We start from the raw sequence: 230,686 nt of genomic DNA on the forward strand, positions 1-230,686 counted from the left end.
CGGCCGACCTCTCATGTCGACTGGTCGCAGGGCGGCGTCGAACTGCTCACCGAAACCACCCCCTGGCCGGAGCACGGGCGGCCCCGGCGGGCGGCCGTGTCGTCCTTCGGGATCAGCGGGACCAACGCCCACGTCATCCTGGAGGCGCCGGCGGACGCCCCGGCCTCCCCCGGGACGCCGGCCACCGGCGCCCCCGGCCCGCTCGTCCCGTTGCTGGTCTCCGGGCACACGGCCGGCGCGCTGCGGGCCCGGGCCGCGCAACTGGCCGACGTCCTCGAACGCCGGCCCGGGCTGAGCCCGGCGGATCTCTCGGCGGCCCACGCGGCCGGCCCGGGGCCCTTCGAGCACCGCGCCGCGTTCGTCGCGGCCGACCGGGAGGAGGCGCTGCGCGCGCTGGCCTCGGTCGCATCCGGCGAGAACCGGGGCGTCCTGGCGCCCGAGCGGGTGCGGACCGCTTTCCTCTTCACGGGCCAGGGCAGCCAACGCGCCGGCGCGGGACGGGATCTGTACGCGGCGTACGGCGTGTTCGCCGAGGCGTTCGACGAGGTCTGCGCGGCGCTCGACCCACTCGTCGGCCGCTCACTGCACGAGATCATGTTCGCCGACGAGGGCACCCCCGAGGCGGCCCTGCTGAACGAGACCCGGTACACCCAGCCGGCTCTGTTCGCCCTGGAGACGGCGCTGTTCCGGCTGGTGGAGCACTTCGGCGTGCGCCCCGACGCGTTGCTCGGGCACTCGATCGGATCGGCGGCCGCCGCGCACGCGGCAGGTGTGCTGTCGCTGGGCGACGCGGCGGCTCTGGTGGCGGCGAGGGGGCGGCTGATGCAGGACCTGCCGGCCGGGGGCGCCATGCTGGCCGTGGCGCTCGACGAGGAGTCGGTGACGCGGCTGCTGAGCGGACTCGAGGACCGTGCGGGCATCGCGGCCCTCAACGGGCCCCGCGCCACCGTGGTGTCGGGCGAAGCCGGAGCGGTGGACGAGTTGGCCGCCCGGGTGGCCGGGACGGGCGCGAGGACCCGAAGGCTCACCGTGAGCCACGCGTTTCACTCCCCGCTGATGGAACCCGTCCTCGCGGAGTTCCGCGAGGTGGTGTCCGGGCTGGAGTTCAGGGCGCCGAGCCTCACCGTGATCTCCGACCTCACCGGACGAACCGCCGATCCCGAGGACTTCGCCTCCCCCGACTACTGGGTCCGGCACGTCCGCGAGGCCGTCCGGTTCGCCGACGGCGTCCGCACGCTCGACGAACTGGGCATCGGAACGTTCCTGGAGCTGGGCCCGGACGCGGTGCTCGCGACCATGGCCGCCGACTCGCACCCGGAGGCGGTGCTGCTGCCGCTGCTGCGCCGCGACCGCTCCGGACTTCGCTCCGTTCCGGAAGCGCTCGGCGCACTGCACGCCGCCGGCGTCACCGTCGGCCGGGCTCTGTACGGGTCACCGGACGCCGGGAGGCGGGTCGGGCTCCCCACGTACCCGTTCCAGCGCGAGCGGTACTGGCTGGACCGGCCGGCCACCCCTCCCGGGGATGCCGGGGTCGAACAGGCGGGCCTCGGGGCCACGGACCACCCGCTGCTCGGGGCCGCCGTGGAACTCGCCGGCGGGACCGGCACCGTCCACACCGGTCTCCTCTCCCTGGACAGCCACCCGTGGCTGGCCGACCACGCGGTGCTCGGCACGGTGGTCCTGCCGGGAGCCGCACTGCTCGAACTCGCCCTGTACGCGGGCCGGGAGACCGGTGCCGCCATGGTGGACGAACTCACCCTCAGCGACCCGCTGCTGCTCCCGGAGAAGGGCTCGGTCCAGGTGCAGGTGAGTGTCGGAGCGGCCGGGGCGGACGGCCGCCGGACGGTCACGGTCCATTCCCGGCCGGACGCCGCCGAGCACCGGGGCGAGGCGGCCGGTGCGCCGTGGACCGTGCACGCTTCCGGGGTCCTCGCGCCGGACACGGCCGCACCGCGGGAGCCGGAGACGGGCGCATGGCCGCCGGCCGGGGCGGAGCCCGTCGACGTCGGTGGCGCCTACGCCGAGCTGGCCGCCCAGGGCTACACGTACGGGCCCGCCTTCCAGGGGCTGCGGGCCGCGTGGCGTGACCCGGCCGACGGCACCTGGTTCGCCGAGGTCGGGGCGGCCGAAGCCGACGAAGGCCCTCTCCTGTCCCCGTCGCTCCTCGACTCCGCCCTGCACCCCCTCGCGCTCGCGGGCCCCGGGCCGTCGGGCGGACTGCCGGTCCCGTTCTCCTGGAACGGGGTGCGGGTACACCCGGCGCGTACGGGGACGGCGCGCGTGCGGCTGTCTCCGGCCGGACCCGACACCACCGAACTGCTGCTGACCGACGAGGCCGGAGCTCCGGTGCTCTCCGTGGCGTCATTGGCGGTGCGCGAGGCGGATCCGGCACGGTTCGCGCCGGCCCGCCGGGACGGGGACGGGCTGTACCGGGTGGAGTGGACGACGTCGCCCACGCCCGAGGAGCAGACACCCGTGGTCGGTCTCGCCGAGGCGATCGGAATCGCCGACGCGGAGGGCGCGTTCGTCGGTGATGCCGTACTGGACGGGGCGGAGCCTTCCCTGCCCGGCCTCGCGCGGGCGCTGCGCGAGTGGCTGGCCGACGACCGGTTCGAGCGGGCCCGGCTGGTCGTCATGACGACCGGCGCGATCGCCGTCCGCGACGGGGACCCGGTGCCCGGGCTGGACCGGTCGGCCTGGTGGGGACTGGTGCGTACGGCCCAGACCGAGCATCCAGGGCGGTTCGTCCTGGTGGACACGGACGGCACGGGCCCCTCGGCCCTCGTACGGGACAGGGCGCTCGGGACGGAGGAACCGCAACTCGCCCTCCGGGAGGGCAGAGTGCTCGTACCCGGTCTGGCCGCCGTCCCGGTCGCCGAGGAGGGCGCTACGCCCCTGCCGGGCGCGGGGCGCGGCACGGTGCTGCTCACCGGTGCCACGGGTGCACTCGGCCGTCTGGTCGCCGAACGCCTCATCACCCACCACGGGGTCCGGCGCCTCCATCTGACCGGCCGCCGGGGCCCGGACGCACCCGGTGCCCGCGAACTCGTGGCCCGCCTCACCGGTCTCGGCGCCGACGTCACGCTCACCGCCTGCGACCTCGCCGACCGGGCCGCGCTCGCGGGGCTCCTCGATTCCCTACCGGTCCGGCATCCGCTGACGGCTGTCGTCCACGCGGCGGGGGCCACGGCGGACGCCACGCTTGAGGCGCTCACCGACGAGGCCTTCGCGACGGTTCTCCGGCCGAAGGCGGACGCCGCCCTGCTGCTGCACGAACTGACCCTGGAGCGGGGGATCGAGCTGGACGCCTTCGTCCTGTTCTCCTCGGTCGCCGGGGTCATCGGCAACGCGGGGCAGGCCAACTACGCCGCCGCGAACGCGTACGTGGACGCGCTGGCTCAGCACCGCGCCGCGCTCGGGCTGCCCGCGCTCTCCCTCGCCTGGGGGCTGTGGGAACAGGCCGGCGGCATGGGCGGGGCCCTGAGCGCTGCCGATCTGGCCAGGATCGCGCGTACCGGCATCGCGCCCCTGACCGCTGAGGAAGGGCTCGCCCTGTTCGACGCGGCGCTGACCTCCGGGCTCACCACCGCCGTACCGGCTCGGCTGGACACCGCCGCGTTGCGCCGTCTCGGTGACCCGGAACGCGTACCGCCGCTGCTCCGGTCCCTGGCCGGGCTGCCGGCCCGGCGGCCCGCCGCGGCGGGCGGGGCGGGCGGGGCGGGCGGCGGGCCCGTCGCCGATCTGGAAGGCGACGCCCCGTGGATCCGCAAGCTCGCCGGGGCCGCCGAGGCGGAGCGGCCGCGTCTCGTGCTGGATCTGGTGCGGGCGGCGGTGGCGGAGATCCTGGGACACCCGCCGAACCGGCCGGTTCCCGCCGACCGGGGTCTGCTCGACCTCGGCCTCGACTCGCTGACCGCTGTCGAACTGCGCAACCGCCTCGGTGCCGAGACCGGGCTGAGGCTGCCCGCCACGCTGCTCTTCGACCAGCCCACCGCGACCGCGCTCGCCACCCATCTCCACGGTGAGCTGACCGACCGGCTGCCCGGCGGGGCGGCATCGGCGCTGGCCCGCATCGACGAGCTGGAGACCGCCGTCGGCGGGGCCGCGCTCGGCGCGGAGGCCCGCGAGCGGATCACCGCCCGGCTGGCCGCCCTCCAGGCCAGGCTCGCAACAGCCGGTGACACGCCCTCAGTTGCCCCCGGCACGGACGACACCACCGCCACCCCCCAGCTGGACCAGGCATCCGACGACGAGCTCTTCCAGCTCATCGACGGACAGCTCGGCTCCGAATGATCCGTACGACGAGGAGAGTTGACGTCGCATGACGAACGAGGCCAGGCTCCGCGACTACCTCAAGCGCGTGACCAACGACCTGCTCCAGACCCGGCAGCGACTGACCGAGGTCGAGGCGGAGCGACACGAACCGATCGCCATCGTCGGCATGTCGTGCCGCTACCCGGGCGGGGTGCGCTCCCCCGAGGAACTGTGGGAGATCGTCGCTTCGGGTACCGACGCCATATCCCCGTTCCCGGAGAACCGGGGCTGGGACACGGCGGCGCTCTACGACCCCGACCCCGAGCGGACCGGCCGCAGCTATGCGCGGGAGGGCGGGTTCCTCCACGACGCGGACCGGTTCGACCCGGCGTTCTTCGGGATCAGCCCGCGCGAGGCGACGGCCATCGACCCGCAGCAGAGGCTGCTGCTGGAGAGCGCCTGGGAGGCGTTCGAGCGGGCCGGCATCGATCCGGACACGCTGCGCGGCTCCCGTACCGGGGTGTTCGCCGGAGTGATGTACGGGGACTACGGCGGGCGGATCCGCCGCGCTCCGGACGGCCTGGAGGGGTACATCGGCACCGGCAGCGCCGGGTCGGTGGCGTCCGGCCGCCTCTCGTACACCTTCGGGCTCGAAGGCCCGGCGGTGACCGTGGACACGGCGTGCTCGTCGTCGCTGGTCGCCCTGCATCTGGCCGTGCAGTCGCTGCGGCGGGGCGAGTGCGATCTCGCGCTCGCCGGGGGTGCGACGATCATCGCGACGCCCGGCCTGTTCGTCGAGTTCAGCCGGCAGCGCGGGCTGTCCCCGGACGGGCGGTGCAAGGCGTTCGCGGCGTCGGCGGACGGCACGGGCTGGGGAGAGGGCGTGGGGCTGCTCCTGGTGGAGCGGCTCTCGGACGCCCGCCGCAACGGTCACCGGGTGCTCGCGGTCGTACGCGGCTCCGCCGTCAACCAGGACGGAACAAGCGGGCAACTGTCCGCGCCCAACGGCCCCTCGCAGCAGCGGGTGATCCGCCAGGCCCTCGCCGACGCCGGACTCACCACGGCGGACGTCGACGCCGTCGAGGCGCACGGCACGGGGACGAAGCTGGGCGACCCGATCGAGGCGCAGGCACTGCTCGCCACGTACGGACAGGACCGCTCAGATGAACAGCCTTTGTGGCTGGGGTCGTTGAAGTCGAACATCGGGCACACCCAGGCCGCGGCCGGTGTCGGCGGCATCATCAAGATGGTGCAGGCCATGCGGCACGGGGTGCTGCCGAAGACGCTGCACGTGGACGAGCCGTCCCCGCACGTCGACTGGGACGCCGGAGCCGTACGCCTGCTCACCGAGGACGCGTCGTGGCCCGAGCACGGCAGGCCGCGCCGGGCCGCCGTCTCGTCGTTCGGGATCAGTGGAACGAACGCGCACGTCATTCTGGAGGCGCCCGCGGCCCCGGCCCCCGCCGACGAAGGCGCGGCTCCGGCCGCGCCTTCCGGTGCGGTGCCCTGGCTGCTGTCCGCGCACGACCCCGAGGCCCTCAAGGAGCAGGCCGCGCGGCTGCGTGCGTACGTGGAGGACCGCCCCGCGCTGGACCGGGCGGCGGTCGGCGGAGTGCTGGCCCGGGGCCGCGCCACGCTCGGTCACCGGGCGGTCGTCGTCGCCGGGAGCCACGAGGAGCTCGTGCCGGCGCTCGCATCGCTGGCCGGGGGCGTCCCGTCGGCCGACGTGGTGGAAGGTGTCGCCGCCGATCACGGGAAGACCGTGTTCGTGTTCCCGGGCCAGGGCTCCCAATGGGAAGGCATGGCCCGCGAACTCCTCACCACCTCACCCGTGTTCACCGAACACCTCACCGCCGCCGCCGAAGCACTCCAACCCCACACCGGCTGGAACCTCCTCGACATCCTCCAGAACAAACCCGGCACACCCCCCATCGACCGCGTCGACGTCATCCAACCCGCACTCTTCGCCGTCATGACCTCCCTCGCCAAACTCTGGCAACACCACGGCATCCACCCCGACGCCGTCATCGGACACTCCCAAGGCGAAATCGCCGCCGCCCACATCGCCGGCGCCCTCACCCTCAACGACGCCGCACTCATCACCGCCCTCCGCTCCCGCACCCTCCTCCAACTCGCCGGCACCGGCGCCATGGCCTCCCTCCCCCTCACCCACCAACAAACCACCACCCTCCTCACCCCCCACCCCGACCTCCACATCGCCGCCCACAACGGACCCACCACCACCGTCATCGCAGGCAACCCCCACACCCTCAACACCCTCGTCACCACCCTCAACAACCAAAACATCCGAGCCCGCACCATCCCCGTCGACTACGCCTCCCACACCCCCCACGTCCAACCCCTCCAAAACACCCTCCACACCCTCCTCCACCACATCACCCCCCAACCCACCACCACCGCCTTCTACTCCACACTCACCAACTCCTTCATCGACCCCACGGAACTGAACGGCGACTACTGGTACGAAAACCTCAGCAACCCCGTCCTCTTCGAACCGGCCGTCCGCACACTCCTCGAATCCGGCCACTCCGTCTTCATCGAAATCAGCCCCCACCCCATCCTCACCACCGCACTCCAGGACACCGCCGACACCACCGACACCCACGCCCTCATCACCGGCACCCTCCGCCGCAACGAAGGCACCCTCCACCGCTTCCACCTCTCCCTCGCCCACCTCCACACCCACGGCATCCCCGTCGACTGGACACCGGCCCTGCCCGCCGTGGCGGGTCGCGCCAACGATCTGCCGACCTACCCCTTCCAGCACCGGAGCTACTGGCTGGAGGACGCGGCGAGCGATGGCGATCCGGAGAGCCTCGGGCTGCACACGACCCAGCACCCGCTGCTGACGGCCGCGACGACTCTCGCCCAGGGAGACGCGCTGCTGCTCACGGGCCGGATCTCACTGCGCACCCACCCCTGGCTCGCCGACCACGCCGTCGAGGGAACGGCGGTCCTGCCGGCTGCGGCGGCTGTTGAGCTGGCCCTGGAGGCGGGAAGGCTGCTGGGCGAACTGCCGGTGGCCGAGCTGACGCTCGACATTCCCGTGGTGGTCCCCGCCACCGGCGGCGTGGACGTGCAGGTGACGGCCGGGCCCCCGCGCGGTGACGGCCGCCGCGATCTGACCCTGCACACCCGCGCGTACGACGACGCGGACGACGACGGTGCGCTGCACCGTGCCTGGACCAGCCATGTCACCGGTCTGCTCGGCTCCGCCGAGCCGGCTTCCCAGTCCGTGCCCGCCCCTCTCACCTCCTGGCCCCCCGCCGGGGGGACCGCCGTCGATGTCGCGGAGGTGTACGGGCGGCTGGCCGCGCTGGGCCACGACCTCGGCCCCGCGCTCCAGGGGCTCACGCGGCTGTGGCGGCAGGGCGACGAGCTGTACGCCGAGGTGTCCGCGCCGGAGGGGGTCGCGGGCGACAGCGAACGGTACGGGCTCCATCCGGCCCTCCTCACCGCGGCGCTTCAGTCCCTGCTCTCGGAGGGCGAGGAGCTGCTCGAACCCGTGGCCTGGCACGGCGTGACCCTCCACGCGGTCGGCGCGGGCGGTCTGCGGGTGCGCGTCTCACCGCGCGGGAGGGGCTTCGCCGTCACGCTGGCGGATCCGGCCGGCGCCCCGGTGGCCTCCGTCGACTCGGTCGTCCTGCGGCCGCTGCCCGCCGGGGCCCTGGACCGGGCGGACCGGGCCCGCCACGAGTGGCTGCTCCGCACCGACTGGACGGCGGCGCCCGCACCGGCCGACGGAGGCTCCTCGCCGTACACGAGCTGGACCTCGTCCGCCGAACCCGAGGCCGAGCTGCGGGACGCCTTCGGCGACGCCGTCCACGTCCCGTACGAGCCGGCGCCCTCCGAGGGCACGGCTCCCGGCCTCGTCCTTCTGCACGCGTCGTCCGCGAGCGAACTGCTGCCCGCACTCCAGACCTGGACCGCCGACGCGGCGAACAGCGCCACCCCGCTGGTGGTCCTCACCCATCACGCCGTCACCACCGGACCCGACGATGTGCAGGACCTGGTCCCCTCCCCCGTGTGGGGCCTGGTCCGGGCGGCCCAGGCGGAGAACCCGGGGCGGATCACCCTCGTCGATCTCGACGCCGAACCGTCCTCGCTGGGCGCGCTGCCGACGGCTCTCGCGGCCGGCGAACCGCAATTCGCCCTGCGCAAGGGCGAGGTACGCGTCCCGAGGCTCGTCGCGTCAGTGCCTCAGGACGCCGGTGAGCTTCCCGTCCTGCCCGCGGACTCGACGGTCGTCGTCTCCGGTCGCGGCGACCTCGCCGCAGTCGCGGCCGTCCACGCCGTCGAAGCGCTCGGCGCGCGGCGCCTGCTCCTGCTGTCCCCCGCGGCGGGGCTGGCGGACCGCTTGACCGGTCTGGGCGCGGAGGTCGTCGTGGCGGACGGTGACGTGGCCGACCGCGCATTCCTCGCAGGGGCGCTGGCAGCGCTGCCGCCCGCGCACCCGGTGGGTGCCGTCTTCCACGCACCGTCCGCCCCCGACCGCGCGGTCCTGCTCTCCACCGCACCCGAGGAGTTCGGCGCCGGGCTGCGGGCCGCCGGGGCGGCTGCCTGGAATCTCCACGAGCTGACCCTCGGTCTCGACCTCGGCGCCTTCGTGCTGCTCGCCCCCGACGCGTCGTCGGCCCTCGGCGGCACCGGCCGGGCGGGCGCCGCCGCCGTCGGCACCTACCTCGACGCCCTCGCCCAGCACCGGGGCTCGCTGGGACTGCCGGGCGTCTCCCTCTCCTGGGGCCCCCGGGAGTCCGTGCCGGGCTCCGCCTTCCAGGGGCTCGTCCGCTTCGACGAGAACCAGGTGACCGCCGGTCTGGAGCTGGCGCTGCGCTCGGCGGGCCGGCCCGCCCTGCTCGCCGCCCGCCTGGACCGGGCGGTCCTGGGCGCCCAGGCCGGCAACGGTCTGCTGCCCCCGGTGCTGCGTGCGCTGGTCCGTACGGTCCGTACCGCGGCCGGGGCGGACGCCGCCGCGGCGGGCACGCTCGTCTCAGCCCTGGCTGACCTGTCCGGTCCGGAACAGCTGCTTCTGCTCGGCGAGTTGGTCGGCGAACAGGTGGCAGGCGTGCTGAAGCACTCCGCCGGGGACACCCTCGACGCCTCTCGCGCGTTCAAGGACCTCGGCTTCGACTCGCTGACCGCCGTGGAACTGCGCAACCGGCTCAGCGGGGCGACGGGACTGCGGCTGCCCGCCACGCTCGTCTTCGACCATCCCTCGCCGGCCGCGCTCGCCACCCATCTGCGGGACCGCTTGCTGGGTGGGGCTGCGGACGCCGGCACGCCGGCACCCGCCGGACGCACCCCGGTGCGGGACGGCGAACCCATCGCGATCGTGTCGATGGCCTGCCGCTACCCCGGCGGAGTGCGTACCCCGGAGGACCTGTGGCGGGTGGTGGCGTCGGAGAGCGACGTCATCTCGCCGTTCCCCACCAACAGGGGCTGGGACCTGGACCGGCTGTTCGATCCCGACCCGGCGCACGCGGGGACCTCGTACGCCCGGGAGGGCGGGTTCCTCCACGACGCGGACCAGTTCGACCCGGCGTTCTTCGGGATCAGCCCGCGCGAGGCGACGAGCATGGACCCGCAGCAGCGCCTGCTGCTGGAGAGCGCCTGGGAAGCGTTCGAGCGGGCCGGTATCGACCCGACGTCGTTGCACGGCTCGCGGACCGGGGTGTTCGCGGGGGTCGTGTACACGGACTACGGATCCCGGGTGAAGCTTCCCGCCGATATGGAGGGGTATCTGGGCATCGGCAGCGCGGGCAGTATCGCCTCGGGGCGGATCGCCTACACCCTGGGGCTCGAAGGACCGGCGGTGACCGTGGACACGGCGTGCTCGTCGTCGCTGGTCGCCCTGCATCTGGCCGTGCAGTCGCTGCGGCGGGGCGAGTGCGATCTCGCCCTGGCCGGCGGGGCGACGGTGCTCGCCAACCCCGACATCTTCATCGGTTTCAGCAGGCAGCGCGGACTGGCCCCGGACGGACGCTGCAAGGTCTTCGCGGCCGGTGCGGACGGCACGGCCTTCGGCGAAGGGGTCGGGCTGCTCCTCGTGGAGCGCCTGTCGGACGCCCGCCGCAACGGCCACGACGTACTCGCCGTCGTCCGGGGCACCGCCACCAACCAGGACGGAGCGAGCAACGGTCTCACGGCGCCCAATGGCCCGTCGCAGCAGCGGGTGATCCGCCAGGCCCTCGCCGACGCCGGGCTGACCGCCTCCGATGTGGACGCCATGGAGGCCCACGGCACGGGGACGACACTGGGCGACCCGATCGAGGCGCAGGCGCTGATTGCCACGTACGGACAGGACCGCCCCAGTGAACGCCCCTTGTGGCTGGGGTCGTTGAAGTCGAACATCGGGCACACCCAGGCCGCGGCCGGTGTCGGCGGCATCATCAAGATGGTGCAGGCCATGCGGTACGGGGTGCTGCCGAAGACGCTGCACGTGGACGAGCCGTCCCCGCACGTCGACTGGGACGCCGGAGCCGTACGCCTGCTCACGGAGGCCCGGGAGTGGCTGCCGGACGGGCGTCCGCGCCGTGCCGGTGTCTCCGGATTCGGCATGAGCGGCACCAACGCGCACGTCGTACTGGAGGAGGCTCCGGACGACCTGCCGGTGGCCGAACCGGTGGTGGCAGGTGCGACGCCGCTGCCGTGGCTGTTGTACGGCCAGACCGCCGAGGCGCTCGCCACGCACGCCGGGCAGCTGCGCCGCCACCTCCAGGAGTTCCCCGAGACGGATGCCGCTCCGGCGGTGAAGGCGCTGGCGACGGGCCGGGCCGGGCTCCCCCATCGCGCGGTCGTCGTCGCACAGGACCGGGAACGGCTCCTGGAGACCCTCGCGGACCTGGAGCGGGGGACGGCCGGCGCGGATGCGGTACGCGGGACGGCCGCCGATCACGGGAAGACCGTGTTCGTGTTCCCGGGCCAGGGCTCCCAATGGGAAGGCATGGCCCGCGAACTCCTCACCACCTCACCCGTGTTCACCGAACACCTCACCGCCGCCGCCGAAGCACTCCAACCCCACACCGGCTGGAACCTCCTCGACATCCTCCAGAACAAACCCGGCACACCCCCCATCGACCGCGTCGACGTCATCCAACCCGCACTCTTCGCCGTCATGACCTCCCTCGCCAAACTCTGGCAACACCACGGCATCCACCCCGACGCCGTCATCGGACACTCCCAAGGCGAAATCGCCGCCGCCCACATCGCCGGCGCCCTCACCCTCAACGACGCCGCACTCATCACCGCCCTCCGCTCCCGCACCCTCCTCCAACTCGCCGGCACCGGCGCCATGGCCTCCCTCCCCCTCACCCACCAACAAACCACCACCCTCCTCACCCCCCACCCCGACCTCCACATCGCCGCCCACAACGGACCCACCACCACCGTCATCGCAGGCAACCCCCACACCCTCAACACCCTCGTCACCACCCTCAACAACCAAAACATCCGAGCCCGCACCATCCCCGTCGACTACGCCTCCCACACCCCCCACGTCCAACCCCTCCAAAACACCCTCCACACCCTCCTCCACCACATCACCCCCCAACCCACCACCACCGCCTTCTACTCCACACTCACCAACTCCTTCATCGACCCCACGGAACTGAACGGCGACTACTGGTACGAAAACCTCAGCAACCCCGTCCTCTTCGAACCGGCCGTCCGCACACTCCTCGAATCCGGCCACTCCGTCTTCATCGAAATCAGCCCCCACCCCATCCTCACCACCGCACTCCAGGACACCGCCGACACCACCGACACCCACGCCCTCATCACCGGCACCCTCCGCCGCAACGAAGGCACCCTCCACCGCTTCCACCTCTCCCTCGCCCACCTCCACACCCACGGCATCCCCGTCGACTGGACACCGGCTCTGCCCGCCGTGGCGGGTCGCGCCAACGATCTGCCGACCTACCCCTTCCAGCGGCGCCGCTACTGGCTGGAGGGGCCCGCCGCCCACAGCGACGCGGGACGTCTCGGGGTGGATTCCGCCGACCATCCGTTCCTGGCCGCGTCGACCACGCTCGCCCAGGGCGACGCGCTGCTGCTGACGGGCAGGATCTCGCTCCGCACCCACCCCTGGCTCGCCGACCACGCCGTGAGCGGTACCCCCCTGCTCCCGGCCACAGCTCAGCTGGAGCTCGCACTCCAGGCGGCCAGGCACGTCGGTGCCGGTGCGGTGGAGGAACTGACCCTGGAGGCACCGCTGTTCGTCCCGGAGCGCGGTGCTGTGCGGATCCAGGCGTCGGTGGATGCGCCGGACGCCGAGGGACGGCGGCGGCTGACCGTCCACGCGCGGCCCGATGAGGCGGCGGACGACGTCCTGGGCGAGGAGCCGGCCTGGACCCGGCACGCCACCGGCGTCCTCGCCCCGGCCGACCCCGCTCCCCCCGCAGCCGCGGAGGGCGATGGAGCGGTCTGGCCGCCGGACGGGGCCACCGCGCTCGACACCGACGGGCTGTACGCGGAACTCGCCGCGCTGGGGTACGAGTACGGCCCCGCCTTCCGCAATCTGACCGCCGCCTGGCGGTCGGGCGACACCGTGTACGGCGAGGTCTCGCTCGCGCCCGAACTCCATGCGGAGGCGGCCCGGTTCGTCCTTCACCCGGCGCTCCTGGACTCGGCCCTCCACACGCTGGGGCTGGGCGATTTCCTCGGCGAGGGCATCCGGCTGCCGTTCTCCTGGTCGGGGGCGGCGCTGCGGGCGACGGGAGCCACGGCCCTGCGGGTGACGGTCTCTCCCGGCGAGGCGGGACGGGACACGGTCCGGGTCTCGGTCGCCGACCCCGCGGGCGCGCCCGTGCTGGCCGTGGAGACGCTCACCCTGCGGCCGGTCTCCCCCGGTCAGCTGCCCGCCGCCCCGGGATCGTCCGCCGCCGACTCGCTCTACGCCCTGGAGTGGACGGAACTCGGCGAGCCGGCGCCGTCCGGGCAGACGGCGGACGCGTTCGCCGTGCTCGACGCCACCGCCCCGTTCGAGGGCGCCGCTCCCGTCGCGGCCGGCACGGCCGTGGAGTGGCTGCTCGGCCGTCTGCAGGAGCACCTGGCCGACGGGGAACAGCCGGAGGCCCGCCTCGTCGTGCTCACCCGCCGGGCCGTGGCGGTCCGGGCCGGTGATCCGGTCGATCTGGCGGCCGCCCCGCTGTGGGGGCTCGCGCGGTCGGCCGCCACGGAGAATCCCGGCCGCATCACCCTGGTGGACCTCGACGGCGAAGGGTCCTCCCAGGACGTGCTCGCGGCGGCCGTCGCCACCGAGGAGCCTCAGCTGGCGTTGCGCGACGGCCGGATGCTGGTCCCCAGACTGCGCAGGACGGAAACCGGGGCGGCGAGCGTCGTGCCGCCCGAGGGCGTGGCAGGCTGGCGGCTGGAGACCCCCGGCGGTTCGCCGGACGATCTGCACGCCGCCGTCCATCCGGCAGCGGAGGCGCCGCTGGCCGAGGGCCAGGTACGGATCGAGGTCCGGGCGGCCGGGCTCAACTTCCGCGACGTGCTGACCGCCCTCGGCATGGTGCCGGCCGGTGCTCCGCTCGGGACGGAGGCCGCGGGCACCGTCGTCGAGACGGGTCCCGGGGTCGACGGGTTCGAGGTCGGCGACCGCGTGTTCGGCCTGGTGCCCGGTGCGGTGGGGCCACGGGCCGTCGCCGACCGGCGGCTGATCGCCCGTATGCCGCGCGGCTGGTCGTACGCGGAGGCGGCAGGCGTGCCCGCCGTGTTCACCACGGCCTACTACGGGCTGGTCGAGCTGGCCGGGCTGGGCAGCGGTGAACGGGTGCTGATCCACTCCGGGGCCGGCGGCGTCGGCATGGCGGCGCTCCAGGTGGCCCGCCACCTCGGGGCCGAGGTGTTCGCCACGGCGAGCCCGGCGAAGTGGGGCGCCCTGCGGGCGCTCGGCCTCGACGCGGACCACATCGCCTCCTCGCGGACGACCGGGTTCGAGCAGCAGGTCCTCGACGTGACGGGCCGCGCGGACACCGCACCCGGGGTCGACGTCGTCCTCAACTCCTTGACCGGGGAGTTCATCGACGCCTCCTTGCGCCTGTTGTCCTCCGGCGGACGGTTCATCGAGATGGGTATCGCGGACCTGCGGGACCCGGAGGAGATCGCGGCGGTCCGGCCCGGTGTCGCGTACCGGCCGTTCGAGCTGCTGGACATGGACCCGGACCTGGTCGGGGACGTACTGACGCGGGTCCTCGCCCTGTTCGAGCAGGGTGTGCTGTCGCCGCTCCCGGTCACCACCTGGGATGTGAGCCGGGCGCCCGATGCCTTCCGCCACTTCGGACAGGCCCGTCAGGTCGGCAAGGTGGTGCTGACGCTGCCGCCGCGCACGGCGCCGGAGGGAACGGTCCTGATCACCGGTGGCACCGGCACCCTGGGGTCGGCCCTGGCCCGGCACCTGGTGACCGCGCACGGTGTGCGCCACCTGCTGCTCACGGGCCGGCGCGGTCCCGAGGCCCCTGGCGCGGCGGAACTGCGCGCCGAACTGGAGGGCCTGGGTGCCACGGTGCGGATCGCCGCCTGCGATGCCGCCGACCGGAACGCGCTCGCCGGACTGCTGGCTTCGGTCCCGTCCGGGCGGCCGCTGACGGGCGTGGTGCACGCGGCCGGGGTCCTGGACGACGGGGTGCTCGCCTCGTTGACCCCGGAGAAGGTCCGTGCGGTGCTGCGGCCCAAGGCGGACGCGGCCTGGAATCTGCACAAGCTGACCCGGGATCTGGACCTCTCCCTGTTCGTGCTGTTCTCCTCCGCCTCGGGGCTCCTCGGGGGCGCGGGACAGGGCAACTACGCGGCGGCCAACGTCTTCCTGGACGCGCTGGCCGGGCACCGGCGGGCGCGCGGGCTGCCCGCGGTGTCCCTCGCGTGGGGCATGTGGGAGGCGGCCAGCGGCATGACCGGGCATCTGGCCGGCGCCGACCGCGCCCGCATCACGCGGGGCGGGCTCGTCCCGATGTCGGTGCCCGAGGGCCTGGCGTTGTTCGACGCAGCCCTGGCCGACGGCCGCCCGCTGCTCGTCCCCGCGCCCCTCGACGGCGCCGGACTGCGGGCGCTCTCCGAATCCGGCCCCGGAACCGGTGGGGTGCCCGCCGTGCTGCGGTCACTGGTCAGGGCGCCCGCCGTCCGCCGGGCGGCGAGCGGCGCGCGCGTACCCGCCTCGTCGGCGGCGGAGCGGCTCACGGCGTTGCGCGGTCCCGAGCGCGCTCAGGCGCTCCTCACTCTGGTGCGTGAGCAGGTGGCGGCCGTGCTCGGCCATCTGACGGCGGACGACATCACCGCCGACCGGGCGTTCAAGGAGATCGGGTTCGACTCGCTGACGGCGGTCGAGCTGCGCAACCGGATCTCGGCGGCCACCGGGCTGCGACTGCCCACCACCACGGTGTTCGACTTCCCCACCCCCACGGCGCTCGCCGAGCGGCTGTCCGTGCTCCTGGCCCCGGACGAGCGGACGGACGCCGCCGAACTGGAACGGCTGCTGGAGTCGGTGACGGTGGGCAGCGAGGGGTTCCACGAGCTGAGGGAGCGGCTGCGGGCAGCACTGTGGCGGTGGGACGAACAGGCGGCTGATCCCGCCGGCGGGGCCGGCCGGGCACCGGACGGCGATCTGGACACCGCGACGGACGAGGAACTGTTCCGCGCGCTCGACGAGGAACTGGGGGCGTCGTGACAGGCCATTTCAGCGTACGAGAGGGCGATGGCGATGAGTAACGAGGACAAGCTCCGCGACTACCTGAAACGGACGACGGCCGACCTCAGGCAGGCCCGGCGCAGGATCAGGGAACTGGAGGACAGGGAGCACGAGCCGGTCGCGATCGTGGCGATGGGATGCCGGTTCCCGGGCGGGGCCGACTCCCCCGAGGCACTGTGGCGGCTGGTGGCCGAGGAGACGGACGCGGTGTCCGGCTTCCCCGAGGACCGCGGCTGGGACACGGAGCGGCTCTACGACCCGGATCCGGACCGCGTCGGGAGCACGTACACCCGAGCGGGCGGATTCCTGGAGGGCGCCGCCGAGTTCGACGCGTCCTTCTTCGGCATGGGCCCGAGGGAGGCCGTGGCCACCGACCCCCAGCACCGGCAGCTTCTGGAGGTGGCCTGGGAGACCCTGGAGCGCGCGGGAATCGCCCCCGGTTCCCTTCGCGGAAGCCGTACGGGCGTCTTCGCCGGTGTGGTGTCCCAGGCCTATGTGCCGCCGCCGGACCAGGTGCCCGAGGGATTCGAGGGGCACCTGATGACGGGCAACGCGACGAGTGTCGCCTCCGGCCGGATCGCCTACCACCTCGGTCTGGAGGGCCCGGCCGTCACGCTCGACACGGCGTGCTCCTCCTCGCTCGTTGCCATGCACCTGGCGGCGCAGTCGCTGCGGCGCGGGGAGAGCGACCTCGCGCTGGCGGGCGGCGTCACCGTGATGGCCACCCCGCTGCTCCTGGTCGAGTTCAGCCGGCAGCGCGGGCTGGCCCCCGACGGCCGGTGCAAGGCGTTCGACTCGGCGGCCGATGGCACCGGGTTCTCGGAGGGTGTCGGCCTCGTCCTGCTGGAGCGGCTCTCCGACGCCCGCCGCAACGGCCGGCGCATCCTCGCGGTGCTGCGCGGCTCCGCGGTCAACCAGGACGGTGCGAGCAACGGCCTCACCGCCCCGAACGGCCCGACGCAGGTCCGGGTCATCCAGCAGGCGCTGGCGTCCGCCCGGCTCGCCCCGCAGCAGGTGGACGCGGTGGAGGCGCACGGCACCGGTACCCGGCTGGGCGACCCGATCGAGGCCCAGGCCCTGCTCGCGGCCTACGGCCAGGGGCGCCCGGAGGACGAACCGCTCCTCCTGGGGTCGCTCAAGTCGAACATCGGTCACACCCAGGCGGCGGCCGGGGTGGCCGGGGTGATCAAAATGGTGCAGGCGATGCGCCACGGGGTGCTGCCGCGCACGCTGCACGTGACGGAGCCGACCCCCCACGTCGACTGGGCCTCGGGTTCCGTGCGGCTGCTCACGGAAGCCGTCGAGTGGCCCGACCGGGGCCGGCCGCGCCGGGCCGGGGTCTCGTCCTTCGGCATCAGCGGCACCAACGCGCACGTCATCCTGGAACAGGCCGAAGCCGGGGACGAGGCGCGGGCACCACGGGAAGTGGCCCCGGCCGAGGGGCCCTCGGCCCCCCTCCTGCCGGAGCCCTCGGCTCCCTGGCCGCTGTCGGCACGTACGGAATCGGCGCTGCGGGCCCAGGCCGGCCGGCTGCACGCCCATCTCGTCGCGGCACCGGATCTGCGGGCCCACGAGGTGGGCCGGACGCTGGCCCTGGGGCGTACGGCGTTCCGCCATCGCGCGGTGGTCCTGCCGGGCGACCGTACCGGGCAGCTGGCGGCCCTGGCGGCGCTGGCGTCGGGCGGGAAGCCGGCCCGGGCGGTATACGGCGGTGCGGCCGCACCCCCCTCCACCGCCTACCTCTTCACCGGACAGGGCAGTCAACGCCCCGGAATGGGAGCGGAGTTGTACGAGCTTCGGCCGGCCTTCGCCAAGGCCCTCGACGAGGTGTGCGGGGCCTTCGAGCCGGTTCTGCCACGCCCGCTGAAGGACGTGCTGTTCGCGGCGGAGGGCAGCGAGGAAGCGGCGCTGCTGGAGCGCACGGAGTACGCGCAGCCCGCACTGTTCGCCGTCGAGACCGCGCTGTTCCGCCTCCTTGAGCAGCTGCTTCCCGCTCCGGGCCAGGTCGCCGGGCACTCGATCGGCGGTCTCGCCGCCGTTCACGCGGCGGGGGTGCTGTCGCTGGAGGACGCCTGCACCCTGGTCGCCGCGCGGGGCAGGCTCATGCAGGCCATGCCCCCGGGGGGCGCGATGGTGGCGTGCGAAGCGTCGGAGGAGGAGGTGCGCGAGACCCTCGCCCGGTACGAGGGGAGGGCGGATGTGGCGGCGGTCAACGGCCCGCTGTCGACGGTGGTGTCGGGGGACGCGGACGCGGTGGCGGAGGTCGCCGCCGCGTTCCGGGAGCGGGGCCGCAGAACCCACCGCCTCCGGGTGAGTCACGCCTTCCACTCCCACCACATGGACGGGACGCTGGACGAGCTGCGTGCGGTGGTGGCGCGGCTGCGCTTCCGCGAGCCCGGGATCCCCGTCGTCTCCGATCTGACCGGGCGCCTCACCGGTCTCGACGAGCTGCGCCGGCCGGACTACTGGGCGCGGCACCTGCGTTCACCGGTGCGGTTCGGCGACGCGGTGGCCACGCTGGCCGGTGCGGGGGCGGCCGCCTTCGTGGAGGTGGGACCCGACGCCGTGCTCACTCCGTTGGTGGCGGCCTGCCTGCCCGGGACCGCGCCCCTGGTCGTTCCGGCGCAGGTGCGCGACCGGCCGGGCGAGGAGACGTTCGCGGTGGCGCTCTCCGCCCTCCACGCGGCGGGCGCGGACGTGCGCTGGCAGAGCTGGTACGGGGAGCAGGCTTCTCCCCCGGCCGAGTTGCCGACCTATCCCTTCGAGCGCACCCGTCACTGGTGGCCGGTTCCGGCGAGCGGCGCACCGGAGGCGCGGCGGCCGGTGGAACCGGCGGAGCTCGTGGAGCCGGTGGAGCGCGCGGAGCCGGTGGCGGCGCCTGCGCCGGAGGAGGAAGGCGCGCTGCTGGATCTCGTACGGCTCCACGCGGCGCATGTGCTCGGTCACGAGTCACCGGAGGCGATCGCGGCCGAGGACAACTTCCTGGACATCGGCTTCTCGTCGTTCACCGCGCTGGAGGTCCGCAACCGGCTCTGCGAGGCGACCGGCCTGCTCCTGCCGCCGGTACTGCTCTTCGACCACCCGACACCGTCGGCCGTCGCCGGCTTCATCCGGGGCGAGCTGGCCGCCGCGTAGCCGTGGCGTGACGACGAGAGCCGGGCCCTGCGGACGGGGCCCGGCTCTCGTCGTCGTACGGCGGAGGTCACCAGGTGACCGGCAGCCGGAACACCCCCTGCACGGAGCCGCCCGGCTTGACGCCCAGTGCGTCGAGGGGCTCGGTCAGCCGCAACGTCGGTATGCGGGTGGCGAGTTCGTGGAGGGCGATCTCCAGCTCGGCCCGGGCGAGGTTCTGGCCGATGCACTGGTGGACGCCGTAGCCGAAGGCGAGGTGGTGGCGGGTGCCGCGCCGGACGTCGAGGGTGTCGGGGTCGGTGAAGACGTGCGGTGAGCGGTTGGCCGCCGCGTTCGGCAGGTAGACGCCGTCGCCCTCCTCGACCACGACTCCGCCGATCTCTATGTCGGCGGCCGCGACCCGCTGAAGCTCGTCGGCGACCGAGAGGAAGCGCAGCAGCTCCTCGACCGCTCCGGACGCGACGCCCGGGTCGTTGCGCAACTCGGCTAGCTGGTCGGGGTGTTCGAGCAGGGTGAGCACGCTCAGCCCGATCATGTTCGCGGTCGTCTCGTGCCCCGCCACCAGCAGGAACATCGCGATGGAGGCCAGCTCCAGCCGTCCCAGCTGCCCGGTGGCCAGGCGATCGACGATCAGTTCGTCGAGCAGCCCCTCCCCCGGCTTGACCTCCTTGGCCGCGATGAGTTCGCCGAAGTAGCCGACCAGGGCCGCGCTGGCGTCGGACGCCTCCTGCGCCGTGCTGGTCGCCTGCACCATCCGGCTCGTCTGCTGCTCGAAGAATTCGTGGTCGGCGTACGGAACACCCAGAAGCTCGCAGATGACGGTGGAGGGGACCGGCAGGGCGAATTCGGGCACGAGGTCGGCGGTGGACCTCCCGTCGGCGAGCAGGGCGTCGATCTTCTCCCCGACGATGCGGCGGATGGCGGGCCGCAGGGAGTTGACTCGCTTCACGGTGAAGCTGGGGATCAGCATGCGCCGCTGGACGTCGTGCTCCGGCGGGTCCATGCCCACCAGCGCCGTCAGCTTGGCGGCGGCCATGCGCGGGACGAGCACCGGGAAGTCGGGACGGGTCCGGTCCGACGAGAGCCGGGGATCGACGAGGAGCCGACGGGTCTCCTCGTAGCCGGTGACCACCCAGGCCACGCGGCCGTCGTACAGGCGCACCCGTGCGAGCGGCCCCTTTTCGCGCAGCTCCTCGTAACCGGCCGGCGGGTGGTAGGGGCAGCCGCGTGTCATCGGGAATTCCGGCAGCCCAGTGCTCTCGGTCGTCACGGTGTCGATGGTCATGCGGCCCCCAGGCGCTCGGTTCACAGCCGGGTGTCCGGCGTGAACCGGCATTGTCGGGAGGGCCGGTTAAGGAGTTCTAAAGCCGCGTGCCGGCAGGTGCGGCCCTACGGCTCCCCGGCCGCCTCGGCTCCCTACGGCTCCCCGGCCGCCCAGGGCTCTCGGGCGGCCAGCAGCAGGGCGATGTCGTCGGGGCGGTCCGCGGCCTGCCTGGCGCGGCCGATGACGTGGTCGGCCGTTTCGGCCAGGGCGGCCGGGCCGAACGCGGCGATCGTGGAGCGCAGCCGCTCGACGCCCACGTCGATGTCCGTTCCCGACTCCTCGACCATGCCGTCGGTGTACAGGGCGAGCATCTCCCCCGGGGCGAGGTGGAGTTCGGTGACGGGGTAGGACGCTTCGGCGTCGATGCCGAGCACGATGCCACCCGGCAGGTCCATGACCTCGGCCGTACCGTCCGGGCGGCGAAGCACCGGCTGCGGATGGCCGGCCCGCACGGCCCGCGTGGTGCCGGTGGCCGGGTCGATGACGATGTAGCAGCAGCTGGCGAACTGGCCGGAGTCGAGATCGATGAGCAGCCGGTTGGTGCCGGTCATCACCTCCTGCGGATCGTGTCCGCTGAGCGCGAAGGCCCGCACGGCGCTGCGCAGCTGGCCCATGGTCGCGGCCGCCGCGACGCCGTGGCCCTGTACGTCCCCGATGACCAGCGCCACTTTCCGGCCGGTCTGGATGACGTCGTACCAGTCGCCGCCGACGTCCATGCCCTGGGTGCCGGCAAGATACCGGCCCTCGGTGCCGATTCCCTCGACGACGGGGAGCCTGTGCGGGAGGAGGACGTCCTGAAGCCCACGGGCCAGGGCCGCCTCGGAGTCGTAGCGCTGGGCCCGTTCGAGTGCCTGGGCGATGAGGCCGGCGAGGGCCGTGAGGACGGTGCGCTCCTCCGGGCTGAAGCCCCGCGGCTGGTCGAAGCCGAGGATGCAGGAGCCGACGTGGCGTCCCGAGGCGATCAGGGGCAGGAAGGCACGGGCGCCGGTGTCGGTGTCCATGGGGATGCCGGGGTAGGCGGCGGCCAGTCGCCCCATGGATTCGAAGAAGATGGGGCGCCCGGTGGTCAGGGTGTCGACGCCGGGGATGCGGGCGTCCAGGGCGACGCCGTCGAACCGGTTGAGGAAGCCGTGGGGGAAGCCGGTCTCCCACTCCAGGAAGAGGTGGCCCTCCTTCAGCAGGTAGATCGCGAGCTGTCGGCCTCCGAAGGCGGGGAGCAGTTCCTCGGTGACCACGGCGGAGACCTGCCGGGCGGTGACCGCCTCGGTGAGGGCGATGGCCAGGGCGACCGGGCGGTAGAGCGCGGCTGAGCGGTCGGCCGGGGAGCCGAGCCCCAGGCCGGGCGAGGCGACGGACTCCGGCGCGTACGCCGGCTGTTCGGTGGGGGTGAGCACGACGGTGAGACCGTCGTGACCGGGGTAGAGGGAGAGGGACAGCCAGGGACCGGGGGTGCGCCGGGCGAGGAAGTGGACCGGTGTGTCGGAGAGCATCGCGGCGCGGTAGTGGTCCTCGTAGGCCGGGTTCGCGAACCACGGCAGGGCCTCCCAGAGCACCTGTCCGATCAGCTCCGAGCGGGGGCGGCCGAGGATCTCCTCGGCCAGGCCGTTGAGGTAGGTCATTCGGGCGAAGCGGTCGAGGGAGAAGATGCCGCGCGGCAGCCGGTCGGCAGCCTCGGCGACGACCGGGCCGATGCCGAGGTCCACCAGGAATCCGGTCAGGTGGGTCGGGGAGCCGGGGCCGGCGCCTGATTCCCGGCGTCCCGACACCTCCAGCAGGTGCGAGCGGCCGTCGGGGCCGCGCAGCCGCATCCTGCGGACGACGGGGCCGCCCGAGTCCGCTGCCTGGCGCGCCAGCGCCCAGAGCCCGTAGACGTCCTCGGGTGCCAGCCGCGCCGCGAGCGCGTCGATCGTGCCGGGGAACTCGGCGCGGCCGGTGCCGAGGATGGCGCACAGTTCGTCGTCCGCGCCGACGGCTCCGGTGTCGAGGTCCCAGTCGAACCGGCCGATCCTCACGGGGGGCGAACTGCCCGCCGGGAGCTGGACGGGGAGGGGCTCCTCCTCCCATTGCACCGGTGTCCCCGTGGCCTCCAAGCCGTCCAGCGCGGCGCCGAGCCCTGCGGCGATGCTCTGCAGTCTGCGCCGGTCGGTGGTCCCGACCGGCTTGCCGGGGGTCGCCGCGCGCAGCACGACCAGGACGCCGACCGGCCTGCCGCCGCTGAAGACGGGCACGTACAGGGAGCCGAAGGGGAACGGGAGCCCTGCCATCAGCTGCGGGAAGCGGCGCATCGCCTCCTCCGCGTCGGCGAGATGCACGGCCTGGCCGGACCGGAACGCCTCGGCGACGGGGAACGGCCGGTTCACGTGCATCCGCCACCACGGCCGGAACAGCGGTCCGGGCAGTCCCGCGAGTACCGCGAGCTTCAGGAGGCCCGGAGTGAGGGAGCGCAGGTAGACGCCACCCGCCCGTCCGCCGGCGGCTTCCACCGCGTTCACGACGGACTGGGCGAGCACCAGCGACATCTGGTCCGGCGCCCCGCCGTTCCCGAGTCTCCCGGGCATGCTGCTGCCCTGACTGAGCGGCTTGCGCCGGACCGCGCCGTACCAGGTCACCCCGCCAGCATGCTCCCCCGTCGCCGTGCCCCGCATTTCGAGGCGCAGGGCACAGCCGACCGAAATGCACCCTTCGTCGTTGTATGCAACTCTGAAGACGGCCCATCGTCCGATCCGCACAGGAGGCACGATCATGGGCAAGAAGCAGAGCCGGCAGAACCGCGGCTCCCGGGCCGGAGGCCATGAGCGCTCCGCGGCTGCGGAGATCAAGGAACAGCCGGGCGCGGCGCCCGCACCCGAGTCGGTGAAGGCCATCTCCGAGCAGGTCTCCCACAAGCGCGAACGGAAGTTCGGCCACAACTGACCGCGCGCCGGCGACCGAGCGCCCCGCCCCCCTGCCGCGCGGCAGGCGAGCGACATGCGCCACATCTTTGTGCGGTGGCTCCGCCCGGGCGGAGCCACCGCACAAAGATGTAGGGTCCTACCGCTGATCGGTGGGCGGACGGCGGTCACCGATCTGGTCATTGAGCCTCTGCTGGGCGGAGTCGACCTGGCCGCTGTACTTGCTGCCCGTCTTCTTGTCGACGAAGTCGCCGCCCTTGTCGACTCCCTTGCGGGCCTGGTCGGGATGCCCCTTGATCATGTCCTTGATCTTGTCGAGCATGCTCATGACTTTCCTCCTCATGGAACCGTGACCCTCCCAGCATCCATGCGTTGTCCGAGTGCCGCACCCCGGGCGGGCGACCGCCGGCACCGGCGGGCCGACAGCCGCGTCACGGGGAAATTACCCACAGGTAGGTAGTGACTTCTGACGCACACGCCAGTAGAACTCGTTCCCATTCGAGCGAGAGTGAGGAACATCACATGGCGGATTCGAGCTTACCCCCCAAGGGTTCGAGCGGTGTCTCGCGCCGCGGATTCATGGCAAGAACAGGTTTCATTCTGGGGGCCGCGGCCCTCTCGGGACACGTCACCGCCGCCCAGGCGCGTACCACCACCGCGGCCGCCGTGATCGGCAGTGGGGACCATGTCCCGGCCCTGGTGATCGGCACCGGGTACGGAGGGTCCGTCGCCGCCCTGCGCCTCGCCCGGGCAGGGGTCCACGTCCACCTGGTCGAGATGGGGATGGCCTGGGACACCCCCGGGGCGGACGGCAAGATCTTCGCCAACACGACGAAGCCCGACGGCCGTTCGTACTGGCTCCGCACGAAGAGCAAGCAGCCCCTCAGCAACTTCCTCGGGTTTCCCATCGACAGGGCGATCCCGCGCTACACCGGCATCCTGGACGCCGAGGACTTCAGCGGCATCACCGTCTACCAGGGGCGCGGCGTCGGGGGCGGGTCGCTGGTCAACGGCGGCATGGCGGTGACGCCCCGGCGCGAGAACTTCGGTGCGATCCTGCCGTCCGTTGACGCCGACGAGATGTACGCGACCTACTACCCGCGCGCCAACGCCGGGCTCGGGGTCGGCACCGTCGACCCGGCGTGGTTCGAGACGGCGGACTGCTACCAGTACGCCCGGGTCGGCCGCAAGCACGCGCAGCGCTCAGGCTTCCCGTTCGTCTTCGTGCCCGATGTGTACGACTGGGACTACATGGAGCAGGAGGCGGCGGGCACCGTACCCAAGTCGGCGCTGGACGGGGAGATCCTCTACGGCAACAACTACGGCAAGAAGTCGTTGCAGAAGACCTACCTCGCCCAGGCCGCGGCGACGGGCAACATCACCGTCTCCCCGCTGCACCAGGTGACGTCGGTCGCCCCCGCGGCGGGCGGCGGCTACACAGTCGTCATCGACGAACTGCGCACCGACGGGAGCGTCGCGACGACCAAGACGGTCACCGCGGACAAGGTGTTCTTCGCCGCGGGCAGCGTCGGCACCAGCAAGCTGCTCACCCGGCTGAAGGCCACGGGCGCGCTGTCCGGCCTGAACGACGAGATCGGCAGGGGCTGGGGCGACAACGGCAACGTCATGTGCGGCCGCGCCAACCACGTGTGGGACGCGACCGGCGCGGTCCAGTCGAGCATCCCCTGCGGCGGCATCGACAACTGGGCCGCCGGAGGCGCCTTCGCCGAGGTCGCACCGCTGCCGACCGGGATCGAGACCTTCGCGTCGTTCTACCTGTCGATCACGAAGAACCCGCACCGCGCCCGGTTCTCCTGGAACGCCGCCACGGGCAAGGTCGATCTGGACTGGCAGACCGCCTGGAAGCAGCCCTCCATCGACATGGCGAAAACGATCTTCGACAGGATCAACGCCAAGGAGGGGACGATCTACCGGACCGACCTCTTCGGCGTGTACAAGGTCTGGGGCGACCACCTCACCTACCACCCGCTCGGCGGTGCGGTCCTCGACCGGGCCACCGACAACTACGGCCGGCTGCACGGCTATACGGGCCTGTACGTCATCGACGGCTCGCTGATCCCCGGCAACACCAGCGTCAATCCGTTCGTCACCATCACGGCACTCGCCGAACGGAACATCGAGAAGATCATCGCCACCGACCTGTGACAGCGGATCCGCGGGGGCGGACCTTCCGGTAGGAGGCGACGGGCCGGCCTCCTACTGGACACGGGCGGCGACCGGGTGTCCGGCGGTCCGTTCAGTGCCCCGGCAGTACGCACACGGCGTCGAGGCCCAGCACGTGGTTGAGCCGGCCGAACGCCAGCCAGGAGCCGATGCTCATGCTCAGCTCGACGATCTCGTGCTGGCTGTAGTGCGCCGTCATCCGGGCCCAGAACGATTCGTCCAGACCGTGGTGGTCCAGGGCGTACCGCTCGGCGTACTCGGCCGCCAGCCGGGTCCGGTCGTCGAACGCCTCCGTGGTGCGCCACTCGCTCACCGCACCGGCGAACTCCTCCTCCACCTTGTGGCCGTCGCGTTCGGTGCGCCAGTCCAGGCAGAAGAGGCAGCCGTTGATCTGCGCGATGCGCAGCCGGGCGGCCTCGAACTCGCGGAGCCCGAGCGTCGTGTGCTCGTACACCGACAGGGAGAAGTTCGCGGCGGCCGAACCGATGCCGGGGACCATGTCGCCCCACACGTAGCCGATCGGCTCCTGGCCCTCGGGGATGTCGATGATCACGGCTGCTTCCTTCCGAGTCGGCCGGCTGCGGGGCGCAGGGGCACGTCGAGTGCGTCGTAGAGCCCGGGTTCCGCCTCCACCAGCCAGTCGATGGCGTTCACCAGCCGGCCGACGGCGGTCGCGTTGCCGCCCGCCGAGCGGTTCTCGTCCTCGTCGGTGGCCTCGACGGTGACCTCGATGCGCGGGCGCCCCTCGATGATCACCCGGTGGGCGCCGGCGCCGTCGGGCGGCGACGGCCAGTCCGGGGCGCACGACGGATGGATGCGGGTGATGTGCTCGATGACGATGCGGGGTTCGCCCTCGACGATGCCCTGGACCTCGAAGCGGACCGCGCCCTGGGTGCCGGCCTCGAAGTCGCCCATCGTCCTGGTGGTGACGGTCTCTTCGAGCGGCCGCCGGGCCATGGTCTCGCGGATGCCGTCGAGTTCCACGCCCAGTGCCCGGGCCATCAGCCGTATCTGGCCTCCCCACACCATCGTCGGGACCGAGGCCGCGAGCATGAGGGGCTCGTAGTCCATGGGGTGCCCCATGCCGATGAGATGGCGGACCGAGTCGGGCTGGTCATAGGTGGAGTAGTCGAAGATCTCCTGGCAGCGGACCGCGTCGACCGTGGTGCCCAGTCCGCTGATCAGCAGGGGCAGTACGTCGTTGCCCCAGCCGGGGTCGACGCCGGAGACGAAGAGCGAGCCCCCGCCGCCGGCCACGGCGGCGAGCACTGGTTCGCGGAGTTCGGGCGGGGCGCCCCGCTGGTCGTAGAGCGCGTACAGCGCCGGGGTGACGACGACGGCTCCCCCGGCCACCGCCCGGGTGATGTCGGCCAGCGCCTCGTCGGGGCGGATGTCGCCGGAGGCCGCGTACACGACAGCGCGGGGGGCCGTGGCCAGCACGGCGTCGATGTCGTCGGTCGCCGCGACGCCCAGAACGCGGTCCAGACCGGCCAGAGCACCCGCGTCGCGGCCCGCCTTGGCGGGGTCGTGCACGAGTACGTGCGCGAGTTTCAGGGCCGGATGGGCTTCCACCGCGCGGATGGCCGCGCGGCCGACATTGCCGGTACCCCAGACCACCGTGGGAATCATGCGGCGGAGGGTAGCGCGCGGGAGGAAAGGTTCATAGTGCCATCGCGCACCCGGTTCGGAGCGGACGGGGACAGGCCCCGCGGCCGCCCCGGTCCGCTCCGCCGGCGCCCCTACTCGTCGATCGCCGCTCCGTATCCGGCGCCCGTCCTCGCCCCGCCGAACGGTCCGGCGTCGAACGTCCAGGAGCCCGCGGCCGTCACACCGCCCGATCCGGACGGGAGAACCCAGACGATGCCGTCGCCGGCGTTCTCACCGGGTGCGGCGGCCAGAAGGGCGGCCCGCCCGTCCCCGTCGGGGTCGCTCAGCCGCACCTGGCCGCCCCAGCGGTCGCCCTTCTCGGGGACGCCCGGCACGTGCACCGAGTCCTGGTCCCATGAGGAGGCGCCGGTGGCGGTGAGCCCGCCGGCCGCACCCCGCAGGACCCAGACGGCGCCCGCGTCGGCGACCGTGCCGATGTCCTCGCCGGGGGCGCCGACCGCCACGTCCGCGTACCCGTCGCCATCGGTGTCCGCCACGGAGAGGTCGGCCCCCCAGCCGTCGCCGGCCTCGGAGCCGCCCGGGACCCCGGGGGTGTCCTGCGTCCACCACACGGGCGGGGTGCCGGGGCCCTCGGCGCCGACCGGCCCGTCACCCGCGCTGCCGTAGTACACGCCGACCACGCCGCCGGTCGTCGACTCGCCGCCGCCGTCGGGACTGTGCGGCTCTCCGGTGACGAGGTCGTCGTAGCCGTCGTGGTCGATGTCGCCCGAGGCGACGGCCGGGCCGCCGCGCAGGTCACGGTCGTAGCGGAGGCCCTGGACCTCCCCGAGGAGGAGCGCGGACCAGCCGTGGCCGGGCTCCGCGCCGGCGGTGACGCCGGAGACGACCAGGTCGGCGAGACCGTTGCCGTCGTAGTCGCCGGTCGTCATGGCCCGGGGCGCGATCTCGCGCCCCGGGGTGCCGGGGAGACGGCTGCTGCGCGCGGCGGCGCCGTGCCGGGTCCCGGGGTCGTACTGGTACAGGGTGAGGTCGAGGCCGCCGGTCACGGCCAGCTGGTCGCCGGGGATGTCCGGGCTGAAGTGCGCGGCGGCGAGAGCGCTGCCGAACCTGGTGCCGGCGACGGGCTCCCCGGCCTGAAGCCAGTCGCCGTCCGCGCCGGTCAGCCCCTGGGCGGTGCCCCACAGGACGACGACGGCACCCGCGTCGGTCACCGGTTCGAGGTCCTCGCCCGGGAGGCCCACGACCGCGTCGTCGTACCCGTCCCCGTCCAGGTCCCCGGTGGTCAGGGCGGCGCCGAAGCCGTCCCCGGCCTCGGCTGCGCCCGGCACCTCGGTGGTGTTCTGGCTGAGGACGGCGCCCCGGGTCGTGCTGATGCCGTCCGGCCCGCCGTACTGCACGGTCACGTAGCCCGCGCCCTTCTTGCCGCCGACGGTTCCGCCGGGGGCGCCGATGAGCACGTCCTCGTAGCCGTCGCCGTTGAAATCGGTGGCGCGGTCGTCCGCGCGCGTTCCGGCGTAGGCGGAGGGCGCGGCGACGGCGGCCCCCGCGATCAGGAGTAACGAGGCCGCGGCAACGGCGGCCGGACGGTAGGTGCGCACGAGCGGCTCCTCGGGTCGGGCATGACCGGGCGGGACCGTGGGGACGCCGGGAAGAGCCCGTCACCCTCCTGGCGCCCTGTTGGACAGGCTCGGCGGCGCAAGGGTTGTACGGCATGCGAAAGGGGTGGAAGGGAGCGGTTCAGCTCCCTTCCACCCCTGATCCACGGCCCCGCGCGAGGCGGGGCCGCGGTGGGATCAGTAGGCCCCGAAGACGTTGTCGATCGAGCCGTACGTGGCGGCGGCGTAGTTGCACGCGGCGGTGATGTTGGCGACCGGGTCCAGGATGTCCAGCGAGGTGCCGGGCACGTGGAACGCGTCGAACGTGGGCTGGATGACCTGGAGCAGGCCCTTGGACGGAGTGCCAGCGGCTGCGTTCGAGTCCCAGTTGTTGACGACCTGCGGGTTGCCCGAGGACTCGCGGATGACGTTGCGGTAGATGCCGTCGTAGCTGCCCGGGATGCCGTGCTCGGCCATGACGGCGAGGGACTCCTTGATCCAGCCGTCGAGGTCGTCGGTGTACGCCGTCGCGGTCTGCGCGGGGGCGGTCTCCACGGGGGGCGTCGCGGCGGTCTGCTCGACGACGGGGGCCGTCGTCCGCTCGGAACGGTCGGCGCGGTCGGTGCTCTCGGCGCGGTCGGCCGACGGCTGGGAGGAGCTGCCGGAGGCGGTCTCGGCCTTGAATTCGGTCTTGGTCGCGGCCTTGGGCGCGGCGGCCGTGGACTTGGCGCCAATCGTCAGCTTCAGGCCCGGGTGAATCAGGTCCGGGTTACCGCCGACCGCGCTGCGGTTGTCCTTGTACAGCCGCTCCCAGCCGCCGCTGAGGGAATGCCCGCGGGCGATCTTGGAAAGCGAATCGCCGGAGACCACGGAATAGGTGGTGGACTTCGCCTTCTTCGCGGCAATTTCCTTGCCGGCGACGGAAGTCGGGGCTGCGGCCTTTCCGGCGACGACCGACGTGGCCGGCGCGGCGGAGGCCGATCCGGCGGCGATCAGGGGGAGGGCGAGAACGGCTCCACCAGCACTCACGGCGATGAAACCGCGGGCCAGGGAGGTGGACTTGGAACGACGGTGCTGACCCTTGAAGGGCATGGCGCTTTTCCTCTCCGCCGCCTGCGAGGTGAGCTGTCGGGTTCGGACTGGAGATGTCCGGCCGCGCATGGCGACTTCACCCCTAGCCGCTCCGGATTCCGGATCGGCAGCAAACCTGGGTCCCCCGCTCCTGCCGTACGTGAGTGGTCGGGTTACCGGACGGCGGCAGGATTCGGCGTTCCATCCGGATTGACCGTGACCGTAAGCGAGAAAGGCAGGGCATAACAAGCCCGGAATTACTGATCACAATTGCCGCGCAAGATCAATCAAAGGAAATGTGCGACGCCGGTCACACCGGAGCGGGCCAACTTTCTTGGCGCGACTGGGAACCGGCACCTCCGGTTCCGCGTCCCGGGCGGGAAACGTGACGCTGGCCACTGCGCCCGAAAGGGGCGATTTGCCAGCTATTCCGGGGCTATGACCTGCAGAAAAGCGACCGGGATTGCACATTCCCGGCTTTCCTGCATAAACGGGCAATTAGGACATTAGGGAACCGGTCCCGGCCGCCCTGCCGCGTGGCACCACGACCGGGGAACCGTCGCCCGGGGCCGCGAGCACGTCCGCGTCGATCGCGTACAGCTCCTTCACCAGGGCCTCGTCGACCGTCTCGCGGGGGGCGCCCCGGGCGATGACGCGGCCGCCCTTCATGGCGACGAGCAGGTCGGCGTAGCGGGCCGCGGCGGCGAGGTCGTGCTGGACCATCACGACGGTGCGGCCCGAGGCGGCGACCTCCCGGACGAGCTCAAGGACCTCGACGGCGTGCCCGAGGTCGAGGGCGCTGGTCGGCTCGTCGAGGAGGACGACCGGGGTCTGCTGGGCGAGGACCATCGCGAGCCAGCAGCGCTGGCGCTGGCCGCCGGACAGCCGGTCGACGCGTTCGCCCGCGAGGGCGGTGGTGCCGGTCGCCTCGAGCGCGTCGCGCACCGCCTGCTCGTCCTCGCGCGACCACTGGCGCAGCAGTCCCTGATGCGGGCTGCGGCCGTAGCGCACGAGGCCGGCCACGGTGACCGCCTCGGGGGCGCGCGGCGACTGCGGCAGCAGGGCGACATGGTGGGCGGCGCGGCGCCGGCCGGTCTCCCAGATGTCCGTCCCGCCGATCAGGACCGTGCCGGACTCGGGCCGGTGGAGCCGGGCGACGGTCCGCAGCAGGGTCGACTTCCCGCAGCCGTTGGGGCCGACGACGGCGACGACCTGTCCGGCGGGGACGGAGAGGGAGACGTCCTCGACGACGGGACGGCCGGGGTATCCGGCGTGCAGGCCGCGCACTTCGAGGCGCGCCTTCGTACCGGTCGGGTGCTCGGTCATGTGCGGCTCACGCCTTTCCGGCGGCCGGGTCGGGCCGCATCAGTACCCAGAGGAGGAACGGGCCGCCGAGGACGCTGGTCACGACCCCGACGGGAAGCTCGACCGGAGCGGCGACGCGTCCGATCGCGTCGGCCGCCGCGATCAGCGCGGCTCCGGTCAGCGCCGAGCCGGTGACCGGCACACGGGTGGGGCCGCTCAGCCGCTGGGCGAGGACCGGAGCCGCGAGCGCCACGAAGGCGATGGGGCCGCCGACGCCGACCGCCGTGCCGGCCAGCAGCACGGCGAGGACGAGTGCGAGGGCACGTACCCGCGCCAGGTCGACTCCGAGGGAAGCGGCCACCTCGTCGCCGAAGCGCAGCAGTTGGAGGCGGTGCCCGGCCGCCAGCGAGAGGGGGACGAGGAACAGCAGGGCCACACCCAGGGGCACGCCCGCGTCCCAGTCCCGCCCGTTGAGGCTGCCGACGGCCCAGAGGAAGACGCCGCCCGCCGTGTTGTCGTTCTCGCGCGACATGATCAGGTCGCTCACCGCGCCGACGAAGGTGGAGACGCCGATGCCGGCGACCAGCAGGCGGTAGCCCGCGCTCCCCGCGCCTCCGGCGCACAGGACGACCAGGACCGCCGCGGCCACGGCGCCGACCGGCCCGAGCCACCAGTTGCCGACCATGCCCGTGGCGGACCCCGCGGCGGCCGCGACCACGGCGGCGGTGGCGCCCTCGTTGACCCCGACCAGGTCCGGTGTGGCGAGCCGGTTGCCGGCCAGGGTCTGGGTGAGACAGCCCGCGATACCGAGGGCGGCGCCGACCAGCAGGCCGGTGAAGATGCGGGGCAGCCGGAAGTCGCGCACGATCATGACGGTGCCGGCGTCGCCGGTTCCGAGCAGTCCCGAGAGGGTCTGCGACAGGCTCATCCCGGACGAACTTGCCATCACCGCCAGGGTGATGAGGAGAGCCGTCAGCGGGAGGAGCAGCGCGGCCGCGAGCACGCTGCGCCTCGGCAGGAGCCAGGACAGCGTGCCGGTGCGCAGGACGACGCTGTCGGGCGGGGTCACGTCCGCCATCACCCCGCCGTCGGGCGGGGTCGCATTCCTGTCCGTCAACACGACGTTGTCGGACGGGGTCACGTCCTTGTCCGTCATCACGACGTTGTCAGGCAGGGTCACGTCCGTCATCACGACGCCGTCGGGCGGGGTCGCGTCCGTCCTGCGGGGACCGGAACTCCCGTCGGTGACAGCCGGGATGGGGTCCGTCATGCCGGGACTCCCGCCGTCGACAGCCGGGAGGAGCGGGCGATCCACACGAGCAGGGGGCCGCCGACGAAGGCGAGCAGCACGCTGACCGGGGTCTCCCAGGGCCGGATGACGATCCGCGCGAGGATGTCCGCGAGGATCATGATGTCGGCCGCGATCAGGGCGGACAGGACGAGCCCGGCGGTCATCCGTGCTCCGGCCAGGGCCCGGGCGGCGTAGGGCGCGAAGAGTCCGAGGAAGGCGATGGGCCCGGCCACGGCGACGGCGCAGCCGGCGAGCAGCGAGACGGCCCCCGCGACGACGAGCCGGATGCGGCCGGGGTGGTGGCCGAGCGAGCGTGCGCCGTCGTCCCCGAGTCCGAGCGCCGCCAGCGGGCGGGCGCAGCCGAGTGCGGTGAGCAGCCCCGCCGCGATCAGTGGCACCAGGGGCAGCAGGTCGGAGAGCTCGATGCCCGCGAGCGAGCCGATCGTCCAGTAGCGGTAGGTGTCGAAGGTCGACCGAGTACCCAGCAGGACGTACGAGGTGAGGCCGTGAAAGGTGGCGCCGAGCGCCGATCCCGCCAGGACGAGGCGCAGCGGGGATCCGCCGCCGCGTCCGGACGCGGCGAACAGGAGGACGGCCGCGCTGGCGACCATGCCCCCGGCCAGGGCCCACACCAGCAACGAGGCGGGCGAGTCCGCGCCGAAGAAGGTGAGCCCCAGCACCACGGCGAAGGCGGCTCCGGAGTTGACGCCGAGCAGTCCGGTCTCGGCGAGGGGGTTGCGGGTCGCGGCCTGGAGGAGACACCCGGCCGTTCCCAGGCACGCCCCGACCAGGATCGCGGCGAGCGTCCGCGGCAGCCGTACGTCCACCACGGCCAGGCGCAGTTGCGCGTCCGCGCGAGCGGCCGGGTCCCCGACGAGGTAGTCCCAGGCGCCGCCCGCCGAGCTGGACCCGGTGCCGATGAGCAGGGACAGCACGACGAGGGCCGGCAGCAGGAAGACGAGAGCGGTGGCCGCCCACACGGCCGCGCGCCCTTCGCGTGGCGGGGTTGCGGTGGGGTGGGGCCCGGCTGCGGGCCCTCCCGCTTGCACGATCAACATATGGTTAGCCTAACCTAAGCACACCGGGCAGCCGGCGGAGGGCCACCGGGCTCCCCCATGCCCTGAAACGGCGTCAATCGCCCTGCCCCGGTCCTCTTCGGTACGGCGGCCACCCCGCCCGTACCGCCCTCGTCACTCGAACACAACGGAGACTCCAGGCCATGGCCCCGCTTTCGACCCTCTCTTCCCGCGGCCTCGCCCGCCCCTCGCTCGCGGCCTCGCTGATCGGCGTCTGCGCCCTGGCGCTGACCGCCTGCGGATCCTCCGAGGCGTCGGACGGCTCCGGCGGCACAGCCGCCTCCAAGGCCCCGGAGGCGACCCGGGTGACGGACGCGACCGGCGCGTCGGTGAAGGTCCCCGCGACGCCGCGACGCGTGGTCGTCCTCAGCGAGATGGACCTCGACGCGGCTCTCGCGCTGGGCGTGAAGCCGGTGGGCCTGACCGCGGGCCGCGGCCAGAAGGGCGCCCCCGGCTACCTCGCCGGCCAGGCGAAGGGCATCCCCGTGGTGGGTGCGGTCACCGGCCCCGACATCGAAAAGGTCGTCCAGGCGAAGCCCGACGTGATCCTCGCCGGTCAGCTCGCCGACGAGCAGGTCCTCCAGCAACTGCGCAAGGTCGCGCCCACGGTCGTCACGATCGGTGGCAGCAAGGACTGGAAGAAGGCGCTCTCGCTCACCGGAAAGGCACTCGGCCGCGAGAACAAGGCCGAGGCGTTCCTCGCCGACTACGCCACCCGGGCCGCCGCCCTGAAGAAGGACCTGGGCGCGGAGGCGGGCAAGAGCGTGTCCGTCGCCCGCTACTCGGCCAAGGGTTCGGCCGTCATGCAGCAGGGCGTGTTCATCAGCGACGTCCTGAAGGACCTGGGCTTCACCCGCCCCGGCATCCAGAACGAGAAGGGGGAGGGCCACTCGACGCCGATCAGCGACGAGAACCTCAAGGAGATCGACGGGGACTGGCTCTTCATCGGCACCCTCACCTCCACCGGGTCGGACCAGGCGCTCGTGGGTGAGCTGTCCGAGAAGCCGGCGTACAAGCAGCTCAAGGCGGTGAGCAGCGGTCGGTCGACCGTCATCGACGGGACCAAGTGGACGAGCCTGGGCGGCGCGCAGGCGGCCGTCTCGGTGCTGGACGACATCCGCAAGGCCATGGTCAAGTGAGCCCCGTCCCGGAACTCACCGGCCGGCTCGCCCTCGTGACGGGGGCGGGCCGCGGGATCGGCGAGGCGGTGGTGCACGCACTCGTGGAACGCGGCGCCCGCGTCCTGGCCACCGACGTGGCCCCCGAGGGCGTCACCGCGCTCGCCGGGAAACACCCCGGGCACGTCACCGCCCGCACGCTCGACGTCACCGACGCCGCAGCCGTCGAGGACCTCGTCGCGGAGGCAGAGGATGCGCTCGGCCCCCTGGACATCGCGGTCAACGTCGCCGGAATACTGCGGAGTTCGCCGGTCGCCGAGCTGACGGACGAGGACTGGGCGGCCACCTTCGCCGTCAACACCGACGGGGTTTTCCACGTCTCCCGGGCCGTATCGACCCGGATGGCCGCTCGCGGAACGGGCAGCATCGTCACGGTCGCGTCCAACGCCGCGGGCATCCCCCGCACGAACATGGCGGCGTACGCGGCGTCGAAGGCCGCGGCCGTGATGTTCACCAAGTGCCTCGGCCTCGAACTGGCGCCCCTGGGCATCCGCTGCAACACCGTGTCCCCCGGCTCGACGCTCACCGACATGCAGCGCGGCCTGTGGCCGGCCGGCGACGAAGACGCCGCCGCGCGGCGCGTCATCGAGGGGGACGGGGCGAGCTACCGCACCGGCATCCCGCTCGGCCGCATCGCCGACCCCTCCGACATCGCCGACGCCGTCGCGTTCCTCGTGTCCGACCGCGCCCGCCACATCACCCTGCACGACCTCTACGTCGACGGCGGCGCCACGCTGCGGGCCTAGGGCGTGTTTCAACAGTCCCGCCTGCCCCGGGCGGACGGCGGGACTGTCGTAACACGCCCCAGGGCCTCTCGTCCTGATCGGGCCGGTTCGCGGCCCGGCACCGCACCTCGCGCCCTGATCCAGCCCGATCCGGGCGAAAGACCCCGCCCCCGCCCTCCGACAGCGGATCGCAGCCCTCTCCCCCCTGGAGACAACAAGACATGTCTGCCTCATTGCGCGTGCCCACCGCCCCGCACCGGGCCGCCCCCCACCTCTCCCCTCCCCCTTCGCCCGGCGCCGCCACCGCACTGCTGGATGCCTACCGGCCCGGTACGGACCGCTTCCTCGCCTCATCCCGCCGGACGCTGCTCGCCTCCGGAACCGCCGCGGAAGTCCCGCAGGACGCACGGCCGTTGGCCCTCCGTGTGAACGAGGCGCTCGATGCCCGGCGCAGGGCGGGGGACCCGGCGCCGATGGTCCTGGGCGCGCTGCCCTTCAACCCGGACGCACCGCACTCACTGGCGGTCCCGCAGTCCGTCCGCCGGGCACCGGCTCTGTGCGAGGATCCGCTCATCGCGCTCCCCGGCCCCTCGACGGAACCCGGGACCTGGCAGACCCGGGAGGTCCCCGAGGCCGGCGCCTACAGTGCGGCGGTCGCCGCGGCGGTGCGGCGGATGCGCGCCGGGGAGTTCGACAAGGTCGTCCTCGCCCGCACCCTGGAGCTGACCTCCTCGCACGACCTCGACCTCCCCGCCATGCTGCGCCGGCTCGCGCAGCACGACCCGAAGGGCTACACCTTCGCCGTCCCCAGCGGGCCGGGCCGCACGCTCGTGGGCGCCAGTCCCGAACTCCTGGTCGCCCGTGCCGGGAACGTGCTCACCGCCAATCCGCTGGCGGGCTCCGCACCGCGCAGCCACGACCTGGCGGAGGACGTGCGGCGCGCGGCCGCGCTGCTGGAGTCCCCCAAGGACCTGCACGAACACGCCGTGGTCGTCGCCGCCGTGCGGGAGGCCCTCGCCCCGTTCTGTGTGCGCCTCGACGTCCCCGAGCGTCCCACGCTCGTACGGACCGCGGCCATGTGGCACCTGTCGACGACCGTCACCGGAACGCTCACGGATCCCGGGACCACCTCCCTCGCTCTCGCCTCCGCGCTGCACCCCACGCCCGCGGTGTGCGGCACCCCGACCGAGAAGGCCCGTGCCGTCATCGCGGAGTCGGAACCCTTCGACCGCGGCGCGTACACCGGCATGGTCGGCTGGCAGGACGCCGACGGGGACGGGGAGTGGGTCGTGACGATCCGCTGCGCCGAGGCCGAGGGCCGCTCGCTGCGGCTGTTCGCCGGCGCGGGCGTGGTGGCCGCCTCCTCCCCCGAGGCGGAGACCGCGGAGACCGGTGCCAAGTTCCGCACCTTCCTCGACGCCGTGGGGGCCGCGCTGTGAACGCCGCCCCGCACGACGACGCACCCACCTGGCCCGCCGGTTTCGCCGAGCGCTACCGCGCGGCGGGGCACTGGCGCGGCGAGACGTTCACGGGCGTGCTCCGGGCGCGCGCGGCCGCCCACGGGGACCGCGTGGCGGTCGTCGACCCCGCGGACGGGCGACGCGCCTGGACGTACGGCGAGCTGGACCGGCGCGCGGCCCGCCTGGCGGCGGGGTTCGCGACCCGGGGCATCGCCCGGGGCGACCGGGTCGTCGTCCAGCTGCCCAACGTCGCGGAGTTCATCGAGGTCGTCTTCGCCCTCTTCCGGATCGGGGCGCTGCCCGTCTTCGCGCTGCCCGCCCACCGGGAGACGGAGATCGGCTACTTCTGCTCGTTCACCGAGGCCGTCGCCTATGTGATCCCGGACCGGCACGCCGGCTTCGACCACCGCGAACTGGCGACCGCGGTGAGGGCGCGGACCCCGGGCCTGAAGCACGTCTTCGTCGTCGGCGACCCGGGCGAGCACACCCCGCTGTCCGGCGTACCGTGCGAGGACTCCGTCCCGCTCGCCGGGCCCGAGCCGCACGACCTGGCGTTCCTCCAGCTGTCGGGCGGCACCACCGGAGTCCCCAAACTCATTCCGCGCACGCACGACGACTACATCTACTCGCTGCGCGGCTCCGACGAGATCTGCGGCGTCGACGAGGACACCCGCTTCCTCGTCGTCCTCCCCGCCGCGCACAACTTCCCGATGAGTTCCCCCGGCTGGCTCGGAACGCTGTACGCGGGCGGCACGGTCGTCCTGTGCCCCCGGCCCGATCCGGCGACGGCGTTCGCGCTCGTCGAGCAGGAGCGGGTCACGATGACGGGACTGGTGCCGCCGCTCGCCCTGGTGTGGACCGAGGCCGCCGCGGACACGGGGCACGATCTGTCCAGCCTGGAGCTGGTCCTCGTCGGAGGAGCCAAGTACAGCGAGGCGGCGGCCCGCCGGCTGGAGCCGGCGCTGGGCTGCCGGCTCATGCAGGTCTTCGGCATGGCCGAGGGCCTCGTCAACTACACGCGGCTGGACGACGATCCGGAGACCGTGGTCACCACGCAGGGCCGGCCGATCTCCGAGGACGACGAGATCCGCATCGTGGACGACGCCGGACAGGACGTCGCGGAGGGGGAGTTCGGACATCTGCTGACCCGCGGCCCGTACACGATCCGCGGCTACTGGCGCGCGCCCGGACACAACCGGACCGCCTTCACCGAGGACGGCTTCTACCGCACGGGTGACATCGTGCGCCGCACCTCGAACGGCAGTCTCGTCGTCGAGGGGCGGGCCAAGGACCAGATCAACCGGGGCGGCGAGAAGGTCGCACCCGAGGAGATCGAGAACATCATCCTCGCCCATCCGTCCGTGCACGACGTGTCGGTGGTCGGCGTCGCCGACGCGTTCCTGGGTGAGCGCACGCTTGCGTACGTGATCCTGCGCGACGGCGCCGAACCGCTCACACCGGTCGCGGTGAAGCGGCACGTGCGCGAGCGCGGAGTCGCCGCGTACAAGGTCCCCGACCTCGTCGAGTTCGTCGACGCCTTTCCCCGGACCGGGATCGGCAAGGTCAGCAAGAAGGGCCTGCGCACCGGCCCGAGCGCCGCCGGGCCCGCCGCCACCCCCGCCGACCCGCACCGAGCCCGCACCCCGCGGCACTGAAAGGCCCCTCCCATGGCACTCCCCGCCATCGCCCCCTATCCCCTGCCCCGCGCGGAGGACCTCCCCGAGAACCGGGTCGCGTGGACCGTAGACCGGGCGCGCGCCGTCCTCCTCGTCCACGACCTCCAGAACCACTTCCTCGGCGCGTACCCCGCCGGTGAACAGCCGCTGACCGGCATGCTCGGCAACACGGCCCGCATCATCGAGGAGTGCCGCACGGCCGGCGTGCCGGTGATCTACTCGGCGCAGCGCGGCGGCCAGAGCGCTGAGGAGCGCGGGCTCCAGCTCGACTTCTGGGGCCCGGGCGCGGCGGACGACGCCGAGGCCCTCGCCGTGCCGGAGTCCGTCGCACCGGCTGCCGGGGACACGGTGCTCACCAAGTGGAAGTACAGCGCCTTCGCCCGTACCGGACTGGAGTCCCTGATCAGGGATTCGGGCCGCGACCAGCTCGTGGTCACCGGGGTGTACGCGCACATCGGGGTGCTCATGAGCGCCGCCGACGCGTGGATGCGGGACATCCAGGCGTTCGTGGTGGCCGACGCCGTCGCCGACTTCTCGCGCGAGGACCACGACATGGCGCTGCGCTGGGCTGCGGGCCGCTGCGCGGTCGTGACCACCACCGACGCCCTTCTCAAGGAGATCTGAGCACCGTGTCACTCACCCTGGAACAGATCCGCACCGACGTCGCCGAGTCCCTGGGCGAGGACCCGGCGGACATCCCCCTCGACGAGAACCTCCTCGACTACGGACTCGACTCGGTCCGCATCATGGCGCTGCTCGGAGGGTGGCGCCGCGACCACGGCGTGCGGGCCGACTTCGCCGGTCTCGCCGAACAGCCCTCCGTCGAGGCCTGGGCCACGCTGCTGGGGGTCTCATGACGGTCCTGCTCGCCGGCACCGTCGCCACTCCCCCTGACGGGCCGGACACCGTACTGCCGCTGACGGCCGCCCAGTCGGGCATGTGGTACGCGCAGTCCCTCGACCCGCTCAGTCCGGCACAGAACACCGCGGAGTGCCTGGAGATCGACGGGCCGCTCGACCACGACGTGTTCGCCGCGGCGCTGCGCCGGGTCACCGCCGAGGCGGACGCGCTGCGCGTACGGATCGAGGACGGGCCGCGGGGACCGCGCCAAATAGTCGCGGCCTCTGCCGGACTGCCGCTCACCGTGCACGATCTCCGGGAGGCGCCCGACCCGGACCGGCGGGCGGAGGCGTGGATGCGCGCCGACCTCGGCGAACCCTGCGACCTGAGCGCCGGACCGTTGTTCCGGCACGCGCTCTTCCGTGTCGGGCAGGACCGCTGGCTCTGGTACCAGCGGATCCACCACCTCGTCATGGACGGCTTCGGCTACTCGCTGCTCGTACGGCGGACGGCCGAGGTGTACACGGCGCTCGCCCGGGGCGAGGAGCCCGGGCCCCGTAGCTTCGGAACGCTCTCCGACCTCGTCGCGCAGGACGCCGGCTACCGGTCGTCGGAGGCGTTCGCGGCAGACCGCGCCCACTGGTCGGACGCCTTCGCCGACCGTCCTGAGGCGCCACGCCTCGCGGGCCGCGGAGCGCTGCCCTCGCGTACGTTCCTGCGCCGCACCGCCCACCTCGGTCCGGATGCCACGGAACGGGTCCGGGAACTCGCGACGCGACTGCGCGCGACCTGGCCGGAGGTGCTGATCGCCACGCAGGCCCTCTACACCGCACGGGCCACCGCCCGCTCCGAGGTGGTGCTCGGACTGCCCATGATGGGCCGGGTGGGATCGGTCGCCCTGCGTGTGCCCGGCATGGTGATGAACGTACTGCCGCTGCGGCTGACCGTCTCCCCCGGCGCGAGCTTCGCGGAACTGGTGCGCCAGGTCGTGCGGGGCGTCCGCGCGGTCCGCCGCCACCAGCGCTACCGCTACGAGGACATCCGCCGCGATCTGCGGCTGCTCGGCGAGAACCGCGGCCTGGTGGGTCCCCTCGTCAATGTGATGCCCTTCGACTACGACGTGGACTTCGCGGGCGCGCCGGCCCGGGCCCGCAATCTGTCCGCGGGGCCGGTGGACGATCTGACGGTCAACATCTACGACCGCGCGGACGGCCGCGGGCTCCGCGTCGACCACGACGGCAATCCGGCCCTGTACGACGAGGACGCGCTCGCCGCCCACCAGGAGCGGTTCCTGCACCTCGTGGAACGGCTGACCGCGGCGGACCCGCACGCCCCGCTGTCCGCCCACGGGATCGCGACCCCCGCCGAGCAGGCGCTGACCGTCGAGGAGTTCAACCGGACGGCCCGTGAGCTGCCGCCGACGACGCTCATCGGCCCGATCGAGGCGCGGGCCGCCCGCACCCCGGACGCGACCGCGCTGGTGTACGGGGACGTCTCCCTCACGTACGCGGAACTGAACACCCGCGCCAACCGCCTGGCCCGGCACCTGCGGACGCTCGGCGCCCGGCCGGGCGCCGTGGTGGCGGTGGCGGTTCCGCGCTCCGTGGAGCTGATCGTCTCGCTGCTCGCCGTACTGAAGGCGGGAGCCGCCTATCTGCCGCTCGACCCGGAGTACCCGGCGGAGCGGATCACGTACATGCTGCGGGACGCGGCGCCCGTCTGTGTGGTCACCGACCGTGCCGACCGTCTCGCCGACGACGCGGGGACGGCGCGGGTCGTGCTCGACGGCCTCGACGTCTCCGGGTACCCGTGGTGCGATCCGTCGCGCCCGCTGACGCCCGCCCATCCGGCGTACGTCATCTACACCTCGGGGTCCACCGGCCGCCCCAAGGGCGTCGTCGTGCCGCACGGCGCGATCGACAACCGGCTGCGGTGGATGCAGGACGCCCACGGGCTGACGGCGGACGACCGGGTGCTGCAGAAGACGCCCTCGTCGTTCGACGTGTCCGTCTGGGAGTTCTTCTGGCCGCTGCGCGAGGGCGCGGCGCTGGTCGTCGCGGAACCGGGCGGCCACAAGGACCCCGCCTACCTGGCCCGGCTGATCCGCGAACAGGCCGTCACCACCTGCCACTTCGTGCCCTCAATGCTCCAGGTCTTCCTCACGGAGGCGGACCCCGGAGCGTGCGGCGGACTGCGCCGCGTGTTCTGCAGCGGGGAGGCGCTGCCCCGGGAGACCGCGCACGCCTTCGGCCACGCGCTGCCGCACGCCGAGCTGCACAATCTGTACGGGCCGACGGAAGCGGCCGTGGACGTCAGCTTCCACGCGTGCGCCGCACAGGACGCGGGGCCCGTGCCGATCGGGCGGCCCGTGTGGAACACCGGGCTGTACGTACTCGACGCCGCGCTTCGGCCCTGTCCGCCGGGGGTGCCGGGCGAGCTGTACCTGGCGGGCCGGCAGCTCGCCGACGGCTATCTGAACCGCCCGGACCTGACCGCCGCCCGGTTCCTCGCCGATCCCTTCGGCGCCCCGGGGCGGCGGATGTACCGCACCGGGGACCTGGCGCGCTGGACGGAGCAGGGAGAGGTCGAGTACCTCGGGCGCACGGACCACCAGGTCAAGCTGCGCGGGCAACGCATCGAGCTCGGTGAGATCGAAGCCGCACTGGCCGCCCTGCCGCGGGTGGACGGGGCCTGCGCCCTGGTGCGCGAGGACCGGCCCGGCGAACAGCGTCTCGTCGGGTACGTGACGGGAGCCGCCGAGCCCTCGGCCGTACGGTCCGCACTGGCGCGCGTGCTCCCGGAGCACATGGTGCCGTCGGCGGTGGTCGTGCTCGGCTCCTTCCCGCTGAGCCCCAACGGAAAGCTGGACCGCCGCGAACTGCCCGCCCCCGTCTTCGCCGGCGGCGGTGGCGACCGGCCCATGAGCGACCGCGAGGAGGCGCTCGCGCGGCTGTTCGCGGAGGTGCTCGGGGCTGCCGCGGTGGGGCCCGACGACGCGTTCTTCGACCTCGGCGGGACCTCGCTGCTCGCGGTCCGGCTCGTGGCCCGGGTGCGGGAGGAGTTCGGTGCCGAACTGACGATCGGTTCGCTGTTCGAGGCATCGACCCCGGCGGCGCTCTCCGCCCGGATCGACGGCGCGGCTGCGGGGCCCGCGTCCGGGGACGCCCTGGACGTCGTACTGCGACTGCGCGGGGGGAGCGCGCGGGCCCCGCTGTTCGCCATCCATCCGGCGGGCGGCATCGCCTGGTGCTACGCCGGGCTGGCCGCCCGGCTGGGTCCCGGTCAGCCGGTGTACGGCATCCAGGCCCGCGGCCTGGCCCGTGAGGAACCGCTGCCGGGGACCCTGGAGGAGGAGGCGGCCGACTACGTCCAGCGCATCCGGGAGGTCCAGGGGCGGGGCCCGTACCGTCTGCTGGGCTGGTCGGTGGGCGGGGTGCTCGCGCACACCGTGGCGGTGCTGCTCCAGGAGAGCGGTGAGGAAGTCGAACTCCTGGCCCTGCTGGACGCGTTCCCCGCCGAACAGTGGCGGGAGCGGCCCGCGCCGGAGGAGGGCGACGCCCTCACGGCGGTGCTGCGCATGGCGGGGTTCGAGCGCACCGGTGAACGCACCCGGGAGGACGTGCTGGCCACGTTGCGGCGGGCGGGCAGTCCCCTCGCCGGGCTCGGGGACCGGACCCTGTCGAGGATCGTCGACATCGTGCCCAACCATGCCCGCCTGATGCGTGAGCACGTGCACCGGGGTTACTCGGGCGACCTGCTGTTCTTCACCGCGGCCGCGCCGCGGGCGGAGGACTGGCTCACCCGGGAGGCGTGGCGCGCGCACGTGTCGGGTGCGGTCGTGAACCACGATCTGGACGCCACGCACCCGCAGTTGATGCAGGACCGCTTCCTCGACACCATCGCGGACGTGCTCGCGGACCGGCTGAAGGAACTGGACGGCTGACCGTTCCCCGCTGACCGGCGGCCTTCGCCGGTCAGCTCGCCGGTCAGCGGGTGACGGTGGCGCGGGACAGCAGATCGACCAGGCCGTCCGCCAGCTCCGTACGCCAGCAGAGGTAGTCGTGCCCGCCGTTGAACTCCCGGTAGGAGGCGTCCTCGTAGCCCGAGGACGTGAGTGTGTCGCGCAGCCGGCGCGCGGCCGGCAGCGCCACCCACTCCTGCTCGCCGAAGGAGAGCCAGAAGCGCACCGGCAGGCGTGGGGACTCGGCGATCCGGGCGGTGAGCCATTCGGCGTCCGGGCCGTCCGGCCACCAGAACGAGCCGGACTGCGCCAGGGCGTTGCCGAAGCGGCCGGGGGCGGCGAGGGCGGCGTAGGCGGCGGTGAGCCCGCCCAGGCTCTGGCCCGCGACGACGGTGCGCGCCGGGTCCTCCGTGACGGGGTGGCGTGCTGCCGCCCAGGGCAGCAGTTCGTCCTCGAGGAACGCGACGAAGTCCCGGCTGCAGGCGAGGTCCGACCAGCGTGTGGCCACGTCGACCGAGTCCGGCAGGAGGGCCACCAGCGGGGGGATGCGCCCGTCGGCGATGAGGTTGTCCAGCAGCTGGGCGAGCCCGAGGTGCGGCTGCCAGTGCTCCCCGTCCAGGAGGACGAGCACCGGCAGGTCCGTCGCCCCGCGCGCGCCGGCCGGCCGGTACGTCCACACGCGCCGGCTCCCGCCCAGGCGCTCGGAGGGAACGTCGTGCACGGACACCTCCCCCCGGGCGCCGCCCGGCCGCGGCAGCCAGTCCCGGGCGCTCGGGGCGGCCGGGAGTTCGGCGTAGGAGACCGGGTCGCCACCCCAGCGACGGGGCAGCGCGCGGCGGTTCAGCGGATCGTGACGGCGCCGGGTGCGCAGCCGCCGCCAGTAGTCGGCGCTCTCCGGTCCGGGTCCGTCGCCCTCGTCGACGTAGAAGTCGTACGTGCCCCGCCAGTCCTGCCGCAGTCTCAGCGTCCAGTGCCACACATCGGTGCCCGGGACGTGCTCCATCAGGTTGCCCTCGGGGGCACGGGGGTCGCCGAGCTTGTTGGGCAGCACCTGGACGGCCCGGGTGCCGGGGGCTCCGCGCCAGAGGAACGTCACGGCGGCGTGGTCGTCGCTGCCCAGCGGGTCCGGCCCGACGAGCGGTGTGCCGGATCCGGCGATCCGGGCCCAGAACTCCTCGGCGCCGTCCGGGCCCGGGAGGGCGCAGACGGGTTCGGTGAGGCGGGTCAGCGGATCCGGCCGTGCCGTCCTGGGCGGTCGCTGCGGGGCGTCCTGGGGCGGCACGGACGTGATCATGAGAGGGCTCCGAAGGACGAGACGATCAACTTAGGGTCACCTTACCTTTTCGGGCGCGCGGGCCGGCGGGGCGTAATCCGGATCACACTCCTGAAAGGGCGTTACTTAGGTAAGGCTAAGCTAAGTTCATTCGTACGGATCCCCGTGACATACCTTCAGGGAGTTGACCCCAGCATGACCTCACCCACCCGCAGCCTGCGTCGCACCGGCACCTGTGCGTCCATCGCCGTCGTGCTCGCCGCAGGCGGCACCACCGCGCTGACGGGCACCGCGGCCGCCCACGCCCGGCCGGCCGCCTCGGCCGTGACCGCCGCGCCGGTCGCCAAGGGGCTCTACCAGTCCTCCTACTCGGAGCGGAACCACGTCCTGTGGACCGCCTCCGCGGTGGGCCGGCCGCCGGTGACGACCTCCGCGCTGACGAAGGTGGACCCGCGGACGCTGCAGGTGAAGGCGACCTACGCGCCGCCGGTCACCGACCCGGCGACCGGCGCGGTGGAGGCGGTCTACGGGGTGGCGGTCGACGACGAGCACAACACCGTCTGGACCACCAACACCCGCAACAACTCGGTAGCCGTCTACAGCCAGCGCACGGGCGAGCACCTCGCCACGCTCCCGGACGTGAACCACGCCCGGGAGATCGTCGTCGACGAGCGCCACGACACCGTGTGGGCGAGCGCGTTCGGTGACGGGACGCTCGTGGCCTTCGACAGCCGCACCCTCAAGGAGAAGAAGAGGGTCACGGTCACGGGAGCGGGCCCCACCGGCCTGGCGGTCGACGAGCGCTCCGGGACGGTGTACGCCGCCGACCTCACCCACGACCGGATCATCCAGGTCGCCGCGCGCGCCACGGCCCCGCGCCTCATCCCCGCGGGCGACGGCCCCATCGCGGTCGCCCTGTCCGGGGACGGCCGCACCGCCTACACCGCCAACCAGACCGGCGGAGACATCTCGGTCGTGGACCTCCGCAAGGGCCTCGTCACCAAGTCCGTGGCCACCGGCCGGGGCGCGCTGTCCGTCGCCGCGGACGGCCGCTCGGGCCGCGTGCTCGTCGTCAACCGCACGGACGCCACCGTCTCGGTCGTCGACCCCCGCAAGGGCAGCGTCGTGGAGACCCTGGCCACTGGTGCCAACCCCAACCACATCGAGGTCGCCGGCGGCATCGCGTACGTCGTCGACAAGTCCGGCGCGGGCGCCGACGGCAAGGACCAGCTGCACCGCATCCGCCTCGCACGCTGACCTCCGGGCACCCGTCCGAGGGGGCCGGCCCACCGCGCGAGGCGGCGGGCCGGGCCCCCCGGGCCGGGCGGCGCGAGGGCCACTCCCCCGGCCCGTCACATACCGGCGCTCCAGGGCAGAAGGTCCGGCCGCTTGGCGGTGCGTCCGTCTCCGGACGACCGGCCCCGCAGGCGCCGTCCGAGCCACGGACCGAGGAAGGCGGCCGCCCAGCGCAGTTCGGCGCCGGCGGCCTGGAGGCCGCCGGGGAGCACGTGCGCGGGCAGCGGATGCGTCCAGGTGTTGTCGCTCCGCGGCAGGCCGATGGCCTGCGCGACGGCAGCGGCGATCCGCGCGTGGCCGAGAGAGCTCGCGTGGAGCCGGTCGACGCTCCACAGGCGCGGATCCGTGGCGACGGCGTGCTGGGCGATCTCGGCGACCGCGACGCCGTGGCGGGCGGCCGCGGCCCGGATGAGGGTGTTGAGCTGCGACACCCGGGATCTGAGGGGCCGGGCGAGAGGCGCGATCTTCCCCACGTCGGGAATGGTCAAGGTCGCCACCTGCGCCCCGGCAGCCGTGAGCGCGGCGAACATCTCCTCCAGCTGTCCGGCCACCTCCACGACGTCGACCCGCGGCCGCAGCAGATCGTTGACCCCGGCGACGACGGTGGCCAGATCGGGACGCAGGGCCAGCGCCGGTCCCAGCTGCTCGGCGCGGACCTGTCCGGCGACCCGCCCCCGTACGGCCAGATTGGCGTACTGGAGACCGGGGTTGACGGCGGCGAGGTGCTCGGCGAGCCGGTCGGCCCAGCCCCGCAGACCGATGACGTCGTCCCCGTCACCGACCCCTTCGGTCTGGCTGTCACCCAGGGCGACGTAGCGCAGGTATTCACCGTTCCGCACGAGTCGACTGCCTCTCCCTCAGCACGGCCGCGATCCGCAGGCACCAGTCCCGGTGCTCCTGCTCGAAGGCCACGCCGCGCAGGCCCGTCAGATAGGGCCCGATCCGGTCGCCGTGCCGGAGGAACTCGTCCTCGTCCGCCTCCCCGCGCATCTGCCGCAGCAGGTCGTCGAGGAGTGCGATCTTCGCGTCCGCAGCGGCCACGCGCTCGTCGAGCTGTTCGATGACCTGGGCGGTGCCGATGCGGTCGGCCGACTGGACCTTGACGAGCAGGTCGTCGCGGATGAAGGACGGTTTCGGGGCGGCGGCGGCGAACGCCTCCAGCTCCTCGCGGCCGGCGTCGGTGACCTGGAAGACCCGCTTGTTGGGCCGGGTCTCCTGAATCACCTGCCGGCCCTCGACCAGCCCCTCCTTCTCCAGCTTGGCCAGCTCCGTGTACAGCTGCTGGGGCAGGGCGTGCCAGAAGTTCGCGACGCCGACGTCGAACGCCTTCGCCAGTTGGTATCCGCTGTACTCGCCGTCCAGCAGCGCCGCCAGTACGGCATGTCGCAAGGCCACCGAGGCAGCCCCCTCCCTCATCCCGCCGGGCCCCGCGGCACCGGCCACACGGCTATCGTACTCAAGAATATGACTACTCAACTCTTTGAGTACATGACGGGAGGGCGGGGGCCCCGGCCTACGGCCCCGCGGGCGTCACTCCGCGGACGTCACTGCGTGACTTCCGTACGGGCGCGTGATGATCTCCATGCCGTGGCCCGCGGGGTCCATGAAGTAGAGCCCCCGTCCGCCGTGGTGGTGATTGATCTCGCCCGGCTGCTTGAGGTGCGGATCGGCGTAGTAGGTGATTCCCGCCGCCCTGATGCGCCGCAGCGCCTCATCGAACTCGGCGTCGCCGATGAGGAAGGCATAGTGCTGCGGGGTGATCGATTCGGCGGGGATGGTGGCGAAGTCCAGCGTGACGCCGTTGCTCAGCGAGACCGGAACGAACGGGCCCCACTCCGCGCCTGCTTCGAGATCCAGAAGATGGGCCAGGAACTCGGCGGATTCCCGGTTGGACCGGGCGTGGACGATGGTGTGATTCAGTTCGACAGACAAGTGGAATGCCTCCGAAGGCATCTCCCGGACACCTCCATGCCTCACCCGGCCGGTGACCGGCACGCGATGTCCGCCTGAGATCATAAGAGCGGCACCGGCCGGCTGTCGAGCCGTCCCGGCCCGGGGCCTCACGGCCTCGAGCGCCCCGCCGACTCGGTGGCGAGGTACCGCCCGGGCCCATCGAGGCCTCGCTGACCTCGCGCAGCCGCTCCGGGTCGTCTCCCCCCAGGGCGGATGCCGGTACGTCGTCCGTGCGGGACGCCCGCACCTCGGCAACGCGCTCGGCCGCCTCGGGCGCCCGCCGGATCAACTGCCGCCCGCCGTCAGGGGGCCGGGCGCCCTCACGAGCGAACCCGCGCGCTTCCGGCGGGCCACCGCCCCGGGACCTGACTCTGCGGGGGTCCGGTACGCACCGCGATCGCGCTCACCGAGGTGCCCGGTCGGCGTGGCCGCGCGGGGCAGCACCACGGCGGCGCCGGTCTTCGCCGGGCCGTGCGCACAGGCCGCGCCGACGGGCCGGGAAACCGTGGCGCCGGGGTGGGCCGTGTTGCCGTTGTGCCCGCGGGGAACAGAGCCCCGGGTACGAGAAATCCCCGGTCCGCAATTGCGGACCGGGGATTTTCCCGAGTATATTGAGTGTTTCTGTGCGCCCACAGAAAAGGCCCCTCACCAGGGGCCACTAAGAAACACCATATCCGTCAGGGAGCAATGTTGTCAACTCGGGAAAGCGCCGAATTGCAGATGGAGCAGGAATTCATCGACCGGCTCTACGACCGTGTCGACGCGCTGCGCGGAGTCGCGGCCCAGCGCGTCGAGGAAGCGCTGACGCCGGTGGGGACCGGGCTTCAGGCCCGTCTGGAGCGCGATGTGCTCGTCTCCGAACGCTCCGGGCTGCTGTCCGCTCTGAACGCGGTGGACGGCTCTTTGTGTTTCGGCCGCATCGATCTCTCCGACGGCGCCGCGCACCATATCGGCCGCATCGGAATCCGCGAGGACGACGCCGCGCACACGCCCCTGCTGATCGACTGGCGTGCGCCGGTCGCCCGCCCCTTCTATCTCGCCACCGGACACACGCCCATGGGACTGCGGCGGCGCCGGCACCTCACCACCGAGGGCCGGACCGTCACCGAGCTGCACGACGAGATCCTCGACGTGGGGGACCACCGGCGCACCGGTTTCGAGGACCCGTCCGGTGACACGGTGCTGCTCGCCGCGGTGAACTCCGCCCGCACCGGTCGCATGGGCGACATCGTGCGCACCATCCAGGCGGAGCAGGACCGCATCATCCGTGCCCCGCACCGAGGCGTGCTCGTGGTCGAGGGCGGTCCCGGCACCGGCAAGACGGCGGTGGCGCTGCACCGCGCGGCGTTCCTGCTGTACGAGCACCGCGAGCTGCTCGCCAAGCGCGCCGTCCTGATCGTGGGCCCCAACCCGGCCTTCCTGAGCTACATCGGCGAGGTGCTGCCCGCGCTGGGCGAGACCGGCGTGCTGCTCGCCACCCAGGCCGAGCTGTTCCCCGGGGTCCACGCCGACGGCACGGACACGCCCCGCGCCGCGGCCGTCAAGGGCGGTGAGCCGATGGCGGAGGCGCTCGCCATGGCGGTGCGCGACCGGCAGGTGCTGCCCGAGCCCGGCGCACCTCTGGTCATCGCGCACGACGACGGGGACCTGATCCTCGACTGGGAGATCGCCTACGAGGCACGGCAGGCGGCCCGCGACACCCTGCTGCCCCACAATCTCGCCCGCCCGCACTTCGCGTTCCGCGTCATCGACGCCCTCACCGCGCAGCTCACGGAGCGCATCGGGGCCGACCCGTACGGCGGTCCCAACTTCCTGGGCCCCGACGACATCGCGCAGCTCGGCAAGGCGGTCGCCGTCAGCACGGCGGTGCACAGCGCCATCGACGAGCTGTGGCCGCCGCTCACCCCGCAGGGGTTCCTCGGCGACTACCTCGCCGCCCCCGTGTACCTACCGGCCGAGGACGCCGAGGCGATCCGGCGCGCACCCGGCGACGGCCGGTGGACCTCCGCCGACGTGCCGCTGCTCGACGAGGCGGCGGAGCTGCTCGGGGTCGACGACAGCGCCGAGCGGGCGGCCGCGGAGGCCGAGCGCCAGGAGCGGATCGCGTATGCGCAGGGCGTGCTGGAGCTGTCGAGGGGCTCGGAGTCGTTCGAGTTCGAGGACGAGGAGTCCGAGGTCCTGGCCGCCCACGACATCGTCGACGCGGAGCGGATGGCGGACCGCCAGGAGGAGGCCGATCACCGCAGCGCGGCCGAGCGCGCCGCCGCCGACCGCACCTGGGCGTTCGGGCACATCATCGTCGACGAGGCGCAGGAGCTGTCGCCGATGGCGTGGAGGCTGCTGATGCGCCGCTCGCCGACCCGGTCGATGACCCTGGTCGGCGACCCCGCGCAGACCTCGGAGGAGGCCGGCGTCGGCTCGTGGAAGAAGATCCTGGAACCGTACGTCGGCGACCGCTTCGAGCATGTCGCGCTGAAGGTCAACTACCGTACGCCCGCAGAGATCATGGAGCTGGCCGCCCGGGTGCTGCGCGCCGACGACCCCTCCTTCGAGCCGCCCGCCTCGGTGCGGTCGACGGGTGAGGCGCCGTGGCTCCGGGAGTCCGGCGAGGACCTGGCCGGCGCGGTGGCCCGCGCGGTCCTGGAGCTGACGCCGCAGGAGGGCCGCCTCGCGGTGATCGCGCCGCGGGCGCTCCACGAGGAGATCGCCGCTCCCCTGACCGGAGTCACCGCCGGCGCCGAGCCGGATCTGACCCACCCCGTGGTCCTGCTCGACCCGCGGGAGGCGAAGGGGCTGGAATTCGACCACGTGCTGGTCGTGGAGCCCGCGCGGTTCGGGACCAGTGATCTGTACGTGGCGCTGACCCGGGCCACCCAGCGCCTGGGCGTCATCCACCGGGAGGAGCTGCCCGAGGCGCTGCGCTGATTCCGTCCGCCCGCCGGACGCGCACGGCGCGCTACCCGTGGCTGGGGACCTCGCGCCGGAGCTGCGCCGTGAGGTGGTGCCGCAGACGGTGGCCGACGGCCGCGAGATCGTGGACGAAGTCGAGGGTGTCGTCGTCCGCCAGGGTGTACCGGCGGCGGCTGGCCTCGACGTCCTTGGCCGTGGGCGTGACCGCCACCTGGTGGGTGGTGAGGTCGAGCGCGCCCCCGTCCGCGCGGCCGGTCAGGATCTCCGCGACGCCCGTGGGCTGGGTGATCAGCGCCTCCACCCGGCCGTCGGGCTGCATGCGCCACCAGCCGCTCTCCCGCGCCGCCGGGCGCAGGGGGAGACCGTCCGCGTCCAGCAGCCAGGCACGCGCCTCGTAGTGGAGGAAGGGCCGCCCGTCATGGCTGAAGGTGACCTCCTGCGCGTACGTGAAGTCCTCCGCGAGGGTCGGATACCCGCCGCGGCCGCGACCCGTCCATCTGCCCAGGAACCCGAGCAGCGGTTCCAGCAGCGGATGCGGCGCGGGGGATTCGTCCGGGCCGAAGGCGTCGGGGTACGGGGGTGTCCTTGCGGGGTCGGACATGGGTGCGCTCCTGGATCGGGGCCGGGGGGCTGGCCGGTTGGCAGCCTAAGACCGGGGCGGCGGGGCGCCGCCCCGCGACACAGGTCCGGGCCGGCCCCGTGGAGAGGCCGGCCCGGACGCGGCGTCAGACGAGGTCGAACCGGTCCAGGTTCATGACCTTGTCCCATGCGGCGACGAAGTCCTTCACGAACTTCTCCTTCGCGTCGTCGCTCGCGTAGACCTCCGCGACCGCGCGCAGTTCGGAGTTCGAGCCGAAGACGAGGTCGGCGCGGGTGCCGGTCCAGCGGACCTCGCCCGTGGCGGCGTCGCGGCCCTCGAACGTGCTCGCGTCCTCGGACGTCGCCTTCCACGTCGTGCCCAGGTCGAGCAGGTTGACGAAGAAGTCGTTGGTCAGGGCTCCGGGCGTGTCGGTGAGCACGCCGAGCGACGACTGCTGGTAGTTGGCGCCCAGGACCCGCAGACCGCCGACGAGCACGGTCAGCTCGGGAGCGCTGAGGGTCAGCAGGTTGGCCCTGTCGAGCAGCAGGTACTCGGCGGGCAGCCGGTTGCCCTTGCCGAGGTAGTTGCGGAATCCGTCCGCGGACGGCTCCAGCTCCACGAACGACTCCACGTCGGTCTGCTCCTGCGACGCGTCGACGCGGCCCGGCGTGAACGGGACCTCGATGTCGAAGCCGCCGTCCCCGGCCGCCTTCTCGACGCCTGCGGCGCCGGCGAGGACGATGAGGTCGGCGAGCGAGACCTGCTTCCCGCCCTGCTGGGCGGAGTTGAACGACTCCTGGATCTCCTGGAGCGTGCGCAGCACCTTCGCCAGCTGGTCCGGGTCGTTGACCTCCCAGCCGTTCTGCGGTTCGAGGCGGATGCGTGCGCCGTTGGCGCCGCCGCGCTTGTCGCTGCCGCGGAACGACGAGGCGGACGCCCACGCCGTGGAGACGAGCTCGGACACCGTCAGGTCCGAGGTGAGGATCCGCGCCTTGAGGGTGGCGATGTCTCCCTCGTCGATGAGCTCGTGCGTCCGGGCGGGCAGCGGGTCCTGCCACACCAGGACCTCCGACGGAACCTCCGGACCGAGGTAGCGGACGACGGGGCCCATGTCGCGGTGCGTCAGCTTGAACCACGCGCGGGCGAACGCGTCGGCGAACTGGTCGGGGTTCTGGTGGAAGCGCCGCGAGATCTCCTCGTACGCCGGGTCGAACCGGAGCGAGAGGTCGGTCGTCAGCATCGTCGGCGCGTGGGTCTTCGACGGGTCGTGCGCGTCGGGCACGGTGCCCGCACCGGCGCCGTCCTTCGGCCGCCACTGATGGGCGCCCGCCGGGCTCTTGAACAGCTCCCACTCATAGCCGAACAGGATGTCGAAGAAGCTGTTGTCCCAGGTGGTCGGGGTGTCCGTCCAGATGCCCTCGAGACCGCTGGTGATCGTGTCGGCGCCCTTGCCGGTGCCGTACGTGCTGCGCCAGCCGAGGCCCTGCTGCTCCAGCGGGGCCGCCTCGGGGTCGGGCCCGACGTGGTCCGCCGGGCCGGCTCCGTGGGTCTTGCCGAAGGTGTGGCCGCCGGCGATCAGGGCGACCGTCTCCTCGTCGTTCATCGCCATGCGGCGGAACGTCTCGCGGATGTCGCGGGCCGCGGCGATCGGGTCCGGAGTGCCGTTGGGGCCTTCGGGGTTGACGTAGATGAGGCCCATCTGCACCGCACCGAGGGGGTTCTCGAGCTCACGGTCGCCGGTGTAGCGCTCGTCGCCCAGCCAGGTGGTCTCGGGGCCCCAGTAGACGTCCTCGTCGGGCTCCCACACGTCGGCACGGCCGCCGCCGAAGCCGAAGGTCTCGAGGCCCATCGTCTCCAGGGCGACGTTGCCGGTGAGGACGATGAGGTCCGCCCAGGAGAGGTTCCGGCCGTACTTCTTCTTGACCGGCCACAGCAGCCGGCGGGCCTTGTCGAGGCTCGCGTTGTCCGGCCAGCTGTTGAGCGGCGCGAAGCGCTGCTGCCCGGCCCCGGCGCCCCCGCGGCCGTCGCTGATCCGGTACGTGCCGGCGCTGTGCCAGGCCATCCGGACCATGAACGGACCGTAGTTGCCGAAGTCGGCGGGCCACCAGTCCTGCGACGTCGTCAGCACCTCGGCGATGTCGCGCTTCACCGCCGGGAGATCGAGGCTCTTGAACGCCTCGGCGTAGTCGAACTCCTCACCCAGCGGGTTGGCCACCGCGGGGTTCTTGGCGAGGATCTTCAGGTTGAGCCGCTCCGGCCACCACTGGCGGTTCCCGCCGCCCTGGGTGGGGTGCGGCGCGCGACCGTGCGCGACCGGGCAGCCACCGGCCTCCTCTGCCTTCGGGTCGGTGACGATCGCGTCGTGGTTCTCAGTCATGGAAATCCTTCCGGACGGGGCGGATCACGGTGCTGAGGAACTGCGGACGACGGGAAGGCCGGGGCCGGGTGCCGGGGCGAGCGGCCCCGTCTCCTGAAATCACGGACTTCTCCGCACTGCTGTCCTGTCCCTTGGCTGTCGACCGGAACTGATCCTACGATGGACATAGTCCAAGTCAATACGAACGACAGGCATCTACCGCTCCATTCGTCCGACAACGCACAGTAAGGCTGGTGGGCATGAGTGACCTGCTGCAACGGCTTCGCGCACGTGGCTGGCGGATGACGGCTCAACGCCGGGTGGTCGCCGAGGTACTCGCGGGCGAGCACGTCCACCTCACCGCGGACGAGGTCCTCGCACGCGCCACCTCCCGGCTGCCGGAGATCTCCCGCGCCACCGTCTACAACACCCTCGGTGAACTCGTCTCGCTCGGCGAGGTGATCGAGGTGGCGACCGACGGCCGTGCCAAGCGCTACGACCCGAACGCCCATCACCCCCACCAGCACCTGGTGTGCTCCGGCTGCGGCGCCATCCGGGACGTCCACCCCTCGGGCGACCTTCTCGCGGAGCTGCCGGAGTCCGAGCGGTTCGGTTTCACCGTCTCGGAGGCCGAGGTGACCTACCGGGGCCTGTGCCCGGACTGCGGACCTGTCTGACCGGCGCGTACGGGCGGCCGTCCGGGCGTAGGCTTCGCTCACCATGAACGCGGCGGGGGCGGAGCGCATGACGGGTGAGTCGGCAACGAGGTGGGCGTCCGCCCTCGATTCTGTCGTGGTGTACGCGCAGGGGGCCCTCTGCAGCCGGCTGGCCCGCGGCGGTGTGCCGTCCGACGGCCGGGTACGGGTGACGGGGCTGCCCCGTTCCCTGGACCCGGGTTCGTTGCGGGTCCGGGTCCTGGGCGCCCCGGGGGTGCGTGTCACCGAGGCCCGGGTGGAGGTCGACGCCGCGCTGCCCGGCACGGACACCACGGACACGTTGCGGCGCGAGTACGAGCGGCTGAACGACGCGTACGAGGCGGCGCTGGGGCGCCGGCACCGGCAGTTGCTCGTGATCGAGGAGGTCAGGGCCCTTCACCCGGTCCCGCCGCCCCGCAAGCGTGACGACCCGCACCGCCGCACCCCGGCCGACGCATGGCTGGAGCTCGCCGGCTTCGTCGACGGCCGGCTGGCGGGACTGCACGACCGGCTCGTCGGGCTGGAGGATGCGGTGCGCGACGCCGAGCACGCCCTGGCGGTCGCCGCGGACCGGCTCGAACGCGGCTCCACGGACGCGCCGTCGGCGCACGTGGAGACCACGGTCTGCGCGGCCCTGACCCTCGACGGCGCCGCCGGCGCCGAGGTGGAACTGGAGCTGGAGTACGGGGTGCCGGGCGCCGTCTGGGTGCCCACGTACCGCCTCGGCCACCGCCAGGGAGCCGACAGCGGGCACCTCGTGCTGCGCGCCTCGGTCGCCCAGCGGACCGGCGAGGACTGGACCGGCGTACGCATCGCGCTGGCCACCGCCGATCTCCGGCGCCGCACCGACCTGCCGAGGCTCCGTTCGGTCCGGATCGGCCGCAGCCAGCCCGCCCCCGCCCCGTCCGGCTGGCGTGAACCCCCGGCCGGGCTCGTCGGCCTCTTCTCCGGGTACGACGCGGCAGGCCCCGGCCCGGACCGGACGCCCGGGCCCGTGGCCGTCGGCGGCCCGCCCCCCGGCGCGGCCGCATCCGCGCCCGGACCCGTCCCCATGCCGCCACCGCCGGCACCGCAGGGTTACGGCGGTCCCCCCGCGCCGGGCGGCGCTCCCCCGGAAGCGTTCGGCGGCGCGATGCCCGCGCCCCCCGCACCGGCCGGGGCGCGACCGCGCGGCAGGTCGCGTTCCGGGCCCCCCGCGGCGCCGCCCGCTCCCGGCACGGCCGCCTCGCCGCCCCCTCCGGTCCCGGCGGCAGGTCCGCCGCAGCCGAGCGGCGCGGAGCTCGACTACGCCGGCCTCGCCCTGTGCGGCCCGGACGAGCAGGGCGATCGCAGAGGCCGGCTGTTCCCCGGCTCCCCGTTCGACCCGGTGGCGGCCGAATACCGGCGGCGCGCCGAAACGGTGGCCTCGCTGCCGCTGCCGGGGCACGCCGTGCGTCCCCGCGAGTCGGCCGGTTCCTTCGACCACCGTTTCGATGCCGCGGCACGCGCCGACATCCCGTCGGACGGCGACTGGCACACCGTCACCGTCGGCGAGGTCGCGGTCGGCCTGCGGACCGAGTACCTCTGCGTGCCGTCCGTGGAGCAGACCGTCTACGCCACGCTGGTGCTTTCCAACGCGACCGGCCAGGCGCTGCTCGCCGGACCGGTGGACGTCAGCGTCGACGACGCCTTCCTGCTGACCGCCGCGCTGCCCACGCTGGCGCCCGGCCAGGTCCGCCGGGTGGGGCTGGGACCGGCCGAGGGCATCCGCGTGACACGCCGTACGCACGTGCACGAGTCGACCTCGGGCCTGCGCAACAACACCACCGTGCTCGACCACCGCGTCCACGTGGAGCTCGTCAACCGCCTGCCCGGGCCCGTCACGGTCGAAGTCCGCGAACGGGTACCGGTCACCTCCGAACCGGATGTCAGGATCGAGGAACGGGCCGACTGGACGGCGCCCGACGGGGGCACAGGTCCCGATCGGCACGCCCCGGGCACCCGGATCTGGCGACTGGACCTGCCCGCCGGGGCCACCGCCGCCCTCGACGGCGGCTACGACATACGCATCCCGGCCGGCAAGGCCCTGGCCGGCGGAAACCGCAGGAGCTGACACCCCTCATGTCCACGGCCCCGAAGCCGATCGCCCTCCCCGTCACCGCCGTCACGTGCCTCGAGGATCGCGCCCACGTCGAGCGCACCGCCGTGCTCGACCTGGAGGCCGGGGTCCAGCGGCTGCGGCTGGGACCGGTCAGTGCGCTGGCCGTCGACCGGACGCTCCATGCGGAGCTGACGTCCGAACACCCCGCGACCGTGCTCGACCTGCGGCTCGTCCGCACCTGGACGCCGCGCGAGCCGGCGCCGCCCACGGAGGACGACTCCGTTCTGCGCCACCGCGTCCACGGCCTCGAAGAGGAACAGCGGGCCCTGGGGCAGCGCCGTGACCGGCTGAAGGCCCGCCTCGACCTGCTCGGCCGTCTCGCCACGGACCTGCTGCGGGAGATCGGCGAGGGCGCCGGTTCCGGGGAGACGGAGCTGCCCCGCTGGTCCCGCGAACTGGACCGGGTGGACGCCGAGCGCGATACGCACGCCGAGGAACTGCGCGTCGTGCAGGCCCGGCTGACCGCTGTCGGCGCCGAACTCTCCGACCTGCGGACGGCCCTGTCCCTCGCGGAGGAGGAACCGGCCGAACTGGTCGGCCACATCGAGCTGGCCGTACGGACCTCGGCCGCTGGACCCGTCGGGCTGCGCCTGAGCCACCTCACCCCGTGCGCCCTGTGGCGGCCCGCCTACCGGGCGGTGCTCGACGGCGACGCCGTGACGCTGGAGACCGACGCGATGGTCTGGCAGCGCACCGGCGAGGACTGGTCGCACGTACGGCTGACCCTGTCGACCGCCCGCTCGGCGGCGGCCACCGAGCCGCCACGGCTGGACGAGGACCGGCTGACGCTCAGGGACCGCTCCGCGGAGGAGCGCCGCACGGTCGACGTCGAACTGCGCGAGGAGGAGACCGGGAGCCTCGGACCGGCTCCGGTGCTCGGCCTGCCCGGGGTGGACGACGGGGGCGAGGCGCGGGTCCTGAGTTCGCCCGCACCGGTCTCGGTCCCCGGTGACGGCCGCGCCCACCGGGTGCGGCTCTCCGCCTTCACCACGGCCGCACCGAGCGAGTACGCGTGCGCGCCGGAGCTGTCCCCTCTGGTCACCCACGTCGTGCGGTTCGACAACCGGTCCGGCCACGCCCTGCTCGCCGGTCCCGTGGACCTCGTTCGCGGCAGTGGGTTCAGCGGCCGCGGCACGCTGGACTTCGCTGCACCGGGCTCCCCCGTCGAGCTGGCCTTCGGCAGCCGGGACGACTACCGGGTGGTCCGGTACGCCGAGGAGTCCCGCGACTCCACGGGACTCACCCAGCGGACCGTTCTCACCCGCACGGTCCGGCTGCACCTGTCCCGCTTCTCCGCCCCGGGCGAGCACGGCGACCGCGTGGTGACCCTCCGGGAACGCGTCCCCGTCTCCGAGGTCGCGGCGGTGCACGTACGCCTGCACGAGTACGCCTGCTCCCCGGTGCCGGACGGGGTGGACGCCGAGGGCATCGTCCGCTGGGACCTCACGCTCCCGCCGGGCGGACGCCGCACGGTCACCCTGGTGTACGAGCTGTCGGCGAGCGGCAGAGTCACCGGCATCTGACCCCGGCGCAGCCCGCACGGGCCGCTGCCGGAACGGAGTCGCGCAGGAGCGGCCCGCCGCGCCCGCGCACCGCCCCGCAGCGGCGCCGGCGGGTCAGTAGTACTGAGCCATGCAGAACTCGTGCCCCTCGGGATCGGTCATGACGACGACCACGCCCTCGTCGTATGCGTGGCGTTCGCCGGTGAACCCGCCGCCGAGAGCGATGGCTTGGGCCATGCCCTGCTCGATGTCGTCGACCGCCACGTCGAGGTGGAGGCGCACTTTGCCCTGCTTCGGCTCGGCCACCGGCTGGAAGACGAGGCGGGGCAGCGGGTCGTCGCGGTGGCCGAGGTAGATCCAGCCGGGCTCGGAAGGCCCCTGCGGGCGGTCCAGCAGCACGCTCCAGAAGGCCGCCACCCGTTCCACGTCGACGCAGTCGACCGTCACTCCGGCCCATCGGTTCGTCATGTCGTCAGCACTCCTGTTTCGTGTGTGAGGGGGGGCGAACTCGCGTTTCAACAAGGTCGGTTGTCCCACACGGCCGGTTGGTGCGCCGCCGGGGGGCCGTGCCCGCCGGCTCGGCTGCCGCGGCCCCGCGCCTGAGAGGATCCGTCCATGAGCAGCGACCCGGAAGTGAGCGCTCTGGCGATCAACGTCACGGTCCCGGAGGCGCTCCGTTGGACGGACACCCGACGCGGTGAGGCGTTCACCCTGACCACGATCAACATCCGGCTGCTTCCGGACGGTCGCCTTGCGGCGAAGGCCTACGGGCGGCCGGTCGGCGGCGGTCGGGGCGCCTACGTGTCCTTCCCCCTCCCCGACCGACCGGAGCTGGCCGCCCTGGTCGCCGGGGCCGCCGGCCGCGCCGGCGCGCTGTGGGCAGCGCATCGCGGTCTCGGCTGAGCCCGGCCGGGCCCGAGAAGCCGCGTGGAGCTGCCGGGTCAGCCCGCCTTCGGCGGCCTTTGGGCATCAAAGGCGAAGACGGTGTTCTTGGCGGCGGCCACGATCACCACGCGGCCCGCGACGGTGACGCGCGGGCTCGCGCCCTGCTCGCCCGTCAGGCCGTCGGCCTGCGGATTCGTCGTCCACAGCGGCTTCCCGTCCTTCGGGGCCAGGGCGACCACCCGGCCGGTGGCCGAGCTGAAGTACAGCGCGCCGGCTCCGGCCGCCGGGCCCGACGCACCCTCCACGCCCGTCTGGCGGGCCCACTTCTTCCGGCCGGTCGCGGGGTCGAGCGCCGTGACGAGGCCGGTCTGTCCGCTCAGGTAGAGGGTGCCGTCCGCCATCCCGGGCGTTCCCTCGTACGTCGTGGCCAGTCGGGAGTACGTGACCTTCCGCGTGGACGGGTCGACCCGCGCCACTCCGTCGTAGCCGGCCATGGCCGGCCCCTCCCTGTGCTCCCGCAGGAGTACGAGCCTGCCGTCGGCGACCCCCATCGGCACGGCGGGGCCCTCGAGCGCGAGGGGCCTGCCCAGGGACCCGGAGGCGAGGTCGGTGTCGTACAGGGTGGGGTGACGGACCTCCGAGCCGTTCACTTCCGCGTCCGTCGCGCACATCGCGAAGAGCCGCGGGCCCGCCGGGACGGGGGAACACCGCGTGCCGGCGGGGAACGGAGTGGTCCAGGACACCGCACCGCTGTGCGCGTCCCGGGCCTCGAAGCGGGAGTCGGCGGCGTCCACCGTCACCACGACGGACCCGGCCACGACGGCGTCCTGCGTCCGGCCCGTGACGGCCGTCGACTGGGCGCCGGACGGAACGGACCACAGCTCCCGGCCGTTGTCCGCGTCGACGGCCACCACCTCGCTGGGAGGGGCCTGTGTGTCGCCCTCGGCGGCGAAGCGGTAACCGATCACCGTGTCGCCGGTGGCGCCCACCAGGTGCATGCCCTGGACGGGGATGCCCGGGCTCTTCGCCGTCCACACCCGCGAGCCGTCCGCGGCCCTGATCCGGGCCGCGACCACACCGCCGCCGCCGCAGAACAGCGCGTCGCCGCGTGCGAGACAGCGCAGTTCGTCGGGGATGTCGCCGCGACCGCCCCGCACGGTCCTGCGCCACGGCTCGAAACCGTCCGGGAGTGCGACGCCCGGCGCCTCGAGCCGGGCGTCCCGCTCGCCGTCACCGGCCCCACCGAAGCCGCCGACCTCCAGCGCGGTGACTCCCCCGCCGATGGCCGCCACGGCGACCGCTGCCGCGAGCACGGGCCGCCATCGGCTCCTCAGGCGGCGGCCCGCCGAGGTGCTGGTGCTCCCCGTGCCGGAGGCGGCGGGAGCGGCGTTCGGCGCCGGAGTGGCCCGCGTCGCGAGGTGGTGCTCGGTGACGATGTCGCGGGTGCGGCCCGTGCCCACGCCGCACGCGCCGGCGCCGCCGAGATCGGCCGGCAGGTCCCGCAGCAGCACAAGGAGTTCGTCCGCCGAGGGGCGCCCGTCCGGCTCCTTGCCCAGGCACGACTCGACGACCGCGCGCAACGCGGTCGGGACGGCGTCCAGCGACGGCTCCTCGTGCACCACCTGGTACGCCGTCATGTAAGGGCTGTCCGCGTCGAAGGGCCCGTGGCCCGTAGCCGCGTACACGAGCAGCGTCCCCAGCGAGAAGACATCGGACCGCGGACCTACTCCACGCGGCGCCTGCAACTGCTCCGGGGACATGAAGGGCGGCGTACCGATGACCCGACCGGTCATCGTCAGCGTCTGCTGGTCCGCGGCGCGTGAGATGCCGAAGTCGATGACGCGCGGGCCCTCGGACGAGAGCACGACGTTCGAAGGCTTCAGGTCACGGTGGACGACCCCCACCCGGTGGATGTCGCGCAGTGCCTCCGCCAGGCCGATGGCGAGCCTCCGCAGCTCCGCCCCGTCCAGCGGGCCCTTCTCGGCGATGTGCTGCGCGAGGGTGTGCCCCTCGATGTAGGCCGTCGCCATCCACGGCTGTTCGGCCTCGGGGGCGGCGTCGACCACGGCGGCGGTGAACGCGCCGCTCACCCGCCTCGCCGCCGCCACCTCCTGCCGGAAGCGGATGCGGAACTCCTCGTCCCCCGCGAACTGCTGGTGGATCAGTTTGATGGCGATGGGCCGTCCCGAACTCGTACGGGCCAGAAAGACCGTCCCCATGCCGCCCGAGCCGAGCCGCGCCTCCAGCGGATAGCCGCCGATCTCGGCGGGATCACCTCCGCGCAGCGACACTCTTCCCGACCTCCCGTCCCCGTGCGGCTGTGCCGCCACGGGTCTGCGTACCTGTTCCGCACAAACTATCCGCAGGGCGGTACGGCAGCGCAAAGCGGGTGACGGACCGGGCGCCCGGGACCGCTTCCCCGCCGCACGCGGCCCTGCCGCCCCGGAGTCCGGCTCCGGTCCGCCACCCGGCGTCCGGAGCGCCCCACCGGGGGCGCTCCGGCACAGCCACTTCGTCAGGAGGCGTCCTGCCGCACGGGCTTCACGCGGTCGCCCCCCGGCATCGCGGCCTTCACGAGCTCCGCGGAGCGGATGACGCGGGTGCCCCGCGAGACCCTGAGCCGCACCTGCGCTCCGGTCGCGATGCCCTGCGAGGCCGCGGGCAGCGCCCAGGCGGTGGTCAGGTCCGTGTCCCCCTCGTCGAGGACCAGGAAGCGGGCCGCCCCCTCGCCCTTGCGCGCCTCCATGCGCAGCACCTCACCGGTGATCGTGTCGGGCTCACGCCGCTCCAGGCAGGCGAGCACCAGGAAGAACACCGTCAGGGCGCCGAAGACCGTGATCGCCACGACTTCGACGGGCAGGGGCCCCTCCTGGGCCGCCGCGTCGACGAACCAGCCGTGGCTGCCGCTCACGAAGTTGCCGGGCATCATCGCCAGGAACGCCGCGAGCAGCGTCCAGCGGCTGATCCTGCCCGCCACCACCAGGCCGAGCAGGACGCTGACCACCCAGCCGGCGCTCAGCACCAGTCCCGGCCGGCGCAGCGAGCCGTCGCCGTGCGCGTCGGCCACGACCGACCAGTCGGGCTGCCGCAGCACCGCGAAGGCGCAGAGTGCGGCCGCGACCACACCCGCCCCCGCCGCCAGGTACAGCAGCCGGCTCGTCGAAGCGCCGAACCCGGGACGCAGCCTCGGGTAGCGGATCCGCACCGGCCGCCAGGTCCCTCCGTAGGAGGACCAGACGCGTCGCCGGTCACCGGAGTCGAAGCCGAGGAGCCGGCCGGTCAGGCTGGTGACGCCGAGCGCGGTCCCGTACGCGAGATAGCGGTCCCAGACCGTCACGGCCGCGGGCGGCAGCCGGGCGAAGTCGTCGTGCGCCGTCAGCCAGGCTCGCAGCCCGGCCCAGTGCCCGGCGCGTTCCAGGCCCTGCGGTGTCGCCCGCTCGCCCACCGACTTGGCGAGCAGGAAGATCAGCACGGCGGCGGGCGCCGCGCCGACCGCGAACGCGGCACGCAGGTTGTGACCTCCCATGACGGCGGCCACGGTGAACAGCGCACCGGGCACGAAGGCACTGAACATCAGGGCACTGGCCAGCAGGCGCGGGTACCGGAACCGGGACAGGCCCCGCAGCCGGGCCTCGGCGATGATCTCCTTGCGCAGCTCCGCGTTCCAGGCGGCGGCGCGCTTGTCGTCACGGAAGGCGATCGCCCCGATGGGTGCGGCGCCGTTCGCCGCGCGGGCGGCGACGCGGGCCAGTACCCGCTGCTCGTACGGCATCAGACCCGTCGCCGTCCGGCCGGCCTCGGTGACGTGCACGCTGCTGCGGGCCGGGTCGTCGCCCGGCTGCCGCAGCTCCAGGAACCCGCGGGCCGCGAGGTCCAGCAGGGTGGCCGCCGCGGCGTACCGCACGCCTCGCCAGCCGTTGCCGAGCAGGCTGACCACGGCGGGCGATTCGGGGGCGTCCCCGAACTCCTGGGTCGCGGGCCCCGGCGTGACCACGCCGTTGCGGGTGGCGACCAGCGCGAGCCCGAAGGCGACGAGCCAGAGCACGATCAGCGCGGCGCCGCCCCAGTAGAGCTGTTCGATGTGCGTCACGCGAATCTCACCTGGACCGGGTCCTGCGCCGCGCCGGGGGCCTCGAAGTACTCCCGCCGCCCGTGCGCGCCGCCCAGCCCGGCAACGATGTTGCCGGGGAAGCTCTCCAGGGCGGTGTGGTAACTCTGCACGGCGCTGTTGTAGAACTGCCGCGCGTACGCGATCTTGTCCTCCGCCGTTCTCAGCTCGTCCTGCACCGTGCTGAAGTGCTGATCCGCCTTGAGCTCCGGGTAACTCTCCCCGAGCGCGAACAGCCTCCCCAGCGTCGCGGTGAGCGCGTCCTCGGCGGCCGCCCGCTCCGTGACACCGAGCCCGCCGCTCAGGGCCTCCCCGCGCGCGGCGGTGACCGCTTCGAAGGTGCCGCGCTCGTGAGCGGCGTAACCGCGCGCCCCCTCGACGAGATTCGGTATCAGCTCATGCCGCCGCTTCAACTGCACATCGATCTGCGCCCACGAAGCCTGTGTCTGATTCCGCAGCCGTACGAGCCGGTTGTAGGTCCGGACGACCCACCACCCGCCCCCGACCACGAGTACCGCAACAATCGCACCCACAATGACACCCACGGCGTCGCCCCCAGAGGCCCTCAAAGATCCGACCCCCCTGGCCGATCGACGCGATCTTATGCGGGCTTTAACAGAGCTCGCAGCCGGGGGCTCGCCTCCCCTGGGGTGCCGGCCGCCCACGTCGGCGATCCGGGGCGCCGGACCGCTGACGGGCCGACAGGCTCCGCCCCCGGAGCGCGCCGTGGCCGGCCCCTCCGTGCAGGCCGCCCAGCTCATCGTCCGCTCGCGGAGCAGCAGGTCGCCGAAGGCCGGCCGTCAGCAGCCGGCCTTCGGGCGACCGGCCTTCAGCAGCCGACCGGCGTGGAGCCGACGACCACGTCGTCGAACCACAGGGTGTCGTCCCCGGTCCCGTAACTCTCCCAGCCCAGCCGCAGGGCGGTGGGCCTCGGCGGAGTGGTCCGCGCGAGCCATTGCTGGTCGATGTCCTGCGTGGGCACGCCGTCGGCGTGCAGCCCCGGCACCCGCTCCTCGTTGAGCCAGGTGTCGAGTCCCGGCGCCGAGGTGTCGACGGCGAACCGCAGGCATTGCCAACTGCCCGTCGGCAGCGGCCTGCTCAGGCCCACCCCGACCGGGCTCTGTGCCGGGAGGGTGGCGTCGTCGCTCTCCCGGTTCCACTGCAGGGCGCCGTTCTGTCCGCCGATCCGCAGCGCCCTGCCGCTCTGGGAGCTGTCCGGCATCGATACGAAGGTGACGTGCGCGGCCGGGAGCGCGGTGGTGTGCCGCACCCACATCCGGACGTGCAGCACCGGCCCGACCGACGAGAGGTCCGCGGTGGCGGCCACGAAGGCGTGGTTGCAGTACCCGGCCCGCCCGTCCAGCCGCAGCGACCGCGAGCCGCTGTGCGCGACCGCCGTGTCGACGGTGGCCGTGCCCGTGCCCTGGCAGTCGGGCGCGGTGACCCGCCAGTTCCCGGCGGGCGCCGGGCCGACCTGGTCCTCGAAGTCCTCGCAGACGGCCGCGTCGCCGCACTCCGCGGAGGGCGGCGTGGTGGGGGGTGGTGTCGTCGGCGGGGGCGTCGTGGGGGGCGGTGTGATCGGCGGCGTGGTGCCGTCGCCGCCGCACGGCACGCCGTTGAGGGCGAAGTCGGTGGGCGCCGAGCCGGCCGCCTGCCACGTCCCCTGCAGCCCGAACTCGACGGAACCGCCGTCGGCCAGCGCCCCGTTCCAGGCCGTGTTGACGGCGGTCACGGAATGGCCGGCCTGGGTGACGGAAGCGTTCCAGGCGGAGGTGACGTGACGGTCGCCTTCGTACGTCCACGTCAGCCGCCAGCCACTGAGCGCGGAACCGGTGTGGGTGACGCCCACTTGGGCGGTGAAGCCGCCGGCCCATTCGTTGACGGTGTAGTGGACTCGGCATCCGGACGCCACGGCTGAGCCGCTGGCGGGCGCCACGGCCAAGAGGGACAGGGCCAGCGCGAGAGCGGCCCCGGCCGCTGTCCAGAGCTGTGTGCGCAGTAATCGCGTGCGAAGGATCGGCATGTGCGCCTCCTCGGGTGGGGGGAACCGTAGGACAGTTCAAAAATGGGAGCGCTCCCATTCATCTCAGCGACATGACGGCGTACTGTCAATAGAACGGCCCGAAGAGTGAGCGGCGGGCGCCGGCACGGCCGCGCCGCGGGCCCCGGGGCGCACTCGCCCCTTCGGGGTGCTCACGCCGCTCGCGGACGGCAGCTTGTGGCGCAGTCGCCGGGCGAAGCGGCTTTCACCGATGAGTTCAGCGTTCTCGAACGGTCTGCCCTGGCACGACCCGTTCTCGCAAGGAGTGCCATGTCCACCATCCAGCCGGTGATCGTGACCGCCGACCACGACGTACTGGTCGGCTTCTACACGCAACTGTTCGGCGCCAAGGAGATCTTCCGGGTACCGGCGAAGGGACCGGTCTTCTACCTCGGCCTGCGCATCGGCGACACCGACCTCGGCCTGGTGGCCAAGTCGGACGCGGGGCCGGGGGGGACGCCGCGGATCCTCCTCAGCATCGCCGTCGACGACGTCGACGAGGCACTCGGCCGAGTGGAGGCGCTGGGCGGATCCGTCCGCGGCGGCCCCACGGACATGCCGTGGGGCCAGCGCGTCGCCCATGTCCAGGACCCCGACGGCAACCCGGTGAACCTCACCCAGCCGGTCCCGGCCGGGTGAGGCCCCTGCGGGGATTCGGGCTGATGGGGGCCGTGTGCGGGCTCCGGCGCCCGCACCCTCGACGCCGCTCTTCGCGTGCGCCCGGCTCCGCGCCCCGCCCCCGCGGACAGAAGGGCGGCCGAGGCGGCACACGGCGCGGTTGACCGATCGCATCAACGTGGCCATATCCGCGGTGACCGCCCTGGCCTCCCCCGTACTCGTCGCCGACGCCGCGCACGCCTATGTGAACGGCGGAGATTCAGGAGGGCTCATCGCTTGCGCGGCACTGCTGCAAGCCGCGGCCGTCCGGCAGTTCACGCAGGAGCCCCGCAGGCGCCGCGGAAGGCGGGCCCGGGCGGGCCGACCGGCGCGCCGGCCGGCACGGCTGCCGGTGGTGCGGCGCGGAAGAAGCCCCAGCCGCCCCGCACTACACGGTGCCGCCCGGCGACATCCGCCGGGTGATCCGGTCGAACAGTTCCGTCAGCGGCTCGCCGACCTCCGTGCCGAACTCGGTCAGCCCGTAAGTGACCTGAGGCGGCACCGTCGGCTCGACCTCCCGCCACACCAGGCCGTCCCGGACCAGCCCCCGCAGGGTCTGGGCGAGCATCTTCTCGCTGACGCCCTGGATGCTCTCCCGGAGTTCGAAGAACCGGAGACCGCCGCTTCGCAGGGAGATCAGCACCCAGATGCCCCACCTGCTGGTCACATGGTCGACCACCTCGCGCGCGGGGCACTCGGTGTGAAACACGTCATACCGTCGCCCCGGCCCACCCGCTCCGTGCTGCACGCTCTCCCTCATGCCCTGACCTTACCCAAAGGTATGTCCTTACGAAATGTTAGCCCCTCTCCTAGCGTGCGGAGGACAGGAAACACCCACGAAGGAGCAGATCATGATCGTTGTCACCGGGGCCACGGGAAACATCGGACGGCCGTTGACGCAGGCGTTGGCCGAGGCGGGTCAGGAGGTCACGACGGTGTCGCGGCACGCGGCGGCGGTGCCGGACGGCGTCCGCCACGTGGTGGCCGACCTGGCCGATCCGGCCGGCCTGAAGCCCGCGCTGGCCGGGGCGAAGTCGCTGTTCCTGCTGCTGTCGGGCGATGTGCACGCCCCCGGAGCCCACCCTGCCGACATCATCCGGGAAGCCCACGCCTCGGGGGTCCGCCGGGTCGTCCTGCTCTCCACCCTGGGTGTGGTGACCAGGCCCTCCGGTCAGACACGCATCGCCATGCGCGCGCTGGAGGACACGCTGCGGGAGTCCGGGCTGGCATGGGTCATCCTGCGGCCGGGCGGCTTCGCCTCCAACGCCCTGTGGTGGGCCGAGTCGGTACGTACGCACCGGACCGTGGCCGCCCCCTTCGGCGATGTCGGGGTACCGGTCGTCGACCCGGCGGACATCGCGGCCGTCGCGGCGGCCTGCCTGCTGGACGACCGGCACACCGGCGGCATCTACGAGCTGACCGGTCCAGAGGTGATCACCCCCCGCGGACAGGCGGAAGCCATCGCCGCCGCCCTGGGCTCGCCCGTGAGGTTTCACGAGCTCACCCGCGGCGAGGCCAGGGCCGCCATGGCCCGGAGCATGCCGGCGGAGCTCGCCGACGACACGCTGGACATCATCGGCTCCCCGAACCCGGCCGAACTGCGCGTCAGCCCGGATGTCCGGCAGGTCCTCGGACGCCCCGCGCGCCCCTTCGCCGACTGGGCCGCCCGCAATGTCGCCGCGTTCCGCTGAGGCCGGGCGCCGCCGCTCCCTCCGCTGCCCGTCGGCAGCGCCCGCACCCCATCGCGCGGTCAGGGGGAGCCCGCCGCCGGCGCCTTGCGCGGTGCCGACGTCGCCGGCGGCGAAACGGAACGGCAACCGGACCCGCCGCCCGTAAGAACGGGCCGAGGTCGTTGTGGGTGCGGGGCTCGGCGTTGTGGCCGCCCTGGGCCGCGAAGGCCGCCTCCCGCCCCGGTCGACCAGCCGGGCGGGAGGCGGGGAGGTACGCCGTCGGCGGCTCGGGTCCCGGCGCGGGTGCGGGATCCGGGGCGCCCGGCGCGGGACGGATCACCCGCACACGACCCCACTCATTCGCACTCGGACACCGAGGCCCGGCCCCCTCGCCCCACGCGGGAACCGCCGGGGCCGCCACCCGGCCCACACCGGCTGGCGGCCCCGGCCCCTCGCGTCGATGCTGTTCCCGGCGCCGCTCGCACACCCCGCGCCGAAAGGACAGCTATGCCTGTGAACGATCCCCCCTCGGTGGGAGGCGTGCGTTCCCGTCTGGAACTGCAGGCGATCAAACAGCTGTTGGAGCGGCAGCGGTGCCGGATCAGGACCTATGCCGAGCTCTCCGGGGCCGGCTCCGCCACCCCCGCACGCTCGGCCCCGCCGCCCGCGGCGTCCTCCCTCCCGCCCTCCGGGCAGGAGGTGCTCGACGCGCTCCCGGTGGCGGCCCTGCTGCTGACCCCCGTCTTCGGCGAGGACGGCGCGCTCCAGGACGCCCTCTGCCCGGCGCAGAACGCCATGGCCAGGGCCTACGGCGCCATCCGGTTCACCCCGGGGTCGGTGCCCCCGCGGGGCGATACGTTCTCGCTGTTCGAACGCTTCCCCGACCTTGCCCGAACGGCGATCCCCCGGCTGCTGACCGACGCGTACCGCCAGGGCGCGCGGCAGGGGCCCGAAATGGTGGAGTGGCTCGCGAGCACGCATTCGGGGCCCGTCCGGGTCAACGACGAGGCCCGTGTCGCTCCCTGCGGGGATCACCTCCTGCTCACCTGGGAACGGAGCAACCGGCTCCGTATGGCTGACGCCGCCCAGCGGCTGGTGCGCACGTGCTGGGTGGAGTGGAACCTCGGAGACGACGGCTTCGAGGCCTCCCGCGGATGCCGTCAGGTGCTCGGCCTGGGCGCCGACACCCCGGTGCCCCGCCTGTTCGATCTGGCCACGGCCGCCCTGCCGGAGAGCCTGCCCGCTCTCTACCAGACGCTGTACGACGTCATCCTGCGCAAGCGCACCTCCGAATGCGAGCTGCGCCTGCGCAACACCGGCGAGCGCGTGCTGCGCATGGTCGCCGAGCCCGTGCGCATCGCTCCCGGCAGCCTGGTGTGGGCCGTGCGGGCCGTCCTCACCGACGTCACCACCGACCGGCGGCGGCGCGAGGCGGCACGGCGCGCCGTGCACGAGGCGCACCGCGAGCACGAGCGCGCCGAAGCCGTCGCGGAGATCGCCGGCATCCTGCGCGAGGCGGTGCTGCCCCACTTCCAGGACGAGCTGGCCCCGTACGGCCTCGACGCGGCGGCCGTCTACCGCCCCGACGCCCGCGAGGCCGGAGTCGGCGGGGACTGGTACAAGGCCCGCAAGCTGCCCGACGGCCGCCTCCTGATCGCGCTCGGCGATGCCCGCGGCCACGGCCTGGAAGCGACCACCCTGATGGCCAAGCTGAGGTACGCGCTCGCAGGTCTGGCCTACACCGAGAGGCCCGTCGAGCAGCTGACGCAGTGGCTCAACGAGGTGGCCTGCGCCGATGGCAGCGAGTCCACCGCCACCGCGATCATCGCCCGCTACCACCCCGAGCGCGCGCTGCTCCGCTGGACCTGCGCCGGGCATCCACGCCCCGTCCTGGTACGCGACGGCCGCGCCACCCAGCTGCCCGATCCCCACGACGGTCCCGGGCTCTCGCTGGGCGTCCTGCCCGGCACGGTCTACAGCGCCAGCGTCATGCCGCTGGAGGTCGGCGACCTGGTCCTGATGTTCTCGGACGGCCTGACCGAACGCCGTCCGGCCGACCCGGACGAGGACACACAGCGCTTCCTGAAGGCGGCGGAGCACTGCTTCCGGGAAGCCCGCCCGGGCGCCGGCCACGCCGGGCTCCAGGACTACGTCGAACGGCTCGTGGCCCACCTGGACGGTCCGCACCGCACCGATGACGCGACACTTCTCGGTCTCCGCCGGACCGGCACCTGACGCGGGCCGGCGTACGCGGGGGGACAACCGATGGCCCTGCGACGCGCTCCCGGGGAGCGGATGCGTGCGTACGCCCCCTCCGGGCACAGTGGAAGCATGACGACGACGTTCGCCGCCACCGTTCTCGGCACACCCGACCCGCCCGCCCTGGCCGACTTCTACCGCGCCCTGCTGGGATGGCAGGAGGTCGAGCGGGAGCCCGGCTGGGTCCGGCTGAGGGCTCCCGGACAGGAGCGCCCCGGCCTCAGCTTCCAGAGGGAAACCGACCACACGCCGCCGGTCTGGCCCCCACGCCCGCACACTCAGCAGATGCAGGCGCACCTGGACATCCAGGTCGACGACCTGGAGACGGAGACCGAGCGGGCTCGCGCCCTGGGCGCCACCGTGGAGGAACACCAGCCCCAGGAGCGCGTGCGCGTCATGCGCGACCCGCACGGCCACCTTTTCTGTCTGTTCCTCCCCGGGGCCTGAAAGAGGCGGTCCGCACGCACCTTCTCCACATATCCGGAGACAAAGCGACGGAGTGAACACACGCCCCCGTGAAACACTCCATAAATGCGCCGTCCATGCGCAGATGACGCACAGGAGCGAGCGAGTCCGGCACATTTTCACACCGTCGCCATAGGGAACTCCCGCGCACTCCCCCGGCGGCACACCTCGTGCTGCTTCCCGGAATTGTGCGGGCAGGCGGGTCACGGAATCCTGCACACGGCATACGCACACCGACCACCGTTCCGGCCGCAGGAGACCAGGTCGGAGCGGGCGCAGGGGATGAATGGGACGCCCACGCCCCACGTGAGGCGTGAAGTTGCGAGGGCGCCGAATTCATCCGGTGAAGCTCATGAAGAATCTGCCCCCATGCGATGGACACCTCTGCACGTGATTCGATTTCCGCGCCGCCATAACCACGGATCCACCGCAGTTCGATTGGCTGTGCGAGGCGCGGGCGTGCTTTGATCCTGGCCCATACGGGAACCGCACGACGGGTTCCCGTGGATAGGCAATTTCCATACGAAGGGCGCTCATCATGAACTACACCCCCCAGGTCGAGACCGCCGAGCTCTCCGACAGCGACCTCGACAACGTCTCGGGCGGCCTCGTCGGCGGTCTCGTCGGCAACGTCACGGGCACCGTTGAGGGCATCGTCCCGGTCGCCGGCGTCGTCGGCTCGGTCACCGGTCTCGTCGAGGGCACCACCGGCGTGAACACGGGCGCGGTCACCGGCCTGGCCGCCGGCCTCACCGCCGGTCTCTGAGACACGGCAGTACCCCGCCGAGCCCCGGAACCGCCTGCGGTTCCGGGGCTCGGCGCCGACAGGTGAGGGAAGAGTTCCGTGCAGTTCCGCCAACAGGCCCTTTCCAAACTGCAGTCGCCCGAACAGCTCGATCTCCCGGTGCGCTTCGCCCGCCCGCAGGGCCTGCTCGTCCTCTGCGTCACCGTCGCCGTGATGGCCGCCGCCTGCTTCTGGGCCGTGACGGGCTCCGTCGCCAGTACCCTCGACGCCCCCGGCATCCTCACGCACGCGCGCGGCAGTTACCTCCTGCAGAGCCCGGTCGCCGGCCAGATCACCGAGGTGCTCGCCGAGGAGGGCGAGACGCTGCCCCGGAACCACCCGCTGCTCAAGGTCCGTACGCCGCAGGGTGAACGCGTCGTCCGCACGATCGACGCGGGCCGGCTCACCTCGGTGACGGCCACGGTCGGCGCCGTGGTCGCCACCGGCGCGGACGTGGCGAGCGTCGAGCGGATCGACGGAACCGGCGACCCGCTGGTCGCCCTCCTCTACGTGTCCGGCAGCAGCGCCGCGTCGGTTCCGGTGGGCGCCTCCGTCGACCTCACCGTCCAGTCGGTGCCCGCCCAGCAGTACGGGGTGCTGCGCGGCAGGGTGGCCGCGGTGGGCAGGACGGCGCAGACCGAACAGCAGATCACCCGCTTCCTCGGCGACGCGCAGCTCGGCGAGCAGTTCTCCCGCCACGGCAGGCCGTTGGCCGTCCTGGTGAGGATCGAGCACTCGGCCTCCACGAAGTCCGGCTACCGGTGGTCCTCGGCCGACGGCCCCCCGTACGCGATCGGCTCCATGACCCTGGCCACCGGCTCCGTCCGTCTCGCCGACCAGCGCCCGATCGATTGGCTGCTCCCGTGACCGCACCGCACCCGTCCCCCACCGCCCGGCAACTGCCGCCGCCCGGGCACGGCAGGCACCGCCCGGAGGCGGCCCGGGGCAGGAGACGGCGGTCGCGTCCGGCGCCGAAGCCCGGGCGGACCAGGACCGTGCACACGCCCACCGTGCTCCAGATGGAGGCCCTGGAGTGCGGTGCCGCCTCGCTGGCGATGGTGCTCGGACACTACGGCCGGCATGTGCCGCTGGAGGAGCTGCGGATCGCCTGCGGCGTCTCGCGAGACGGCTCGCGGGCCAGCAACGTGCTCAAGGCCGCCCGGAGTTACGGCCTTCGCGCCAAGGGCATGCAGATGGAGCCCGGGGCCCTCGCGGAGGTCCGGGCGCCCGCGATCCTGTTCTGGGAGTTCAACCACTACGTGGTGTACGAGGGCCCCGCACGCCGGCTGGGCCGCCGGGGCGTGCGGATCAACGACCCGGACAAGGGACGCCGGTTCGTGCCCGCCGAGGATTTCGACACCAGCTTCACCGGGGTCGTCCTCGTCCTCGAACCCGGCGAGGACTTCGAGCGCGGCGGGCGGAAACCCGGTGTGATGGCCGCGCTCCCCGCCCGGCTCCGCGGCACGACGGGCACGATGCTGGTCGCCCTGCTGGCCAGCCTGCTGCTGGTGGCGGCCGGGGCGACGCTCCCGGCCCTGAGCCGTACCTATATCGACTTGTTCATGATGGGCGAGCAGTCCTCGCTGCTGGGCGTGCTGTTCACCGCGATGGGCGGCATGGTCGCCCTCACCGCCGTGCTGACCTGGCTTCAGCAGGCGAACCTGCTGCGTGGGCGCGTGATCGCGTCCACGCTCGGCAGTGCGCGCTTCTTCCGGCATCTGCTCCGGCTGCCCGTCACCTTCTTCTCGCAGCGCAGCCCCGCCGATCTCGTCCAGCGCCTCCAGTCGAACGACGCCGTCGCCGAGACCCTCGCCCGGGATCTCACCGCGGCGGGCGTGGACGGCATCGTCGTCCTCCTCTACGCACTCCTGCTGTGGACCTACGATCCGCAGCTGACCGTGATCGGGGTGGGGATCGCGCTGCTCAACGTGGTCGCGATGCGCATCGTCGTACGGATGCGGGCCGTGGGCACGCAGAAGCTGCGGGCGGACAGCGCCCGGCTCACCAACACCTCGTACACCGGGCTCCAGTTGATCGAGACGATGAAGGCGACGGGAGGCGAGAACGGGTACTTCCGCAGGTGGGCCGGGCAGCACGCGACCACGCTGGAGGAACAGCAGCGCCTCGGGGTGCCGAGCGCCTGGCTGGGCATCGTCGCTCCCGCTCTCGCGACGCTCAACAGCGCGCTCATCCTGTGGATCGGCGGGCTGCGGGCCGTCGAGGGGCATCTCTCGATCGGCCTGCTCGTCGCCTTCCAGGCGCTGGTGACCCGCTTCACCGCGCCGGTCACCCGGCTCAACGGGGTGGCGGGCCGGGTCCAGGACTTCGCGGCCGACGTGGCCCGGCTCAAGGACGTCGAGAACTTCCCGGTCGACCCGCTGTACTCGCGCCGCGAGCCAGCCGCGAGCACCCGCCGCCTCAAGGGCCATGTGACGCTGGAGGACATCACCTTCGGCTACAGCCCGCTCGACAAGCCCCTGCTCACCAGCTTCTCGCTGTCGGTGGGGCCCGGGCAGCAGGTGGCGCTCGTCGGCGGGTCGGGCAGCGGCAAGTCGACGGTATCGCGGCTCATCTCGGGTCTCTACAGCCCGTGGGAGGGGACGATCCGTATCGACGGACAGCGCCTGGAGGACATACCCCGGGGCGCGCTCGCCGCGTCCGTGTCCTTCGTCGACCAGGACGTCTTCCTCTTCGAGGGGACCGTACGGGACAACGTGGCGCTGTGGGACCCCTCGGTCCCGGACGAGGCCGTGACCGAGGCCCTGCGGGACGCGGCGCTGTACGACGTCGTCGCCCGCCGCCCGCGCGGCATCCACAGCCGGGTGGAGCAGGACGGCCGGAACTTCTCCGGCGGACAGCGCCAGCGGCTGGAGATCGCCCGGGCACTCGTGCGCCGCCCCAGCATCCTGGTCCTGGACGAGGTCACCAGTGCGCTGGACGCCGAGACGGAGCGGGTCATCATCGACAACCTGCGGCGGCGCGGCTGTGCCTGTGTCGTGATCGCGCACCGGCTGAGCACCGTGCGCGACAGCGACGAGATCGTGGTCCTGGACCACGGGACCGTCGTGGAGCGCGGCCGGCACGAGAGTCTGGTGGCCGCCGGCGGCCCGTACGCCGATCTGGTCAGGGAGCACTGACGTGGCATTCGCACACCCTCTCGCCGGCACGGAGGCTCCCGGGCACGACCCCGTCATCGCCGCACTGGGAGCGCTCGGCGAGCCGGTCGACTGCGCCGGGCTGCGGAGTCTGCCGCTGGAAGGGCCGCAGGTGCTGTGGCTCGTCGTGGACGGGGCCCTCGACCTGTTCGCCGTGGACGCGGTGGAGCAGGGGCACTGGCACTTCCTGGGCCGGCTCGAACCGGGGACCCTCGTCCTGGGCCCGGTCGACGGCCCGCGGCACACCCTGGTGGGGCGGCCGCTCCAGGAGTGCGTGCTGCGCCGGATCGCGCTGCGTGAGCTGTACCGGCCGCAGGACGGCGGCCAGGGACCGTACGAAGTGCAGTACAGCAGCAGTTACGACACCGGGGACGCCACGCTGAGCCTGCTGGAGCACGCCTTCTCGCTCGGCGTGGGCCGGAGCCAGCGGGTCCTGTTCGAGGCCCCGCTGGACGGACGGACCACCGTCGACGGCGCGGTGGGCGACGACGACGTCCTGTGGCTGCCGGTATCGCCCGGGAGCGTGCAGTACGGTGCCGCCTTCAGCGCCGAGGCGGCGGGCGACCTGCTCGTCGACGCGGCGATGTGGCAGGGGATGGTCAACCAGCAGTACCGCCTGCTGTCGGCTCTGGACCGCTGGATCGAACAGCTCGAGCGCGCCCACGAGGACCGGACCGCCGCGGGCATGAAGGCGGGCGAGGCCGTCCGCAAGGAGGCCGACCAGGCGCTGCTCACCTCGATCGGCCGGCCCCGGAAGGGCCCGACGCCCGCGGCGGGCGCCTCGGACGACGCCGTGTACGCGGCCTGCCTGCTGGTGGCCCGCGACTCCGGGATCGTCCTGGGCGAGCCCCCGGCGGGCGGGGCGGTGAGCGACCGGGCCGACCCCGTGGAGCGGGTCGCGGTCGCCTCGCGCGTCCGCACCCGGACGGTGCGGCTCGACGGACGCTGGTGGCGGGAGGACTACGGACCGCTGGTCGGCCGTCGGGCCGCGTCCGGAGCGCCGGTCGCCCTGCTCCGGCGCCGGGGCCGCTACGAGGCGGTCAACCCGCTCACGGGGCGGCGCAGCCGTGTGGACGGCTCCTCGGCGCAGGGGTTCGACGAGCGCGCCGTGATGTTCTACCGGCCGCTGCCGGAACTGCCGTTGAACAAGCGGCAGCTTCTGCGGTTCGGCCTGTTCGGCACCCGGGGCGACCTGCGGAGGCTGGTCCTGGCGGGGCTGGTGACCGTGGCGCTGGGGGCGCTGGTGCCGGTCGCGACCGGCAGGGTGCTCGGGGTGTACGTGCCCCGCGCCCAGAACGCCCTCATCGTGCAGGTGTCCTTGGCCGTCATCATCTCCGGGGTGGTCTCGGCGGCCTTCATGCTGCTGCAGAACCTCACGATCCTGCGGATGGAGGGCCGGATCGAGAGCACGCTCCAGCCCGCTGTCTGGGACCGGCTCCTGCGGCTGCCGACGAAGTTCTTCATTGAGCGCTCCACGGGAGAACTGGCGAGCGCGGCGATGGGGGTGAGCTCCATCCGCAGGGTGCTGTCGGGCACCGGTCCGGTCGTGGTGCAGGCGGGCACCCTCGGGGCGATGAATCTGGGGTTGCTGCTCTGGTTCAGCGTGCCGCTGGCACTCACCGCCGTCGCGATGCTCGTGGTCATCGCCGGGGTGTTCCTCACGATGGGCCTGTGGGAGCTCCGTTGGCAGCGCCGGCTGGTCGTGCTGGGCAACAAGCTCAACAACCAGGCGTTCCAGACGCTGCGCGGTCTGCCCAAGCTGCGGGTCGCGGCGGCGGAGAGCTTCGCGTACGGGGCGTGGGCGGCGGAGTTCGCCCGCAGCCGCGAGCTGCAGAAGCGGGCGGGCCGGATCAAGAACATGACGACGGTCCTCAACGCGGTCTGTCTGCCGCTGTGTTCGCTGGTGATCTTCGTCCTGCTGGCGGGTCCCGCCCGCGGGTCCCTGACGGCCGCCGAGTTCCTGACCTTCAACACGTCCGTGACGATGCTGCTGACGGCCGTCACCCAGCTCACCGGTGCGTTCGTGTCCGCGGCCGCCGTGCTGCCGATGTTCGAACAGATCAGGCCGGTGCTCGACGAGGCTCCCGAGGTACGCGGCGCCAGCACCCAGCCGGGCGAGCTGTCCGGCGAGATCGAGGCCCGGGGTGTGTCCTTCCGCTACGCCGAGGACGGTCCGCTCGTCCTCGACGACGTGTCGCTGACCGTGCGCCCGGGCGAGTTCGTCGCGGTCGTCGGCCCGAGCGGTTGCGGCAAGTCGACCCTGCTGAGGCTCCTCATCGGCTTCGACAAGCCGGTCGCGGGCAGCGTCCTGTACGACGGCCAGGACCTGACGGCGCTCGACCAGGCGGCCGTGCGCCGTCAGTGCGGGGTCGTCCTGCAGAACGCCCAGCCTCTGTCCGGATCGATCCTGGACTGCATCTGCGGCGCCGAGGTCTTCACCCAGGAGGAGGCGTGGGAGGCCGCCGCGATGGCGGGGCTGGCCGAGGACATCAAGCGTATGCCGATGGGACTGCACACCATGATCTCCGGTGGCGGCACGATCTCCGGCGGGCAGCGTCAGCGGCTGATGATCGCCCAGGCGCTCGTACGGCGTCCCCGCATCCTGTTCTTCGACGAGGCCACCAGCGCGCTCGACAACGAGACCCAGCGCACGGTGATCGAGAGCACCAGGTCCCTGCGCGCCACCCGGCTCGTCATCGCGCACCGGCTGTCCACGGTCATGGACGCCGACCGCGTGATCGTCATGGCGGAGGGCCGGATCGTCCAGCAGGGGCCGCCCGCCGATCTCCTCGCGGACAGGGGCGGGCGGCTCCATGAACTGGTACGACGCCAGATGGGCTGAGCGGCCGGCCGACGGCGTCACCCGCGTCGCGCTCCGGCCGGCGTCGGGTTCTCAGGACGCGGAATCGAGGAACGTCAGTCGCGAGGCGCCCTCCTCGATCAGCGGGGCGAGAGCCGTGTTGAACGGTTCGGCGTACGGCGCCGTGAGGTGGCGCCGGAAGGCCGCCTCGTCCTCGTACGTCTCGAAGATGACGTAGGCACGAGGGCTGGACGCACGGGTGCAGACCTCGAAGGACAGGTTGCCGGCCTCCTCGCGCACCGTTCGGGCGTACTCCCGCAGCAGGCGCGCGACCTCCTCCCGCGCTCCCTCGCGGGCGGTGAACTCGGCGAGCAGGGTCTTCTTCACGTGCGGTCCCTTCCGGTCGGTCGTCACTCGCGTCACCTGCGGGAGGAGCCGAGATGCCAGACGCGGGCCCGGTCCAGCCGCACCGAGCCGTTCTCGGCGAAGACCTCCACTCCCTGGCTGGCGGGATCGGGGAATACCTGGTCGGTGATCACCGCTTCGCCGTCGCCGCCGAAGACCTCGACGGACGACCGGTCGACCAGGATCCGCAGCTTCACCTTGCCCTTCTCGGCCCGCAGCGGCGCCCGCTGGACGCCGGGGAAGGTGTCGCTGAAGTCCACGGCCCCGGATCGGGTCCGGTCCACGTACAACTCCTGTGTCGTGGTGTCGTAGCCGATGACGGTCTCCTCTCCGCCGGCACCGGTGCGCACCTTGATCCCGAACCGGTCCGCGTCCGCGAGGGAGAAGGCCGCCTCTATGTCGAGCGCCCCGCCCTTGGCCGCGCCGTCCCCCAGGGGCTGTGACGTGCTGGTCACCGTGGTGGTGCCGGCCGACGCCGGGCGGCCCTCACGCAGGGAGGTCAGGCCGCTCACCGGCCGGCTGGTCAGCTTGATCCGGCCGTCCACGGTGCGCAGAGCCATCTGGCGCGGGACACTCTGCGCGCCGCGCCAGGGGGACGTGGGGACGGAACCGCTGTACTCCCAGTTGTTCATCCAGCCGATCATGTTCCGCTCGCCGCCCGGCGCGTTCTCCCAGGACACGGCCGCGTAGTAGTCCTTGCCGTAGTCGGCCCAGTCGGCGCGCTGGAGGGCGGACCTGGCGGGCGTCGCGGCCGCGGTGAACCGGTCGGCCATGATCTGGCCCCAGCCGCCGGTGTTCATGTCGACGATCTGGATCCGTGCCTGCTTGCCGGCGTACGGACGCATGTCGATGGAGGCCCAGTCCAGCGTCTCGCTGTCGGAGCCGGTGGCGCTGCCGACGACCTCCCCGTCGACGACCAGGTTGACGGCCGTCTCCCTGGAGACGGGCTGGGCCCGGGTGTCGGAGAGCACGATGTGGTCGACGTTGAGGTGGCCCCAGCCGCCGGTGTTCTGGTCGACGATCTTGATCTGCGCCCTCTTGCCGACGAGTTCGCGGACGTCCCAGGAGTCCCAGTCGAGTGCCTCGCCGTCGTGTCCGGTGGCGCTGCGCACCACCTTGCCGTCGACGAGGAGTTCGACCGCGGTGGGTTCGGCCCGGCTCGCGGGATGGTTGCCGCCGCCGATGAGGAAATCGATGTAGTTCTTGTCGATGGTGAACTCCGGCGAGGCCAGGCTGCCGGTCGTGGAGTCGCCGTTCAGGAACGAGTTGGCCAGTCCGCCGCCGAGGAAGCCGGTGACCTCCTGCTGTCCGGCGTGGCCGCCGGTGGCCGGTGCGGTTCCGAAGGCATCACCCGTGACCGCCCAGCCGCCGTAGGTGCCCCCTTCGAAGTCGGCGAGGACCGTCCCCTCGGGCACGGGCCCCCGTTCCTGCACGGTGCCGGCCCGGTGGGGGTGGCGTCCCCCGGCGATCTTGAAGTTGAGGTAGGGGCTGTCGACGGTGAAGGCCGGGGACGAAAGGGTCCCGGTGCCGCCGTCACCCGCGTAGAAGCTGTTGGCGAGGCCCTTCCCCTCGAATCCGGTGACGGGCCCCTGCCCGGTCAGCGCACCGGCCGCCGGCCCCTGGCCGAAGGCGGTGCCGGTCGTCGTCCAGGCGCCGAAGCCGGAGTCCTCGAAGTCCTGCACGACGGTGCCGGTGGGCGGGGTGTAGGAGCCCTTGTCGTCGGCGGTGAACTTCGTGCCGTCGAAATCACCGACGAAGTACTGGGCGCCGGAGCCGCCGGCGATGCCGCCGGGGTTGATGTTGACGACCAGGACCCACTTGATGTTCTTCTTGTTCCCGTCGACCGCGAGGGGGAAGAGGTCGGGGCACTCCCACACGCCGCCCGTCGCGCCGGCCGGCCCGAACTCGCTGAGCCGGTCCCAGTCCTTGAGATTCTTCGAGGAGTAGAACCGCACCTTGTGCTCGGTGGACAACGACACCGTCATGAGCCAGCTCCCGGTCGGCGCGTACCACTGGACCTTGGGGTCGCGGAACTCCTTGGAGCCGATGTCGATGACGGGGTTGCCGTCGTACTTGGTGAACGTACGGCCGCCGTCGTTGCTGTAGGCGAGCGACTGGGCCTGCGTGCCGCTGCCCTTGTCGTGGCTGGTGTAGATCGCCACCATGGGCGGGTTCTTCTTGGTGCCGAATCCGGTGGTGTTGTTCCAGTCGACGACCGCGCTGCCGGAGAACACCATCTCCTCGTCGTCGTGGGACAGGGCGAGCGGCAGCTCCTTCCAGTGCACCAGGTCGGTACTCACCGCGTGCCCCCAGGACATGTCGCCCCAGGAGCTGCCGTTCGGGTTGTACTGGTAGAAGAGGTGGTACTCGCCCCGGTAGTACACCAGGCCGTTGGGGTCGTTCATCCAGTTCTTCTGCGGCGTGTAGTGGAACAGGGGCCGGTAGGTCTCGCTGTACGTCCCGGTGCCGGAGGCGACGGCCTGGGGGGCCAAGAGCGCGGCGGACAGGGCGCATACGGTCGCCGTCGCGGCGATCATCCGCGTGCGGGCGTGCCGGGATACGGATCTGGAGGTCATGGTGTCTCCTGGGCTGCGGCCGTCTCCGCAGGCGGGTGCGCCCCGGCTGCGTACGGAACGGAAAGGGAGGCCCTGCCGACGCAGGGGCATCGCGTCGGCCGACGAATGTCATCGTTGACTTATGTCAGCGATGACACCGGGTGCAGCCGATGATGGGCGCACTCCGGCCGACGCGTCAACGGCTGGGACGCGTTCTCCCCGGCGCGGCCGGACTGCCCGTCACGTACGGGTCCGCCGCCTCCCACGCGGGCAACTGGCTCCGCCAAGGAGGGTTCGGTCCGACGACCGAGCAGGTCAGGGCCGCGACCTGGGCGGCGAACAGACAGGCTTCCGCCACCTCGTCCAGACGGAGACCGGTCAACCGCCCCCCGAGGAGCCCGCGCGCACCGAGGTGGTGCAGCAGACCCGCGGTGAAGGAGTCACCCGCCCCGACCGTGTCGACGACCCGCGCCGTCACGGCGGGCACGTGCACCCGCTCGCCGTCCAGCGAGACGAGAGCGCCCTCGGCGCCTCGCGTGACCACGATGAGCCGCGCGCCGGCCGCGTGCCAGACGTCGCACGCCCGGTCGAGGGGCGTGTGCGGCAGAAGGAGCCCGAGGTCGTCCTCGCTCAGCCGCAGTATGTCCGCGAGGGCGCACCAGTGCCGCAGCCTCGCGCGGTAGGTCGCGGGATCCACCAGCAGCGGCCGGACGTTGGGATCGATGCTGACGGTGGTCCGGGACGCGGCTCCCGCCAGGAACTCCTCCACCACCGCCGCCCCGGGCTCCTGGACCAGGGCGAGCGACCCCGTGTGCAGGCAAGCGGTGGAGGACAGGTCGACGCCGGCCAGTTCGGCGCTCGACCACTGCCAGTCGGCCGTGCTCTGCGCGTGGAACGCATACGCGGCCTGTCCCCGGGCGTCGAGCTCCGCCACCGCCAGGGTGCTCGGCTCCGACGCCACGACGGCGTCCGACAGGTCCACCCCCGAAGCTTCGAGACGGGCCCGGAACAGCCGGCCGAACACGTCCCCGGACAGCCGCGCGAGGAAGCGGGACGGAGTGCCCAGCCGGGCCAGCGCCACGGCCGTGTTCGCCGGCCCGCCACCGGGCAGTACATGCAGGTCGAGCTCATGCGGAGCGCTTGCGGGCCGGGTGAACGCGTCCGCGACGCATTCGCCCAGCACGGTGATCTGACGCGGAGTCATGGGCTGCTCTTCTCTGACGAACGGACGGGGCGAGCCGAGTACGTCGCGGCGCGGACGTGGCGGCTGCGGAAGAACGATGGCCGAGGACGTTGCCGATTCGTTACAGCGGTAAGGCATTGACGTGCCCGGGAGACGGAGTCCATCATCCTCGGCAAGCAGTGTCAACGATGACATAAGTCAACGATGACACCCCGGGTCGGCATGCTTCGATGCCGGCCGAGCCGCGCGCGATCCCGCAGGAGTCGTTCATGCCTCGCACCATTCGTCTGACCCCCTCCCTGATCAGAGCCGCCGCCTGCACGGGCATCGCGGCTCTCGCCCTGACAGCCTGCGGATCCGGCTCCGGCTCCGATTCGGCGGGCAACGGCTCGGACGGCGTCAAGGTCGGCCTGATCACCAAGACGGACACCAACCCGTTCTTCGTGAAGATGAAGGAGGGCGCGGAGAAGGCCGCCAAGGAGAGCGGCGCACAACTGATCAGCTCCGCAGGAAAGTTCGACGGGGACAACGCCGGTCAGGTCACCGCGATCGAGAACATGATCGCCGTGGGGGTGAAGGGCATCCTGATCACCCCGAGCGACTCCCAGGCGATCGTGCCGGCCCTCGCCAAGGCACGGGCCAAGGGGATTCTGGTCATCGCCCTGGATTCCCCCACCGACCCCGAGAGCGCCGTCGACGCCCTCTTCGCCACCGACAACGTGAGGGCCGGGGAGATGATCGGCTCCTACGCCAAAGCCTCGATGAAGGGCAAGAAGGCCAAGATAGCCACCCTCGACCTGGCGCCGGGCGTCGCCGTCGGCGTCCAGCGCCACAACGGCTTCCTCAAGGGCTTCGGTGTCGGCGAGAAGGACCCGGCGATCGTCTGCTCGCAGGACACCGGAGGCGACCAGGCCAAGGGCCAGACCGCGATGGAGAACTGCCTTCAGAAGGCACCCGGCATCAACGTCGTCTACACCATCAACGAGCCCGCAGCCCTGGGCGCGTACACCGCGCTGAAGGCCAAGGGCCGGGAGAAGGACGTCCTGATCGTCTCCGTCGACGGAGGCTGCACCGGGACGCGGGCGGTCAAGGAGGGCAAGATCGCCGCGACCTCCCAGCAGTATCCGCTGAAGATGGCCGCGGAAGGCGTCGGGGCCGTCGTGAAGTACGCCGGGAACGGCAGGAAGGCGACCGGTTACACCGACACCGGCGTCAGCCTGATCACCGACAAGGCCCAGGCGGGGGTCACGTCGAAGGACACCGCCTACGGCCTGGACAACTGCTGGGGCTGAGCCGACCGCCTCCCGAGCAGCCGCCGTCCGAAACCCGCCGGCGGGGCGGCCGGCCCCGCCCGGTCAGGGACGGCCGCCCCTCCGTCCTCCCCCGAGGACCACCGCTTTTCCGACAAGGACTTCGTATGACAGCCACCACCGCGCCGTACGCCGGACTCAAGACGCCGACCACGGCCCGCAGACTCCTCACCGCGCCCACCACCGGCCCTCTGGCCGCCCTCCTCCTCGCCTGTGCGTTCTTCTCCCTGTCGACGGACCAGTTCCTCACGGGCGGGAACTTCTCGCTGATCGTGCAGCAGGTCATGGTCGTCGGCACCCTGGCCATCGGCCAGACACTGATCATCCTCACGGCCGGCATCGACCTGTCGTGCGGTGCCGTGATGGCGTTCGGCAGCATCGTGATCGCCAGGATGGCGGCCGAGGGCACCCTGCCCCCGCTGCTGGCCGTCACGGCGGGCCTGGTCGTCTGCGGCGGCTTCGGGCTCCTCAACGGGCTTCTGGTGCAGAAGATCCCGCTGCCGCCGTTCATCGTGACGCTCGGCATGCTCAACGTGGCGTTCGCCCTGACACACATCTACTCCGAAGAACAGACCGTCACCGGCCTGCCCGGGCCGCTGACCGCCCTCGGAGAGACCTTTCCGCTCGGCCGCACGGACATCACCTACGGCTCGCTGGTCACCATCGGCCTCTTCCTCCTCCTGGCCTACGCCCTCGGCAACACCGGCTGGGGCCGCCATGTCTACGCCCTGGGCAACAGCCAGGAAGCCGCACGCCTCAACGGCATCCGCACCTCCCGCCTGACCATCGGCATCTACACCGTGGCCGGCGTGCTGTACGGCCTCGCGGCCCTGCTGCTCATCTCCCGTACCGGGGTGGGCGACCCGCAGGCGGGACAGACCGAGAACCTCGACAGCATCACCGCCGTGGTCCTCGGCGGCACCAGCCTCTTCGGCGGACGCGGCTCGGTCCTGGGCACCTTCATCGGTGTCCTCATCGTCGGCGTCTTCCGCAACGGCCTCCAGCTGATGGGCGTGGCCTCCATCTACCAGACCCTGATCACCGGGATCCTCGTGATCCTCGCGGTGACCGTCGACCAGATGTCCCGGAGGAAGGCCCGATGACCGCCACCACTCCCACCCCCGTTCTCCAGGCCCGCGGTCTGGTCAAGCGCTACGGACACGTCACCGCCATCGACGGCGCCGACTTCGACCTGATGCCCGGCGAGGTCCTCGCGGTCATCGGCGACAACGGAGCCGGCAAGACCAGCCTGATCAAGGCGCTCACCGGCGCCGTGACCCCGGACGCGGGCGAGATACGCCTCAACGGTGAACTCATCCGGTTCACCGGGCCGCAGAGCGCACGCGCACACGGCATCGAGACGGTCTACCAGGACCTGGCGGTCGCCGCCTCGATGGACATCGCCTCGAACATGTTCCTGGGACGCGAACTGCGCCGGCCCGGCATCCTCGGCAGCGCCTTCCGCATGCTGGACAAGAAGCGGATGCGTCAGGAGGCCGCGGAGCACATGGCCGACCTCAAGATCGGACTGCGGTCACTCACGCAGGCGGTCGAAACCCTCTCCGGGGGACAGCGGCAGGCCGTGGCCGTCGCACGCTCGGTCGCCTGGGCGCGCAGCGTCGTCGTCATGGACGAACCCACCGCCGCCCTGGGCGTCAAGGAATCCGGGCAGGTCCTCGACCTGATCCGCCGGGTCCGCGACAAGGGCATGCCCGTGGTCCTGATCAGCCACAACATGCCCCACGTCTTCGAGATCGCCGACCGGATCCACGTCCACCGGCTGGGCCGCCGCGCCGCCGTGATCAAACCCTCCGACCACACCATGGCCGAAGTCGTCGCCATCATGACCGGAGCGCTGACCCTCGATGGAGCCGGAGGTACTGTCATAGCGGATTCCGAGGCCGCGGAGGCGGCGGGAGTCCAGGCCACCTGACCCGACGCACCACTCACAGGTTCCGGCCGAGGCCGCGGCCGGAACCGACGAGCACAGGGAGATCCCCGCTCCATGGCAGCGAACCGCCGCCCCACCCTGGCCGACGTCGCCCGAGAAGTAGGCGTCAGCGCCAAGACGGTCTCCCGGGTGCTCAACGAGGACGGACCCGCCTCGGCCCGGACCAGGGAACAGGTGCTCGCCGCCGTGGCCAAGCTCGGCTTCCAGCCGAACCTGATGGCTCGCAACATCCGTGTCGGCGGTCCCGACACGACCATCGGCCTCGTCGTGCCCGACCTCGGCAACCCGTTCTTCGGAGCGGTGGCCGGCGGCATCGAGGACGTCGTGCGGGACCGCGGCCTGACGCTGCTCATGGGGGCCTCCGCGGACGAACCCGCACGCGAACGGGAACTGACCGACACGTTCCTCGCCCGCCGCATCAGCATCCTGATGGTCATCCCGTCCGTCGGCTCCGACCACTCCCACCTGCGGACCCACCGGAGCACGGGGCTGCCCGTCGTCTTCGTCGACCGGCCGGGAGCCGGGCTGGCCACGGACAGCGTCGTCAGTTCCAACCGTGCCGGAGCGCACGAGGGTGTCGCCCACCTGATCGCCCACGGCCACCGCCGCATCGGCTTCGTCGGCGACCTCCCCACCAACCTCTACACCCGCCGTGAACGGCTGGCCGGATACCGCTCGGCCCTGGCAGAAGCCGGCCTCCCCCACGACCGTTCCCTGGTCATCAACGCCCACGACCAGCACGGTGCCGCCCTCTGCACCTCCCGCCTGCTGGAGTCGGCGGATCCCCCCACCGCCCTGTTCGCCGGGAACAACATCGTCGCCCTGGGGATGGTCGCCGAACTGGCCCGCAGCAAGCGCAAGGACGTCGCCGTGGTCGCCTTCGACGACGTACCGCTCGCCGAAGCCCTCGAACCCGCCCTGACCGTCGTGGCCCAGGACCCGGAGGAGATCGGCCGGAAGGCGGCGGAGACCGCCCTGGCACGCCTGGACGGCGACCGCTCCCGCGCCCGCACCCTCACCGTGCCCACCCGGCTGATCATCCGCGGATCGGGAGAACTCACCACGCCGATGGCGCGGGAAGGCTGAGACGGGGCGGACGGAGGGAGCGGGGCGGCCCCGCCGGCGTGGTCATGGCCGGTAGCGTGATCATGTGCCGCATGGAGGGTCCATGTGTCCGGACTGCCCGTGCGGGGGCCCGGTGGCGAGCGAGGGAACCGTGATGAGCGAACCGACGAAGCCGGGAGTCGAGGTTCCCGGGGGTGACGCGCCCACCGAGCTGACAGTCCGGGACCTCGTGATCGGAGACGGACCCGAGGCCCAGCCGGGCAGGGTCGTCCACGTCCACTATGTGGGGGTCACGTTCGCGTCGGGCAGAGAGTTCGACTCCTCCTGGGAGCGGGGCCGCCCGTTCAAGTTCGCCGTGGGCGGTGGCAAGGTCATCAAGGGCTGGGACCGGGGAGTGCGGGGAATGAGGGCCGGTGGCCGACGCGAGATCATCGTTCCCCCGCGTCTTGGATACGGCAGGCAGTCACCCTCTCCGTTGATCCCGGCGGACTCGACGCTGATCTTCGTCGTGGACCTGCTCACCGTCGCGGGTGGGCCGCCCGAGCGACGCCCGGCCTGACCGGCTCGGCCCGCACGTGGAGGGACAGGCCCCACGAAGGGCGCGACGCCGCCACGCCGGGCTGGACGAAGGCCATCGCCACCTTCAGTGGACACTCCCGGTCGTCCCGAGCCTGCCCGGGACGCCCGACGCGGTGGACGCCCCCGGTGTCTGACGAGCCGTGTCGGTCATCCGGTGCTCCGGGCCCCTCAGCTCGCGCTTGAGGATCTTGCCGGTGGCATTCATGGGCAGGACATCGCGGAACTCCACGAGACGGGGGTACTTGTAGCCGGCCATCTCGTCCCTGCACCAGCCGATCAGCTCCTCCTCGGTGAGCGTCGCTCTCGGAGCGCGGACCACGCACGCCTTGACCTCCTCGCCGTGACGGTCGTGCGGGACACCGATGACGGCCGCCATGCGCACGGCGGGGTGGGTGAGCAAAACCTCCTCGATCTCCCGCGGGTACACGTTGAAGCCACCGCGGATGATCATGTCCTTGGCGCGGTCCACGATGTAGAACCATCCGTCGGCGTCGCGGCGGGCCAGGTCTCCGGTGCGGAACCATCCGTTGCGCATCACCTCGGCGGTCGCCTCGGGCTGGTTGTAGTACCCCTTCATGGTGTTGTGGCCACGGATGACGACCTCGCCGATGGCGTCCGCGCCCTGGACCGGTGTCCCGTCCTTGTCGACCAGGTCCACCTCGACGCCCCAGACGGGGCGCCCGATGGAGCCCGGACGCGCCTCCTCGCCGGGCGGCACGAAGGTGGCCACAGGGCTGGTCTCCGAGAGGCCGTAGCCTTCCATGATCGTGACCCCGAACCGTTCACGGAAGCGGCGGTGGATCTCGGCCGGCAGTGCCGACGCTCCCGACCCGGCCATCCGCAGGTTCTTGGCGATCAGTGACAGGTCGACACCGGGCGCCTCCTCTTCGAGCAGCGCCCAGTACATCGTGGGAACGCCCGCGAAGAACGTGACGGCATGACGCTGCATCAGGGCCAGGGCCGAGCGGCCGTCGAAGCGTGGCAGCAGCACGAGCGTCGCCCGGGAGGCGATGCCGGCGTTCATCTGGACGACCTGGCCGAAGGAGTGGAAGAGCGGCAGGGTGATCAGGTGGACGTCATGCTCGACCTCGCCGAACAGCTTGTGACAGGTGAGGACGTTGAGCACCAGATTGGAGTGCGTGAGCTCCGCGCCCTTGGGGCGGCCGGTGGTGCCGGAGGTGTAGAGGATGACCGCGGTGTCGGAGGAGTCGGTGGCCGCCGTCTCGAAGTCTGCACTCTGGTCGGCCAGGGCCGCGGTCAGGGTCTCGGCGCCCTCGATCGGGGAGTGGGCGCTGGTGGCGGTCATCAGGAAGAAGTTGTCGCAGCCGGGGGTCTCACCGAAGCCTGACCACCCCTCCTGCCCCGTCGGGAGGTCCGCAGTGCCCTCGAAGCAGAAGTACGCCTTCGCTTCGGAGTCGGCGAGATGGTAAGCGATCTCCCGGCCCTTGAGCAGCACGTTGAGCGGGACGACCACCGCGCCGGCCTTGAGGATGCCGTAGTAAACGACCGGGAACCAGGGGAGGTTCGGGCAGGACAGTGCGACCTTGTCTCCGGGCTGGATACCGCGCGACCGCAGCAGGCCGGCAACCCGCCGGGCGGTCGCGTCGAGCTCGGCGTAGGTCAGCCGCTGGGTGCCCAGCACGACGGCGGTGCGCTCGGGGACGGTGCGGGCGCTGTTCTCCAGCAGGGTGGCGAGATTGAGCACGAGGTCTCCGTTGGGGAGTCTTCGGCGGGCGCCGAAGGGGTGGCGGATACGGGGCAGGGAGGGCCGCGGGCGACCGAGGGTCAGCCCCGCAGCGCGGAGGCGAAGAGAGCGGGCAGCTTGACGAGGCTCGGCGCGGCCGTGAAGCGGATGAGGCGTTGCACCGTCGTCAGTGCGGTGCGGTTGGTGACGAAGTACGGGGGGCGGGGCGACAGGGAGGGGTCGCCCGTGACCAGCCCGCGCGGAGCGGGCGCGAAGGGTGCGCGCAGCACCGTCTTCTCGACGTCCGCGAGCATGAACGCGTTGTGCACGAAGCCGATGCCGCTGCCGATGTCCTGCCGGGTGTGGCCGGGGAAGGCGCCCCACGGGGTGTAGCCGAGCAGGAACCCCACCCCCGACCAGCAGTTGACGCCCAGGGTGCCGTAACGCAGACCGGCGATGGCGGTGCGCACCGCCTCCACGTGGGCCTTCTCGGTCCTCGGGTGGACGATCAGGGTGGCTCCGAGGGTGCCGGGCAAGGTGTCGTTGGCGAAGTCGACGGCGTGGCGGAGGAACTCGGCCGGGGTCGCGCCGGGCAGGCGTACGACGCCCAGGGCGCTGCCGAAGACCTCGTCGGCGATCAGAACGTCGTCGTGGTGGTCGGTGATGTCGGGGACGAGCAGTCGGCAGTCCTCGCCGTGCGTCTCCGCCTGGGGATGTGCCTCGCGTACCGCGGCGAGACGGCCCGCGGCGCCGGGGTAGTAGTCGGTGCGCGGCGGCAGCTCGCGCAGCACCCGCCGGATCTCGTCGAGCAGCCGCTCGGTGCCGTCCCAGTCGCGCGGCAGGACCAGGATCTGGCTGGCGATGCAGTTATGGCCCGAGTTGTTCATCTTGCTGGTGACGATGTGTTCGGCCTGGAAGCGGAAGTCGGCGTCGCTCCACGGGCCCGGGGCCACGATGCAGGGGCTGACGCCGCCCAGTTCGCTGCTGAACGGCTTGGCGATCAGCGGGAGATCGTCGCGGCGGCGCTGTTCGGCGTCCTCGTCGGTGCCCCAGACGATGGCGTCGTAGGTGCGGTCGCTGCCGGTGACGTGAATGGCGTCGACGCCGTCGTGGCGCGTGAGATACGCGCCCTCGGCCGCGCCGCCGTCGACGAAACGAAGCCAGCCCCGTTCGACGAACTCGGCGAAGACGTACTCGAAGTGGGGGCGCAGATACGCGTTGACCGGGTTCATCTTGGCGATGACCACCTGGCCCTCGGCGTAGAGCTTGTGCAGGATGTCCAGCGCGGTGATCGCGGCGACGTTGCCGGCGCCGAGCACCAGGGCCACGGCCGGCTTCCCCTGCCTGCCGCGGTACTCGCCCGCGGCGCGCGTCCGCGCCTGCTCCGCCGTGATGCCGGGGCGCATCCACACACGCGCTCGGAAGCCGTTGAGCAGCAGGGTGTCCCAGCCGGTGGCGGGGAAGACGTCCACGTGGGTGCGGCCGTTCTCCTCGTGGACTGCCCTGGCGTCCAGCGGATCCCTGCCCGCTGCGATCCGTCGGAGGACGTGCAGAAGCGCCGCGGTGTTCTGGACCAGGGCCCACGGGCCGCCCATCCAGTCTTCCGCCGCCCAGGGGGAGGCTGGTTCGTACCCCTTCGCCCCGGAGCCCGCAGCGGCCATCTCGGCCGCACGCGCGACCACGCGCGGCTGCAACGCCTCCAGGAGAGCGATGCGTTCGGTGAGCGGGAGGGTGGACCAGGACTCGGCGTTGCCGCGTACGTCGGCCACGGTGCGGTCGAGGAAGGAGGTGTCGAGGGCGCTGGTGTTCAACGTCGTCCCTTGCGGAAGGTCGGGCGGGGGAAGAGCGGGGTACGCCCCGTGCGTTGCGCGGGGAGCAGGGCCGTACCTGTCGTCACACATAGAGCAGGCGGGCGTCACGGGCGGGGTTGATCAGCGTGACGGCGGCAGTTCCACCCACAAGAAGCACGGCACCGGTGATCAGGACGGCGTACTGGTAGCCACCCACTCCGTGGGTGTCCACCAGGCTGCCGATCAGCGTCGGGGCGATCAGGCCGGCAGTGGTCACCACAGCGTTCATGATGCCCAGGGCGCCGCCGCGACGATGGGCGGGAGCCAGCTCCATGATGGTGGTGGCGGCGATGCTGCCCATCGCTCCGGACAGGCCGAACGCGCCGGCCAGCAGCACGACGGCCAGGGCACCCGCCGGGACCACGGGCAGGACCAGACAGGAAACGCCGGACACGAGGAGGAGGACGCCGCCGACCCAGCCGCGGGCCCACCGGCTCGCGATTCCGCGGCGCAGCATCCATCCGGTCAAGCCCGCCTGTCCGAGCACCAGGATTCCGCTCAGGCCCCAGAACAGCATCAGCAGCCGTGTGGACGCCGCCGAGGAATAGCCCAGCCCGTCACGGAGGTAGGAAGGGAGCCACACCAGGGCGAAGGCGATCACCCAGTAGGTGCTGAAGTAGCCGATCGTGACACCGATCCAGGTGCGGGTCGCAAGGATCCGCCGGTACGGCATCGTGGCCTGTTCACGGCCCGCGGTCCCGGTTCTCTCACCCGTCCCCCGCACGTCTTCGGAGGCCGCCTCGGCGGGGGGTTCGATGTCCGCCGCGGCCGCGTACGGCCCCTCTCCGCCGAAGGGAATCCACAGCAGCGTCCACACCACGCCGGCCAGCGCCACCGCGGCGACGGCCGAGCGCCAGCCGTGATGGTCGATCAACCACGTCAGCACGGGAGCGGCGACCAGGACCCCCAGCGTGATCCCCAGGACGATCAGCGCCCCGGGCAGGTTACGCCGGTGGTTGGGGAACCAGGACAGGGTCGTCTGCTGGGCGACCGGGTAGGCGGGACCCTCGGCGGCGCCGAGGAGCACACGTGAGGCGATGAGCGCCGCCAGCCCTCCACCGACGGCCAGCGGCGCCTGGGAGACGGACCACAGAACGGCCATGATCAGCAGCAGCCACTTCGGCCGTACGCGGTCGGCCAGCAGCCCGACGGCGGCACCCGAGACCGAGAACAGCAGGAAGAACGCACTGCTGGCCAGTCCGAACGCCGATGCGGACAGGCCGAGGTCCTGCCGGATCTGCTCCGCGGCCAGACCGAGCACGGACTTGTCGGCGAAATTGATCATCATGAAGACGACGAGCAGCACCGTGAGGATCCACGCGCGGCGTCCCGTTCTGCTCGGCGTCCTCGGGGGGCCGACGGGCAGAACGGGTGCGACGTCGGTGTCGGTGTCGGTCACAAGGGCTCCGCGGTGACTGGATGGGGAGGGGAGGAGGGGCCGGAAGCCGGGTCAGGAGAGCGGGACGCCGGCGATGGCTATGCGCTCCATGACACGGCGCTGCGGGAAGTAGTCGCTGATCGCGTAGTGCTGGGTGGCGATGTTGTCCCACACCGCGACCGAGCCCGGCTGCCAGCGAAAGCGGACCTGGTACTCGGGGATGCGGGCCTGGAGGACGAGCTCGTCCAGCAGCTCGCGGCTCTCAGGATCGGAGAGGCCGACGATCCGGGTGGTGAAGGGCTCGTTGACGTAGAGCACCTTGCGGCCGGTGCGCGGGTGGCGGACGACCACCGGGTGCTCGACGGCCGGCAGGTTCTCCCGGTGCGCCGCGCGCTGGCTCTCGTTCATCAGCGCTCCATGACTCACCACCCAGTCGTGCACGGCGGTGAGCCCTTCGATCCGGTCCTTCATGGCGTCGGTGAGGTTGTCGTAGGCGGCCGCCATGTCCGCCCACATGGTGTCGCCGCCGGCGGACGGGACTTCGATGGCGCGCAGCACGGAGCCGAGTGCCGGCGCGGCCATGAACGAGTGGTCGCTGTGCCAGATGTTCTCCGTGCCCATGACCATGGCGTCCTTGGCCAGGCGGGTGACCCCGGCGGTGTCGCCCTTGGGGAAGAAGGGGTTCTCCTCCGGCTCGCCCCACAGACCGGCGAACGCGAGCTGGGACTGCGGGTCGAAGGCGTCCTGGCCACGGAAGAAGAGCACCTTCCACTCCAGCAGGGCCTGCCTGATCTCCTCCGCCAGGTCCTCGCCGATCGGGCGCGAGAGGTCGACGCCGTCGATCTCGGCGCCGATGTGCGGGGTGAGCGGGCGGACGTCCAGGAGCCGGTAGTCGGGCTGGGCCGCACCCGGCGCCATCCGGTCGAGGGTGCGCTTGCCGTAGTGCATCAACGGCTTGTCGAGAGCAGGGGCGGGCGCGGTGACGGCGCTGTCCATGAGGGTCCTCCACAACGAGAGCAGAAATCGTTACGGGGAGTATCGTTATTGAGGTGTGGCGATGCAAGGGATCTGACGGCATGAAATGTGCGGCGGCGCAGAGCCTGCCGGACGCGTCAGGCGGCCGGGGCGACGGCGCGGGCGACGAGATCGACCAGGGCGTCCACGAAACGGGACTCGGGCATCTCCCGCTCACCGATCAGCCGGAAGAGCAGGGGTGCCGCCACCAAGGTGGCTGCGGCTCGGACATCGGTGTCCGGGTCCACGTCGCCGCGGGCGATCCCCCGTTCGAGGATGCGCCTGGTCTCACTCGTGATCCGCTCGGTGTACTCCGCGTACTGACCCCCAGCCGCACCCGCCTCGGCCGCCGCTCCGATCAGGCCCGCGATCAGCCGGCCCGACCCCGGCAGCCGATACGTCTCCAGACGGGCGGAGAGGACGAAGCGGAGCTCGGCGCGGAAGTCGCCCAGATCAGGCACCGACAGGGGGCCCAGACGGCTCTCGGCAGCGGCGATGATCAGATCCTGCTTGGTGGGCCACCGCCGGTACATGGCCGGCTTGCTCACCCCGGCGCGGGACGCGACGGCGTCCATCGTGACCGCCCCGATCCCCTGCTCGGTGACCAGGTCCACGACCGCGGTGAGGACCGCTCCGGTGACCCGCTCCTCGCGCGGGCGCCCCGGCCCTCGCACGGCCCCGTCCGGCTTCATATCCACCATGCCCAGAGCCTACGGTCTCCGCCGGGCCCCCCGGAACGAGGTGCGCTCGCCGACCGGCGCTCTCTGCGGGGGCCGCCGACGCCCTTGTGGTCGACCCGGTGCGCGATCGCACGGCGGGGCTGCCCCGCGTCCCGGCACGTGCCGCGTTCACCCGCACCGCGGCCCTGGTCACGCATGACCCCGGTGAACGGCCGCTGCTCCGGCTCCGCCGCGATCACCACCGTGAACTCCCCACCAGGACGCATCCAGTGATCGGGTCCCCAGGGCTCGCCCCCACGCGGACCATGTTGCTGGTGTCGTCGCTCACGCTCGCCCTGGACACGCTCGCACCCTGATCAGCAGGCGTAGGCGACGGCGCCGGCCGCAGCCTCTCCGTTCTCACTGCCCTGCTCCCTGATCGATCTCCGCAACGGCCTAGGTGCGGGAGCTGTCAGGCAAGAGACTTCTGTGACCGGAGCCCGTGCCGGGCGCACCGCGCAGGGGTGTGAACGGAGGCGCTCACGTGCCCTGGAGGCGTCGAGCCGTTTCCCCGGTGAAGCACCCCGCAAGGAACGCGCGGCTCACGCGCGGGGGACGAGTGTGCCCGTGAGGTGGTCGAGTGCGACGTGGGTGTGGAGGCGCACGCCGGTGGTCAACGTGTCGTCATCGGCGTAGAAGTGGGGGTTGTGGTTGAAGGCCATCCCGCGGCCGCCGGAAGCGGGCCGCAGTTGGCCGTCCGGGGCGAATTCCAGGTCCTGGACGCCGAGGAGGACGTACAGGCCGCCGTGGGTGTTGACGAACTCGGAGACGTCGTCGTATCCCAGGGTGGGTGGTGTCTGGACGACGCGCTCCTTTCCGACGGCGCGGCAGAAGGTGGGCAGCGCGGCGTCGAGCCATTCCTTGCGGTTGTGCACGGCGGGCACGCCCTGCAGGTATTCGGTGGTGGCGGTGCAGCCGTAGGCGGCGGCGCTGTGCCCGGCCAGGGTGGTCAGCCGCTCCTGCAGGTCGTTCATGTCGGCCTCGACGGAGCAGCGGATGGTGCCCCACAGGGTGACGGTCTCGCCGATGATGTTGAAGCGGCCGACGTCCTCGAGGTGGCCGATGGTCACGGTGACCGGGTCGGCTGCGGGGACCTGCCGGTAGAGCTGTCCGATGCCCGTGAGGATCGCACCGGCGACGGGCATCGGGTCGGCGCCCTCCCAGGGGGTGGAGCCGTGGACCTGACGCCCGGTGACGGTGATCCTGACGAGGCTGGAAGCGCCGAACTGGTTGCCCTCCCGGTAGCCGACGTACCCCTTGGGCAGGGGGACCACATGCATGCCGAAGACCATCGTGGGGACCGGTCCGGCGAAGACGCCCTGACGCAGCATCTCCCCGGCTCCGCCCGCCTCATCCACCGGCGGCCCCTCCTCGGCGGGCTGGAACACGAACAGGACGGTGCCCTGTAGATGTTCCCGCACCCCGGCCAGCACGGTCGCGGCGCCGAGCAGCATCGCCGTGTGGGCGTCGTGACCGCAGGCGTGGGAGACCGGGAAGGGACCACCGGGATAGTCCTCGTCGACCGTCTGCGCGGCGAACGGGGCACCGCAGAGATCCTTGACCGGCAGCGCGTCGATGTCGGCACGCAGGGCGACCACGCGGTCGCCGGGCCTGCCACCCCGCAGCACACCCACGACTCCGTGGCCGGCGATACCGGTGCGCACGTCGTCCAGACCGAGGGAACGCAGGTGGTCGGCGATCAGCCGGGCGGTGCGGGCCTCGCGGTTGGGCAGTTCCGGGTTCTGGTGCAGGTGCTGCCGCCAGGCGACCACCTGCTCGGCGACCTGTGCGGCCCGCCGGTCCAGCTCGTCATGGCTGAGCTCGGGCATCGGGCCTCCATGGACATCGACGAGTCCCTTCGACGCTAACCGGTCCCGCGGCCCGTGCGGCGACGGGACTGGGCTGTCCGGGCGACGCCCCGCCCCTCACAGCAGGCATCATCCGCGGCGGCGGGTACGCGTGCCCGGACCCGAGGCCCCGCGCACAGGCGCCGCCTCGCCGGGCGGAGCGGGCGTGTGCCAGGGCGAAGAGGGCGACCACGCCGGAGCAGCGCGCATCCGACCCCGCCACGTCGGGGACGCCCGTGCGGGCTTTTTGCTCATCCGTTCGGCCTCCGTGTACTCGCACTCCCTCACTGTCCCGCATCCCATGGGATCAGTGGGTGCAGGTGAGGAGCGCCGGACGGTGGGTACGCGAAGGGCTGATCGGTAACCGGGCACCGCGTGCCGCACCGGTCAGCGGAAAGAGGCGACAGCGACGATCGGTCGGGAAGCGGCCGAGACAACGACCCCTGCCGGATCAGTGAGCGAAAGGCGCAGCCGTGTACAGCCCCGACGGCCCCGTCGTCGACGCGGAGTCCCCGTGCCCGCTGCTCCGGCTCGGGACATCGGCCGTCCTGACGGCCGCGCGGATCGAGGACGCACGCAGCCACGAGCCCGGCTTCTCGGTCTCTCCGGCACGTTCGGTGACACCGGGCACCTCGTCCGTGCCGGCGCCCCGGGACGAAACGGCGGCGTTCGCGCCGGCCGTGCTCGGCCTGGGCGTACGCGGCGGTGCCGGTGGCCCGGCGGACACCCTCCCTCCGGCCGGCGCCGTCGGCGCGCCCGGAACAGCCGTGCCCGTGCTGGTCGTCCCGACCGGCGGAACCAGGCAGATCACCGAGAAGAACACGCCCCCTTCCAGGGGAGCAGAAAGGAGAGTGACCGCCATGGTCACCGTAACCCTCACGGAGACTCCCAGGGATGACGCCGCCGCGGTCTTCGGCGTCCTCCGGAAGGCGTTCCCCGCGCACGGATCCTCCGGCACGACTCCGCAGGAGGAACTGGGCGACCACCCGGCGGTGTGGACCGCCGAGTTCGAGGCGACCGGCCAGGAGGCCCGGACGGAGGCGGCCGCCTCCTCCTCCTTGAGCGCACCGGTCGCTGCCACGCTGCAGGGCTCTTACGTGGCGGTGGACCGGATCCGCGAGGTCCTGAGCGAGACGTTCGCCGTGGAGGAACTGGGAACGGCCTCGGGAGACCAGGAGAAGGAGGTCGACCTGCGGCTCCGGACCAAGTGACCGAGTGACCGAGGGTCCGGGGCCGCGCCACGCACGCCCTCGCACCCGGCCACCGGCCTCCCCCTTGCACGCCGTACACCCCCAGGGAGAAGAGCGACATGCTGCAAATCGGATACACGATGATGACCGAGCAAGCCGGCCCACGCGATCTCGTCAGCCATGTGGTCGGCGCGGAGCGGGCCGGCTTCGACTTCTCCGTCACCTCGGACCACTACTTCCCCTGGCTGGGCTCCCAGGGCCACGCCCCCTACGCCTGGAGCGTGCTCGGGGCCGCCGCGCAAGCCACCGAACGCATCCCGCTGATGACCTACGTGACCTGCCCGACCAAGCGCTATCACCCGGCCGTGGTCGCGCAGAAGGCGGCCACGATGCAACTGCTCTCCCAGGGCCGCTTCCGGCTGGGACTCGGCTCGGGCGAGAACCTCAACGAACACGTCACGGGCGACGGCTGGCCCTCCGCCCACGTCCGTCTGCAGATGCTGGAAGAGGCCGTGGAGATCATTGGCGCCCTCCTCTCCGGGGAGACGGTCGAGCACCACGGCGCTCACTTCGACGTGTCGAACGCCAAGCTGTGGGACCTTCCCGATTCGCCCCCTCCCCTCGGCATCGCCGTGTCCGGCGAGCGCTCCTGCGACCTCGCCGGCCGCCGGGCCGACCTGCTGATCGCCACCGAACCCAAACAGGAGTTGATCACCGCGTTCGAGCGGCACGGCGGCGGGGGCAAGCCGAAGGTCGGCCAGCTGCCCATCTGCTACGACACCGACCGCGATGCGGCGATCGCCCGCGCCCACGACCAGTTCCGCTGGTTCAGCGGTGGGTGGCCGGTCAACTCGGAACTCCCGAACCCGGCCGGGTTCGCCGGTGCCACGCAGTTCGTCCGGCCCGAGGACGTGGCCCGGTCCATTCCGTGCGGCGAGGACGTCGAAGCGGTCGTCGAGGCGGTACGGCCGTACGCTCAGGCCGGTTTCACCGAGGTCGCCCTCGTACAGATCGGCGGTGCCCACCAGGAGCCGTATCTGAGGTGGGCGGAGGAGAAGCTACTGCCCGCCCTGCGGGAACTGTGACGAGGCGGACAGCAGCCGCCCGGAGGAGGGGCGGGTCAGGGCAGCCCCCGAGCGGTGTGTGGGCTCCACGCCCGGGTGGTACCTGAGAGCGCGGCGCGCTCTCTCCGCGATGCCGGTGGCCCCGGGAGTACCGGGCCACCGGCATCGGGGGCGGCCGAGACGTTCGTGCGGCGCGCACCGGGCAGCCATGCTCCGGATGCGGGTCGCTGCTGCCCTCTGCTCAGCTGACATCCTTGCCATGCCGGGGCTTCGGAGCGCCCGGCGGTACGAAACACGCCGTGACGGTCTTGCCGGACGCCTGCGGATGTGTGGTCCAGTCGTCGGCGAGCGCGTCGACGATGGCCAGTCCGCGGCCCCCGGTCGTCGTGAGGTCTTCGGACTGCTTCTTGGGCGGCAGCGGGTCCGAGTCGTGGACGCTCACGTGCAGGCAGTGGCTGTCCCAGGTCAGCACCAGCTGGGCGTCACTGTGCGCGTGCACGTGCGCGTTGGTGACCAGTTCGGAAACACTGAGCAGTATCGCGTCCACTATTTCGGGGGCGTCCTTGGTCCACCCCAAGGACGCCAGATGCTCGCTCGTCCACTGCCGGCCGGCCCGCACGCCTTGCGACACCGGAAACGACTGAGCCCATCCCATCGCTCGCAGCGACATGTCTTTCGCCATCGCACCTCCCTCGATCGGTCCTCGTCACCCGTCTACCCCCGCCTTCGAGGAGAACCCCCTCTCCTCGGCCCGCCTCCCGGCCGCCTCTCCCGAAGCCGAAACGAAGCCGACCTCACAGCCGAAGACGAAGTCGAAGCGGAATCGGGGTCTGTCCGCGCGATGTCCGGGCACACGCACCTCACCTTCATCGAGAGGAGCACTCCATGCTCGGCATAGCAGCAGCCGTCCTGTTCGTCATCGCTTTCCTGATCAACGCCGCGGACATCACCACCAACGACGTCTTCGCCTCCGTGAACCTCATGCTCCTGGGCCTGGCCCTTCTTGCCCTGCACGTCGCGGGGATCGGAACGGCCCGTCCCTCCCGCAGACGCTGACGCCGACGGTGACCCGGCGCCTCAGCCTCCGGCCCCGACGCGTGCAGGGCCGGGCCACAGCCAGGAGTGATGGCGCTGAGGAGCCGGGCCGTTCGCCCTCCCGGGAGGGGCCAGGGGGCAGGCGCCCACGTCGGCACTCGACCTGGTCTGCGCCGGCATCGTCCGTACCCCGCTCACCCGGCGGGAAGCTCCGGACGCACGCGTCCTCGAGACAATGCAGAAAGTAGGCGAGGGGGAGAAGATGGATATATGGCCTCTTCATCAAACCCTCCGGGAGAGACACCGCCTGCTGAGGGATCGATCAGCGAAGCGCACGAAGAACGCGCGGACGGAGGCATGTGGGAACACCCAGGGGTGTGGGTGAGTCTGATCGTGCTCGGTTCCGTCATCGTCGCCGCGTACTTCGCGGCCCGAATTTTCGGATACGGCTGAACCCGACTGTCGGTACGTCTGAACCAAGCTGTACGTTCCCCGGCGCGCAGGTCGGAGGCGGCGGCTGCCAGGGGTGGGCCCAGGGTGACCGGGTGATGCCCGGGCCAGGGCCCCCGGAAGGGGAGCCCCGTTGTCGCAACGATGCGCCGCCACTCGGACATGGGACGGTCATGCAGACGTTTCTCCCCTATCCCGACTTCATCGCGTCAGCGGCCGTCCTCGACCAACGACGCCTGGGCAAGCAGCGCGTCGAGGCCCTCCAGGTGCAGCGTGGCCTGACGGTCCCCGGCTACGGCTGGCGGCATCACCCCGCCGTGCGCATGTGGACCGGCTACGAAGAGGCGTGGGTGCGCTACGGGCTCGAGATCTGCCGGGTGTGGACGGCAGCCGGGCACGGCGACACGTGCGCCGCCTCCCTGATGACCGGCTTCGCGGCCCATCACGCTCACCCGGAAGTCCGCACGCAGGAGCAGCTCATGGCGGACGGTGAACTGCCGCCCTGGCTGGGAGATCCCGCATTCCACCGCAGTCACCGGTCGGCACTGCGCACCAAGGACCCGGCCGTCTACGGTCCTCTGTTCCCGGACGATCCCGAGGGCCTTCCGTACGTCTGGCCCGCCTCTGACCGGTCGCGTTGAGCAGGGTGCGGTGCCGCTGCGGCGGGCGAAGGTGCGGACCGTTCGAAAGGCCACCGGCCTCCGCGTGGCGCGCGGCCGCCGGGCGCATCTCGCTCCCTCTGCGCGGACGGCGGGTGAAAGCGGTCAGCCGGGACTGCCGCCGGGCTCCGTCCCAGGCGGGAAGGCACCCAGGACTACGCGGTGGGGTCGTGGCCCCAGTTCATGAGCGAGTAACGCCAGCGGGTTTCCGTGATGTCCCCGTCGGGACGCTGAGCGGTGTGCCGTCGCACGTAGGCGCTGACCTTGCGCATGTGCGCGAGGTCGCTCTCGCTGAGGTCCGCCTTCTTCGTGTGCAGCAGCTCCACGATCCGGCGGCCGGAAGCGTGCCCGGTCGACTCGGCGTCGCCGCTCTTCTGACCCGCCTCGCGCGACTCGTCCGTCGCCAGCCACGTGTCCAGCTCACCGGCGGTCATGTTCACCGAGGCGTCGATGACGTCCTGCCTGTCCTCGTCGCCGCGCGGCTCACGAGCCGCCACTCTTCTTGCGCAGTGATTCGGGCTTGTGGACGGCCGTCCTCCTCGTCTTGTCGCTCTTCACCTCGTACTGGGGCTCGTCCTTCGAGGCGTCCACCGTCCGACCGGCGGCCTCGGTACGCCGGTCGATCTTGCGCGTGACGGTCCCCTCGACCTCCTGCCCATGGCTCTTCCACACCACGTCGTCGCCCTTGGAGAGTTTCCTGCCCTTTTTCGTCATGCCCAGGTGCCCTTCTGTCGGTGACCTCAGCCGGCTGGTTTCCGCCGGATACACCACGGATGCGGTGCTGCCAGGATCATGGCTGCGAGGCCCCCGCGCACGCGGGACGACCGCGCCCGGGGTGCGTGCCCGGGGTCCGTGCCCTGCGGCGAGCGGCGCACCGCCCCGGGGACTCACCCCGGGAGGGTGGTCAGTGGGTGCGTGTGCCGGCGGCGGGGTCTTCTCGGCGGTGCGGGGCGTGGTTCTGCGGGAGGCCGCCTTCCCGGGCGGCCTTCCCGGGCGGCCTTCCCGGCGGCAGCGGCGGCTTTGGCCGCATGGTCCTCGGTTCCGGCGTCCGCGGTGGGGTCCGGCCCGCCGGACCGTACGCGCGCACACCCTGCGAAACGCTGCTGCGGGACTGCGCCGGTGAACGCCCCGCCTCACCACGGGCGCTCCGGAGGAGCTTCGCCGGCATCGGTTATCGGCCGTTGCGGCATCGGGGGCCGACGTGCATACGTTGCCGGGGCCCTGGTGAGCGGGTCGGCGGCCGGGCAGGCTAGTTTGCTCGGATGAGCCTCCTTGATGACGTGGCCGAGCGCGACGGCTGGCGATGCTGGGTCTGCGACGAAGCGGTCGACCCCGACAAGTCGGTGAACGACCCGAGGGGACCCAGCGTCGACACTCGGACTGCCGACCGGAAGGCCAAGGTCGCCGAGCGGCTCGCGCACCGCGGATGCAACACGCGCAAGGGCGCGGTCAAGGTGACCATCGCCTGGCCCGACCGCCTCTATGTGGTCGAACCCGCGCCGCTGATCACCGTTGCCGCGAGGCTGGAGCGCAAGGGGGGCCGCGAGATGGTGGGCCGTTGTCCGACGAGGCAGGACGCCCAAGAGGCGGCGGACTGGCTGGTGGACCGTTTCTCTCGACTGGTTCCGGGGCTGCCGGTGACCGCGGACATCGAGCCGGGCGGCGGCCAGTTCCTCGTCATTCTGGCCACCGGCCGCCGCTGACCAGGGATCAGCAACGGCTCCTCGCGTCGCGCTGCACCGTCGGCCGCACCAACCTGTCATGGCAGGAACCGACCCCTAGGGCTCGCCTGTGCCCGGCTACCGGTCGATGCCGCCGATTGGCGCAGCCGTGCCCGAGGCCGAATGCCGCAGGAGCGCTCCACGTGAACGACTGCACCGAAGAGAGATCGGCTCCGGAGTACCGGGGCGAGCAGGGCCGCCCATGGCGACTCCGGCTGCGTAGCCGGTGACCAGCAGCCCGGCCGTCGGCACCGGCACCGAAGGCGCGGTGGCCGGCGTGGGAGCAGGCCGGCCACCGCGCACTCGGTGGTTTCGATGGCGAAGGCAGCCGCCACGAGCGGCTTCCAGAACGGCTGGCGTCAGTCGCTGACGCCGAGCTGGCTCATCAGGGTCTGATTGTCCTCGATGTGCCAGTCCTCGATGATCTTGTCGGTGCCGACGTGCTGGATGTCGAGGGCGTTGAAGTCGACGTTCTGGCCCTTGCCCTGGACGCCGTCGAAGGTGCCGGTGAAGTGGCCGTGGAAGACCATCCGGGCGGTGATCTTGTCGCCAGTGACCAGCACATCGGACAGCTCGCAGGTCAGGTCCGGCACGGCGGTGCGGAAGTTCTTCGAGGCGAGGACCGGGCCTGCGGGGCCCTGGGGGCGGCCGGCGGGCAGCGTGTTGTCCTTGAACTCAGGGCTGATGGCGGCATCCAGGTACTTCTGCTGCCCGGTGTTCCAGAAGGTGTAGAGCTGCTGGGCCAGGTGCACCTCCTGCGCGGCCCGGCGCCGGCCGATCGAGCGGTCGACGGTCAGCGACTCGGGCTGGACCAGGTCGGGCGAGCGGTCGATCAGGCGCTGCGGCCAGGCGTGCGGGGGGCGGATGCCGTCGTGAGCGGAGGCGAGTGCGACGGTGCCGCCGGCCAGGCCGGCGACCGAGGCGGCGACGGCGACAGCGCGGATGAGGTTGCGGGAACGCATGGGACTACTCCTGGGAAGTGAAGGTGAGGGTGGTACGTCAGAGCTGCCGGAGGGCCACGACGGTTGACGGCCCGCTCCGGGCCGGTGACAGGTCCGAGCCCCGCGTCGCTGCTCGTCGGTGACGTCGAGACTTCCGGTCGGGGCCTGGGCTGGGCGGACGGTGCCGACCCGCCGTCGGGCCGCCCGCGCCGGACGGGCGCCTCGGCCGGCACGCGCTCGGCGGCACCGGGAGGTCGGGGCCGGCGGGCAGGCCCGTGAGTGCGGACCCGATCCGGCGATGCCGGCCGGGGTCGCGGGCCCGTGCCGACGGCAGGGGCGCCTCGGCGTCGAGCAGCCGTGCCGGGGCCGTTGCCGGTCCTGCGGAACCGCCGGTGACGAGGGGGTCCTTGCCGTGCAAGGGAGGGGCCCGTCAGCCGGCGTACCGTCAGGCGAGCCGGCCGCCGCCGTCGACGTGCAGCACAGTGCCGGTGACGTAGGGGTTGTCGATGACGTAGAGGACGGCCTTGATCAGGTCGTCCGTGGCTCCCACCCGACGGGCGGGGTTGCGCTCGGCGACGCTGCGCAGGAAGGCGTCCTTGTCGGCGCCGAGTCCGTCCCAGGAGCCGGTGTCCACGATGCCCGGGGAGACGGCGTTGACGCGCACCGGGGCGATCTCCACCGCGAGGGCCTGGACCAGGAAGGCCAGCGCCCCGTTGGTGGTGGCCATCACGGTCCGCGCGGGGGCGGGGCGCCAGGCGGCCACGCCGGAGAAGTAGGTGAACGAGCCGCCCTCGCGCACCTGGCCGGCCAGGTGTTTGGCAAGCAGCATCGGGCCGATCACCTTGGCGGCGAAGGCGCGCTGTATGTCCGCGAGTTCGAGTTCGGCCAGCGGGCCGTTGGCGGGCATCGCGGCGGTCGAGACCAGGTGGTCGAACCGGCCGGCCCGCTTGGCGAGGGCGGCGATCGAGGCCTCCTCGGCCAGGTCGACCGGGACCACCTCGGCCGGCCCTGTCAGCTCGCCGGCGGTCCATTCGAGCTTGCGCGGGTCGGGCCCGGCGAGGACCAGGTCCGCACCGGCCGCCGAGGCGACCCGGGCCAGCAGGCGACCGGTGCCGGAACCGGCGCCGACGACGACCAGGCGCTGTCCGGTGAGATCCGCAGAGGTTGTCATGCCGAACTCCTTGAGGAGAGGTGGTGGGCTTGTTCCGACCCTCTCCCGACCTGGTGCGATAAGTCCAAGGCTTGTTTTTTGTCCCTGCGATAAAATCTCTTCATGGCAACGCTGAGGCAGCTCACCTACTTGGTCACCGTGGTCGACACCGGCTCGTTCACGCAGGCGGCCGAGCTCCTGCACGTCACACAGCCGGCCCTGTCCCATCAGATCCGGGCGCTGGAGAGTTCGCTGGGCGGTTCGCTGCTGGAACGCCTGCCGCGCGCCATCAGACCGACCCCGATGGGCCGGGCGGTGCTGCCGCATGCCCGAGCCGCCCTCGCCGAGAGCGAGCGCCTGCACACCGCGGCGCGGCGCGCGGCCGGCCTCGAGGGAGGCGAACTGGAGGTCGCCACCGTCTACTCGGTCAGCCTGGGCATCCTGCCGCCCGTCCTGCGGGCCTGGCGCCGGCGGCACCCGGGCGTGCGGATCAGGCTGCGCGAATTCGCGCACGCCGACCAGTTGCAGGCCGCGATGGCCGCAGGACAGGCCGATCTCGCCATCGGCCCGACCCCGGCCGGCTGGGAGGGACCGATCCGCGAACTGGGCATCGAGGAGTTCGTCATCGTGCTGCCCAGCGACGACCCGCTCGCGAGCGAACCACCGGGTCCGCTGGCACTGTCCGTGCTGGCCGATCGCGCCTGGGTGCGCTACGCGCCCGGCAACGGCCTTGCCGACCTGCTCGACCAGGCCTGCCGCCAGGCGGGCTTCAACCCCACGACCGCCGTCCACGCCGAGCAGACCTCGACCGCACCGCTGCTGGCCGCCGCCGGACTGGGACCGGCCCTCGTCCCGGCCAACATCGTCCCCCTGGACTTCGACGGCCTGCTGCGCCTGCCGGACCCGCCGGTCCGCCGCCCCCTCACCGCCTACACGCGCACCCGGCCGGACCCGCTGACCACCACGTTCGCGGACCTGCTCGCCCGTCAGGCCTGCGTCGTCCCGGATCACATCCAGGCGCTGGCCACAGCGCAGAGCTCCGCGCCTTAACCTCGGGCGCAGGATTGGGCGACCGAAGCGGTCGCCCTCGGGGGAACCGTCCTGGGGGCGAGTCCGGCCGCGTCCGGGAGCCGACCGTGACTCCCGGAACCGAAGCCGGGTACCGGCGGGCCCGGTGGCACGCTCTCCCGGCCACAGGCGGCCGCTCGCGGTGTCTGCACGGCGCTGCGCGGGGACCTGCGGCCCCGCGGCGCCGACGAGGGCCTCGAGCCGTCCACCGGGTACCGGCCGGACCCCCCGCGAGGATCAGCCTTCCGCCGGAAAGGCGTCCGCACGCACATGCGGCATGGGGGTGCTGTTCACCCGGTAGGGATCACCGGACGGGCGATCGGTGGGACTGACGCGCAGGGTGAGCGGCCCCACCCACTCGTATCCCATGCGCTCGCCGTGCCGTGCCAGGTCGTCGGTCAGCGCCTCTCCCACGTCGCCGCCGGTCTGCCGCACCAACTCCTCGTGCACGCGGGCGTCCAGTTCCACCTCGTAGGCGTTGGGCACGACCACTCTGCTCTCGCTGAACACGACGGCCCGGGAATCGCACTCTCGCCGCAGCGCGTCGAGGAGTTCGACGGGTTCATCGTGGTGGGTCCTGGAGACCAGAGCGCTTTCCCAGCGCTCCAGGGTCCGTTCCCAGCGTGTCAGTCCTCCCTTGGCCATCAGCCTGCCCTCCCGCTCGCCCCCGTCACCGGCGCCCGCGCAACCGACCGATGAGGTCGCGGGCCTGGGCGCGCTTGCGCGGGTCCGCGGCGGCGCGGCGGGCGCTCGCGATCGCTCGGCGTCCCTGCGGGGTGCGGGAGAACTCCTTGATGCGCGTAACCCATCCGGACATGGTGTTCCTCCTTCGACCTGTGGGCCGCCCGCCTGCCGGGGGCCACCACCTGTATGTCGCGCGCCGTCACAACACGGGATCGCCGGCGCCCCCCTTCGTGAAGCCGGGCACCGGCGGCGACACGACGCAGTCCGTCGACGGCTGCCAGCTGTGAACCACCACCCCGCCCTGAACAACGGCTCCGTGATCAGCTGCCGCGGAAGCCGCGACTGCTCGGCGAACCCGGTGTCCGCCACCACGAAGCCGCACCGGGGCGCGGACACCGGCCTCGGGCTCCGGCAACGCCGGGCGGCCGGGATCCAGGGTTCCGATCCCGGACCGGGCCGCACGTCAAGTACCCAAGGGCGGTCGGCTCATGGACGCCTCCGACCGTGACGGCGCCGGATGACCCACCGAGTGCGTCAGCCGACGTAAGAAGCGCCTGCCCGCGTTCGGAGCCCGTACACCCCGCTCGCCCCGATGTGTCGATTCGTTCGGTGCGGGACAATGTTTCCCCGCCTGGACCGTAAACGCGCAATGATCATCCGTCGATGCGCAACAACGCTGCATTACGAGCGCGAACTCCGGGGCTTAGGCTCATGCCTCGTACCAGGAGTGGCGGCGACCGTCTGCTCAGCGGTTCCCCATCCCCCTCGGGCCTCCTTCGTGACGCCCGTGTCACCGCCGCAGGTCCCGTCCACTGACCCGCAGCGATGAAGGAGTCCCCCAGTGCTGGACCAAGGCACAGTCGCGCCCGATACGACGGCCCCCACGCCGAAGTCATCCGTGCTCTCCGCCCTCACCCGGCGCAAGCCGGTGGAACGCCTGGTCGCCGAGGGTGGACAGGGCGAGGGCGGCAGCCTCCGCCGCTCGCTCTCCATGTGGCAGCTGACGATGATCAGCATCGGTGCCACGCTCGGCACCGGCATCTTCGTGGTCCTCGGCGAATCGGTTCCCAAGGCCGGCCCCGCCGTCACGCTCGCCTTCGTGTTCGCCGGACTCACGGCGCTCTTCTCGGCCCTCTCGTACGCCGAACTCGCCGGCACCATCCCGGTGGCCGGCTCCTCCTACTCGTATGCTTACGCAACGATGGGTGAACTCGTCGCATGGGTCTGCGGCTGGTGTCTGCTCCTGGAGTACGGCGTGTCCGTCGCGGCCGTCGCGGTCGGCTGGGGTGACTACCTCAACCAACTGCTCGACGGAACCCTCGGCGTCACCCTTCCCACGGCGCTCAGCGCACCCCCCGGCGACGGCGGCATATTCAATCTCCCCGCTCTGATCGTCGTCGTGCTCGCCATGATGTTCCTGCTGGGCGGGGCCAAGGAGTCCGCTCGCGCCAACACGATCATGGTCCTCGTGAAGATCGCCTCGCTCGTCCTCTTCTGCGCAATCGGCTTCATGGGCTTCAAGTCGGGCAACTACAGCGACTTCATGCCGCTCGGTATCGGAAGCGTGGGCGCCGCGGGCGCCATCCTCTTCTTCTCCTACATCGGATTCGACGCCGCCTCCACCGCCGGCGAGGAGGCCGAGAACCCCAAGCGCGACCTTCCGCGAGCGATCATGCTCTCCCTGGTCATCGTCACCGTGCTGTACGTGCTCGTCGCCGCCGTGGCGGTCGGCGCGTGGGACTGGAGGAAGTTCGCGGGCTCCGAGGCGACCCTGACCGCGATCATGAACGATGTCACCGGGCAGGGCTTCTGGGGCACCCTGCTCGCGGGCGGTGCGGTCATCTCCATCGCGAGCGTGGTCCTGACGGTGCTCTACGGCCAGACCCGCATCCTCTTCGCGATGTCCCGCGACGGCCTCGTACCCAAGGTCTTCGGCAAGGTGCACCCCACGTCCGGAACGCCTCGTGTCAACACGGTGATCGTCTCGCTCTTCTGCGGTGTCCTCGCGGCGGCCGTTCCGCTCGGCAAGCTCGTCAGCGCGACCAGCATCGGTACGCTCTTCGCGTTCGCCCTGGTCAACATCGCCGTGGTCGTCCTGCGCCGCAACCGGCCCGAGATGGACCGCACGTTCAAGGTGCCCTTCGGCCCGCTCTTCCCCGTTCTGGGCTTCGCCTTCTGCGCCTACAGCATGTACACACTCGACGTGGACACCTGGATCGTGTTCGGCGCCTGGATGGCTGTCGGCCTCGTGTTCTACGCCGTGTACGGCATACGTCGTTCCCGTCTGGCCTCCGCGGAGAAGTGATCCGCCCCCAGCACGGCTCACGGCCTCGCGTGGGAGCGCCCGCCCGCCCGGCCGGCGGGCCGCCGATGCCGGCCTTCGCCATCGCCCCTCAGCCCCACTTGACCGGCCGGCCCCCGGCAGGCCGGTTGACGATGTCCGTCAACCGGCCTGCCGGACGGGGCGACGAACGCACCGTCGGTGCCACAGCCCGTCAGCACGGCCGCACACCGCGCGGAGTGCCGAGGCCCCGGCCGGCGCCACGCGCTCCGGGGTGTCCTCGCCCGGCTTTGAGTTCGGTGCCTCCTCGCACACTCCGAACGGAACGAAGCCGCCGCTGCATAGCCGGTCGTTTCGGGGTGAAGTGCTCACCGGATGGACAAGGCGCCGCAAGGATGCGGTCTCGACCGGTCCGGTGGGGGGACGCGGACACCTGATGACGCGGTGGCGGCTCTTACGGAGGAGCGTCCTGGTCGGCGTCACGCGCGAGCGCCCTTGGCGCCGGGCCGGCCGAAGCCATGCCGGCCAGGACCAGGACGTCGGTCTCGCGGTCGGTGAGTCCGCCGGGGGATGCGGGCTGCTCCCGCTTCACCTCCGGCTGGCGGGCGAAGGTCTCGACGAGCCGGCGGGTGACGGCTGGGGCGAAGAGCATCTCCCCTTCGGCGATGAGAGCGAGGACGGCCAGGAGGCGTTCGGGTCGCCACCGGACGTCGAAGCACTGAGCCACCAGCCGGTCACCGATTCTCGGGCTGCGGCTGACGCGGGGCCGTTTCCCCTTCGATCCCTCTGGCGAGCACCATGTCCATCACCGTTCCCGCCACCGCGCTCATCCGGCGGTGGCGGAGATCCAGGACAGGGCTCGGGTTCGAGAGGCCGTGGGACGCCAGGAGGTTCATCAGCGGCCAGATCACGTCAGGGCGTCCCGCCAAGGTGAACTCCCGGCCTTCGGGGGCGACGACCTTGGCCGCGGCGGTACCGGCGAGCAGATTGGTACGGGCCCAGTCGATGACGTACGACCCTCCCTTCGGGTCGGCGTGGAGGACGACCTCACGCGTGCGGTGCAGGACGGCGAGATAGTCCATCGGTACGGTCAGCCGCCGGGCGGCGTCGAACGCGGGCGTGCCGTCCGGCGGCTGGATGCGCAGCACCGTGTCGAGCACCGGGCCGTAGACCTGGAAGGTGTACGTGGATCGCATGTTCAGGAACCGGGCCCGAACCAGGACGCCTCCCCGACGCGACCAGCGTCGGCTGACGGAACCGAAGGCCGCCGCTCCGCCCTCGAGGTCGTCCACGAGCCACCGGGATTCCTCGCCCGGCTCGGTCACCGGTGCCCGCTCCTCGGGGCGGGCGCGGTCCCCTTCAGCCACGGCGGCGTATCGCGCCGCCGTGTGCGCTTCCAGACGCCGGAGGTCGATCGTGTCGCCGGCCAGCTCGATGCCTCCGGCCGCCCGGGAGATCCGCATCTGGCGCAGCAGGCGACCGGGGCGACGGGTCACATCGGCCGTCCGGCCTTCGAGGTCGATCACCCTGCAGGTTCTCGTGCCTGCCAGCAGGACACTGCTCGGCCACAGGGGGGTGACGCGTCGGGGTCCCTGCTGAGCGGCGGGATCGACGAGGACGGCCAGGCGGCCCGCGGTGACCGCCGATAGGCAGACCGAGGGCACCCGCCATTGGCCCGTGACCTCGAACGCGGCGGCCGTGTCGGCCCCTTCACCGCCCTCCGCCTCTTCGTCGGAGTACACCCGCAGCTTCAGCCTGACCAACGGCGTGAACTCCTCGGGGGTGTAGTTCCCCGGATAGCTCGTGAAGGTCCCCTCACGGTCAGGGTCGTACCGCGCGAGTGACGCCTCCAGGACGTCCGCCCGCACCAGCCGTTCGCGGGCGTGGCCCTTCGGGGACCGGGGGGCCCACATCACGAAGGTGTCGTCCTCGTAGGAGAAGCTCTCGTCCTTCGCGCGGTCGCGGCGCGTGATCCGGGGGAATTCACTCCGCGCGAGCTTGAGGGCCATGACGGGGACGAAGGCTGAGCAGACCAGGCCGGCGACGAACGGAATCCACGCCCAGTCCTCCCCCTCACGCCAGAGGGAGAACCCCAACAAGAGTCCCAGCGGGCCCGGAAAGAGGCAGACCGCCGCGAAAATCAGCTTGCCGACCAACACACTGGTGTAGCTACGCATGGCCCCCGCCTCAAGTTCGCCCGTGCCCCCGCCCGGCCGGGCGGCCCGTGACCGCCGCCCCGTATCCCCTGCCCGTCGGCCGCGTCGCACGGATCGTGGCCCCGGACATTCCGCTCGCCTCCCCCATAGTCCCGGGGATCCCGCTCGCTCCCCCATAGTCCCGTCGCCCTCGCCCCGGCACCACCCTTGCGCGCCGGCAAGGAGCCGATCAAGGTCGGCTGCCCCGCAGAGAACCCCGCCCGCACACGCCCACCGCCTCACCCGAATCACCGTCACGTCCACGGCCCCGAGGCACAGCAAGCCGCTCAGCAAGGGAGCGATGGCACCACGCCATGCGGATCGGAGACGACTTCTCACGGATCGTGGCCCCGCCGGTCCTGGCCAGCTGCCTCAATTAAGGCCGGTGCAAACACCCAACGACTGTTCAGTGGCCGCGGATCAGAGCGGCGAGACAGTTCACGGTGGCTACGGAGAATCGGCGGCACGACTCCTACGAGTGACTTCCATCAGCCCAGGAAACTCAACCGCACCTGGCGGTTGGCATGGTCGACGTTCGTGTCCACCAAGCTCCGTTGAGGCAACCCGGGCCATCCGGTCGCAGCGCACACACCGGGCCGGCGACGCTCGGGAAAGCCGGCCATGGCCCTGCACGCCGCACACGCCCGACCGTACGCACTGGTTGTCGCGCACTCACTCCTTCCGGTGGCGGAAGCCTCCTCGTCGTCACGTTTCTCCCCCTGAGCGGTTACCCAGGAGCACTCATTGAGCCAAGTCCTGGATCGAAGGACCGCAGGAGAGAAGTGATGGACATGCGAACCGAGGCCGCCCAGAGGGCCGAGCTGGTCTTTTCCCTCTTCGACGCCAACGGCAACGGGGTCCTCGACTCCGACGACTTCGACCTCATGACGGAACGTGTGCTGGAGGTGGCGGTCGCATCGGACGACGGTGCCAGGGAGGCCATCCGGGCCGCGTTCCGCCGGTACTGGACCACACTGGCCACGGAGCTGGACGTCGACGGCGATGGTGTGATCTCGGTCGACGAGTTCCGTCCGTTCGTGCTCGACCCCGAGCGCTTCGGTCCCACGATCACCGAGTTCGCCGAGGCGCTCGCCGTGCTCGGCGATCCCGACGGCGACGGCCTGATCGAGCGCCCGCTCTTCGCATCGCTGATGCGGGCGATCGGCTTCGCGGAGGCGAACATCCATGCGCTTTTCGACGCCTTCGGCCCGGATGCCGAAGACCGCATCACCGTGACCACGTGGACCAGGGGCATCGAGGACTACTACGCGCCGGACCTGAGTGGGATTCCGGCCGACCAACTGGTGGCTGTCCGGGCCGTCTGACACGGCCCGGACAGCCGCGTTCCGTAGCGGCGCAGGCCGTCCCGGGACGCCGCCGGTCCGGCGCCGGATCGCCCCTGCGCGCGGGCGCCGGCCCCGTGACGTCGAGGCGGTGCCGGCCCCGTGCACACGTCTTCGTAGGTGGAGGTCAGAATCGGGGCTTGTGCGCGAAGACCCACCGGTTTCCCTCCAGCGCGTCGTTCGGCTCCGGGAGTGGACCACGTCCCCTCTGACGGGTGAAGTCGAAGGGCGTGTGCACCGAGGTGGACCAGCCCTTGGCCGCCAGGTCACCCGCGGAGTCGGGGCGCGGCCCCCTGTCGAAGAGGTCGAGCAGATCGATGCCGATCTGCTCTCGCGTCGCCGTGTAGATCGGGCTGTCGCGGTACGCGAGCAGATCCTTCTCCAGCTTGGCCTCGAAGACCAGGGCGCTGCCCCTGGTGGTGAGCCGGTCCACCGTGTCGATGAGGTACGTCTCGGCGGGGCCCGGTAGGTAGAAGAGCAGCCCTTCGGCCAGCCAGACGCTGGGAGCGGCCGGGTCGAAGCCGCCAGAGGTCAGGGCGGTGACCCAGTCGGCGCGCAGGTCGACCGGTACCAGGATCCGCTTTGCCTTCGGGGCGGCCGACAGGTCCGTCAGCACCTGTTCCTTGAAGGCCAGCACGCCCGCCCTGTCGATCTCGAAGACGACGCAATCGGACGGCAGGTCCAGCCGGAAGGCGCGGGTATCCAATCCCGCCCCCAGCAGGACCACTTGGCGGACGCCCGTACCGACCGACTGGTGCAGGAAGTCGTCCAGGACGCTCGTCCGCAGACCGAAGTAGCGGGCGAACCTCCCCCACAGCGGGTTGTCGTCCCCTTCCGGGACCTGTTGGATGCTCACCGGCCAGTCCGCGCAGGCGGGGGCGGCGCGGACGAAGTGCTCCGCGTAGACGTCCCTGGCCAGGCTGTCGTGGCGGTGGGTCTCGATCGCCCGTGCGGCGGCGACCAGGAGGGCGGTCAGTCCCACGCCTGCGTCCACGCCTTCCGCGCCGGTCCGCCGCATCGCCGTGGTGGTCGTGTCCCCTTCGGTGGGAGCGAAGGACACGGAACGGTCGTTGGTGGGATGGCGAGGGTCTCCGGTGGTGGAGGTGTCACTCATCTGTTTCTTCCTTCCGGCAGCAGGACGGGCTTGATCACGCGTCCGGCGTCACAGTCCCGTTCGGCCTCGTTGATGTCGGCCAAGGGATAGGTGCGGATCAGTTGGTCGAAGGGGAAGCGGCCGGCCTGCCACAGACCGATCAGCCGCGGTATCAGTAGTTCGGGTACGGCGTCCCCCTCGCAGATGTGCCGGATGCCGCGGCCCCCGTCGAGCGTGCCCGGTTCGAGCGGCAGCGCGGTGTGGAGGCGTGCCACGAGACCGAGGGTGCCGGTGGGGCGGAGCGCGCGGAGCGCGTCGTTGATCAGCGGGGCGGAGGCCGTGGTGTCCAGGGCGTACTGCGCGCCACCGTCGGTGTGCCGACGGATGCACTCGGCCAGTCCGGCCGTCTCGGCGGGCAGCGGGACCGCGCCGAACCGTTCGGCCAGGTCCAGGCGCCCCGGATGCCGGTCGACGGCCACGGTCCGTACGCCGGCGGCGGTGGCTGCCATGGCCGCGGCCAGGCCCACCGCGCCCGCACCGAGGACGACGAGGGTGTCACCGGGCCCGGCACGGAAGGTGTTCAGTACGGCTCCGGCACCGGTGAGGATGCCGCAGCCGAGTGGACCGAGCAGTTCGAGCGGCAGGGCGGCGTCGACCCTGACGGCGTTGCGCGCCGGAACGAGGGCGTATTCGGCGAAGGAGGACTGGCCGAACCAGCGGGGGGCCAGCGCTCCCCCGGCGGCGTCGGTGAGCCGTGCGGCGCCCTCCTCGCGTCCCCCGAAGAGGTTGAGTGAGGCGAAGGAGTCGCAGTAGGCAGGGGCAGCGCTGCGGCAGTTCCGGCAGTGTCCGCAGGAATCGAAGCTCAGCACGACGTGGTCACCGACGCCGATGGCGCTGTCCGGGCCGTCCCCGGACGCCACCACGACTCCGCTCCCCTCATGGCCGAGGACCGCAGGCAGCGGAGTGCGGCCGGCTGATCGCCGGACCGCGAGATCGGTCCGGCACATGCCGCATCCCGCGATCTCGACGAGGATCTCACCGGCGGCCGGGCCGGTGCTCAGGACGATCTCCTCGACCGCGAACGGGGTCTCGTGAGAGCGCAGCACGGCGGCTCGAAACCTCATCCTTCTTCCTCCCGCGGCCGGTGCACGACGAACGGACGGAGGTTGCCGTAGAAGCCCCACGGCCCGCCCGCGACACCGAGCCCGCTGTCCTTGACGCCTGCGAAGGGCTGGGCAAGGGAGAGTTCGGCGTGGTGGTTGATCCAGGCAGTGCCGCATTCGAGCCGCTCGGCTGTCGCCGCCGCCCGGTCGAGGTCGGTGCCCCACACCGAACCGCCCAGCCCGAAGCCGGTGCCGTTCGCCGCTTCGACGGCTTCGTCGAGGTTTCGGTACGGCAGCACCGGCAGGACCGGCCCGAACTGTTCCCCCGTCACCACCGGGTCGTCGGGAGGGACGTCCGTGAGGATCGTGGGAGCGAAGAAGTAGCCCGGACCGTCGAGCCGGAGACCGCCGGCGGCTGCCCGGGCACCGGCCGCCAGGGCCCGTTGTGTGACCTGCTCGACGCGGGCCAGCTGAGGGGCGTTGTTGACCGGCCCGAGCCGGGTCTCCGGGTCCAGGCCGGATCCGACGACGACGGTCTTCGCGCGGTGGGCAAGGGCCTCGACTACCTGGGCGTGGAGCCGGGCCGGTGCGTAGACGCGTTTGACTGCCATACAGACCTGCCCGCAGTTGCGGAAGGCGGCCCAGAACAGCCGGTCCGCGATCCGGTCCACGTCGACGTCGTCCAGGAGGACGGCCGCGTCGTTGCCGCCCAGTTCCAGGGTGACGCGGGCGAGGGAGGCCGCCGCAGCTGCGGCGACGGCCCGCCCGGTCGGCGCCGAGCCGGTGAAGGTGACGTGGCGGATACCCGGATGGGCGGCGAGGTGAGCACCGAGGGGTTCCCGGCCGGTGATGACGGTCAGGACGTCTTCGGGCAGGACTGTGGCGAGGACGGCACCGAGCAGTCTGGTGGAAAGGGGGGTGTACGGGGACGGTTTGAGGACCACGGTGTTGCCGGCGGCCAGTGCGGGTGCGAACTTCGCCGAAGCGAGCTGGAGGGGGAAGTTCCACGGCACGATCGCGGCGACGGGCCCGAGAGACTGCCAGCGGATCTCGCTGTGTACGGGTCGGCCGTCGTCGATCCGGCGGCTGCGGGGAGCCAGAGCGGCGAAGTACCGCAGCCGGGCCGCCGTACGGGCGACCTCGGCGTACGACTCGGCCAGGGGCTTGCCCTGTTCGCGGGTGAGCAACGGAGCGAGGTCGTCCCGGGCAGCTTCCACGGCGTCGGCGGCGGCGTTCAGCCCGGTGGTGCGCGCGGCCGGGTCGGCGCGCCATCCGGGCCACGCGCGCCGGGCCCGGTCGATCGCGCCGTCCAGCTCGTCCGGCTGCTGGTCGGGGGCCTCGTCAAAGGTCTCCCCGGACGCCGGGTCGATGACCGCGAGGCACGGGGCACGGTGTCCGGGGACGCGGCCGGCTGCCGGCGTCGGCATCCCGGTGATCAGTTCAGGGCCGGGACGTCGGCGGTGGAGAACTCCCGGGCCTGCCGGTCCATCTCCGCCCGGAAGGCGGTGACCAGGTGCGGCTGGATCCTTCCGGCATTGCGGTCACCGCCCGAGCAGACCGCTCCCCGCACGCCCACGATGTCCGTACCGATGCGGGTCAGCGAACCGAGGTCGGCCTGCTTGACGCTGCCCGCGAGGGCGGCGAGCAGACCGGCCGCGTGGGCACGGCGGACGAACTCGCCGCAGACGTCCGGCGGAACGTGGTCGAACAGCCGCGTGCCGTCCTTGATCGCGGTGTCCAGCATCGCCGCGTCGGCGCCGGCGCGGGCCGCGATGTCGGGCAGGGCGAGCGGATTGACGCAGCCGACGCGATGGGCGTCGGCGTAGCCCGAGGCGACGACCAGCGCGTCCGAGCGATGGTCCTTCACGGCTCGGACAACCGCCCGCATGACCTCGACGCCCTGCTCGGGAGTCGTGCATCCGTACAGGCCCACCTTGATGTACGTGGCGCCGGAGACGGCCGCCCCGAGCGCAGCCTGCGCCACGGTGCCGGGCTTGTACGGCACGTCGCCCACGGTGGCGGACACCGGTTTGTCCGCCGGTACCGCGTCGCGGATCTCCCTGATGACCCAGGGGAAGTTGGCGCCGAGAGAGCCTTCATCGGGCTTCTTGACGTCGACGATGTCGAGGTGCTCCGCCGCCTTCGCGCAGGCGAGCGCTTCCTCGACGCCGTCAGGGGAGATGAGAAGCAACACCGTGAACTCCTTCCGCCGCGAGTCCACCCCGGCCGGGGGACGGGGGACTGCGGATCATGTGGTTCATGTGCGGTGTGCTCATCCTTTCCATTGCCCGCGCGCACCGGTAGGGCGTGCGGGGTTCCCCGGGCGGCGCGTATACGCACACCTACGAACCCGTGTGCACCGGCGCGAACCAGTGCCTGTTGAACCGCGCCGAAACCGGACGCACTGATGGGCGCGCCCCTGCGCGCTTACGTGCTTACGTGCTTGGCCGCGCTAGGTGCGTCGTCGTTGCGGAGCGGCCGTGCGGTGGGCGCTCGCCGCCCGCCCGCGACCGCGAGGCAGCGGACGCCTTCGTCCGTACCCCCGCAGGACACGTTCCTGCGTGCCCTGCTCACACGGCACCGCTTCGATGGCCGCTCCTCGGCCCGCACCTGGCCGTTCACCATCGCCCGTCGCGCCGTCGTCGGCGACTTCCGCAGGGCCGTCGAACGCGCCCGGCCGACGCGGCTGTCCGGCTTCGGAGAAGGCGTGGCGCTCCAGGAACGCACGTTCCTCGGCCGTGCCAGACCCGGCGGCGGTGAGCACGTTCTCGCGCTGACGCTCAGGGGACGACGTGGCCGCCTTGACTCGCGACAACCGCCGCCCTCCGAGCAGGCATTTGCCGCATCCGTCGTAGGGACGTTCGATGCATTGATGGCCGTACCGTGCAAGATTCTCTCCGTTCGCGCACGCATGGCACGGGAATCGGCGGCACGACCCGGAGAGTGACGGGGATCAGCCCAGGAAACTCAGCCGAACCTGCCGGTTGGCATTGTCGACGTTCGTGTCCACCAGGCACACCGACTGCCACGTCCCCAGTTCAAGCCGCCCCGCGATCACCGGCAGCGTCGCGTGGGGCGGGACGAGGGCCGGGAGGACGTGGTCGCGGCCGTGGCCCGGGCTGCCGTGGCGGTGTTGCCAGCGGTCGTCCGCGGGGAGCAGGGAGTGCAGGGCGGAGAGCAGGTCGTCGTCGCTGCCCGCGCCCGTCTCCAGGATGGCGATACCGGCGGTCGCGTGCGGGACGAAGATGTTGAGCAGGCCGTCGCGGCCCGGGGCCGACCGGGTGAGGAACTGTTCGCAGTCGGACGTCAGGTCGGTGACGGTCTCCGTCGTACCCGTGGTGATGTTCAGGACGCTGGTGCTGAAGGCAGAGGACATGGGCCCATTGTCCTGCCCGTACCGCGGGATCGCGCGTCCGTGTCCCGAGACAGCAGAAGGGTCGCGTCGCCCGGAGCCGCGCAGGCACGCACGCACGGTGCGCACGCACCCACGTCGGGCAATGTCGTGGTGGGCCCCACGGGAAGATCCTTGCCACCGACGCCGTTAGTACAAGCGTGAACAATGTAGGGGTGTGCTCGGTGGATGTCGTGGTGATCGGTGCCGGACAGGCAGGGTTGTCGGGCGCCTACCATCTGCGTCGCAGCGGTCTGGAGCCGGACCGCGATTTCGTGGTCCTCGACCACGCCCCGCACCCGGGCGGCGCCTGGCAGTTCCGCTGGCCCTCGTTGACGTACGGCAAGGTGCACGGCATGCACGCCCTGCCCGGCATGGAGCTGACGGGCGCCGACGAAAGCCGGCCCTCGTCCGAGGTGATCGGGGCGTACTTCGACGCGTACGAGCAACGCTTCGACCTGCGGGTTCACCGGCCGGTCGAGGTGAGCGCGGTGCGCGAGGGCGCGGGCGGGCGGCTGCTCGTCGAGACGTCCGAGGGTACGTACGCGACGCGTGCCCTGATCAATGCCACGGGCACCTGGGACCGGCCGTTCTGGCCGCGCTACCCGGGCCAGGAAACCTTCCACGGGCGGCAGCTGCACACGGCGAACTACCCGGGGCCCGCCGAGTTCGCCGGACAGCGGGTGGTCGTCGTCGGCGGTGGGGCTTCCGGGACCCAGCATCTGATGGAGCTCGCCGAGGTGGCGAAGGCGACCTACTGGGTGACGCGCCGCCCGCCCGTGTTCCGCGAGGGACCGTTCGGAGCCGAGCAGGGCCGGGCGGCCGTGGCCATGGTGGAGGACCGGGTGCGGCGCGGGCTGCCGCCGCAGAGTGTCGTGAGCGTCACCGGGCTGCCGGTCACCGACGCGGTCCGGCGCGCCCGCGAGTCCGGAGTGCTCGACCGGCTGCCGATGTTCGACCGGATCACACCGGCCGGCGTCGCCTGGGACGACGGTCGCACCGTCGAGGCGGACGTCATTCTCTGGGCGACCGGCTTCCGGGCCGCCGTCGATCACCTCGCCCCGCTGCGGCTCCGTGAGCCCGGGGGCGGGATCAGGGTCGAGGGAACGCAGGCCGTGCGCGACGAACGCGTCCATCTCGTCGGATACGGTCCCTCCGCCAGCACCATCGGCGCCAACCGGGCCGGGCGCGCCGCCGTGCGCGCCATCGGCCGGCTGCTGGAGGCGGCGCCGGTGCCCGCGTGAGCGACCTCGGCCGGGTCCGGCCTATGGCTCAGCCGTGGCCGGCCCCTCTGCGGTTGTTGTTGAACTCCGCCACGTTGCGCCGCTGTTCCGCGTAGTCGTCGGTGAAGCGGGTGTCGCCGGGTGCGACCGTGACGAAGTACAGCCATGGGCCGGGAGTGGGACCGATGGCCGCTGCCATCGCCTGCTCTCCGGGATTGCCGATGGGAGTGGGCGGAAGCCCTTTGTGTACATAGCTGTTGTACGGACTGTCCATCTTCGTATCGCCCGTGGTGGTGTCCAGCGTGCTGCGGTTCAACGCGTAGTTGAGCGTCGAGTCCATCTGGAGGGGCATGCCCCGGTCGAGCCGGTTGTGGATGACTCTGGCCACCTTGCCCATGTCGGACGCGCTGTCCGCCTCGGCCTGGACGATGGCGGCGATGGTCACCGTCTGGTATACGGTGACGTTGTTGCGCTGTGCTCCAGCGGTGATGTGGTCGGCGCCGAACCGGCTCACCGCCGTGTCGACCATGTAGCGCAGCAGGCTTTCCGGAGTCGTACCCGACGTGACCGGGTACGTCGCCGGGAAGAGGTAGCCCTCGGGGTTGCCCTTCGCCTCGGCCGGAAGCGGCAGGTCCGCCGTGGCGACCGCCTTCTGCGTGGTTCCGGCGGGCTCGCCGAGGGCCTTGTCCGCGGCCGCATACACCTGCGAGGCCCGCCATCCCTCCGGGATGACGAGGGTGCGTGGCTGCTCCGTCTTCGGCTCCGTGGTCAGCAGGGGTACGAGTACGGCGGCCCCCGCGGCGAGGACGAGGACGGCACCGATGATCAGCACCAGACGGCCGCGGCGGGTGGGGCGGACCCGGCGACCGGGCCGGCGGCGGGGAGGTACGTCCGGGGACTCGTTCACCATGCCGGCACGCTACCCCCGCGCCGATCACGCCGCCGGTACCCCGCTCCCGGCGACACGCGGCGCACACCCCGCGAGACGAACACGGGCCCCCTGCTCCACCCGGCGGCGTCGCTCCCCGTCCCATCGGGGCGGCGCCGTCGCGTGCGCGGTGCCCGGTCAGCCGCCGACCGGTCAGCCGCCGACCGGTCAGCCGGCCACCGGGGCGAGCCGGGTGTCGTCCCTGCGGACCAGGGCCGCGTACCGGCCGTCCTGTCGCAGCAGTTCCTCGTGGGTGCCGCGCTCCGCGGTGCGGCCACCGTCGAGGACGACGATCTGATCGGCGTCGCGCACGGTGGACAGCCGGTGGGCGATGGTGATCGTCGTACGTCCCGCGGAGAGCGCGTCGATCGCCTCCTGTACCGCGAATTCCGTACGGGTGTCGAGGGCGCTCGTCGCCTCGTCGAGGATCAGCACCGGCGGGTCGCGCAAGATCGTGCGGGCAAGGGCCAGGCGCTGTTTCTCGCCTCCCGAGAACCGATAGCCCCGTTCACCGACGAGGGTGTCGTAGCCATCGGGCAGCGAGGCGATGTGGTCGTGGATCTGGGCCGCGCGGGCCGCCGCCTCGATCTCCTCGTCGGTCGCCTCCGGTTTGGCGAAGCGCAGGTTCTCGGCGACCGAGGCGTGGAAGAGGTACGTCTCCTGGGAGACCACGCCCACGGCCCGTGCGAGGGTGTCGAAGTCCAGGTCGCGCACATCGACCCCGTCGATCGTGACCCGTCCGCCGGTGACGTCGTAGAGCCTCGGCACCAGATAGCTGAGCGTGGACTTGCCGGAGCCGGTGGGACCGACGACGGCCAGGCTCGCGCCGGCGGGCACGGTGACGTCGACGCCGCTGAGGGTCGGGCCGCTCTTCTCGTCGTAGCTGAAGTCGACGTTCTCGAAGCGGATCTCCCCACGGATCTCCTCCAGCCGGACCGGCTTCTCCGGCTCGGTGATATCCACCGTGAGGTCGAGGTATTCGAAGATCCGCTGGAAGAGGGCGAGGGAGGTCTGCATCTGCACCCCTGTGGAGAGCAGGCTCACGGCGGGCCGGAAGAGGCCCTGCTGGAGCGAGACGAAGGCGACGAGGGTACCGATCGAGACGCCCGGACCGCCGGACTGCAGGGCGATGCCCGCGGCCCAGTAGATGACGGCGGGCATGGCGGCCATCACGATGCCGATCGTCGACATCCGCCACCGTCCGGCCATGCTGGAGCGCACCTCGAGGTCGACCAGACGCTCGGACTCCTCGGCGAAGCCCTTGGTGAGCGAGTCCGAGCGGCCCATGGTGCGGCCGAGCAGGATGCCGCTGACGGAGAGCGATTCAGTGACGGTGGCTGCCATGGCGGCCATCTGCTTCTGCCGCTGAGTGGTGATCTTCTTCCGCTCGCGGCCGACCCGGCGGCTGATCCAGACGAAGACCGGCAGCAGGAGCAGCGAGACGAGGGTGAGCCGCCAGTCGAGCGCGAGCATCGCGACGACCGTGGCGATGACCGCGGTGAGGTTGGAGACCAGCGAGGTCGCCGTGGAGGTGACCGTGGCCTGCATACCGCCGATGTCGTTGGCGATCCGCGACTGGACCTCGCCCGTGCGGGTCCGGGTGAAGAACGCGAGCGGCATCCGCTGGAGCTGCGAGTAGACGGCGGTGCGCAGGTCGTGCATGACCCGCTGGCCGACCGTGGTCGAGATGAGCGTCTGGAGCACGCCGAAGACGCTGTTCATCACCGCGGTGAGGATCATGCCGAGGGCGAGCAGCGAGAGCAGCCCGGTCCGCCCCTGCGGGATGGCGGTGTCCAGGATCTCGCGCAGCAGGAACGGGGAGGCGACCGACACCAGCGACGAGGCGCCGACGAGCAGTCCGACCACCGCGAGGCGGCCGCGGTACGGGTGGAAGAGGCGGAGGATGCGGCGCAGCTCGGCAGGCGGCTGGGCGGCGTCCCGGGGCGGGGGTGTCCACGTGGGTCCGTCGGGTTTCATGGGCTCCTTCGTCAGGCGTGCGACAACGGCAGGGGGCGCGGGCGCCTGCGAAGCGTGCGCGTCCGGTCTGGAGGCAGGGCGGCCGCCGAGGGCCGTGCTGCTTGCTGTGGGTACGTGCTGGTGTGTACGTATCGGGCAAGAATCAGAGCCTAGCTCATTGTTACCTGTACTCACAATGAACAAGGTCCTGATATTGTTCCCGGTATGGACTCCCCCGACCCGGACGGCGTGCTCGCCGAACAGCTGCTGCGGCTGACCCGCAGGCTTCAGCGCATCCAAGGCCGTCAGCTGGAGCCGATCGGCATCACCCCCGCGCAGTTCCGGCTGCTGCGCACCGTCGCGCACTACGACGGTCCTCCCCGGATGGCGGATCTCGCCCAGCGTCTCGACGTCGTCCCCCGCGCCGTGACCACGCTGGTCGACGGGCTGGAGGCGAGCGGCCGGGTGCGCCGGACCCCCGATCCGGACAGTCGTCGGGTGGTCCGCATCCAGATCACGGACGAGGGCATCGCCACGCTCCGGTCCCTGCGCAACGCGCGCCGGGCGGCCGCGGAGGAGATCCTGGCCCCGCTGACCGCCGATCAGCGGGAGGTGCTCGGCGGCCTGTTGACGGCCCTGGTCAACGGGATGCCCGAGCGCACCTGCTGACCGCCCCGGCCAACAGGGCCCCCGAGCGCACCTGCCGACCACCTTGGCCGGATGGGACGCCCGAGCGCACCTGCCGACCGCCCCGGCCAACGGGGCCCCCGAGCGCACCTGCCGACCACCTTGGCCACCGGGACGCCGCGGCACCCGAGCGCCACTGCCGAGCGGGGGCACTCGGCGTTGGCGGGAACGGGCGTCCCGCCCCGGTGCCGGGCGGGTCGCTCAGCTCTTGAGGGCCGCGCGGTCCCCCATGACCACGACCGGGTTCTGCTTCGGGTCCAGAGTGCGCAGCAGCTTCACCATGGCCGCCTTCGGCAGGCTCACACAGGCGGATGTGCCACTGCCGTGGTCCATGTGGAGCCAGATGCTGCCGCCCTTGGACTGGCCCTCCGGGCGTGTCGGGTCGTTGGGGGCGGTGCCCTTGACGCGGTTGTAGTCGATGGCGATGACGTAGTCGAAGTCGTGCCAGTAGGGCTTGGCCCAGTAGCGCGGGGCGCGGATGGCGGCCGATTCGCTGTACGGGAGCAGCGCGCCCGGGTCGGGCAGTGCGCCGCCGGCGTCGGTGAGGGTGAAGACGCCGACCGGGGAGCGCTTGTCGTCCTCGTGATGGTCGGCGGTCCAGCCCTTGCGGCCGTTGTGGGCCTTCCAGCCGGCGGCCTTGTCCCAGGTGGAGCCGGTCCGGGTGTACAGCACGACCGTGGAGTCCGCGGAGTTCCTGCCCGCACCGTAAACGGCGACGACCTGACGGGAGTTGTGCGGGATCTTCGACCGCAGCCGGTCGCCGACGTCCGGGATCCGCTTCAGGCCGGCGGTCCCTGCCCCGTCCTTCCGGGCACCGGCCGACCGCGCGTCGCCCTTCTCCGTCTCCTGTCCGTCGCCGCACGACGTGAGCGTCGTGAGCAGGACACCGCAGGCGGCCGCCGAGGCCACCACTCGTACCGCACCGGCTATACGCATCCGTCCATGGTCGCACCACCCGGCGTCCGCAGCCGTTCCCTCCCCGGGTCCGGCGGCATGCGTGGCCGGTCCCCTACTCCGCGCGCCGTGGCCCGGCACCGCCCTGAGACGCACGGTGAAGGCCGCCCGGGGCGTCCCGGGCCACGCCTGAAGCCGGCCCGGCACGGCCCCGCACCGCGCGTAAAAGGGTTTGCCTCGGCCCCTGCGGACAGCGAGGCTTGAACGGTTTGGTTCTCCCCCACGCGCTTGCCGAACGTGTCTCTGGGGACCCCTTCGCGGGTCCCGGCTCCTTACGATCTTTTGGGACGTCATGCACATTCGCGATCTTCCGTACTCGGATCCCGGCGATCCCGATGTCCGGTCCGGCCCTCGCTTCCTGCTCTGGCTCGGCCGCAACCAGATACGCGGACAGCTCACCTCCATGTCCTGGGGCCTGTTGCACCAGTGCTCCATCGCGGGGCTGCCGCTCGCCGTGGGGTTCGCCGTCCAGTCGGTCGTCGAACGGTCCGGCGGACGGCTGGCTCTGGCCGGCGGCATGATCGCGGTGCTGGGCGTACTGATCGCGGTGGGCGACACCATGCTCCACCGGACCGCCGTCACCAACTGGATCACCGCCGCCGCGCGGGTCCAGCAGCTGCTCGCCCGCAAGACCGCGGAGCTCGGTTCGGCACTGACCCGACGGGTCGCCGCGGGCGAGGTCGTCGCGGTGTCCACCGGCGACGTGGAGAAGATCGGCTGGTTCGTCGAGGCGCTCTCCCGCTTCGTCGCGGCCGCCGCGGCCCTCGTGATCATCTGCGTCGGGCTCGTCCTGTACCTGCCCTCGCTCGGCGTGCTCGTGGCGCTCGCCATGCCGCTGCTCGCCCTCGGTGTCCTGCCGCTCCTCCCCCGGGCCACCCGCCGCGCGGACATCCAGCGCGAGAAGGCGGGCAAGGCCACCGAGCTTGCCTCCGACACGGTGGCCGGGCTGCGCGTGCTGCGCGGCATCGGCGGCGAGGAACTGTTCCTCGGCCGCTACCGGCGCGCCTCGCAGGAGGTCCGCGAGGCGGCGGTGCGCAGTGCGCGCATGTGGTCGCTGATCTCGGCGATCCAGGTGTTCCTGCCCGGTCTGCTGCTGATCTCGCTGGTCACGTACGGGGCCGCGCTCGCCCGGGACGGGAGGATCGAGGTCGGTCAGCTCGTGACGGTGTACAGCGCGGCGACGCTGATGCTGTTCCCGCTGCGGCACTTCGAGGAGATCGCCATGGCGTACTCCTTCTCCCGGCCGTCCGCTCAGCGCGCGGTACGGGTGCTCTCGCTGAGCCGGGTGGCCCGGCCGTCCACGGTGGACGCCGCTCCGGCCGGTGACCTGTACGACCCGGTCACCGGCCTGATGGCTCCGGAGGGCCTGTTCACCGCGGTGGTCTGCGGCGATCCGGACGAGGCGGGCCGCCTCGCGGACCGGCTCGGCGGCCATGCCCAGCCGGCCGTGGCCCAGGAGGGCGAGGCGGAGGACGCCGAGGCTCCCGCGCTGCCGTCGGTCCTGCTCGGGGGCGTACCGCTGGACGAGCTGGAGCTGGACGCCGCCCGGACCGCCGTGCTGGTCCAGGACAAGGATCCGGTGCTGCTCTCCGGCACGCTGCGCGAGCTGCTGGACGTGCCGTCGTCCGGGCGGATCGCCGCCGCGGACGCGCTGGCGGCCGCGCAGTGCGGCGATGTCCTGGACGCGCTCGCCCAGGCGTCGGTCGACGCGGACGGCGACCCCATGAACACCCGGATCACCGAACGCGGCCGGTCCCTGTCCGGCGGTCAGCGTCAGCGGCTCGCCCTGGCGCGTTCGCTGGTGACCGACCCGGGGGCCCTGGTGCTCGACGAGCCGACGTCCGCCGTCGACTCGCACACCGAGGCGCGGGTGGCCGAGGGCATCAAGGCCTTGCGCAAGGACCGTACGACGGTGGCGTTCGCCTCGTCACCGCTGCTGCTCGACCTGGCGGACCGGGTGGCGCTGGTCCACGGCGGCACCGTGGTGGCGGTGGGCACCCACCGGGAACTGCTGCGCGCCGAACCGCTGTACCGCGCGGTCGTCACCCGTGAGACCGACGAGGAGATCGCCGCGTCGGGACCCGACACCGGCGAAGAGACCGCCGCTGCCGGACCGGACGCGGCCGAAGACATCGACACGATCGAGACGATCGAGGAAATCGAGGAGAGGGCATGATCGGCGTCGCACCACCGGCGTACGACCCGGCCGCCCCGGAGTCGGCGACGACCCTGCCGGTCGGAACCCCCACGACCGTACGCACCTATGTCCGGGAGCTGATGCGGCGCCACCGGCGGCCGTTTGCCGTGGTCACGGCGCTCAACTGCGTCGCGGTGATCTCGTCGATCGTGGGTCCGTACCTGCTGGGCGGCCTGGTCGAGGACCTGGCCGGCGGGGTCACCGACCTTCATCTGGAGCGCACCGCCGCGGTGTTCGCCCTGGCGCTGGTCATCCAGACCGTGGTGACCAGGATGATGCGCCTGCGCAGCGCGATGCTCGGCGAGGAGATGCTGGCCGACCTGCGCGAGGACTTCCTCGTGCGCTCGGTCCGGCTGCCCCCGGGTGTGCTGGAGCGGGCGGGGACGGGTGACCTGCTGTCCCGCATCACCACGGACATCGACCGGCTCGCCAACGCCATGCGCGAGGCGGTCCCTCAACTGGCCATCGGCGTGGTGTGGGCGGGGCTGCTGCTCGCCGCGCTCGCCGTCACCGCTCCCCCGCTGGCGCTCTCGGTGCTCATCGCCCTGCCGGTGCTGATCATCGGCTGCCGGTGGTACTTCCGCCGGGCGCCGTCGGCGTACCGCTCGGAGGCGGCCGGCTACGCGTCGGTCGCCGCGATGCTCGCGGAGACGGTCGACGCCGGAAGAACCGTGGAGGCGCACCGGCTCGGTGCGCGACGGGTGGCCCTGTCGGACCGTCGGATCAAGGAGTGGACGGCCTGGGAGCGGTACACGCTGTTCCTGCGCTCCGTGCTGTTCCCCGTCATCAACGTCACGTACGTGACGATTCTCGGCGCGGTCCTGATGCTCGGCGGCTGGTTCGTCATCGAGGGCTGGCTCACCGTCGGTCAGCTGACCACGGGCGCGCTGCTCGCCCAGATGATGGTCGACCCGATCGGTCTGATCCTGCGCTGGTACGACGAGTTGCAGGTCGCCCAGGTGTCGCTGGCCCGCCTCGTGGGGGTCCGCGAGATCGAGCCGGACGCGGGTGACGACGCTGTCGCGCCGGAGGGCCGTGAGGTGCGGGCGGACGAGGTGCGCTTCGGCTACCGCGCCGGTCTCGACGTGCTGCACCGGGTGTCGCTGGACGTGGCTCCCGGTACGCGGATGGCGCTGGTCGGACCGTCCGGTGCGGGCAAGTCCACCCTGGGCCGGCTGCTGGCCGGTATCTACGCCCCGCGCACCGGTGACGTCACCCTGGGCGGCGCGCAGTTGTCCCGGATGCCGGCGGAACGGGTCCGCACGCATGTGGCACTGGTCAACCAGGAGCACCATGTGTTCGTCGGCTCGCTGCGGGACAACCTGCTGCTGGCCCGTACCGGTGCGGGGGACGAGGAGCTGTGGGCCTCGCTGGCCGCGGTCGACGCGGCCGGCTGGGCGAGGGCGCTCGACGAGGGGCTGGACTCCGAGGTCGGCTCGGGCGGTCTGGTGCTCACTCCGGCGCAGGCGCAGCAGATCGCGCTGGCCCGGCTGGTACTGGCCGATCCGCACACGCTGGTGCTGGACGAGGCGACGTCGCTGCTCGACCCGCGCGCGGCCCGTCATCTGGAACGGTCGCTGGCCCGGGTGCTCGACGGCCGTACGGTCGTGGCGATCGCCCACCGGCTGCACACGGCGCACGACGCGGACGTGATCGCCGTCGTCGAGCAGGGCCGGATCAGCGAGCTGGGCAGCCATGACGAGCTGGTGGCCGCGGACGGTGCGTACGCGGCGCTGTGGCGGTCCTGGCACGGCTGACGGCGACCGGCACGTCGCGTTTCTCGGGTGGCGCCCTCCGGCCGGAGGGCGCCACCGCCGACGTACGGGCACGGTCCGGGGCCGGACCGGGGCGGGCCTCAGATGAAGTTCAGGGCGGAGGCCGCGCCCACTCCCCCGAGCACCATGAACGCCGGCATCAGCAGTTTCAGCTCCACCCAGCTGCCGGCCCGGAAACGCATGAACTTCGGCGGACCTATCGGGTACCACCGCTTGCGGCCGACCGGGATCGGCCACAGGATCGGGCAGCCGGACACGGTCAGCGCGTCGCCGATGTCATGGACGAGGGCGCCGAGCACGATCGGCAGGCCGAGCCAGAGGTACTCCTGGCCGGGGGCGTCGAAGAGCCAGTCCGAGCCGTTGCCCGGCTTGTCCAGGACGCCGGCGAGGATCCACGCGCTGGTCGCCCCGAGCAGCCACACCAGGACGTCGCTGGACACCCGGGCGGCCCGCCAGAGCAGCCCTTCGACGGCGAGCACCAGGTGGACGAAGAGAATCGCCAGCACCGCCCACCGGCCGCCGGTGATCGCCGCGGCGGAGGCGCCCGCACCGATCAGGACCGCCCACAGCCAGGTGTGGGTCAGCGTCCGGTGGCCGCCGTTGCGGTTCGCGTCGCCCCGCAGCTTCGTGGCCTTGTAGACGGCGTGCGAGAGCTTGTCGACGATCTCGCACAGTCCGCGGGAGACCGGACCGAAGGCGCGCGAGATGGTCGCCGACTTGTGGTCGAGGTCCGGTGCGAGCGCCGCGCCCGCGGTGATCAGCGCGCCGACGACCAGGACGGGCCACGGCATGGTGTGACCCTCGGCGGCCGCGGCCGCGCCCACCCCCAGCCAGGCAGCCGCCCCTGACAGAGAGTGTGCCGGTCCCATCATGGCTGTATCCGCCCCCGTAGCTGTCGTGAGGTGCGCCAGGCAGGGCCTGGGCGCGAGTTCCGGCCACCGTCGGTACGGTGCGGCCGAGTTGAGTGGGCAGCGTATCGTCCGTGATCTTCGTACCGTCGTCCGGTTCCCTCATCGGGGTGGAAGACAGGCAAGATGGGGGCGTGACCCTTATCGATCAGCTGCCCCCGACCGACGACCCCGACGCCCTCTTCGAGGCATTCTCGTCATGGACCGAGACGCAGGGGATCACCCTCTACCCCGCTCAGGAGGAGGCGCTGATCGAGGTGGTCTCCGGGGCCAACGTGATCCTCTCCACCCCCACCGGCTCCGGAAAGAGCCTGGTCGCGGCCGGTGCGCACTTCACCGCTCTCGCCCAGGACAAGGTCACCTTCTACACCGCTCCGATCAAGGCCCTGGTCTCGGAGAAGTTCTTCGACCTGTGCAAGCTGTTCGGTACGGAGAACGTCGGCATGCTCACCGGCGACGCCTCGGTCAACGCCGACGCCCCGGTGATCTGCTGTACCGCCGAAGTGCTCGCGTCCATCGCGCTGCGTGACGGGAAGTACGCGGACATCGGCCAGGTCGTCATGGACGAGTTCCACTTCTACGCGGAGCAGGATCGCGGCTGGGCGTGGCAGATCCCGATCCTGGAGCTGCCGCAGGCCCAGTTCATCCTGATGTCGGCCACGCTCGGTGACGTCCGGATGTTCGAGGAGGACCTGACCCGCCGCACGGGCCGGCCCACGTCCGTCGTGCGCTCGGCGACCCGTCCGGTCCCGCTCAGTTACGAGTACCGGCTGACGCCGATCACCGAGACGATCACCGAGCTCCTGGACACCCGGCAGTCGCCGGTCTACATCGTGCACTTCACGCAGGCGGCGGCCGTCGAGCGGGCGCAGTCGCTGATGAGCATCAACATGTGCACCAAGGAGGAGAAGGAGAAGATCGCCGATCTCATCGGCAACTTCCGCTTCACCACCAAGTTCGGCCAGAACCTCTCGCGCTATGTGCGCCACGGCATCGGGGTGCACCACGCGGGCATGCTCCCGAAGTACCGCCGCCTGGTCGAGAAGCTCGCGCAGGCGGGCCTCCTGAAGGTGATCTGCGGTACGGACACGCTCGGCGTCGGCGTCAACGTCCCCATCCGCACGGTGCTGTTCACCGCCCTCACCAAGTACGACGGCACCCGGGTGCGGACCCTGCGGGCGCGTGAGTTCCACCAGATCGCGGGCCGGGCCGGCCGGGCGGGCTTCGACACGGCGGGCTTTGTCGTCGCGCAGGCGCCCGAGCACGTCGTGGAGAACGAGAAGGCGGTCAAGAAGGCCGGTGACGACCCCAAGAAGAAGCGCAAGGTCGTCCGCAAGAAGGCACCCGAGGGCTTCGTCGCCTGGTCGGAGACCACGTTCGACAAACTCATCCAATCCGATCCCGAGCCGCTGACGTCCCGTTTCCGGGTCACGCACACCATGCTGCTGTCCGTGATCGCACGTCCCGGCAACGCCTTCGAGGCGATGCGGCATCTGCTGGAGGACAACCACGAGCCGCGCAAGGCGCAGCTGCGTCACATCCGCCGGGCCATCGCGATCTACCGTTCGCTGCTCGACGGCGGCGTGGTGGAGCAGCTGGACAAGCCCGACGCGGAGGGCCGCATCGTGCGGCTCACCGTCGATCTTCAGCAGGACTTCGCGCTGAACCAGCCGCTGTCCACGTTCGCGCTCGCCGCGTTCGAGCTGCTGGACGCCGACTCGCCGTCGTACGCCCTGGACATGGTCTCGGTGGTGGAGTCGACGCTCGACGACCCGCGCCAGATCCTCGCCGCGCAGCAGAACAAGGCGCGCGGTGAGGCGGTCGGGCAGATGAAGGCCGACGGCATCGAGTACGAGGAGCGGATGGAGCTCCTCCAGGAGGTCACGTACCCGAAGCCGCTGAGCGAGCTGCTGTGGCACGCGTACGAGGTCTACCGCCAGAGTCACCCGTGGGTGAGCGACCACCCGGTGTCGCCGAAGTCGGTGATCCGGGACATGTACGAACGCGCGATGACGTTCACCGAGTTCACGTCGAACTACGAACTGGCGCGTACCGAGGGCATCGTGCTGCGTTATCTCGCGAGCGCGTACAAGGCGCTGGAGCACACCATCCCGGACGACATCAAGTCCGAGGACCTGGAGGACCTGATCGCCTGGCTCGGCGAGATGGTCCGCCAGGTCGACTCCAGTCTGCTCGACGAGTGGGAGCAGCTCGCCAATCCCGAGGTGGAGACGGCGGAGCAGGCGCAGGAGCGTGCCGACGAGGTCAAGCCGGTCACGGCCAACGCCCGCGCCTTCCGGGTGCTGGTGCGCAACGCGATGTTCCGCCGGGTCGAGCTGGCCGCGCTGGACCGGGTCCGCGATCTCGGGGAGCTGGACGGCGACGCGGGCTGGGACGAGGACGCGTGGGGCGAGGCGATGGACGCGTACTGGGACGAGTACGAGGAGCTGGGCACCGGTCCGGACGCCCGGGGACCGAAGCTGCTGAAGATCGACGAGGACGCCGAACACGGCCTGTGGCGCGTCCGGCAGACGTTCGCGGACCCGAACGGCGACCATGACTGGGGCATCAGTGCCGAGGTCGACCTGGCCGCGTCCGACGAGGAGGGCCGGGCGGTCGTCCGGGTCACCTCCGTGGGCCAGTTGTGAGCGCCTCCGTACCGGTGGCGCCGCTGCGAGAGTGGAGAAGAAGCGCATGACGAACCCCGCCGAGCGTCTGGTCGACCTGCTCGACCTGGAGCGGATCGAGGTCAACATCTTCCGCGGCCGCAGCCCCGATGAGTCCCTTCAGCGGGTCTTCGGCGGGCAGGTGGCGGGACAGGCTCTGGTGGCGGCGGGCCGCACCACGGACGGGGACCGTCCGGTGCACTCGCTGCACGCCTACTTCCTGCGGCCGGGCCGTCCCGGGGTGCCGATCGTCTACGACGTCGAGCGGGTCAGGGACGGCCGGTCGTTCACCACGCGCCGGGTGACGGCCGTGCAGCAGGGCAGGACGATCTTCAACCTGACGGCGTCCTTCCACCGCCCGGAGGAGGCGGGCTTCGAGCACCAGCTGCCGCCGGCCCGTGTGGTGCCCGATCCCGAGGAGCTGCCGACGGTCGCCGAAGAGGTGAGCGAGCATCTGGGCGGTCTGCCGGAGGCGCTCGAACGGATGGCGCGGCGCCAGCCGTTCGACATCCGCTACGTCGACCGGCTGCGCTGGACGCGGGAGGAGATCAAGGACGCGGATCCCCGCAGCGCGGTCTGGATGCGCGCGGTCGGCCCGCTGGGTGACGACCCGCTGGTGCACACCTGTGCGCTGACGTACGCGAGCGACATGACGCTGCTGGACGCGGTGCGCATCCCGGTGGAGCCGCTGTGGGGACCGCGCGGCTTCGACATGGCGTCGCTGGACCACGCGATGTGGTTCCACCGCCCGTTCCGGGCCGACGAGTGGTTCCTGTACGACCAGGAGTCCCCGGTGGCCACCGGCGGACGGGGTCTGGCGCGCGGCCGGATCTACGACCGCGAGGGCAATCTGCTGGTCTCGGTGGTGCAGGAGGGGCTGTTCCGGCGGCTGGGCGAGAAGCCGGCCTGAGCGCGGCTGGGCGGGAAGCCGGCCCGACGCCGCGGGCGGGAAGCCGGCCCGACGCCGCTCCGCGAGCTGTCGTTCCGGCCCCGCCGGGTGAGCCGCGGGTCCAGGAGGGTCAGGTGCCCGGCAGGGTGTCCTGCTCGACCTCGTGCCGGCGGGTCCGGATGTCGGGCGGGGCCGGGTGCAGTCTGGCGTCGCAGGTGGGGCCGAGGCCGGTGCGGCGCGAGGACGTGCCGGTGAGCGGGCGTCCGCACATGCGGCAGCGCACCGGGCGGCGCTCGGCGGCCGCGGTGGTGCCCGGCAGCGGCTCGGCGTCGGGGGCGGGTCGCGGTGGTTCCACGCGCCGATCTTCGCAGGTATCCGGTCTACGCTTCCACTTCCGACCACGCCCGACGGAGGAGCACGTACGTGACCAGCGCGCTGAAAGTGATGGCCCTTCCCAAGCCCGGGAAAGCCCGGCCGGAGGTGCGGCCCGGCGTGGCCGAAGGCTTCGACCACGTCGTCGTCGACGAGTCGCAGGGCCCCTTCCACGTGGTGGCGTATCTGGAACGCGAGCTGCCGGCGGGCGGCATACCCGCCTACCTCGCGGCCCGCAAGGACGGCGCCCGCTCCTTCGTGCTGTGGGCCGAACCCGAGCGCCGCTCCCGGGTGGCCACGCTCGTCACCGCCTCGGCGGGCGGCGGTGTGGCCGAGTACCAGGTGTGGGGCGGTCAGGGCGAGCTCATAGGCACCGTCGTCCGGGAGAAGGCCTTGTCCGGCAAGGGCCTCCGCACACGCTGGACCGTGAGCCAGAGCGGGTGCCCCGTGGCGGTCGGGTTCAAGGGCCGGATCTTCTGGTGGTACGTGTGGTGGCTGCTGTTCCCCCTGTGGGCGGCCATCGGCGTGGGCAGCCTCTTCAACGGCAGCGGGGACGTGCCGCGCGGGCCGCGGCGCATCGTCTGGCGGGCGGACGGCCAGACCCCGCTGGAATACCGGTCCGAGGACCACGTGCTGGTGCACGCCCCGTGGGCCGACTGGCGGCTGGCGGCCGCGCTCACGGCCGTGGTCCGCTCCTTCGACAGCTGGCTCGGCACCCCCTGGGACGAGAAGAAGAAGTGATCCCGGCCGGCCCGCGCCCCTCGCACGCCTAAGGGCTGTCCCGATCATGCCGGGCCCGCGGGGTCCGTGCGCGCGTCTGCCGCCTTGTCGTCGGTCGCCATGACTCCCTCCTCCGCCTAGCAGCCGCGCGCACCGGGCCGGGCTCCCAGATCCGGCCTGACCCGAACGAAAGGCTCTAGCCCATTGGAGGGATAGCCCCGCCTCGTACCGGTCCTCGGCGCGCGCCTGACCGGCCTGCCGGGCGGCTTCCCCGGAAGGTGGTCGCGCGCGGTGTTCCGCGGGCCGCGACCGCCGCCCCGGCACCGCGGGACGTCGTCCGAGGAGGCACGGTCATGACGACCGATCAGGCGCTGGCGGGTCTGGGGCTGATCGTGGTGCTCGCGGTCGCCTCGCAGCTGCTGGCGAGCCGGCTGCGGATCCCGGCGCTGCTCGTGCTGCTGCCCGTGGGCTTCGCCGCCGGGGCGCTCACCGACACGGTCGACCCCCCACGGCTGCTGGGCGCCGCCTTCTCTCCGCTGGTCTCCCTGGCGGTGGCGGTGATCCTGTACGACGCCGGGCTGGGCCTGGACCTCAAGCGGCTCACGGGACACACGCGGCGCGTCGTGGTCCGGCTGCTCTGGCTCGGCACGCTGTTCACCCTGGTGTCCGCCGCGCTGTTCGCCGTGCCGGTCCTGGACATGTCGATGCCGGCGGCGGTGATGCTCGCCGCGATCCTGGTCGTCTCCGGTCCGACCGTCGTCGGGCCGCTGCTCAACTTCGTCCGGCCGGCCGAGCGGCTGCAACGCGTCCTGATCTGGGAGGGTTCCCTGATCGATCCGGTGGGCGGCATCCTCGGGGCCCTCGTCTTCCACGGCGTGCTGACCGGCGGCCGGCACGGTTTCGGCACCCGGATCGGGGAGTTCCTGGTCAGTGCGGCCGTGGGGGTGGCCGGTGGCGCGGTCGGGGCGGCGGTGCTGTGGCTGGTGCTCAGCCGGATGCGGCTGAGCGAGGAGCTGGCCACGTCCGTGCAGATCGCCGCCGTCATCGGTGTGGCCGCGGCCTGCGACGCGCTGCGTGACGACACGGGGCTGATCTCGGCGGTCCTCATGGGAATGGTCATGGCCAATCTGCCCGGCCTGGACATTCCGGCCAGACGGCCGTTCTTCGACACGCTGGTCTCTCTGACGATCGGCCTGCTGTTCATCTCCATCTCGGCCACGGTCACCCCGGCGTCGCTGCGGCACGTGGTGCTGCCGTCGCTGGCGCTGGTCGCGCTGCTCGTCCTGGTGACCCGTCCCCTGGTGGCCCACCTGGCGACGCTGCGTACGGATGTGCCGCCCGGGGAAAGGTGGTTCATCGGCTGGATGGCACCGCGCGGCATCGTGGCGGCGGCCACGGCGTCCACGTTCTCGGCCGAGCTGGTCGAGAAGGGCATCGCGGGCGCGGAGCGCATCCTGCCCGCCACCTTCGTCGTCATCGTCGCCACGGTCACGCTGTACGGCCTGACGGCGTTCCCGGTCGCCCGGCGGCTCGGCGTACTGCGTCCGGCACGCTCCAGGCCCTTGCTCGTCGGTGGTGCGCCGTGGGCGGTCGACGTGGCGTGCGCCCTGAGTTCGGCGGGGCTGGACGTCCTGATGTGGGCCGGGGCCGAGCGTGAGCGGGCACGGATCGCGGCGGCCGGGCTGAAGCTGGCGCCCGGGGAACTGCTCGCCTCGGCCACGGGCGCGGGGGCGGAACTCGAAGGAATCACCGGGGTGCTGCTCCTCACGGACGAGGACGACTTCAACGCCCTCGCCTCGACGACGCTCCGCGAGAGCGTCGAGGGCCCGGTGCACCGTCTCGCGGCGCCGTCCGCGAACCATGGGGTGGTGGCCCCGTACACGGGTGGGGAGTCGCTGTTCGGCGGCGGGCTCACCGGCCCCGAGCTGTCCCGCCGGTACGAGGCGGGTGCCCGTGCGGTGGCGCGGCCGGCCGGCGACGCTCTCCCGGCCGGTCACCAGCTGCTGTTCGTGGTGGGGCCGGAGGGACGGCTCGCGCCGGTCACGGACGCGGAGACGCCTGCCGCGGAGCCGGGCGGCACCGTCATTCTGCTGGGCCCGCCCACCGGCTGATCCCGGGCCGCGGGGAGGGCCGCAGGACCGGCATCCACAAGGAATCCCGAGCGAGGAGAGAACGACCATGTCCGCCGAGTCCGCCGGAGCGCCCGCCGCCCCGCCACCCGATCCCGTCGCCCTGATCCGTACCCGCGGCTACGCGGTCCTCCTGGTGATCGTGGCGGTCCTGGGCGTCCCGATCTCTGCGGGGGCCTTCGGCTACCTCGCTCTCGTCTCCGAGCTCCAGTCGCTGACGTACGACGATCTGCCCGAGGCCCTGGGCTTCGCCGGGACACCCTCGTGGTGGCCGGTGCCGCTGCTCGGCGTGGCGGGGCTGCTGACCGGACTCGCGATCCGGTATCTCCCCGGGGACGGCGGGCACAAGCCGGCCGAGGGGCTGGTCACCACCGGTCCCCCCGCGGCCGCGCACCTGCCCGGCATCGCACTCGCGGCCCTCGCCTCCCTCGGCCTCGGTGCGGTGCTCGGCCCCGAGGCGCCGCTCATCGCACTGGGCGGGGGCGTGGCCGTGTACGCGGTGCGGCTGATCAAGCCGGACATCGATCCGGGGGCGAGCGCCGTGGTGGGAGCCGCGGGCAGCTTCGCCGCCGTGAGCGCGCTGCTGGGGTCGCCGCTGCTGGGCGCGTTCCTGCTGATGGAGGCCTCCGGCCTGGCCGGGCTGATGCTCGGGGTGGCTCTGGTGCCCGGGCTGCTGGCGGCCGGGGTCGGAGCGCTGATCTTCACGGGGCTGGGTTCGTGGACCGGTCTGGGCACATACTCGCTGGCACTGCACGAGGTGCCGCCGGCCACCGGGCCCACCGTCGCCGAATTCGGCTGGGCCGTCGCTCTCGGTCTGGGCGCCGCGTGCGCGGGGGCGGCGATTCAACGACTGGCGCTGTTCCTCCAGCCGCGGGTCGAGCGGCGGAGAGTGCCGGCCACCGTCCTGATGGGCCTCGCCGTCGGTGCGCTCGCGTACGCGTACGCCGGGATCACCGGGCACTCCGCCTCGCAGGTGCTGTACTCGGGCGAGCACGCCCTGGATCCCCTGCTGGCCGACGGCGCGCGGTACTCGGCGGCCGCCCTGGTGGTGCTCGTCGTCTGCAAGTCGCTGGCCTACTGCGCGTCCCTGAGCGCCTTCCGGGGCGGCCCCGTCTTTCCGGCCATGTTCGCCGGTGCGGCGGGCGGCCTCGCCCTGGCGCATCTGCCCGGGCTGAACCCGACGTCGGGATTCGCCATGGGGATCGGGGCGATGTGCGTGTCCATGCTGAAGCTTCCGATGACCTCGGTGCTGCTGGCCACGCTGCTGCTGGGGAGCGAGGGGCTCACCGTCATGCCGCTCGTGATCGTCTCGGTGGTGGTCTCCTACGTCGTGACGCTCAGGATCACGCCCCCGCCGGCCGCGTTCGCTACGCAGCCGCCGGGGGCGTGAGCGTTCCGCACGGCCCTGCGGTCAGACCTCTTGCCTGCTGCGGGGTCCGGCGCACAGTGCCCAGATGATGAAGATGTCGATGGCGATGAGCACGATGGACCACAGCGGATAGTGCGGCAGCCACAGGAAGTTGGCGAGCGCGCCGAGTCCCGCGAGCACGACGCCTACCGCGCGCGCCCAGAAGGCCCCGGTGAACAGGGCGCAGCCGGCGAGCACGATGACGATGCCGAGAATGAGGTGGATCCAGCCCCAGCCGGTCAGGTTGAACTGGAAGACGTAGTTGCGGGTGGCGACGAAGACGTCGTCCTTCGCGATGGCGGAGATCCCCTGGAGGATCGCCATGGCCCCGCCGAAGATCATCAGCACGGCGGCCAAGGCCGTCCAGCCCGTCTGGAACGGGTGGCTCTTCGAGCCTGTGGTGCGCGCCGCTCTGGGTTCGTTGCTCGTTCCGGCCATGCCGGCCTCCTCGGTAGCGGAGTTGCCCAGCGAGACCGGAGCGCCCGGCCGGGCATTCCCCCGTTCAAGCGTTGCATGACGGCCCACGACTGGCAGCCCGGGAGAGGTTCGGCCTGATCAGGCACCCACCTTTCTCCGAGGAGAGATATAATCCCTGATGTGAGAAACGCTGACAGGGGCGAGGGGACCATCGACGCCGGGCTCGCGGCGCGGCTCGGTGAGCTGCGCGTCGAACGCGGTTGGTCGCTGGACGAGCTGGCCCGGCGCAGCGGGCTGAGCCGCTCGACGCTCTCCCGGCTCGAACGCAGTGAGCTGAGCCCGACCGCCGCCCAGCTCGGCCGGCTGTGCACCGTTTACGAGCGCACCATGTCCCGCTTGCTGCTGGAGGTGGAGGCCCAGCCGCCTCAGCTGGTGCCCGCCGGGCGTCAGACGGTCTGGCGGGACGAGACGTCGGGCTTCGTCCGCAGATCCGTCTCGCCGCCGCACGCGGGTCTGCGCGCGGAGATCGTCGAGGGCGTCCTCGACGCGGGCGCCGTGATCGCGTACGAGAATCCGCCCGTTTCCGGTCTGGAGCAGCACATCTGGGTCCTGGAGGGGACGGTGGAGATCACCGTCGACGCCACCGTGCACACGGTCGGCCCGGGCGACTGCCTGCGGTTCCGGCTGCGCGGCCCCTCGCGCTTCCACTGTCCGGGCCCGGAGCGGGTCCGTTACGCACTGATGATCGTCGCACCGTGAAAGGGCCTGTGCCATGACCGAGATCGTCCCGGTGTCCGGACCCGAACTGGTCACGTACGCCGATGAGCTGGCCGCCCTCCTGGTGGAGACGGTCGAGGGCGGCGCCTCCGTCGGGTTCCTGGCGCCGCTGCGCCGGGAGGCCGCCGCCCGCTGGTGGCGGGAGCGCGCCGCTTCCGTGGACGCGGGGCACCACCAGGTGTGGATCGCCCGGGACGGTGAGCGGATCGCGGGCACCATCGGCCTGTCGCGCGCGCCGCTCCCCAATGCCCGCCATCGCGCGGAGGTCGGCAAGCTGATGGTCCGTCCGTCGGTACGCGGCCGGGGGCTCGGGAGGCGTTTGCTCGAGGCGGTCGAGCGCTCGGCGGCCGCGGACGGCGTCACGCTGCTGATCCTGGACACCGAGAGCGGCAGCCCCGCCGAGCGGCTGTACCGCGCGTCCGGCTGGACGGAGTCGGGATCCATTCCGGACTACGCCGCCGACCCGGCCGGGGTGCTCAAGCCGACCACCTTCTACTTCAAGACGGTCGGCGGGCTGCCGGGCGGAGCGGCTTCGGACCGGTGAACCGCCGGGAGCGACAATGGCCGTGGAAGACACCGACGAGGAGACACCCATGACGCTGCACGACATCCCGCTCCACACCCTCACGGGCGAGCCGACCACGCTGGGCGCCTACCGCGGCCAGGCGGTCCTGCTGGTGAACGTCGCCTCCCAGTGCGGACTGACCCCGCAGTACGCCGGTCTCGAACGGCTCCAGAAGGAGTACGGCGACCGCGGCTTCACGGTGCTCGGCGTGCCGTGCAACCAGTTCGGCGGCCAGGAGCCCGGGAGCTCGGAGGAGATTCAGACGTTCTGCTCGACGACGTACGGGGTGAGCTTCCCGCTGCTGGCGAAGACCGACGTCAACGGCGCGGGCCGGCATCCGCTCTACGCCGAGCTGACGCGGCTCGAGGACGCGGACGGGGAGGCCGGGGACATCCAGTGGAACTTCGAGAAGTTCCTCATCTCCCCCGCGGGCGAGCCCGTCGCCCGGATCCGCCCCCGCACCGAGCCGGAGGCCCCGGAGGTCGTCGCCGCCATCGAGGCGCAGCTCCCCGCCTGAGCACCGGATCGCCCCGTTCCCGTCCACTCGGACGGGCACGGGGCGACCGGCGTGGCGTCAGCGGATGGGCATGCCGGACAGCGTGCGGGCGATCACCAGGCGCTGGATCTCGCTCGTCCCCTCGAAGATCGTGTAGATCGCGGCGTCCCGGTGCATCCGCTCCACCGGGTACTCACGGGTGAAGCCGTTGCCGCCGAGGATCTGGATCGCCTGAGCGGTGACCTTCTTGGCGGTCTCGCTCGCGTACAGCTTGGACATCGAGCCCTCGGCCGAATCGAAGGGCTTGCCGGCGGTCGCCATCCACGAGGCGCGCCAGACCAGCAGGCGTGCCGCGTCGATCTGCGTGCGCATGTCGGCGAGCTGGAAGGCGATTCCCTGGTTGTCGATGATCGGGCGGCCGAACTGGGTCCGCGTCTTCGCGTAGTCCAGCGCGACCTCGTACGCGGCACGCGCGGTGCCCACCGCCATCGCGCCGACGGCCGGGCGGGACGCCTCGAAGGTGGCCATCGCGGCGTTCTTCACGCGCTCGCCGCCCCCCGAGGCGGCACGCTCACGGGCCCGGGCGAGTCGCTGGTCCAGCTTCTCCTTGCCGCCGAGCAGGCAGTGGCCCGGGACGCGCACGTCCTCCAGGACGACCTCGGCGGTGTGCGAGGCGCGAATCCCGTGCTTCTTGAACTTCTGGCCCTGCGAGAGGCCCGCGGTGTCCGGCGGCACGATGAAGGAGGCGTGCCCCTTGGAGCCGAGTTCGGCGTCGACCACGGCGACCACGACGTGGACGTTGGCGATGCCGCCGTTGGTCGCCCAGGTCTTGGTGCCGTTGAGCACCCACTCGTCCTTGGCCTGGTCGTACACGGCGCGGGTGCGCATCGAGCCGACGTCGGATCCGGCGTCGGGCTCGGAGGAGCAGAAGGCGGCGACCTTCACATCGTTCGCGTCGCCGTACATCTGCGGGATCCAGGTGCCGATCTGCTCCTCGGTGCCGTTGGCGAGGACGCCCACGGCCGCCAGGCCGGTCCCCACGATCGACAGGGCGATGCCCGCGTCGCCCCAGAACAGTTCCTCCATCGCCATGGGGATGCCGAGGCCCGTCGGGTCGAAGAACTGCTGCGCGTAGAAGTCGAGGGAGTAGATTCCGACCTTGGCGGCCTCCTGGATGACGGGCCAGGGCGTCTCCTCACGCTCGTCCCACTCCGAAGCGGCCGGACGGATCACGTCTGCGGCGAAGCCGTGAAGCCAGTCACGGACCTGCTTCTGGTCGTCGTTGAGCTCGAGCGTGAACTCGGCCATGTTCGCCTCCACGTACTGCCGTCAGAACTGATCGTTACTTGCGGTAACAACAGTCTGTTACCGGCAAGTAGCCTGTGTCAACCGCACGGACGGCGATCCTCGCACCGCTGGGCAGGGTGTTACGTTGCGCAGGCAGGACGGACACGCAGGGGTCAGGGGTGGGAGAAACGACATGGAGACCACACGACAGGCCGAGCGACAGCGCACCGCGGCCGAACGCCGCCGCCGCGAGCTGCTCGAGGCCGCCGACCGCGTGGTGCTCAGGGACGGCCCCGGAGCCTCGATGAACGCCATCGCCGCGGAGGCGGGCATCACCAAGCCCATCCTCTACCGGCACTTCGGCGACAAGGGCGGTCTGTACCGCGCCCTCGCCAAGCGGCACACCGACGCCCTGCTGAGCGCCCTGCGGGCCGCCCTGGACGCCCCCGCCGACCGCCGCGCCCGGGTCGAGGCGACGCTCGACACCTATCTCGCGGCGATCGAGGCGCGTCCGCAGGTCTACCGCTTCCTGATGCACCCCTCCGACGACGCGGCGGCCTCGTCCGAACAGGGCTTCGACGTCGGGCGGCACTCGGCCCCGCTGCTGCGCCGCCTCGGCGAGGAGCTCGCCACGGTCATCGCGGAGCGGGTGGACCTCGGCCCGGACAGCCAGGGGACGGCCCGGATCTGGGGCCACGGCATCGTCGGCATGATGCACGCCGCGGGCGACTGGTGGCTGGGTGAACGCCCCTGCTCACGCGAGCAGTTGGTACGGAGTCTGGCCGATCTGCTCTGGGGCAGGCTGGCCGCGGCGGGCGACCGCCCCGGCGGTCCCGGCTTCTGACGGCCGCCAGTCAGCCGGCGCGCCCCCAGGGCGCCCGGCGGGCCGCACGCAGCGCACGCGCCTTGCGCAGCCCGGTCAGCCGGTCCGTGTAGACGGCGCCGTCGAGATGGTCGCACTCGTGCTGGAGGCACCGGGCGAAGAAGCCCGTCCCGCTGATCCGCACCGGCTCTCCCCCGAGCGTCAGGCCCTCGACCACGGCATGGTCGAACCGCGGAGTGCCGGCCTCGATCCCCGGCAGCGACAGACAGCCCTCGGGGCCGCGCACGGTGACGCCGTCCGCCGCCACGAGCCTGGGGTTGACCACATGTCCCAGATGACGGACGTCCTCGTCGTCGGGGCAGTCGTAGACGAACACGCGCAGCGGGACGCCCACCTGGTTGGCGGCGAGCCCGACGCCCTCTGCCTCGTACATCGTGGCGAACATGTCCTCGACCAGCCGGGCGAGCGACGGCCCGAAATCCGTGACCGGCTCGCAGGCGGCGTGGAGCACCGGGTCGCCGAGCAGGCTCATGGTCCGGACGAGGCCGGAGCTGCCGGGGATGGGGCGGTTTCGCATGACGGACATCGTACGTTCCACCACGACGCCCGTCACAGGGTGCGACCGACCACCCCGCCGACTCCCCCGGTCCGGGCGCGGAAACGGCCGTGAGCAGGCGCTGAGCGCGAGAAGCGGGCGTCACGCTCCGTCAGGATTCCCGGCGACATTCGGCCCGGCAGAAATCCGGGACCGCACCTGGAGCCGCCGAACCGCCTCTGACCTGTATGTTTGCCAGATCAGTGCGACAGTGTTATTTGCCCGTCGCGCGTTCCACGGCAACTCCACGGCCCCGGCGGTGCCGCCGTGCCTCCGCCGCGCCGGACATCGATAGGCTGGGCGCGGACCGATGCAAGGAGGATCTAGGACGATGGCAGGCAACACGGAGCCGTTGTCGCCGCGGGCCAAGCTGGCCGTGACGGCGGGCAAGGCCGCTGCGGCGGTGTCGCGAGCGGCCGGGCGGGGCAGCGGATCGGTGATCGGCGGCCGGGTGGCGCTCAAGCTCGACCCCGACCTGCTCGGGCGGCTGGCGCAGCACCTGGACGTGATCCTCGTGTCGGCGACGAACGGCAAGACGACCACGACACGGCTGATCGCCGAGGCGCTGCGCGCCGCGGGCCCGGTCGTGTCGAACGCGCTCGGCGCCAACATGCCCGCGGGCATCACCTCTGCCCTGGCCGGCGGCTCGGACGCGCAGTACGGCGTGATCGAGGTCGACGAGAAGTACCTCGCCGGCGTCGCGCGCGACACGACGCCGAAGGTGATCGCGCTGCTCAACCTCTCGCGCGACCAGCTGGACCGGGCGGCCGAGACCCGGATGCTGGCCGAGAAGTGGCGGGAGGGGCTGTCCGGCTCGAAGGCCGTGATCGTCGCCAACGCCGACGACCCGCTGATCGTGTGGGCGGCCTCCTCCTCCCCCAACGTGGTCTGGGTCGCGGCCGGACAGGCGTGGAAGGACGACGCCTGGTCCTGCCCGTCCTGCGGCGGCGTGATGCAGCGCCCGGGCGACGACTGGTTCTGCGGCGAGTGCGGCTTCCGCCGTCCGCCGCCCAGCTGGGTCCTCAACGGCGACTACGTGCTCGACCCGCACGGATCGGCGTGGCCGATCCACCTCCAGCTGCCCGGCCGCGCCAACAAGGCCAACGCCACCAGCTCGGCCGCCGTGGCCGCCGTCTTCGGGGTGCCGCCGCAGGTCGCCCTGGAGCGCATGTACCAGGTGCAGGCCGTGGCGGGCCGCTACGACGTGGTCACCTTCCTCGGCCGCGAGCTCCGGCTGCTGCTGGCGAAGAACCCGGCGGGCTGGCTGGAGACGTTCTCCCTGATCGATCCGCCGCCCACCCCGGTGATCCTCTCCGTGAACGCCCGCGGCGCGGACGGCACGGACACGTCGTGGCTGTGGGACGTGGACTACACCCAGCTCATGGGCCACCCGATCTTCGTGCTCGGCGACCGGAAGCTGGACCTCGCGGTCCGCCTCGAAGTGGCCGGTCTCGACTTCCGGGTCTGCGAGAACCTCGACGAGGCCGTCCAGCAGGCACCGCCCGGACGCATCGAGGTCATCGCCAACTACACCGCCTTCCAGGATCTGCGCCGTCGTGTCGGCAACTGACCCCGGCCCCGGGCCCCTCAGGAGAGGACGAAGCATGAGCAACAACAGCCTGCGGCTGGTGTGGGTCTACCCGGACCTGCTGAGCACCTACGGCGACCAGGGCAACGCCCTCGTGGTGGAGCGCCGCGCCCGTCAGCGCGGTCTCGACGTGTCGCGCGTCGACGTGCGCAGCGACCAGCCGGTCCCCACGTCCGGCGACATCTATCTGATCGGCGGCGGTGAGGACCGGCCGCAGCGGCTCGCGGCGGAACGGCTGCGCCGTGACGGCGGCCTCAGCCGGGCCGCGTCGAACGGCGCGATCATCTTCTCGGTCTGCGCCGGGTACCAGATCCTCGGCCACGAGTTCATCAACGACCTCGGTGAGCGCGAGCAGGGTCTCGGCCTGCTCGACGTGATCTCCACCCGCGGTGAGGGCGCCCGGTGCGTCGGCGACGTACTCGGGGACATCGACCCAAGGCTCGGACTGCCGCCGCTGACCGGTTTCGAGAACCACCAGGGCATCACCCATCTCGGGCCCACGGCACGCCCGTTCGCCCAGGTGCGGTTCGGCCGGGGCAACGGCACGGGCGACGGCACCGAAGGCGCGTACAACGACACCGTCTTCGGTACGTACATGCACGGCCCCGTGATGGCGCGCAACCCGTTCATCGCGGATCTGCTGCTGAAGCTGGCCCTCGATGTGAACGCCCTGCCGCCCACCGACGACCGCTGGTACGAGGCGCTCCGCGCCGAGCGGATCGCCGCGGCGACACAGCCCGCCTGATGAGGCGTAATTCGCTCAGCTGAGCGGAGTCCAGCAGGCGGACGCCCGGTTCGGTCCCGCCACCCTGCGCCGGTAGGGTGGCGGGGATCCAACCGGACGACGTGGTCCGGTCGTCGGCCCACGTTGCAAAGGTTTCCCGGGCAATGCGAATTGGTGTGCTCACCTCAGGCGGCGACTGCCCCGGCCTCAATGCCGTCATCCGTTCCGTCGTCCACCGCGCCGTCGTCGACCACGGCGACGAGGTCATCGGCTTCCACGACGGGTGGCGGGGCCTCCTCGAGTGCGACTACCGCAAGCTCGACCTCGACGCGGTCGGCGGCATCCTCGCCCGCGGCGGCACGATCCTCGGCTCCTCCCGGGTCCAGCCCGCCCACCTGCGCGGCGGCGTGGAGACGGCCAGGGGCCATGTCGCGGACCTCGGTCTCGACGCGATCATCCCGATCGGCGGCGAGGGGACGCTGAAGGCGGCCAACCTGCTGTCCGAGGCGGGGCTGCCGATCGTCGGCGTACCGAAGACGATCGACAACGACATCGCGTCCACGGACGTGACCTTCGGGTTCGACACCGCGGTGGGCGTGGCCACCGAAGCGCTCGACCGGCTGAAGACCACCGCCGAGTCGCACCAGCGCGTCATGATCGTCGAGGTCATGGGCCGCCACACCGGCTGGATCGCCCTGCACTCCGGCATGGCGGCCGGCGCACACGCCATCGTCGTCCCCGAGCGCCCCTTCGACATCGACGAGCTGACCGAGCTGGTCGGCCGGCGCTTCTCGGCCGGCAAGAAGTTCGCGATCGTCGTGGTCGCCGAGGGCGCCAAGCCGCGTGAGGGCTCCATGGAGTTCGACACCGGCGTCAAGGACATCTACGGCCACGAGCGCTTCGCCGGCGTCGCGACCCAGCTCTCCATCGAGCTGGAGCAGCGCCTGGGCAAGGAGGCGCGCCCGGTGATCCTCGGCCACGTCCAGCGCGGCGGAACGCCGACCGCGTACGACCGCGTCCTCGCGACCCGCTTCGGCTGGCACGCGGTGGAGGCGGCGCACCGCGGCGAGTTCGGCATGATGACGGCCCTGCGCGGCACGGACATCACGATGGTGCCCCTCGCCGACGCCGTGGAGACCCTGAAGACGGTCCCGGCCGAGCGGTACGCCGAGGCCGAGTGCGTGCTCTGAGACACCCGACGACCTGATACCGCCCCCGGCCGCAGCTGCGGCCGGGGGCGGTTCTACTCTGGTCGGGACAACCGGCACGAAACGGGAACGTCCCCGGCGTTCCCATCGGGAGTGAACAGATGGATCACAGCGGGCACGGCATGAACATGGATCTCCCGCCGTTCACGCTGGGACGCGGGCTCCAGTTCTCCGCGGACCCGTTCTTCCTGATCGGCTGCGTCCTCGCAGTGGTCCTGTACGGGTACGCGGTGCTGCGCCTGCGCAGGCGCGGGGACGGCTGGCCGGTCAGCCGGGTCGCCTTCTTCGTCGTCGGGGTGCTGACCATCGCGCTGGTGATGTGCACCCGGCTGAACGACTACGGCATGGTCATGTTCAGCGTGCACATGGTGCAGCACATGGTGATCAGCATGCTGTCGCCGATCCTGCTGCTGCTCGGCGCTCCCGTGACGCTCGCCCTGCGTGCTCTGCCGGTCGCGGCGCGGGGCGCCAAGGGGCCGCGTGAGCTGCTCCTGATGCTGCTGCACAGCCGCTACATGAAGATCGTCACGCATCCCGCGTTCACCATCCCGCTCTTCATCGCCAGCCTCTACGCCCTCTACTTCACCCCTCTCTTCGACTTCCTGATGGGTTCGACGGCCGGGCATCTGGCGATGATGGTGCACTTCCTGGCGGTCGGCCTGTTCTTCTTCTGGCCGATCATGGGCATCGATCCCGGCCCGCACCGCCCGGGTTACGTCATGCGGATGCTGGAGCTGTTCGCCGGGATGCCGTTCCACGCCTTCTTCGGCATCGCGCTGATGATGGCGAGCGAGCCGATGGTGAAGGTCTACGAGAACCCCCCGGCCTCGCTCGGCATCGACGCCCTGTCCGACCAGAACGCCGCGGGCGGCATCGCGTGGGCGTTCAGCGAGATCCCCTCGGTGCTGGTCCTGGTGGCCCTGGTGTTCCAGTGGTACCGCTCGGAACAGCGGACGGCGAAGCGCTCGGACCGGGCCGCGGACCGGGACGGCGACCAGGAGCTCCAGGCGTACAACGCCTATCTCGCCTCATTGCAGGCACGCGGACAGTAGCGGTGGAGGGGCCTTCGGGGGGACGATGGCCTCCACGGCCGCGCGGCCGATGAGGGAGGTTCGCGCATGTCCGCTACGAAGACCATGGGCGTGCTCACCGTAGGCGCCCTGGTGACCGTCACCGCGTACACGGTGGCGCTGGGGAGCAACGGCTGGCTCTGGTTCGGCTGGGTGGTGCTGGGGCTGATCACGGTGGGAATGGTCGCCACCCGCGAAACCTGAGCCGCCGGGCGGCGGGGCCCGGCCCCTTGCCGTACACCCGGACGGTGCCTCTCGACGGCCCGCCCCGGGTGCCTGCGGGGTGGTCGGCCGCCGTGCCTCTACTGTTCGGGCCACGGTGCCGCCGATCCGGTGGCCGGGCCCGAGGAGTTCGTGATGGGGAACCGCGCAGGAGCGGCCGCGGTGGCGACGGTGGGGCTGCTGGCCGCCGTGCTCGGCGGGTGTTCGGACGACGGCGGGGACAGCGGGGCGGCTTCGCCCACGCCGTCCGCGACCGGTACGCGGGCCGCCGGGACCGTGGCGGCGGCGTCGGGCCCGCTGGGCACCATCCTGGTCGACGGCCAGGGGCGGACGCTGTATCTCTGGGAGGCGGACACCGGCTCCCGGTCCACGTGCGACGGCGACTGCGCGACGGCCTGGCCGCCCGTGACGGTCACCGGGAAGCCAGTGGCCGGCAAGGGCGTGCAGGCCTCCCTCCTCGGCACCACGAAGCGTGCCGACGGCCGCACGGAGATCACCTACAACGGCCACCCGCTGTACCGCTACGCGGGCGATACGCGCGCGGGCGACACCAACGGGCAGGGATCGAACGGCTTCGGCGCCGCCTGGTACGTGCTCGACACCGCCGGGAACAAGGTCACCAAGAGCCCGCCCCCGCCGTCCCCCACTTCCTCCTCCCCCGGCGACGGGGGGTACTGAGCCGTGCGCGCACCGCTCCTGCTTCCCGCCCGCGCTCGCATCGCCGTGGTGGTCTCGGTGGCGTGTGCCGCCGCCCTGGCCGGGTGCTCCGGCGGCGGGGGCGGCTCCGCGCCCTCGGCCACCCGGTCGACGGCCTCGCCGTCGGCGGCCGGCGCCCTGATCACGATCAAGGACTTCGCGTTCCACCCGGCGACGCTGACCGTCGCCCCGGGTACGAAGGTCACCGTCATCAACAAGGACGGGACAACCCACACAGTGACGGCCACCGGCACCAAGGCCTTCGACACCGGCGAGGTGAAGTCGGGGCAAACGGTCACCTTCCGCGCTCCGGCCCGGCCGGGATCGTATCCGTACATCTGCACCATCCACCCGACGATGCACGGCTCGCTCACGGTGCGCTGAGACGGGGTTCCGCGTCGTCCCGCACGTCCGGCAACCCGGCCGGGAGGCCGGCCCCGTACACCATCGCGTACGCCGGAAACGGCATCGGCGGATCCGTCCCTCGCCCCCGGCGCGTGCCCGTTCGATCACTCTCCGTCGAAGTCGGTCACGCGCCGGTACCGCCCGCACGAGCCCCGCGCCGAGGCTGCCGCGGCCACCACCCCGCGCTCGCGTGTCCAGGGGGTTCACCCCGGACACGCACCGGCCGCCCACCCCCGGCAGCGGCCCTCCGATCGCCGTGGTACGGGGGCGCGGGCCTCGCCGTCCGTCACGCAACGTGCGTCCCCACGGCGGCGCACACACCTCCCTCCGCAGCAGTGCGCACGCAATCGCGAACGCGCCCCGCCCGCCCCGTCAGCACCTTCACCCCCACGACGCACGGAACGTTCAGACACCGGCGGGAGCGCTCCCGCCCGACGGTCACCGCCGGCACCTCACGGGACGCCCGCCCCACCGCTCCCGCCGTCCGTTCGACGTGTGGCCGAGTTAACGCGCTCGTAAGGCAGTTGTGATTTAAGTCTTGACAGGTGCCCATCACCACGCCACCTTGGGAGCGCTCCCACAATCAAGACTTGCACACTCCACTCCCCTCCCTTCTCCCCCAACACCGGGCGGCGAAAAGGGTGTTGAGGGGCGCAGCCGCGCTCCCCCCGACACCCGCCGCCAGGCCGAGGAAGGCGTTAGTCATGGCTTTGGTGAAGCGCTGTAGACCCACCCGTGCGGGAGGGCTCCCGGCCCTCCTGGTCGGCGCCCTGGCCGTCGCGACCACCTTGACGGGCGGACCGGCCCACGCCGCCGGGCAAGGCACCCTGCACGAACTGGCCGCCGCCCAGGGCCGGTACTTCGGCTCCGCCACCGACAACCCGGAGCTGCCGGACGCCGCTTACGCGGCCACCCTGGGCTCCGAGTTCGGGCAGATCACTCCCGGCAACTCCATGAAGTGGGACACCACCGAGCCGGTACGGGGACAGTTCGACTTCACCAAGGGCGATGTGGTCACCGACTTCGCCCGGCAGCACGGCCAGACGGTGCGCGGCCACACCCTGGTCTGGCACAACCAACTGCCCGGCTGGGTCGGCGCGCTGCCGTCGGCGCAGGTGGAGGCCGCCATGACGCACCACATCACCGAGGAGGCGACGCACTACCGGGGCGTGGTCTCCGCCTGGGACGTGGTGAACGAGCCGTTCAACGAGGACGGGACCTTCCGCACGAGTCCCTTCTACACCGCCATGGGCAGCGACTACATCGCCACCGCCCTGCGTGCCGCCCACGCCGCGGACCCGGACGCCAAGCTGTACATCAACGACTACAACGTCGAAGGGCGCGGAGCGAAGAGCGACGCCCTGTACGCCCTGGTGAGCGACCTGATCGACAAGGGCGTGCCGCTCGACGGCGTCGGCATGCAGGCGCACCTGGCCGTCCAGTACGGCTTCCCGTACCAGATGCAGGCGAACATGCAGCGCTTCGCCGACCTCGGGCTCGATGTGGCCGTTACCGAACTCGACGTGCGGATGCCGCTGCCCGCCGACGCCGCCAAGACGGCCACCCAGACCGCGTACTACCGGCAGGTGACCGAAGCCTGCCTGGCGGTCGCCCGCTGCGTCGGCATCACCGTCTGGGACTACACGGACACGTACTCCTGGGTCCCGGGCACGTTCCCGGGCGAGGGTGCGGCCAACCTGTACGACGAGAACCTGCGGCCGAAGGCCGCGTACTCCGCCGTGCGCACCGCGCTGGGCGGCGACGACGGGAGCGGTGAGGGCGGAGACCCCGGGGCGCTCAAGGCGCAGTACCGCAGCAGCGACGCCTCGGTGGGCGACAACCAGATCAAGCCCGGTCTCCAACTCGTGAACACCGGCGGGACCGCGGTCAGCCTCTCGGACGTGACGGTGCGTTACTGGTTCAGTTCCGAGAACGGGGCGTCCACGTACAGCACTTGGTGCGACTGGACTCCGATCGGCTGTTCGAACGTGACCCACCGTGTCGCCGCCGCGAGCACCCCGAAGGCCGGTGCGGACCACTACCTCGAAGTGGGCTTCGCCGGCGGGACGCTGGCGCCGGGCGCCACCACCGGGGAGATCCAGCTGCGTCTCAACAAGACGGACTGGTCGAACTTCAACGAGTCGGACGACTACAGCCACGGGGCCGGCACCTCGTACGCGGACGCTTCCAGGATCGCCGTCTACGCCGGCGGCGAGCTGGTCTGGGGCATCGAGCCCTGACCGCCGGCCACCCCGGCCCGCACCGCTCCTCCGCTCCCCCGCCCCACCCCAGCCCCGCTTCCTTCCCCGCCGCATGTCCCCGCTCCACCCCCGTCCCCCTCTTTTCGTCCCCTCCTTCCCCACTGACACCCGCCAATGGAGGATTTGTGTCGATATCACGTAGAACATTCAGCAGCGCCCTGGGCGGCAGCCTGCTGGCCATGGGCCTGACGCAGGGCACCGCCGTCGCCGCGCCCGCGTCGGCGGCGGCCGGCACCGGCGCCCGTGCGGCCGCGGCCGACGACCCGTACACCCAGGCGTTCCTCACCCAGTACGGAAAGATCAAGGCGTCCGCCAACGGCTACTTCAGCCCGGAGGGACTGCCGTACCACTCGGTCGAGACCCTGATGGTCGAAGCCCCCGACCACGGCCACCAGACCACGTCGGAGGCCGTCAGCTTCTGGATGTGGCTGGAGGCGGCGTACGGACGGGTGACCGGTGACTGGGCGCCCTTCAACGCGGCCTGGGCGGTCGCCGAGAAGACGATCATCCCGCAGCACGCCGACCAGCCGACCGCGGGCTCCTACAACCCGTCGTCCCCCGCGACCTACGCCCCGGAACACCCGCTGCCCAGCGGGTACCCCTCCGCACTGGACACCTCGGTCAAGGTCGGCACGGACCCGCTCGCCACCGAACTCGCCTCGTCCTACGGGACGATGGACGTCTACGGCATGCACTGGCTGATGGACCTGGACAACGTCTACGGCTACGGCAACAAGCCGGGCACCGGCGGCGAGTCCGGTCCGGGCGCCGGGGCCTCCTTCATCAACACCTACCAGCGCGGCGCGCAGGAGTCGGTGTGGGAGACAGTCCCCCAGCCCACCACCGACCTCTTCAAGTACGGCGGCCCCAACGGGTATCTGGACCTGTTCGTCGGCGACGCGAGCTACGCCAAGCAGTGGAAGTACACCAACGCCCCGGACGCCGACGCCCGCGCGGTGCAGGCCGCCTACTGGGCCTACCGCTGGGCCTCCGCACAGGGCAAGGCGAGCGACGTGTCGGCCTCGGTCGCGAAGGCCGCCAAGATGGGCGACTACCTCCGCTACGCCATGTTCGACAAGTACTTCAAGCGGGTCGGCGACTGCACGGATCCCGCCTCCTGCCCGGCCGCCACGGGCCGCGACTCCCAGCACTACCTGCTGTCCTGGTACTACGCCTGGGGCGGCGCGGCCGCCGGCAGCGGCGGGGGCTGGGCCTGGCGCATCGGTGACGGCGCCTCCCACCAGGGCTATCAGAACCCGCTGGCGGCCTGGGCCCTTTCCAACGTGCCGTCACTGACCCCCAAGTCGGCGACGGCCAGGTCCGACTGGTCCAAGAGCCTGACCCGGCAGCTGGAGTTCCTGACCTGGCTGCAGTCGAGCGAGGGCGCTTTCGCGGGTGGCTGCACCAACAGCTGGGAGGGCAGCTACAGCAAGCCGCCCGCCGGCACGCCCACCTTCTACGGCATGGCCTACGACTGGCAGCCGGTCTACCACGACCCGCCGAGCAACAACTGGTTCGGTTTCCAGGCCTGGGGCATGGAACGCCTGGCCGCGTACTACCACGAGACGGGCAACGCGACCGCGAAGAGGATCCTGTCCAAGTGGGTGGCCTGGGCCTCGTCCGAGACGACGGTGGGCGCCGACGGCAGCTTCCGCTTCCCGTCCACGCTCAACTGGACGGGACAGCCCGACACCTGGAACGCGGCCTCCCCCGGGGCCAACGCGGGTCTGCACGTCAAGGTCGTGGACTACGCCAACGACGTCGGCGTGGGCGCCGCCTACGTCAAGACGCTCACGTACTACGCCGCCAAGTCGGGGGACGCGGACGCCGCGGCACTGGCCAAGGCGCTGCTGGACGCGATGGCGCTGAACGCCACGGCCAAGGGCATCTCGGTGCCGGAGACCAGGAAGGACTACAACCGCTTCAACGACGAGGTGTACATCCCGGCCGGGTGGTCGGGCACGATGCCGAACGGCGACACCATCGAGCCGGGTTCGACGTTCCTCGACATCCGCAGCTGGTACAAGGACGACCCCGACTGGCCGAAGGTGCAGGCCTACCTGGACGGCGGCGCGGCGCCCACCTTCACGTACCACCGCTTCTGGGCGCAGGCCGCGCTCGCCCTGGCCTTCGCTATCTACGCGGAGCTGCTGGTGGAGGGCGGCGGCACCGGTGGCGACACCGAGGCGCCGACGGTTCCGGCCGGCCTCACCGTGACCGCTACGACAAGCAGCAGCGTCTCGCTCTCCTGGTCGGCCTCCACCGACAACGTCGCCGTGACCGGCTACGACGTCTACCGCAACGGGGTGCTGGCGGGGAACGCCACCACGCGGACGTTCACCGACCCGGGCCTGGCCGCGGCGACCGCGTACAGCTACGCGGTGGCGGCACGGGACGCGGGCGGCAACACCTCGGCGCTGTCGGCCGCGGTCACCGCCACCACCAAGACGGGCGGCTCCACCGGCACCGGCGCGGTGAAGGTCCAGTACAAGAACAACGACTCGTCCACCAGCGACAACCAGATCAGGCTGGGGCTGCAGGTGGTGAACACGGGCAGCGCCCCGATCGACCTGTCGACGGTGAAGCTGCGGTACTGGTTCACCGCCGACGGCGGCCCGAACACCTTCGGCACGTACTGCGACTACGCCGCGCTCGGCTCGTCCAACATCACCCACTCGGTGGTCGCCGTCTCCAGCCCGAAGACGGGCGCCGACCGCTACCTGGAGGTCGGCTTCACCGGTGGTGCGGGCACCCTGGCGGCGGGCGCGTCGACGGGTGAGCTCCAGCTGCGGCTCAACAAGAGCGACTGGTCCAACTTCAACGAGACCAACGACTACAGCCGCGCCGCCAACACCTCGTACGCCGAGTCCTCCAAGGTCGGGGCGTATGTCGCCGGGGCCCTCGCCTGGGGGGTCGAGCCGTGACAGGCCCGAGACTCCCGGCCCTGGCCGGCGCCGCGGCGGCGCTCGTGCTGGCCGCTGCCTCGATGCTCACCGGCGCGCCTGCCGCGTCTGCCGCGCCGGTCACCGACTGCACCCAGTGGGGGACCACCGAACTGCGGGGCGGGGAGTACCTCTACCAGCAGAACGAGTGGAACTCCGAGACCGAGCAGTGCGTCAGCGTCGACCCCGACACGGGCGCGTGGAGCGTCACCAAGTCCTCCTTCAACCTGCCGACGAACGGCGCCCCGGCGACGTACCCCTCCAGTTACAAGGGCTGTCACTGGGGGGCGTGCACGACGGACAGCGGGCTGCCGCTGCGCGTCGACCAACTGGGCAGTGTACGGACGGACTGGTCGACCACCCAGGTCGGATCCGGCGCGTACAACGTCTCGATGGACATCTGGTTCAACTCGGCGCCGGTCACCGACGACCAGCCGGACGGCACCGAGGTGATGGTCTGGATGAACCACCGCGGCGGAGTCCAGCCGATCGGGTCCCGCACGGCGACGGTCCAGCTCGACGGCCGTAACTGGGACGTCTGGACGGGTCCCGGCGCCTCGGGCTGGAAGGTGATCTCGTACGTGCTCCAGGGCGGGGCCACCGAGCTCGCCGACTTCGATGTGAAGGACCTGATCGACGACGGCGTGGGCCGGGGGTCGATCAACCCGGCGCACTACCTCATCGACGCCGAGGCCGGGTTCGAGATCTGGCAGGGCGGTCAGGGACTCGGGATGAACCGGTTCTCCTTCGAGGCGAGCGCGGAGTCCGGCGGCGGGGAGGACACCCAGGCGCCGACGGCGCCGGCCGGCCTGGCCGTGACCGGCACGACCAGCGGCTCGGTCTCCCTGGCGTGGACCCCGGCGACGGACGACACCGGCGTCGCCGGGTACGACGTCTACCGCGACGGGGCGAAGGCGGGCTCCACCACCTCCGCCTCGTTCACCGACACCGGTCTCGCCGCGTCGACCTCGCACAGCTACACCGTGCGCGCCAGGGACGCGGCCGGGAACACCTCCGCTCCCTCCGCGGCGGTCAGCGCGACCACCGCGGCAGGAGGGGGCGGGAGTAGCGGCTTGCTCAAGGCGCAGTACAAGAACAACGACTCCTCGCCCGGCGACAACCAGATCAGGCCCGGCCTCCAGCTGGTCAACACCGGCACCACGGCGGTGGATCTGAGCAAGGTGACCCTGCGCTACTGGTTCAGCGGTGAGTCCGGCTCCGCCTCGTACGGCACCTCGTGCGACTACGCGGTGATCGGCTGCGGCGCGGTCACCCACCGCGTGGCGACGGCCGGATCCGCGAAGCCGGGCGCGGACCACTACCTGGAGGTCGGCTTCACCGGCGGCAGCCTGGCCCCCGGCGCCTCCACCGGGGAGATGCAGCTCCGGTTCAACAAGGCCGACTGGTCCTCCTTCAACGAGACCGACGACTACAGCAGGGCGGCCAACACCGCCTTCGCCGACGCCTCGAAGGTCGGGGTGTACGTCAACGGCGCCCTGTCCGCCGGGACCGCACCGTGACCGGCCCCTGACCGGCCGGCCACCCACCCACTCCCGATGGCGGGCTCTCCATCCACCCCGCTCTGCCCGCCATCGGGGAACCACCCACCCCCGTCCCCACCCACGCACCACGGCGTCACCGTCCCCGCTGACGGCGCCCCGAGGGGCCCCGGCCCCACGCAACACCCCCACGACCCGTCTGCGGGGAGCTTCCGCAGGCGTATGAGAGGAGCACGGAGCCGCAATGAGTACCAGAGGCACGATCACGCACGGGCTGCGCCGGAGGCTGGCCGCAGCCTCCGCCCTGGCCATGGGTGCCGCCCTGATGGTGGCGATCCCCGCCACCCCCGCGGCAGCAGCCGCACGGGTCGACAACCCCTATGTGGGCGCCAAGGCATACGTGAACCCGGACTGGTCCGCCAAGGCGGCGGCCGAACCGGGTGGCGCCGCCATCGCCGACACGCCCGCCTTCGTCTGGATGGACCGCATCGCGGCCATCAGCGGCTCGGCCTCCGCGATGAGCCTTCGGGAGCACCTCGACACCGCTCTCGACCAGGGCGCGAACCTGTTCCAGGTCGTCATCTACGACCTGCCGGGTCGCGACTGTGCCGCGCTGGCTTCCAACGGCGAACTCGGCCCCACCGAGCTCGACCGGTACAAGAACGAGTACATCGACCCGATCTCCGACATCCTCGCCGACCCGGCGTACGCGAGCCTGCGGATCGTCACCATCATCGAGCCGGACTCGCTGCCCAACATCGTCACCAACGCGGGCGGCACCGCCGGTTCCACGGACGCCTGCGCGACGATGAAGGCGAACGGCAACTACGAGAAGGGCGTCGGCTACGCCCTGCACACCCTCGGCGCCATTCCCAACGTCTACAACTACATCGACGCCGCCCACCACGGCTGGCTAGGCTGGGACAGCAACATGGGCCCGGCAGCCACGGAGTTCAAGAAGGCCGCCACGTCCGAGGGCGCCACGGTCAACGACGTGTCCGGCTTCATCGTGAACACGGCCAACTACTCGGCCCTCAAGGAGCCGAACTTCAAGATCACCGACTCGGTGAACGGCACTACCGTGCGCCAGTCCAAGTGGATCGACTGGAACTACTACACCGATGAGCTGTCGTTCGCCCAGGCGCTGCGCACCCTGCTGGTGAGCCAGGGCTTCAACTCCAACATCGGCATGCTGATCGACACCGCCCGCAACGGCTGGGGCGGCACCGCGCGGCCGACCTCCGCCGGTCCGCTGACGAGCGTCGACGCCTACGTCAACGGCGGCCGGGTCGACCGGCGCATCCACGCCGGCAACTGGTGCAACCAGAGCGGCGCCGGCATCGGCGAGCGTCCCACCGCGGCCCCTGAGGCCGGCATCGACGCGTACGTCTGGGCCAAGCCCCCGGGCGAGTCGGACGGCAACAGCGCCCCCGTCGAGAACGACGAGGGCAAGGGCTTCGACCGGATGTGCGACCCCACGTACACCGGTAACGGCCGCAACGGCAACAGCATGACGGGCGCGCTGCCGAACTCCCCGCTCGCGGGTCACTGGTTCTCCGCGCAGTTCCAGGAGCTCGTGCGCAACGCCTACCCGCCGATCGACGGCGGTGGCAACCCCGGGGGCGACACCCAGGCGCCGACCGCGCCGACCGGTGTGACCGCGACGGCGAAGACCAGCAGCAGCGTGTCGTTGTCCTGGACCGCGTCGACCGACAACACCGGCGTGACCGGCTACAACGTGTTCCGTAACGGCGTGCAGGTGGGAACCTCCACCACGACCTCGTACACCGACTCGGGTCTCACGGCCTCGACCGCCTACAGCTACACGGTCAAGGCGAAGGACGCGGCCGGCAACGTCTCGGCGGCCTCCACCGCGCTGTCCGTCACCACCTCCGCGGGCGGCGGCACCGGTGACACCCAGGCGCCGACCGCGCCGACCGGTGTGACCGCGACGGCGAAGACCAGCAGCAGCGTGTCGTTGTCCTGGACCGCATCGACCGACAACACCGGCGTGACCGGCTACAACGTGTTCCGTAACGGCGTGCAGGTGGGAACCTCCACCACGACCTCGTACACCGACTCGGGTCTCGCGGCCTCGACCGCCTACAGCTACACGGTCAAGGCGAAGGACGCGGCCGGCAACGTCTCGGCGGCCTCCACCGCGCTGTCCGTCACCACCTCCGCGGGCGGCGGCACCGGAACGGGCGCGCTCAAGGCCCAGTACAAGAACACGGACTCGTCCGCGACCGACAACCAGATCCGCATGGGCCTGCAGCTGGTCAACACCGGCACCACCGCGGTGGACCTGTCCACGGTGAAGCTGCGCTACTGGTTCACCCCGGAGGCCGGGTCCTCCACCTTCGGCACCTCGTGCGACTGGGCGGTCATCGGCTGCGGCACCCTGACGCACAGCGTGAAGACCGCCGGTTCGGCGGCCGGCGCCAGCCACTACCTGGAGGTCTCCTTCGGCAGCGGCACCCTGGCGGCGGGCGCGTCGACGGGTGAGATCCAGATGCGGCTGAACAAGAGCGACTGGTCCAACTTCAACGAGGCGGACGACTACAGCCGTTCGACCTCGACGAGCTACGCCGACGCGCCGAAGGTCGGCGTGTACGTGGCCGGCACGCTCGCCTGGGGCACCGCGCCCTGACCCCGCCGTCCGGCCCCGTCCCCGTACTGACACGGTGACGGGGCCCGGACCCCGGGTTCCCCTACGGACCTGCCCCCTGCCGGAAAGCCGGCAGGGGGCGGTGTCATGTCACCGTCTCGTACAACCTCGCGCCCGCCCCCGTCGCGCACGCTTACAAGAGGCGCCGGACGGCTCTAGGCTGTCTTCATCGAGACATCCACTGACCTGGGAGAACGCAGTCCCGGAGCCGATCCGGCAGAGCTTGGAGCCGCCCGTGTTCTATTACGTGCTCAAGTACGTCGTCCTGGGGCCGCTGCTGCGGCTGTTCTTCCGTCCCGTCATCAACGGCATGGAGCACATCCCGGCGGACGGCGCGGCGATCATCGCCGGCAACCACCTGTCCTTCTCCGACCACTTCCTGATGCCCGCGATCATCAAGCGGCGGATCACCTTCCTCGCGAAGGCCGAGTACTTCACCGGCCCCGGCGTGAAAGGCCGTCTGACCGCGGCGTTCTTCCGCAGCGCCGGCCAGATCCCGGTGGACCGCTCGGGCAAGGAGGCGGGACAGGCGGCGATCCGCGAGGGGCTCGGGGTGCTGAGCAAGGGCGAACTGCTGGGCATCTACCCCGAGGGCACCCGTTCGCACGACGGCCGGCTCTACAAGGGCAAGGTCGGGGTGGCGGTGATGGCCATCCGGGCGCGGGTGCCGGTGGTGCCGTGCGCGATGGTCGGCACGTTCGAGATCCAGCCGCCCGGCAAGGTCGTCCCCCGCATCAAGCAGGTCACCATCCGCTTCGGCGAGCCGCTGGACTTCTCCCGCTATGCCGGCCTGGAGAACGAGAAGGCGGCGATCCGGGCGGTCACCGACGAGATCATGTACGCGATCCTCGGTCTTTCCGGTCAGGAGTACGTCGACGAGTACGCGGCCAAGGTGAAGGCGGCCGAACAGGCGGAGAGCACGGGGAAGTTCCCGAAACGGCGACGCTGACGGCGGATCCGCGCTCGGCGGAAACCGCTGGTCCGGGCACTGCCCAGCCCCTAGCGTGCGATGCATGAGCAAGGGACACGCATGGGTGCTGGGAGCGACGGGCCAGATCGGGCGGGCTGCGGTGCGCTCGCTCGTCGAGGACGGCTGGGAGGTCACCGCCGCCTCGCGCGGCGGCGACCGTGACAAGAGCTGGGACGGGGGTGTGCGGACGGCCGCGCTGGACCGCGACGAGGACGGTGCGCTCGCGGCGGCGCTCGGTGACGGCTGTGACGTGCTGGTGGACATGGTGGCCTACGGGGAGGGACATGCCCGGCAGCTGACGGCGCTCGCGGACCGGATCGGCTCCGCGGTGGTCGTCTCCAGCGGGGCGGTGTACGAGGACGACCGTGGCCGCAGTTTCGATACGCACGACGACCCGGACGGAGCGCCCCGCTACCCGGTGCCGCTGCCGGAGACGCAGGCCACGGTCGCACCGGGCGGGGCCACGTACGCGACGCGGAAGATCCGGCTGGAGCGCGACCTGCTGGCAGCGGGTGACGCCCTGCCGGTCACGCTGCTGCGGGCCGGCGCGGTCCACGGTCCGCACTGCCGCTCACCGCGCGAGCTCTACTTCGTGAAGCGGGCCCTGGACGGCCGGGCGCGGCGGGTGCTGGCGTACGGGGGGACGTCTCGCTTCCATCCGGTCCACGCGGCCAACGTCGCGGAGCTGATCCGGCTCGCGGCTCGGAAGCCGGGCTCGCGGGTGCTCAACGCCGCCGATCCGCAGGCGCCGACGGTCGCGGAGATCGGCGAGGCGGTGGACGCCGTACTGGGCCGGAGCACGCGGACCGTACTGATGCCGGGGCCCGCCACGCCGGAGGGGGTGGGAGAGACGCCCTGGACGAGCCCGCATCCCATCGTCTACGACATGTCGGCCGCGGAGCGGGAGCTCGGGTACCGGGCGGTGACGGGGTACGCGGAGTCGCTGCCGGAGACGGTCGCGTGGATCGTCGGGCGGCTCGCGGACCGGGACTGGGCGGACGCCTATCCGGCGATGCTGCGGGCCTACGGCGCCCGGCTCTTCGACTACGCGGCGGAGGACGCCTGGCTGGAGCGGTACGACCGGGAAGCGTGAGCCGGCCGTGGCAAAGGGAACGGGAACGGGCCGCCGGTGACGTACCGGCGGCCCGTCCCGTCACTCGCCTGCTACGGCTTCGGCGTGGCGTGCGGGGTGCACGTCACGTCGTGCCGGTCGGTCTTCCCGGTGAGCAGGTAGTTGTCCACCCGCTCGTTGATGCAGGGGTTGACCAGTCCGGTGACGCCGTGCGAGCCGGCGCCCTCCTCGGTGATGAGGCGTGAGCCGCTGAAGCGCTTGTGCAGTTCGACGGCGCCCTCGTACGGAGTGGCGGCGTCACGTGTGGACTGCACGATCAGCACCGGGGGCAGGCCCTTGCCGGTGCGGACGTTCAGCGGGGTCTGCTGCTTGGCCCCCCAGGTCGCGCAAGGCAGGTTCATCCAGGCGTTGGCCCAGGTCATGAACGGGTAGTCCTTGTGCAGCCGGGTGTTGTCCCGGTCCCACGTGCGCCAGTTGGTGGGCCACTTGGCGTCCGCGCACTCGACCGCGGTGTACACGGCGTTGCTGTTCTCGGACCGGATGTTGCCCGCCGTGTCCGACAGGTCGGGCGCGGCGGCGTCGATCAGCGCCTGGGTGTCACCGGCCCGGTAGGCGCTCCAGGTCCGGGCGGTGGGCGCCCAGGCGGAGTCGTAGTACGGGGCGCTCTGGAAGAAGCCGATGAGCTCGGCGGGGCCGACGACGCCACCGATCGGGCTCTTCTTCGCGGCCGCGCGCAGCTTCAGCCACTCCTCCTCGACCTTCTGCGGCGTGTCGCCGATGTGGAAGACGCTGTCGTTGGCGGCGACCCAGGCCTTCCAGTCGTTCCAGCGCATCTGGAAGGCCACGTCCTGGTTGAGGTTGGCCTGGTACCAGATGTTGTCCTTGGCCGGGTTGACGACGCTGTCGACGACCATGCGGCGGACATGGGACGGGAAGAGGGTGCCGTAGACCGCGCCCAGGTAGGTGCCGTAGGAGACGCCCAGGTAGTTGAGCTTCTCCTCACCGAGCGCGGCGCGGATGACGTCCAGGTCGCGTGCGGTGTTGGGGGTGGTCATGTGCGGCAGCATCTCGCCGCTGCGTTCGGCGCAGCCGTCCGCGTACTCGGCCGCGAGCTTGCGCTGGGCGCGCTTGTCGGCCTCGGAGTCGGGCACCGGATCGGCCTTGGGCGCCTTGACGAACTCCTGCGGGTCGATGCAGGAGATCGGCGCCGAGTGGCCGACGCCGCGGGGGTCGAAGCCGACGAAGTCGTAGGCCTTCGCCGCGTTGGCCCAGAGCGGGTTCTTGGTGAGGATGCGCTTGGGGAACGCCATGCCCGAGCCGCCGGGACCGCCGGGGTTGTAGATCAGGGCGCCCTGGCGCTCGCTGCTGGTACCGGTGCTGACGTGCCGGTCGACGGCTATCTTGATCTGCTTGCCGTCGGGCCGCGCGTAGTCGAGCGGGACGGTGACCCATCCGCACTGGATCGGCGCGGAAATGGCCCAGTCGGCCGGACAGTCCGCCCAGTCGATACCGGACCTGGCCGCGCGTGCGGCGGCCAGCTGGACGCCGCGTGCCTCGGAGCCGTTGTGGTGGCGGCCGTCGGCGGTGGCAGCCGGTGCGGCTATCGCGCCCGCTATGAGCGTGCCCGCGATCAGAGCGCCGGCCGAGCCGAGCGCTGCTGTGCGTCTCAAGTGGAACCTCCCCCATGGTGAAGCGCCTTCGGATGCGGCGCTGTTCAGTAGGAACCTCCCGCGGATCCTGTCGTCTGTGGGCCTCCCGGCAACAGAGCGCCCACCCACTTCTTTACCGAATCGATAACCGGACACCGGAGTCCTGCCAGCGGTGTTCAGCCGCTCGCGCGGTCCGCCAGTTCGTCCGCCGCCCGGTCCAGCACGGTGCGCAGCTCCCTCGCGTCGGCGGCCAGGGCGGTCACCAGGACGGCGGGGCCCGCGAGCCGGGTGAGTACGGCTGTGGGCCCCAGCAGCCGGGTGTCCGGCCCCTTGTCGTCGAAGGCCGGGTCGACGAGCAGCAGTTGGCCGACGGCCCGGTGACCGCCGAGCACGGCCGGGCCGTCCCAGCCGCCTGGCGCGCCCGGCCCGTACGCCGTCTGCTGATCGAGGAGCGGGCGTCCGCAGCGGCGGACGGTGAGCCGGCTCAGGAGCGTGCCGGTGGTCTCGCCGTGCCGGCCGAGGACCTGCTCCTCGCGCAGCATCAGCCGGGCTGTGGGGGCGAGTTCGGCGACGGTGGTCATGTGCAGTTCGCTGCCGTGCGCCGAGACGAGCTGCTCGGGAAGCCAGTCGAGCCCGGCCCCGTCCTCCACCTTCAGCGTGATGTCGTAGCGGGCCGGCTCCGCCCGGGGACCGGTCCCGGGCAGGGCGATGGTGGCCGCCGCCGAGCCGACGCCGAGCCGGGCGCCCTGCCCGATCCGCACCTCGATGGCGAGCCGGTCGCCGCCGAGCGGGGCGCTCATCGCGCCCACGACGGTGACGCGCGCGGCTCCCGGAAGGGCGGCCCTCGTGCGGCGCAGGGCGAGCGGTCCGTCGCTCTCCAGGACGGGGAGCGTGGTGGCGCCGCGCCCGTCGCGTACGGCGCTGATGCGGGCGGTGGCGCGGACGCTCACGCGGTCCAGGAGGCGAGTCGCCCCCGCACCCAGTCGGCGATCGGGCCGACGCCTTCGCCGGAGGTGAGCGAGGTGAAGGCGACGGGCCGTTCGCCGCGCTGCTGAGCGGCGTCGCGGGCCATCCGCCCGAGGTCGGAGCCGACGTACGGCGCCAGGTCGGTCTTGTTGATCACCAATAGGTCCGACGTGGTGACGCCGGGGCCTCCCTTACGGGGGATGTCGTCGCCGCCCGCGACGTCGATGATGAAGATCTGGGCGTCCACGAGACCCTTGGAGAAGGTGGCTGTGAGGTTGTCGCCGCCGGATTCCACGAGGATGAGGTCGAGCGGTCCGACACTGTCCTCCAGGTCCTCGACGGCTTCGAGGTTGGCGGAGATGTCGTCACGGATGGCGGTGTGCGGGCAGGCGCCCGTCTCGACGGCCTGGATCCGCTCCGGGGGCAGGACCGCGTTGCGCAGCAGGAACTCCGCGTCCTCGCGGGTGTAGATGTCATTGGTGACGACGGCGAGGGACAGCTGGTCGCGCAGGGCCCGGCAGAGCGCGGCCACGGTGGCGGTCTTCCCGGACCCGACCGGTCCGCCGAGGCCGATGCGCAGGGCGCGCCGGGTGCCGTCGGGGCGTGCGGCGTCGGCGCCGACGGCTGCCGGGCCGTCGTGGACGTGGTCGAGGTGCATGGTGCGGCTCCTGTGCTGTTCGGGCGGGGCGGGCGCGGTTCGGCGGATTGAGCCGTCCGCACCCGAGGGTCATGGGGTGCGCCGGGTCATGAGGCGAAGAGCCGGACCGGTCGTCCGGCGTGGGCCTCCGCGGCGATGTCGAGCAACGGGGACGACGCGGCGGGCAGTTCGTCGATCGGACCGCGACCGGCGGCGGCGGCCCGTTCGGCGACGAGGTCGAGTTCGGGGGCGAGGCGGGCGAGTACGGCGGTGGCTTCGAAGGGGTTGAGGGAGAGCAGCCGGACGACGGCGGTGGCCGGTCCGCCGACCGTCTCGTACGCGGCGCAGTGTGCGGCGTCCTCGGGTCCGAGCCCCGCCGCGCGCGCGGTCAGGCCGAGGACGACCGGCTGGTGGGCGCCGCGCGGCCGGGCCAGGGCGAGTGCGTCGAGCTCCTCGTCCGGCCAGGTCGCGCGGGCCGCTCTCATCAGCTGCCGGCCCAGCTTGTGGGCGGCCGCCCGCAGGGCGGGTGAGGGCGTACGGGCGTCCGCGGCCTCGTCCAGGGCCAGCGGGTCGTGCCCGTGGGCGGCCGCCGCGGCGAGCGCCGCGGCGGTGAGTCCGGCCGTGTGGAGGCGGCCCCTGCAGAACGCGGCGAGGTCCTCGGCGGTGCGGATGCGCCCCGCCACGACAGCCGCCTCGGCTCCGCCGGAGTGGGCGTGGCCTCCGGCGGGAAAGCGGCCGTCGGCCAGGACCAGCAGGGCGGCGCGGCTCATCGGCATCCGTTCTCAGAAGAGGAAATAGCGCTGGGCCATGGGCAGTTCGGTGGCGGGTGCCGGTTCCACCGGGTCACCGTCGATCGTCACGGCGAAGCTGTCGGGGTCGACGTCGACCCGGGGCAGCGCGTCGTTCTCCCGCATGTCGGCCTTGGTCACGCCCCGGGTGCTGGTGATCGGTACGAATCGCTTCCCCAGTCCGAGCCGCTCGGGCAGCCCGTCCTCGATCGCCGCGGCCGACACGAAGTTGAACGAGTTGGCGGCCGGGGCCCTGCCGATCGCCCCGAACATCGGTCGTGGCAGGACTGGCTGAGGGGTGGGGATGGAGGCGTTGGCGTCGCCCATCTGCGCGTACGCGATCTGGCCGCCCTTGATGACCAGCTGCGGCTTGACCCCGAAGAAGGCGGGATCCCACAGGACCAGGTCGGCGAGTTTGCCGGTCTCCACGGAACCGATCTCCCGGTCGAGCCCTTGGGCCACCGCCGGGTTGATGGTGTATTTGGCGACATAGCGACGGACTCGACGGTTGTCGGCCCGTCCGTCGCCGGGCAGTGCTCCGCGCCGCTGCTTCATCACATGGGCGGTCTGCCAGGTGCGCAGGACGACCTCGCCGATGCGGCCCATGGCCTGCGAGTCCGAGGAGATGATCGAGATGGCGCCGAGGTCGTGCAGGATGTCCTCGGCCGCGATGGTCGAGGGCCGGATCCGTGACTCGGCGAAGGCCAGGTCCTCCGGCACGGCGGGGTTCAGGTGGTGGCACACCATCAGCATGTCGAGGTGTTCCTCGATGGTGTTGACGGTGTGCGGCCGGGTCGGATTGGTCGAGCTGGGCAGGACGTACGGCTCCGAGACGACGCTGATGATGTCGGGAGCGTGCCCGCCGCCGGCGCCCTCGGTGTGGTACGCGTGGATGGTCCGCCCGGCGATGGCGGCCAGGGTGTCGGCGACGAACCCCGCCTCGTTGAGCGTGTCGGTGTGGATGGCTAGCTGGGCCCCGGTCTCCTCGCAGACGCTCAGGCAGGCGTCGATGACAGCGGGTGTCGCGCCCCAGTCCTCGTGGATCTTGAACCCCAGTGCTCCGCCGCGCAGTTGGGAGTGCATGGCGTCGCGGGACATCGTGTTGCCCTTGCCGAGCAGGCCGATGTTGACGGGGTACGCCTCCAGCGCCTCGAACATCCGGGCCAGATGCCAGGGCCCGGGGGTGATGGTGGTCGCCTTGGTGCCCTCGGCGGGACCGGTGCCGCCGCCGACCAGGGTGGTGATGCCACTGGAGAGCGCCTGGTCGACCAGGGTCGGCGAGATGAAGTGGACATGGGCGTCGATGGCGCCCGCGGTGAGGAACTTGCCGTTGCCCGCGATGATCTCGGTCTCGGGGCCGATCACCAGGTCCGGATGGACGCCGTCCATCGTGTCCGGGTTGCCGGCCTTGCCGATCCCGGTGATCCGGCCGTCGCGGATGCCGATGTCCGCCTTGACGACGCCCCAGTGGTCGATGACGACGGCGCCGGTGATCACGGTGTCCGGCGCGCCTTCGGCGCGGGTGGTGCGCGCCTGCCCCATGGACTCACGGATCACCTTGCCGCCGCCGAACACCGCCTCGTCGCCCGCGCGTCCGGGCCCGCCGCAGCGGTCCTCCTCGATCTCGACGAGCAGAGCGGTGTCGGCGAGACGGATCCGGTCGCCGGTGGTGGGGCCGAACAGGTCGGCGTACACGGCGCGGGACAGTTCAGCCATCGAGGGGCCCTCCGGTCTCTCCGCGCAGGCCGGGGACGATGCGCCTCCCGGCCAGCGGGACGAGTTCGACGTCGACGGGGATGCCGGGCTCGAACCGGACGGCGGTCCCTGCGGCGATGTTCAGCCGCAGTCCGCGGGCGGCTCCGCGGTCGAACGCGAGGCCGGGGTTGGCCTCGGCGAAGTGGTAGTGCGACCCGACCTGGACCGGCCGGTCGGCCGCGTTGAGCACGGTCAGGCCGGTGACGGGCCGGCCCGCGTTGAGCGGCACGGGCCCGTCCGCGTACAGGATCTCTCCCGGAATCATCAGCGCCCCCGTCAGACGATCGGTTCGTGGACGGTGACGAGCTTGGTGCCGTCGGGGAAGGTCGCCTCGACCTGCACGTCGTGGATCATCTCGGCGATGCCGTCCATGACGTCGTCGCGGGTGAGCACCTTGCGGCCGGAGGCCATGAGCTCGGCGACGGTACGCCCGTCGCGCGCACCCTCCAGGAGGTGGGAGGTGATGAGGGCGACGGCCTCGGGGTGGTTGAGCCGCAGCCCGCGCGCGCGGCGCTTCTCGGCCACGTCCGCGGCCACATGGATGAGCAGGCGTTCCTGCTCGTGCGGGGTCAGTTGCACGTGTCCACCTCATCGTCGTCCGCCCGGTACCGGCCCCGGGTGCAGCGAGACACTAGCCGCCTTCAACAGGTTGTTGAAGGCTGGACCGGTGCCGCACGGCGAGGTATTGCACGTTAGAGCCGAAGTTTTTCCGGCGCGTTAACTGACCTTTTGCAGATCCATGGACATCAGCCCGCGCAGGCCGTTCTCCAGGACCTCCGGTCCCGCGTCGCCGAACAGGGCGAGTTGGGTGATGAAGCCCTGGGCGACGGCGATCAGCGTGCGGGCCACGTGCTCGTCCGGCACACCGGCCGCGAGCACCCCGCTCGCCCGGTACTCCCCGACCAGTTCGGCCCAGGAGGCCCGAAGACCCGCGTACGCCTCACCGAGCGTGGCCGCCAGGCGCTCACTGCGCAGCGCCTCCGACCACACCTGGAGGATCAGCCCGGCGTACGCCTGCCGGTCCAGTCCGCCCCGCCCGCTCGCGTCGTCGCCGAACAGGGTGCGCACCACACGGCCGATCAGCACATCGGGGGCGGGAGGAGGGGCTACCCGTGCGGCGCGCTCGAACGCCTGGCGGACCCCGCCGACCGCCTCTCCCGCGATGGCGGCGATCAGGTCCTCCTTGCCGGTGAAGTAGCGGTAGACGGCACCGGCCGAAAGTCCCACCTCCTTCAACACGTCCTGCATGGAGGTGGCGTGGAAACCGTCGCGGGCGAAACAGCGGGCCGCTCCGTGGAGGATCTGCCGCCGGCGGGCGTCGAGGTGTTCCTGGGATACACGGGCCATAGGAACAATCTAAAACGAACGTTCCTTCTTGACAAGCGCTCCCCGCGGACGGGACAGTGGCGCCGCACGTAAAACGAACGATCCTTCTCTTTGAATCGAGGCCCCCGTCATGTCCGCTGCCCCGAACCGCCGTTTGGTGGCGGTCGTCCTGCTGGTCCCCGTCCTGGTGGCGCTCGCCCTCTGGGCCTTCGCCTGGCCCGCCGCCCGCATGGCTCCGCGCGACCTCCCCGTGGGAGTCGCCGGCTCCGCACCTGCGGCCGACCGGCTCCAACAGCGGCTCGAACAGCACGAGGGCGCCTTCGAGATCCACCGCTACGCGTCCGAGGCCGCAGCCCGCACCGCGATCGAGGACCGGTCCGTATACGGTGCGGTCGTCGTCAGCCCGAAGGGCCCCGCACTGCTGACCGCGTCCGCCGCCGGCCCCGTGGTCGCCCAGTTGCTGCGCGACGCGGTGACCGCGTCGGCCCCCGCGGGCACCGTGGCGCCCGTCACGGACGTGGTGGCGGCACCGGCAGCCGACCCCCGCGGCAGCGTGCTCGGCGCGAGCATCCTGCCGCTGGCGATCGCGGGGGTGGCCACCGGTTCGGCCGTGACGCTGCTGCGGCTGCGCGGCGGGCACGCGGTCGCGGCACTGCTGGGCGTGGCCGCCCTGGTGGGTGTCATCGCCGCCGCGCTCACCGACAGCTGGCTCGGGGTCATCACCGGCGACTGGTGGCCCGAGGCGGGGACGCTCGGCCTCACCGTGCTCGCCATCGGCGCGACGGTGGCGGGGCTCGCCGCACTGATCGGACCGGCGGGCATCGGCCTGGGGGCGCTGGTCATGGTCCTCGTGGGCAATCCGTTCTCGGGCGTCACCAGCGCGCCGGAACTCCTCCCCCGGCCGGTCGGGGTGATCGGCCAGTGGCTGCCGCCGGGCGCGGGCGGTTCGCTGCTGCGCTCCGTCGCGTTCTTCGACGGGCGTGCGGCAGGCGGCGCGGCCCTGACCCTCGGCCTGTGGGCCGCACTGGGCCTGACCGCGGCGATCGTCGGCGGCCGGCGCCGGCCCGGCACCCCGGACGCGCCCGAGCCCGCGCCCGCGCGAGAGCGCGCCCTGGCGGGCTGACCGCCGAACGCACCGGGGCCGTGCACCTCCCTCGAGGGGAGGTGCACGGCCCCTGCGCGTTCGGTCAGTCGACCGGGCCCTGCCCACCTTGGTACTCGGCGGCGATCCCGAAGCGATGCCGTTCGCCGGGAGCGGACGCCGAGGAGCCGATCGAGGAGACCGAGCGGATCACCTGTTCCCGCTCGGCCGCCTCCTCGCTCTCAAGTCGCTCCAGGTCAGCGGCCGATACGAGCGCCACGAGCGGCTTGCCGTGCCGCGTCACGACCACGCGCTCGCCGCCGTAGACGACCCGGTTGATCAGTTCTGCGAGCTCGGCCCGGGCTTGCGTCACCGGAATCTCATACGCCATGCTCCCATCATAACCTTCTGTACGTCCTGTACATTTTTTACAGACGTGCTGCGGCGTCTTCGCGGCCCCGCGCACCTCGGAGGAGAGGCCCGCCATGTACCGCCCCGCCGCCCGCCACGTACTGCCCGAGTTCACCGAGCGCACCTCTCAGGGGAACCGCACGCTCGACCCGTACTCCAAGCTGCTCGCCGAACGCGTCGTGTTCCTCGGCACGCCCGTGGACGACACGGCGGCCACCGACCTGGTAGCCCAGTTCATGTACCTGGAACACGACGCGCCCGACCGGCCGATCCAGCTCTACATCAACTCCCCGGGTGGGTCGTTCGGAGCCATGACGGCCATCTACGACACGATGGCGTTCCTCGCCTGCGAGGTGGAGACCTTCTGCCTCGGCCAGGCGGGGGCCGGCGCGGCCGTGCTCCTGGCGGCGGGCGCCCCCGGCCGGCGGCACGCCCTGCCGGGCGCGCGCGTCGTGGTGCAGCAGCCCGAACTCGCCGAGCCCGTACAGGGGCAGCCGTCCGACCTGGAGATCGAGGCGCGGGAGCTGGCCCGGATGCGCGAGACGCTGACCGGCATGCTGGTCCGTCACACCGGCCGCTCCGCCGCGCAGATCACCGCCGACACCGAGCGCGATCTCATCCTCGACGCCGAGGGCGCCAAGGACTACGGGCTGATCGACCACATCGTCCAGAACCGCGGACTGCCCCACCTTCCGCGCCCGGCACGGTGATGTGGCCGTGGAGTCGCCGGAGTTCGCGCCCCTGCCCGCCCTGACCCGCGCGGAGGGCGAGTTCATCGACCGCTACCTGCAAGTCCTCGATCAGGTGGGCCGGATCAATCCGGTGCACGGCGCCGACACCTACGGCGCCCTGCGGGCCGCCCAGGCGCTGGTCTCGTACTCGGTCGCGCTGCGGGAGGCGCTCGCGTTGATGCACGAGCGGGGCGAATCACGGATCCACGCGGCCACGTTGACCCGGGCGTTGCGCGTTCTGGACGGCGAGCGGCGCTCCGGCCGGGTCACCGTGCCGCCCGCCCCTCCGAGTTGAGCGCCCCGGACCGACACGCCCGGCACATGGACCGAATTTTCTCGCTCGTTCGGCGTAGACGTTCCCTCGCGCGAGGGACAACTCGATTTGCGCTTTCGAAGGGGACGAGGGGCGGAATCTCCCGTTCCGTCGCTGGTACGGCACCGGCCGGCGAGCCCCGGCCGTTCCACGAAAGTCACCCGCCCACCCGAACGGGCCATCCGTGATGAGCCTCACATATAGCTGTTTCACCTCGGAAATCCGGCACGCGGTGAGTCAAGATCCCTGGGACGACAAGCCCCCGCCACCGCGGCGGGGCGGTCCGGGCGGACGCCGAGTCCTGCCGCCGTCCGGATGCCTGGTCGACAGGAGTGGATCGGCAGGAGTGGAGGACCCAGCACAACGGGCCGACCGGATTTCCGGTCGACCCTCGGGGTGAAGCCGCATACGCGGCCGGGCGACTTCGCCGGCCCGAACCCGACAGGTCATCCTTCACAGGCGGCTGACGAAGGGTTGCGCATGACTGCGCAGGTTCATGTCCCGTCTCTGCTCGCCCGGGCCACCACGGCCTCGGTGATGACTCTCGCCGCCGTCGGCGGCACGTTGTTCGTTCCCGGCGCCGTGACCGACGCCCAGGCCGCGACGCATGCGATGAAGGCGCTCAACATCGCCGCGTCGAAGAAGGGGGCGCCCTACCGGTGGGGCGCCACCGGGCCCAGCCGCTTCGACTGTTCCGGGCTGACGCTGTACTCGTTCAAGAAGGCGGGCAAGAAGCTCCCGCGCACGGCACAGCAGCAGTACAACAAGACCCGCCACATCTCGTCCTCCCAGCGACAGCGCGGCGATCTGGTCTTCTTCCGTTCCGGCCGCAGCATCTACCACGTGGGCATCTACGCGGGCGGCGGCAAGATCTGGCACTCGCCCAAGACCGGGGCCGTGGTCCGTCTGGAGAAGATCTGGACGAGAAGCGTCTCCTACGGCAGGGTCCGTTGATGCCGCTCCCCCGTACCGGACCGTACGCCCGCCTCAGGGCAGCAGCGGGCCGTCACCAGGACGAGCCCCAGTGCGGTGAGTGCCGCTCCGCTGCCGCCCTCGATCGCCCGGGCGGTACGCGGCCGGCGCAGCCACCGGCCCAGGCGGTCCACCAGGAGTGCCACGGCCGGGAACCAGATCAGCGCCATCAGCACGACGATCGCGGCGAGCAGCAGCGTCCTGGGCAGGGGCGCGGCCCCGGCCGGCACGAACTGCGGCAGAAGGCTGAGGAAGAGCACGGGCGCCTTGGGGTTCAGCGCGTTGGTCAGGAATCCCTGGCGCAGCGCCCGCCCGGTCCCCCTCGCGGCCCGCTCGCTCTTCCCGTCCTCCTGCCCGGGCTCCGCCATCCGCGCGCGGCGCCGCCGGGCCGCGTACAGGGCGCTGATGCCCAGGTAGAGCACGTACGCGCCGCCCAGGATCTGGACCGTGCGGAACAGGGCGGGCACCGCCACGAGCACCGCGGCGAGGCCGGCCACAGCGAGGGCGGTGTGCACGAGAAGGCCCCCGGCGACCCCGAGAGCGGTCGCCACGCCTTCCGTGCGCGAGACGAGGGCGTTGCGTACGACGACGGTGAAGTCCGCGCCCGGCAGGGCGACCATGGCGGCGGCGACCCCGACGAAGGCGGTCAGTTGGGTGTCCATGGCTCCACCCTGGACCCGGAGAGCCTTTAGCATGTACTTGCAATCTCTGGGGCCTGCCAAAAGGAACGCTTAATGTACGACCCCACACGGCTCGCGGCGCTGGTGGCGGTCGCCGAGGCCGGTTCGATCACCAGGGCCGCCGCCCGCCTGGGCTACACCGCCCCGGCGCTCTCCCAGCAGCTCGCCAAGCTGGAGCGGGAGGCGGGGGCGCCCCTGCTGGTGCGCCATCACCGGGGTGCCCGGCTGACGGCGGCGGGCGAGCTTCTCGCGGGGCGCGCACGGCGGGTCCTCGACGAGATGGAGCAGGCGCGCCACGAACTGGCGGGCCTGGCCGGACTCTCCGGCGGACGCCTGCGGGTCGGCACCTTCACCACCGCCGGCATCCATCTGCTGCCCCCGGTCCTGAGCGCGTTCCGGCGGGCGCACCCGGACGTCGAGCTGGCGGTCACCGACTACGAGCCGCCGGACGGGGTGGCCGCGGTGGCGGCCGGCGAAGTGGATCTGGCCCTGAGTCACGCCTATGAGCCCGCCGCCGCCGCGACGACGCCGCCCCCGGGCGTCGTCTCCGAACCGCTCCTGGTGGAGGAACTGGTGTTGATCACGGCCGTCGGGCAGGTCCTGGCCGACGGCAGCGGCCGGCTCCCGGTGACGGAGCTCGCGGGCCGGCCCCTGATCAGCAGCGCCCCCACGCATCCGCCACGCCGCGGAGTGGAGAGCGCGCTCGCCGAGGCGGGGGCGCTCCCCGCCGTGGTCTGTGAGTCTCCCGGCTATGCGCTGGTATGCGCCCTGGTGAGCGCGGGCATCGGAATGGCGGTGGTGCCCGAGATGGTGGCCGCGATGTCGCCGACGCCGCTGTCCGTCCGCCGGCTGGAGCCGGCCGCGTTCCGCCGGACGATCTCGGTGGTGCACCGCGGAGACCGTACGAGCGCCGCGGCGGCGACCCTGCGGGCTCTGCTGCGCAGCGGATTCGGACGGGCCGCGGCCTCCCCGTGACGGCCTGCGGTGCGCATCCGGCGGGGACGAGGGCCCGTCAGTGCTCGACGGGGACGGCCACGGGGACGTGCCAGGGCAGGGCGATCCAGACGGTCTTTCCGCCGTCCGGGGTGGGGGTGACGGTCAGCCGGCCTCCGTACTCCTTGGCCAGCGAGCGGATGATCACCATGCCGCGGCCGTTGTCCTGCTGCACGGCCGCCGGGAGCCGCTGGGGCCGGCGGGGGTGGCTGTCCGTCACGCCGAGGCGCAGTTGCTCCTCGCGCTCCAGCCGGAGATCCACGGTGAAGGTGGGCGAGAGTCCGAAGGTGTGCTGGACCGCGTTGGTCGCGAGTTCCGAGACGATGAGCCGGACGGTTTCGCCCGTGTCCGTGCCCTCGGGCAGTCCCCATTCGGCCAGTACCCGGGCCACGTATCTCCGGGCCGTGGAGACCGAGACCGGCTCGCTCGGCAGAGTGACGCTTGCTTCTTGATGGTCTGCCATGGCGAGCCGTCCCTTTCCCACCCGGAAGCGACCCCGCGATCGATGGTCCGGGTTGTGCTTCGCGCCAGATTGCCACTGATGCTGCCTTCTGTAACGGCGATCCACCAAGATATGCATATATCTGTCGCTCGAAGCGGTGAACTCTGCCCCGGATGCCCCGTCAGGGCGGCACACTGTCCGCTCGGCAGGAGGGAGGCGCCCATGCGGCACGGCCCCGCGGTACGACGCCGCAAACTCGGGGAGGAGCTGCGGAGTCTGCGTCACGCGTCGGGACTCACGAGCCGGGACGCGGCTCGTCTGCTCGGCTGGCACCAGTCGAAGGTCAGCCGGATCGAGACCGGCGTGAGCGGGGTGCAGCCCCGTGACGTGACCCGGCTGCTCGACGCGTACGGCACGGAGGACCCGAAGCTGCGCGAGGTTCTGGAGGCCCTCGCGGGTTCCGCGGGCGGCGGGGGCGCGGGGTGGTGGCACGCGTACCGCGGTCTCATCCCGCCGCAGTACCGCGACTTCATCAGCCTCGAGTCACAGGCGCGCACCGCCCGCACGCTGGAGACGTCGGTGGTGCCGGGCCTGCTGCAGACCGCCGACTACGCCCGCGCGGTGACCCGGGCCACCCTCGACGGACTGCCCGTCGGACAGTTGGACTCCCTGGTGGAAGTGCGCCTGGCGCGGCAGGGTGTCCTTCGGAGCGATCCTCCGCTGAGGCTGAGCGTGGTCGTGGACGAGGCGGTGCTGCGACGCGAGGTCGGCGGCCGGCGGGTGATGCGGGAGCAGTTGCGCCACCTCGCCCGAGGGGCTCAACTTCCGCACGTGTGCTTCCAGTTGCTGCCCTTCTCGGTCGGCGGCTATGTCGGCCTCACCGGACCTTTCGTTATCTTCTCTTTTCCGAACACTTCTGATCTGGATGTGGTCGTTCTCGACCATTTGACGAGTAGCCTCTACCTGGAGCGGAAAGAAGACCTCGAGGCGTACAGCTCGGCCTTCCGCACCTTGCAGGCACACGCGCTGTCGCCGGAGCACTCGTTGGACCTGATCGCCGCAATCGGCCGCGACGATCGGTGACCCGGACTGCCCGAGGGGGGCTTCATGCCGGATGACCTCGCACAGCACGCGTTACGCTGGCGGCGCAGCAGCCGCAGCACGGGAATGAACAACTGCGTGGAGACCGCGCCCTTCGGCCGGCGGAGACTGGCCGTGCGCGACTCCAAGGACGTGTCCAGGCCGCCCCTGCGGTTCTCCGCGGCGGCTTGGACGTCCTTCGTCACCGCCCTGAACGGCGGTTCGGTCCGCTGAGCCGACGGCCCGGGCGTTCCGCATGACGGCTTCCCCGGCCGGTCAGCCGGCCGGGGCGTACCTCCGTATGACGCCCACCGCGTACGCGATCTGCTCGTCCGTCAGGTCGGCGCGCGCGGTCAGCCGCAGCCGGGAGATGCCGTCCGGTACGGACGGTGGCCGGAAACATCCGACCGCCATGCCTGCCGCACGGCAGTCGGCCGCCCAGCGGACGGCGGCCTCGGCCGAGGGCGCGCGTACCGAGACCACGGCCGCGTCGGGGCGGACCGTCGCCAGACCGGCCGCGGTCAGCTGCCCGTACAGCGCGGTGGCGACCGCACCGGCCCTGGCCGCCCGTGCCGGTTCGCGGCGCAGCAGCCGCAGGCTGCCCAGGGCGGCGCCCACGGCGGCCGGGGCGAGTCCGGTGTCGAAGATGAACGTACGGGCCGTGTTGACCAGGTGGTCGATGACCCGGGCCGGGCCGAGGACCGCCCCGCCCTGGCTGCCCAGGGACTTGGAGAGGGTGAGCGTGGCGACGACGCCGTCGGCGCCCGCAAGGCCGGCCGCGGCGAGCGCTCCCCGGCCGCCGTCCCCGAGCACTCCCAGGCCGTGCGCGTCGTCGACGAGCAGCGCGGCGTCCTCCGCGCGGCAGGCGTCGGCCAGCTCGGCCAGGGGCGCGGCGTCGCCGTCGACCGAGAAGACCGAGTCCGTGACCGCCAGCGACCGGCCCCGGTGCGCGTGCAGGGTCTTGCGGACCGCCTCCGGATCGGCGTGCGGCACGACCGCGGTCTCGGCCCGTGACAGCCGGCAGCCGTCGACGATCGAGGCGTGATTACCCGCGTCGGACACGATCAGCGAGCCCCTGCCGGTCAGGGCCGTGAGCGCCGCGAGGTTCGCGGCGTAGCCCGAGGACAGCACCAGGGCCGCCTCGAAACCGCAGAAATCGGCCAGTTCGCGTTCAAGCTCGGCGTGGAGCGCGGTGGAGCCCGTGACCAGCCGGGAGCCGGTGGCGCCGCCGCCCCAGCGGCGCGCCGCCTCGGCGGCCGCGGCGGTCACCTCAGGATGCCGGGTGAGGCCGAGGTAGTCGTTGCTCGCGAGGTCCAGCAGTTCCGGTACGGCGGGCCGGGGCCGGAGCGTCCGGACGAGTCCGGCGTCCGCGCGGCGGCGCGCCTCCTCATCGATCCAGTCGAACGGGGCGAAGGACATGGGCGGGTCCCTTTTGTAGGCAGCTCACAGACCCTAACCGGGGGTGCGGCCGGGCAGGGTGTGGCCATGCACACACCCTCTGCGGGCTCTGTTGTCCGGTTCCTCCTTGGCTCGGAGCGGTGCCGTGCGTCAGGATCATCGCCATGGACCTCCTGAACACGCTGGTGGACAAGGGGCTGCGGCGCGAGCTGCCGACCCGTGAAGAAGCGCTCGCCGTACTGGCGACCCCGGACGACGAACTGCTCGACGTGGTGGCCGCGGCCGGAAAGGTGCGCCGTCAGTGGTTCGGACGGCGGGTGAAACTGAACTATCTGGTCAACCTGAAGTCCGGGCTCTGCCCCGAGGACTGCTCGTACTGCTCCCAGCGGCTGGGATCCAAGGCCGAGATCCTGAAGTACACCTGGCTGAAGCCCGACGAGGCCTCGAAGGCGGCCGCCGCCGGAGTGGCCGGGGGCGCCAAGCGCGTCTGCCTGGTCGCCAGTGGGCGGGGCCCGACCGACCGGGACGTCGACCGGGTGTCGCAGACCATCGAGGCGATCAAGGAACAGAACGAAGGCGTCGAGGTGTGCGCCTGCCTCGGCCTGCTCTCGGACGGCCAGGCCGACCGGCTGCGGTCGGCGGGCGCCGACGCGTACAACCACAACCTCAACACGTCCGAGGGGACGTACGGGGACATCACGACCACCCACACCTACGCCGACCGGGTGGAGACGGTGCACCAGGCGCAGGCCGCGGGGCTCTCCGCCTGTTCAGGCCTGATCGCGGGGATGGGCGAGAGCGACACCGACCTGGTGGACGTGGTCTTCGCCCTGCGGGAGCTCGACCCGGACTCGGTGCCCGTCAACTTCCTGATCCCCTTCGAGGGCACGCCGCTGGCCAAGGAGTGGAATCTGACGCCGCAGCGCTGTCTACGCATTCTGGCGATGGTCCGGTTCGTCTGCCCGGATGTGGAGGTACGACTGGCGGGCGGGCGCGAGGTGCATCTGCGTTCGATGCAGCCGTTGGCACTGCACCTCGTCAACTCGATCTTCCTGGGCGACTATCTGACCAGCGAGGGCCAGGCGGGACAGGCCGACCTCGACATGATCGCGGACGCCGGCTTCGAGGTGGAGGGCGCGGGCACGACGACGCTGCCCCGCCACCGGGTGGACGCCGGCGGCGGCTGCGGCTCGCACGCGGGCGGCTGCGCACCCTGCGGCGACGGCCCGGAGGCGGAGGCCGCCCCCGCGGAGACCGCTTGCTCGGAATCGGCGCGCTCGGGCTCGGCTTCCCCGGAGGCCGCTGAAGCCCAGGGGCCGCGTACAAACCTGGTGACGGTCCGCCGTCGGGGCGCGGGGACGGATCTCGCACCCAATGCCTGAGCCGCTCTCCCCTGCCGGGCTGCGGGCCCTGGACCGGGCCCACGTCTGGCATCCGTACGGGCCCATGCCGGGCCGGCAGGAACCGCTGGTCGTGGAGTCCGCGTCCGGCGTCCGGCTCCGGCTCGCCGAACCCGCCCACGGACAGCACGAGTTGATCGACGGCATGTCGTCCTGGTGGTCGGCCGTGCACGGCTACAACCACCCGGTGCTGAACGAGGCGGCACGCGACCAGCTGGGCCGGATGAGCCATGTGATGTTCGGCGGGCTCACGCACGAGCCCGCCGTGCGGCTGGCCGCCAGGCTGGTCGAGATCACCCCGGAGCCTTTGCAGCACGTCTTCCTCGCCGACTCGGGCTCCGTGTCGGTCGAGGTCGCCGTGAAGATGTGTCTCCAGTACTGGCGCTCGGCCGGGCGGCCCGCCAAACAGCGGCTGCTGACCTGGCGCGGCGGATACCACGGGGACACCTGGCAGCCGATGTCGGTGTGCGACCCCGAGGGCGGCATGCATGAGCTGTGGTCGGGGGCGCTGCCCCGCCAGGTCTTCGCGGACGAGCCGCCGTCCGGCTTCGACGCGGAGCCGGACGACGCGTACGCGACGCATCTGCGTGAGCTCATCGCCCACCACGCCGACGAGCTGGCAGCGGTGATCGTGGAGCCCGTGGTGCAGGGGGCGGGCGGCATGCGCTTCCACTCCCCCGCGTACCTGCGCGTGCTCCGGGAGGCCTGCGACGCGCACGGCGTGCTGCTGGTGTTCGACGAGATCGCCACCGGTTTCGGCCGCACGGGCAAGCTGTTCGCAGCCGAGCACGCCGGGGTCTCCCCCGACGTGATGTGCGTGGGCAAGGCACTGACCGGCGGCTATCTGACGATGGCGGCGACCCTGTGCACGACCGCGGTGGCCGACGGCATCTCGCGCGGCGAGGTGCCGGTGCTGGCCCACGGGCCCACGTTCATGGGCAATCCGCTGGCGTCCGCGGTGGCGTGCGCCTCGATCGATCTGCTGCTCGGCCAGGACTGGGCACAGGAGATCAAGCGGATCGAGGCCGGTCTGCGGGACGGCCTCGCCCCTGCCGCGGAGCTGCCCGGGGTCCGTGACGTGCGGGTTCTCGGCGCGATCGGCGTCGTCCAGCTCGATCACGAGGTGGACATGGAGTCCGCGACCCGGGCGACGGTGCGCGAGGGGGTGTGGCTCAGGCCGTTCCGCGACCTCGTCTACACCATGCCGCCGTACGTCACCGGTGACGAGGACGTGGCGCGGATCTGCCGTGCCGTGTGCGCTGCGGCGCGGGAGGGCTGAGATGAGCATTCTGGTCGTGACCGGAACGGGCACCGAGATCGGCAAGACGATCGTGACCGCGGCCGTCGCGGCGGCCGCGGCGGGTCGTCGGGTGGCGGTGCTCAAACCGGCCCAGACGGGCCTGGAGCCGGGTGAGCCGGGTGACGCCGCCGAGGTGGCGCGGCTGGCGGGCCGCCATGTGACGGCGGTGGAACTGGCCAGGTTCCCCGAACCGTTGGCGCCCGCGACAGCCGCCCGGCGGGCCGGAATGACACCGGTCCGCCCCCACGAGATCGCCGAGGCCGCCGAGAAACTGGCGACCGAGCACGATCTGGTGCTCGTCGAGGGTGCGGGCGGCCTGCTCGTACGGTTCGACGATGACGGCGCGACCCTGGCGGACGCGGCCCGGCTGCTGACCGCACCGGTCCTGGTGGTGGCGCCCGCGGGGCTCGGCACGCTCAACTCCACGACGCTGACCTCGGAGGCGCTCCGCGCCCGCGGGCTCGACTGCCTCGGGGTGGTGATCGGCAGCATGCCCGCCGAGCCGGACCTCGCGGAGCGCTGCAACGTGGCGGACCTTCCGGTGGCGGCGGGCGCCCCGCTGCTGGGCGTGGTCCCGGCGGGCGCGGGAGCTCTCGACCCTGCGGACTTCCGCGCCCGGGCCGGGAGTTGGCTGGACGAGCGGCTGGGCGGGAGCCGGCCCACGGGCTGAACGGTGCGGGGCACAGGACGGGGTGCGGCGGAGGGGGCAGAATCGAGGTAGCCGAACCTTTCAGCCGTTCCGGCCGAGCGGGCTCGCGGGGCGCACGCCCTCGTCCCGGCCCGGGCGGACGGCATCCGTCGAGGAGGCCCGCCATGCGGTTGCGGAGCGCGAAGGTCCAGCAGGACGCGGTGCACCACCCCGTCTTCGCCCGTTTCTACGCCCGCATGAGCGTGGCCGCGGAGTCTGCGGCGGGTATGGCCGGGGTGCGGGCCGAGCTGTTGTCCGGCCTGTCGGGGCGGGTCATCGACATCGGGGCGGGCAACGGGCTGAACTTCGCCCACTACCCGCCTGCGGTGTCCGAGGTCGTGGCGATCGAACCCGAGCGCACACTCCGGCAGTTGGCGGTGCGGGCCGGGCTGCGCGCCGGAATCCCGGTGGACGTCGTGCCGGGCACGGCGGAGGCGCTCCCGGTGAAGAGCGAGGCGTTCGACGGAGCCGTGGCCTCGCTCGTGCTGTGCACCGTGCGCGATGTCCAGCAGTCACTCGCCGAGATCCGGCGCGTCCTGCGGCCGGGTGGCGAACTGCGCTTCTTCGAGCATGTGCGGGCCGACGGCCGGGCCATGGCAGCCGCCCAGCGCACCCTGGACCGGACCTTCTGGCCGCTGGTGGCCGGCGGCTGTCACACCTCGCGCGACGCGCTCGCCGCGATCGAGGCGGCCGGGTTCGAGGTGGAGACGTACCGGAAGGTGAGGATGCCTCCGGGCGGCATCGCCCTTCCCACGTCCGCGTGCGTGCTGGGTGCGGCTCGACGGACCGCGGTGGTGGACCGGGGGCCGAGCGGCCTGCGCTGACCACGTACCGCCGCCCGTGCGCGTGCCGGTGCCGCAGGCAGCTCGACGGACGACGGTTGGTGCGCCAGGGGCCGGGCAGCCTGCGCCGACCACCTGCCCACCTCCGTGTGCGTCCGGTGTCGGAGGCGCGGCTCGACGGACGACGGTTGGTGCTCCCGGAGCCCGGCCGCGAGGTCTGCGCCGACCGGCGCACGAGCTTCAGGAGGCGGACCGCTGATGGCGGGCACACCGCCCCGTCATCGCAGCGGCCCGGCCCCGGTCCGCGTCACAGGCTCCACTGGCGCAGTTCGTCGGCGATCGCGCGCACGTCCGCCTTGCCCTCCTTGACCAGCAGGGCCAGGTCGCGGACCTGTTCGGGCGAGGTGATCACCTTCAGCCCCGAGGCGACGAGATAGCCGTAGGCGACGGCAGAGGCGAACATCGCGTTGGAGCGCTCCAGCGCCGGCACATGCAGCAGCAGTTGAAGCAGCGCCGCCGCTCTGGCATGCGGGTCGCTGTAGACCGGGCTGCCGAAGATCTCCGCCTCGTGCCGGGCGACCGCGGCCACCAGCGCGCCCCAGTCGGTGACCTGGGGGTCGCCGGGTGTCTTGTGCTCGGCGACCATGAGCAGCCAGGAAAGCTGGATCCGAAGGTTCAACGGGTGCCTTCGCGCTCCGGGCCGAACTCCTCGGCGAACACCGTCTCGTACTGCTTCATGAAATCGGCGGCGGCCTCGACGAAGGTGTGGCCGACCTCCCCCGTGTCCTGTTTGACGAGTTCTTCTATGTAGCGGTTCACGCTCATCCCCCTCTGGAGCGCGCGCTGCCGCGCGGCCTCGGCGGTGGCCTCGTCCACTCGAACGTTCAGCTGCGTCTTGGGCACTCCCCCACGCTAGCGCCAGACCGCTAGCACCGGCAAGGGGAACGGGACCCGGCCGCACCCGGGACAGCCCGCCGGGCCCTGGTGCGCCGGCCCACCTCCAGCCCCGGCACACCCCCGCCACCTGGCATATCACCGCCGCCTGCCGGCCCGCGCACGCCACCGCCGGCCCCCGTAGCGTCGAAGGATGAGGGACGGATACCGCACCCGGCCGCCCCCTTCTCCGAACAAGTGGTCATAATTCCTGGTCAGGCAGCCGAAGTCGGCGCAGTCGGCCATGTCCTGGCGGCAATGCCTGCCAACCGACCAGATCTCGCGACGACTCATGGAGTGCACATTGAGTACGACGTTCCGTTCCCGTATCACCGCCCGGCTCGGGCGCACCTACCTGGCCAGGATCCAACGGCACGGAATCGGCTCCTCCACGATCAAACTGCTGCCGGAGGAACTGCTCATGCTCCTGCGCCGCGACGGTCTCGATCCCGTGAGCCGAGTGGCCGCGACCCGGGCGAGCGCCCCGGTCTCCAGGGTGGCGCTGCCGTTCGGCATGGATGCCTGGGTCGTCACCGGCTACGAGGAGTCGAAGGCCGTGCTCGGCTCCGCCGAAGGGTTCAGTACGGATTTCGCCCACCTCGCCGGCAACGCGGGGATCGCCGCCGAGCAGAGCCCCGGCGGGCTGGGATTCAGCGATCCGCCGGTACACACGCGGCTGCGGCGCATCCTGACGCCGGAATTCACCATGCGCCGCCTGCGGCGACTGGCTCCCCGCATCGAATCCATCGTCGAGGAACGGCTGGACGCGATGGAGGCCGCCCGCGGGCCGGTCGACCTGGTGCACGAGTTCGCGCTGCCCGTCCCCTCACTCACCATCTGCGAACTGCTGGGGGTGCCGTACGAGGACCGGAACGACTTCCAGCAACTGGCCATGGACCGCTTCGACCTCTTCGGAGGGACGACCGCGCCCTTCGGCGCCATGTCCGCGTCGCTGGACTACTTCAGGGGAGTGGTCAGGGCGCAGCGTCGGAAGCCCGGGGACGGGCTGCTCGGCATGATCGTGAGGGAGCACGGGGACAGCGTCGACGACGAGGAGCTGGCGGGTCTCGCCGACGGAGTGCTCACCGGCGGCTTCGAGACGACGGCCAGCACGATCGCCCTCGGCTCGCTGGTCCTGCTGGAGAACGAGGACGTCCTCGCCCGGCTGCGTAACGACGACACGATGACCGCGCCGTTCGTCGAGGAGGTCCTGAGGTACCTCTCGGCCGTCCAGATGGCATTCCCCAGGTTCGCCCGTGAGGACATCGAGATAGCCGGGGTGCTCATTCCGCGCGGTGACATGGTTCTCTGCTCCCTGAGCGGCGCCAACCGCGATCCGTCGTACGTCATCGACGACGGGGGCTTCGACCCGCACCGCGCGACACCGTCGGGCCACCTGGCCTTCGGCCACGGCATCCACCGCTGCATCGGCGCCGAGCTGGCCCGCATGGAACTGCGCGTGGCCTACCCGGCGCTGGCCAGGAGGTTTCCCGGCATGCGGCTCGCCGTCCCGCGGCAGGATCTCAGCTTCCGGAAGCTGTCGATCGTCTACGGCATCGACTCACTCCCGGTGCACCTGCGCTGAGCGAGGCGCGGCCGAGGGGGCGGGCGCGTCAGCAGGCCCCCGGCTGAGCAGGCACGTCAGGGGGCAGGCGCGTCAGGGGGCGCGGCTGAGCAGGCACGTCAGGGGGCAGGTGCGTCAGGGACCAGGCGCGTCAGGGGGCGCGGCTGAGGGGGCGGGACTGGGCGGGCGCGGTCGGGGATACGCGATTGAGGGGGCGGAGCTGGGGTGCACGCGCGGTTGAGGGGCCGCTGGGAGTGCGCCCGGGCGTCTCCATACGGATCCGGAATCTGTTCGCCCACCGGATTGACGTTCTGCTTGGGTTGACCCATGAGTGACCTTCACATTCGCTGCGCCGACCTCGACGACATCGACGACATCCTGCGGTTCTGGCGCCGGGCCGCAGAGGGCACGAGCATCAGCGACGACCGCGACGGGGTGTCCAGGCTCATCGTCCGGGATCCGGAAGCCCTGCTCCTCGCGGAGCGGGACGGCCTGCTCGTGGGCACCGTCATCGCCGGGTTCGACGGATGGCGATGCCATGCCTACCGGCTGGCCGTGGATCCCGGATTCCGCCGGCAAGGCATCGCCACGGCGTTGCTGGAATCGGTGGATGCCCGCTTCACCGCGCTCGGAGGCCGCCGGGCCGACGCGATGGTCCTGGAGGCCAACGCACGCGCGCAGCAGGCCTGGGCCGCGGTCGGCTACCACCGGGAGGACCACTGGCGGCGCTGGGTGAAGCCGCTCTGAGCGCCGGGCGGGTCGGGGAGCGGCCGGCTCCGGGAACGCCGCCCGGGATCCCCGCACCACTTCCCCACCACGCCACTTTGCCGATCCTTTACCATGAGTACCCCTCTGTCGATCCCTTTGAAAGGTGTGAGCGTCCGCCCATGGGCGAGCCTCCCAGTAGCCGATATCGCCGAGATCGCGCGATCCTCCCGCCCCTGCCCGATCATGAGACGGAGGTGAACCGATGACCGAAGTGCTTCTGCTGCTCGTGGCCGTACTGCTCTCCCTCGCCTGCGGCGCCTTCGTCGCGGCCGAGTTCTCTCTGACCACGGTCGAACGCGGCCAGCTCGAACGGGCTGTGGAACGGGAGGAGCGCGGTGCGGCGAGCGCCATGAAGGCGGTACGCAGCCTCACCTTCCAGCTCTCCGGCGCCCAGCTGGGCATCACCGTCACCAACCTGGTCGTCGGCATGCTCTCCGAACCGTCCATCGCCAAACTGATCCGCGGCCCGGTCGAGGCCATCGGTCTGTCGCCCGGCGTGTCCTCGTCCGTGGCCCTCGTGATCGGCACCGCCCTGTCCACCGTCTTCCTCATGGTCGTCGGTGAACTCGTCCCGAAGAACTGGGCCATCTCCTCGCCGCTCGCCATGGCGAAGGCGGTGGCCACCCCGCAGCGGGCCTTCACCGCTGTCTTCCGGCCTTTCATCAGCCATCTCAACAACACGGCCAACCACATCGTGCGCCGCTTCGGGCTCGAGCCGGCCGAAGAGCTGGCGTCCGCCCGCAGCCCGCAGGAGCTGGTGGCGCTCGCCCGGCACTCCGCCAAGGCGGGCGCCCTGGAAGCCGACACGGCCGAGCTGTTCGTGCGCACCCTCAACCTGGCGGAACTGACCGCGGAGAACGTGATGACCCCGCGGGTGCAGGTCACCGCGCTGGAGCTCCAGGCGACAGCGGAGGACGTCGCCAACGCCACGCGGGCCACCGGACTGTCCCGTTTCCCCGTGTACCGGAGCAGCCTCGACACCGTCGTCGGCGTCGTCCACATCAAGGACGTGCTGGCCATCCCGGCCGAGCAGAGGCCCCGTAAGCGGGTCTCGGACATGCTCCGCGAGCCGCTGCTCGTACCGGAGACGCTGACCGTGGACCGGCTGCTGGACCGCCTCTCCGGCAAGCTCGCCATGGCGGTCGTCATCGACGAGTACGGCGGCACGGCGGGTGTCGTGACGCTGGAGGACATCGTCGAGGAGGTCGTCGGCGAGGTACGGGACGAGCACGACCCCCACGAGACGCCTGATCTCGCTCCGGCCGGTGAGGACGCGGACGGGCGCAGGCTGTGGTCGGCCGACGGCGCTGCCCGCACCGACCAGCTGGAGAGGATCGGACTGAGAGTGCCGGACGGACCGTACGAGACCCTGGCCGGGCTGATCGCCACGGAGGTGGGCCGGATCCCCGCCGTGGGCGACTCCATCGAGCTGGCCGGCTGGCGCCTCGACGTGGTGGACGCCGCCGGGCGGCGCGCCGCACGGGCTCTGCTGCACGCGCCGCTGCCCGGTTCCGACGAGCCGTCGGAGGACGAGCGATGACCGCCGTACAGCTCTTCATCGGTCTGCTGACCCTGATCGCGAACGCCTTCTTCGTCGGCGCGGAGTTCGCTCTCATCTCCGTCCGGCGCAGCCAGATCGAACCGCTGGCCGAGGACGGGAACCGGCGGGCGCGCAGCGTCATCTGGGGCCTCGAACACGTCTCGGCGCTGCTTGCCGCCGCGCAGCTGGGCATCACCCTGTGCACGCTGGTCCTGGGCATCGTCGCCGAGCCCGCCATCGCGCACCTGCTGGAGCCCGTCTTCGACGCCGTCGGGGTGCCGCACGGGCTGGTCCATCCGATCTCGTTCGTGATCGCACTGTCCGTGGCGACCTACCTCCACATGCTGCTCGGCGAGATGGTGCCGAAGAACATCGCGCTGGCCGAGCCCGTGAAGACCGCGCTGCTGCTCGGCCCGCCGCTGGTGACCCTGGCCCGGGCCCTGCGTCCGGTGATCTTCGCGATCAACGCCTTCGCCAACGGGCTGCTGAAACTGCTGAGGGTCGAGACGAAGGACGAGGTGTCGGCCACCTTCTCGGACGACGAGCTGGCCCGGCTCGTCAAGGACGCGGGCGACGCGGGGCTGGTCGACGACCGCGCTGCCGAGCGGCTGCACCATGCCCTGGAGCTGGGGCGCAGGCCGGTCCGCGATGTGGTGCTGCCGGTGGACCGGGTGACATACGCGAGGGTCGGGACGACGCCTGAGGAACTGGAGCGGCTCTCGTCCGAGACGGGATTCTCGCGGTTCCCCGTCATGGACAGCGAGCAGCGCATCCTGGGCTACCTCCATGTGAAGGACGCCCTGGACGTGGCACCCCGCGACATGCCGTTCCCGGTCACCGCGATGCGCCCGATCGCCCGCGTACGGGCGGCGACGCCGCTCGACGACGTGCTGACCGCTCTCCGGCGCAGCCGTACGCATCTGGCCGCCGTTCTGGACGAGGACAACCGGCTGGCAGGCATGGTGACGATGGAGGACGTGCTCCGCGAGCTGGTGGGCCGGCCCCAGCCGCGCTGAGTCCGCCCCACGGTTCCGCACCTCTCCCCGGGGTGCGGAACCGTCCCCGGTCGGGGCCGTCCGGCACCTGCCGCCGCATCCGGGAAGGCGCCGCCCGGGCCGCGATACGATCGCAGGGCCATGGAGATAAATGCCGAATACACCAGTCTCGTCGCGGTAGGCGATTCGTTCACCGAGGGCATGTCGGACCTGCTGCCCGACGGTTCCTACCGAGGCTGGGCCGACGTCCTCGCCACCCGGCTGGCCACCCGTACACCCGGATTCCGGTACGCCAACCTCGCTGTACGCGGCAAGCTCATCGGCCAGATCGTGGACGAGCAGGTGGACGTGGCTGCCGCCATGCAGGCAGACGTGGTGACGCTGGTGGGCGGCCTCAACGACACCCTGCGGCCCAAGTGCGACATGGGTATGGTCCGCGGCCGGCTGGAGGAGGCCGTCGAGCGTCTCGCCCCCTCGTGCAAGAAGCTGGTCCTGATGCGCAGTCCCGGTCGCAACGGACCGGTGATGGAGCGCTTCCGGCCCCGCATGGAGGAGCTCTTCTCCCTGGTCGACGACCTTGCCGCCCGGCACGGTGCGGAGGTCGTCGACCTCTACGGAGCTCCGGTGCTCGGCGATCCCAGGATGTGGGACGTCGACCGGCTGCATCTGACCGCCGAGGGGCATCGCAGGGTGGCGGAGGCCGTCTGGCAGACGCTGGGTCTGCCGCCGGAGACCGACTGGCAGACGTCGCTGCCCCTCGACACCCCGGCGCGCTGGGCCTCCCGGCGCGTGGACGACGTGCTCTTTGCCCGCCGCCACCTTCTCCCCTGGATAGGACGGCGTCTGACCGGGCGCTCCTCGGGTGACGGCCGTTTCGGAGCGCACTTCAGCTCCGAGCTGGGACGGGCGTTCTGGGTCACCCCTGCGGACGCCGAATCCCCGGGCCCCGTCGCCACCTGGAAACGGATCGACGTAAGCGAGTAGCCGGCCGCGGTCGCTCGTGCCCGAACCTGCGCGCCCGCCCGTACCCGAACCTGAGCGCCCGCCCGGGCTCGTACCTGCGCGCCCGCCCGTGCCCGAGCCTGCACGCCCGCCCGGGCTCGTAGCAACGCACAAACCGGGGGCGGCGTCGACCTGCATAAACCGCCAGTAGAATCTGCACACGTGACTGCTGTGTCTGCGAAGCCTCGCATCCCCAATGTCCTGGCCGGCCGCTACGCCTCTACGGAGCTGGCTGTCCTCTGGTCCCCCGAGCAGAAGGTGAAGCTGGAACGTCAGCTGTGGCTGGCGGTGCTGCGCGCCCAGAAGGACCTCGGGATCGAGGTACCCGACGCGGCCCTCGCCGATTACGAGCGTGTCCTCGACCAGGTCGACCTGGCCTCGATCGCCGAGCGCGAGAAGGTGACCCGGCACGACGTCAAGGCCCGCATCGAGGAGTTCAACGCCCTCGCCGGCCATGAGCAGGTCCACAAGGGGATGACGTCCCGCGACCTGACGGAGAATGTCGAGCAGCTCCAGATCCGGCTGTCGCTGGAGCTGATGCGCGACCGCACGGTGGCGGTCCTGGCCCGGCTCGGCAAGCTCGCCGGCGAGTACCGGGAACTGGTCATCGCCGGCCGTTCCCACAATGTCGCCGCGCAGGCCACGACGCTCGGCAAGCGCTTCGCCACGGCGGCGGACGAGCTGCTGGTGGCCTACGGACGGCTGGAGGACCTGCTGGGCCGCTACCCGCTCCGCGGGATCAAGGGCCCCGTCGGCACAGCCCAGGACATGCTGGACCTTCTGGGCGGAGACGCCGCGAAGCTCGCCGAACTGGAACAGCGCATCGCCGGTCATCTCGGCTTCGCACAGGCCTTCACTTCTGTCGGCCAGGTGTACCCGCGCTCGCTCGACTACGACGTGGTGACCGCGCTCGTGCAGCTTGCCGCGGCGCCTTCCTCGGTTGCCAAGACCATCCGGCTGATGGCCGGCCACGAGCTGGTGACCGAGGGCTTCAAGCCGGGCCAGGTCGGCTCGTCGGCCATGCCGCACAAGATGAACACCCGCTCCTGCGAGCGCGTCAACGGCCTGATGGTCATCCTCCGGGGTTACGCGTCCATGACCGGCGAGCTGGCGGGCGACCAGTGGAACGAGGGCGATGTGTCCTGCTCCGTGGTCCGCCGGGTGGCGCTGCCGGACGCGTTCTTCGCGTTCGACGGTCTGGTGGAGACCTTCCTGACGGTGCTCGACGAATTCGGAGCGTTCCCTGCGGTCGTCGCCCGCGAGCTCGACCGCTACCTGCCCTTCCTCGCCACGACCAAGGTGTTGATGGGCGCGGTCCGTGCCGGTGTCGGCCGTGAGGTGGCCCACGAGGCCATCAAGGAGAACGCGGTGGCGTCCGCTCTCGCCATGCGGGAGCAGGGTACGGAGCGCAACGAGCTGCTGGACAAGCTTGCGGCGGACGAGCGCATCCCGCTCGACCGTGGGCAGCTGGACGAGCTCATGGCCGACAAGCTCTCTTTCACGGGGGCGGCGGGTGACCAGGTCACCGCTCTCGTCACCCGGATCGAGGAGATCACCAAGCAGCACCCGGAGGCTGCCGGCTACACACCGGGCTCGATCCTCTGACACGCCGGGCCACCTGCCGATGACACCCGAAGAGCTTCTGGCCGCCCGTGACCGCATTGTTCCCGATGTGGTCGCGGGCGGCTTGCGCGTGCTGTTCTGCGGAATCAACCCGAGCTTGATGACGGGTGCCACGGGCCATCACTTCGCCTTTCCCGGTAATCGTTTCTGGCCGGTGCTCCACCGGTCGGGGTTCACTCCGCGCCTGCTCAAGCCGAGCGAGCAGTCCGAGCTGCTCCGCTACGGACTGGGCATCACCAATGTGGTCGCCAGAGCCACGGCCCGCGCCGACGAACTGTCCGCCGAGGAATTCCGCGCGGGCGGCCGGCTCCTCATTTCGAAGGTCGAGGAGTTGCGGCCGCGGTGGCTGGCCGTCGTCGGGATCACGGCCTATCGGACGGCATTCGGCGAGCGGCAGGCCCGCATCGGGCCGCAGGACCGGCGGATCGGCGGGGCCCGCGTCTGGGCGCTGCCCAACCCCAGTGGCTTGAACGCTCACTGGACCTTGAGTTCCATGGCCGACGAATACGCGCGCCTCCGGTCAGCCGTCGACGTGGACGCCGCGAACCCCTGACACCGCCCCGCGCACCCGGCTGCTCATTCCAGAGGTCACGGAGGATCGATCTCGGTCACCACCACGCTGAGCTCGCACCCGGGACCCCCCTCCTCCAGGTACAGCGCCAGGGCGATCCACCGGGTCCCTATGTGCCAGAGCTGGAGATACTCGCACCCTGCAACGGTCTCCGCCCACGGGTCGGGTATCTCCTCCCCGGACATCATGCGCTCCTGAGCGCTCCACATGCTGATCAGCTGCGGATCACCCCAGCGTGCGCCCAGCACGGTGACCAGCGCCTCGTGCTCCGCGAGACACTGCGCACGGTGCTCCAGCCGCGCCGCCTCGTCGTCGTCCCAGCGATCGTCGTCGGCGTGCAAGGACGCCGTGTGGTAGCCGGGCCCGCTGACTCCCGAACCCGATCGGATGCGATCCACGGGAAACTCTCGGGTGCGCATCCCGTCGATGAGGCGGAGGTGATGTGCGGTGGTCATGCCGTCAGTAAACCGTCCGGGACTGACAACGGGAGGGGACGACTGCGTTTTGAGACGCTTTCAGCCACCTTCGGTCACCGCCTTCCTCAGCAGGTCACCGAACTCGCCCGAGCTGCCCGCCAGAAGAAGCACACCGTCAGCATCTTCACCCACACCAACATCGCAACCACCTCCCTGTCCGACGCCCTGAACGCGGCCGGCCTGGTCCACGAGCAGGTTGGTTTCACCGAGGCCCACGCGGAAGCACTCTCCGCCCAACTCGCCCTCGTCCAGTTCGCACTCGGGCAGAAGGGCGTCCAGGTCCGGCGGGCGCTGGCCGTGTTCGTCACCGCTTGCCTGCGCAGCCGAGGGCTTTCCCCTCTCGCACGGCAGATGCTGGACCAGTCCAACCCCGTGTTGCAGCGTGCCTTGCGGGCCCTCGCAGAGGATCTACGCTCGGCGGGATGCGGCCCCAACGCCGACACCGACCGCTTGGCCGAGATCGTCACGGGCGCCTACGCGCGCATCGGCACCTTCCGTGGCCAGGAGGCCTGGCTGCAGGCCGCCCCCATCGCCCGCCGCGCACTGCGCCTGCTCAAGCAGGACCAGAGCCTTACGGCGATGGCCGAGGAACTTCAACGTGCCCGCGACGAGACTCTAGTGGGCGACACGCGGCCGCGCCCGCGCCCGGTGCAGGTGATGAACCTCCACCAGACCAAGGGACGCGAAGCCGACACCACCATCCTGCTGCTGGCCGACGACGAGTACTACGGCCCGGAAGGCGAACCCTTCCCCAGCGGCTCACGACTGCTCTACGTCGTCATGACCCGCGCCCGCCACCAGGCGCACCTGGTCGTCCCGGCCAACTCCCACCCTCTGTGGGCCCCCCTCGTCACCGCTCTGGAGTGACCCGCTCGCCCGTTGGTCCCCGCCGCATACCTTTCCCGACGTCGCAAGGACTGCCCGCAGTTGGCTCGGTGTCTCAGCTGGTGTGGGTATGGGGGCGAGGTCGGCCGCACGGCTTCTGCGGCATCGGTCAGGGCAGGGTGCAGTCGAGGGTGAACACTGCGACTGGAACCCCTTTGAGGTCTCGTTGCCTCTGGGCCTGTTGTTGCTGATGCCGGTCAACCGACTCGAGTGTGTGATGGGTGGCGGGGCACGATCGTCGCTTGGCTTCTGCCCAGCGGTCGCAGTCGAAGTAGCCGGTCAGCAGGATGCCCGCGGTTCGGGGGGTGTGGAGGTATCGGTCGACGAGCTGGTGTTCCAAGGCCGTGGGCAGGCTGCTGTTCCAGCAGCCTTTGCACTCGATCACTACCTTGACGGGATCGTGTCCGCTGTCCGGCGGGGCGGGGACCTCAATCTGAATGTCGGTGCGTCGGCCAGCGAGGCCCGGACGGTCGAGCTGGACTTCTCGGTTGACGACCACGCGGTGACCACCGATGTCCTGCATGAGGAACACAGCGAGGATGTCGCTCAGATCCTCCTCCCAGCAGGGCCACCACTCAGCCTGGGCCGCGGAGGCGTCCGATCGGTTCCACAGGGCGATGCTCAAGCCGTTGGGTCGGCGCAGGGTGTCCTGGAAACGGTCGAGGGCCTCCAGCACGAGCGCTAGGAGGTGCCCTTCGTCCGTGACCCAGCGGCGCTGGTGGGACTGTTGCGCGAGTGCCCTCATCTGAGACGGCGATACCGGCGCATGTTGGGCTTGCGCGGCTGCCAGGGCGGTCCGCCGGGCCAGGCGGCGCAGGCGCCACAGCCCTGTCTGGGTGGCCAGACGGTGCAGCTGGTGGGCTGCCTGGGGTGTGTTCTTGGCTTCTAGCAGAGAGGGTATGGACCGGATCAGCTCGCCGAAGCCGTCGTCACCGCTCCAGCCGGAGCGCAGGGGCGGGTCCAATGTCTCTGCTGTGACATGGCGGGCGAGCGAGAGATACAGCTCGGCGAGAGCTTCCTCGTTCAGGTTGGCCAGTTGGTGCGGCTGACTGCAGTGGGGCACGAGGGGCTGGCCGAGCCGGCCGATGTATGCCTGGGCGAGCCCATCGTCGGTGAGACGCTGGTGTACAAGAGGCCACAGGCTTGGCAGGGCTGGGCAGTACAGCAGAATCTGTGCCGCCATGAGCCATCGGTTCAGGGTGTCGGGTGTCGCTGTCGGTCCCGACGGGTCGCTCTCGAGGGCCGATTGCAGGCGCACGAGGGCGCAGGGGTTCCCGTTGGAGGCGAGGGCGCTGGTGACGCTCTGCCAGTGTTCAGGGTTGCGATCGGCTTGGTCGGTCCAGGCGTTGAGAGCGTCGAGGACGTCTGGCTGTGTATGGGCGCCGAGCGAGCGGGCCAGGTCATGTGTGGTGGTGGGATCGGTGTGGGGGTCGCGAAGAACGTCGTCGAGCAGCGCAAGCAGTGCCGGGCCTGCGTGCTCGGCGCAGACGGGCAAGAAGGCGTCCTTGATGGTTTGGGCTGCAGCGTTGTAAGCGTGTGTGGTGGCCAGTGCAAGACTCCAGCCGGCCCAGCAAGCAGGAGAGGTCTGAGGGAGCTCGTCCGGGGTGCCCAGAACAGCGAGGGCGCTGAGCTCCAGCGTCAGCGCCGGATTGAGGTTTCGGCCGTAGGCCAGCAGTTCAGGGGGCAGGAGCGGCGCGGTCGCCAGGACGTGCCGGGCGGCGGCCATCAACTCAGCGCCGAGGTGGCTGTCTCGGGCCGGGCGGGAGGGGGCGTGATGTGCCCACAGCAGCAACGGCTCCAGCCACAGGTGAGGGAGGTCAGCTCCGTCACGAGTGCATCGCATCTCGTTGATAACGGCGGCCCAGGCGCGGCGGATGGTCTCAGGTCCGGCGGTGTGGACGGCGCCGAGGGCTTCGCGCAGCCGTGCCTCACTGTAGGTGGGGCTCTGGTCGCAAGGGGTGTCGACTTGTCGCTGGGGTTGCGGGTCGGGGTCTTGGTCCCACCTCGAGGTGAGGTGTCGGAGGGTGGGGTGGGCGCTGCGAGCTGCTTCGGCCCGGGCTTGCAGCTCGGGGTTGGCGGGCGGGGCGATGGAGACGAGCAGCCGGGCGAGTGGGGCTGGCACTTCGGCGAGTTCGTCCCAGTGCTCCATCCAGTAGAACGCGTCGTCGTATGTGGTCAGGCAGCCGTGAGGGACGGCACCCAAGATATTGAAGAACTGATTCTCGTCCGTGTGGTTGAGCAGGTGAAGTGTCACGGCGCGGCGCAGGCTGTGCTGCGCGCGCAGGGCCTCGCCCAGAACCTGTTGCTCGGTGTGGCCTTCGAGGCTGTGCAGGATGGCGCTGTGGCTGGCCAGGCCGGTGAGAGCCTCGCCGATGAGGACCTCGGGCTGGGGCACTCCGGTGAAACCGTGGGTGCCGGCGAGTGTGACCGCGCGGCCGATCAAGTTGGTGGCTAGGACGATGCTGCGCCCGGGCAGAGGCTGTTGCAGCGTGTCGCGGGCCCACAGCAGTGCCTGAGCCGTCTGGGCAACGGTCAGCTGATCGGATATCTGTGAGCGCAGCATCCACGCGTGGCCGTAGAAGTCAGGGTCTGGATCACGCACGAAGTCGAGCAGTTCACGCAATTGCAGGTGGGCGGGCCACAGTCGGTCGAGGGCGGCAGCAACGACTTCCGGCGAGGAGTCGTGGGCGGCCAGTTGTCTGATCCGGTCCACTGTGTGGCTGTCTGCGGGGCGGAGATCGGCGACGGCCTGGAGGGCGAGGGCGCGTCGTTCCTCGGACAGGCTGGTTCTCTCGGCGGCCAGCAGGAGGACGTCGGTCAGCTCCGGGCGGGGACAGCGTCGGGCTATGTGCAGTGCGATGGTCGTTGCGAGTCTGTCCGCGTCTGGTTGCAGGCGGGGCATGAGTTGCTGGGGCAGTTGGGGGTGGTCGAGTCGGTGCAGGGTGTTGTCGTCGAAGTCGAGGGTGTCGTCTTGTTGCGCCAGGCTGAAGAGGGCCTCCACGACCCGGGCCCGGTCGGCGGCCGTTCGTGCGGGCAGATCGGCCAGTAGCAGCACCAGCGGATCGTCACGCAGCAAGTCCTCGAAGAGGGTGTTGTCGCTGTTGCTGCGCCAGGCGGCAACTTCGCGGTGGGCGGGGTAGATGTGCCGGGCCGCGCCGTCTCCGACCCATAGCAGGCCGGCCTGAGCGCGTGGGTCGACTTGGTGGGCATGCAGGTAGTGGGCGGCGAGGTATTCCTGGTAGCTGCGGTGTGTGAAGGTCCACCGCAACATGCCTACTGGTTCGAACAGATGGGACTCGGTCAGTCGGCGCAGTTCGTCGGTTGTGCATGAGACCTGGCTGCCTTGCAGGCCGGGCTCCTGCCCGCCTTCCAGCTCGGCCAGGGTGATCTCTCCACTGCTAGGGATGTGATGGGGTTCATCGCTCAGCACGTTGTGGGCGCCGAACTGCATCGCAGCCGCCACACGGGCGGCAACCGGCAGCAGACGCTGGCCCGTTGGCTGGGATCGCAGTTCACGAGTGTCGGCCGGACGCCTGCTCTCGGAACACAGTTGCAGGCAGGCCTGCTCGTAGGCGTCGGCCGCAGTAGCAGGCAACGTCCCATGAACACGGTGGTACTCAAGTAGCTGCAGCAACGTGACCGGAGCCATGGCCAAGTGCGTCAGACCGCGTTCGCGCAGCACCGTGGTGAAGAGTTCGGCATCCAGACCGTAGTGCTCAGCGGCAACGGCAATGTCGCTGACGCTGAGAGGGGTCAGGATCATGTGCTGCACCTGGAGTGACTGCGGCCAGTACCGATTGAGCGTGTCCTGCAGAGTGTCGGGCCAGCGCCCCGTACGGCAGCTGAACCGCAACCGGACGCGGCCTCGTTGGTCAGCGGAAAGCGAGTCGATCCAGTCGGCGATCAACCCGCCCAGGGCAGGCAGCGCATTCAGGCCCTCATCGACACTGTCCAGGAAGACCCACCACTCCCCCGCGCCCTGGGCCTCGGCGGCATCAGCCAGCGCCGACCTGACCTGGAGCTCGGTCTGGCACCGCCCCAAATTGACCCATCGCGTTGCAGCCTGGCCCGCCTCCAGTGCCTGGCATTCCTGCATGAGTGCCAGTGACTTGCCGGCACCCCGCTCCCCGAACAACGCCAGCACCGGTACATCCCGCAACTCCTCCAGCCGCCGGCCATGGCCGCTCTCCGTCGCAGCGGGCAAGCTGGTCCTGTTCCCTCGGAGTGCGGAATCCGCTAGCGGCGCTGTCTTCCTCGCCCAGGGATAGACCACGCCCGGCAATGGTGCTGTCGTCACAGCCACCAAGCGTAGAGGGCAGCACTGACAACACCTCGCTCCTGTGGCCTCTGCGGAACCGCTCCTCCTAGCACCCGGTGGATCGAGCTCTTTGCCGCTTCGGCTGCAAATCGTGGTCGGTCTGTATGTCAGGGGCCGGCAGTCGATCACTTTGACGCGAACCTCGGACGCCCGCTGGGCGGCGGGGTATCTGTTCTCGCTCGATCTGTGCCGGTTGTGGCGGGGCGAGCAGCGTGACCGTTCTTCGGAGTGTCACTGGTCGCAGTCAAAGAAGCCGACAAGGGGGATGCCCGCGGTGGAGGCGACGAGCTGCTCGGCGAGGGCGGCGGTGAGCAGGCTGCGGTTCCAGCAGCTTTGGCCTCGATGACCACAGGGAACGGTTCCGTAGCTGGGAGGACATAGGAGTTCTCACACCATCCGCGGCAGTCTCAGCCCACTTGCAGGAATGCAGTTCAGGCGAGCCTTTATACCGGAAACTAGCCTTTTGACCGTCTCATCTCACCCGCAGGACAGCAGGTAAGAGCTGCGCGGCTACCGCAACACTGGTGAGACCTCACACTCATGGTTGACACGGTAGCCGTCCCCAGGGCGTGGGCCCGCGTCAATTCCGGATCGCCGCGGCCCGGGTCGAAGGTGCGCCGCACTGGTGCAGCGGATCTTCCATGGCCCGTTCACGCTGGCTCGCCGTGCGCAGTCCGCACGTCGCAGGGGCGGGGATGGCCGGAGATCCCATGCGGCTGGTGTTCAGGCTCCGTAACTGGCTCCTGGAGGCGGTGGTAATGGGCAGGACAGCATAGCTGCGGGTGGGGGATCCTGGAGCCTATGACATGGGCACCAGGCAGTCGGGCGGTCCGGGATCGGGACTATGTGGCGCGGGTTCGCAGGCACCGGCCCAGTGCCCTGCTGCCGCTGATCGCGGAAGCGTCGGCTACCTACGCGTTGGAGTCCTCGTGGCTGGAGAGCCCGGGCCGTAAGTACATGCCGTGGGCGCTGGCTGACGCTGCCCGGGTTTCGCTGGTATGCGGGAACGAGTACCGCAAGGACGCGAGCGAGGCGGACCTGCTGCAAATCCTGGACATGCACTCGCAGTTGGAGGAGCCCTACCTCTACGACCACGACAACGACGGGGATGCTCTGGCTCGGTTCATGCTGCGCGCCGCCGGGGAGCAGATGATCTACCAGGAGCCGGTGGGAAGGGAGCTGGGGCGTGCCGCGGCGATGCTCACGCAGACGACGGGAACGCGGGAGGCGCGGTGCCTGCGTCCGGGCTGGGAAGAGGAGTTGCTGGGCACGAGCCTGTCGAACTATGTCGGCATCGCCCAGCTGTTGTGGGCGTCGGCGATCAACTACGCGGGCCGGTTCGATCCGGCGTCCTTGGAGGCGCCCGGTGCCGAGCGGATCTGCGCGGAGATCCCTGCCTCGACCATCCTGTCGGTGGCCGGGAAGCACTTCGTGACCGATACGGCCGCCTTCCGGCAGGCCAGCGAGCGGGCGCAGCTGACCACCGATCCGCTCCTGCGCCGCTACGAGTACAACCCGCTGCGTACTACGCCCCTGGTTGAGGGCTACGGCCCGGGCTTGCTTGCTCCGGTCAGCCAGCTGGTTCCGGCCAAGGCCAGCCCGCTGGGCATCTACTACACCGGCGTCGCCCGGTTCGGTAATGCCTTCGCGCAGGACCTGGGCGACCTGTTCGAGGCCTACGTCGGCCGCCAGCTCGGGCTGCTGCCAGAAGCGACGGTCCTCCCGGAGATCACCTACGGCCAGAACCGGTCGCTCAGCGTCGACTGGATCGTCGTCACCGAGGAACTGGTGCTGCTGGTGGAGGTGAAGTCCGTACGGCCCACCGCCCACCTGCGGCTGGCCACCGAGCGCCGGGTCGAGGAGCTGCAGCGCATGCTCGGCCGCGCCTATGAGCAGATCGACAACACCGCCGCTCTGATCGCGAGCAGACGCAAGGAGTTCGCTGGGGTGCCCACCGACCGGCCCGTGCAGGGGCTGATCGTGACGATGGAGCCGTTCCACATCGTCAACGCCCCCATGCAGCGGCCATTCCTGCCGGCCACCACGGTTCCCGTGACGGTGTGCAGCATCGGTGAGCTGGAGGACATGGTCACCATCACCGACGCCCCCGTCGGCCGGCTCCTGCTGGAGCGGGATGCCGACGCTCGGCGCTCCACCTACGCCCTGCGCGAGGCGTTGTCGGGGCACGACCACGCCCGTAACCCTGTCCTGGACGGCGGGTGGAGCAGCTACCCCTGGAGCCGTGGCGCAGCCGGACACGAGCCGTCCGAGTCCGCTGGTGCGGCGCTGTAAAGGGGAGGGTGGGATGGGGGCGAACACTTCCAGGGAGCACCACCTGGTGCCGAAGTACTGGCTGCGGGCGTTTGCCGAGGACGGACACGTACTGGGGCGGTGGCGCAGCGGCGCGGAGTATCGCACTCCCGTGCGGCGCGCGGCGGTGGCTCGGGACTTCAACACCGACCCCCTCACGGACGGCGAACGGCGCGTGGCGTTGGAGACCTATCTGGATCACCATGTCGACGGTCCGTGCGCGCCGGTTCTGCGCGCCGTGCGTGAGGGACGGTGGCCGCTGGGCGGGGCGCGGCATGCTCTCGTGCTGGACGCGCTGGCCTGGCAGGTGGTGCGCACGCAGGCGTTCAGGTCCTTCGACGAGCAGGTCGGCCGGCAGCTCTTTCCGGCTTTGTGGGCTTCGGAGGCAGTGGGTTTCTGCGAGGAACGGCTGGGGCGGCCGCTGTCGGACGCGGAGCGGATGGAAGTGTTCTGGTCGGCCGTACGGACGGCTCCTGGCCCTTCGGTGGTTGCTGACCCGCGTTCGGCGCTGCGCGCCATGATCCGAGCTTTCGAGCGCACCCGCGACATTCTCACCGTCCCGGGCCGTCGACTGGTTGTGCTGCGTTCGGCGGAGCCGTTGCTGGTCCTGGGCGACAGCGGTGTGGCCTTGCGTCGCAAGGACGGCACCTTCTGTCTCACTCCCCCGCTGCTGCCCGAGACGGTCGAGGTCTTCGCTCCGCTGTCACCGACGTGTCTGCTCATCTCCACACCCCGCGGGCACTACCGGCCGCATCAGGGGCTCACGCGCAGGATTGCTGCCAAGGCCAACGCCGGGGCAGCAGCATGGTGCCAGGATGCCGTCTACCGGCTCCCGTCCATGCCCTGGCCCGCCCGGCTGCGACTGGCCGGCGCACCGCTGGAGGTCCGGGCGCCGCGGCTGACCGCTGTACCCACCCAGCAGCAGCCCGGCCCCGCACCGGCGCATCCCGAGATCCGCCGCAGCGAGCTGCGCGCCCTCCTGGACCAGTTCACCTTCACGCCTGCTGATCAGCCATCGGTCCCTGGGGCATCAGGGCGCGCGTAAGCGGTGGCCGGAAGCGGTCGGCTCACGCCGGGGCGCGCTCTGTCCCAACCGGCAGACTCAACTCGTACGGCGCAGGTGGCGGGGCGGGTCAGCCGCGAGGTGTGTACCAGGGCACCAGGCGCAGCAGGAGGTCGAGGGTGTGGCGGGCTGCTGTGCGGGTGGCGGTGGTGGGGGCGAAGGCTGAAGCGAGGGCGAGGGTGGCGGTGATCGCGCCGAGCGCCGCGGCTAGGACGAGCAGGAGCCACCTGAGGTGGCCGGCGTGGTGGAGGCTGCCTGCGCCGAGCAGGGTGAGGAACGCGGTGGTGAGTGCGGTGGCTGTTCTGATTCGGGCGCGGTTTCGGGGGACGCGGGTCATGGTCGGGCTTCTCCTCGTTGGTGCGGGCACCGGGTGGTGCTGAAGCCCAGTGAGCCAGATGTGGAATTCCACGGGAAATGGCACTTCTCGGGGTTGTAATGGTGGGCATGGCACGAGGAGCTCCGGGTCCGGCTGATCAGCAGGTGGTTCGTGAACTGGCCACGCGCGGGATGCTGGTGACGGCCTCCCAGTTGGAGAGCTGGCGGCGGGCTGGGCTGTTGCCACGTCATCGGCGGCGGGGTCTGGGGCGGGGCCGGGGATCGGTGGTGGACGCCGTCGATCCGGTGGTCATCGAGAGCGCGGCGGCGCTGGCCCGGCATCTCCGCCAGGGACGTAATCGGCTGCTGGCCATGCTGGACTGGTTCGCCGAGGCCGGCATGCCCCAGCAGCCCGGGGCGGTGCAGGTTCCGGAGCCGCCGGTGGACGCCGTGCGTGAGGCTCTGGTGTGGGTGCTGCGCGGAACGGTGTCGCACCAGCTGATAGAGGTCGCGCGGAGCGCGGCCACGGCGGGTGACGAGGCGCAGGACGCGTTGTATGCGCTTGCCAGGCGGATGATCGGATCCCGGGGACACCGCGGAGTGGCGCATCCTGCGTTGGTGCGCGCGGCACTTCTCGCCGATGAGGACGTGCCCGAGGGGCCTGAGTTCCAGGGGATGGTGCATCTGGTCGCGGCGATCGGTCTGGGAGCGCAGGAGGTGGGGGCGGACGCCTTGGCCGAGGCGTTCGGCGCCTACGGAATGTTCGGGCTGACCGTCGAGGACTGGGCTCGGATGCTGGGCGCGGCCGAGCGGGGCGAGGGGCCGCCGGTGGACTGGGGGCTGCTCCAGCAGCACGCGGACATCCTGGGGCCGGTTCGGCGGGCCAGCGGCGAGGAACTGATGCGGGCGCGGACCGTCCTGGTCGGGCTGCGGGGGTTCTACGCGATGTACATGATGCACGCGCTGTTCATGCCGGACACACCCGGACTTGCCGCGCTACGGGACCTGATCGACTCATGGTGCATGGGCCCCTTACTGGCCCACATGATCTCCCTGAACCCCTCCCCCAGACAGTTCGCCGAAAGCCTGACAGCCTGCATCGACCCGCTCTTCGACCAGCTGTACGAGGCGCTCACGACCCAGCTCGCACAAGATCCGTACATCTTCCGTATCCCAGGTGACGAGACAGGGGCGGCCGGCTTCATGGAGACGTGGATGAGCACGCTTCGCGAGCAGGCTGCTGCGGCTGGGAAGGAACCGGACGGCAGTGAGGGGTGAGGACAAACCTCGTGTGTTCGGGCAGCGCTGAGCAGTGCTTCGCGCAACCGCAGGACGGGGGCTCTGTGCGGGTGGTCGGTCATGGTTCCTGCAGCCCGGGCGAGGCGCAGGAGGCCAAGGGTTCTCCATCTGGGGCCGGGTTGGGGAGGCGGCGGGCGGTCGCTAGGAGGGGCACGGTGACTGGTTGCACCCCTGGGAGCAACACATCACCCACTGGCTCTGTCCGGCACCAGCCTCAGTCGTTGCTGCCGGGCGTGGACAATGGCGCTGTGCCACTGACCGGAGAGAAGTACACGCGGCTCACGCAGCAGCAGCCCAGTGCGGATGACGAGAGTCATGGACGGTGGGTCGCCTGCGACGAGTCGGGGTGGGACGGCGAGCAGCTCGTCGGCAGGCAACGCCGGTTCCTGGTCTTCGCTTCGGTCGCCGTCGATGACGTGGAGGCCGCAGTGTTGGTGCAGGCCCTGCGAGAGCGGGGCGGCATCCGCCAGGCGGGGGAGCTCAAGTTCCGCCTTTTCAAGGACCATGCGCAGAGGCTGTCCTTGTTGCAGGAGTTGTGGGGGCCGGGCGGTGCGCTCCACGACAGGTGCTCGGTGTACGTCGTGGAGAAGGAGTACGCGGCCTCGGCCAAGGTGATCGACCTGCTGCTGGAGGAGAAGGAGTACGCCGAGGGAGGCAACCTGTATGCCGATGACCAGGCCCGTGCTCTGGCACGCACCTTGGCCCTTGAGGGGCCGCGGGCCCTACGGGGTCCTTTGTTCGGGGATCTGATGTCTGCGTTCGTGGCACTGGCTTCCCAGCGGGGAGCAGCCCGCCATGAGGAGGCGTCGGAGGCGTTCTTCACGGTGATCGAACGGGCTTGGGCGGCCTCGACGCGCAAGCAGGTCACCGAGTTGCTGGCACGGCTGCGTTCCACTCGGGCCTACGCTGCGGCCCTGCACAACGAGGGCGCGGATTTCCCTCTGCTGGAGATGCTCATACCCGCAGCAGCCCAGACAGCTCGTCGCTGGGGTCACCGCCTCGGTCGTGTCAGCCTGCTCACCGACGAGCAGCGCATGCTCACCGACAACGCCCTGAGCACGGTGAAGCTCTACGCCCGGAGCCCGGTCGGGATGACCCTGTTCACGCGGGAGCGCGGCGCTGATGTCGCGGGCGTCGTCCGCGGCTCCAGCTCCGACCACCCCTCTGTCCAGCTCGCCGACCTGCTGGCCGGGGCGGCCGCGGCCGTCACCGAGCGCCACGCCGGCAACGACTCCTCCGCCGCGTCGGCACTCTGGCCCGCCGTTGTCTCCTTCGTCGACACCTCTTCCCTGTTGCCCTACAACGATCCGGCTGCCCAGTTGCGCACGGTGGACGAGCGGCTACCACGCCGCTGACCTTCTGCCGGCGGAGGCAGTACGGGTGCCGATGCGCGAGAGGTGGCCGCGTGTCGCCGGACAAGGCGACCGGCTGCGGACCACCGGGGATGAGCACCACGACGACTCCGCCCGCTCGACGTCACGTTCCTGCTGCACGCAGCCGAACTGCTCGACGGTGCTACGTAGGTCGACGACCTCGGACCGCTGGACGACGCTGGCGCCTGGGGGGCCGGCGGCGGGCGTGTACTGCCGCAGCTTGAACTGGCGTCGGCTGTCGAGCGTTGCTAGTGCGGGACCTACTGGCCGGACCTGGGTCTAACGGTCCTGACCGGCCGCCGCCTGGTCTTCTCCGTCCAACTTCTCAGCCGGGCGGACAGGCCCGAAACGGGCCTCGGCCTCCTCGAGGAGTCGACCGGCCGGGGTGAGATCGCCCAGCTCGACCGCAAGCACGGCGCGCACGAACGTGGCAAGCGGGATGCTGCCGGTGCGCACCTCGAAGCAGCGCATCACCCCGTCCGAGAACGCCGGCCGGTGGCGGCATCCCGCATGGACGCAGTAGCCCGCGGTGGCTAGGGCGAGCCGCCGGAAGGCTGCGTCCTTGTCCGGGGTGCACTGAGCTGGGCAGCCAAGGTGGTCCAGTGTGATCCGCAGATGCGCAGAGTTCCTCTCGCTCTTGCGGATGGTCAGGCGTCCGCCTCCGGGCGTGATGTAGCGCCCGGCTTCCACCGGGGCGTACGGATGGATCAGCGGCAGCTTCACCTCCGATCCGTGCAGGACGGGCAGCCCGTCGTACTCGATGTACGGGCCTGCGGCGCCGCGGTCCTCGGTCATACCGGTTCTCCTCTCCCCCGCCTCGTCGGCGGGCTCGTGGTCGGGGCCGCTCCAGGACCAGCGGCTGGAGCCGTTGCGGTCGGCTCAGCAGGTCTGCGATGCCGGCACACGAGTGGAGGCGGCGGGTTCTCTGGGATCCGGGAGGGTGACGGCTCGCTGGAGTGCCTGGCGCAGGTGCCACAGCGTCACGGCCGGCAGAAGTCCGCCGAGGCGGTCAGCGGCTCTCAGGTGACCCACCGCAACCGCCAGTTCGGCCCTGGCGCCGGAGCGGGTGGTGTCGTGAAAGGGCGCTGCGGCGCCGTCCAAAAGGTCGGCCAGCTCGACCACCCCGGGGTCCTCCGGCACCTGAGCGCCACAGCGGGTCAGGGCGTAGCTGAGCTCGATGATGAGGCGGCCGCGTGCGCCGGCCAGCCGTGCTGAGAGATCCCCGTTGATCACAGGTGCATCCTCTCGCATATCCGGGACGTGGAGGGAGCGTTCGGCAAAGGCACTCCTGAGCAGGGCTCGGCCCACGACATCCGCACACCACACATCGCCCGGTGGTGAGCTGTCGGCTCGCTGCCATGGCCGCGGCCGCAGACGATGCGCGTCCCTCCAGGAGGCGTAGGCGCGTGCGTAAGCGGGCGCGGGCGGACAGCATGGCCTTTGGGGGTGAGCGCTGCGGCGAGGGGCCGACGCGCTGCCGGGCGACGGCGAGTGGGCAGTGATCGAGTCTGTCAACTCCCCTACCTTGAAGCAGAGTTCGAGCTCTACGCTCACGAAGTGACGTACATGAGCTGGTCGGACCTGCTGCGGCAGGGGACGGCGGACCCCACCTTGACCTTCGCCCGCGAGAAGTGGGCCCAGCCGGGAAAATTCGTGTGGGTGGCCCCCCGGGAGACGGTCACGGCCCCCACTGGGAAGGCATACCCGCTCTGCGCCACGGTGTACTTCAAGGACGCCGACGACGTCGTTAAGCCCTACCAGCCGAGCATGGACGGGATGACGGAGGCCGCCGACTGGTACGTGGGCGTCTCCGGCCAGCCGCCTGAGTAACGCGGCAGTCGCCCTCGCCTCCGGTCGCAGGACCAGGGCACCCCGGGCGACCGTGACGTCGGGTCGGTCGGCCAGTGCAGGCACGAGGAGTGGTGGGTTCATCCGGGCCGGTCTGGTCCCGCGACCGGATCCAAAGCTGGGTGGATGCGTTCGAACATGCTGCGTCCGGTGCGGGGGTCCAGCACGGCGACCCGCAGCGGCACCCGGGCGGCGGCCTGGAGGCGGGCGAACCAGGTGTGGTCAGGGACCAGGATGGTGAGCTTCTCCGGCCACCGGGTAAGTGCTGCGGGGTCAGGGCAGACCACAGCGGCCAGGGCGTATCCGGCGTCCGTCCCCCGTGGCCGGGCGTGGACCAGGAGGCCGTTGCCGTAGCGGCGGCTCTCTTCCCCGTACACGATTGCCTTGCCGGAAGCGGAGCGGACCAACCGCGTGAAGGTGTCCCAGGCCGTGGGGTCGAAGCCTGTGCGCAGGAAGAACCCTGTCAGCCGTTGTATCTCGGCCTGCCGCTCCTGCAGATCTGCCTGCCGGTCCAGGGCCCGCTGCTCGGCGGCCAGGCGGCGCCGATCTGCGGCCGCGGTCTCTGCACGGCGGCGCTTCGCGGCGGCCTCCTGGTCGGCGGCGTCGGCCTCCATCCGGGCACGGGCCAGCGCCCGTTCCTCGTAGGCGGGCGCCGTCCACCAGACCGTGCCGTTCACTGCCGTGTGGACGCGCACCCGCCCTTGGAGGATCCACGCGAGGGCGTCGCCGAGCGGGCAGGTGATGTGCTCCCACTTCGCTTTCCCTTTCGCCGTGCGGGGCGACCAGGTGTAGCGGGCCAGCCCGTGCCGCACCGTCCAGGATTCACCTCTCCCGGCTGCGGCGCGGACTCTGAGCGTGGGCACAGCGCGCGCCCAGGGTCGGTCCTGCAGGCCGACCCAGCACACCGCCACCCCGTCGCGCGCGTAGCGGGCGGTGCGCATCCGCGCCTCGTCCGGCGTCATCGGCGACAGCTGGGCCTCCAGCGCCATGAAAGGCCGGCCCTGTTCGTCGAAGACCAGCACGTCGGCCCGCCAGTCCCGCAGCTCACTGCTCACCTCCAGCTCCGCCCGCCACCCGGCGGCGCGGGCGGCCATGGCCAGCTCCAGCTTCAAGAAGTGATGCTCCTGCGACTCGTTCGCCAGCTCGCAGTCCAACGGCCGCACCTGGTGGTAGAAGTGGCGCAGGCCGTGCTGGGAGGCCCGGGCGAAGACACTCCCGCCGCACTCCGGGCATGCCAGCCCCAGCCCCTTGACCCGGTGGACCTCCGCCCAGGTGCGGCCGCACCCCAGGTCGTTCAGTGACGCGTCCAGCCGGCCCCAAACCGGATGCACAGCGGTGTAACCCATCAGTCCCCCTCTGACGCCCATCGGCGTCCCCAGTGTCCCCACGCCGGACCGGCCCCGGGCCCGAATTCCGGAGATCGGGCCGAACCCGGTGCAGTAGCGGACAGCTGCGGAGCCGGGGGCCTGGGCGGGCCAGTCTGGCGCCGCTCCGCCCCGGTCCGAGCTCGGTTACAGGTCTAATTCGATGTGTTCGAGGTCGGTGAACTCCACGAGGAGTCCGCCTGCCCGGCGGCCGCCGACGCGGAAGTACGTCTCCTGGAGGGCTTCGGCGGCGATGTTCTGGAGTTGCTGGTCGGTGGCGCCTTGGTCGCGGGCCTCGAAGAGGCGGGCGGCGTAGGTGGGTGGGAGGGCGACGGTGAGGTGGCGCAGGCGGGCGTCGTCCGTACTGCCGGGGGCGGCGGTGTAGCCGAAGCGGGCACGGGTGTCGATGATGATGCCGTGGGCGGTGGCGGCCTTCTGTTTGGCCTGGGCTCGGATCCGGGGCTGCCAGCGCTTGTTGACCTCGCCTTCCAGGCGGGTGGCGAGGTCCTTGCGGGGCGTCTTGATCTGATTCTTGACGTAGCGTTCGACGGTTCGCTGGCTGATGCCGAGCTGCTGGGCTGCGGCTCTCGTGGATTTCAGCTGTCGGACGAGGTAGCGCATGCGGACGCCAGCTGACTTCGGGGCCGGGCGCGTGAACGTCTTCTGGACGGCTTTGTCGAGCCCGTCGGCGAGCTGTCCCATCGGTTCTCCCTACTCCCCGTTGTCGGTGCGGGTGACGTGGCCGTCCTTGATGCACCGGGCGAGGTTCTCGTCCCGGCCGTACTGCTCGTGGATGCTTTCGGCCCCCAGGGTGCTCTAGGGCGTTTCCTTCGGATCATCTGATCGTTGGTTGATGTGTGTCGTTGACTGACGCCCAGTGGGCGAGGATCGAGCCGCTGCTGCCGGACCGGACTCCGAAGCGGGGCGGGCGGTGGCGGGATCACCGGCAGGTGATCGACGCGATCGCGTTCAAGTACCGCACCGGGACACCGTGGATGGACCTGCCCGAGCACTTCGGATCGTGGAAGGGCGCTCATAACCGGCTGCGGAAGTGGGCCACCGACGGCACCTCGGAGAAGGTCTTCACCGCGCTGCTTGCCCAGGACGACGCCGAAGGCGACCTTGACTGGGTCGTCGCGGTCGACTCCACCGTCGTTCGCGCTCATCAGCACGCTGCCGGGGCCCGTCAAAAGGGGCCCGGCCGGCAATCGTGCTGGTTCGCATGCGCCACGACCCGCGCACCCGCGACTACGTAGCACGACGCACCCAAGAAGGACTCAAGACGAAGGACATCTTCAGATGTCTCAAGCGTTTCGTCGCGCGCGAGGTCTACCACTACCTCACCAGCGCATTCAGCGGAGCACCCCGACTGTCTTCCACAGCTTGACGATCTATAGAAGCTTCAGAGTCAAGTAAGCCCTAACGAGGTGAGCGCGACGGAAGGGGGCTTTGGAGCCGGCACCGGATTTAGCCGCCCCGGCAGCCCCCGGCCTGACCATCTGACCTGCCTGTCCAGCAGCACGACATCCCGAGTTCAACCTCGATACTGCCACCTTCACGAGAAGTGGCCAAGCGATCAATAGGAGGGAGTAAGCAAGCCAGACAAAGGCGAATGCGGCGGCTTCAAGAGAAGAGATCTCCTGAAGCCGCCGCGCCATTGCTAGTCGGACTGGGTGATGGGGTCAGCAGTCAGAATCGCGTCGCGTGTCGTTTCGAAGACGGCCTCTGCCTCGGGATCGCGTTCCATCATGCGCTCCCAGAAATCTCCTTCGATCCATCCCTTCGGTCCCATACTCAGGCCGCCTTGCGGATAGATCTCCACGCTCCACTGCGGAGGAATAACGTCTGACACCTGCTCGAAATACCTGCCGCTATACAAACCGGCGAGGTCGCCAGGCGAGTGTTCGATCCTCAGGGAAGAAGTGCCGTCACTCCGTACATGCAATTCGAGTACGGCGCACTCCTGACCTGGAGAGAAGTGAAATCTGCCATCAATGGGATTGGCGGGCGCGTCCGCGGCACCCAGATATCGAACTCTCATTCCTTTACACCTCCACCCATTTTGGCTTTGTAGTCGTAGTAGTAAATTTCTTCAGTCACTTCATTTCGGTAGAAATGAATATCGATAGTCCCAGGGCGGCCAGGAGTATTGACTCTCGGAGTGGCATACTTGCCCCACTGTGAGGCGCCGCCGTGCGCCTCGAAGTATTCCTTTAGGTGAGCGTTACCCATCTTGGATCCTTCCATGATTTTCGTGGAACGCGCAATAGTATCCGCAGAGAGGTTCCCCTCCTTGGTGAACATGCTGGCTGCTGTTGCAGCATCGGCCTCGTACGCTAGCTGTTCCGCGAGCCGGACCCCTTTAGCGGCGTTCGCCGCGCCGTCTGGCCTAAAGGCAGCGGCGGCTCCACTGCTAGCTACGCCAGCCCCCACTACCGCACTTCCGCCAGAAGCGCCACCGGTCGCCATTTCTGCGATCTCTGCGGCACATATGGGAGCCGCAATAAGGCAGCCCTCTCCCACGGCGACGGCCACTGGGGCGAGAACCACAGCTGTGGCCACGACGGTGATGACGCCTAGCACGGCTTTCTGCCATGTTGCGAGCTTGCCTGTGTCTGGCAGGTCGTTGGCGGTGGGGTCGTAGTGGGGATTGGTTCCCATGGCCCAGCAGGCGTTGCAGTAGCCGTCGTCCCGTTTGGGCTTCGGATCAGGTCCCTTCTTGAACACGATCTTCGTTGTGGTTCTACCAGCGGTCTGGTGAACCGTCGTGGTCATGGACCCGCTTCCGGCAGAGCCGTCTTGCTTGGCGTACTGGAAGGTTTTAGTAGTGGTCTTCGTGTAAGACCAGTCCCAGCCGCCCTTGTCGTTGAGCTTCCAAGTTTCGGTCCCGCCGTTGCAGGAGCTCGATGCGCCGCCACATGCTCCATCGGGGCGGAGTCCGGTGGGGTCAGACATGGTGACGGGGGTGTTGTTGGCGTATGCGTAGCCGTTAAGGGACTCATGGTCGCCGGGTGCGAGGACGGGGTCGACGGAGAGGAAGCGTCCGATGACCGGGTCGTATTCGCGGGCACCGATGTGGGTGAGTCCGGTGTCGGTGTCGGAGGGTTTACCGAGGAAGCCCTTGTCGTCAGGCCAGGCCGTCGGTGTAGTTCCGCGGCTCTCGCCGAAGGGCTTCATGTATCGGCGGGTGATGGCCTGGCTGGTGGCATCTACCGTCATCGAGGCGGTGCCGTGGTGGTCGTCGACCATCCAGGACAGGCCGGTCTCGGTGCGGACGGCGGTGGCATCGCCGGCCGGGTAGTAGCGCTGGGCCGTGAACTTCTTGGCGGTTGTGTCGTAGTGAAGTTCCTGGCCGCCCAGGTAGAGGACGGTCTTGACGGGGCCGCGGCGGACGAGGAGCTCGCCGTTGGCGTCGTAGAGGTAATCGGTGGTTTTGGTGCCCTCGGTGAGGCGGGTGAGTTCTCCTTCGATGTCCCAGGTAAGGCTCTGCGCGGTGCCGGTGGGGCTGTAGCGCTTTGTGGTGTTGCCCTGCTCGTCGTAGGCGTAGGTCTTGGCAGTGCCGCTGTTGACGGTGACGGAGGTCAGGGTGTGGGGTTGCCCGGTGCCGTTGGTGTTGACGGCGGGGTAGCCGTAACCAGTCTTGGTGTCGCCGGTGGTTTTGTGGTCAATCTGGGTGTCGCGCAGGCCGCCGGGCTTGTAGGTCCAGCTGGTCCAGTAGGGAGCCGGTCCGCCAAGGGCGGAAACCGATCGGGTAGCGGCGCAGTCGTTGGAGGACGGGGTCCAGGCTTCGGTCAGGCGGCGGTAGCCGTCATAGGCGAAGCACTGACTGTCTTTGCCGTTGGCGTTGTCGGTGATGGACTTGATGTTGCCGGAGGCGTCGTAGACGTAGTCGGCGTCGCTGGTGTAGCCGGTGTTGGTCTGGTCGACGGTATGGGTGTTTTCCAGGCGGCGGGTGCCGTCTTCATAGCGGTTGAGGATCTGGAGCTGCTTGGCGCCGGTGGAGGTGCCCAGGCGGGTCTCTTCGATCTCACCGTATGGGGAGTAGCCGATGTTCTGGACGTAGTCGGTCATGCCGTCGGTGCCGGTGAGCATGCCGAGGGCGTTGTAGGTGTTGACCACGGTCTCAGCCGGCAGGCCAGCCACCGCAGGCAGCGAGGTTGACTGAAGGGTGCCGTCGATGTTGTAGGCCGTGGAGGTCGTGAACGTCTGGGGCGCACCCGCGACGACCAGGTCGTCGCTGGCGGCGATGACGGTCTTGGTGCCCTTGGGGCGGCCGAGTACGTCATAGCCGGTGGCGACCTGGGAGTAGATCTTGCCGGTGGTTCCGCCGACGTAGCGGATCGCGGCGGTCGGTTGTCCCTTGGCCAGGGAGTCGTAGGTGAACTTCGTCAGCTGGTGTGCGTTGTCCTGCGTCCCGTCCCAGGTGCCGGTCTTGCGGCCGAGCTCGTCGTAGTCGGTGATCAGGGTGCGGGAGACGCCGTTGCGGGTGGTGGTGACCGTCAGCGGCTGGTCGCCGTCGTTGTACGTGGTATCGATTTTCCCCTGATCGGGGTCGGTGGATGTGATCTTGCGACCGCGCAAGTCGTAGCCGTACGTCCAGACCGCGCCGTCCGGGCCGGTCATCTTCTTGAGCTGACCGCCCGGCGTGTACTCGTACAGGGTCCGGGTGTAGTCGCTGCCGGTCGGGGCGGGCCCGCTGTATTCACGGCGCTCAGTGAGTCGCCCTCGGGCGTCGGTGATGCTCAGGGTGCCTGTGCCGCCTGCGGCGGCTGTGGTGGTGGTGCGGTCGCTCTGCTGGTCGGTCTTGGTGCGCCACTTCTCCTGGTCATAGACCCGGAAGATCGAGTCGGTGGCGCGTCCGGCGGCGTCAAAGATCGTCTCGGTGGAGGCGGGGGTGGAGCCGGGGTAGGTGTTGGCCAGTGTGCCCGAGGGTGCATTGTTGTCGTGGATCTGGCTGTTGGAGATGTATGCCAGGCCGCGGTCGTCGTAGAGGGTCTCGGAGATCACCCGGCCGCCGTTGGGTGCGGGGAGCTGTTTCTGGCGGGAGCGCAGCAGGCTGTCAAGGATTTCGTAGGAGCTGTTGTAGGTCTTCCCGTCGGCCTTGAGCGCGTCCGTGCGGACCCAGGTCTCCTTGTTGTTGTTGACGCTGTAGGCGTAAGCGACGGTGGCGGCGTCGCCGAGCGCGCGGGAGCGATCCGGCTTCCAAACCGATACCAGGCGGCCCAACGCGTCAAGGGCCCATTCGGTGATGTTGCCATTGGCGTCGGTGGTTTTGGTGGCAGTTCCCCAGGCGGGATCGACGACGGTGGTGGAGGTGAAGAGTTTGGGGTCGGTGGTGGTCTTCGACGTCAGCGGGCCGTATCCGGTGTCGTCGGGCACGTAGGTGGTGCTGATGGTTCGGTTGAGAGCATTGGTTGCTGTGGACGGGCGGCCCAGCTTGTCGTAGGTGGCGCTCGAGACCTGCTGGTATGCGGGCTTCTTGTCGAGTTCGCCGTAGCTCGCGACTCGGTAGGAGGCGGTGATGTCCCCCGTGGTGGGTGCCGCGCCGACCGCCTGGCCGTCGTAGGCCATGGTGATGTCAGAAATCACGTCGTCGGGAATAGCCGGGGTAACCGTGCAGGAAACTGAGAATGTCTCTGTGCGCGAGACCTTGTTCACGAGCCAGGCGGAGGTGTTGCGGGCGTAGGTGGTCCGCACGCACGACTCGTCGCCGGTGGTGGCGATGTCGCCGCTGTCTTCCACGGTGATCGGCATGCCGTACGTGGTGTCGTACGTGGTCTTCTGCTTGACCGTGCGGGTGCCGGTCGAGGTCTTGGTCCGGGTGACCGCCTCGTCGGCCTGGACCATCCAGGATTCCGTGGTGCCCCAGCTGTAGGTGTGGCTTCCGGTCTTGTGGGACCAGGGGGTGTTGATGGTTCGGCTGATCTCCTCAGTGCCGTTGTAGGCGAGGGTCTCACGGACGAAGCCGGTGTACTGGCGGGCGTCGTCGATTGCCGTGCCGGTGGAATCCGTAACCTTTTCCACGCGTGCGGTGCCGTCGAGTTCCTTCTCTCCGTTCAGGCCGCGCATGTAGAGCGTGGACTTCTTGGAGCGGGGGCCCTCGGAGTCCCCGGAGGTCTCCACGACCTTGCCGTAGCCGCGCCACTGCGACCATGTGCGGTTGGAGGCCTTGGTCAGGCCCTCGTCGTCGGAGTAGCCCCAGCCGGCGTCGCCCTGGTAGTCGTAGTACTTCTCGGTGGTGTCGCCGTGGCCGTAGGGGTCGTCCTGGAAGACTGAGGTGACCACGAATTTGTGGAACCAGTCGGTGACCGGGGTCGCTCCGGACTGGGACCACTTGACTGGGAAGCAGCGGCGGGTGTTCTTGTCGACGCTGCCGGGCATGCTGGTGCCCCAGATGCAGTCGTAGTCCGAGTAGTTGGCCGTGAGAGTCGATCCGGTTTCAGACTTGATGGTGCGCACGCGCCACTTGATGTATTTCAGGGTGTCCGGGCCGCTGCCTTCGACGTGGTTGGACAGCTGAAAGCCGCCGAAGTAGACGGCGGGCATGGCCGCTGTGGTGGTGTTGGCCTTGCCGGTGTTCTTGATGGACTTCAGCCACAGGCTTGCCGAGGAGGCGTCGCCCGTATTGGGGAAGTCATGTTCCAGATGCCAGGTGTCTACGTCGCGGCGAGTGGTGCCGGTACCGGTCCACACCGAGGTGGTGATGTCGGTAAGGCGCATGCGGGTGAAGAAGGAGGGGCCGATCTGGGTGCTGCACTTGGTGCTGGCGGCACAGATCATGTCGAAGGGCACGTCGGGCCAGTTGGCCTTGGTGGTCGCCGTCAGGCTGGTGCAGCCGCCTGTGGTGACGCAGCGCTCGGCGTAAGCGAAGCTGACCTGCTGGGAGGCGGGCTTGGTGTAGATGAGGTCGCTGCGCTGGCCGTAGTCGATGCGGTCGAGGTGGCCGCCTCGAGTGTAGGCGGTGCCGTTGACGGTGGTGTCGGCGTTCTGGGAGTAGTAGTTCGTCTCCTTGCCGTACCAGTAGGTGGAGGCGTTGTTGTGGGTGTCCACGACGTAGTCGAGGTTCCAGCGCCATGCCTGCAGGCAGGAGGAGTTCGCGAAGCCGGTGGACTTGTAGCAGGGCTCTCCGGCGTCGTCACCGAAGACCGGCACGGTCCAGACAGAGTTGGTGACGGCGTCGTCGTCAGCAGTATCGGTGGTGCCCTTGTTGCTCCAGCCGGGCATCTGGTGCTTGCCGAAGAAGTACTGGATGCCTGAGGCGTCGGTGACCTTCCAGTACTCGGTGTTGTCGTCACCGTTGCCGGTTGCGCCCGTCAGGTGCTCGACTCGGGAGCCGTCCTCGTTCTTGACCTTCCACGAGCCGCCGGACGCCTGCGACAGAGCGGCGGTGTCGCAGGCCGTCTTGTCCGCACACGGGTTGACGAGTTCGACGGCCTTGCCGTTGAGGACGAGTGTCGCGTTGGCGTACTTCCAGCACAGGTCGCCCTTGCCGGACTGGCCGTCGTCCTTGCAGGAGGCGTACTTGCGCTCGATGTAGGACTCGGTGATCGAGAAGCCTTCACCGATCACCGAGGTCTGGTTGTTCTCCCCGGCCGTGCGGCCATCCACGGATGCGGAGTTGTAGGAGATGGACAGGTTCGGGGAAGGGCCAGCCGTCGCGGGGGGAACCCGCAGCGGGTAGTTCCAGGTGAAGTCACCCGTGCTGCCGCCGGCCTCCCAGGTCGCGGTCGGGGACAGCGGGGTGGAGGAGTAGTCACCGCCGCCACCGGAGCTGTCGGCAGTTGCGGCCAGCAGCATCGGTGTACCGGCAGCGAGTGCGCTGGCGGAGACAGCACCTGTCAGGGTCTGGGACTCGGTGTTGTTGTCCGCGCCCGCCAATGGGGTCTGGGTGCGGCAGGACTGCTTCTCCGGGGTGCTCAGCGCACATGCCGGAAGGGTCACCAGGCGCAGGCGGGGGCCGAAGTTGCCGCCATAGACGTCGTTGAACGAGGAGTAGTCCAGGGACAGCCGGAGCTTGTCGCGGTCACCGGCAGGGTCCTTGGATGCTGCTCCGGCCGGGTCGACGGTGAGCAGGACGCCGTTGACGCCTGCCTTCTTCGCCTCCGTTTGAGGGTGGACGCTGAGCGCCACTTCCTCGGCAGGGCCGGTGGCCTTGGTGGCCTGTGTCTTACTCTTCGCGTGCTTGGATGCCGGGGCGGCGGGCTCCTGCGCCAGTTCGATGGCGAGTCCGCCAACGGTGACAGCGGACCCGACGGTCGAGGCGACCGCGGTTGTGGCCTTCCCCGGCTTCGGCCAGGAGGCCTTCTTCAGCCGCTCACGGGTCTCTCGGAAGGCGGCAGCAGCCTTGTCTTTCGGGGCTTTGGACGTGCCGGGCTTGAGCACACCCACCTTGTCGATCTTCGCGGTGGGCCGGTCCTCCAGGCGCTTGTGGGATGACGAAGACTCGGCCCGAGCGGCGAAGTCGTAGCCCGAGGGAACAACGACTTGCGGCAGGAGCGACAGGGAAGCGGCGAGCGCGCCACGGGTGAGCCAGCGGCGTATGGCCGTCCCTGGCAACCGTGTGCGGAATGCTGATGAAGACACGTGAGGTCCCGGTTCTCGGAATGGGGTAGGAGGTACTCGCGCGGCGTCTGCGCCAAAGCACCAGATCTCGACGGCACGCCGGGGTAGACGCGCAGGGTGTTTCGAGCAGAACGGGGCAGGACGGGCAAGAACGCCCGTCCTGCCCCGTTCTCCTTCTACTGCTGTTCGGTGTTGCGCCGGTTGGCGATCATGTCGGTGGAGGTGGCTCCGGCCCAGACACGGACGCTGTCAATCCTTCCGGGGAAGTAGCGCGCGGCGGCGCCGTTGATCTTTGCCCGGCCGATCTCGAACGCTCCGCTGCCTTGCCAGGGTGCCAAGTACGGCGTCCCCTCCACATCACCCACTGGAGCGTTGTCGACGTAGAGCTTGAGCCGACCGAGTTGAGACGTGTCGCCGGGGTCAGCTTCCGCCTGTGCGTCGTAGACGACGCTCAGCATGACCGGCGCATCCAGCGTGGCGGTGGTGAGAGCGTTGGACTCACTCTTGGTCCATACCGCGCCGGTGCCGTCCTTGTCGGGTCGGCCGAACGTCCACCGTCCCTGGGTGCTGCCGGCCGGCTGTTCGTACCAGACTCCCCAGGAGGACTGGCTCGTTCCCGACTGGCCGAACACCTGCACCGCGTACGACTTGGTGGTGTCGGCGAGCTTGGCCGGGTCCAGCGTCACCCAGGCGGTCGCAGTGAACGAACCGGATTCGTCGACGACGGGCCCGGTGGCAGTGGCATACGCGCTGGTGCCGTTCAGGGTCATGGTCTGCTTCGTCGTGACCTCTTCACCGATCGTCGCGTCGCCTGTGGTGACCTCCGTGAGGGCAGCACCGTTGAGCGTCAGGTTCCGCCCGTAGCCGCTGGTGTCCTTGACCAGCGAACCGATCGCGTTGGTTGTGTCCGTGGCATCCCATTTGGCGACGAGGGCCGGAACGGGGTCGCCTGCGGTGCCGTCGCTGATGTCCTCGTCCTCCAGCCAGGCGTCGTGGGTGACCTCGGTGTCCGCGAGCGCGCGGGACCAGACCTTGACCTCGTCGATGGTTCCGGCGAAGTTCTCCGCTCCAGCTGTCTTGTACCAGAGCCGCCCGACCTGCAGGCCGCCGGATGCCTTCCACGGAGTGGTGGTGAACGGCACCGGATCACCCTGGGGAACGCCGTTGACGAAGAGCTGGAGGGTCCGCGCTGCCGCGTTGTAGACGCCTGCCAGGTGGGTCCAGGCGTTCAGGACCGGCGGTTTGGTTCCGAACGAACGGGTGATCACGGGATCGACGACATCCGTCTGGTGCCGGTTGAAAATCCACGCATCGGAGTAGCTGGAGTAGTACAGCTGGAAGCCGGAGGCATTCGTTCCCGCCTGGGACAGGACGGTGTAGTTGGCGCCCTTCTTCTCCAGCCGCGCCCAGGCCGAGACGGTGAAGGACTTGGTGGTGTCCAGTACTGCTGCGGAGGTGGAGAGGTAGGCGCTCGTGCCATTGAACTTCGCCGCGCCGGCGCCACTGCGGCCCCGGGCATCCCAGGCTCCTGCGGAGGATGTGAGCGGGTGCTGGGTGGCGGCAGTGGAGTCGGTGAGGGTGTTGTCCAGGTGCCAGATTCCTGAGGGCTTCTCAGCGCCCTTCACCAGGAAGCTGTAGTAGCCGGTGAGCGAACTGTGCGCGGCCGCGTCATAACCCCAGACCTGGATGGTGTTCTCACCGGCCTGATTCGGCGTGATCGTCAGGGTGGTGGCCGCGCCCTTGGCCACACTGATCGGGGCGGAGACCGCGCCGCTGTTCAGCTTCCACTTGTAGCTGACGACGTCCGACTGAATGCCGGCCGTGGTGGAGTTGGTGTCTGCCGGGGTGAAGGTGAACTTACCCGACGTTCCCACCCCGCCCGCGGCGGGACTGCTCTCGGCCGGCTGGTAGACGCCGTCGGCGCTGGTCACCGCCGGAGGTGGCGGCGAATCGGTGTCGACCCGGAAGTAGCACCAGGACGACCAGTCCGAGTTCAGAATGCCGGTGGCTCCCCGGTCCGTCTTGTAGTACGCCTGCGTCATCACACGCATCCGGTAATCCGTCTGCGCCGGCAGCGCACTGGAAGTGGCGTCGCGGATGGCGTTGTCAGCCACCCAGGCACCGTCCGGAGAGGCCACCGACCACTTGCGACTGGAGCCATTGGCCGTCCACACCTCGAACATGGCCCGCAACTGGGCATTGGCACCATCGGCCGACTGCACCATCGCCAGCATCTTCGGCGTCGTGTCACTGGTGGTGAAGGGCGCCGTGGAGGCATTGCACGCCCGGCCGGTGGTGCCCTGCTGGACGCCATAGGAGGTCGGCTTGGCCGGGTAGGAGATGTAGGTCACCGACAACTTCGCGTCATTGCGGAACCGCGCCCAGGCGCCTGCGTCGCCCTCGTCGTGGGCGCTCAGCGCGAAGGTGATCTGCGGTTCCTTGTTCTTGGCATACGACGCCAGGGTCGTCGTCAGGTTTTCATTCGTCTCCTCGGCCGCATTATCGCTGAATCGCACCCAGTCCGCCGGCTGCGACGGACTGCACAACGTGCCCCGCCCATACGCCACCATCCGATCGCCCATCAGGTCCACCGCAGTGGGGTGGGACGACCAGGTTGTGCTGGAGGAGATGCCCTTGTCGACACGGTTCAGGTCGTACCAGTGCGGATCGCAAGTGAACGTCCACGTCTGGTACACCTCCATCGTCGCGTCCAGAACCTGCTTGCCGTGGATCGACGAGAGCGGGTACTCGAAGTACATACGCTGGGTGTACGGGCTATTGGAACAGAGGTAGCCGGCGTAATTCGAGCAGCGCCCCACGCCTTTGTCCCCGCTGAACTCCCAGAACTTGTCGCCGTCCGAGGACAACGCTGTCCAGTCGCCCAGGGCAATGCCCTGGGTAGGCGGGTCGATGTAGAGCGGGAACACCGTGTCCTCGTTGAGGAGGAGCGAGGGATCGGGAGTGATCTCCAGGGTGGTCCCGGTGAGCTTGAGCGGGAGATCGGCCACCGCGTCACCAGTTCCGGGGCCTTCCGAGGGCGCTGGCTCGCCCCCCGCATCAAGCAGCGGGTCTGATCCCGCCCCATCCGGCGCGCCGCCCGCCGATACGTCAGCCGTGTAGGCAGTCCGGTCGAACTGCGCAGTGGTGGTAGTAGCTGCGGAGGGAGCGGCGGTGTCGCCGGCCGAGTCCCACATCCGTCCCGCCGGACTTTCGAAGACGGGGGAGCCGTCTGCGTCGCGGGCAACGAAGCCGCCGTCAGCCGTCGGGTTGAGGTCCAAGCCAGCAGCGGAGACCCTCATCCTGATCGTTGAGAGCGCCGGGTTCTTGGCAGCCTCGGGCGTCTTGACGACGAAGACCGAGGTGTAGCCGGAGCTCAATGAGGTCAACTGCAGATCGACATCGGGAAGGACTCCTGCGTAGGTAGCAGTGTTCCCCTTGAGCTGTGGCTCGGGGAGCTCGGTGGGCCAGCCGAACTCCAGCGTGTGTCCCGTCTCCTCCAGTCTGACGAGCCCGTCCCCGCTGCCGCCGCCAGAGAAGGTGAGCCGGGCCGTTGTGTTCTTCGCCCGGACAGAGCCGTCGGCTTCCCGTACGAGCGTGGTGTCGATGGGCGCCCACGTGCCGTCATCCGTGCGGGCACGGACCGGAGCCGCGTTCATCTCCTGAGTGAACGTACCGTCTGGGTTGGCGAAAACCTGAGATGAATCTGTCGTCGCCGCATCCACGGCCACCCGCTCACCGGTCTGCGCCGCGAGAGTACTCGCCTTCGACTCCGGAGTTCCGTCAACAGTTGCCGGGCGGGCCCCGCCGTCGGCGAGTGCAGGGGCCGCGCCGGCACCGATCACCGGAACAGCCCCTCCGACCAGCATGACGGCTATCGCCCAGCCCCGCGCCGTCTGACGCCAGCCATGCCGCCGTCTTTGTGTACCCACGCCCCACCCGCCACCTTTAGATGCTCATTACAAAAAGCTGTGAGGATCATGTGCTGATCACGTGCACAGGTCAACAGTGGCGTACATCACATTGACTTCTCCGTCCCAGGTCAGAGGGGTTCCGACCACAGGAGTGCGCCCGCGAGCAAGTGCTCAGGGAGGCCGAGTTCCCCCAGCAGCGCGGCGAACAGTTCTTCTTCGAACGCCTCCTGTGCGCGCAGCAGTTCCTCGATCCGGGGCTGCTGCGCCGCGGCTTGGACACCAACTGCTGCAGCCCACACCTGAGCGCTTTTGGCTGGGTTGGCACCTTTGCATCGAGCCCTGCGCGCTTGTGTCCGATGGCTTCTTCGAACTCGGAGGTGGCTATCCATACGCTCACGTCGTCCACATCCGCGGGATCCTCAACGAGGAGGGCAGCGGCGTTGTCCGGGTTGAGCCATGCCTGCCAGCGGTTCCCGTTGGTGTCCAGGCCGGTCGCGAGGGCGATGCTCCTCTCGGAGACGTCGGCGACTCAGGCCGGAGTACCGGACCCCGCCCTCCCGGGGCCACCGACCGCTCGAAGAACGACTTCGCGAACGCCTCGTGCCGTTGATCAATGATCACGTCAGCGAACCCGTTCCTCCACTCCCCCACCGGAGGCCCCTCAAGAGCCTCGCGGGCCTTCGCCCGCAGCCTCTCCCCGCGTCACGTACCGACAACCGGGGACACCGGGCGCTGCGCCACGTCGGAGAAGTCATCCAGCCGTACCGGCGGCCCACGTTCAGAAACCGATGCAGATGACCAGCCAGCAAGCAACGACGACCCCGTGGCTGCCCCACCGGCCCAAGGAGCTGGATCTGGTTCGGGAGCTGAACTGGCGTGCCATCGAGGTCGGCCGCCGACCGCTGTTGGTCTATGACGAACTGACCGGCACCCGCCCCTTCACCACCCACCGCACGACGGAGGAATCGTCTTGAGCGAGCTGACCGGCAACCGCATCCGCACCACGGCCGCCAAGCTCGGCCTGCCCCACCTGGCCGAAGCCGTCAACGAGTACTCCCGGCGGGCGGATGAGGCCAAGATGGGCTACCTCGACTTCCTCGACCTGGTCCTGTCCGAAGAACTCGCCGTCCGCGACGACCGCCGCTTCCGCCAGGGCCTGCGGCTCTCCCATCTGCCGCACCACAAGACGATCGATGAGTACGACTTCTCATTCCAGCCCGAACTCGACCCCCGCAAGATCAAGGACCTCGCGACGCTGTCGTTCGTGGAGGCCAAGGCAAACGCGGCTCTGCTCGGGCCGCCGGGAGTCGGCAAGACGCACATCGCCGTCGCCCTGGCGGTCGCGGCCTGCCGGGCCGGATACTCGATCTACTTCACCAGCCTCGACGACATGGTCCGCAACCTCAAGTCCGCAGACGCCGCCGGCCGGTTGACCAGCAAACTCGGCGCCTATCTGCGGCCGAGCGTCCTGGTGGTGGACGAGGTCGGCTATCAGCCTCTCGAACGCGCCGAGGCGAACCTGGTCTTCCAGGTGATCTCCAAGCGCTACGAAAGGGCTCGATCATCCTCACCTCGAACAAGACCTTCAGCGAGTGGGGCCAAGTCTTCGGCGACGAAGTCCTCGCCACCGCGATCCTCGACCGCCTTTTGCACCACTGCGAAGTCGTCGCCATCAACGGCCCCAGCTACCGGCTGAAGAACCGCCTCAAGGCCATCGAGCGCGAGACGGAAGTCGCCTGACCCGGAGTCTCAGGCCTGCCCCAGCTCCTCGCCCGGCGGGATGAAAGCGTCGGCGCTGTCGGCATCGTCAACGTGCCCGTGAGTATCCATCGTGATGGCTGTCGCCCGGCCCTGCGAGGTGATCAGCCACGCGAGCACCTGTTCCGTCAGCGGGGTATTTCCGGGGCCCTCGTCTTTCCAGTGCGCCCGCCACCCGCCTCCTGGCACTGCGGCTACGACCTGATCTGCCTTCTCCAGGTGGGAGAAGTCCTCGTAGTCCGTGACGGGGCGCATCGCGCCTCGCTTGGGGTCAACGACGAGGGCCGTTCCGGTCGCCGGGTCCCACGCCTCCACTCTCACCATGCGGCCGACCTCGGTCTCGGTGCCGTTGAAGATGGCGGTCCAGCCGGTCTGATTGAAGTAGCGAAGATCCACCGCCCCATTATCCCGCAGGGCACGACCGCGAATCGATGGCTACTTGCTCTGCACGTTCACCCGTACCTACCTCTGCACAAAAGTGAGTACGCCGACACCCACGGAGTCACCTACTTCCACGGCTGCTACTCGGTCGGCGACGACACCCTCTGGGGTGTCAACCGCCGCCACAAAGGAACTGCCCCGTCCCTGGCCGCGCTGCAATCGATCCGGGCCGCCCGACCGGACGGCGCCCCGATCTACGTGATCCTGGACAACCTGTCCGCCCACAAGGGCAGCAAGATCCGCCAGTGGGCCCGGAGGAACAAGGTCGAGCTGTGCTTCACGCCGACCAACGCCTCCTGGGCGAACCCGATCGAGGCGCACTTCGGGCCGCTGAGGCAGTTCACCCTGGCCAACTCGAGTCACCCCAACCACACCGTGCAGACACGCGAGTTGCAGCGGTATCTGCGCTGGCGCAACCAGAACGCTCGCCACCCCTCCGTCCTGGCCGCTCAACGGCGCGAACGCGCCCGTGTCCGCAGTGAGAGGGGCATTCGGTGGGGCGGTCGACCACTGGCGGCAGCGGCCTGAGGATCGCCGCTGCGGTCTACTCGGCCATCTCCTCGGGAGAACGACGGGTGATCTTCTTACCCTCTTCGGTCTCCACCAGGGTCACTGCACCGATCCAGTCGCCGTCCGGGTACTCCCAGTTGGCCGCATCTTCGAGGACCGCCAGAAGCTGATCACGAGGCACCGGCTCCCCGGGCTGGAAGCCCTGTTCCCCAGACGGCGACGTCCACGGCGCGACTCGACGAACCTCGATCCATCCACGATCGATGAGATTGAGCAAGATCCCTGCCAGCTCCGCCACGGGCCGGGACTGATCGGCATCATCGAGATCTCCCCAGACACCAGCCAGAATGTCGATCTCATACGAATTGACCATGAACGCTTCCTCGGACTTGGTCAACGCCTGCCACTCACGCTCGCTCATTCACCGATCATCGCAGGACACCCCGGCGATCGTTTCCGGTCACAGCACTAGCGTGCTCAAGGGCCACCTATCGCGCTCAGTCTCACCCGGTTGTGACTGAGCACGGTAGATGGCCCAGGTGGACAACTTGATGCTCAGCATCAGGCGGAGAACGCTATGGGTACGGGATGCGGTGGCGGGCGGCGTCATAGCAACGCGGCGATGCCGTCTCGGTTCTCCGGCAGCCCGGCCGCGCGGAACCACAACCAATTGCTGCCGATGCTGCCCGTCGCCTCGTCGGTGTCCACGAACGCCCGCAGCAGCGTGCGTTGCGCTGAGGTGAGCGAGTGGGCCGCGTCGTAGCCACCGGGGAAGGCCCTGAACAGGATCGGCCCGCTTTCGTAGTCGACGATGGATCTGTGGCCGGCGGCCACCATGGCGATGGCCACCGGTGCCACCTCCTCGAACGACGCGGCCAGATCCAGCGCGGAACGCAGCACGGTGAACCGGAACCACCCGTCGACCCCACGCAGCGGCTCGGGAAACCATCCGTCTGTGGTGCGGGGCTCCCGCAGCGCGTCGAGGAGCACGGCGAGAGCGCGAGGCCGTTCGACTCGGACGGGACCGAGCGCGGCGCAGACCCGTACGGCTGGGTCGGAGTCGGCGAGCAGGTCGGAGGTGTCCATCCCCCAAAGACTCAGCGCCCGCGCTACGGCGGATCGCTCCCGCCGACCCGTCATGATGCCCAGCCGGGCCCGCAGCAGCGAGGCGGCGCGCGGTACCCGGTCGGCGAGGGTAGGGGCCGAAAGGAGCGGCGTTGCGACGCCGAGCGCGGACTCACAGATCTGCGGGTCGGAGGAGGAGAGGAACGGCTCGACGGCGTCGTACAGGGCAGGACGGATGTCCCGGCACGCTTGCAGTGCGGCGAGCTCGTCGGGGTCGCGCTCGCCTCGCGTGTCCTCGTGCCAGGGCTGCCACTCCCAGTTGGCTCGGTCCCGCGCCGGGTCCTCCCCATAGGCAGCCGACTCGGCCACCCGGCCCAGCCAGTCGAGCAGGTCGGTCCGCAAGCTGCGCGGCGGCCCGTCGTCCCGCGGGAAGAGTCCCTCATGCTCGGCGAGGCACAGAGGATGGTCGAGGATCGCGGCGACAAACAGCGCCGCGGGCGCGGTGACCGTGTACAGAGAGCCCTGATGCAGCACGCCCATATCCAACGCGGCCAACGCCCCGGACCGCACCTCGGCATCCTCGTCCACGAGGGAGCACAAGGAGACGGGTATGTCCTCGCCGGAGCCGTAGGCGTGCCGGTGAGAAGCCCAGTCCGTCTCCAACAGCAGTTCTTGAGCCACTGCTGGCAACCCGCCCAGGATCCGCGTCATGCGGGCACTCTCGCTGTCCGTCATACACGCACCCTGCCAGCACCCACCGACAACGCCCCCTCTCGGAAGCGCAGCGAGGCCATCCACCGCCCACAGGGGCCAACTGGCGCGCTCAAAGGCCACCTATCGCGCTCAGTCACACGAGCCCACCAGTGTGACCGAGCACCGTAGTTGGCCCCACTGGACAACTTCGATGCACACCACAGACCGGTTGCTCAGAACAAGGAGTCCCAGAAGACCTCTTCCGGGTCAGGTTCTTCTGGGTGGAGCATGCAGCGTCTGCAGCGCAGGAGTCCTGGTTCATTGGTGCCCGAGGCGGCGCTCATCCACGGCAGGACCTCCATGGCGTGTGCGCGCTCGTTGTCGGCGAGGGTGTCGACGATCCGGCGGAGCTCCTCCGGTGCGGATTGGTCGGTGAGGCAGAGCCAGCCGACCGCCGCCGACAGACGGGCTTCGGGGGCCTCCGCCCGGTCGTGCCACCGTTCGCGCAGCCACGTGACAGTCGGCGGGTGCGGGTGGGCCCGCGTGATCTCGGCGGTGGCCAGGAGCAGGGCGGCGCGGACCATGGCGTTGCCTTCGGTGGCGAATCCGTTGGCCAAGGCAGTCCGGATGGTGTGGGCGGGGTCGGCGGCGGTCGCCAGGACGTAGGCGGCGTCGACGCGGACGGTCGGGTCGGAGTCTCCAAGAAGGGGCAGGAATGCGGTGGTGGCGGTGGTGATCGTGGCTCGGGCGGCGGCCACCGACCAGCCGGCCGGGTAGCCGGTCATCTCGTAGCCGTAGTCGTCGTGGGTATCGGGGGCGTGGCGCCGGGGCTCGTTGCGGTGGAGGAGGAATTCCTCGCGAGAGGCGACGCCGTGGTGCCTGGCACGGGCGGGGCCGGACAAGACGGCGAGGGCGGCGGTGCGGTGTGGGTGGTGGGCGTTGATGGCGAGGGGAATGAGGAACGGCACGGCGAGGGCGGCGGCGGCCCGGCTGTCGTCGGCACACAGACCCCACAGCACACCCGTCGCGTCCACGACCGGTTCGCCGCCAGCGCACAGGAGGGAAAGCGCCTCCTGGACGTCGCGCCCTTGGGGGAAGTTGCCCCACGGGACGGCCTCGAGGTCCAAGCCCTGTCGGGGATCGGACAGGATGCCGGCCACCACCGTCCGCACGTCGAACGGATCCCCCGAAAACGAGGCCAGGTCCGCCCCGTCCGTCACTTTCCGGCACATCGCGAACGTCGGATCGGTCCGCCAGTCCTTCACGTCACACCCCAACCATCGAATCCCCGGAACTTGATCATGGCTGGCCCGGCGCCCCACCGGAAGCCTCTCGGCGGGAATCCAGCGGCTCGTACGGGCCACCCATCATGCGCAAGGGCCAACCGGAATGCTCAAGGGCCACCTACCGAGCTCAGTAACAGCCCTTGTGACTGAGCGCCGTAGGTGGCCCCACCGGCCAGGTGCGCGCTCGGCGACCGCCGGACAGGCGCAGCTCTTGGCGTACCGGGGTCTTCAAGCTCGATGGTCGGCTGCTTGGGCCGGGCTCCGCTGCGGGTCCTCGCATGGCCGGCCGACTCCCCCACGGCTCCCGGTGGGTTCTCCGGTAGCGTCCGATCCATGATCGCCCTCGATGCGCTTGTCCGTCTCTGCCAGCCGCCGGTCGATCCGCCCCCCGCAGTGGACTGGGCGCATGCCGAGTCGGCCCTCGGTACGGCGCTGCCCGCCGACTACAAACAGCTCGTCGAGACGTACGGCGACGGCATCTTCGACGAGACGATCTGGCTGCTTGTACCGGACTCCGCCTACGACGACTGCGACCTACACGCGCAGACGGCGGAACGGGACGAGATCCTGACCGAATTGTGGGAGTTCGAGGACAAGCCAGCTGGCCTACAGGAGGCGGGAGCGAAGGTCCTGCCGTGGGCATTCGAGGAGGGCACAGGGGCGTTCCTGTACTGGCTCGCGCGGCCTGGTCAGCACCCCGACGAGTGGACGGTGCTCTACAACGAGGGGCGCGGCCCCCTGTGGGAGCATCACGACATGGGGTGCCTGGCCTTCCTGCTGGCGGTGCTCACCGGAACGGCGAAAACGGAGTACTTCGGCCACCTCTACGAAGTGCTGAAGCCGACGGAGCACCGCTTCGCGACGGCCGACCAGACCCTTGGGGCGACCGGGCAATGACGCCGCCCACCGCTCTCGATCACCTGTCTCGCCACTGACACACCAAAATGAGCGCCGTACTTGGCCAGACCGGCCAGGTACGGCGCTCAGTCACAACCAGTCCCAAGGCCGGTGGTGATCGCATCACGAGTCGCGTGTTCGATTTAAGTTCGACTACTGTGGAGATCCAGGCGACGGGTTTAGGATGATTTGGGATTGTATGGTCGGAGGGTGTGATGAGTGGTGGAGTACATCTGCAACTGGAGCGCCGACGGGTTCGTTCCGCTGCCCCGTACGGGAGTTGCGGCTGTTCATGCAGGTCGGAGGCGCGGGCAGAGCCTTCACTCGATCGTGTGGGGATCTGACGATTACTCGTAGATTCCAGGAGTTCTCTCCGTATTTTGCTTCCTTGTGATGGATTCCGGGACTCGCCGCTTCTCCCTCATCACGGGCGGCGACGTAGCTGTGAAGGACCGGCCTGAGCAAGTGCAGCCGGAGCCGGGGTTGGCTGACGTCCTGACGCTCCAGCGACAGGCCGCGGCGTCCGCGTCCGTGGAAGCCGAGCGGGCGCTCTTCCAGGACTCCCTCGCCGAGTACGTATGGGCCCGGGACGTCGCGGGCCTGTCACCGTGCACGCTGGAGTCGTTGGTCCAGCCGGTGCTGGAGATCTGCTCGTACTACGACGTCATGCCGTGGCACCTGACCTCGCGGCAACTGGACAGATACTTCGCGGGCCCGGGCAAGCGGCCGCGGCACACGACGGTCAGGTCGAAGATCAACCGGATCGACCTCTACTACGCCTTCCTGGAACAGCGCTACGGCGGCGAAATCCACCGCCGGTTCGGTGCGGTAGTCGAGTCACCCGTCGACGCGTTTAACCGGCCGGTCCACCGGGGGGACTTCGGGCTCCGGATCCCACCGTCGGCCCGGGCGACGAAGGAGTTCTTCGCTGCGTGGCGGGAGGCGCTGCCGCGGGCGCGGAAGTACCCGGTGTCGGTCCGCAACTACGTGATGTCGAAGCTGACGTACATCTCCGGGGTTCGGGCGGCGGAGCTCTGCCAGGTGCAGCTCGGAGACGTGCACTGGGAGAACGGACAGTGGGGACGGTTCCTGGTACATGGCAAGGGCGCCGGTGGCTCCGGCCCCCGTGACCGCGAAGCCTTTCTCTTCGAAGAGGGCCGCGCGCTCCTGTGGTGGTACATCGAGGAGGTGCGGGGCGACTTTCCCGATGACCCCACCGACCCACGGGCGCCGCTGTTCCCCTCCGAACGGCTGCCGAAGTCGCTGGCCGGCATGGACGGGCTGCTCGCACCGCCGGTGGTGCCCGACACGTTCCGGCGCGCGCTGAAGATGGCGTCGCACGAGTATCTGAGGGGCCCGGTCAGCGAGCTCTTTCCGCATCTCCTGCGGCACGCCTGCGCGACCCACAACTATGAGGCGGGGATGCCGTTGTGGGACGTGCAGGTCTTGCTCGGCCATGTTTGGGCATCCACCACGGTCGGCTATCTCGCGACGGCGAAGGGCGACCCGGAGCGGGCGAGCCTGGAGTCTTCCCGGCGAGCGGTTCGCCGGCTAAGCACGGAGGCGTGATCCTTTGAAGTGGAACCTGCGCTGGGCCGCGGCCAAGCGCGACATCTGGCGCCCGACCCAGCTGCAGGCAGCCTTCCGGGATGTGGGGTTCACCCCGTCCCTGAGCAAGGTGGCCGCGCTGTGGTCGGGCACGCCGGTCACGGTCCGCCTGGAGGACCTGGACAAGATCTGCGCCGCCCTCCAGTGCACGGTGGCGGACCTGATGGAAGCCGAGCCGGTGGCGGCAGCTGAGGGACGCCCGGAATCCGAGCGGCGTGCCGTTGGCGAGAGCGGACCCGCGCGCCCGATTCCCAGGCCGGGCAGCGGCGGAGCCCGGCGCTCGCTGCCGCCGAACTGACCCGGGCATCCAGTGACCAGGGGGTTTGGGCTGCTCGGCTCGTGCGAGAAGTGTGCGAGCTGGGGAGGAGTGAACGGGAAGGCCATGTGCCCGCGGTGCGCGTGGGCGTGGACCCGCGTGTCCTCGGGCAGGGACGGCTGGAGCGAGACTCCGTGCCGGCGCTGCGCGCGGACCGTGCCGGTGCCGCGGGCCGGGGTGTGCGCGCCCTGCCTGCTGGCCGTCCGCCTCGGGGAAGACGACGACTGGGCCTGGGGCGAGCTCCACGACGAAGCCCTCGCGCCAGGCCGGCCGCGTCAGCTCGTCCTGGACATCAAGGGGATCGCCCTGCCCGAGACCAGGCCCGTGCGGATGCCCCAGGCCAAGTCCGGGCGGCGAGCGACCATCCCCCCGTGGCTACGGTCCAGGATTCCCGACCCGGTGCGGGACGATCCCCGGATCTGCCCTGTCCAGGTTCCCGGGCAGTTGGGGCTCTTCCCGACTCCGGCCCGCCAGTTCGCCCGCACCCACGCGGCCCGCATCGCAGACCGGAGCATCCCCGGTTTCGAGGCCGTCGCCGAGCAACTGCAGCAGCTGGCGGACGAGCGCCGGGTACGCGCCCGGACCATGTGGATCTGGCGGCTCGAAGGCTTCGCCCGCCTGGCACTGGCCGCCCGCGACCCCGACCAGCACCAAGTCGCCACCGAAGCCCTGAAAGACCTCCTCTACAACGGCCCGATTCTCGGACAGGCCCTGGACCGTGCCGGTTTCCTCGCACCGCCCCCACCACGCCGGGTGATCCCGCCGCGCGGAACCGGGCCCACCCGCCAGGGCGGGCAGCGAGACCCTGAACTGCGAGGACAGTGCACGCACTGCCTGGCCTGGGCGAACGACCGCCGGGTCATGTGCGCGGCGTGCACCAGCTGGTGCCATGAGATCCGCAAACGCGGCGGCACCGACGCCGAGTGCGACCGCTGCCACCGCACCCTGATGCTCAGCGACGGGATGTGCCGCATGTGCCGGATCGTCATCGCCGAAACAGAAGTAGACACCGCCCAGATCGCGATGAAGAACGGCGACCAGCTGTGGTTCGCCCGCCCCCACGCCGCCGGACTGGCCGTCGGACGCCTGCTGCCCGGCACCGCGGCGCTCCAAGGCCGCTTCGCCCTCAAACGCCGGCGCGCCCGGGCCCGGGCCGCGTCCGCATCGCGACCGTCCGAGCATCTCCTTGACCCTGCTCAGCTGGAACTCTTTCCGGCTCCACCACGGGACTGGTCCCGTCTGGACACCACCAGGCCGCCCGCCCCCACCTCAGCGGCAGCCGCCCTCGTCGCGGACTTCACCTCGTACATGCGCGGCCGCGGATGGAGCACCCACTCCTTCAACGGCAGCACCCGAACACTGCGCATCGTGACCGGCCACCTCGGCGCCGAGGTTCCCATCCAAGAGAGCGATATCCGAGCCCTGGCCTCCACATACCCGAACCTCCACGGCGCCCGAGTCATCAACTATCTCCGCCTGCGCGGCCTGCTCGACGCCCGCCCGCCCAGCGATCCGTGCACCGCGCGCGCCCGGCACCACGCTACCGCCGTCACACACCCGGCCTTCTCCACCGTGGCTTTGTCCACGAGTACGGACAGCGAATGTTCACCACTTCGGGAGGCACCCGGGATTCGAACAGCCTGTGACCTGCGACCGGTCAATGCGAACCGTTCAGTCCCACCAGTCATCGCCGGTGTGCCAGCGCTGCACCCACTCCTTGAAGCCCCATGCCGGTTCGCCGGGCACCGGGATGGCGCCGACGTCGGCGATCATCCATACCTCGCCGCGGCGGGGGCCTGTGGTCAGCAGGAGCCAGAACGATGGTCCGTCCTCCGCCCCGAGAACGATGGACCCCTCGGTGAATGCGGCGTTGATCCGCGGGTCCTCGGGGTCGGGGACCGCTCGGTCCACAACGGCGGACCCGTCGAAGCCTGGTGCTGCGAGTCACACTCGGTCACAGACGCACATGAGACCGCCGAACGCGTCGTGGCCTGCCTCCTGGAGTGGCGTGACTGGCTGGAGGACATGGCCGAGCGGTTCGAGCAGCTTGCACCGCATCCCGACGCGGACGCCGAGGACCGAAGCTGGCATCTGGAACGCGCGGTGACCCGCCTGGTCACCGCGGTCGTCAACAGCACCCACGCCGAATCGTCCTGGTACGGGCTCTGCGAGACGACGCTGACCTGGTTCCTCACCTCCACCGGCCTTCGCTCCGAAGAGGCGCAGAAGGCGGTGGAAGCCGCTATCGGCGGCCGGTTCAAGAGCCACGTTGCACCTGCCCCGACCCTGGTCGACACGGTTGGAGAGGACCTGGCGATTCGCCTGACCGGTCGCGGGTTCTATCGTGAGCGATGACGCGCTGGCAGCGTGGTGCAAGGTCAGGGAGCAGGTCGACTGGTCCTCGGCCGCGAGCGTAGGCCCGGCACCGGCGCGCCCGGCCGTCGACGGACTCGCTGCCTGGTTCGACGGTCCGGTCCGCCTTCGCGACCCGGATCGCGCCGACCGGCTGCTCGCTGCGATGGCCCTGTCCCGCGTCGCAACCTCACAGGGAGAGCCGCTCACCCCGACCCTTCTCACCGACTGGCAGAGGCTGGTTCTCGGTGTGAACGAGGTGGGTCTGCGTAAGAGCGACGCCTTCGCCAAGGGCGGCCGGGAACGATACGGCCTCACGCCCCACACATGGCAGAACTTCGCCACCTGCCTGCACCAGAGCGCCGACGCGTCAGTTCCCCTAACAGCCCGCGCAGCCAGGGCATACCTCGACATCGCCTTCTTCCACCCCTACCCAGACGGTAACGCCCGCCTGGCACTGCTGGTCCTCGCCCACGTCCTGGAGAGGGAAGGAGTACGCCTGGACGAAGTGGGGCCGCTGCAAACCACCCGCTACGCGGACGACCCTGACGGCGCTCTCGACTTGGCGGCTCTGGTCACCGCGCTGATCCGCGCCACTCACCGTCGGGCAACCGCACGGTGAGTGAAGGCTCCCGTCGAAGCTGACAGGTGAGCATGTTCAGCGGCTCTGTCGCTGATCCTGTGACGTCAGCCATCGAAGCGGGTCCAGTCGACGGGGAAGTCCGCCAGCGGTTCCAGGGCGCTTCGGTGGGTGGCGCCGGCCCAGACATCGAAATCTTTGCCGCCCTCGCTGCTGACGCGTACGACTAGAGCGTGTCTCCTTGATCGGTTAGTCAGTTGATCGGGTGTGTCCGTCCGATTAGTAATCACTGATGCGATGTGGGACCGGATCGAGCCGCTGATGCCGGCCGATCCGGTCCGCGGTCGGCGGTGGGCCGATCACCGCCGAACCGTGGAGGCCATCGCGTGGAAGTACCGCACTTGCTCGCCCTGGAGGGACCTGCCCGACGAGCTCGGCTCGTTCCAGACCGCCCACAAGCGGTTGATCAGGTGGGCCGTGGACGGCACCTGGGAACGCATCCTTGCCGCGCTCCGGGCAGCGGCCGAGGCCGCTGACGACATCGGCTGGACCGTGTCGGTGGACTCCACCGTCTGCCGGGCCCACCAGCACGCCGCCGGAGCCAGGAAAAAGGGGCTCCAGGCCGGACCGAACCCGACGACCACGCGCTCGGACGCTCCCGCGGCGGCCTGAGCACGAAGATTCATCTCGCCAGCGACGGCCTTGCACGGCCCCTGGCCCTCCGCGTCACCGCAGGCCAGGCGGGCGACGCTCCGGCCTTCGAATCCGTCATGGCCGGCATCCGCGTTCTGCGGAACGGACCCGGAAGACCGAGGACCCGCCCGGACGTCGTCCTGGCGGACCGTGCGTACTCATCCCGCGCGATCCGGAGTCACCTCCGACGACGCGGTATCCGTGCTGTCATTCCCCAGCCGTCCGACCAGGTCGGCCACCGGCTGCGGCGAGGCAGTGCCGGCGGCCGACCACCGGCCTTCGATGCCGAGACATACAAGGAGCGCAACGCGGTCGAGCGATGCATCAACCGGCTCAAGCAGTGGCGCGGCCTGGCCATGCGAACGGACAAGCTCGCGATGGCCTACCAGGCCGCACTCCACCTCGCTGCCATCCTGATTTGGGCCCGGTGACAGCCCGCTCAGCGATCGACCATCCAACGCGCGTCCGCAGGCCAAGAGCCGGTGTCAACGATGTGCTCCACGAACCGGAACGCCTTGTGGATGGGGATGGTGTCCTCGTCCGGATACTCGTCGTCCTGCCCGTTGGAGAGAACGAACCCGCCGCTCCACCCCTCAGCTCCGGGGTCCACGGCATGCTCGCCGGGATCGCCCTCTTCTTCGAGCAGCATCACCATGGCGCGCTCGGTATTCGTCACGAAAGCCAGCATCCGTCCGGACGAACTGGCCAGCCACGTCTCAAGCTGCCCACTGTCGATCCTCGTCTGAAGAGCCTCCAGCACCGTCTCGGAGTACACAGGCCCAGAGCTGTCGTCGCTGATCACCCAGGACTCGATCACGAGCACGACGATCTCACGGACAGTTCAAAGAGACAGTCCCTAGTCGTATGGGAGAGCAACCGCCTGGCCTTCGAACGGCTCCAAGGCCGGCTGAACCGCACCGCTTCTGCCGCTACCCGGCTGGCGGCGCAGTGGCCGGTCCATTTCGTGGCCTTCGACCTGCTCCACCACGGGGTTGACGGAGATCTGACCGGCCGCCCGTACTCGCGGCGCCGCGCCGCGCTGGAGTCGCTGTTCGCCGAGTACGAGCTCGCCGCACCATGGGCGCTGTGCCCGTCCACCACTGACCCGGCCCTCGCGGAAGACTGGCTGTCGTGGTCTGCGGTGGGGATGGAGGGCCTGGTCTTCAAACGCCTGGACCAGAAGGACACACCAGGCCGCGGCTGGAGAAAGTACAGGCTGCGGGCATCGACGGAGGCCGTCATCGGAGCCGTCAGCGGTTCCCTGGCCGCACCCGCGACCGTTCTTCTGGGCCGCTTGGACACGGCCGGAGCCCTGCAGTACACCGGCCGCACCTCCGCCCTTACCTATCAGGCAAGGCGGACGCTCGCTGCCCTACTGGCACCGCCCTCGGGTGGACACCCCTGGGAAGGATGGACCTTTTCGGCCGCCTGGGGCACCAAGGACACCCTGCCCGTCGAGCTGGTCGAACCGGTGTTGGTAGCGGAAGTAGCTGCAGACGTATCGCTCGATTCAAGGGGCCGGTGGCGGCATCCCGTGCGATGGCTTCGGTTGCGTCCCGAAATGGTGCCGGATGACGTGCCCCTGTTCGGCTCGGGCAACGAGCCCGCTGCAGGCTGACGTACCGGCGGGGTGGCTCTCTCCCGCGATCGAACCACCTCTGCACTGAGAACGACTACGCCCCCGTTCGCTTGTGACCGAGCGGCTGTGTCTCGTCGCCGCCACCACCCAGCGCGGCAGTCCCGTGGGACCGCTCGCCGACACGGTCGATGGACCCCGAATCAGGTTGTCCGACGAAGCTGACGGCGGGCGAGCGCTGAAGGCCACCCGCGCCCGCCCCGCCTGGAGAGGGAAGTGACCGGGGGAGGCGGTCGGCGAACCCGCGGCCCTGGCGTTTGCTTGGTCAGCTTCCTGCCCGAGGCCCCGGCACTCTCGGCAGGAGCTCCCACAACGGCCGGCTTCCGGCCGCCCAGGCAGCGAGTACGCGCCGGTCGGCCAGGTGCATGTGCAGCTGCTCGGCGAGCGGCGCGCAGCGGGAGGAGAAACGCCCGTTGGTGACAACCAGGACGATGTCTGCGCCGTGGATCTGGCGGGCGGTGCCGTTGACGCGCTGGAGGTCTGGGGTGCCGACGGCTGAGCCGCGGTCGCCGGCCTTGCGGTGCTTGCACTGAATGACCCAGGTGCGGCCGTGGGGGTCGGTGGCAAGGACGTCGGCGCCGTTGTCGCCGGATCCTCCGACCTGGCGGGCGTCGGTGCATCCGTCGCGGCGCATCAGGTCGCGCACCGCGTACTCGAATTCACGGTGGCCCAGGGCGTCGAGGTGCGGCAGTTCGTAGCGCAGCGCCTGCTGCTGTACCCGGTTCCATGCTCGCCGCTGCCGGTTCTGGTTGACGAACCAGGTCGCGGCCACGACCGCGACGGCTCCGAGCATGACCACCGCCCAGAGGTGGGCCACGAGCCAGGCGACGAGGAACCACACCGCTGCGATGCCCAGGACGCCGGCACCGAGGGCGAGAACCTGGCGGTCATGCTGCCGCTGCCGGCGGTAGCGCACGTAACGGCGGCGCTGACTCGGGCGAGGCGCAGGCCGCCTTGCTCCGGGATGGTGGCGGCGCCGCGGGGGGCGGATGGGCATCGACTGGTCTCCGCGGTGTCAGTGGCTGGACTTGGTGATGCCGGAGGCGAGCTGACCCAGGAAGTCGAGGATGCCCTCGCCCGCCGGGGTCGGAGCAATCACCACACCCAGAGCGAGCACGATGATGACGGTCAGTTTCTCGTCGGCGCGACTGCGGGCCTCGGTACGCCGCCGCAGCCGGAGAAGGACGATGACGGCGAGCAGCATTCCCACGTTGATCGTCAGCATTCCGCCTGCGGCCCCCAGATCGCTCCACCCGACCCCTCGGTGCCTTGTCTACCGATTCACGAGCCTGCATGGCGCTCGGTTACGCTCTTTTGACGCAATGTGATCGGTTGGCTTGATCACAGGGCAGGTTGCTGAGCCGCTCCTCTGTCTGTCACCTGCTGTGCCATTGAGCTCAGCGGCGTGTACCTCGGCGGCTGAGCCAGCCAGGCAGCCGGCGACGGCGCGGCGCCGCGGCCGGGGGCGGCTGCCGGGGCGGCTGCGTCGGCATCGGTGGCACCGCGGGACGGGGAGGCTCGTGGCTATGCAGGCCCTCGGTACTCTCCTCGGCTGCCGTGCGAGATTCCCTCGTGACCGGCGGGTGCGTCGGCGAGCTCGCGTCAGGGCCGCCGGGGGTACTTGGAGACTTCTCCAAGGCCACACGGCACGCCTCCGTCGCAGGCCTCCGCTCACCCGCCGCGGTCTTTGGCTCGGCTCCCGTCGGAGCCTTCGCGGTGACGGGTTCCGGGGGGCCCTATGGGTTTCGTCAAGGGAATCGGGCTGCGTTTCGGCGCGTGGCAAGGCAGCATGGCGTGATGCCTGACCTGCTGTGGGATGACGTCAAGAGCTTCTTTGCTCCCGATCTGATGGGATCGCTGCCGGACGTCCGTGTCCCGGATACCTCGGTGGAGGACTGGCAGGCGGTGCTTGACCTCATTCGGTCACAGGGGTGGTCGTGTGAGTACTCCGAGGACGGTGTTGTGGTTCGGCTGCCGAGAGCTGCGGAGATGCTGGTCCGCGGTGAGGGTGCCGACGTGTTGCTGAGGGTCTGGCCGGTCTCTGGGTTCCTCGTGATCTTTCGGGCGTATGAGGCTGGCTCGATCGATTTCGACGTTGATCTGCGGGAGTTGCAGGGTCAGGACGGCGTGGATGTGCTGTGCCGCCTGCTGCGGGCAATCGGGCGTCAGCTCGGCAAGCCGGTATTGCTGAGCCCGGAGTCTGATCCGCTCCACCCGGTTCTCGGCTTTGACGTCGAGGCCGACCGTGTGATGCTGCTGGTGCGCCCGCAGGTCACGTGACCGCCACTGGCTGCGGCTCGTAGAAGGTGCCGTCGCGGAGCATCGCGAAGAGGACGTCGGCCCGCCGTCGGGCGAGGCAAAGCAGAGCCTGGGTGTGGTGCTTGCCCTAAGCGGCGGTCCCGAGGAGTGCCCGGGGCCGCCGCCATCATGCGTGGGCGAGGTGTTCAGTCGCCTCCATCTGGGCCAGGTTGGGCCCCCAGGTGGGACGGCAACGGCTACGCGGTTGCCTGCCGGGGAATCGGCCCCGCCCCCATCCCCTTGTCCGGGCAGTTTGGCGGGCATCGTCGCGCTGACGACGAGCGTGTTCATGGGGGGTGAGGCGTCGTCGCCGGGGTCGTGCAGGGTCTCGGCCTGACAGGTCTCGAACCCGGCCTCTCCGAGGAGCTTTTCCCATACGGGCACGTCCAGGACCCACCGCTGCATGGAGCCGGTGCGGGTGGGGATGTCCGCCGGGCGGCAGTCGGTCTCCGGAGGTGCCCCGTTGCGGTAGTGGGCCAGGGTGGAGAACACGAGCAGACCGCCGGGCCGCAGCGCCGAGGCGGCGGCGGGGAGCGTCGTGCGGGGGTCGGTGAAGTCGACGGCCCCGAACACTGAGTAGAGGACGTGTGCGCTGCGGGGGTGGCGGTGCAGGTAGGTTGCCGCGTCGGCCTCGATGAACTCGACTCCCGGAACGTGTCCGTACAAGGCGCGAGCCTTGGTGTGCTGGGCAGGTGAGCTGTCGATGGCCAGTACCCGGGCAGCGGCCGTACGCCCGGCGACGTGGGCGGCCTGGCGGCCTGCGCCTGCCCCCAGCTCGGTGACGGTGAGTCCGGCGACGTCGCCGAGGATCTCGGCGCTGGGTCCGGTGCGCTGGTACCAGTCCCAGTGCATCCGGGCATCGACGCTGCGGGGGGTGCCCGCGGGCGTGGGGGCGCCGTAGTGCTGCCAGAGGTCTGTCGGGGCTGCCGGGGTGGCTGAGGACGGATTCACCGGCCCATCCTGGCCCGCGGGGCATGATCAGCGTCGGGTCTCTTTCCGATTCACCCCAACGGGTCGGCCCCGCCCGGGTGTGGCAGTGGCCCCCACCGGGCGGGCGGGGGCCACTGCTTACGTGTCCGTCAGTGCCCGTCCTCACCGGGGCGGCACGGGGTGCACGTCGAGGAGACGGCGGCCCACAGGGGACGGTCGACGGGGAAGCCGGCGCGGGCGATGAGGTCGGCGGTCCGCGACACGGACCCGTCGCCCTTCATCTCGACCAGCGGCACGTGATGCAGGTAGGCGCCGCCGTTGTAGCGCTCGCAGAACTCCATGTATGCCACGGTGTCCAGGATCATCGTGTGTACGCCGATGTCGACGATGCGGCCGGGCCCGAGGCCGAGGCCCTGGCCACGGTGCTCGATGGCGGTGATCAGATAGGCGATGGCCTGGCCGAGCACCCGCTCTGCCATGACGGAGTCGAACGGGTAGTCGCGCATCAGCAACCCGGTCAGCTTGGACCACTGCTCGACCGGGACGAAGCTGCGCGGATCCCTGGGCGCCGCGTCGGGGTCTTCGGTACGGGCGGGGCGTTCCAGAACGATGGTCATCGTGCTCCCCTTTCGGCTGGCCCCCTGGGGCGGGGGCTCCGTTGACAGGACAGCACCGGGAACAGTCCGGACATCTCCAACTCCC

185 protein-coding genes, 7 pseudogenes and 2 riboswitches (1 of these 194 cut by a window edge) are annotated in these 230,686 nt (G+C 71.1%); of the genes and pseudogenes, 105 read left to right on the forward strand and 87 right to left on the reverse strand.

Annotation, left to right across the window (positions count from 1 at the left end; genetic code table 11):
• The 3 genes in view from E6R60_RS10005 to E6R60_RS10015 are tightly spaced (at most 33 nt apart) and all read left to right on the forward strand, a layout consistent with a single transcriptional unit that may run on beyond the window.
• Positions 1 to 4,293: the final stretch of a type I polyketide synthase gene (locus tag E6R60_RS10005; protein WP_136326121.1), read on the forward strand. Its footprint begins 14,502 nt before the window's first position; the window shows 4,293 of its 18,795 coding nt (coding positions 14,503-18,795); the start codon falls outside the window, past its left edge; it ends in the stop codon at positions 4,291 to 4,293.
• Positions 4,294 to 4,321: 28 nt separating this feature from the next.
• Positions 4,322 to 15,937: a type I polyketide synthase gene (locus E6R60_RS10010; protein WP_136326122.1), complete on the forward strand. Its 11,616-nt coding sequence runs from the start codon at positions 4,322 to 4,324 to the stop codon at positions 15,935 to 15,937.
• Positions 15,938 to 15,970: 33 nt separating this feature from the next.
• Positions 15,971 to 19,093, forward strand: coding sequence for a type I polyketide synthase (locus E6R60_RS10015; RefSeq protein WP_136326387.1), 3,123 nt, complete (start codon positions 15,971 to 15,973; stop codon positions 19,091 to 19,093).
• 67 nt (positions 19,094 to 19,160) lie between these two features.
• On the opposite strand, the gene E6R60_RS10020 is transcribed toward E6R60_RS10015, so the two are convergent.
• Complete coding sequence (locus tag E6R60_RS10020) at positions 19,161 to 20,375, reverse strand: cytochrome P450 (protein WP_136326123.1); 1,215 nt, start codon at positions 20,373 to 20,375, stop codon at positions 19,161 to 19,163.
• 131 nt (positions 20,376 to 20,506) lie between these two features.
• Positions 20,507 to 22,933, reverse strand: coding sequence for a SpoIIE family protein phosphatase (locus tag E6R60_RS10025; RefSeq protein ID WP_240802505.1), 2,427 nt, complete (start codon positions 22,931 to 22,933; stop codon positions 20,507 to 20,509).
• 223 nt (positions 22,934 to 23,156) lie between these two features.
• On the opposite strand from E6R60_RS10025, the gene E6R60_RS36635 reads away from it, so the two are divergent.
• The gene (locus tag E6R60_RS36635) at positions 23,157 to 23,327 is read left to right on the forward strand and encodes a hypothetical protein (RefSeq protein WP_168713575.1); all 171 of its coding nucleotides are present in this window, start codon (positions 23,157 to 23,159) and stop codon (positions 23,325 to 23,327) included.
• A gap of 117 nt (positions 23,328 to 23,444) precedes the next feature.
• On the opposite strand, the gene E6R60_RS10030 is transcribed toward E6R60_RS36635, so the two are convergent.
• Complete coding sequence (locus E6R60_RS10030; protein ID WP_136326124.1) at positions 23,445 to 23,633, reverse strand: antitoxin; 189 nt, start codon at positions 23,631 to 23,633, stop codon at positions 23,445 to 23,447.
• A gap of 194 nt (positions 23,634 to 23,827) precedes the next feature.
• Here E6R60_RS10030 and E6R60_RS10035 point away from each other — a divergent pair, with 194 nt between their 5' ends.
• Positions 23,828 to 25,471: a GMC oxidoreductase gene (locus E6R60_RS10035; RefSeq protein ID WP_136326125.1), complete on the forward strand. Its 1,644-nt coding sequence runs from the start codon at positions 23,828 to 23,830 to the stop codon at positions 25,469 to 25,471.
• Positions 25,472 to 25,562: 91 nt separating this feature from the next.
• Here E6R60_RS10035 and E6R60_RS10040 read toward each other — a convergent pair whose 3' ends face one another.
• From E6R60_RS10040 to E6R60_RS10070, 7 genes are all read right to left on the reverse strand, one after another.
• Entirely contained in the window at positions 25,563 to 26,042 is a 480-nt protein-coding gene (locus E6R60_RS10040; RefSeq protein ID WP_136326126.1) for a carboxymuconolactone decarboxylase family protein, read from the reverse strand.
• A complete protein-coding gene (locus E6R60_RS10045) occupies positions 26,039 to 27,118 on the reverse strand; it encodes a dihydrodipicolinate reductase (protein WP_136326127.1) in 1,080 nt (359 codons plus the stop codon). The genes E6R60_RS10040 and E6R60_RS10045 overlap by 4 nt, the downstream gene beginning before the upstream one ends.
• A gap of 110 nt (positions 27,119 to 27,228) precedes the next feature.
• Entirely contained in the window at positions 27,229 to 28,695 is a 1,467-nt protein-coding gene (locus E6R60_RS37795; protein ID WP_136326128.1) for an integrin alpha, read from the reverse strand.
• Between the two features lie 195 nt (positions 28,696 to 28,890).
• Positions 28,891 to 29,784 carry a LysM peptidoglycan-binding domain-containing protein gene (locus E6R60_RS10055; protein ID WP_136326129.1) on the reverse strand — a complete coding sequence of 298 codons (894 nt, stop codon included), beginning with the start codon at positions 29,782 to 29,784 and terminating at the stop codon, positions 28,891 to 28,893.
• 5 nt (positions 29,785 to 29,789) lie between these two features.
• A riboswitch (cyclic di-AMP (ydaO/yuaA leader) is annotated at positions 29,790 to 29,972 on the reverse strand.
• A gap of 289 nt (positions 29,973 to 30,261) precedes the next feature.
• Positions 30,262 to 31,089 (reverse strand): ABC transporter ATP-binding protein, encoded by an 828-nt coding sequence (locus E6R60_RS10060; RefSeq protein ID WP_136326130.1) that lies wholly within the window; start codon positions 31,087 to 31,089, stop codon positions 30,262 to 30,264.
• Positions 31,090 to 31,096: 7 nt separating this feature from the next.
• Positions 31,097 to 32,146 carry an iron ABC transporter permease gene (locus tag E6R60_RS10065; protein ID WP_136326389.1) on the reverse strand — a complete coding sequence of 350 codons (1,050 nt, stop codon included), beginning with the start codon at positions 32,144 to 32,146 and terminating at the stop codon, positions 31,097 to 31,099.
• 188 nt (positions 32,147 to 32,334) lie between these two features.
• Positions 32,335 to 33,417: an iron ABC transporter permease gene (locus E6R60_RS10070; protein ID WP_136326131.1), complete on the reverse strand. Its 1,083-nt coding sequence runs from the start codon at positions 33,415 to 33,417 to the stop codon at positions 32,335 to 32,337.
• 161 nt (positions 33,418 to 33,578) lie between these two features.
• Between E6R60_RS10070 and E6R60_RS10075 the strand changes: the two genes are divergently transcribed.
• The 7 genes from E6R60_RS10075 (at position 33,579) to E6R60_RS10105 (ending at position 43,257) form a co-directional block, all read left to right on the forward strand.
• Positions 33,579 to 34,574, forward strand: a complete 996-nt coding sequence (locus tag E6R60_RS10075; RefSeq protein ID WP_136326132.1) for an iron-siderophore ABC transporter substrate-binding protein — start codon at positions 33,579 to 33,581, stop codon at positions 34,572 to 34,574.
• Positions 34,571 to 35,359, forward strand: coding sequence for a 2,3-dihydro-2,3-dihydroxybenzoate dehydrogenase (locus E6R60_RS10080; RefSeq protein ID WP_136326133.1), 789 nt, complete (start codon positions 34,571 to 34,573; stop codon positions 35,357 to 35,359). Before E6R60_RS10075 ends, E6R60_RS10080 begins: the two co-directional genes overlap by 4 nt.
• 200 nt (positions 35,360 to 35,559) lie before the next feature.
• Positions 35,560 to 36,777 carry an isochorismate synthase gene (locus E6R60_RS10085; protein ID WP_136326134.1) on the forward strand — a complete coding sequence of 406 codons (1,218 nt, stop codon included), beginning with the start codon at positions 35,560 to 35,562 and terminating at the stop codon, positions 36,775 to 36,777.
• Positions 36,774 to 38,453: a (2,3-dihydroxybenzoyl)adenylate synthase gene (locus E6R60_RS10090; protein WP_136326135.1), complete on the forward strand. Its 1,680-nt coding sequence runs from the start codon at positions 36,774 to 36,776 to the stop codon at positions 38,451 to 38,453. The genes E6R60_RS10085 and E6R60_RS10090 overlap by 4 nt, the downstream gene beginning before the upstream one ends.
• 12 nt (positions 38,454 to 38,465) lie before the next feature.
• Entirely contained in the window at positions 38,466 to 39,098 is a 633-nt protein-coding gene (locus E6R60_RS10095; RefSeq protein WP_136326136.1) for an isochorismatase family protein, read from the forward strand.
• A 5-nt stretch (positions 39,099 to 39,103) separates the two neighbouring features.
• A complete protein-coding gene (locus E6R60_RS10100) occupies positions 39,104 to 39,331 on the forward strand; it encodes a phosphopantetheine-binding protein (RefSeq protein ID WP_136326137.1) in 228 nt (75 codons plus the stop codon).
• Complete coding sequence (locus E6R60_RS10105) at positions 39,328 to 43,257, forward strand: non-ribosomal peptide synthetase (protein WP_136326138.1); 3,930 nt, start codon at positions 39,328 to 39,330, stop codon at positions 43,255 to 43,257. The genes E6R60_RS10100 and E6R60_RS10105 overlap by 4 nt, the downstream gene beginning before the upstream one ends.
• Before the next feature lie 43 nt (positions 43,258 to 43,300).
• On the opposite strand, the gene fes is transcribed toward E6R60_RS10105, so the two are convergent.
• Complete coding sequence (fes, locus tag E6R60_RS10110; RefSeq protein ID WP_136326139.1) at positions 43,301 to 44,569, reverse strand: enterochelin esterase; 1,269 nt, start codon at positions 44,567 to 44,569, stop codon at positions 43,301 to 43,303.
• Between the two features lie 174 nt (positions 44,570 to 44,743).
• Here fes and E6R60_RS10115 point away from each other — a divergent pair, with 174 nt between their 5' ends.
• Entirely contained in the window at positions 44,744 to 45,805 is a 1,062-nt protein-coding gene (locus tag E6R60_RS10115; protein ID WP_136326140.1) for a YncE family protein, read from the forward strand.
• Positions 45,806 to 45,900: 95 nt separating this feature from the next.
• On the opposite strand, the gene E6R60_RS10120 is transcribed toward E6R60_RS10115, so the two are convergent.
• The 3 genes from E6R60_RS10120 to E6R60_RS10130 all read right to left on the reverse strand — a co-directional run bounded on the left by E6R60_RS10120 (position 45,901) and on the right by E6R60_RS10130 (position 47,776).
• Positions 45,901 to 46,683, reverse strand: coding sequence for an SGNH/GDSL hydrolase family protein (locus E6R60_RS10120; protein ID WP_136326141.1), 783 nt, complete (start codon positions 46,681 to 46,683; stop codon positions 45,901 to 45,903).
• Positions 46,670 to 47,239, reverse strand: coding sequence for a PadR family transcriptional regulator (locus E6R60_RS10125; RefSeq protein ID WP_136326142.1), 570 nt, complete (start codon positions 47,237 to 47,239; stop codon positions 46,670 to 46,672). Before E6R60_RS10125 ends, E6R60_RS10120 begins: the two co-directional genes overlap by 14 nt.
• A gap of 135 nt (positions 47,240 to 47,374) precedes the next feature.
• The gene (locus E6R60_RS10130; protein ID WP_136326143.1) at positions 47,375 to 47,776 is read right to left on the reverse strand and encodes a VOC family protein; all 402 of its coding nucleotides are present in this window, start codon (positions 47,774 to 47,776) and stop codon (positions 47,375 to 47,377) included.
• Positions 47,777 to 48,511: 735 nt separating this feature from the next.
• Between E6R60_RS10130 and E6R60_RS10135 the strand changes: the two genes are divergently transcribed.
• Complete coding sequence (locus E6R60_RS10135; protein WP_136326390.1) at positions 48,512 to 50,722, forward strand: AAA family ATPase; 2,211 nt, start codon at positions 48,512 to 48,514, stop codon at positions 50,720 to 50,722.
• Positions 50,723 to 50,753: 31 nt separating this feature from the next.
• Here E6R60_RS10135 and E6R60_RS10140 read toward each other — a convergent pair whose 3' ends face one another.
• Positions 50,754 to 51,308: an FABP family protein gene (locus tag E6R60_RS10140; RefSeq protein ID WP_136326144.1), complete on the reverse strand. Its 555-nt coding sequence runs from the start codon at positions 51,306 to 51,308 to the stop codon at positions 50,754 to 50,756.
• A gap of 124 nt (positions 51,309 to 51,432) precedes the next feature.
• Entirely contained in the window at positions 51,433 to 53,664 is a 2,232-nt protein-coding gene (katG, locus tag E6R60_RS10145; RefSeq protein WP_136326145.1) for a catalase/peroxidase HPI, read from the reverse strand.
• A 239-nt stretch (positions 53,665 to 53,903) separates the two neighbouring features.
• Here katG and E6R60_RS10150 point away from each other — a divergent pair, with 239 nt between their 5' ends.
• The 3 genes from E6R60_RS10150 (at position 53,904) to E6R60_RS10160 (ending at position 58,001) form a co-directional block, all read left to right on the forward strand.
• Positions 53,904 to 54,320: a Fur family transcriptional regulator gene (locus E6R60_RS10150; RefSeq protein WP_136326146.1), complete on the forward strand. Its 417-nt coding sequence runs from the start codon at positions 53,904 to 53,906 to the stop codon at positions 54,318 to 54,320.
• 67 nt (positions 54,321 to 54,387) lie between these two features.
• A complete protein-coding gene (locus E6R60_RS10155; protein WP_136326391.1) occupies positions 54,388 to 56,430 on the forward strand; it encodes a DUF4139 domain-containing protein in 2,043 nt (680 codons plus the stop codon).
• A gap of 8 nt (positions 56,431 to 56,438) precedes the next feature.
• The gene (locus tag E6R60_RS10160; protein WP_136326147.1) at positions 56,439 to 58,001 is read left to right on the forward strand and encodes a DUF4139 domain-containing protein; all 1,563 of its coding nucleotides are present in this window, start codon (positions 56,439 to 56,441) and stop codon (positions 57,999 to 58,001) included.
• Between the two features lie 93 nt (positions 58,002 to 58,094).
• On the opposite strand, the gene E6R60_RS10165 is transcribed toward E6R60_RS10160, so the two are convergent.
• A complete protein-coding gene (locus E6R60_RS10165; RefSeq protein WP_136326148.1) occupies positions 58,095 to 58,448 on the reverse strand; it encodes a VOC family protein in 354 nt (117 codons plus the stop codon).
• Positions 58,449 to 58,595: 147 nt separating this feature from the next.
• Between E6R60_RS10165 and E6R60_RS10170 the strand changes: the two genes are divergently transcribed.
• Positions 58,596 to 58,883: a hypothetical protein gene (locus E6R60_RS10170; protein ID WP_136326149.1), complete on the forward strand. Its 288-nt coding sequence runs from the start codon at positions 58,596 to 58,598 to the stop codon at positions 58,881 to 58,883.
• Between the two features lie 38 nt (positions 58,884 to 58,921).
• On the opposite strand, the gene E6R60_RS10175 is transcribed toward E6R60_RS10170, so the two are convergent.
• The 4 genes from E6R60_RS10175 to E6R60_RS10190 form a co-directional block, all read right to left on the reverse strand.
• Positions 58,922 to 61,156, reverse strand: a complete 2,235-nt coding sequence (locus tag E6R60_RS10175) for a serine/threonine-protein kinase (RefSeq protein ID WP_136326150.1) — start codon at positions 61,154 to 61,156, stop codon at positions 58,922 to 58,924.
• Positions 61,157 to 61,380: 224 nt separating this feature from the next.
• The gene (locus tag E6R60_RS10180) at positions 61,381 to 62,955 is read right to left on the reverse strand and encodes a DUF2207 domain-containing protein (protein ID WP_136326151.1); all 1,575 of its coding nucleotides are present in this window, start codon (positions 62,953 to 62,955) and stop codon (positions 61,381 to 61,383) included.
• The gene (locus E6R60_RS10185) at positions 62,952 to 63,506 is read right to left on the reverse strand and encodes a LemA family protein (protein WP_206309365.1); all 555 of its coding nucleotides are present in this window, start codon (positions 63,504 to 63,506) and stop codon (positions 62,952 to 62,954) included. The genes E6R60_RS10180 and E6R60_RS10185 overlap by 4 nt, the downstream gene beginning before the upstream one ends.
• A gap of 296 nt (positions 63,507 to 63,802) precedes the next feature.
• On the reverse strand, positions 63,803 to 64,996 hold the full coding sequence (locus tag E6R60_RS10190) for a cellulose-binding domain-containing protein (RefSeq protein ID WP_136326153.1): 1,194 nt from the start codon (positions 64,994 to 64,996) through the stop codon (positions 63,803 to 63,805).
• A gap of 288 nt (positions 64,997 to 65,284) precedes the next feature.
• Here E6R60_RS10190 and E6R60_RS10195 point away from each other — a divergent pair, with 288 nt between their 5' ends.
• Complete coding sequence (locus E6R60_RS10195; RefSeq protein ID WP_136326154.1) at positions 65,285 to 65,653, forward strand: VOC family protein; 369 nt, start codon at positions 65,285 to 65,287, stop codon at positions 65,651 to 65,653.
• Positions 65,654 to 66,059: 406 nt separating this feature from the next.
• Here the strand turns inward: E6R60_RS10195 and E6R60_RS10200 are convergent, their stop codons facing one another.
• Positions 66,060 to 66,431, reverse strand: a complete 372-nt coding sequence (locus tag E6R60_RS10200; protein WP_136326155.1) for a helix-turn-helix domain-containing protein — start codon at positions 66,429 to 66,431, stop codon at positions 66,060 to 66,062.
• 91 nt (positions 66,432 to 66,522) lie between these two features.
• Here E6R60_RS10200 and E6R60_RS10205 point away from each other — a divergent pair, with 91 nt between their 5' ends.
• The 7 genes from E6R60_RS10205 to E6R60_RS10235 all read left to right on the forward strand — a co-directional run bounded on the left by E6R60_RS10205 (position 66,523) and on the right by E6R60_RS10235 (position 76,846).
• Entirely contained in the window at positions 66,523 to 67,362 is an 840-nt protein-coding gene (locus E6R60_RS10205) for an NAD(P)H-binding protein (protein ID WP_136326156.1), read from the forward strand.
• A 486-nt stretch (positions 67,363 to 67,848) separates the two neighbouring features.
• Positions 67,849 to 69,576 carry a PP2C family protein-serine/threonine phosphatase gene (locus tag E6R60_RS10210; RefSeq protein WP_136326157.1) on the forward strand — a complete coding sequence of 576 codons (1,728 nt, stop codon included), beginning with the start codon at positions 67,849 to 67,851 and terminating at the stop codon, positions 69,574 to 69,576.
• Between the two features lie 96 nt (positions 69,577 to 69,672).
• Positions 69,673 to 70,047, forward strand: a complete 375-nt coding sequence (locus E6R60_RS10215; RefSeq protein WP_136326158.1) for a VOC family protein — start codon at positions 69,673 to 69,675, stop codon at positions 70,045 to 70,047.
• 556 nt (positions 70,048 to 70,603) lie between these two features.
• The gene (locus E6R60_RS10220) at positions 70,604 to 70,831 is read left to right on the forward strand and encodes a type A2 lantipeptide (protein WP_136326159.1); all 228 of its coding nucleotides are present in this window, start codon (positions 70,604 to 70,606) and stop codon (positions 70,829 to 70,831) included.
• 78 nt (positions 70,832 to 70,909) lie between these two features.
• Positions 70,910 to 71,716 carry an HlyD family efflux transporter periplasmic adaptor subunit gene (locus tag E6R60_RS10225; protein ID WP_136326160.1) on the forward strand — a complete coding sequence of 269 codons (807 nt, stop codon included), beginning with the start codon at positions 70,910 to 70,912 and terminating at the stop codon, positions 71,714 to 71,716.
• A complete protein-coding gene (locus E6R60_RS10230; protein ID WP_136326161.1) occupies positions 71,713 to 73,986 on the forward strand; it encodes an NHLP family bacteriocin export ABC transporter peptidase/permease/ATPase subunit in 2,274 nt (757 codons plus the stop codon). The genes E6R60_RS10225 and E6R60_RS10230 overlap by 4 nt, the downstream gene beginning before the upstream one ends.
• Before the next feature lies 1 nt (position 73,987).
• Entirely contained in the window at positions 73,988 to 76,846 is a 2,859-nt protein-coding gene (locus E6R60_RS10235) for an NHLP bacteriocin export ABC transporter permease/ATPase subunit (protein WP_136326162.1), read from the forward strand.
• A gap of 51 nt (positions 76,847 to 76,897) precedes the next feature.
• Here the strand turns inward: E6R60_RS10235 and E6R60_RS10240 are convergent, their stop codons facing one another.
• The 3 genes from E6R60_RS10240 to E6R60_RS10250 all read right to left on the reverse strand — a co-directional run bounded on the left by E6R60_RS10240 (position 76,898) and on the right by E6R60_RS10250 (position 80,968).
• Positions 76,898 to 77,191, reverse strand: coding sequence for a putative quinol monooxygenase (locus E6R60_RS10240; RefSeq protein ID WP_136326392.1), 294 nt, complete (start codon positions 77,189 to 77,191; stop codon positions 76,898 to 76,900).
• 32 nt (positions 77,192 to 77,223) lie between these two features.
• The gene (locus tag E6R60_RS10245; protein ID WP_136326163.1) at positions 77,224 to 79,785 is read right to left on the reverse strand and encodes a glycoside hydrolase family 32 protein; all 2,562 of its coding nucleotides are present in this window, start codon (positions 79,783 to 79,785) and stop codon (positions 77,224 to 77,226) included.
• 175 nt (positions 79,786 to 79,960) lie between these two features.
• The gene (locus E6R60_RS10250) at positions 79,961 to 80,968 is read right to left on the reverse strand and encodes a carbohydrate kinase (RefSeq protein ID WP_136326164.1); all 1,008 of its coding nucleotides are present in this window, start codon (positions 80,966 to 80,968) and stop codon (positions 79,961 to 79,963) included.
• 248 nt (positions 80,969 to 81,216) lie between these two features.
• Between E6R60_RS10250 and E6R60_RS10255 the strand changes: the two genes are divergently transcribed.
• From E6R60_RS10255 to E6R60_RS10275, 5 genes are all read left to right on the forward strand, one after another.
• Positions 81,217 to 82,239, forward strand: a complete 1,023-nt coding sequence (locus tag E6R60_RS10255) for a sugar ABC transporter substrate-binding protein (RefSeq protein ID WP_136326165.1) — start codon at positions 81,217 to 81,219, stop codon at positions 82,237 to 82,239.
• A 125-nt stretch (positions 82,240 to 82,364) separates the two neighbouring features.
• Complete coding sequence (locus tag E6R60_RS10260; protein WP_136326166.1) at positions 82,365 to 83,360, forward strand: ABC transporter permease; 996 nt, start codon at positions 82,365 to 82,367, stop codon at positions 83,358 to 83,360.
• Positions 83,357 to 84,190: an ATP-binding cassette domain-containing protein gene (locus E6R60_RS10265; protein ID WP_136326167.1), complete on the forward strand. Its 834-nt coding sequence runs from the start codon at positions 83,357 to 83,359 to the stop codon at positions 84,188 to 84,190. The genes E6R60_RS10260 and E6R60_RS10265 overlap by 4 nt, the downstream gene beginning before the upstream one ends.
• A gap of 72 nt (positions 84,191 to 84,262) precedes the next feature.
• Positions 84,263 to 85,294 (forward strand): LacI family DNA-binding transcriptional regulator, encoded by a 1,032-nt coding sequence (locus E6R60_RS10270; RefSeq protein WP_136326168.1) that lies wholly within the window; start codon positions 84,263 to 84,265, stop codon positions 85,292 to 85,294.
• A gap of 133 nt (positions 85,295 to 85,427) precedes the next feature.
• Complete coding sequence (locus tag E6R60_RS10275; protein WP_136326169.1) at positions 85,428 to 85,832, forward strand: FKBP-type peptidyl-prolyl cis-trans isomerase; 405 nt, start codon at positions 85,428 to 85,430, stop codon at positions 85,830 to 85,832.
• 84 nt (positions 85,833 to 85,916) lie between these two features.
• On the opposite strand, the gene E6R60_RS10280 is transcribed toward E6R60_RS10275, so the two are convergent.
• The 5 genes from E6R60_RS10280 to E6R60_RS10300 form a co-directional block, all read right to left on the reverse strand.
• Positions 85,917 to 87,557 carry a long-chain fatty acid--CoA ligase gene (locus E6R60_RS10280; RefSeq protein ID WP_136326170.1) on the reverse strand — a complete coding sequence of 547 codons (1,641 nt, stop codon included), beginning with the start codon at positions 87,555 to 87,557 and terminating at the stop codon, positions 85,917 to 85,919.
• Between the two features lie 80 nt (positions 87,558 to 87,637).
• The gene (locus E6R60_RS10285; RefSeq protein ID WP_136326171.1) at positions 87,638 to 89,347 is read right to left on the reverse strand and encodes an aldehyde dehydrogenase family protein; all 1,710 of its coding nucleotides are present in this window, start codon (positions 89,345 to 89,347) and stop codon (positions 87,638 to 87,640) included.
• Positions 89,348 to 89,429: 82 nt separating this feature from the next.
• Entirely contained in the window at positions 89,430 to 90,785 is a 1,356-nt protein-coding gene (locus E6R60_RS10290; RefSeq protein WP_136326172.1) for an MFS transporter, read from the reverse strand.
• Positions 90,786 to 90,836: 51 nt separating this feature from the next.
• Positions 90,837 to 91,760: a TauD/TfdA family dioxygenase gene (locus E6R60_RS10295; RefSeq protein WP_136326173.1), complete on the reverse strand. Its 924-nt coding sequence runs from the start codon at positions 91,758 to 91,760 to the stop codon at positions 90,837 to 90,839.
• Between the two features lie 116 nt (positions 91,761 to 91,876).
• On the reverse strand, positions 91,877 to 92,479 hold the full coding sequence (locus E6R60_RS10300; protein ID WP_136326174.1) for a TetR/AcrR family transcriptional regulator: 603 nt from the start codon (positions 92,477 to 92,479) through the stop codon (positions 91,877 to 91,879).
• 98 nt (positions 92,480 to 92,577) lie between these two features.
• On the opposite strand from E6R60_RS10300, the gene E6R60_RS10305 reads away from it, so the two are divergent.
• Positions 92,578 to 92,814, forward strand: coding sequence for a hypothetical protein (locus E6R60_RS10305; protein WP_136326175.1), 237 nt, complete (start codon positions 92,578 to 92,580; stop codon positions 92,812 to 92,814).
• A 225-nt stretch (positions 92,815 to 93,039) separates the two neighbouring features.
• On the opposite strand, the gene E6R60_RS10310 is transcribed toward E6R60_RS10305, so the two are convergent.
• On the reverse strand, positions 93,040 to 94,326 hold the full coding sequence (locus tag E6R60_RS10310; protein ID WP_136326176.1) for an amidohydrolase: 1,287 nt from the start codon (positions 94,324 to 94,326) through the stop codon (positions 93,040 to 93,042).
• Between the two features lie 491 nt (positions 94,327 to 94,817).
• Here E6R60_RS10310 and E6R60_RS37320 point away from each other — a divergent pair, with 491 nt between their 5' ends.
• Together E6R60_RS37320 and E6R60_RS10325 are read left to right on the forward strand one after the other, a co-directional pair.
• Positions 94,818 to 95,555, forward strand: a complete 738-nt coding sequence (locus tag E6R60_RS37320) for a hypothetical protein (protein ID WP_240802486.1) — start codon at positions 94,818 to 94,820, stop codon at positions 95,553 to 95,555.
• A gap of 98 nt (positions 95,556 to 95,653) precedes the next feature.
• Positions 95,654 to 96,619: an LLM class F420-dependent oxidoreductase gene (locus E6R60_RS10325; RefSeq protein WP_136326177.1), complete on the forward strand. Its 966-nt coding sequence runs from the start codon at positions 95,654 to 95,656 to the stop codon at positions 96,617 to 96,619.
• 220 nt (positions 96,620 to 96,839) lie between these two features.
• On the opposite strand, the gene E6R60_RS10330 is transcribed toward E6R60_RS10325, so the two are convergent.
• On the reverse strand, positions 96,840 to 97,280 hold the full coding sequence (locus E6R60_RS10330; protein WP_206309366.1) for an ATP-binding protein: 441 nt from the start codon (positions 97,278 to 97,280) through the stop codon (positions 96,840 to 96,842).
• 203 nt (positions 97,281 to 97,483) lie between these two features.
• On the opposite strand from E6R60_RS10330, the gene E6R60_RS36640 reads away from it, so the two are divergent.
• From E6R60_RS36640 to E6R60_RS10340, 3 genes are all read left to right on the forward strand, one after another.
• Complete coding sequence (locus E6R60_RS36640; RefSeq protein ID WP_168713576.1) at positions 97,484 to 97,654, forward strand: hypothetical protein; 171 nt, start codon at positions 97,484 to 97,486, stop codon at positions 97,652 to 97,654.
• Positions 97,655 to 97,903: 249 nt separating this feature from the next.
• The gene (locus E6R60_RS10335) at positions 97,904 to 98,086 is read left to right on the forward strand and encodes a DUF6480 family protein (protein WP_136326178.1); all 183 of its coding nucleotides are present in this window, start codon (positions 97,904 to 97,906) and stop codon (positions 98,084 to 98,086) included.
• A 170-nt stretch (positions 98,087 to 98,256) separates the two neighbouring features.
• Positions 98,257 to 98,724: an MSMEG_6728 family protein gene (locus tag E6R60_RS10340; protein ID WP_136326179.1), complete on the forward strand. Its 468-nt coding sequence runs from the start codon at positions 98,257 to 98,259 to the stop codon at positions 98,722 to 98,724.
• Between the two features lie 173 nt (positions 98,725 to 98,897).
• Here the strand turns inward: E6R60_RS10340 and E6R60_RS10345 are convergent, their stop codons facing one another.
• Positions 98,898 to 99,176, reverse strand: coding sequence for a DUF3140 domain-containing protein (locus tag E6R60_RS10345; protein WP_136326395.1), 279 nt, complete (start codon positions 99,174 to 99,176; stop codon positions 98,898 to 98,900).
• 49 nt (positions 99,177 to 99,225) lie between these two features.
• Positions 99,226 to 99,456, reverse strand: coding sequence for a DUF2945 domain-containing protein (locus tag E6R60_RS10350; protein WP_136326180.1), 231 nt, complete (start codon positions 99,454 to 99,456; stop codon positions 99,226 to 99,228).
• A gap of 548 nt (positions 99,457 to 100,004) precedes the next feature.
• Between E6R60_RS10350 and E6R60_RS10355 the strand changes: the two genes are divergently transcribed.
• Positions 100,005 to 100,445 (forward strand): hypothetical protein, encoded by a 441-nt coding sequence (locus E6R60_RS10355; protein WP_136326181.1) that lies wholly within the window; start codon positions 100,005 to 100,007, stop codon positions 100,443 to 100,445.
• 377 nt (positions 100,446 to 100,822) lie between these two features.
• Here the strand turns inward: E6R60_RS10355 and E6R60_RS10360 are convergent, their stop codons facing one another.
• Both E6R60_RS10360 and E6R60_RS10365 read right to left on the reverse strand, forming a co-directional pair.
• Positions 100,823 to 101,425: an ester cyclase gene (locus tag E6R60_RS10360; protein ID WP_136326182.1), complete on the reverse strand. Its 603-nt coding sequence runs from the start codon at positions 101,423 to 101,425 to the stop codon at positions 100,823 to 100,825.
• Positions 101,426 to 101,849: 424 nt separating this feature from the next.
• Positions 101,850 to 102,575, reverse strand: coding sequence for an SDR family oxidoreductase (locus E6R60_RS10365; protein ID WP_136326183.1), 726 nt, complete (start codon positions 102,573 to 102,575; stop codon positions 101,850 to 101,852).
• Between the two features lie 102 nt (positions 102,576 to 102,677).
• Between E6R60_RS10365 and E6R60_RS10370 the strand changes: the two genes are divergently transcribed.
• The gene (locus E6R60_RS10370) at positions 102,678 to 103,604 is read left to right on the forward strand and encodes a LysR family transcriptional regulator (RefSeq protein ID WP_136326184.1); all 927 of its coding nucleotides are present in this window, start codon (positions 102,678 to 102,680) and stop codon (positions 103,602 to 103,604) included.
• Positions 103,605 to 103,859: 255 nt separating this feature from the next.
• On the opposite strand, the gene E6R60_RS10375 is transcribed toward E6R60_RS10370, so the two are convergent.
• Entirely contained in the window at positions 103,860 to 104,267 is a 408-nt protein-coding gene (locus E6R60_RS10375; RefSeq protein WP_136326185.1) for an FhaA domain-containing protein, read from the reverse strand.
• Positions 104,268 to 104,292: 25 nt separating this feature from the next.
• Positions 104,293 to 104,439 (reverse strand): hypothetical protein, encoded by a 147-nt coding sequence (locus E6R60_RS36645; protein WP_168713577.1) that lies wholly within the window; start codon positions 104,437 to 104,439, stop codon positions 104,293 to 104,295.
• A 708-nt stretch (positions 104,440 to 105,147) separates the two neighbouring features.
• Here E6R60_RS36645 and E6R60_RS10380 point away from each other — a divergent pair.
• Positions 105,148 to 106,611 (forward strand): amino acid permease, encoded by a 1,464-nt coding sequence (locus E6R60_RS10380; protein WP_136326186.1) that lies wholly within the window; start codon positions 105,148 to 105,150, stop codon positions 106,609 to 106,611.
• 430 nt (positions 106,612 to 107,041) lie between these two features.
• On the opposite strand, the gene E6R60_RS10385 is transcribed toward E6R60_RS10380, so the two are convergent.
• Entirely contained in the window at positions 107,042 to 107,314 is a 273-nt protein-coding gene (locus E6R60_RS10385; RefSeq protein WP_136326187.1) for a response regulator transcription factor, read from the reverse strand.
• A 7-nt stretch (positions 107,315 to 107,321) separates the two neighbouring features.
• Positions 107,322 to 108,764, reverse strand: a complete 1,443-nt coding sequence (locus E6R60_RS10390) for a hypothetical protein (RefSeq protein WP_206309367.1) — start codon at positions 108,762 to 108,764, stop codon at positions 107,322 to 107,324.
• An 809-nt stretch (positions 108,765 to 109,573) separates the two neighbouring features.
• On the opposite strand from E6R60_RS10390, the gene E6R60_RS10395 reads away from it, so the two are divergent.
• Positions 109,574 to 110,107, forward strand: a complete 534-nt coding sequence (locus E6R60_RS10395) for an EF-hand domain-containing protein (RefSeq protein ID WP_136326396.1) — start codon at positions 109,574 to 109,576, stop codon at positions 110,105 to 110,107.
• Between the two features lie 145 nt (positions 110,108 to 110,252).
• Here the strand turns inward: E6R60_RS10395 and E6R60_RS10400 are convergent, their stop codons facing one another.
• The 4 genes from E6R60_RS10400 to E6R60_RS10415 form a co-directional block, all read right to left on the reverse strand.
• Complete coding sequence (locus E6R60_RS10400; protein ID WP_136326397.1) at positions 110,253 to 111,143, reverse strand: class I SAM-dependent methyltransferase; 891 nt, start codon at positions 111,141 to 111,143, stop codon at positions 110,253 to 110,255.
• A gap of 92 nt (positions 111,144 to 111,235) precedes the next feature.
• Positions 111,236 to 112,342: an alcohol dehydrogenase catalytic domain-containing protein gene (locus E6R60_RS10405; protein WP_136326188.1), complete on the reverse strand. Its 1,107-nt coding sequence runs from the start codon at positions 112,340 to 112,342 to the stop codon at positions 111,236 to 111,238.
• Positions 112,339 to 113,748, reverse strand: coding sequence for an aldehyde dehydrogenase family protein (locus E6R60_RS10410; RefSeq protein ID WP_136326189.1), 1,410 nt, complete (start codon positions 113,746 to 113,748; stop codon positions 112,339 to 112,341). Before E6R60_RS10410 ends, E6R60_RS10405 begins: the two co-directional genes overlap by 4 nt.
• Positions 113,749 to 113,756: 8 nt before the next feature.
• Positions 113,757 to 114,515, reverse strand: coding sequence for a (5-formylfuran-3-yl)methyl phosphate synthase (locus E6R60_RS10415; RefSeq protein ID WP_136326190.1), 759 nt, complete (start codon positions 114,513 to 114,515; stop codon positions 113,757 to 113,759).
• 351 nt (positions 114,516 to 114,866) lie between these two features.
• Between E6R60_RS10415 and E6R60_RS37325 the strand changes: the two are divergent.
• A pseudogene (locus tag E6R60_RS37325) lies at positions 114,867 to 115,043 on the forward strand (sigma factor); the annotation flags it as partial.
• A 231-nt stretch (positions 115,044 to 115,274) separates the two neighbouring features.
• Here the strand turns inward: E6R60_RS37325 and E6R60_RS10430 are convergent.
• Complete coding sequence (locus E6R60_RS10430; RefSeq protein WP_136326191.1) at positions 115,275 to 115,697, reverse strand: secondary thiamine-phosphate synthase enzyme YjbQ; 423 nt, start codon at positions 115,695 to 115,697, stop codon at positions 115,275 to 115,277.
• A 191-nt stretch (positions 115,698 to 115,888) separates the two neighbouring features.
• On the opposite strand from E6R60_RS10430, the gene E6R60_RS10435 reads away from it, so the two are divergent.
• Positions 115,889 to 116,956, forward strand: a complete 1,068-nt coding sequence (locus tag E6R60_RS10435) for an NAD(P)-binding domain-containing protein (RefSeq protein WP_136326398.1) — start codon at positions 115,889 to 115,891, stop codon at positions 116,954 to 116,956.
• A 28-nt stretch (positions 116,957 to 116,984) separates the two neighbouring features.
• Here E6R60_RS10435 and mltG read toward each other — a convergent pair whose 3' ends face one another.
• Both mltG and E6R60_RS10445 read right to left on the reverse strand, forming a co-directional pair.
• Positions 116,985 to 117,845 (reverse strand): endolytic transglycosylase MltG, encoded by an 861-nt coding sequence (mltG, locus tag E6R60_RS10440; protein WP_136326192.1) that lies wholly within the window; start codon positions 117,843 to 117,845, stop codon positions 116,985 to 116,987.
• Positions 117,846 to 118,031: 186 nt separating this feature from the next.
• Positions 118,032 to 119,840 carry an ABC transporter ATP-binding protein gene (locus tag E6R60_RS10445; RefSeq protein ID WP_136326193.1) on the reverse strand — a complete coding sequence of 603 codons (1,809 nt, stop codon included), beginning with the start codon at positions 119,838 to 119,840 and terminating at the stop codon, positions 118,032 to 118,034.
• 204 nt (positions 119,841 to 120,044) lie between these two features.
• On the opposite strand from E6R60_RS10445, the gene E6R60_RS10450 reads away from it, so the two are divergent.
• Entirely contained in the window at positions 120,045 to 120,488 is a 444-nt protein-coding gene (locus E6R60_RS10450; protein WP_136326194.1) for a MarR family transcriptional regulator, read from the forward strand.
• Between the two features lie 219 nt (positions 120,489 to 120,707).
• Here the strand turns inward: E6R60_RS10450 and E6R60_RS10455 are convergent, their stop codons facing one another.
• Positions 120,708 to 121,442 carry a L,D-transpeptidase family protein gene (locus E6R60_RS10455; protein ID WP_206309369.1) on the reverse strand — a complete coding sequence of 245 codons (735 nt, stop codon included), beginning with the start codon at positions 121,440 to 121,442 and terminating at the stop codon, positions 120,708 to 120,710.
• 310 nt (positions 121,443 to 121,752) lie between these two features.
• Between E6R60_RS10455 and E6R60_RS10460 the strand changes: the two genes are divergently transcribed.
• Both E6R60_RS10460 and E6R60_RS10465 read left to right on the forward strand, forming a co-directional pair.
• On the forward strand, positions 121,753 to 123,636 hold the full coding sequence (locus E6R60_RS10460; RefSeq protein WP_136326195.1) for an ABC transporter ATP-binding protein: 1,884 nt from the start codon (positions 121,753 to 121,755) through the stop codon (positions 123,634 to 123,636).
• Positions 123,633 to 125,414: an ABC transporter ATP-binding protein gene (locus E6R60_RS10465; RefSeq protein WP_136326196.1), complete on the forward strand. Its 1,782-nt coding sequence runs from the start codon at positions 123,633 to 123,635 to the stop codon at positions 125,412 to 125,414. The genes E6R60_RS10460 and E6R60_RS10465 overlap by 4 nt, the downstream gene beginning before the upstream one ends.
• Positions 125,415 to 125,512: 98 nt before the next feature.
• Here E6R60_RS10465 and E6R60_RS10470 read toward each other — a convergent pair whose 3' ends face one another.
• Positions 125,513 to 126,304, reverse strand: coding sequence for a metal-dependent hydrolase (locus E6R60_RS10470; protein ID WP_136326197.1), 792 nt, complete (start codon positions 126,302 to 126,304; stop codon positions 125,513 to 125,515).
• Between the two features lie 170 nt (positions 126,305 to 126,474).
• On the opposite strand from E6R60_RS10470, the gene E6R60_RS10475 reads away from it, so the two are divergent.
• Entirely contained in the window at positions 126,475 to 128,988 is a 2,514-nt protein-coding gene (locus E6R60_RS10475; protein WP_136326198.1) for a DEAD/DEAH box helicase, read from the forward strand.
• 46 nt (positions 128,989 to 129,034) lie between these two features.
• A complete protein-coding gene (locus E6R60_RS10480) occupies positions 129,035 to 129,916 on the forward strand; it encodes an acyl-CoA thioesterase II (protein ID WP_136326199.1) in 882 nt (293 codons plus the stop codon).
• 109 nt (positions 129,917 to 130,025) lie between these two features.
• Here the strand turns inward: E6R60_RS10480 and E6R60_RS10485 are convergent, their stop codons facing one another.
• Positions 130,026 to 130,214 carry a DUF6011 domain-containing protein gene (locus E6R60_RS10485; protein ID WP_240802507.1) on the reverse strand — a complete coding sequence of 63 codons (189 nt, stop codon included), beginning with the start codon at positions 130,212 to 130,214 and terminating at the stop codon, positions 130,026 to 130,028.
• Between the two features lie 104 nt (positions 130,215 to 130,318).
• Here E6R60_RS10485 and E6R60_RS10490 point away from each other — a divergent pair, with 104 nt between their 5' ends.
• The 3 genes from E6R60_RS10490 to E6R60_RS10500 all read left to right on the forward strand — a co-directional run bounded on the left by E6R60_RS10490 (position 130,319) and on the right by E6R60_RS10500 (position 134,506).
• Positions 130,319 to 131,008 (forward strand): hypothetical protein, encoded by a 690-nt coding sequence (locus E6R60_RS10490; RefSeq protein WP_240802487.1) that lies wholly within the window; start codon positions 130,319 to 130,321, stop codon positions 131,006 to 131,008.
• A 332-nt stretch (positions 131,009 to 131,340) separates the two neighbouring features.
• Positions 131,341 to 133,098 carry a cation:proton antiporter gene (locus E6R60_RS10495; protein WP_136326201.1) on the forward strand — a complete coding sequence of 586 codons (1,758 nt, stop codon included), beginning with the start codon at positions 131,341 to 131,343 and terminating at the stop codon, positions 133,096 to 133,098.
• 67 nt (positions 133,099 to 133,165) lie between these two features.
• A complete protein-coding gene (locus tag E6R60_RS10500) occupies positions 133,166 to 134,506 on the forward strand; it encodes a chloride channel protein (protein ID WP_136326202.1) in 1,341 nt (446 codons plus the stop codon).
• Between the two features lie 21 nt (positions 134,507 to 134,527).
• Here E6R60_RS10500 and E6R60_RS10505 read toward each other — a convergent pair whose 3' ends face one another.
• Positions 134,528 to 134,866: a hypothetical protein gene (locus E6R60_RS10505; RefSeq protein ID WP_240802508.1), complete on the reverse strand. Its 339-nt coding sequence runs from the start codon at positions 134,864 to 134,866 to the stop codon at positions 134,528 to 134,530.
• A 255-nt stretch (positions 134,867 to 135,121) separates the two neighbouring features.
• Here E6R60_RS10505 and E6R60_RS10510 point away from each other — a divergent pair, with 255 nt between their 5' ends.
• Genes E6R60_RS10510 through E6R60_RS10520 form a run of 3 tightly spaced genes read left to right on the forward strand, consistent with a single transcriptional unit; the run spans position 135,122 to position 136,800 of the window.
• Entirely contained in the window at positions 135,122 to 135,700 is a 579-nt protein-coding gene (locus tag E6R60_RS10510; RefSeq protein ID WP_240802488.1) for an XRE family transcriptional regulator, read from the forward strand.
• Positions 135,701 to 135,713: 13 nt separating this feature from the next.
• Complete coding sequence (locus tag E6R60_RS10515) at positions 135,714 to 136,262, forward strand: GNAT family N-acetyltransferase (RefSeq protein ID WP_136326204.1); 549 nt, start codon at positions 135,714 to 135,716, stop codon at positions 136,260 to 136,262.
• A gap of 49 nt (positions 136,263 to 136,311) precedes the next feature.
• Positions 136,312 to 136,800, forward strand: a complete 489-nt coding sequence (locus tag E6R60_RS10520) for a glutathione peroxidase (RefSeq protein ID WP_136326402.1) — start codon at positions 136,312 to 136,314, stop codon at positions 136,798 to 136,800.
• Between the two features lie 57 nt (positions 136,801 to 136,857).
• Here E6R60_RS10520 and E6R60_RS10525 read toward each other — a convergent pair whose 3' ends face one another.
• Positions 136,858 to 138,087, reverse strand: a complete 1,230-nt coding sequence (locus tag E6R60_RS10525; protein WP_136326205.1) for an acyl-CoA dehydrogenase family protein — start codon at positions 138,085 to 138,087, stop codon at positions 136,858 to 136,860.
• A 172-nt stretch (positions 138,088 to 138,259) separates the two neighbouring features.
• Here E6R60_RS10525 and E6R60_RS10530 point away from each other — a divergent pair, with 172 nt between their 5' ends.
• Positions 138,260 to 138,910, forward strand: coding sequence for a TetR family transcriptional regulator (locus E6R60_RS10530; RefSeq protein WP_136326206.1), 651 nt, complete (start codon positions 138,260 to 138,262; stop codon positions 138,908 to 138,910).
• A gap of 10 nt (positions 138,911 to 138,920) precedes the next feature.
• On the opposite strand, the gene def is transcribed toward E6R60_RS10530, so the two are convergent.
• Complete coding sequence (def, locus tag E6R60_RS10535) at positions 138,921 to 139,466, reverse strand: peptide deformylase (RefSeq protein ID WP_136326207.1); 546 nt, start codon at positions 139,464 to 139,466, stop codon at positions 138,921 to 138,923.
• A 349-nt stretch (positions 139,467 to 139,815) separates the two neighbouring features.
• Between def and E6R60_RS10540 the strand changes: the two genes are divergently transcribed.
• The 14 genes and pseudogenes from E6R60_RS10540 to E6R60_RS10600 all read left to right on the forward strand — a co-directional run bounded on the left by E6R60_RS10540 (position 139,816) and on the right by E6R60_RS10600 (position 156,830).
• Positions 139,816 to 141,054 carry a MurT ligase domain-containing protein gene (locus tag E6R60_RS10540; RefSeq protein ID WP_136326208.1) on the forward strand — a complete coding sequence of 413 codons (1,239 nt, stop codon included), beginning with the start codon at positions 139,816 to 139,818 and terminating at the stop codon, positions 141,052 to 141,054.
• 34 nt (positions 141,055 to 141,088) lie between these two features.
• The gene (locus E6R60_RS10545) at positions 141,089 to 141,817 is read left to right on the forward strand and encodes a glutamine amidotransferase (protein WP_136326209.1); all 729 of its coding nucleotides are present in this window, start codon (positions 141,089 to 141,091) and stop codon (positions 141,815 to 141,817) included.
• Positions 141,818 to 141,960: 143 nt separating this feature from the next.
• Positions 141,961 to 142,986 carry a 6-phosphofructokinase gene (locus E6R60_RS10550; RefSeq protein ID WP_136326210.1) on the forward strand — a complete coding sequence of 342 codons (1,026 nt, stop codon included), beginning with the start codon at positions 141,961 to 141,963 and terminating at the stop codon, positions 142,984 to 142,986.
• Between the two features lie 119 nt (positions 142,987 to 143,105).
• Positions 143,106 to 144,056, forward strand: coding sequence for a cytochrome c oxidase assembly protein (locus E6R60_RS10555; protein ID WP_136326211.1), 951 nt, complete (start codon positions 143,106 to 143,108; stop codon positions 144,054 to 144,056).
• A 66-nt stretch (positions 144,057 to 144,122) separates the two neighbouring features.
• Positions 144,123 to 144,278 carry a hypothetical protein gene (locus E6R60_RS10560; RefSeq protein ID WP_136326212.1) on the forward strand — a complete coding sequence of 52 codons (156 nt, stop codon included), beginning with the start codon at positions 144,123 to 144,125 and terminating at the stop codon, positions 144,276 to 144,278.
• A 153-nt stretch (positions 144,279 to 144,431) separates the two neighbouring features.
• On the forward strand, positions 144,432 to 144,974 hold the full coding sequence (locus tag E6R60_RS10565; protein WP_136326213.1) for a hypothetical protein: 543 nt from the start codon (positions 144,432 to 144,434) through the stop codon (positions 144,972 to 144,974).
• A gap of 3 nt (positions 144,975 to 144,977) precedes the next feature.
• Positions 144,978 to 145,376, forward strand: a complete 399-nt coding sequence (locus E6R60_RS10570) for a cupredoxin domain-containing protein (protein ID WP_240802489.1) — start codon at positions 144,978 to 144,980, stop codon at positions 145,374 to 145,376.
• A gap of 725 nt (positions 145,377 to 146,101) precedes the next feature.
• Positions 146,102 to 147,637 (forward strand): endo-1,4-beta-xylanase, encoded by a 1,536-nt coding sequence (locus tag E6R60_RS10575; RefSeq protein WP_240802490.1) that lies wholly within the window; start codon positions 146,102 to 146,104, stop codon positions 147,635 to 147,637.
• Between the two features lie 191 nt (positions 147,638 to 147,828).
• Positions 147,829 to 150,582, forward strand: coding sequence for a glycoside hydrolase family 48 protein (locus tag E6R60_RS10580; protein WP_136326404.1), 2,754 nt, complete (start codon positions 147,829 to 147,831; stop codon positions 150,580 to 150,582).
• Between the two features lie 62 nt (positions 150,583 to 150,644).
• A pseudogene (locus E6R60_RS36980) lies at positions 150,645 to 151,337 on the forward strand (hypothetical protein); the annotation flags it as partial.
• Between the two features lie 27 nt (positions 151,338 to 151,364).
• Positions 151,365 to 152,120: pseudogene (locus E6R60_RS37330) on the forward strand (cellulose binding domain-containing protein); the annotation flags it as partial.
• Positions 152,121 to 152,343: 223 nt separating this feature from the next.
• Positions 152,344 to 154,749, forward strand: a complete 2,406-nt coding sequence (locus E6R60_RS10590) for a glycoside hydrolase family 6 protein (protein ID WP_276613953.1) — start codon at positions 152,344 to 152,346, stop codon at positions 154,747 to 154,749.
• Between the two features lie 253 nt (positions 154,750 to 155,002).
• A complete protein-coding gene (locus tag E6R60_RS10595; protein WP_136326215.1) occupies positions 155,003 to 155,716 on the forward strand; it encodes a lysophospholipid acyltransferase family protein in 714 nt (237 codons plus the stop codon).
• 64 nt (positions 155,717 to 155,780) lie between these two features.
• Positions 155,781 to 156,830 carry an NAD-dependent epimerase/dehydratase family protein gene (locus E6R60_RS10600; RefSeq protein WP_136326216.1) on the forward strand — a complete coding sequence of 350 codons (1,050 nt, stop codon included), beginning with the start codon at positions 155,781 to 155,783 and terminating at the stop codon, positions 156,828 to 156,830.
• A 71-nt stretch (positions 156,831 to 156,901) separates the two neighbouring features.
• On the opposite strand, the gene E6R60_RS10605 is transcribed toward E6R60_RS10600, so the two are convergent.
• The 8 genes from E6R60_RS10605 to E6R60_RS10640 all read right to left on the reverse strand — a co-directional run bounded on the left by E6R60_RS10605 (position 156,902) and on the right by E6R60_RS10640 (position 163,951).
• Positions 156,902 to 158,479 carry an alpha/beta hydrolase gene (locus E6R60_RS10605; RefSeq protein WP_136326217.1) on the reverse strand — a complete coding sequence of 526 codons (1,578 nt, stop codon included), beginning with the start codon at positions 158,477 to 158,479 and terminating at the stop codon, positions 156,902 to 156,904.
• Between the two features lie 155 nt (positions 158,480 to 158,634).
• Entirely contained in the window at positions 158,635 to 159,408 is a 774-nt protein-coding gene (locus tag E6R60_RS10610; RefSeq protein ID WP_136326218.1) for an urease accessory protein UreD, read from the reverse strand.
• Positions 159,405 to 160,082: an urease accessory protein UreG gene (gene ureG, locus E6R60_RS10615; RefSeq protein ID WP_136326219.1), complete on the reverse strand. Its 678-nt coding sequence runs from the start codon at positions 160,080 to 160,082 to the stop codon at positions 159,405 to 159,407. Before ureG ends, E6R60_RS10610 begins: the two co-directional genes overlap by 4 nt.
• An 86-nt stretch (positions 160,083 to 160,168) precedes the next feature.
• Positions 160,169 to 160,831 carry an urease accessory UreF family protein gene (locus tag E6R60_RS10620; protein ID WP_136326220.1) on the reverse strand — a complete coding sequence of 221 codons (663 nt, stop codon included), beginning with the start codon at positions 160,829 to 160,831 and terminating at the stop codon, positions 160,169 to 160,171.
• A 12-nt stretch (positions 160,832 to 160,843) separates the two neighbouring features.
• Positions 160,844 to 162,565, reverse strand: a complete 1,722-nt coding sequence (locus E6R60_RS10625) for an urease subunit alpha (protein WP_136326221.1) — start codon at positions 162,563 to 162,565, stop codon at positions 160,844 to 160,846.
• A complete protein-coding gene (locus E6R60_RS10630) occupies positions 162,558 to 162,869 on the reverse strand; it encodes an urease subunit beta (protein WP_136326222.1) in 312 nt (103 codons plus the stop codon). The genes E6R60_RS10625 and E6R60_RS10630 overlap by 8 nt, the downstream gene beginning before the upstream one ends.
• An 11-nt stretch (positions 162,870 to 162,880) precedes the next feature.
• Entirely contained in the window at positions 162,881 to 163,183 is a 303-nt protein-coding gene (locus E6R60_RS10635) for an urease subunit gamma (RefSeq protein WP_136326223.1), read from the reverse strand.
• A gap of 138 nt (positions 163,184 to 163,321) precedes the next feature.
• The gene (locus E6R60_RS10640) at positions 163,322 to 163,951 is read right to left on the reverse strand and encodes a TetR/AcrR family transcriptional regulator (RefSeq protein WP_136326224.1); all 630 of its coding nucleotides are present in this window, start codon (positions 163,949 to 163,951) and stop codon (positions 163,322 to 163,324) included.
• A 109-nt stretch (positions 163,952 to 164,060) separates the two neighbouring features.
• Here E6R60_RS10640 and E6R60_RS10645 point away from each other — a divergent pair, with 109 nt between their 5' ends.
• Positions 164,061 to 165,053: an ABC transporter permease gene (locus E6R60_RS10645; RefSeq protein WP_136326225.1), complete on the forward strand. Its 993-nt coding sequence runs from the start codon at positions 164,061 to 164,063 to the stop codon at positions 165,051 to 165,053.
• 64 nt (positions 165,054 to 165,117) lie between these two features.
• Here E6R60_RS10645 and E6R60_RS10650 read toward each other — a convergent pair whose 3' ends face one another.
• Complete coding sequence (locus tag E6R60_RS10650; RefSeq protein ID WP_136326226.1) at positions 165,118 to 165,402, reverse strand: type II toxin-antitoxin system Phd/YefM family antitoxin; 285 nt, start codon at positions 165,400 to 165,402, stop codon at positions 165,118 to 165,120.
• Positions 165,403 to 165,496: 94 nt separating this feature from the next.
• Here E6R60_RS10650 and E6R60_RS10655 point away from each other — a divergent pair, with 94 nt between their 5' ends.
• The 3 genes from E6R60_RS10655 (at position 165,497) to E6R60_RS10665 (ending at position 167,420) form a co-directional block, all read left to right on the forward strand.
• Positions 165,497 to 166,132: an ATP-dependent Clp protease proteolytic subunit gene (locus E6R60_RS10655; RefSeq protein WP_136326227.1), complete on the forward strand. Its 636-nt coding sequence runs from the start codon at positions 165,497 to 165,499 to the stop codon at positions 166,130 to 166,132.
• Between the two features lie 7 nt (positions 166,133 to 166,139).
• Complete coding sequence (locus E6R60_RS10660; protein WP_136326228.1) at positions 166,140 to 166,448, forward strand: hypothetical protein; 309 nt, start codon at positions 166,140 to 166,142, stop codon at positions 166,446 to 166,448.
• A gap of 300 nt (positions 166,449 to 166,748) precedes the next feature.
• A riboswitch (cyclic di-AMP (ydaO/yuaA leader) is annotated at positions 166,749 to 166,943 on the forward strand.
• Positions 166,944 to 166,946: 3 nt separating this feature from the next.
• Positions 166,947 to 167,420, forward strand: a complete 474-nt coding sequence (locus tag E6R60_RS10665) for a C40 family peptidase (protein WP_136326229.1) — start codon at positions 166,947 to 166,949, stop codon at positions 167,418 to 167,420.
• Here E6R60_RS10665 and E6R60_RS10670 read toward each other — a convergent pair.
• On the reverse strand, positions 167,402 to 168,100 hold the full coding sequence (locus E6R60_RS10670; protein ID WP_136326230.1) for a LysE family translocator: 699 nt from the start codon (positions 168,098 to 168,100) through the stop codon (positions 167,402 to 167,404). The two genes, E6R60_RS10665 and E6R60_RS10670, sit on opposite strands and share 19 nt — an antisense overlap.
• Before the next feature lie 72 nt (positions 168,101 to 168,172).
• Between E6R60_RS10670 and E6R60_RS10675 the strand changes: the two genes are divergently transcribed.
• Positions 168,173 to 169,093 carry a LysR family transcriptional regulator gene (locus E6R60_RS10675; RefSeq protein ID WP_136326231.1) on the forward strand — a complete coding sequence of 307 codons (921 nt, stop codon included), beginning with the start codon at positions 168,173 to 168,175 and terminating at the stop codon, positions 169,091 to 169,093.
• Positions 169,094 to 169,130: 37 nt separating this feature from the next.
• Here E6R60_RS10675 and E6R60_RS10680 read toward each other — a convergent pair whose 3' ends face one another.
• Complete coding sequence (locus tag E6R60_RS10680; protein ID WP_136326232.1) at positions 169,131 to 169,574, reverse strand: ATP-binding protein; 444 nt, start codon at positions 169,572 to 169,574, stop codon at positions 169,131 to 169,133.
• A 201-nt stretch (positions 169,575 to 169,775) separates the two neighbouring features.
• Here E6R60_RS10680 and E6R60_RS10685 point away from each other — a divergent pair, with 201 nt between their 5' ends.
• Positions 169,776 to 170,636 carry a helix-turn-helix transcriptional regulator gene (locus E6R60_RS10685; RefSeq protein ID WP_136326233.1) on the forward strand — a complete coding sequence of 287 codons (861 nt, stop codon included), beginning with the start codon at positions 169,776 to 169,778 and terminating at the stop codon, positions 170,634 to 170,636.
• A 24-nt stretch (positions 170,637 to 170,660) separates the two neighbouring features.
• Positions 170,661 to 170,867 carry a DUF397 domain-containing protein gene (locus E6R60_RS10690; RefSeq protein ID WP_136326234.1) on the forward strand — a complete coding sequence of 69 codons (207 nt, stop codon included), beginning with the start codon at positions 170,661 to 170,663 and terminating at the stop codon, positions 170,865 to 170,867.
• A 42-nt stretch (positions 170,868 to 170,909) separates the two neighbouring features.
• Here E6R60_RS10690 and E6R60_RS10695 read toward each other — a convergent pair whose 3' ends face one another.
• The gene (locus E6R60_RS10695; protein WP_136326235.1) at positions 170,910 to 172,052 is read right to left on the reverse strand and encodes an 8-amino-7-oxononanoate synthase; all 1,143 of its coding nucleotides are present in this window, start codon (positions 172,050 to 172,052) and stop codon (positions 170,910 to 170,912) included.
• Between the two features lie 143 nt (positions 172,053 to 172,195).
• Here E6R60_RS10695 and bioB point away from each other — a divergent pair, with 143 nt between their 5' ends.
• From bioB to E6R60_RS10715, 4 genes are all read left to right on the forward strand, one after another.
• Positions 172,196 to 173,413, forward strand: a complete 1,218-nt coding sequence (gene bioB / locus E6R60_RS10700) for a biotin synthase BioB (protein ID WP_136326236.1) — start codon at positions 172,196 to 172,198, stop codon at positions 173,411 to 173,413.
• Complete coding sequence (locus tag E6R60_RS10705; protein ID WP_136326237.1) at positions 173,406 to 174,710, forward strand: adenosylmethionine--8-amino-7-oxononanoate transaminase; 1,305 nt, start codon at positions 173,406 to 173,408, stop codon at positions 174,708 to 174,710. The genes bioB and E6R60_RS10705 overlap by 8 nt, the downstream gene beginning before the upstream one ends.
• A gap of 1 nt (position 174,711) precedes the next feature.
• Positions 174,712 to 175,401, forward strand: coding sequence for a dethiobiotin synthase (gene bioD, locus E6R60_RS10710; RefSeq protein ID WP_136326238.1), 690 nt, complete (start codon positions 174,712 to 174,714; stop codon positions 175,399 to 175,401).
• Positions 175,402 to 175,544: 143 nt separating this feature from the next.
• The gene (locus E6R60_RS10715) at positions 175,545 to 176,243 is read left to right on the forward strand and encodes a class I SAM-dependent methyltransferase (RefSeq protein WP_136326239.1); all 699 of its coding nucleotides are present in this window, start codon (positions 175,545 to 175,547) and stop codon (positions 176,241 to 176,243) included.
• A gap of 265 nt (positions 176,244 to 176,508) precedes the next feature.
• On the opposite strand, the gene E6R60_RS10720 is transcribed toward E6R60_RS10715, so the two are convergent.
• Together E6R60_RS10720 and E6R60_RS10725 are read right to left on the reverse strand one after the other, a co-directional pair.
• Entirely contained in the window at positions 176,509 to 176,880 is a 372-nt protein-coding gene (locus E6R60_RS10720; protein ID WP_136326240.1) for a fic family toxin-antitoxin system, toxin component, read from the reverse strand.
• Positions 176,877 to 177,104, reverse strand: coding sequence for an antitoxin (locus E6R60_RS10725; protein ID WP_136326241.1), 228 nt, complete (start codon positions 177,102 to 177,104; stop codon positions 176,877 to 176,879). The genes E6R60_RS10720 and E6R60_RS10725 overlap by 4 nt, the downstream gene beginning before the upstream one ends.
• A gap of 334 nt (positions 177,105 to 177,438) precedes the next feature.
• Here E6R60_RS10725 and E6R60_RS10730 point away from each other — a divergent pair, with 334 nt between their 5' ends.
• The 7 genes from E6R60_RS10730 to mug all read left to right on the forward strand — a co-directional run bounded on the left by E6R60_RS10730 (position 177,439) and on the right by mug (position 185,179).
• Positions 177,439 to 178,719, forward strand: a complete 1,281-nt coding sequence (locus E6R60_RS10730; protein WP_240802491.1) for a cytochrome P450 — start codon at positions 177,439 to 177,441, stop codon at positions 178,717 to 178,719.
• Positions 178,720 to 179,025: 306 nt separating this feature from the next.
• Positions 179,026 to 179,445 (forward strand): GNAT family N-acetyltransferase, encoded by a 420-nt coding sequence (locus tag E6R60_RS10735; protein ID WP_136326243.1) that lies wholly within the window; start codon positions 179,026 to 179,028, stop codon positions 179,443 to 179,445.
• Between the two features lie 223 nt (positions 179,446 to 179,668).
• Positions 179,669 to 181,006: a hemolysin family protein gene (locus E6R60_RS10740; protein WP_136326244.1), complete on the forward strand. Its 1,338-nt coding sequence runs from the start codon at positions 179,669 to 179,671 to the stop codon at positions 181,004 to 181,006.
• On the forward strand, positions 181,003 to 182,022 hold the full coding sequence (locus E6R60_RS10745; RefSeq protein ID WP_136326245.1) for a hemolysin family protein: 1,020 nt from the start codon (positions 181,003 to 181,005) through the stop codon (positions 182,020 to 182,022). Before E6R60_RS10740 ends, E6R60_RS10745 begins: the two co-directional genes overlap by 4 nt.
• A 120-nt stretch (positions 182,023 to 182,142) precedes the next feature.
• The gene (locus tag E6R60_RS10750; RefSeq protein ID WP_136326246.1) at positions 182,143 to 182,985 is read left to right on the forward strand and encodes an SGNH/GDSL hydrolase family protein; all 843 of its coding nucleotides are present in this window, start codon (positions 182,143 to 182,145) and stop codon (positions 182,983 to 182,985) included.
• Between the two features lie 180 nt (positions 182,986 to 183,165).
• Positions 183,166 to 184,608: an adenylosuccinate lyase gene (gene purB, locus E6R60_RS10755; protein ID WP_206309370.1), complete on the forward strand. Its 1,443-nt coding sequence runs from the start codon at positions 183,166 to 183,168 to the stop codon at positions 184,606 to 184,608.
• Positions 184,609 to 184,627: 19 nt separating this feature from the next.
• Positions 184,628 to 185,179 (forward strand): G/U mismatch-specific DNA glycosylase, encoded by a 552-nt coding sequence (gene mug, locus E6R60_RS10760; protein WP_136326247.1) that lies wholly within the window; start codon positions 184,628 to 184,630, stop codon positions 185,177 to 185,179.
• Between the two features lie 35 nt (positions 185,180 to 185,214).
• Here mug and E6R60_RS10765 read toward each other — a convergent pair whose 3' ends face one another.
• Positions 185,215 to 185,652 carry a hypothetical protein gene (locus E6R60_RS10765; RefSeq protein WP_136326248.1) on the reverse strand — a complete coding sequence of 146 codons (438 nt, stop codon included), beginning with the start codon at positions 185,650 to 185,652 and terminating at the stop codon, positions 185,215 to 185,217.
• On the opposite strand from E6R60_RS10765, the gene E6R60_RS10770 reads away from it, so the two are divergent.
• Positions 185,638 to 186,540, forward strand: coding sequence for an ATP-binding domain-containing protein (locus E6R60_RS10770; protein ID WP_136326249.1), 903 nt, complete (start codon positions 185,638 to 185,640; stop codon positions 186,538 to 186,540). The two genes, E6R60_RS10765 and E6R60_RS10770, sit on opposite strands and share 15 nt — an antisense overlap.
• 127 nt (positions 186,541 to 186,667) lie before the next feature.
• On the opposite strand, the gene E6R60_RS10775 is transcribed toward E6R60_RS10770, so the two are convergent.
• Positions 186,668 to 190,762: a hypothetical protein gene (locus E6R60_RS10775; RefSeq protein ID WP_136326250.1), complete on the reverse strand. Its 4,095-nt coding sequence runs from the start codon at positions 190,760 to 190,762 to the stop codon at positions 186,668 to 186,670.
• Between the two features lie 915 nt (positions 190,763 to 191,677).
• On the opposite strand from E6R60_RS10775, the gene E6R60_RS36650 reads away from it, so the two are divergent.
• Entirely contained in the window at positions 191,678 to 193,168 is a 1,491-nt protein-coding gene (locus tag E6R60_RS36650) for a hypothetical protein (RefSeq protein WP_168713578.1), read from the forward strand.
• 13 nt (positions 193,169 to 193,181) lie between these two features.
• Positions 193,182 to 194,231 carry a DUF4238 domain-containing protein gene (locus tag E6R60_RS10785; protein WP_168713579.1) on the forward strand — a complete coding sequence of 350 codons (1,050 nt, stop codon included), beginning with the start codon at positions 193,182 to 193,184 and terminating at the stop codon, positions 194,229 to 194,231.
• Positions 194,232 to 194,319: 88 nt separating this feature from the next.
• Here E6R60_RS10785 and E6R60_RS10790 read toward each other — a convergent pair whose 3' ends face one another.
• Complete coding sequence (locus E6R60_RS10790; RefSeq protein ID WP_136326252.1) at positions 194,320 to 194,586, reverse strand: hypothetical protein; 267 nt, start codon at positions 194,584 to 194,586, stop codon at positions 194,320 to 194,322.
• A 107-nt stretch (positions 194,587 to 194,693) separates the two neighbouring features.
• Here E6R60_RS10790 and E6R60_RS10795 point away from each other — a divergent pair, with 107 nt between their 5' ends.
• Together E6R60_RS10795 and E6R60_RS10800 are read left to right on the forward strand one after the other, a co-directional pair.
• Positions 194,694 to 195,842, forward strand: coding sequence for a hypothetical protein (locus E6R60_RS10795; protein ID WP_136326253.1), 1,149 nt, complete (start codon positions 194,694 to 194,696; stop codon positions 195,840 to 195,842).
• 269 nt (positions 195,843 to 196,111) lie between these two features.
• Entirely contained in the window at positions 196,112 to 197,218 is a 1,107-nt protein-coding gene (locus tag E6R60_RS10800) for a hypothetical protein (protein WP_136326254.1), read from the forward strand.
• A gap of 297 nt (positions 197,219 to 197,515) precedes the next feature.
• On the opposite strand, the gene E6R60_RS10805 is transcribed toward E6R60_RS10800, so the two are convergent.
• Positions 197,516 to 198,031 (reverse strand): DUF6420 family protein, encoded by a 516-nt coding sequence (locus tag E6R60_RS10805; protein ID WP_136326255.1) that lies wholly within the window; start codon positions 198,029 to 198,031, stop codon positions 197,516 to 197,518.
• 84 nt (positions 198,032 to 198,115) lie between these two features.
• Positions 198,116 to 198,469 (reverse strand): hypothetical protein, encoded by a 354-nt coding sequence (locus tag E6R60_RS10810; RefSeq protein ID WP_206309371.1) that lies wholly within the window; start codon positions 198,467 to 198,469, stop codon positions 198,116 to 198,118.
• 333 nt (positions 198,470 to 198,802) lie between these two features.
• Here E6R60_RS10810 and E6R60_RS10815 point away from each other — a divergent pair, with 333 nt between their 5' ends.
• Complete coding sequence (locus tag E6R60_RS10815; protein ID WP_136326408.1) at positions 198,803 to 199,066, forward strand: hypothetical protein; 264 nt, start codon at positions 198,803 to 198,805, stop codon at positions 199,064 to 199,066.
• Positions 199,067 to 199,164: 98 nt separating this feature from the next.
• Here the strand turns inward: E6R60_RS10815 and E6R60_RS10820 are convergent, their stop codons facing one another.
• Both E6R60_RS10820 and E6R60_RS10825 read right to left on the reverse strand, forming a co-directional pair.
• Positions 199,165 to 200,430 (reverse strand): competence protein CoiA family protein, encoded by a 1,266-nt coding sequence (locus E6R60_RS10820; protein WP_136326256.1) that lies wholly within the window; start codon positions 200,428 to 200,430, stop codon positions 199,165 to 199,167.
• 165 nt (positions 200,431 to 200,595) lie between these two features.
• Positions 200,596 to 201,150 (reverse strand): helix-turn-helix domain-containing protein, encoded by a 555-nt coding sequence (locus E6R60_RS10825; protein WP_136326257.1) that lies wholly within the window; start codon positions 201,148 to 201,150, stop codon positions 200,596 to 200,598.
• Between the two features lie 161 nt (positions 201,151 to 201,311).
• Between E6R60_RS10825 and E6R60_RS10830 the strand changes: the two genes are divergently transcribed.
• Entirely contained in the window at positions 201,312 to 201,704 is a 393-nt protein-coding gene (locus E6R60_RS10830; protein ID WP_168713580.1) for an IS5 family transposase, read from the forward strand.
• A 404-nt stretch (positions 201,705 to 202,108) separates the two neighbouring features.
• Here E6R60_RS10830 and E6R60_RS10840 read toward each other — a convergent pair whose 3' ends face one another.
• The 4 genes from E6R60_RS10840 to E6R60_RS36990 form a co-directional block, all read right to left on the reverse strand.
• Complete coding sequence (locus E6R60_RS10840) at positions 202,109 to 202,489, reverse strand: hypothetical protein (protein WP_136326259.1); 381 nt, start codon at positions 202,487 to 202,489, stop codon at positions 202,109 to 202,111.
• Complete coding sequence (locus tag E6R60_RS10845) at positions 202,486 to 209,031, reverse strand: RHS repeat-associated core domain-containing protein (RefSeq protein WP_240802492.1); 6,546 nt, start codon at positions 209,029 to 209,031, stop codon at positions 202,486 to 202,488. The genes E6R60_RS10840 and E6R60_RS10845 overlap by 4 nt, the downstream gene beginning before the upstream one ends.
• Before the next feature lie 155 nt (positions 209,032 to 209,186).
• Positions 209,187 to 212,876 carry a LamG domain-containing protein gene (locus tag E6R60_RS10850; RefSeq protein ID WP_136326260.1) on the reverse strand — a complete coding sequence of 1,230 codons (3,690 nt, stop codon included), beginning with the start codon at positions 212,874 to 212,876 and terminating at the stop codon, positions 209,187 to 209,189.
• A 173-nt stretch (positions 212,877 to 213,049) separates the two neighbouring features.
• Entirely contained in the window at positions 213,050 to 213,220 is a 171-nt protein-coding gene (locus E6R60_RS36990; RefSeq protein WP_206309372.1) for a hypothetical protein, read from the reverse strand.
• Between the two features lie 582 nt (positions 213,221 to 213,802).
• Between E6R60_RS36990 and E6R60_RS36995 the strand changes: the two are divergent.
• Positions 213,803 to 213,895, forward strand: a pseudogene (locus E6R60_RS36995) (integrase core domain protein); the annotation flags it as partial.
• Positions 213,892 to 214,661 (forward strand): annotated as a pseudogene (gene istB, locus E6R60_RS10865) (IS21-like element helper ATPase IstB). The pseudogenes E6R60_RS36995 and istB, both read left to right, overlap by 4 nt.
• Positions 214,662 to 214,670: 9 nt before the next feature.
• Here the strand turns inward: istB and E6R60_RS10870 are convergent.
• Positions 214,671 to 215,075 (reverse strand): hypothetical protein, encoded by a 405-nt coding sequence (locus tag E6R60_RS10870; RefSeq protein ID WP_240802493.1) that lies wholly within the window; start codon positions 215,073 to 215,075, stop codon positions 214,671 to 214,673.
• A 96-nt stretch (positions 215,076 to 215,171) separates the two neighbouring features.
• On the opposite strand from E6R60_RS10870, the pseudogene E6R60_RS10875 reads away from it, so the two are divergent.
• Positions 215,172 to 215,648 (forward strand): annotated as a pseudogene (locus E6R60_RS10875) (transposase); the annotation flags it as partial.
• A gap of 16 nt (positions 215,649 to 215,664) precedes the next feature.
• Here the strand turns inward: E6R60_RS10875 and E6R60_RS10880 are convergent.
• The 3 genes from E6R60_RS10880 to E6R60_RS10890 form a co-directional block, all read right to left on the reverse strand.
• Complete coding sequence (locus E6R60_RS10880; protein WP_136326262.1) at positions 215,665 to 216,051, reverse strand: hypothetical protein; 387 nt, start codon at positions 216,049 to 216,051, stop codon at positions 215,665 to 215,667.
• 185 nt (positions 216,052 to 216,236) lie between these two features.
• The gene (locus E6R60_RS10885; protein ID WP_240802494.1) at positions 216,237 to 217,430 is read right to left on the reverse strand and encodes a hypothetical protein; all 1,194 of its coding nucleotides are present in this window, start codon (positions 217,428 to 217,430) and stop codon (positions 216,237 to 216,239) included.
• Positions 217,431 to 217,621: 191 nt separating this feature from the next.
• Positions 217,622 to 218,653, reverse strand: coding sequence for a hypothetical protein (locus E6R60_RS10890; RefSeq protein WP_240802495.1), 1,032 nt, complete (start codon positions 218,651 to 218,653; stop codon positions 217,622 to 217,624).
• A gap of 354 nt (positions 218,654 to 219,007) precedes the next feature.
• Between E6R60_RS10890 and E6R60_RS10895 the strand changes: the two genes are divergently transcribed.
• The 6 genes from E6R60_RS10895 (at position 219,008) to E6R60_RS10920 (ending at position 225,551) form a co-directional block, all read left to right on the forward strand.
• Positions 219,008 to 219,571 carry an SMI1/KNR4 family protein gene (locus tag E6R60_RS10895; RefSeq protein WP_240802496.1) on the forward strand — a complete coding sequence of 188 codons (564 nt, stop codon included), beginning with the start codon at positions 219,008 to 219,010 and terminating at the stop codon, positions 219,569 to 219,571.
• A gap of 483 nt (positions 219,572 to 220,054) precedes the next feature.
• Positions 220,055 to 221,140 (forward strand): site-specific integrase, encoded by a 1,086-nt coding sequence (locus tag E6R60_RS10900; protein WP_346766066.1) that lies wholly within the window; start codon positions 220,055 to 220,057, stop codon positions 221,138 to 221,140.
• Positions 221,141 to 221,144: 4 nt separating this feature from the next.
• A complete protein-coding gene (locus E6R60_RS10905; protein ID WP_136326264.1) occupies positions 221,145 to 221,477 on the forward strand; it encodes a helix-turn-helix transcriptional regulator in 333 nt (110 codons plus the stop codon).
• Positions 221,478 to 221,594: 117 nt separating this feature from the next.
• The gene (locus E6R60_RS10910) at positions 221,595 to 223,850 is read left to right on the forward strand and encodes a hypothetical protein (RefSeq protein ID WP_136326265.1); all 2,256 of its coding nucleotides are present in this window, start codon (positions 221,595 to 221,597) and stop codon (positions 223,848 to 223,850) included.
• Complete coding sequence (locus tag E6R60_RS10915; RefSeq protein WP_136326266.1) at positions 223,840 to 224,469, forward strand: Fic family protein; 630 nt, start codon at positions 223,840 to 223,842, stop codon at positions 224,467 to 224,469. The genes E6R60_RS10910 and E6R60_RS10915 overlap by 11 nt, the downstream gene beginning before the upstream one ends.
• A gap of 255 nt (positions 224,470 to 224,724) precedes the next feature.
• Positions 224,725 to 225,551 (forward strand): IS5 family transposase gene (locus tag E6R60_RS10920; RefSeq protein WP_276613955.1). Its coding sequence is split into 2 segments (ribosomal slippage): positions 224,725 to 225,037 and positions 225,037 to 225,551, totalling 828 coding nucleotides; the frame shifts between segments, so codons are not numbered across the junction.
• 8 nt (positions 225,552 to 225,559) lie between these two features.
• Here the strand turns inward: E6R60_RS10920 and E6R60_RS10925 are convergent.
• Positions 225,560 to 225,937, reverse strand: a complete 378-nt coding sequence (locus E6R60_RS10925) for a hypothetical protein (RefSeq protein WP_136326267.1) — start codon at positions 225,935 to 225,937, stop codon at positions 225,560 to 225,562.
• A 63-nt stretch (positions 225,938 to 226,000) separates the two neighbouring features.
• Here E6R60_RS10925 and E6R60_RS10930 point away from each other — a divergent pair, with 63 nt between their 5' ends.
• Positions 226,001 to 226,738 carry an ATP-dependent DNA ligase gene (locus E6R60_RS10930; RefSeq protein ID WP_276613956.1) on the forward strand — a complete coding sequence of 246 codons (738 nt, stop codon included), beginning with the start codon at positions 226,001 to 226,003 and terminating at the stop codon, positions 226,736 to 226,738.
• 283 nt (positions 226,739 to 227,021) lie between these two features.
• Here the strand turns inward: E6R60_RS10930 and E6R60_RS10935 are convergent, their stop codons facing one another.
• Together E6R60_RS10935 and E6R60_RS10940 are read right to left on the reverse strand one after the other, a co-directional pair.
• Positions 227,022 to 227,597: a restriction endonuclease gene (locus E6R60_RS10935; RefSeq protein WP_136326414.1), complete on the reverse strand. Its 576-nt coding sequence runs from the start codon at positions 227,595 to 227,597 to the stop codon at positions 227,022 to 227,024.
• 174 nt (positions 227,598 to 227,771) lie between these two features.
• A complete protein-coding gene (locus E6R60_RS10940) occupies positions 227,772 to 227,981 on the reverse strand; it encodes a hypothetical protein (protein WP_136326268.1) in 210 nt (69 codons plus the stop codon).
• A gap of 572 nt (positions 227,982 to 228,553) precedes the next feature.
• Here E6R60_RS10940 and E6R60_RS10945 point away from each other — a divergent pair.
• A complete protein-coding gene (locus tag E6R60_RS10945; RefSeq protein WP_136326269.1) occupies positions 228,554 to 229,036 on the forward strand; it encodes a hypothetical protein in 483 nt (160 codons plus the stop codon).
• 516 nt (positions 229,037 to 229,552) lie between these two features.
• Here E6R60_RS10945 and E6R60_RS37335 read toward each other — a convergent pair.
• Positions 229,553 to 229,906, reverse strand: a pseudogene (locus E6R60_RS37335) (class I SAM-dependent methyltransferase); the annotation flags it as partial.
• Positions 229,907 to 230,133: 227 nt separating this feature from the next.
• The gene (locus E6R60_RS10955) at positions 230,134 to 230,601 is read right to left on the reverse strand and encodes a hypothetical protein (RefSeq protein ID WP_136326270.1); all 468 of its coding nucleotides are present in this window, start codon (positions 230,599 to 230,601) and stop codon (positions 230,134 to 230,136) included.
• Positions 230,602 to 230,686 lie beyond the last annotated feature (85 nt).

The organism is Streptomyces sp. A0642 (assembly GCF_004795105.1).
GTDB lineage: Bacteria > Actinomycetota > Actinomycetes > Streptomycetales > Streptomycetaceae > Streptomyces.

Excerpts from the sequence above, each read along its gene's own strand:
- E6R60_RS10010 (WP_136326122.1), top strand. The coding sequence starts at position 4,322 with ATGACGAACGAGGCCAGGCTCCGCGACTACCTCAAGCGCGTGACCAAC.
- E6R60_RS10015 (WP_136326387.1), top strand. The coding sequence starts at position 15,971 with ATGAGTAACGAGGACAAGCTCCGCGACTACCTGAAACGGACGACGGCC.
- E6R60_RS10020 (WP_136326123.1), bottom strand. The coding sequence starts at position 20,375 with ATGACCATCGACACCGTGACGACCGAGAGCACTGGGCTGCCGGAATTC.
- E6R60_RS10025 (WP_240802505.1), bottom strand. The coding sequence starts at position 22,933 with ATGTCGCTGGTGCTCGCCCAGTCCGTCGTGAACGCGGTGGAAGCCGCC.
- E6R60_RS36635 (WP_168713575.1), top strand. The coding sequence starts at position 23,157 with ATGGGCAAGAAGCAGAGCCGGCAGAACCGCGGCTCCCGGGCCGGAGGC.
- E6R60_RS10030 (WP_136326124.1), bottom strand. The coding sequence starts at position 23,633 with ATGAGCATGCTCGACAAGATCAAGGACATGATCAAGGGGCATCCCGAC.
- E6R60_RS10035 (WP_136326125.1), top strand. The coding sequence starts at position 23,828 with ATGGCGGATTCGAGCTTACCCCCCAAGGGTTCGAGCGGTGTCTCGCGC.
- E6R60_RS10045 (WP_136326127.1), bottom strand. The coding sequence starts at position 27,118 with ATGATTCCCACGGTGGTCTGGGGTACCGGCAATGTCGGCCGCGCGGCC.
- E6R60_RS10055 (WP_136326129.1), bottom strand. The coding sequence starts at position 29,784 with ATGCCCTTCAAGGGTCAGCACCGTCGTTCCAAGTCCACCTCCCTGGCC.
- E6R60_RS10060 (WP_136326130.1), bottom strand. The coding sequence starts at position 31,089 with ATGACCGAGCACCCGACCGGTACGAAGGCGCGCCTCGAAGTGCGCGGC.
- E6R60_RS10065 (WP_136326389.1), bottom strand. The coding sequence starts at position 32,146 with ATGGCGGACGTGACCCCGCCCGACAGCGTCGTCCTGCGCACCGGCACG.
- E6R60_RS10070 (WP_136326131.1), bottom strand. The coding sequence starts at position 33,417 with ATGTTGATCGTGCAAGCGGGAGGGCCCGCAGCCGGGCCCCACCCCACC.
- E6R60_RS10075 (WP_136326132.1), top strand. The coding sequence starts at position 33,579 with ATGGCCCCGCTTTCGACCCTCTCTTCCCGCGGCCTCGCCCGCCCCTCG.
- E6R60_RS10085 (WP_136326134.1), top strand. The coding sequence starts at position 35,560 with ATGTCTGCCTCATTGCGCGTGCCCACCGCCCCGCACCGGGCCGCCCCC.
- E6R60_RS10095 (WP_136326136.1), top strand. The coding sequence starts at position 38,466 with ATGGCACTCCCCGCCATCGCCCCCTATCCCCTGCCCCGCGCGGAGGAC.
- E6R60_RS10105 (WP_136326138.1), top strand. The coding sequence starts at position 39,328 with ATGACGGTCCTGCTCGCCGGCACCGTCGCCACTCCCCCTGACGGGCCG.
- fes (WP_136326139.1), bottom strand. The coding sequence starts at position 44,569 with ATGATCACGTCCGTGCCGCCCCAGGACGCCCCGCAGCGACCGCCCAGG.
- E6R60_RS10115 (WP_136326140.1), top strand. The coding sequence starts at position 44,744 with ATGACCTCACCCACCCGCAGCCTGCGTCGCACCGGCACCTGTGCGTCC.
- E6R60_RS10140 (WP_136326144.1), bottom strand. The coding sequence starts at position 51,308 with ATGTCCGACCCCGCAAGGACACCCCCGTACCCCGACGCCTTCGGCCCG.
- katG (WP_136326145.1), bottom strand. The coding sequence starts at position 53,664 with ATGACTGAGAACCACGACGCGATCGTCACCGACCCGAAGGCAGAGGAG.
- E6R60_RS10150 (WP_136326146.1), top strand. The coding sequence starts at position 53,904 with ATGAGTGACCTGCTGCAACGGCTTCGCGCACGTGGCTGGCGGATGACG.
- E6R60_RS10155 (WP_136326391.1), top strand. The coding sequence starts at position 54,388 with ATGACGGGTGAGTCGGCAACGAGGTGGGCGTCCGCCCTCGATTCTGTC.
- E6R60_RS10160 (WP_136326147.1), top strand. The coding sequence starts at position 56,439 with ATGTCCACGGCCCCGAAGCCGATCGCCCTCCCCGTCACCGCCGTCACG.
- E6R60_RS10165 (WP_136326148.1), bottom strand. The coding sequence starts at position 58,448 with ATGACGAACCGATGGGCCGGAGTGACGGTCGACTGCGTCGACGTGGAA.
- E6R60_RS10170 (WP_136326149.1), top strand. The coding sequence starts at position 58,596 with ATGAGCAGCGACCCGGAAGTGAGCGCTCTGGCGATCAACGTCACGGTC.
- E6R60_RS10190 (WP_136326153.1), bottom strand. The coding sequence starts at position 64,996 with ATGCCGATCCTTCGCACGCGATTACTGCGCACACAGCTCTGGACAGCG.
- E6R60_RS10195 (WP_136326154.1), top strand. The coding sequence starts at position 65,285 with ATGTCCACCATCCAGCCGGTGATCGTGACCGCCGACCACGACGTACTG.
- E6R60_RS10200 (WP_136326155.1), bottom strand. The coding sequence starts at position 66,431 with ATGAGGGAGAGCGTGCAGCACGGAGCGGGTGGGCCGGGGCGACGGTAT.
- E6R60_RS10205 (WP_136326156.1), top strand. The coding sequence starts at position 66,523 with ATGATCGTTGTCACCGGGGCCACGGGAAACATCGGACGGCCGTTGACG.
- E6R60_RS10210 (WP_136326157.1), top strand. The coding sequence starts at position 67,849 with ATGCCTGTGAACGATCCCCCCTCGGTGGGAGGCGTGCGTTCCCGTCTG.
- E6R60_RS10215 (WP_136326158.1), top strand. The coding sequence starts at position 69,673 with ATGACGACGACGTTCGCCGCCACCGTTCTCGGCACACCCGACCCGCCC.
- E6R60_RS10220 (WP_136326159.1), top strand. The coding sequence starts at position 70,604 with ATGAACTACACCCCCCAGGTCGAGACCGCCGAGCTCTCCGACAGCGAC.
- E6R60_RS10245 (WP_136326163.1), bottom strand. The coding sequence starts at position 79,785 with ATGACCTCCAGATCCGTATCCCGGCACGCCCGCACGCGGATGATCGCC.
- E6R60_RS10250 (WP_136326164.1), bottom strand. The coding sequence starts at position 80,968 with ATGACTCCGCGTCAGATCACCGTGCTGGGCGAATGCGTCGCGGACGCG.
- E6R60_RS10255 (WP_136326165.1), top strand. The coding sequence starts at position 81,217 with ATGCCTCGCACCATTCGTCTGACCCCCTCCCTGATCAGAGCCGCCGCC.
- E6R60_RS10260 (WP_136326166.1), top strand. The coding sequence starts at position 82,365 with ATGACAGCCACCACCGCGCCGTACGCCGGACTCAAGACGCCGACCACG.
- E6R60_RS10265 (WP_136326167.1), top strand. The coding sequence starts at position 83,357 with ATGACCGCCACCACTCCCACCCCCGTTCTCCAGGCCCGCGGTCTGGTC.
- E6R60_RS10270 (WP_136326168.1), top strand. The coding sequence starts at position 84,263 with ATGGCAGCGAACCGCCGCCCCACCCTGGCCGACGTCGCCCGAGAAGTA.
- E6R60_RS10275 (WP_136326169.1), top strand. The coding sequence starts at position 85,428 with ATGAGCGAACCGACGAAGCCGGGAGTCGAGGTTCCCGGGGGTGACGCG.
- E6R60_RS10295 (WP_136326173.1), bottom strand. The coding sequence starts at position 91,760 with ATGGACAGCGCCGTCACCGCGCCCGCCCCTGCTCTCGACAAGCCGTTG.
- E6R60_RS10300 (WP_136326174.1), bottom strand. The coding sequence starts at position 92,479 with ATGGTGGATATGAAGCCGGACGGGGCCGTGCGAGGGCCGGGGCGCCCG.
- E6R60_RS10310 (WP_136326176.1), bottom strand. The coding sequence starts at position 94,326 with ATGCCCGAGCTCAGCCATGACGAGCTGGACCGGCGGGCCGCACAGGTC.
- E6R60_RS10325 (WP_136326177.1), top strand. The coding sequence starts at position 95,654 with ATGCTGCAAATCGGATACACGATGATGACCGAGCAAGCCGGCCCACGC.
- E6R60_RS10330 (WP_206309366.1), bottom strand. The coding sequence starts at position 97,280 with ATGGCGAAAGACATGTCGCTGCGAGCGATGGGATGGGCTCAGTCGTTT.
- E6R60_RS36640 (WP_168713576.1), top strand. The coding sequence starts at position 97,484 with ATGCTCGGCATAGCAGCAGCCGTCCTGTTCGTCATCGCTTTCCTGATC.
- E6R60_RS10335 (WP_136326178.1), top strand. The coding sequence starts at position 97,904 with ATGGCCTCTTCATCAAACCCTCCGGGAGAGACACCGCCTGCTGAGGGA.
- E6R60_RS10340 (WP_136326179.1), top strand. The coding sequence starts at position 98,257 with ATGCAGACGTTTCTCCCCTATCCCGACTTCATCGCGTCAGCGGCCGTC.
- E6R60_RS10345 (WP_136326395.1), bottom strand. The coding sequence starts at position 99,176 with ATGACCGCCGGTGAGCTGGACACGTGGCTGGCGACGGACGAGTCGCGC.
- E6R60_RS10350 (WP_136326180.1), bottom strand. The coding sequence starts at position 99,456 with ATGACGAAAAAGGGCAGGAAACTCTCCAAGGGCGACGACGTGGTGTGG.
- E6R60_RS10355 (WP_136326181.1), top strand. The coding sequence starts at position 100,005 with ATGAGCCTCCTTGATGACGTGGCCGAGCGCGACGGCTGGCGATGCTGG.
- E6R60_RS10360 (WP_136326182.1), bottom strand. The coding sequence starts at position 101,425 with ATGCGTTCCCGCAACCTCATCCGCGCTGTCGCCGTCGCCGCCTCGGTC.
- E6R60_RS10365 (WP_136326183.1), bottom strand. The coding sequence starts at position 102,575 with ATGACAACCTCTGCGGATCTCACCGGACAGCGCCTGGTCGTCGTCGGC.
- E6R60_RS10370 (WP_136326184.1), top strand. The coding sequence starts at position 102,678 with ATGGCAACGCTGAGGCAGCTCACCTACTTGGTCACCGTGGTCGACACC.
- E6R60_RS10375 (WP_136326185.1), bottom strand. The coding sequence starts at position 104,267 with ATGGCCAAGGGAGGACTGACACGCTGGGAACGGACCCTGGAGCGCTGG.
- E6R60_RS36645 (WP_168713577.1), bottom strand. The coding sequence starts at position 104,439 with ATGTCCGGATGGGTTACGCGCATCAAGGAGTTCTCCCGCACCCCGCAG.
- E6R60_RS10390 (WP_206309367.1), bottom strand. The coding sequence starts at position 108,764 with ATGCGTAGCTACACCAGTGTGTTGGTCGGCAAGCTGATTTTCGCGGCG.
- E6R60_RS10395 (WP_136326396.1), top strand. The coding sequence starts at position 109,574 with ATGCGAACCGAGGCCGCCCAGAGGGCCGAGCTGGTCTTTTCCCTCTTC.
- E6R60_RS10400 (WP_136326397.1), bottom strand. The coding sequence starts at position 111,143 with ATGCGGCGGACCGGCGCGGAAGGCGTGGACGCAGGCGTGGGACTGACC.
- E6R60_RS10405 (WP_136326188.1), bottom strand. The coding sequence starts at position 112,342 with ATGAGGTTTCGAGCCGCCGTGCTGCGCTCTCACGAGACCCCGTTCGCG.
- E6R60_RS10410 (WP_136326189.1), bottom strand. The coding sequence starts at position 113,748 with ATGCCGACGCCGGCAGCCGGCCGCGTCCCCGGACACCGTGCCCCGTGC.
- E6R60_RS10430 (WP_136326191.1), bottom strand. The coding sequence starts at position 115,697 with ATGTCCTCTGCCTTCAGCACCAGCGTCCTGAACATCACCACGGGTACG.
- mltG (WP_136326192.1), bottom strand. The coding sequence starts at position 117,845 with ATGGTGAACGAGTCCCCGGACGTACCTCCCCGCCGCCGGCCCGGTCGC.
- E6R60_RS10445 (WP_136326193.1), bottom strand. The coding sequence starts at position 119,840 with ATGAAACCCGACGGACCCACGTGGACACCCCCGCCCCGGGACGCCGCC.
- E6R60_RS10450 (WP_136326194.1), top strand. The coding sequence starts at position 120,045 with ATGGACTCCCCCGACCCGGACGGCGTGCTCGCCGAACAGCTGCTGCGG.
- E6R60_RS10455 (WP_206309369.1), bottom strand. The coding sequence starts at position 121,442 with ATGCGTATAGCCGGTGCGGTACGAGTGGTGGCCTCGGCGGCCGCCTGC.
- E6R60_RS10460 (WP_136326195.1), top strand. The coding sequence starts at position 121,753 with ATGCACATTCGCGATCTTCCGTACTCGGATCCCGGCGATCCCGATGTC.
- E6R60_RS10465 (WP_136326196.1), top strand. The coding sequence starts at position 123,633 with ATGATCGGCGTCGCACCACCGGCGTACGACCCGGCCGCCCCGGAGTCG.
- E6R60_RS10470 (WP_136326197.1), bottom strand. The coding sequence starts at position 126,304 with ATGATGGGACCGGCACACTCTCTGTCAGGGGCGGCTGCCTGGCTGGGG.
- E6R60_RS10480 (WP_136326199.1), top strand. The coding sequence starts at position 129,035 with ATGACGAACCCCGCCGAGCGTCTGGTCGACCTGCTCGACCTGGAGCGG.
- E6R60_RS10495 (WP_136326201.1), top strand. The coding sequence starts at position 131,341 with ATGACGACCGATCAGGCGCTGGCGGGTCTGGGGCTGATCGTGGTGCTC.
- E6R60_RS10500 (WP_136326202.1), top strand. The coding sequence starts at position 133,166 with ATGTCCGCCGAGTCCGCCGGAGCGCCCGCCGCCCCGCCACCCGATCCC.
- E6R60_RS10505 (WP_240802508.1), bottom strand. The coding sequence starts at position 134,866 with ATGATCTTCGGCGGGGCCATGGCGATCCTCCAGGGGATCTCCGCCATC.
- E6R60_RS10515 (WP_136326204.1), top strand. The coding sequence starts at position 135,714 with ATGACCGAGATCGTCCCGGTGTCCGGACCCGAACTGGTCACGTACGCC.
- E6R60_RS10520 (WP_136326402.1), top strand. The coding sequence starts at position 136,312 with ATGACGCTGCACGACATCCCGCTCCACACCCTCACGGGCGAGCCGACC.
- E6R60_RS10525 (WP_136326205.1), bottom strand. The coding sequence starts at position 138,087 with ATGGCCGAGTTCACGCTCGAGCTCAACGACGACCAGAAGCAGGTCCGT.
- E6R60_RS10530 (WP_136326206.1), top strand. The coding sequence starts at position 138,260 with ATGGAGACCACACGACAGGCCGAGCGACAGCGCACCGCGGCCGAACGC.
- def (WP_136326207.1), bottom strand. The coding sequence starts at position 139,466 with ATGCGAAACCGCCCCATCCCCGGCAGCTCCGGCCTCGTCCGGACCATG.
- E6R60_RS10540 (WP_136326208.1), top strand. The coding sequence starts at position 139,816 with ATGGCAGGCAACACGGAGCCGTTGTCGCCGCGGGCCAAGCTGGCCGTG.
- E6R60_RS10545 (WP_136326209.1), top strand. The coding sequence starts at position 141,089 with ATGAGCAACAACAGCCTGCGGCTGGTGTGGGTCTACCCGGACCTGCTG.
- E6R60_RS10550 (WP_136326210.1), top strand. The coding sequence starts at position 141,961 with ATGCGAATTGGTGTGCTCACCTCAGGCGGCGACTGCCCCGGCCTCAAT.
- E6R60_RS10555 (WP_136326211.1), top strand. The coding sequence starts at position 143,106 with ATGGATCACAGCGGGCACGGCATGAACATGGATCTCCCGCCGTTCACG.
- E6R60_RS10560 (WP_136326212.1), top strand. The coding sequence starts at position 144,123 with ATGTCCGCTACGAAGACCATGGGCGTGCTCACCGTAGGCGCCCTGGTG.
- E6R60_RS10565 (WP_136326213.1), top strand. The coding sequence starts at position 144,432 with ATGGGGAACCGCGCAGGAGCGGCCGCGGTGGCGACGGTGGGGCTGCTG.
- E6R60_RS10575 (WP_240802490.1), top strand. The coding sequence starts at position 146,102 with ATGGCTTTGGTGAAGCGCTGTAGACCCACCCGTGCGGGAGGGCTCCCG.
- E6R60_RS10590 (WP_276613953.1), top strand. The coding sequence starts at position 152,344 with ATGAGTACCAGAGGCACGATCACGCACGGGCTGCGCCGGAGGCTGGCC.
- E6R60_RS10600 (WP_136326216.1), top strand. The coding sequence starts at position 155,781 with ATGAGCAAGGGACACGCATGGGTGCTGGGAGCGACGGGCCAGATCGGG.
- ureG (WP_136326219.1), bottom strand. The coding sequence starts at position 160,082 with ATGCACCTCGACCACGTCCACGACGGCCCGGCAGCCGTCGGCGCCGAC.
- E6R60_RS10620 (WP_136326220.1), bottom strand. The coding sequence starts at position 160,831 with ATGAGCCGCGCCGCCCTGCTGGTCCTGGCCGACGGCCGCTTTCCCGCC.
- E6R60_RS10625 (WP_136326221.1), bottom strand. The coding sequence starts at position 162,565 with ATGGCTGAACTGTCCCGCGCCGTGTACGCCGACCTGTTCGGCCCCACC.
- E6R60_RS10630 (WP_136326222.1), bottom strand. The coding sequence starts at position 162,869 with ATGATTCCGGGAGAGATCCTGTACGCGGACGGGCCCGTGCCGCTCAAC.
- E6R60_RS10640 (WP_136326224.1), bottom strand. The coding sequence starts at position 163,951 with ATGGCCCGTGTATCCCAGGAACACCTCGACGCCCGCCGGCGGCAGATC.
- E6R60_RS10645 (WP_136326225.1), top strand. The coding sequence starts at position 164,061 with ATGTCCGCTGCCCCGAACCGCCGTTTGGTGGCGGTCGTCCTGCTGGTC.
- E6R60_RS10650 (WP_136326226.1), bottom strand. The coding sequence starts at position 165,402 with ATGGCGTATGAGATTCCGGTGACGCAAGCCCGGGCCGAGCTCGCAGAA.
- E6R60_RS10655 (WP_136326227.1), top strand. The coding sequence starts at position 165,497 with ATGTACCGCCCCGCCGCCCGCCACGTACTGCCCGAGTTCACCGAGCGC.
- E6R60_RS10665 (WP_136326229.1), top strand. The coding sequence starts at position 166,947 with ATGACTGCGCAGGTTCATGTCCCGTCTCTGCTCGCCCGGGCCACCACG.
- E6R60_RS10670 (WP_136326230.1), bottom strand. The coding sequence starts at position 168,100 with ATGGACACCCAACTGACCGCCTTCGTCGGGGTCGCCGCCGCCATGGTC.
- E6R60_RS10675 (WP_136326231.1), top strand. The coding sequence starts at position 168,173 with ATGTACGACCCCACACGGCTCGCGGCGCTGGTGGCGGTCGCCGAGGCC.
- E6R60_RS10680 (WP_136326232.1), bottom strand. The coding sequence starts at position 169,574 with ATGGCAGACCATCAAGAAGCAAGCGTCACTCTGCCGAGCGAGCCGGTC.
- E6R60_RS10685 (WP_136326233.1), top strand. The coding sequence starts at position 169,776 with ATGCGGCACGGCCCCGCGGTACGACGCCGCAAACTCGGGGAGGAGCTG.
- E6R60_RS10690 (WP_136326234.1), top strand. The coding sequence starts at position 170,661 with ATGCCGGATGACCTCGCACAGCACGCGTTACGCTGGCGGCGCAGCAGC.
- E6R60_RS10695 (WP_136326235.1), bottom strand. The coding sequence starts at position 172,052 with ATGTCCTTCGCCCCGTTCGACTGGATCGATGAGGAGGCGCGCCGCCGC.
- bioB (WP_136326236.1), top strand. The coding sequence starts at position 172,196 with ATGGACCTCCTGAACACGCTGGTGGACAAGGGGCTGCGGCGCGAGCTG.
- E6R60_RS10705 (WP_136326237.1), top strand. The coding sequence starts at position 173,406 with ATGCCTGAGCCGCTCTCCCCTGCCGGGCTGCGGGCCCTGGACCGGGCC.
- bioD (WP_136326238.1), top strand. The coding sequence starts at position 174,712 with ATGAGCATTCTGGTCGTGACCGGAACGGGCACCGAGATCGGCAAGACG.
- E6R60_RS10715 (WP_136326239.1), top strand. The coding sequence starts at position 175,545 with ATGCGGTTGCGGAGCGCGAAGGTCCAGCAGGACGCGGTGCACCACCCC.
- E6R60_RS10735 (WP_136326243.1), top strand. The coding sequence starts at position 179,026 with ATGAGTGACCTTCACATTCGCTGCGCCGACCTCGACGACATCGACGAC.
- E6R60_RS10740 (WP_136326244.1), top strand. The coding sequence starts at position 179,669 with ATGACCGAAGTGCTTCTGCTGCTCGTGGCCGTACTGCTCTCCCTCGCC.
- E6R60_RS10745 (WP_136326245.1), top strand. The coding sequence starts at position 181,003 with ATGACCGCCGTACAGCTCTTCATCGGTCTGCTGACCCTGATCGCGAAC.
- E6R60_RS10750 (WP_136326246.1), top strand. The coding sequence starts at position 182,143 with ATGGAGATAAATGCCGAATACACCAGTCTCGTCGCGGTAGGCGATTCG.
- mug (WP_136326247.1), top strand. The coding sequence starts at position 184,628 with ATGACACCCGAAGAGCTTCTGGCCGCCCGTGACCGCATTGTTCCCGAT.
- E6R60_RS10770 (WP_136326249.1), top strand. The coding sequence starts at position 185,638 with ATGTGCGGTGGTCATGCCGTCAGTAAACCGTCCGGGACTGACAACGGG.
- E6R60_RS10765 (WP_136326248.1), bottom strand. The coding sequence starts at position 185,652 with ATGACCACCGCACATCACCTCCGCCTCATCGACGGGATGCGCACCCGA.
- E6R60_RS36650 (WP_168713578.1), top strand. The coding sequence starts at position 191,678 with ATGACATGGGCACCAGGCAGTCGGGCGGTCCGGGATCGGGACTATGTG.
- E6R60_RS10785 (WP_168713579.1), top strand. The coding sequence starts at position 193,182 with ATGGGGGCGAACACTTCCAGGGAGCACCACCTGGTGCCGAAGTACTGG.
- E6R60_RS10790 (WP_136326252.1), bottom strand. The coding sequence starts at position 194,586 with ATGACCCGCGTCCCCCGAAACCGCGCCCGAATCAGAACAGCCACCGCA.
- E6R60_RS10795 (WP_136326253.1), top strand. The coding sequence starts at position 194,694 with ATGGCACGAGGAGCTCCGGGTCCGGCTGATCAGCAGGTGGTTCGTGAA.
- E6R60_RS10805 (WP_136326255.1), bottom strand. The coding sequence starts at position 198,031 with ATGACCGAGGACCGCGGCGCCGCAGGCCCGTACATCGAGTACGACGGG.
- E6R60_RS10815 (WP_136326408.1), top strand. The coding sequence starts at position 198,803 with ATGAGCTGGTCGGACCTGCTGCGGCAGGGGACGGCGGACCCCACCTTG.
- E6R60_RS10820 (WP_136326256.1), bottom strand. The coding sequence starts at position 200,430 with ATGGGTTACACCGCTGTGCATCCGGTTTGGGGCCGGCTGGACGCGTCA.
- E6R60_RS10825 (WP_136326257.1), bottom strand. The coding sequence starts at position 201,150 with ATGGGACAGCTCGCCGACGGGCTCGACAAAGCCGTCCAGAAGACGTTC.
- E6R60_RS10840 (WP_136326259.1), bottom strand. The coding sequence starts at position 202,489 with ATGAGAGTTCGATATCTGGGTGCCGCGGACGCGCCCGCCAATCCCATT.
- E6R60_RS10850 (WP_136326260.1), bottom strand. The coding sequence starts at position 212,876 with ATGCTGGTCGGAGGGGCTGTTCCGGTGATCGGTGCCGGCGCGGCCCCT.
- E6R60_RS10880 (WP_136326262.1), bottom strand. The coding sequence starts at position 216,051 with ATGAGCGAGCGTGAGTGGCAGGCGTTGACCAAGTCCGAGGAAGCGTTC.
- E6R60_RS10885 (WP_240802494.1), bottom strand. The coding sequence starts at position 217,430 with ATGACGGACAGCGAGAGTGCCCGCATGACGCGGATCCTGGGCGGGTTG.
- E6R60_RS10895 (WP_240802496.1), top strand. The coding sequence starts at position 219,008 with ATGATCGCCCTCGATGCGCTTGTCCGTCTCTGCCAGCCGCCGGTCGAT.
- E6R60_RS10940 (WP_136326268.1), bottom strand. The coding sequence starts at position 227,981 with ATGCTGACGATCAACGTGGGAATGCTGCTCGCCGTCATCGTCCTTCTC.
- E6R60_RS10945 (WP_136326269.1), top strand. The coding sequence starts at position 228,554 with ATGCCTGACCTGCTGTGGGATGACGTCAAGAGCTTCTTTGCTCCCGAT.
- E6R60_RS10955 (WP_136326270.1), bottom strand. The coding sequence starts at position 230,601 with ATGACCATCGTTCTGGAACGCCCCGCCCGTACCGAAGACCCCGACGCG.